A 223706-nucleotide genomic window follows, 5' to 3' on the forward strand; every position below is an offset into this window, starting at 1 on the left:
GAAACAAGCTCGGCCATCACAGCACCTCGATATCGGCCTGGAGGGCACCTGCGGCCTTGATGGCCTGCAGGATCGAGATCATGTCGCGCGGACCGATCCCGAGGGCGTTCAGACCATCAACAAGCTGCTTCAGCGTGACGGTTTGCGGAACGATGGCGAGTTTGGAACCTTCCTCATCCACGGTGACGTCAGAGCGCGGCACCACCGCGGTCTGGCCGTTTGCGAAGGGCAGCGGCTGCGAGACCTGCGGAGATTCAGCAATCGTCACGGTCAGGTTGCCCTGGGCAACGGCGACCATGGAAACCTTCACATCCTGTCCCATGACGATGATGCCGGAGTTCTCGTCGATGACGATGCGGGCTGCCAGATCCGGTTCGACGATCAGCTGCTCGATGTCCGTCAGAAGGTCGACGATGTTGCCATCATATTGCTGCGGCAGATCGATGCGTACGGTTGCCGGATCAAGCGGTTCGGCTGTCGGCATGCCGATCAGTTCGTTGACGGAGAGCGCGATGCGCCGCGCGGTGGTCAGATCCGGATTGCGCAGGGCGAGACGAAGCGTGGTCAGCGAAGCCAGCTTGAATTCCAGTTCGCGTTCAACAAGGCCGCCGTTGGCGATCCGTCCGGCGGTGGGAACACCGCGAACAACCGACGCGGCATCCGCCTGTGCGGAAAAGCCACCGATCGCGATCGAACCTTGGGCGATTGCGTAGACTTCACCATCGGCACCGACCAGCGGCGTGACCAGAAGCGTGCCGCCCTGAAGCGATTCTGAATCGCCGAGGGCGCTGACGTTGACGTCGATCCGGGTACCCTGTGTGGAGAAGGGCGGCAGGTTGGCGGTCACCATGACGGCCGCGACGGTGTTGGTGTTCAGGTCGATGTTGCGGGTGTTGACGCCGAGACGTTCCAGCATGGCCTGCAGGCTCTGCTGCGTGAAAGGCGAATTGTTGAGCGAGTCGCCGGTGCCATTCAGGCCGACCACGAGGCCGTAGCCAATGAGTTGGTTTTCGCGGATGCCTTCGAAATCGGCAATATCCTTGATACGGGAGGCGGCGTGTACCGGTGCCAGCAGGGTTGTTGCAGCAACGGCGGCGGCAGCACCCAGAAGTGCCAGCCGCTTGAACCCTCCGCAGATCATTTCACCAATTTTTCGCATTACCGATCTGGCCCGCCATCGTGTTTCCGGCTTTGCTGCCGGGATACATATATTCGAAATGCGCAATGCGAGAGCCGTGCCACTTTTTACAAAGGCGTTGGTTCTTTCCATAAAAGTGGCGGAAATCCTGGCTCTTTGCTGGTATGATCACGAGCATATCCACGCAAAACTGTCGCTTGAGGTTAAAGAAATGTACCTGTTGGTCGGCAAATATTGCCTCACCCCCAAGGACTCATTTACCCTTCTCGGCAGAATCTGACGGGCAGAGCCACTCCATGCGCCAGAATTGCCGTCAGTCCGACTGGAAGATCGATCATGCGTATTACAGGCAATAAACCCATTTCCGGCGTTCAGGGACGAGGCGCCAAGAAGAGCGTTTCTTCAAACGGCGACCAGTTCGCACCGGACCTTGGGGGTGAGGTTTCACAGTCTTCCCAGACCGCGGGCGGTGCGTCCATTCAGGGCATGGATGCCTTGCTGGCCCTGCAGGAGGTTGACGACCGCGCCGAGCGCCGATCCCGTGCTACCAAGCACGGGCACAATCTGCTGGACACACTGGAGTCGGTGCGGGCGGATCTGCTTGCCGGACACGTGTCGGAGGACCGGCTGGAGCTGCTCGCCAGGCAGGTTTCCAAACGCCAGTCGAGTGGTGATCCTGAGGTTGATTCGGTGCTCGAGGAGATCGAATTGCGGGTCAAAGTCGAGCTTGCAAAGCTCGGCCGATTCCAGGATTGAGCGTGCACACAAATCGATAAAATTTGTCGGCTTAGTGTTCAAAATTTACGCAACGTCTTGAAAGGTATAAACTTTCCTTGACGCCATTTTTAGCAAATGAACCGTTGTCCGCTGGCGGAACCGCCTATATATTGCGCCCGGCATAACGGTAATCCGGAGCTATCGATGACGGTTGAAATTGAGTCTGAATATCGACCCTCGGAAGACGAGCCGTTCATGAATGACAGGCAGCGCGAGTACTTTCGGAACAAGCTGCTTGTGTGGAAAGAAGAGATCCTGAAGGAAAGCAAGGAAACCCTCGCCAATCTTCAGGAGGAAAGCCAGAACCATCCTGACTTTGCCGACCGTGCGTCGTCCGAAACGGATCGGTCCATTGAACTTCGCGCCAGGGACCGTCAGCGGAAACTGATCTCGAAGATCGATGATGCCTTGGAACGCATTACAGACGGAAGCTATGGCTATTGCGAAGAGACCGGCGAGCCGATCTCTCTTCGGCGCCTCGAGGCGCGCCCGATCGCGACTTTGTCGATCGAGGCTCAGGAAGCCCACGAGCGTCGGGAAAAAGTGTATCGCGACGACTGATTTCCAGAAAACGGCCGGTTTGCCGCACAGACGGCAGATCCGTAACGACTTTCAAGACCTTCCCCTCGTGGGAAGGTTTTTTTATGTCTGTTGACTGCTTTCCCATGCCGACCTTCCGCATGCCTCACCCTGAGGAGGACCGTCAGGTCCGCCTCGAAGGTTGGGCAGCACGCTCACAAGCATGCGGCCCATCCTTCGAGACAGCGCTATGCGCTTGCTCAGGATAAGTTTTTGGGGGAGCCTGCTCGTTCAAGCAGGCTTGCGAAAGTCGAGACCGTTCAAAGCGTGATCCGGTACCGGGCAAAACCATCTGCACCGTCGCCTGCCGGTTCGATCCGGACACCTTCCACGGAGGCGGCGTGTTCCGTGCCACCCGGGCCGGTTTCGAACAGGACGCTGGTATCCGGCATCGGTTTGAACGACCAGTTGGCATCTGCCGAAGGGTTGATCGTGCCCTGTTCGACAATGTAGCGCACCAGGACGTCGCGATTGGTGTCCGGGCCGATGAAAACGACAACGTCGTCGCTGATGCCGGGGAAATTGCCGCCGCCACCTGCACGGTAATTGTTGGTCGCGACCACGAAGGTTGCTTCATGATCAAGCGGTGCGCCGTTGAACTGCAGGTTCACGATGCGGCTGGCGTCCGGATTGAGGACTTCGCCTTTCGCGTCGTATTTCGATGGCTGGCTCAGGTCTATCTGGTAGGTAACACCGTCGATCACATCGAAATTATAGCTTGGAAACTCCGGGTTGATCAGTTTCTGGTCGGCCTTGCCCGGCTCGACTTCCTGGAAAATTCCGGCTGAACGTTCCAGCCATTCCTTCACCGTGCTGCCCTTGATGGCGACCGCGCGAATGGTGTTCGGATACAGGTAGAGATCGGCCACGTTCTTGATGGCGACATCGCCGACCGGAACATCGGTGTAGTAGTCCGGGCCGCCACGACCGCCGGCCTTGAAAGGCGCTGCTGCGGAAAGAACCGGCAGGCCTTCCCATTCCGTACCCTTCAGCATCTGTTCGATGTACCAGATCTGCGCCTTTGAAACGATCTGGACGCTCGGGTCGTCGGCCACGAGGGCGAAATAGGAATGCAAGGGAGCCGACGTCTTGCCGACGGGGCGGCGGACATAGGCAAGGGTTGCCTCGTGATCTTCCTTCACCGCATCGAGTACATCCTGCTGGCTTTCCGCCAGAGGTGTCACCGTTCGACCTTCTTTTTCGTAGATCGGGCGTGCTTCGGTCATGAAATTGGCGACACGCCAGCCGTTGCCGTCGCGCTCGATCATCAGGTCGATGACGCCCAGATGCGATCCCCAGAAACCGCCCATCGCGGCAGGCTTGCCGAACAACGTGCCTTTCTCGCTGTCGATACCCGGCAGTCCCTCATACTGGGGACCGGGGAAGACCAGATGCTGGTGACCGGTAAAGACGGCGTCGATCCCGTCCACTCCGGCAAGGTGCAGGGAGGCGTTTTCCATGCCTTCGGAATAATCGTTGGCATCAATCCCCGAGTGGGAGAGGGCGATTACAAGGTCGCAGCCCTGTTCGCGCATTTCCGGGACGAAGGCCTTGGCGGTTTCGATAATGTCACGCGCATTGGCGTTGCCTTCCAGGTGGCGGCGGTCCCAGTTCATGATCTGCGGTGGCACGAAGCCGATGAAGCCGATCTTGATCGGATAGGACTTGCCGGCACCGTCGGTGACCTGCTTTTCAACGATCACATAGGGCTTCAGGAAAAGGGCGTCGTCTCGCGGGTTACCGGCCAGCGTGCTGCCCTTGACAAGATTGGCGCAGACAACGGGGAAATTGGCCCCGGCCAGCACCTTCATCATGAAGTCCAGACCGTAATTGAATTCGTGGTTGCCGAGTGTTGCCGCGTCGAATTCAAGGACGTTCATGCCCTTGATGACTGGGTGCAGGTCGCCTTCGCTCATGCCGCGTTCATAGGCGACATAGTCCCCCATCGGGTTGCCTTGCAGAAAGTCGCCATTGTCGACCAGAACCGAGTTTGTCGCCTCGTTCCGTATATCGCGGATCAGTGTGGCTGTCCGGGCGAGACCGGCGGTGTCGACAGGTTTGTCGCTGTAATAGTCGTAAGGGAAAACATGGACATGGAGGTCCGTGGTCTCCATCAGGCGAAGGTGAGCCGTACCTTCCTTGGCCAGAACCGAATAGGGGTGCAGAGCTGCCGTGAAGCCAGTTGCCGCCGCGCCCATCAAAAGGGTGCGCCGTGAAATCGAAAAGTCTTTGATACTGGACATGGAATGGCTCCTGTTCGGTCGCTCGGCGATTGGTGTTGTTTAGCCTTGCGGAACAGCGCGAGCCGGACCGACAGCTGCCGGTGCCCGCCGGGCGGCATGTTTCCGCGGCATACGGTTTTGATCCGCAAGGATTACAACCGTATGACGCAAATTGCTGCCCGGATCGTCAGTTTTGTCAAGCAGGTTTATGGGGCGTCGAGCGGGGTCTACTCGCTGATCTGGCCTGCCATGACCGAGATCGTTTCCACGTAGACACTGGCCTTGTTCCATTGCTTGAGAACGTTGTAATTGGCAGTGCCCGGGCCCCAGCCCTGGCCGCGGCGCCAGCCTTTCTGGGCAAGATAATTTGCGGTGGAAGCCAGCACATCGGGAATGGAGCGGATCAGGTCCTTGCGGCCGTCGCGGTCATAATCGACCGCATAACGGACATAGCTGGTGGCGAGAAACTGGGTCTGGCCGAGTTCGCCGGCCCAGGCACCCTTCATTTCGGCCGGCTGCATGTCACGGCCCTGCACGATCTTGAGCGCGGCGACCAGTTCGGCGGTGAAGAAATCGGACCGGCGGCAATCATAGGCCAGCGTGGCAAGGGATTGCAGGACCGGCATGTTGCCGGAGAAGCTGCCGTAGTTGGTTTCAAGCCCCCAGATCGCCAGCAGTACAGGCGCCGGGACGCCGTATTTCTTTTCGATGCCACGGAAGATGCGGGCGTAGGTCTTGCCGAGCTGCTTGCCCCGCCGGATCATCGCGTTGTTGACCCGCTTGGCATAGAACTGGTTGAAGCTGAGCTTGAAGGATTTCTGGTTCCGGTCGAGCGAGACCACCTTCTTGTTGTATTTCACGTTCTTGAGGGACGATTCAACGACCCTTTTCTTAAGGCCGTAGCTTTGGGAATTCGCAATGAACGACTGTTTCCAGGCTTCAAAACCACCCGGGCCATTGCCGCAGCTTGCACTCCAGGCAGAAGGTGCGGACAGAAGAACAAAACCAAAGACGAATGCAGAAAGGAGGCGCATCGAATCCCCGCTGGGTAAATGTAAGATTACCGGCATTCTATCCGAAAAAGCGGTAGCGTCATCCGGCAGATAGAGGAAAAAGAGGAGTGGGGGCGGACAAATCCGGTCTCGTTTTTTCCGGTTGCCGCAAAATCAGGGGTCGTGCCGGATGAAGTGGCTGTGAGATGGCGCGCCCGGGCTAAGGGTGCCGGCGCGGTCGAATTCGCTGTCGGCATTGAAGCTGATCTTCGGCAGCCTTGCGAACCTTGCGATCGTCTCCCGGTGGCCTTCGATCTCGTTTCGAAGTCGCGTTTCCAGGTCTTCCTTTGCCGCACCCTTGTGATAACCGTGAACACCGTGGACGATCCTGGGAACCAGAACATCGAAACCCAGATAGCGCAGTGTGTAGGCGAGTGGCCAAAGCAGCATCTGAATGTCGCCTTCCTTGCCGTTGTGGGCACTTTCGCTCGCCTTGGATCCGGTCGTGACGCAGAAAAGAACCGGCTTGTTCCTGAAATGGCCGGTATCGAAACGGTTGGAAGTATCGTGCAGGCCGCCGTTGGCCAGAACGCGCTCGCACCAGCCCTTCAGGATGGCAGGTGGGGCGAACCACCACACCGGAAAATGAAACACGATCCGGTCCGCCTGGCGCAGCTTCTCGACTTCTTCCGTAATGACCGACGGAAGGTTTCCGGTTTTCGAGGCCGCTTCCTGTGTTTTCAGAACGTCGTAAGGTTCGGTGACGATCTCCTCTGCGTAGTGCGCTGCGCGCTCCGCCGGATCAAAGCCAAGCTGGTAGAGGTCTGACCAAAGCACCTCATCGCCTTCAGCTAGGCACGCGGCTTCGGTTGCGCGCGCCCAGGCAGCGTTGAAGGAAGTCTGAGCAGGGTGGGCGAGAACGATGAGGGTGGTGGTCACGCGGTAGGGTCTTCCGGAATGAGCGACAAATCAGGTAACGGGCCACACCCTAAACGGTCTTTTCCGGCCTGGAAATGAGAACGGGCACGATGCTCGGGGAGCGAGACATCGTGCCCGTCATCAGCCGGGCCGGCGGCGCTTCTAGAACGCGTCGCCGGATTCGGCCGGGGGACTGTGAAAGGTTTGGGATCAGAAGGGTAGCAGGATATCCAGCACCTGGTTGCCGACCCGTGGCTGCTGGACATCGGTAATCTGGCCGCGGCCACCATATCCGATCCGCGCTTCGGCGATCTGCTCGCTGGCGATGCGGTTATCCGACGTAATGTCTTCAGGTCTGACGATGCCGGCGACGATCAGCTCGCGGACTTCGAAGTTCACACGAACTTCCTGACGGCCTTCGATCACCATGTTGCCGTTCGGCAGAACCTGGGTCACCACGGCGGCGACGGTGGTCTGCAGGACTTCGTTGCGGTCAACGCTGCCGTCGCCCGAGAAGCTGGAGTTGCTGTTGACGTTGGCAAGGTCGCTGGCGGCAGAACTTGCCGGCAGGAAGATGGTGTCGATTGCCGTTCCGAGTGCGCCACCAACATCGGCACCGCTGGACTCAGACCGGCTCCGCTCGGTCTTGTTGTCGATCTCGGCCTGGTCGTCGATGGTGACGACGACCGTCAGGATGTCGCCAACCTGGCTGGCGCGCTGGTCCTTGAAGAAGGCGCGGCTGCCGGACTGCCACAGCGAATTCGGATTGTAATGGGCCTGCTGCGGTTCCGGCATGGGCATCTGCACGGGCCGGTAACCCGGAGTGGTGGTCGGATCCTGAATGGCGTTCAGGGCTGGCTGCTGGCCAACATTCGCGAGTTTGTCGGCAGTGCCGCACCCCGCGGCGAGGGCGGAAAGGGCGATGCTTGCCAGGAGGTGTCTGGGAAAGGTGCTCAGCATTTAATTTTTCTCGCTGTTCAAGCTTGCAACAATCGGATTGGCGGCGTGAACGCGTACTTGGCCGCGGGAGGTAATCGTCGCCGGCACGATGCGCCGCGACTGCAGGTTCATGACGTCGATCACGTCGCCCTTGGCGCCGGTATCCATGGCCTGGGCCCGTGAAGTCAGCTTCATGCCCGGCATGACATAGGTGACAGTGATCTTCTCACCGCGTTCGATCAGGATCGGGCGCTGGACGTCATTTCGGGACAGGGGCGAATTCGCACGCAAGGTGGTGCGGGCCTGCTTGCCGACAATGTCTTCCATTTCGGTGAGGGCACCTGCCGGTACCTTGGTGCGGGCTTCGCGAATGATGTTCAGGTCTTCTTCACGAACAATGTCGCCCCGGCGCACGGGCTGCACCAGAACCAGCACATCGACCATTTCCGTCGCAACACCGGTCAGGGTCAGAGGCTCGGTTCCGAACTCGACCGCGACGGCTGCGTGTATGGTGAAGCGGCCGTTCGACTGGGACCATTCTACCCGGTCGATGCGGATCGGATCGTGTACCTTGGGATCGGCGAGAACCTGATCCGGTGCCTGCAGCAAGCGGATATCCAGGCGCTCGGGATCAATGCCGGCATTGCGGTCTGCCAGAGCCTTGCGAGCAAGGCCGGCAAGCTGGTCCCGGTTCAGCCTTGTTGCCCCGCGAAAGACGACGACGGTTCGCAGGCCATCGGTGCCTGCCGTCTCGAGGCCGGCCGCGCGAGCGCGTTCGGCGACGACATCCGCGGGCACATTGCCGGAGGTTCCCATATCCGGTGAACGGAACAGCGGCTTGGATGCCAGCAGCCCGGCATTGGAATAGAAGTCGCCAACCGTCACGATGTCCGACAGGGTCATGACCTGCGACCGGAGCACGGGTTTTTCGTCCGCCAGGGCAGGCAGGGACAGCAAGCCCGCCAGCAGCAACCCGACTTTCAGCAGATGTCTCATCATCGTCTCAAGCCTCGGTCTTAGCGGAGGTTCGTGGTGGTGGAATACATCTCGTCGGCTGCCTGGATGATCTGTGAGTTCATCTCGTAGGCGCGCTGTGCGGAAATCAGGTCGGCGATTTCCGTGACTGCATCCACGTTGGCCATTTCAAGAAAATACTGCTGCACCGTGCCGTAGCTCTCGTCGCCCGGATTGCTGGTATCGGGTGCGCCGCTGGCGTCTGTTTCCAGGTAGAGGTTGTCGCCAATGGCTTCGAGACCAGCCTTGTTGACGAAACGGGCAAGCTGGATCTGGCCGAGCTGAACAGTATTGCCGCCCTGGTCGACGCCCTGAACGACACCGGTGTTGGAAATGGTGACGTCCTTGACCGTTTGCGGAATGGTGATGCCCGGATTGACGGAATAGCCGTCGATGGTCACCAGCTGCCCGTTGGCATCGCGCTCGAAGGAACCGTCACGGGTATAGGCCGTGGTTCCGTCCGGCATGTCGATCTGGAAGAAGCCTTCGCCGCGGATGGCCAGATCCAGTTCCTTGCCGGTTTGCTCAAGAGAGCCCTGGGACATGATGCGGCCGGTGGCTGCGATCTTTACGCCGGAACCGATCTGGATACCGGTCGGGACGATGGTGCCGGAATCCGATGTTTCCGTGCCCATGCGACGCAGGTTCTGGTAGAGCAGGTCCTGAAAGTCGGCCCGCTGCTTCTTGAAGCCTGTCGTGCGCATGTTGGCGACGTTGTTCGAAATGACTTCGACGTTCAGTTCCTGGGCCTTCATGCCAGTTGCGGCGATATGAAGTGCTTTCATGGTAGTGATCCCTTAAAGGCTCTTAGGCCTGAATCTTGCCGAGAGTGGAGATCGCCTGCCGGCGCAACTCATCCAGGTCTTTCACGATCTTGGAAGTGGAGTCGTAAGCGCGCGTCACTTCGATGAGGCGCGTGACTTCCGTGATGCCGTAGACGTTGGAGCCTTCGACGGCGCCCTGCACCATGCGGACTTCCTGGGCCGGTATCGGGTTATCAGCCTTGAACATCGTGTTGCCGATCTTCTCCATCGTCCGAACGTCTTCGAAGTCGACGACCTTGATGCGGCCGCGAATGCCAAGACGGGTGGAGATCGTGCCGTCCTGGGCAATCTCGACGCGGCCATCCTGTTCGTTGAAGGAAATCGGCCCCTGGTCGGTCATGACAGGGCTGCCGTCTGCCGAGATCAGCTGGCCGGTCGAGTCGAGCCTGAACGCGCCGCTGCGCGTATAGGCTTCGGTGCCGTCCGGCATCTGGACCGCGAAAAAACCATCACTGTTGAGGGACAGGTCGAATTCGTTACCCGTCATCTTGATCGGGCCGTGCGTGAAGTCGGTCCGTGTCGTAAACATGTCGACATAGGAAATGGCGCGGTCCTGCGGCTCAAAAGCCGAGCCGTCTGCCACCGGCATGATGTATTCCGAAAAATGCAGATTCTGCGACTTGAACCCGGACGTATTGATGTTCGCCATGTTGTTGGCGATCACATCCAGATGGTTCCGCAGGATCGATTGCCTTGATAAGGCAACTAGTTGAGCGTTCTCCATAGTGAACGGTTCCCTTCGTGCTCCCCGAGTAAGCCGGCCGATCTCCCCAGATCCGCTGGCTCGTTAAGGTTAATGCACGAGGCGTGCCAGTTTTTAAATCCTTGGGAAATCTGGGTAAAAATCAAAAGGGGCGGGTGCACGCGGCAAGAGATTCCGGCAGAAGTTAACCACTTGGCAATTTTTGCCCGGTGACTCGCGTTAATGGCTCGGTAACCATTCGTTAACCATTAACTCTTTAGTAATAAATAAGCGCGCGCGAGCGCCTGCAGAACGGAGTGCGGAATGACAGACGAAAACGCCGCAGCCGGAGAAGACGGCGAGGATGGAGCTGAAGCTGGTGGCGGTGGCCGCAAGAAGAAGCTTATCCTGTTCGGCGGCATCGGTCTGGTGGTTCTGCTCGCCGCGGGTGGGGCGGCCTATTATTTCCTGATGGGATCGAGTGCACCGGCACCGGTTCCCGGAGAGACGGAAGCGCCGCAGGAAGTGCAAAAGCCGGTGGTCTTCTATGACCTTCCGGAAATGACGGTGAATTTGGCGACGGAAGGGCGCACGACCTATCTGAAGGTCAGGATTGCCCTGGAAGTCGAGAACCGTGCGATGATCGATCAGATCCAGCCGTATCTGCCGCGCATCCTGGATGCGTTTCAGATCTATCTGCGCGAGCTTCGCCCTGCGGACCTGGAAGGGTCTGCCGGTTTGTTCCGCCTGAAGGAAGAATTGCTCAGACGGATCAATCTGTCGGTTTATCCGGCGAAAGTTGAAGGGGTGCTGTTCAAGGAAATCCTTGTCCAGTGACTTTGTGAATGGCTGATATCGACGACGATGACGACCTGTCCGAAGAGGACATGGCCGATGCCTGGGGCGCCGCTCTTGCAGAGCAGGGTGCCGGCAGCGACGACGACGAAGATCTCGCCGCGGCGTGGGGTGCTGCTCTAGAGGAGCAGGGCGCCGGCAGTTCCGACGACATGGCGGCCCAATGGGCAGCCATGATCGACGACAGCGAACCGGACCTTGAAAATGCCACGCGCGGTGCCGACCGTGTCCTGAACCAGGAAGAAATCGACAACCTCCTCGGCTTCAACATCGAGGACACGATTGCTGGCGACCAGAGCGGCATCCGCGCGCTGATCAACTCGGCAATGGTATCCTACGAGCGTCTGCCGATGCTCGAAATCGTGTTCGACCGTCTTGTGCGTCTGACGACCACGTCCTTGCGCAACTTCACGTCCGACAACGTGGAAGTCTCGCTCGATTCCATCAGCTCGGTTCGTTTCGGCGACTACCTGAATTCCATCCCGCTGCCGGCCATTCTCGGTGTCTTCAAGGCCGAGGAATGGGACGGGTTTGGTCTGATTACCGTTGAATCCAGCCTGATCTATTCGATTATCGACGTGCTTCTTGGTGGAGGTCGGGGGACATCGGCCGTGCGCGTCGAGGGCCGGCCCTACACCACGATCGAGACCGGTCTGGTCCAGCAGATGGTGGCGCTGATCCTTCAGGATGCCGAGCACGCCTTCGCGCCGCTTTCTCCGGTCCATTTCAACTTGGAACGTCTTGAGACGAACCCGCGCTTTGCCGCGATTTCCCGGCCCGCAAACGCCGCCATTCTCGTCGAGCTCAGAATCGACATGGAAGACCGGGGCGGGTCCGTCGAAATCATGATGCCCTATGCAACGCTGGAGCCGATCCGCGATCTGCTTCTGCAGATGTTCATGGGGGAAAAATTCGGCCGGGATCCGATCTGGGAAGGCCATTTGGCGACCGAAATTCATGCCGCGGAAGTCGAGGTCGATGCGGTTCTTTACGAGACCTATCTGCCGCTCGGACGGGTGCTCAGCCTCGATGTCGGCCAGACGCTCGTCTTCGACAAGGAACCGACCGATCCGGTGACGATCAAATGCGGCAACATTCCACTGACCGAGGGAACGCTCGGCAAGGTGGAGGATTCCATTGCCATCCGTGTCGCAAAGAATTTGCGCAAGCCAAAAATGACGCTGGCCGCCTTCGAGCGCGCCATGCAAAGCGAAATGGGGGACCAATGAGCACTTTGCCACTCGGAATGATCATTGAAGGACTGGTTGCGGTTCTTCTGGTGATTACCATCGGCTACTGCTTCACGCTGAACCGCCGTCTGCAGCGCTTGCGGGCCGACGAAGAAGTGCTGCGTGCGACCATTTCGGAGCTCATGACGGCCACGGAAATTGCCGAGCGTGCCATCCTCGGTCTGAAGACGACCGCGGCGGAGGCTGACAAGACACTTGGCAGCCGTCTTAAGCAAGCGGAAACCATGTCTCACACTCTTGCCGAACAAGTCGGCGAAGGTGAGATAGTATTCACGCGGATTTCGCAGATTGCGGAGGCGGCCCGTTCGGCTGCGCCGCAGCGCGAGGCGGTGACGAGGAGCGATCCTTATGCGGCTCAGCCGCAACCGGAACCGCAACAATACGCGCAACAGGCTGCAGGCTATGGCCAGGCAGCTCCGGCCGTGGAGCCGGAGCGCCGCAGGAGCAGCCGGGCTTCCGACATTCGCAGTGCTGCGGCGGAAGCAACCGCGCGGCTGGAACAATTCCGTAAACGGAACGGTGCTGCTGCATGAACTTGAGACTGCTGCCTTTGTTGGGTGTTTCGGCAAGCGCTCTGCTGGCCCTGAAGCTGCTTGGCTTCGCGCTGGGCCCGCAAAGCGGCAACCTGCCCATCAATGGCGCAGTCGCACAGGAAACGCCGGGGGCTGACGGCGGTGACATGGCTGATCCAACGGCTGAAATGGCCGCGGATGGTCCGCCGCCGCCACCGCCGCCGGGGGGCGGGCTGCCCGATCAGCCGGTGCTTCCGGACAGTCTTGAAATCGGTGGTTCGGCCGCGGAGCGCGCTGTTCTGGAAAGTCTTGGCAGACGGCGCGAGTCGCTGCAGGAGCATGAAGGCCAGCTGGACCTGCGTGAAAAGCTTCTGCAGGCCACCGAAGAGCGCATTCAAAAGCGCGTTGATGAACTGAAGAAGCTCGAAGAGCGCATCGAGGCAGCTGTCGGACAGAAGCAGGAGCAGGAAGAAAACGAAATTGCCGGCCTCGTGACCATGTACGAAAGCATGAAGCCGAAAGATGCAGCCCGGATCTTCGATCGCTTGAGCCTGCCGGTCCTTTTGAAGGTGGTGCGCCAGATGAAACCTCGAAAGATGGCAGATATCCTCGGGAAAATGGATCCCGAAGCGGCCGAGCGCATGACAGTGGCAATCGCGAACGCCTCTCCGTTACCCTCAGCGGACACAAAACCGGTGCAGGCACAGGCGCAAGCGCCGGAGGCCTTGCCGAAAATTCCGTCAAACTGACCGGAAAGACCGGATTTCGGCGTATCGCGTAAGGGCACGTTAACAAGACCTGACTAACAATAGTGTGTTGGCGTCATCCGAGGACAGAACATCTTGCCAGGACCGTTCCTGACATCCCAGACCGGCGGAACTCCCGCGTTTTCGGACAGGGTGCGAGCTTTCGCGCGCCTGCTGGTTTCGTTCTGGCTTGTTCTGGCCTGCATCACGGGTGCCGCCCTGGCTCAATCCGACAATCTGGAACCGGTTGATCTGACCGTTTCTCCGGGGGAAGGCTATGGCCGTATCGTCCTGACGTTCAAGGACCGCACGCTGCTTCCGATCTATGATGCGGTCATCACAGGCGGGGTCCTGCGGATTTCATTTGAAGATCCGATCGACATCAACGTTGACGATGTTCCACTGGACCTGGGCGACTACGTGACCATCGCCCGGCGAGATCCGGACGGAAGTGCCATCCGCTTTGCACTGAAAAACCAGTTCCAGATCAATACTCTGGAAGCCGGCGAAAAGCTATTTGTCGATATCCTGCCGATGGACTGGCAGGGCTTGCCGCCAGGACTTCCCGACGATGTCGTACGTGATCTTGCAAAGCGTGCCGAAGAGGCGATGCGCAAGGTTCGTGCCCTCGAACAGGCGCGACTCAAGGCTCAGGAAGGGCCGGAGGTGACGCTGCATGTGGGTGAACATCCGACATTCACCCGTCTGGTATTCGACTGGTCGATCAAGTTCGACACCGCTTTCGTGCGCGAAAACGACATCATCAAGGTGACGTTCAACCACCCGGCACAGCTGGACATTGCCCACCTGCGCGCGCATCTGCCCCAAGGGGTGATCGACGCGACCTCCTTCCTGGATCAGGGCAAGCTGAAATTTCTTATGCGCGTCGAGCCGTCGGTCGACATTCGGGCGTTCCGGGAGGAACAGACCTACGTTATCGACGTGACGCCGGAAAACATGGAAGTGAATGATCCGGCAAATGCGCTGATCAACAAGGAACTGTCCGTCGAGGACAACGAAAACCGCAAGGACATGATTACCGCTCCGGGCCTGCGCGACACGCGTGAGGTCAAGAACCCGCGCGGGAATCCGACGTCCGGCGGGAGCACGGCGAGCGGAGGCGGGGTCCTGAAGGAGTCCAAGGCCGATGAATCGCCGGCCTATACGATTGTTCCGCTGGGAGGCGGCAAGACGGATGAGGGGGCCGAGGCACCGCAAGCACCACAGCCGTCAGCCGTTGAAAATTCTGATCAGTCCGCCGCACTGTCGGCCGAGCCCGATCCGGAAGCCGGTCGTGCGAACGCTCCGGCCGAAACTCAGCTTGCCATGGTCCCGCGCATCAAACCGTTGGTCGGGGAAGAAGCGCTGCCAGGGCCTGGTAGCGGGACCGAGATCGCTGCCGCTGGTGTTGACGTCACTCCAACCGCCTTGGCGGTCGAAACGCTTCCTGCACCAGAGCTTGCTGCCGCTGTCCTGCCGATTTCGGTTGATGGCGCAGCTGAATTGCTGACGACAGCGGCCATTCCCGCGGCCGAAGCAACAAGCGGGAACGACGCCGTTGCCCCGTCCAACGCTGGTCTGGTAACCGTTGCCCAGGCTGAGCCCGGTGCTTTGCCGTTGAACGAAGTGCTGCCGGAGGATGAGGAAATCGTCCGGGAAGCGCCGATGCTGGACTTGTCCACGCAGCAGATCGGCGACCAGCAGCAGGAAGCGGCGCCCGAAAACAACGGTATTCCGACACTGCAGCAGGTCGACACAATCAATCGGGGTAGCCAGCCGAATGCGCCGTATGGCGCAACGCCAGTGCAGATCCTGAACACGCCGACGCTTGGTAGCGGCGACGTTCCAGCCGGGATCCAGCTTCCCGGCACGCAGCAATCAGCACCGGAAACCTGGCGCGCGAACGGCGGTCAGGATTTGAACCAGGGGCGTCCTTCACCGGAACAGCCGCCGGAAAACTTCGCTGAGGAAGTGCGCAATTTCGTTTCTGCTGAAGCCCGGCGCATCGGGAACACGGTCCGCGTTGTGTTTCCGTTCTCCGAACCGGTTTCCAGCGCGGTGTTCCGGCGCAACGACAGCATCTGGCTGATCTTCGATACCGATGCCACGATCGACACCCGGGGGATGGTCTCGGCGCTGGCCGAAACGGCGGAAACTATCGAGGTTCAGCAGTTCGACGATTACCAGATCCTGCGGATGGACATGACCGATCCTGTGCTGGCGACGGTGGGTGTTGACGGCAATGCCTGGTCGCTCGTTATCGGCGACCTGATCCTGGAACCCTCCATTCCGCTGCAGCTGGAACGGACTGTGCGAGGCGATGGCGGCTCCGTGCTGCGTGTGCTCTATCAGCATCCGCAGAACATTCGTCAGATTACCGACCCGTTCGTTGGCGACACGATATCTCTTGTCACCGGCTTCGGTCCGCCACGCGGTCTGTTGAAGCCTCAGACGTTTGTCGATCTGGACGCCCTGAGTTCCGCGCAGGGCATTGCCGTCGTGCCGAAGTCTGACGGCTTGAAGATGAAGATCCTTGGAGATGACGTGATCATCGAAAAGGAAGGCGGTCTTGCGCTTTCCAGCCAGCATCTGCGAGGCGGGTCCGGATCGAGCCAGACAATCGTCGATCCGGAAGACAGCAATTTCATCGAGTTCGTTTCCCTGAGCACCGAAGGTCCGGGGGCTTACCGCACCCGCCTGCTGGAGCTGCAGGACAAGCTGGCTAAGTCGCCGACTGGCAAGCGCCGCAAGCCCTTGATGGCTTTGTCGCGGTTCTATCTGGCGCATCAGTTTGCGCAGGAAGCGCTGGGGCTGATGAAGCTTGCGCTGGAAGAAGAACCGGCACTTGCCGAAGACAGTTCCTTTAACCTGATGATGGGGGCGGCACAGACTCTGGCCAACCGGCCCGACGCGGCCTATGCGCATCTGAACCGACCAGACCTGAAGAACAGCCCCGATGCTGCTGTCTGGCAGACGATTGTTGACGTGAAACTGGGTAACTGGACGTCCGCCCGTATTGCCATGCCGCGCGGACGTGCCGTGGTCGGCAACTACCCGGAAGCCATCCAGACAGAATTCAAGCTCGCCGCCGCACAGGCCATGGTCGAGGTCAATGATTTCGGTGTTGCCAACAGCGTGCTGGCCGAGATCGAGCCCGCCGAAGTGACCCGGACACAGGCTGCCCGTTACGATATCCTGCGTGGCCGCGTTGCCGATGCATCCGGCCGGTCGCAGGAAGCCTTGACCGTGTTCGATCTCGTGACCAGGTCCGACGACCGGCCGCGGGCGGCCGAAGCGGAATACCGCGCGCTCCGGATCCGTTACCGGGATGGCGAACTCAACATGGAGCAGGCCATCGATCAGCTTGCCGGACTGGCAACGTCCTGGCGTGGTGATGAAATCGAATTGAAGACATTGAGGTTCCTGGCACAGCTCTATGCCGAGCAGGGCCAGTACCGCGAAGCGTTCGAAGCCATGAAATCGGCTGTTCAGGCTGAACCCGATGCGGATACCACGCGGCTGTTGCAGGAAGAGATGAACGGCCTCTTCAACGCGTTGTTCCTGGACGGCAAGGCGGACGAGATGCAGCCGGTGAAGGCGCTGGCACTCTTTTATGACTTTCGCGAACTTGTGCCGATCGGTCGTCAGGGAGACGAGATGGTCCGCCTTCTGGCCAAGAGACTGGTGGAAGTCGATTTGCTGGACCAGGCAACCGAGTTGCTGCGCCATCAGGTTGACAACCGCTTGAAAGGTGCGGCGCGGGCACAGATTGCAGCGGATCTTGCGGCGATCTACCTGATGGATCGCAAGGCCGAGGAAGCACTGCGGGTGCTCAACCGGACACGGCAGGCGAGCCTTCCGTCGACCCTGGAGCGTCAGCGCAACATCGTTGAAGCCCGTGCCCTGACCGAAAGCGGGCGCCCGGATCTTGCGCTGGAACTGGTTCGCAACATGCGCGGTTCGGATGTCGATCGGTTGCGGGCAGATACATTCTGGGCAGCCGAAAGCTGGCGGGATGCGGGTGAACAGCTCGAAGCGATGCATGGCTCGCGCTGGTCCGACAACATTCCGCTAGATGATCTTGAACGCCGCGACATCCTGCGGGCGGCCATCGCCTATTCGCTGGCGGGCGACCAACTCAGCCTGGAACGCCTGCAGACAAAGTACATGTCCAAGATGTCCGACAGCCCCGAGGCAATGTCCTTTGAGGTCGTGACCCGGCCGATCGAGGCGCAGGGTGTCGAGTTCCTCGAAGTCGCCAACAGGCTTGCCGATGTCGATTCACTGGAAACCTTCCTGAAAGAATACCGGCGTCAGTACATGTCTCCCGATCGCAGCCCGGATCAGTCTGCCGCTGCGCCCGTCACGGAAGAAAATGCCGGCTGAAGCTGACGCTGTGTGAATGTTGTCCGGTTGCAGGGGGGCTTGCGCACCGGTGCCAACTCCTGTTCAGTTGCGGTCGTTCACCCTTCCACACGTGTTGCGATCCGCCGCACGTTCTCACAAAGAACCTGATTATCCGGCCTCGTGGCCCCACCTTTCCGCTTTGCAGCGGTGGATGTGTCGGTTCGATGGCTTTGGAACACCGGAACAAAGGAACTCGTTCATGTCCTTGAAAATCGTCCGGCGTCTTATCCCGGAATGGGGCACGACCTACGGTCCTGCAGGCGAGGGGCCCTTTCCTGCCGTCATGGTGTTTCATGGCTCAGAGGGGGCATGGTCAGGCTGGAGCCATCGAAATGCGGTTCTCCTGGCAGCACATGGTTATCTTGCCTTTCCTTTCGGCTATTCGAAGGGGGGCAATGCCTGGAATGCTGGCAGCATTGAAAACGTGTCACTGGACAGAAGTCTGGAAGCCTTCCGGGCGCTGCGTGCATTTGAGGCCGTTGGTGAAAAGGCGGCATTCTACGGCGTGTCGCGGGGGGCTGAACATGCCCTTTTGCTGACAGCCCTGATGGCGGAGGAAAGTCTTGACGGCCTGCCTGACGCGGTGGCTGTGCACAGTCCGCCAGACGTTGTGTGCGGGGCGTTCGACAGCAAGGCTTACCGCGACGCTGGAGATCCAGGCTGGCAGCCATGGGACCCCGGTGAGCGGGCATGGTCCTGGCGCGGGTCTTCCGAGAACCTTCTTCCTACGAAACAGATCGAAATAGAGCGCTATGACGGACCGATTTTCCTGAGCCACGGGTCGGCCGACCGGGTCTGGTCAGTGGCCATGACAAAGCGTCTGGAAGCGCGGCTTCTTGCCCATGGCCGGAAGCCGGAGGTTCATATCTACGAAGGCCAGGACCATATCCCGACCAGTGCCGCAGAAAACCTGCATCACGAGAACCTGCTGACATTTCTGGACAGAAATCTTCTGGCATCGTGACTTTGCCGAGGGCGGCGGGCTGACCATGCACTCGGGTCAGGTGATTGCCTTCAGAAGCGACTGAGACGGCGGCTGACCAGGGTTCTGATGCGGTTTCTTGAGTTCGGACTTGTAGCGCATGACAAGTTCGGGAATGGACCGAGTGCTCCGGTCCAGCCACGCGCAGCGTGCTTTCAGGAAGTCGCGATAGGTCTTTTCATGGATGCCGGTCTGCAGCATCAGGCGCATGATCGCACCATCCGCATCGGATTTCAGCGTGTCGGAAACAACCTCGTCGGCGAGGTTGATCTTGCGGCTGATCAGCCAGATGGCCGCATCAAGGCGGCCTTCTTCGAACAGAGTTCGCAGAATTGCATCGAAGGACAACTCGCCGTTCGCAATCTGGATGCTGGCTTCGTGGCGCGAATAGGTGATGCCATCGAGGTCGATGCTGCCGTCGTGTCGTTCTTCGATGGTCTTCGCCAGGCGCTGCAGTTCGCCGGTTTCCAGGGCCTTCTTGAGGGGAGGCGGGATCAGCGGACAGTTGGTCTCCAGAATGTCCATCTGGGTTTGGAGAAATTCTTCGTCTTCCAGTGCACGCCTTGCAATGCCGGCGAGCACGTCTGCTTCCGTGTTTGCAAAGATCAGCAGGGCGAGTGTGCCTCGGACGGAAAAGGGCGCTGCCATATTATGGAGGAGCTCGTGGACCACATCCCGGCTGGCCCGCGCAATCATCGTGTCGGTCATCTCTTCGGAAAGATCAGGTCTCTTTGCCGTTGACTTGCGCTTGTCGTTGCCGCCGTTTTTGGCGATCTGCATGAGACCGTTCTGGCTGATCATCGGCGAGCATTCGATCACCGGTTCCGACAGTTCGTAATCTTCCTGGGCGAGCCGGTCCGCAAGGTCGGGGATGATGCGGTCGGTTTTTGCAAGGCGTACGACAAGTTCGTAGCGTGCAGCGCGGTCCAGCTGGTCGAAAACCGAGAGAACAATTCGCGAAAACAGTTCCCGCTCCATCTCCGTCGGCTCGTGGTCTTCCGACCGCGCATATTCGCCGACGAGCGTGCGGATGAGTTTTGATCTCGCCTCTGGTTCTTTGATCCGGGCGAGCTGTTCTAATTGTTCTCTTAACACTGTCCTGCCGCTATTAACGAAGGGGCACAGTTCGGGCCCGCACGGCTGTAACTATTACAGTCCTATCTTAATTTTCTTCTACTTTTAACGACTTGGCCGGGTGCTTCAGCCGCCGCCGAAGCTCTTGACCAGCGAGCCTGCCACCAGATTCCAGCCATCGACAAGTACGAAGAAGATCAGCTTGAACGGAAGAGAGATTACCACCGGCGGCAACATCATCATACCCATGGACATCAATACGGATGCAATCACGAGGTCGATGATGAGAAACGGCAGGTAGAGCAGGAAGCCGATTTCAAAAGCACGCCGCAGTTCGGAGATCATGAAAGCGGGAATGAGCGTGGCCATGGAAAGGTCTTCCGGGCCTTCCGGTGCTTCTTCTCTGCCGGAGAGTTCCTCGAACAGGGCGAGGTCCTTTTCGCGGACCTGGGACAGCATGAACGTCCGGAACGGATCGGAGGCACGCTCGAAGGCCTGCTCGAATTCTATGTCCCCGTCGATGAGCGGTTGAACGCCGGCATCATAGGAGGCCTGCAAGGTAGGCATCATGATGAAAGCCGACAGGAACAGTGCAAGGCTGACCATCACCATGTTGGGCGGGGCCGTCTGCAGACCGATGGCAGACCGCAAGAGCGACAGCACCACCACGATACGGGTGAAGCTGGTCACCATGACGAGAATGGAAGGCGCCAGCGACAGGATGGTCAGAAGGACAACCATCTGGACGGCGCGTTCCGTCAAGGTGGTGTCATCGCCAAAACCGACCGAGATTTCCTGCGCAGCAGCCGGTCCGGCCAGAACCGCGAGCAATGCGGTCAGCAAAAGCATCAGGCGGATCAGACCGCCAGGCCGCAGGAGCGATTGCAAGCGCATCATCCGTTTGACTGTCCACCCAGTTCGTCCAGGATCTTCGCCATTTCTTCCTCGATGGGATTTCTGTCGCCCAAACCGGCGGAAGGCCTGACAGGCGCCTTGACCGGTGGTGCAGAGCTCGTCACGGGACCGCTGGTTACCGGGGCAGGGGCTGCTACCGATGCCACAGCAGACGGCGCGACCGTTGCAGTAGCGCTTGCGGTTTCTTCCTGCGCCTCTTCAGCCTCGTCGGCAGATGCCTCTTCAGCTGGCATTTCCGCTGCGGAAGACGCTTCGGGCTTGTCCTGAGCCGGGGTGGACGCTTCCGGCACGTCTTCCAGGAGATCGCCGATATCCAGCGAGAGTTCCCTGGAAGGGGCGGCTTCTGCGACCGACTGCGTTTCGGCTGTGGCGCCTTCCTCTTCCAAGGAAGCCGCTGTCCGGGCTTCATCATCCGCCGTGACGTCGGCAGGTTCGATTGCTTCAGTCACTTCGGGCTCTGAAACATCGCTTGAAGAGTGTTGTGCATCGGCCATCTGGACGTTTTCGTCCGCCGTGTCCGCCATCGCCTGGCCAAGGTCGGCGGGCTGGTCCGGTTTCGGCATGCTTTCTTCCGCCGGAGCTTCCTGCGCAGGGGCTTGTTGAGGTGTGGATGCTGCGGTCAAGGTTGCGGCAACGAGCACCGGCTCCACCTTGTGCTCCGGCAGAACCTGCTCAACCGGCTTCAAGAGAGCGGTTTTGGCCCGTGCCGCCGGTCCGGAAGCGGGCGGGGAGATCGTTCCGCCATAGGAAGGCCGATCACGGGCCGTGAACGGGCGTGCCAGGGACTTCAATGTGGAAGCTGTCTTGCTTTCCTGCGGCGCAGAGGGAGCCGGAACGGCAGGACGCACTTCCGGCGCTTTTACGGGTGTTGTTGCAGGTTCGCTTGCCTGCATCTCAGCTTCCAGGGCAGCTGCAATGTCGACCTTGCCTTCGTCGGTGCTTCGCGGAGGCGAAACTTCCGGCGAAGCAGGCGCGGGAGCGGCTGGTTTAGTAGCGACCCGGTTGAAGCCGTTCTGAGTGGCCGCACGTAGCAGATCGCTCGCGCGGCCCAGTCCTCCACCGCTTTCCGGCTTGTCGGGGGTGGTCTTGGGTGGCGTTGCCTGTTGGGCCGGGGGCGTCAGGGCTTGTACGGTTGCCGGAGCACTCTCGGCCGCACGCGTGGCGGTAAGCCGGGAGGGAGCGGGTTCCGAATAATTGCGTTGCGGTGCAGCCGAACTCACACTGGGGGCTGCCGGCGTGGCAACCGGGGTGGCTGCTGCCTGATACGAAGGTGAGGCCGGTGCGGATGGCTGTGCCACCGGAGCGGCAGGTTGCGGTGCCGGGGCAGCCTGTTGTGGTGCCGGTGGAGACGGCTGCGCTAGAGGTGCGGCAGACGGAACTGGCGTACGTGCCTGGACTGCGGGCGCTGCGACTTCCTGTTCTTCGAGGAAGTCGTCGGGCCGGGCCGGGATCTCCGGTCCTGGGGCGACTGCGGCCTTGACCGGCATCGGCATGTTCGAGGGAGACGGTTGCCCGGGTCGGGCCTGGGCCAGCGGGGTATTGCGAACGATATTCTGTTCCACCACAACGTCGCTCGGGCCGCCGACCAGGATGAGATGCTCGATATTATCCCGGCGAATGAGCAGCAGCCGGCGGCGAGCGTCGACAGAAGCGCTGTCCATGATGGCAATCCGGGGCTGCCGGTTGCGGCTTTGTGGAGCACTTGCCCCCATCAGGCGCTTCAGAATGAAAATAAACAGTCCGAACAGCAGCAGCACGACGGCCAAAGCCAGGATGACTGCAATAGCCTGCGTGATGCCCCCGCTCACGTTGAATGTGGTCTCAATCCAGTTATACATCTTACCCTCGTGCCGCCCCGCTTGCGGTTTGATCGCGTGTGCCGGTTACTCCGGTTTTTTGCCTCAATTGGGGAGGTTTGCCTTTATCCCCAGTAATTCCGGCGGTTGAGCCTGTGAAGGCTCCTGTCTCGCAAACCTCTCGGCTTTTTTGTTTTTCCCCGTTGCGGCGGGAATGTTTTGCCCCGTCGGTACCGGTTCAGCCGCTTGCTGATCTGCTTCGAATCTCTCTAGGACTTAAAGTTAACAGAGGCAGGCAAATTTTGCCTGTTGGCGGCGCCTCTCTTTTTGCGAAATGCAAAGGAAAGTTGCCTCCTCCACTGGTTTTTGAAGGGTTTGGGCCGGAAGAGGTAAATGGCTGTTAACTTTTCATTAACCATTTGAGCGGCAATCATTGCCGGGTTGGTTAACGAATGGTGAATCGGAATGGCCATAACGGATCTGCCGCTGTTCCAGGCATTGAAATCCAAGATGCAGTGGCACCAGACGAGACAGAGCGTGCTGGCGCAGAACATCGCCAACGCGGATACGCCCGGATACATGGCGCGGGACGTGAAGGAATATACCTTCAAGGATCACATCGGGCGGCAGTCACTGAACCTGGCGACGACGACGACGGTGGCCGGGCACATTCCCGGGAAGCTGGGAAATACCGGTTCGGCCAAGATCGAGGAAGACGACACCTTCGAAGTCACGCCGAGCGGCAACAGCGTCAATCTGGAAGAGCAGATGATGCACATCACCGAGAACCAGATGGATTACCAGGCTGCGACAACGCTTTACACCAAGGGGCTCGGTCTGATCCGGACCGCGCTTTCCAAGAGTGTATGAGGCAAGGCAGCACAAGCTAGAGGACCGATAACATGGACCTGATCAAATCCCTGTTCATCTCGGCAAGCGGGTTGAGAGCTCAGAACGGGCGCATGCGCATCATCGCGGAGAACATCGCGAATGCGAACTCCACTGCCAAGACGCCTGAAGAACTGCCGTACCGGCGCAAGATCCCGACCTTCAAGAGCCATTTCGACAGGGAAATGGGCGCTGATATGGTCGAGCTGGGCAAGATCGCGGAAGACAATACGGACTTCCGTTCGGTGCACATGCCCGGGCACCCGGCGGCCGATGCCAACGGTTACGTGCTGCAGCCCAACGTCAACACGCTGATCGAAACGACGGACATGCGCGAAGCGCAGCGATCCTATGAAGCCAATCTGAACGTCATCGATTCCACGCGGCGGATGCTGCAGCGGACCATCGATATCCTGCGCGCCTGAGCGGCAGTCCTAATCCGGGAAGGGAGCCTTAGTCATGTCTACTCCGTCGATCGCAAATAATGCCTACCAGATGGCCGCCAAGCTGCAGCAGCAGGCGCGTGCGATCGAGGACAAGGCGGGCGCTCCCGAAGCTGCCGGTCTCGATTTTACCAAGCTGGTGGAAGAGGCTGTCGGCGGTGTCGTCGACAAGGGCCGTGTCGCAGATGACAAGGCTGTCGGTCTTGTCGAGGGCAAGGCTGACGTGGTCGACGTTGTCACCGCGATCGCCGAAACGGAAGTTGCTCTGGAAACGATGGTCGCCGTTCGCGATCGAGTGATTTCCGCCTATGAGGAAATCATGCGGATGCCGATCTGATCCGATGCGGCAAGGGGGCCTTTGATGACCGCTGGTGAAGTTCTCGATCTCGCCCGTGAAGGCGTTTGGACCATGATCCTGGTGGCCGGACCGGTCATGGTCATCGGTCTGTTGGTGGGTGTCGTCATCGCCTTGTTCCAGGCTCTGACGCAAATCCAGGAAATGACGCTGGTTTTCGTTCCCAAGATCCTCGCGATCTTCGTGACGATCCTGATTGCGCTGCCCTTCATGAGCCAGGTTCTGGAGGCCTTCATGGGCAGGGTTGCCGAAATGATCCTGACCACCGGTTAGGGCGTGGACCTTCATGACCATCCAGCTCGATTATCTGCCGAATATCGCAGCCATCTTCATGCTGATGTTCGCACGTATGGGCACGATGGTCATGTTGCTGCCGGCTCTGGGCGAAAGCACGATCCCGACACGGTTTCGGCTGACCATTGCCCTGGCGTTGACGATTGTTCTCTATCCCGTCGGCTCGCAGTATTACCCTGCCGACCTGACATCCAATACCTATCGCATGATTGCGCTCCTGTTCGGAGAATTGGCCATCGGTTTCGGTATCGGCCTGTGCGCCAAGATGATCACGTCCGTCTTGCAGATCGCCGGCATGATCATGGCCAACCAGTCCGGCCTTGCCTTCGCGCTTGGAACGGATTTCGCCAACCAGGGCCAGCAGGGGGCGCTGTTCGGCAACTTCCTGTCCATTCTCGGTATTACGCTGGTCTTCGTCAGCGACAGCCACTTCCTGGTGATCGCGGCGCTCCACGACAGTTTCACGATCTTTCCGCCTGGCCTTGCTCCGCCGGTCGGGGACTTTTCACAGAACGCGACGGAAACCGTTGCGCATGTGTTTTCCATCGCGGTGCGCATGAGCGCGCCTTTTCTGGTTGTCGGTCTGGTTTTCTATTTCGGCCTTGGCCTGCTCAACAAGCTGATGCCGCAGATGCAGATCTTCTTTATCGCCATGCCCGTGAATATCGCGATCGGGCTGTTCCTGCTCATGGTGCTGATCGCAACCCTGATGATGTTCTATCTGGATCATTTTCAGGAATCGCTCGGCAAGTTCATCGTGGGGTAGCGCTGCGCTATGGCTGACGATACCGACGACTCGGAAAAAACAGAGGACCCCACGCACAAGCGCCTGAAAGAGGCGCATGACAAGGGGGACGTACCGAAATCTCAGGAAGTCAGCACCTGGTTCACACTGGCTGGTGCGACGCTGATGATTGCTATTTTCGCGCCCAGCACCGCCGTGTCGCTGGGCGAGTTGATGAAGGGCTACATGGAGCATGCCCACCAGATTGCGGTGGACGGCTACGCGCTGAAAGCCCTGTGGCGGGACACGGGGCAGTCGGTGGCTCTTATCGTCGGTATTCCGTTGCTGGCGCTGGTGATCATGGCTGTGGCGGGCAATCTCGTCCAGCACCAGCCACTGCTGACCGCGGAAACGATCAAGCCGAAATTCTCGAAGGTTTCACCGGCTTCCGGTTTCAAGCGGCTGTTTTCCGCCGACAGCCTCGTAAACTTTGCCAAGGGTATGGTGAAGATCGCCGTTGTCGGCGCCATCATGGTGGCGGTGATGTGGCCGCACCGCGACGAAGCGGAAGTTATGGTGTTCGCCGATACCAACATCATCCTGGAGGAGGCAAGGATCCTGATCCTGCAGCTTCTGGCTGCCGTGCTGGCTGTGATGACGGTGGTTGCCGCGGCCGACTTCATCTACCAGCGCAACAAATGGTTCAACAAGCAGAAGATGTCCCTGCGCGAGGTCAAGGAAGAATATAAACAGACCGAAGGTGATCCGCAGGTCAAGGGCAAGATCCGGCAGCTGCGCATGGAGCGGTCGCGCAAGCGCATGATGGCGGCGGTACCGCAGGCCACAGTGGTCGTGACCAACCCGACGCACTATGCTGTGGCGTTGAAGTATGAAGAAGGCATGGGAGCACCGCTCTGCCTTGCGAAAGGTACCGATGCGGTCGCGCTCAAAATTCGTGAGCTCGCCAAGGAAAGCGATATTCCTGTCGTCGAAAATCCGCCTCTGGCCCGCGCGCTTTATGCGACAGTCGAGATCGACCAGGAAGTTCCGGAAGAACACTACAAGGCCGTTGCCGAAGTCATCGGCTTCGTCTTCCGCATGCGCAAGCGCGCATCCTGGCGTGCCAACTAAGTTGCTCTCAAGGATAGCGGACTGAAAAAGTCCGCGGCAAACAGGTGAATTTCAACAGGACTTGGTCGCATATCAGTTGAAATCGGCTATTAAGCACAGAATGCTTATGTACGGCCCCTTCAAGAACCGAATCGGGCCCGGGAGACAGGATTGATGAGTGACATGGACGGGACGCCGAGCGGGCCGATGATCAGCCGCCCGGAACGTTCCGGTAATATAGGCCTTCTCATAGGCCTCGCACTGCTGCTCGTCGGCGCTGCTGCTGCCTTTGCGGTCATGGACCGCGAAGTGGCGCAGCCGTTTATTCTTGCACTGCTCGGTATCCTGGCCGTCGTCGGCGTTTTCTGCCTGTTTGCCGGAGCCATAGGCTTTCTGCGCCTGTCGGCCCGCCCAGGCGAAGCCAATCCGCTTGCCTCCGCTTTTGTCGATACACTTGAAGACGGAGCGCTCATTACCGATCTGGACGGCCGGCTTGTCTATGCCAACAAGGCCTATGCGGATCTGACCGGCGCTGAAACCGCTGCCGACATCCGTGTGGTCGAGCGTGTGTTTTCCTCCGATCCGGATGCCGCCGACGCCATTTTCCGCCTGTCCCAGGCCATGCGCGACAGCCGCAGGGCGCAAGAAGAGATCCGCATGCCGTTCCCGCTCGGCAGGGCCGACGGCGCTGCGCGCTGGTATCGGGTGTCGATCCGCCCGTTGCAGGTGTCCAAGGAACGCGGCGGTGGCAAGCCCATGGCGGTCTGGCAGCTGGCCGATATCACCCGCGACCGGGCCGAACAGGAAAACTCGTTTCAGGAACTGCAGCGCGTCATCAATTTCCTGGATCACGCGCCGGCCGGTTTCTTCTCCTGTGATGCGGAAGGCCGCATCGTCTATCTCAACGCCACCCTGGCCGACTGGCTTGGCTACGATCTTGCCCAGTTCGACGCGGGCGACCTCGATCTTTCGAGCATCGTGCGCGGTGACGGCACCGAGCTGATCCGCTCGATCAAGGGTCAGGCGGGCGAGGTCAAGAGCGAAACCTTTGATCTCGACTTCGTCACCCGCAACGGACGCGGCCTGCCGGTGCGACTGCTTCACCGTGTGCCCTTCGGTGAAAACGGCCAGCCGGGTGACAGCCGCACACTGGTTCTCAACAGGTCTCGCGGTGAGGAAGCCTCCGAGGCGCTTCGGGCGGCGGAAGTCCGCTTTGCCCGTTTCTTCAACAACACGCCGATCGCCATTGCCTCGCTCGACAAGGAAGGCCGGGTCCTGAGAACCAACGCGCCGTTCCTGAAGCTGTTCGGTGCGGTCGACACAGATGACGAATCTCCCAAGCTGGAGGCTTATGTGGCCGAGAGCGGGCGGCAGGAACTGGCAAAGTCTCTCCAGGCCGCTGCCAACGGGATCGGCGAGATTGCGCCGATAGACATTCCCCTGGTAGAGGGCAATGACCCGCGTTCCGCAACCTTCTACGTTTCCGCAGTGCAGGAAGGTGAGGGTGACGGCGAAGCCGCCATCGTCTACGCGCTTGAAACCACCCAGCAGCGAGCCCTGGAAGCCCAGTTCGCCCAGAGCCAGAAGATGCAGGCCATCGGCCAGCTGGCCGGGGGCGTCGCGCATGACTTCAACAACGTCCTGACTGCGATCATCGGCTTCTCGGATCTGCTCCTGGCAAGCCACAGGCCGACCGATCCGTCCTTCCAGGACATCATGAACATCAAGCAGAACGCCAACCGTGCAGCCGGCCTCGTGCGGCAGCTTCTGGCCTTCTCGCGTCGTCAGACGCTGCGTCCGCAGCAACTGGAGCTGAACGACGTTCTGGCAGATCTCTCCATCCTGCTCGACCGCCTGCTGGGCGAGAAGGTGGAACTGAAGGTGATCCACGGCCGGGACCTGTGGCCGGTGATGGCCGACCTGAACCAGCTGGAACAGGTGATCGTCAACCTGGCGGTAAACGCGGGCGATGCAATGTCCGACGGTGGCCGTCTGACCATCCGCACGCGCAACGTCAACGAAGCCGAAAGCACACAGTTCGACAACATCCGCGGCATGCCACCGGGCGAATACACCCTTGTCGAGGTGGACGACACGGGCCACGGCATTCCGCCCGACGTGATGGAGAAGATCTTCGATCCGTTCTTCTCCACCAAGGAAGTCGGCAAGGGAACGGGCCTTGGCCTGTCGACGGTTTACGGCATCGTCAAACAGACCGGCGGTTTCATCTTCTGTACCTCCGAAGTCGATGTCGGCACGACGTTCCGTCTGTTCCTGCCACGCCACATTCCGAAGGTCGTGGAGAAGAAAAAGCCGGAGCCGAAGGAAGTCGAGCCGGAAAAGGTCAAGGATCTGACGGGTTCCGCGTCGATCCTGCTGGTGGAAGACGAGGAGGCCGTGCGTGCCTTTGGCGCCCGTGCCCTCGCGTCGCGCGGCTACACCGTCTACGAGGCGGGCTCGGGCAACGAGGCGCTGGAGGTCATGGAAGAGACAGACGGCAAGATCGATCTCGTGGTCTCCGATGTGGTCATGCCGGAAATGGACGGGCCGACGCTTCTGGTCGAGCTGCGCAAGACCCGGCCGGACCTCAAGATCATCTTCGTGTCCGGTTATGCCGAGGACGCCTTCGAGGAAAACCTGCCACCGGGCGAACAGTTCTTCTTCCTGCCCAAGCCTTTCACGCTGAAGCAGCTTGCGACGACTGTGAAGGATGTCTTGAACGGATAGGCCGACCTGGTCCAGACTTGCCTCAACACCATCCGTTTGAGGCAAGAGGTCCATGCAGCTTCCAGATTTCATCCGAAAGTTTCCCGCTCTCGATGTTCCCTTTCCCGAGGACGTTGTCAGATCCTACGCAGTGCGCTCGGACGCCGGACTGGTCGTTTTTTTCGATTTCGTGAAGGACATGGTCCTGCCGCCGCATTCGCATCTGGCGCAGTGGGGCACTGTCCTGAGCGGCGAGATCGAATTCACCATCGCTGGAGAAACAAGGACGATGGGTCCGGGCGCTATCTACGATATTCCCAGCGGGGCGGAGCACAGTGCGATCATCAAGGCCGGAACCAAGGTGATCGATGTCTTCGAGGAGCCTGACCGCTATCCGGTCAAGGTATAGCACTTCATACAGGCTCTGGTCGCTGCCGCCTGCCAATGTGTTGCACCGGTTCAGGTCTGACGGCATTCGGGTAAGGATTGCAGTTACCCTTCCATCCCGAATGCGCTAGAGGAAGGTCACGACAGGCTGTCTGCGACGAAAAGGGCTGACACGTTGACCGCACATCATGCACCTGGTGAAGGCGCTCCGGGCAAGGATGGAACAGCTTTCGACCAGGAAGTATCCTGGCGGCGGCTGATGTCCGTCTTTGGCAGCATTGGTCTGCTGTCTTTCGGTGGTCCGGCCGCACAGATCGCGCTGATGCACCGCAAGCTGGTTGATGAGACCGGCTGGCTTTCGGAAAAAAGCTACGTCAACGCTCTCGGGTTCTGCATGTTGCTGCCGGGTCCGGAAGCCATGCAACTGGCGACGTACTGTGGCTGGAAACTGCGCGGCGTTGCCGGTGGCTTGCTGGCGGGCCTTCTGTTTGTCGTTCCCGGCGCACTCGCAATTTTCGCACTTGCCGCAGTTTACGGAACCTTCGGCAATGTGCCGCTGGTCAGTCAGCTGTTTCTGGGCATCAAGGCAGCCGTCCTGATCGTGGTTCTGGAGGCGCTGCTGCGCCTCTCCAAACGGGCACTCACCATCAGGCGGCAATGGGTCATTGCAGCTCTGGCCTTTGTCGGAATTTTCTTTCTGGCCCTGCCGTTCCCCCTGATTGTTCTGGCCGCCGGGCTTTACGGTGCCGCGTTCAGCGTGGCGCAGACTGAAAGCCTCGGTGAGCCTGTCGTTGCGATTGGCAGACCGATTGCGAAAACGCTCCGCACGGTGTTTCTCTGGGCCTTCATCTGGATCGCGCCGCTGGCGCTGCTGGATCTGGCCGGCAACGTGCCCTTGCTGGCGGATATCGGCTGGTTCTTTTCAAAGCTCGCTGTCGTCACCTTTGGCGGCGCCTATGCGGTGCTTGCCTATATGGCCCAGGACGTCGTCGCCATTCACGGCTGGCTGAGCGCCGGTGAAATGATGGACGGGCTGGGTCTGGCGGAAACAACACCGGGGCCGCTCATTCTGGTGACCCAGTTCGTCGGCTTTCTTGCGGCTTTTCACGAAGGAGGACTTCTGCTTGGCCTCGCAGGGGGGCTGGTTGCACTCTGGGCGACCTTTGCTCCCTGTTTTCTCTGGATCTTTGCCGGAGCGCCTTACATCGAATGGATCTCGGCGCAGCCGAGGCTCAAGTCGGCACTTTCGGCCATCGTAGCAGCGGTGGTCGGCGTCGTGCTCAATCTGTCGGTCTGGTTCGCGCTGCATGTCTTCTTCGAAGAGGTCACAGCGACAAAGTGGGGTGTCGTGACACTCTGGATCCCGGACCTTGCAAGCCTCGACTGGCGCGTGCCGGTCCTCGCGGCCCTGTGGGGCCTGTTGCTCCTGCGGTTTCACGTGGGGCTGATCTGGGTGCTGCTGACGGCGGCACTTGGCGGGGTGCTGCTGTCACAAGTGGGATGAGGGGACGCGTGTCCGCTCACCAGCCCGCGGTGAGAAAATAGTTGGCATAGACAAATGGCCAGACTGCAAGGCAAAGGGCGAGCTTTCTCTTGTCGCTGAGACGGGCGCCGACAAGCCGGGACACTGACCAGGAAATCAAGGCGACAAGGACAAACCTTGGTAGCCGCGCCACCGGCGAGACAAGAAAAAGCGATTGTGCGGGGATCGAGGCGTAGCCCGCTTCAGCCGAAAGAACCTTGTAAGGGATGCCGCTGAAGGCTCCACCGAGCAATCCCTCGAACAGGCCTGCCTGCAAAAGCTGCCTGGCCATTTCAAATGTTGGTCCGGAAATCCCGGGCACCAGCAGCAGCACCTGAAGCGTTTCTTCCGGAAAATGCTGTGCGCAGGTCCAGACCAGCAGACCGCCGAAAGCGGCCGCGAAGGACGCCAGAAGCGCCGCTGTCATGGCCTTGCCCAGGGAGCGAAGCGCGATGATGCTCAAAAGCGCGTCGGGAGCGATGAAGAACAGCGTTGCCTCGGCAAAGCTCCAGAGCGCAGCCAGGCAGAAAAGTGCCAACTTACTATTCCCAGGATGCAAAGGTCTTTTCCGTCGAAAGAGCGTTAAAACGCTCCTTCAACCCGGTAATAAAATGAGTCCGGTCCTCGTTCCAAGTAATTGGTTCCCCGACGAAAATATCGCAGAAGAACGGCACCAGCAGGAATGACCCCTTCGGCAAGGCCTTGCCGAGGCCGTGGGTGAAGACGGGCACGACCGGTGCTTCCGGGAACCGTTCGGCAAGAAAGGAAACGCCTTTCTTGAGATCCGTCATCTGTTCCGGTTCGCCGCGCGAGCCTTCGGGAAACAGGATCAGAACCTTGCCCTGACGCAGAACCTCGTAGCAGCCTTCCAGCGGGTCGACATTCTTCTCTTTCCGGCCACGCTCCACCGGGATAATGCCGAGGACATGTTCCGACAGCCAGGCCTTGAGAGGGGAGGAGAAGAAATAATCTGCCGCCGCAACCGGCTTGATGTCCTTCAGCTTCGACAGGGGCATCAAGGCCATCAGCACCATCGTATCCAGATGGCTGTTGTGGTTGGCAACGATGATCGCCGGACCGTTGGCCGGCAGCAGTTCCTTGCGACGCACGTTCAGCCCGAGCAGGAACAGGACCGCGATCTTGACGAAAATGTAGAAGATCTTCTGGAGCATCAATGGAGGTTCCTGAATGCTGACGGTCGAGCGCTTGTTCCAGGGGCGTCCTCTCCTCGGTCACCCCGGACGCAGCGAAGCGGAGATCCGGGGCCGGGGAACCCAGGCGCAAGATCAGTGGCTGAACCTTTCAACCGATTGAAAGGCTCCCCGATCCCGGCTCGCGCTGCGCTTGGCCGGGATGACGAGAGGAGAGGCGCGTGGGCTTGGAGAAGAGAGAAAGAGAAGCCTGCCGACTGCGTGCGCAGAGTGGGAGCGGTCATCCTGACATCCCCCTTCAGTAATAGAAATAGCGGGTGAAGTGGAAGAACAGCGGCGCGGTGTAGGTCAGGCTGTCGATCCGGTCGAGGATGCCACCATGACCGGGAATAAGACTGCCGGTGTCCTTGACGCCGAGATCCCGCTTCAGGGCCGAGACGGTGACATCACCAACGAACCCCGCGACCGGGATCAGCAGGCCGGCGGCAGCGGCGTGGATCATGTCAAAGGGCGTGACCAGCGGTGCAATCAGAAGGGACAGAACGAAAGTGGTTGCAACGCCGCCAAGAAAGCCTTCCCACGTCTTGTTGGGACTGACGCCCGGAATGATCTTGTGACGGCCAAACAGTTTGCCCCAGGTATATTGGGCGACGTCGTTGAACTGGGTCAGGAACAGGAGGAACAGCAGCAGGCCTGGACCGCCGGTGCTGTTGGCCTCGGTCGCCGGCAGGATCAGGAGGAAAGCTGCGTGGCTGATGGAGAAGACGCATAGCATTAGCCCCCAGTTGAGGGTGCCGACAGCGCGCAGGAAGCCCTCGGTCTGCTGGGTCAGCAGGCTGACGAAGGGCAGGAACAGGAACATGTAGACCGGGATGAACACCGCGAACATGCCATAGTAGCTGTCGTAGACCCAGAAGTACTGCACGGGGATCGACAGATACGCCCAGAACAGCACCCGCCTGTCAGCCCGGCGGGTGGGGATCATCGAGAAATACTCTTTCAGCGCCAGGAAGCTGATGAGGGCGAATACAATGATCGAGACCGTGTTGCTGACCAGGAAGGAGACGGTGAAGATTGCCACCATCACCCACCAGCTGACGGTGCGCTGAACCAGTTCGCTCATGTTCTTGGCGGAGCGTTTCGAAATCACGAACACGATGGCGCTGGCAACGCACAGCACGGCCCAGATGCCGATCAGGGCCCAATGGATGGTCAGGAGGTTCATGCGGATTGTTTCTCCCTGATTGCCGCCCTGGCGCGGTTGAAGATGGTGACCGCGGACAGCACCAGTCCGGCACCAAAAAGGATCTGATAAAGGAGAGGCGCGGTCAGGCCAAAGGCCATCAGGAGCCCGCAAAGACCGAACAGGGCTGCCCGGTCGCTCTTGCCGAAGGGGCCGTCATACCGGCGACTTGCACCGATCTGGACTGCGATCACGCCGGTCATTTCGCCGATGATGGCAAGCATGACCAATCCGACGACAATCGGCCCATCGACAAAAGGCAGGAGTGCGAAGGGCAGGTAGAGCGCAGCGTCTGACAGCACATCACCCAGTTCGTTGAGCACCGCGCCAAGATCGGATTTCTGGTCGTGTTCCCGCGCCAGCATGCCGTCGATCGCATTGAGGCCCATGCGGATGAACAGAACCAGCGGCAACAGGATCAAGGGCAGGAAAGCGCCGGGAAAGATCCAGAGCAGCAGGCCTTCGCTAATCGACAGGCCAAGCGCGGCCAGGGTTACCTGATTGGCTGTCACCCCGTTTGCGGCAAGCGATCTGCACACGGGGCGAAGCAGGTCCTGAAAACGGGACTTCAGCTGGTAAATCGTTGGCATTCAAAAACTTTCCCGACTAATTTTCGGGAAAGATATAGGTATAGAGCACCCGGTGCACGCTAGAATTTCAATTGCCTGCTGTCACTTCCTGACAGGGTCGCGCTGGAGCAGGCGTTTCAGGTGATCAGTAACATTTTCCGGCTCTTCCAGCGGTGTCAGGTGGCCACTGTGTTCCAGGACGACAAGGTCCGCTGACGGGATCAGGTTGGCCATGGACCGATGAAGCTCCGGCGGCGTCAACTGATCATGATTGCCACACAGCACCAGTGTCGGGCAGATAATGCCGGTGAGCGACGCACGGCTGTCGGGGCGAGCAATGCGGGTCTGGCGAATGAAGACGTCCGGGCCAAGCCGCTGCGTCATGGCACGAACCCGATTGATCATGTCGGAATTGTTCCGGTTTTCCGGGGCAAGATAGGACTGGGCGAGTTTTCTGCCGAAACCGTGGAAACGGCCCGGTTTCGACGCCTGGGCAATCAGTTGTTCGCGCTCTGCGGCGCGTTCCGGCGTGTCAGGCAGCATGGTGGTGTCGAGGAGGGCGAGATGGGTCACGCGTTCCGGCGCGCGGCGCAGGATTTCCTGAGCGACGATACCGCCGAGAGAAAACCCGGCGAGCGCAAAGCGGTCCTCGCTGGTAGCCAGAACCATTTCCGCCAGAGCCCCCAGCGAACTACCGCGTGTTATGTCGGCAACCCGGGGGCGAGTGATGTCGGCGAGACCGGTGATCTGATCCCGCCAGAGATCCGCATCGTTCAGGAGCCCCGGGATCAGGACGATCTGCGGCAGGCTCATGCATTGGCCTCCTGTGCGGAGGCGAGGATTGTCCGGGCACGGATGCGGACCGGCTCGTCGACCATTGCGCCATCGACATTGGCTGCGCCATCACCCGAGGCGAGAACACGCCTGGCCCACTCGATTTCGTCTAGGCTCGGGGCGAAGGCGCGTTTGATCTCGGCAAGCTGTCTTGGGTGAATGCAGAGTTTGCCGGCCATACCGAGATCCCGTGCATGGGAGGCGTCTTCAAATGTCTGCGCAGGGTTGTCGAGCTGTGCTGTGACGCCGTCGATCGGGGCCGCGATGCCGGCAAGCCGGGACGCCAGAACCAGTTCGGAGCGAACGGGCAAGAGCACCTCCTTCAAATGCGCGCAGCCAAGATCGGCGCAATAGTCGATGGACCCGAAAGCCAGTCGAACCACCCCATCGGTGCTTGCAATGCTCCTGGCATTGGCAAGTCCCCTGGCACTTTCAATGAGCGCGATAACCGGGACCGAGCCCCCCAGGGCAGCGTGGAGTGATGCAATCTCTCCGGAAGCTTCCGCCTTCGGCAGCATGACGGCATCCGGTGCAAGCTTGCGAAGAGCAGCGACATCCTCCGGGTGCCACGAAGTCCCAACGGCGTTGATGCGCACGATGACAGGTTTTTCGGTGAAGCCGGTTGTCAGATTGGTGCGGGCAGCCTCTTTTTCCGATGCGGGGACCGCGTCTTCCAGATCCAGGATGATCGCGTCGGCTTCGGTTGCGGCTGCCTTGGGGAAACGGTCGGGCCTATTTGCCGGCACGAACAAAGGTGTCCTGACTGCCGTTACCATGCCGCCGTCGCCTCCATGGCAACCGGGCCGCCAAGCTGCGCAGTCCAGAGCTTCATGGTTTCTCCCTCCGTTTGCGCGTTCACCGTGAAGTCCGCCGTGTCGAATATGGTCGACAGACTTCGAAACCGGAAGGTTTTCGGTGCTCTTTCCTTGTGATCCGCAGCGAATTGGCAAAGCAGTGTTGCCTGCAAGGGACCGTGAACAATTAGCCCTGGATAGCCTTCCACGTCGCGGACATAGTCCTTGTCGTAGTGGATGCGGTGCCCGTTGAAGGTCATGGCCGAATAACGAAAGAGGTAGGCGGCCGATGGCGTGATCTGCATGACGTCGTCTCCAGCCGTCGCAGGCGCCGGGGTTGTCTTCATGCCCGCAACGTTCTGTGCCTCCCGGTAGACGATGTCCTGACGCTCGTTCAAGACAGGTCGGCCGTCAGAAGTCACTTCATGATTGACCGTGACGAAACAGAGTGGCCCGGTGCGGCCCTGTTTCAGGACCACATCCCTGACGGTTGACACCCGCCGGACCTCTTCGCCAATCCGGATGTCACCCTGGAAGGTAAACTCGCCGCCTGCCCACATGCGCCGGGGCAGGGGCACGGGCGGCAGGAAGCCGCCACGGGCTGCATGACCGTCCGGTCCCAGACCGGCTGTCTGAACGGCCGGCTGAGCAAGGCAGAAATGGATCAGCAGCGGCGCGATATCACCCGGAGCTTCACCTGATGTCCGGTCAAAGGTCGCGTTGAATTGGCGAACCAGTGCGGGGCTCAAGACCTCCGAGGCGCTCTCTTCGCGCCCTATCCAGCTGCGCAGGTGGTCGATGTCGAGGTCCATGATCACGCCTCCAGGGGCTTGAGGGCCGGGACCGGGCCGTAGCTGCGCGGTTCGCCCGAAAAGATGGCCGCAGGGGCGGGGAAGGAGACCGGGCCATTCGGGCTGTCGACGGTGATACGCCTCAGGTGCGGATGGGTCGACAGGCCTTCCATATCGTTGACCGAGGCCAATGCGATATTAGCCTCCGTCAGCAACCTGATGGCCGTTTCGTCATCAAATTTCGCAAAGGCTTCGGCAACAGCGGCATCCGTTTCCCTGCGATTGTTCACCCGCGCGACGTTTGTTGCGAACCTTGGATCGGCGCCGAGTTCGGGTTTTCCGATGAAGTCGCTGCAAAGGGTCCTCCATTCCCGGTCGCTTTGAATGGCGATCAGAACTGCCGGACCTTCCTTTGGCTGGAAGACGCCATAGGGCGCAATCGAAGGATGGGCGAGGCCGACCCGCTGGGGGCTCTTGCCGCCTTCATGGTTGAGAAGGGGGACGGTCAGCCAGTCGGCCAGAACATCGAACATGGAGACCGAGATCTGCGTGCCCTTGCCGGTGACCCCGCGCTGGATCAGGGCTTCCAGAATGGCGGTATAGGCCGTTGCCCCGGTGGCGATGTCGACAAGGGAAATGCCGACACGCGCGGGTTCGTTCGGCCCGCCGGTGATCGAACAAAGACCGGTTTCAGCCTGGATCAGCAAATCATAGGCCTTGCGGTCGGCCATCGGCCCGGTTTCGCCAAAACCGCTGATGGAGCAGGTAATGAGGCGCGGATAATCCAGCACCAACCTGTCCGGATCAAAACCAAGGCGGGCCAGGGCGCCAGGCTTGAGGTTCTGGATCAGGACATCGGCGTCAGAGATCAGCTGCGCCAGCTTTTCCTTGCCCGTGTCGGAACCAAGATCCAGCGTGATGCTGTCCTTGCCCCGGTTCAGCCAGACAAAGTAACTCGACTGGCCCTTGGCAACGTCGTCATACCCCCGGGCAAAATCACCTTCGGGCCGTTCGACCTTGGTGACTGTCGCTCCGGCATCCGCAAGCCGGGACGTGGCGTAGGGGGCGGCCACCGCCTGTTCGATGGCGACGACGTTCAATCCTTCCAGCGGCAACACCATCAGAACGACCTCGGCAGGCCAAGCACATGCTCGGCAACATAAGAAAGGATGAGGTTGGTGGAGATTGGTGCTACCTGGTAGAGCCGCGTCTCGCGGAACTTGCGCTCGACGTCATATTCGCAGGCAAAACCGAAGCCGCCATGGAACTGGATGCAGGCATTTGCCGCTTCCCAGCTTGCCTTTGCGGCCAGGTATTTGGCCATGTTTGCCTCCGCGCCGCAGGGAGCGCCGGCATCAAACAGGCTACAGGCCTTGTAGCGCATCAGGTTGGCCGCCTCGATCTCGATATAGGCTTCGGCTATCGGAAACTGGACGCCCTGGTTCTGGCCTATGGGGCGACCGAAGACTTCCCGTTCTCGCACATAGTCGGTCACCTTGTCGGTGAACCAGTAGCCATCGCCAATACATTCGGCGGCAATCAACGTGCGTTCGGCGTTGAGGCCGGTAAGGATATATTTGAAGCCTTTTCCTTCCTCGCCGATGAGATTTTCTTCCGGGATTTCCAGATTGTCGAAGAAGAGTTCGTTGGTCTCGTGGTTGACCATGTTCAGGATCGGGCGAACCTCCATGCCTGATTTCATGGCTTGCCTGATATCGACCAGGAAGATCGAAAGGCCTTCCGATTTCTTCTGCACGTCGGTAAGCGGCGTTGTGCGCGCCAGGAGGATCATCAGGTCGGAATGCTGCACACGGCTGATCCAGACCTTCTGGCCGTTGACGACGTAGCGGTCGCCCTTCTTCACGGCGGTGGTCTTGATCCTGGTGGTGTCCGTGCCCGTGGTCGGCTCGGTCACGCCCATGGACTGCAACCGCAATTCGCCGCTTGCGATCTTGGGCAGATATTTCAGCCGCTGTTCTTCCGAGCCATGCCGCACGAGCGTGTTCATGTTGTACATCTGGCCATGACAAGCGCCGGAATTGCCGCCTGCACGGTTGATTTCTTCCATTATGACCGAAGCTTCGGTGAGCCCGAGGCCCGATCCGCCGTAGTCCTCCGGGATAAGTGCGGCCATCCAGCCTTCGCGTGTCAGGGCGTCGACAAATTCTTCCGGATAGGAGCGAGCCTCATCGATCTTGCGGTGGTATTCGGCGGGAAACTGGGCACATAGCGCGCGGATGCCGTCGCGAATGTCCTGGTAGCTGTCGGTTTGGCTTGTCATGTGGGCTTTTCGTCTGGCGTGTTTGTTGACCGCAGTTAAGCCGCTGAACTGCCATTGAACAAATATATGTTTTGGATAGATCTCATATAAATTTTATATGATACCTTGTTGCCATGGACATCCGCCAACTCCGCTATTTTCTGGAAATCGTTGCGCAGGGTTCGCTTACGCGGGCTGCCGAAAGCCTGCATGTGGCGCAGCCGGCCCTGTCGCTGCACCTGAAGAACATGGAGGAGCAGCTTGGCACCAGGCTGCTGACGCGCAGTCGCTCCGGTGTCACGCCCACGGAGGCGGGAGAGCTGCTGCTGCAAAGGGCGCGGGCAATTCTCGAGGATCTGGCGCGCACGGAAGACGATATCCGCAATCTGGAAACCGATCCGTCCGGCATCGTGCGGATCGGCCTGCCGGGCACGATCAGCGCCATGGTGTCTCTGCCGTTGATCCTGGCGGCGCGTGAGCGCTTTCCGCGGATCACGCTCAATATTACCGAGGCCATGAGCGGTTTTGTTGGCGATTGGCTGAGTGAAGGCAAGATCGATCTTGCCGTGCTTTACAGCCGTTCCAAGGATGCACGTATCCGGTCTGAATTATTGCTTGAAGAAGAGCTTGTGGTTCTGTGGCCCGCCGATGCCGAACGTCCGCTGGAAATGAACATGGAGGCACTCGACAACGTGCCAATGGTGCTGCCGAGCGGAGCGCACGGCTTGCGGGTGCTGATAGACCGGACGTTCCAGGCGCTGGGCTTCGCACCAGAAATCGCGATGGAAATCGACTCCTTCAACAATATCAAGCGCCTGGTGGCAGCCGGGTTTGGCCCGTCGATCCTGCCGCTTTACGCGGTGACTGAGGAAGTGGCAGCAGGTTCCCTTTGTGTCAGCCGGATTGCCGCGCCGGGGCTGTGGCGCGGGGCTCATCTGATGTCGCCGGGTGGACGACCCGTGACGCGGGCGCTGGAAGCGGTGCACGCTTTGCTGCGCGAGGTTATTCTGGATTTGCGCGACAAGGGGGCCTGGGCCGCTTCCCGGTCACCGCAGGTTTCCGGCACCGAGACTGTCTCCTGACGGGAACAAAACCCGGAGCTCTGTCGTTTTCCCGATACTGCCCTATGCTGCCTGAGCAAGCAGCCTGTCCATGTGTGCAAGGCTTCCCGCTATTTCTGGAGAACCGATTGACGATGATCGACGCTGTCCTGCTGACCTCACCCCGTATTTCCACCTTTGATGACCAGACCTATCTCACGAACGCCAGCAGCTTTTTCTTTGCGCGTGATGAGCGCCTGTTTCTCGTTACCAGCCGGCATGTCATGGTGGATGAGGCAAGCGGGCATCATCCCTCCCGTATCGAAATCGAACTCCACAACGATCCTGAAAACCTGGCCGACTCCATCGCTTTTTCGATCCCGCTTTTCCGGGATGGCAAAAGCCTCTGGCGCCAGGGAGAGGATACCGCAGGCGATATCGACGTTGCCGTGATCGAGATTGACCGGGCGGCGCTACCTGAAAATATCGTCTATCGGGCCTTCGGGCCGGAACACCTGAGTGACCCGCAAGAGCATGTCGAGATCGGATCATCCATTCTGGTTGTCGGTTTTCCGCTCGGGTTTCATGACACGCTCCATCACATGCCGGTGGTCCGCCACGCGGTCGTGGCTTCTTCCTTCGGCTTTCGGTTTCAGGGCATGGGTTATTTCCTGACCGATGCCCGCACGCATCGCGGCACAAGTGGGGCTCCGGTGGTCATGCGCAATACGGCAGACACCGCAAGCGAACTGCCGTGGAAACTGCTTGGCGTTCACTCCGCCCGCCTCGATGTCGGCACGCGCGATCTCGTGCTGGATGAGGCGCTAGGCCTCAATTGCGCCTGGTATGCGGACATTCTGATGACGCTTACGGAGGGGTGACCCCCGTCAAAGGCAAACTTCAGCCCTGGAGCGTCAGGCGGGTTTGAACCTGTAGTGGCCGGTGATTTCGAAATCGAACAGCCGGTCTTCCAGCTGCGTTCCAGCACCGATGTTGTGGACCACCATTGGTCGTTCGCTGTCTGCGGAGGCACGGTGACTGACAATCGCCATGTGCGGCAGGTTTCCAGGCAGCATCTGGGAAACGACGTCGCCGGGCTGATAGTCTTTGGCGTTTGCAGTGACCGGAAGAGCTGCGCCTTTTCGTCTGAAGAAGGTCTGCAGGTTTGGCACCCGCCGGTGGTCGATGTTCCTGTCCGGGCGTTTGAGACCCCAGATCTTTGGATAGGACGAAAAGTCCGACTTCATGTCCGCATTGACGGCCGACTGGAGATCGTAGCCGAAAGCGTCGCGGTAGGCTCTGACGACCACATCGGTGCATACACCGCGTTCGCGCGGCAGGTCGCCATTGGGAAACGGGAGCGAGACATAGGCCGGATCGTAGACCACCGTAACGCCGATCTGGCTTTCTGCCGCCTCAATCAGCTGTCCCGCCCACGGATTGGGCAAAGCAATACTTTTTGACGTTGCTTCAGTGGGCGGCGTGGACGGTCCGGCAAGTGCCTTGCTGACGAGCTGCAACCCGGTTTGCAGCCGATAAGCGGGGAGGGTGTGTGCCGCGTAGGCGCCTCCTGCTGCCAGAAGTCCGGTTCCGAACAGGAATGTACGCCGCTTCATGTGAGAGCTCCCATAGATCTGAAGCCGGAATACTGGCGGAGTGGGACCGGAATGGGGCGAGGCGACATTTGACCGATTTTCCCGTTGGGTAAACCAATACGCGTGTCGTTGCGGAAGTCAGTCAATTGCACGTTTTTTGTTCTCGAAAATTTAATCTGATGAGTCTTTACTGCAGCAAAAGGCGGTAAATGTTGACGAAATTTGGGGAAATACTGCTGAAAACGGCAATGATTGTCTTTTTGTCCTGGCTGGCGACGCCTGCCCAGGCCGAGCAGGCATCCCTGTCCTATGATCAGTTCTTTCTGCGTCACAGCGCAACCATGATGCTGATCGATCCGGATACCGGAAGCATTCTTGATGCCAACAATGCCGCGGCAGACTTCTACGGGTTCGACCGGGATACGCTGCGCCGCATGTCCATTCAGAACATCAATCAGCTGACGGCCGAGCAGGTTGAAGCCGAACGTCAACTTGCCAAGGCTGAACACCGAAATTTCTTCATCTTCCGCCACAAGCTGGCAGATGGCTCCGTTCGAAGCGTGGAGGTTCATTCAACTCCGGTGGACTACGACGGCAGGAAGGCTTTGCTTTCCGTGGTGCACGATATTTCCGACGACCGGCAGCGGGAACAAGAACTGTGGCACTACAAGAACCGCCTGGAGGAAATGGTCGACAGCAAGAGCGCGGAACTTTCCTCTGCCTATAACGCCCGGAACCAGTGGATGCTGGGCCTGGTCGGCACGCTTGGTCTGTCGCTTGTCGTCGTCAGTTTTCTGCTGCTTGAAAGACACACCGCGCACAAGCGGTTGCGATCCTCGGAGCAGCGTTTGCGAGAGATCATCTTCGGCACCAACGTCGGGACCTGGGAATGCAACGTTCAGACCGGGGAGGTGGTCTACAACGAACGCTGGGCTGAAATTCTCGGCTATTCGCTGGCCGAGTTGCAGCCGGTCAGCCGACAGACCTGGTACCGGCTGACCCATCCGGACGATGTGGAAAAATCTGAGCAGAAGCTGGCAGAGGTGTTTTCCGGAGCAAGGGAAGCCTACGACAACGAAATTCGCATGCGCCACAAGGAGGGCAGGTGGGTCTGGGTTCTCGACAGGGGACGTGTGGTCGAGTGGACGAAAGACGGCGAGCCTTTGCGCATGTCCGGCACCCATTCGGACATTACCCGTCTGAAGAAGACGGAAGAAGCTGTCAGGCGGCTAGCGATGACCGATCATCTGACAGGCCTTTCGAACCGGGCACATTTCAGCCAGAGCCTTGCGGAAAACGTTGCCATTGCAGACCGGGATAACCGCAAGTTTGCGCTGATGATGCTGGACCTTGATACCTTCAAGCCGGTCAACGACAGCCATGGGCATCCGGTGGGTGACGCGCTGCTCCAGGCCGTTGCCTCCACCATCAAGCGCTGCACGCGCGAAGGGGATGTCGTGACCCGGATCGGCGGGGATGAGTTTGCCGTGATCATCGGCGATTATGCGGAAGAGAAGGATGTTCTGGCCTGTGCCACCCGCATCTACCGGGAGGTCTCGCGGCCGATGGAAATCAAGGGCAAGGATATCAACATCAGCATCAGCATCGGGGTGTCGTTCTATCCCGATGATGCAGATGATGCCAAATCGCTGATCACCCACGCGGACCAGGCCATGTATGAAGCCAAGAAGAGCGGGGCAAACGTCCTGACGTATGAAGCCTACAGGATGCGGGTGGCGAGCTAGCTGCGGTGAAAGTGAACGACATTCCTTTGGCCTGCCTTCTCGCTCAGCCCTGCTCCTAGTCTAGACCCAGCGTGCCAGTTCCTCTTCGTAGGGTGAGATATCGCCGAACTTCGCCGTGACCCAGTCCGGATTGTAGTAGGTATCGAGATAGCGCTGACCGCTGTCGCACATCAGCGTGACGATCGAGCCTGTCTCGCCTTTGTCGATCATCCGGCCGGCGATTTGCAGCGCACCCCACAGATTTGTGCCGGTGGAAGCGCCCGCCTTGCGGCCGATCAGTTTCTCCAGCCACAGGATCGTTGCAATGCTTGCGGCATCGGGCACCTTGATCATGTCGTCGATGACGTCCGGCAGAAACGAGTGTTCCACCTTTGGCCGGCCAATGCCTTCGATCCGGCTTGAGCAGTTTTCGGTGAGAGCGTGGTTCCCGGTACGGTAGGCATCATAGAAGACCGAGTTTTCCGGATCGACCACGGTCAGGCCGGTGTCGTAGCCCCGGTAGCGGATAAACCGGCCAAGCGTTGCGGACGTGCCACCCGTGCCGGCGCTCATCACCAGCATCTTCGGCACAGGATGTGGCTCGAACTCCATCTGGTTGAAGATGCTTTCGGCAATGTTGTTGTTCCCGCGCCAGTCGGTTGCCCGCTCCGCATAGGTGAACTGGTCCATGAAATGTCCGCCGAGCTGTTCGGCAAGGTCCACCGCCGCGCCGTGCATCTCGGGCGCTGATCCGACGAAATGCGGTTCACCGCCGTAGAGCCGTATTTGCTCGATCTTGCTGTGGGCGGTGCTTTGCGGCACCACGGCAATGAATGGAACGCCGATCATTTGCGCAAAGTAGGCTTCCGAAACGGCCGTGCTGCCCGACGAGGCTTCGATCACCGGTGTGCCTTCGCGGATCCTGCCGTTGCACAGCGCATAAAGAAACAGCGACCGGGCGAGACGGTGCTTCAGGCTGCCGGTCGGGTGGGTGCTTTCATCCTTCAGATAGATATCGACACCGGCGCAACTTAGGCCATGCAGCTTGAACAGATGCGTGTCGGCGGACCGATGCGCATCCGCGTTAATCCTGGCGACAGCATCCCGCACCCATTTGTCCATCGCAGTTCTCCCGGCAGTTGTTGCCCAAGAGTGGCGCTAAAGCGGAATGCCCGCAATATGGGCGATGAGTTCCAGGCTGTTGCGGGCGCTGAATTTCTTCATCAGCCGGGCCCGGTGGACCTCGACCGTACGCGGTGACAGCCCGAGCAGGCGGGCGATTTCCTTGGTTGTATTTCCTTCGGCCAGCAGTTTGGCCACCTGGCGTTCACGCAGGCTCATTTCAGCCAGTGGCCGGTCTTCGGAAATGTCGGCAAAGCTCCAGACCGCCCGTGCGAACGGGGCTTCAAGGTTGAGAGACTGGCCACGCACGCGGCACCAGAACAGATCTCCGGATTTGCGGCGCATGATGCGTTCGTCCCGGTAGCGACCACTGCCTTTCATCCGTTCCAGTCCGATCTTGCCGATGCGGAGAAACTCTTCCGAAGAGGGATAAAGGACAGACAGCGAGGCACCGGAAAGTTCCTCCGGCTCAAAGCCGAACATATCGGCAAGACGCGCATTGCAGCGTCGGATCTGCCGCTCTTCCGTCAAGGCCAGGCCGACGGGCGCATTGTCGAAAGCAAGCGCTGCGAAGTCGTCCATGGGCTCCCCGTTACGTGTTTTGACGGAATTTTCGCTCTAAGGGTCTGAAGAGTATCAGATAGCTGTCCCGCACGGCCGTTTTTCTGGAAACCACATCTGGTCTGGAAGAACCAGCGAGCCGAAGGGACGAGGGAGGTGCCGGGAGGAGACTGGCTGGGGTGTGTCCGGAGGAGGGCATGCCCGGTCGGTCATTCTTGTCCTGAGGAGCGAGCCTTGCTCGCGTCTCGAAGGATGGGCTGCTTGTCCGCAATGTGCCGCCCGTCCTCCGAGACAGCGCTCGGCGCTTCCTCAGGATGAGAAAAGCGGGATGGCGGACCAACGCGGTCGCACTGCACCAAACGGCGTATCGGGGGGAGAAGAACAGGATGAATCCGGCAGAATGGGTATACCGGAGCGCGGCGAGAAGCCCGCAGAGCCCGGCGCTGCTGCAGGGTACCGAGCGCAAGGCAAACTATCTGGAGTTTGCTCGTAGTGCCGGGGCCATAAGCGCTGCGCTTGCCGGCTACGGCATCGGCAAGGGAGACAGGGTCGCACTGTTTGCCGCAAATTCCACGCGCTATCTGGAAGCGCTTTACGGCATCTGGTGGCGTGGCGGCGCAGCCGTGCCGATAAACGCCAAGCTGCACGAAAAGGAAGCCGCCTGGATGGTGGAAAATTCCGGTGCAGAATTTGTCTTCGCTGACAAAAAGACCGCCGAGCTGGTGGCGCCGCATCTGCCGGAGGGCGTGGGTCTTGTCTCGCTCGACAGCCCTGAATTCGGCGCCATGTGCCAGGCATCGCCGCACACCACGCCGGAACCTCTGGATCCTGCAGATCTTGCCTGGCTTTTCTATACCTCCGGCACCACCGGCAGGCCCAAGGGCGTGATGCTGACTTGCGGCAATCTTGCTTCGATGGCGCTGAGCTACTTTGTCGATGTCGATGACGTCAAGCCGCAGGATGCGATCCTCTGTGCCGCGCCGATGAGCCATGGTGCCGGGCTCTACAATTTCATGCACGTGATGAAAGGGGCGCGTCACGTCGTGCCGGTCAGCGGTGGGTTTGATGCCGCCGAAATCCTGCAGATCGCGCCTGTGATCGGCTCCATCTCCATGTTTGCCGCGCCCACCATGGTCCGCCGCCTGGTGGATGTCGCCAAGGCTTCGGGGGGCACTGGCCGGGGGCTGCGGACCATCGTCTATGCCGGCGGGCCTATGTACGAGGCGGACATTCTGGAAGCGGTTGAAGTGATGGGCGCACGGTTCGTGCAGATCTACGGTCAGGGCGAATGCCCGATGGGCATCACCGCACTGCCGCGCGCCGAAGTTTGTGACCGCACCCATCCACGTTGGCGCGAGAGGCTGAATTCCGTCGGCACGGCCCAGGCCGTCGTGCGGGTTGCGATCGTCGACGGCGAAGGCCGGGAGCTGCCCCGCGGCGAAGTCGGGGAAATTGCCGTGCACGGAGATACGGTGATGAAGGGCTACTGGCGAAACGAGGAGGCAACAGCCCAGACCATCCGTGACGGCTGGCTGTGGACCGGAGACGTTGGTCGCATGGATGAGGACGGCTACGTCACGCTGCAGGACCGATCCAAGGACGTCATCATTTCCGGTGGCTCCAATATCTACCCGCGCGAAGTCGAAGAGGTGCTGCTGACACACCCGGCTGTGCACGAGGTGGCAGTCGTTGGCCGGCAGGACCAGGAGTGGGGAGAGATCGTTGTCGCCTTTGTTGCCTGTCACCCGGGCCAGAACGTGAGCGAGGCTGAGCTCGACAAGCTCTGTCTGGACCGGATCGCCCGGTTCAAGCGGCCGAAACACTATCATTTCCCGGCTGCCCTGCCGAAAAACAACTACGGCAAGATCCTGAAAACGGACCTGAGACAACAACTCGAAGCGGAGGAAACGGCATGACAGATCTCACCGGAAAAACAGCTCTCGTCACCGGGTCCGTTCAGGGGATCGGCCTGGCGATTGCCAAGGTACTGGCGGGGGCGGGGGCACGCGTTGCCGTCCACGGTCTGGCGAACCCGGAAGAGGCGCAAGCGGCTGTGGCAGAGATCAAGGCTGCCGGGGCACCGGACGCCCGGTTCTTTGCGGCTGACATGCGCGACGTGGCGGCTGTCGAGACGATGATGGCGGACGTTGCCGCCTGGGGCGGCCCGGATATCCTGGTCAACAATGCGGGTATCCAGAAGACTGTCAGCTTTGCCGAGGCGGATGCTGCCACATGGGATGCCATCATCGGCGTCAATCTGTCAGGCGTCTACCATACGATGCGTCTTGCCCTGCCGGCGATGGCCGAACGCGGCTTTGGCCGTGTCATCAACATTGCCTCGGTGCACGGGCTGGTCGCCTCGGTCAACAAGGCGCCTTACGTGGCTTCGAAATTCGGTGTCGTCGGGATGAGCAAGGTGGCCGCGCTGGAATATGCGGCAAGTGGTTCCAGAGCCTCGGGTGGGGTGACGGTCAATTGTATCGCGCCCGGCTGGACGGAAACCGCAATCATCGAGCCGCAGGTGGCAGCCCGCGCCGCCCTTCATGGCGGCGATCGCGACAAGGGCGTTGCAGATCTTCTGGCGGAAAAACAGCCTTCCCACCGCACGTCCGACCCGTCTGAAATCGGTGCGCTGGCGCTTTGGCTGTGCAGCCCGGTGGCGCACAACGTGACGGGCGTGACAATCCCCGTCGACGGTGGCTGGACAGCTCAATAAGGCTGTCGACCACCAAAACGGCAGACGAGCCCCCGGTCGGGGCTCGTCTCTGTTTGGCTTCATGGGTGATCAGAGATCGCCAATGGCTGTCTCGCGGATCTCCGGCCACTTGGCGTAAGCACCGGCGAGAACCTCGTCCTTCTGCTCCAGGTATTTGTCGAAGATGACGGCGTTGACGAAGAGATAGAGCTTGCCGTCGACGATATCGGCAAAGCGGACGTCGCCATCGAGTTTCTTGCCGACATAGATGCCGAAGGCGCAAAAGCCGCCGAACTGCGGCAGGAAGCTTTCCGGAGCAGCGTCGAACTGCTCCTTGGTTTCGACCGTGGCGAAATAATAGTCGACACCATCATGGCTGGAAGTGTGGACCGCATCGCCAAGGCCCGGGGTTGCGCCTGCGAACATGGAAACAGGGTCGATGCCGTGCATACCGAGCGGATTGCCGTTAAGGGTGAGGCCGTTGGCAACGTTGTATTCGTCCGCAGCAAGGGCGGCGGTGGACAGAACAAGGGCTGCGGCCAGGGCCGGAAGGGCGAATTTGAGTTTCATCGGTTTGATCCAGTCTTGGGTTGGGTTAGTCGGTTTTGAGGAGAGTGCTGGTGGTCAGGCGGAACGGGCGATGCGTTCGACTGCGTCGTCGGTCCACCAGACGCCGTTGGCGACCATGCGGAAATTGATGATGGCGGCGAGGTAGCCGTCGCCTTCGGGCACCTTGGCGCCTGCGGTCGCATCGCGAACCACGGCCACTTCGAAGCCGAGTTCCAGAAGCTCGTAAAGATGGGCCTGCGTGCACAGGTTTGCGGACATGCCGGCCAGGATCACCTTGTCGATCCCGCGCTTGCGCAGCTGCAGGTTCAGATCGTTCTGCGCCGGGCTGTAGACCTTGTGCGGTGAGCAGATGACGGTTTCGCCGTCCTCGATGTATTTCTTGTACTGCGGCATCCAGTCGGCGCCGGACCCTTCGAAATTCTCCAGGGAGAGCGGGCCCGGGCGATCGAACATGCCGATGGAATGCATGGTCTTTTCCAAGGTGCCTTCGAACTGCCACTTGTGGTCGTGCGGATAATAGTAGTGGGGCGAGATGAACACCGGCATCGCGGCAGCCTTGGCCGCCTTGAACAGGCGTTCGATGTTGTCGACGGTGCCTTGCTCGGTGACGCTTTCGCCAACGACACCCCAGGTGACGCCGTCTTCGGACAGGAAGTCGATCTGCGGATCGGTGACGACAAGCGCGGTGCGGCCGGCTTCGATTTCCATGTCGATCTGCGGCAGGCCCGGTTTTTCCGGATCGGCATAGAGCGCACGGGCTTCTTCTGTTGCGGCGGTGGCGGAACCGGTGGCCATGGCGACGGCACCCACGGTTGCCGCACCGGCTGCCCCGGCAAGCAGGCGGCGGCGGGCGTGATCAACCGTTTCCGGTGTTACGCAGCAGGCGCAGGTCTTGTCATGTTCGTTGTCCATATGAAGTCTCCATTGCTTGTGTTGGACAGGGTTTGGGATGGGCAGCGCATCAACTTGAAACGCTGTCAGGTTCGCGGCCGATCACCGGGTGCCTGAAGGCACGGCTCTCCTGTTCCCGGCGCAGGGCCGGGTTGGCGTCGGAATTGGCCGCGTTCCATGGGGGCGGCACCGGCATGCCGGTGCCAGAAAGCTGAGGTTAGAAAGCTGAGGTCAGATAGTTGCGCGGTCCGGTGCCTTGCTGGCACGTTCGGGAACCTTCCGGCGGACTGAAGCCGGTTTCGCATCATTTGCCGGTAAGGCCGGCAGGCGCACGGTCAGAACCGCGCCTCTATTGCTGCTTCCGCCTCCGTTCTGAGCTGCAATCTTGCCGCCGTGGCGTTCGGCGATCAGCCGGGCGATCCAAAGGCCAAGTCCCGAGGACGGCCCAGGCCGGGCGGCCTTTGCCGAAAGCTGGGTGAAGGGACGGAAGGCCCGGGCAAGATCGGCAGCGGTGAAGCCCTGACCCTGGTCGCTGATACGCACGGAGACATTACCGTCATCTTCCCGGGTGATAGCGCAAAGAACTGTGCCGTCGTCCGGGCTGTGGCGCACCGCATTGCCGATGAGATTGTCGAAGGCTTCGAACAAAAGCTCCGCATCGCCGCAGATCAGACAGGGGGATAGGGACACAATTTCCAGACTGACGGCATGGCGGCGAGCCAGCGGTTGGTTGACGGCGACCGCCAGCGCCAGAACCTCGGCCAGATCAACTGGCCGCATCACACAGGAAAGCGGATCCCGTCCCTCCTTGCCGCGCTTGACCAGGGCGCTGAGACTGCCGGTCAGGTGCTGGAGGATACGGTCGGCCTTTGCGGCGTTATCCGCAATGGCGGGCTGACCTTCCCAGGTTGCGCATTGGGCAATGTGCTCGATCAACAGCGAGAGGTTGGCAAGGGGACCGCGCAGGTCGTGGGCGACGATGGAAAGCGTCCGGCCATACGCGTTGCTGTCGGTCAGGTTGTCCGAATGCGTCAACGCCGCCGGAAAAGTCGAAGGTGCATGGTCATGCCTGGCCGGACTGCGGGCCGTGATCTGTTCGATAATCATGTGGCGCTCCTTGTCTCAAAAGCCCTGGAGCGCTGCGGGAAAGTGCCCGGTGATGACCGCTCCGTCGTTCGATGACCTTTGAATACGCCGGGAGTGCCCTCTCGGTATCGGCCGGGTCTGCCACTGTTTTGGCCCTATCTGCCAAGCCAGTTCTGACCCGCCAGAAGGCAGCAAAACAGGTTGAGCCCGGCCATGTTTGGCCGGGCTCTTCCGGGATTCGCGAATGTTTCGGGTTTTGCCAGATCTGGCCGCGACCGTTGCCGTGAGCCTGTGCGTCGGGCGGGTGTGTTCTCAGACGGTTGCGCTGTGTTGCCGGAATTGCGCCGGTGGCTGGCCGACCCAGCGCTTGAACGCGCGGGTGAATGTGCTCTGTTCGGAGAAGCCGGTCAGAAAGGCAATTTCGGCAATGGAACAGCTGCTGCCTGCCAGCAGCTCCCGAGCCAGCTTCGTCTGTGCCTCGCGCAGCATGTCGCGGTAGGTCAGCCCTTCTTCCGCCAGGCGGCGATAGAGGGTGCGCTCGCTCATGCCGAGATCACGCGCGACGGCAGCCGCGGAAGGTACGCCGCTGCTGAGAGTTTTCGTCAGGCGGTTCAGAAGATCGCGCGTCAACGCGCTGCCGGCAGGCAGGGCGTCGATTTCCGTCTCCAGATGATCGGTCAGGAAAGTGCAGACGCCTTGATCTCCAAGCCGGTTCGGCAGGTCCAGCATCGGCTGGGTCATTATAATTGCGTCTTGCGCTTCACCGAAGCGGACCGGACAGCCGAAAAACGCCGCGTAGCGCTCTGCATCGCCCCGGCAGGGATGGCGAAAGGTGACAGCCTGAATTTTCAGGCGCGGCCCAACTTGAGACACCAGATTATGAGCAAAGCCTGCAAGGGCACATTCGTTACGAAGATGCAGGATCGGCTGGGGGGAGGTCTGCCCGGCAATGGAGAAGACGGCAAGTGGCCCGTTTTCCTCTAGGCAATATACTGCGGTGTCTGTCACCAGCCGGAAGTAGCGCTCGATCAGTTGCAGTGTGGTGCGAAGAGTGGGCGCGGTTTTGATGGCAAGACCCAGAACGCCGAGATCATCCGGTTTGATATTCTGCGCATAGGCAAATACCAAACCTGTTTCATCCGGATACCAGCTGCGTATCCAGTCGAGCAGCTCGAAGTGGGCTGTGTCCGGTATCCGCCCGTCCTCGGTGCGCACCTCATGGCGTACGGTTCCATCTGATGCAACCAGCTTGCCGTCGCTGGTCATGGTCAGTCCTGCGGTAGCGGCCATGGTGTGCGCGAAGGCGGCAATGACACTGGCCATCGTCAGACCTCTCTTGCTGCACGGTGCGCCAGGACAGGGGCTTGGCCTTGCGCCAGTTCAGAGCGCGCACCGGATACAGACCAGCTGGCAAGAGCCACGTAGTACCAGTGAGACCGTTTCCCGGAACAAACGCCGGTGTCTGCATGAATGTGAACCGCAATCTGACTTCCGGACATGACTACCGCCTTCCTGATCGAAAACGTGACGTTGAGGAAATTTATACAGACAGGTCTGTCTATATGTCAATAAGCCGTGATACCCTCGTGTGAGGATGGACGAGAAGGGGGCGAACAGGATAGTAAAGTAGACAAACCTGTCTGTATATGGAGATGATGGTGCAATCACGCCGAGACGAGCTCGTGGATACAGCGCTCAGGCTGTTCTACACCCGCGGGTTCAATGCGACCGGAATAGACAAGATCCTCGCCGAGGCGGGGGTGGCCAAGATGACGCTCTACAAACACTTCCGCTCGAAGGAGGAGCTTATTCTGGCCGCGCTCAACCGCCGGGACGAGCAGTTCCGCAACTGGCTGATGGGCGAAATGGAAAAAGCCTCGCCGCGGCCGCGAGAACGGCTTCTGGCCATGTTCGACGCGCTGGAGGACTGGTTCAACGGCCGTGCCTTCAAGGGGCTCGGCTTCAACGGCTGCGCCTTCATCAACGCGGCGAGCGAATTCGGCGACCATCAGCACCCGATCCACCGGACGGCGGCCGAGCACAAACAGCGGATCGTCGATTACCTTGAGCCCCTGTGTCGTCAGGCCGGCGCCGAAGACCCGGCAACCCTTGCCGAACAGCTTGCCCTTTTGAAGGAAGGCGCCATCGCCACCGCACAGGTGCGCGGCATGCCGGCCGCTTCCAGAACCGCAAAGGCCATCGCCGAAACGCTGATCCCCGCCTGAGCAAGCGTTTGGCAGGACAGACCGGTCGAGTGTCTGGCGGTTTCAGATGCGGAAAGCGATGCCGGTCTGCTGTTCGGCCAGCTTGCGGAAATGGAGTTTCAACAGCTTGTGGTCATCCTCGGCCGAAGTCTGGAAACTGCGCCGCTCGGTGTCCTTCACGATCAGGAAGGCGGCAGCCCAGATGCCGATCAGAAAACCGGTGTCGTCGCGCAGCTCCAGCCGGTGGCCGATCAGGTCACTGCCGTCCAGGCCCACCGCATCCTTGCTGCCACAAACCTCCAGGCAAATCAGTCCGTTCTCGTAGAACCGCCAGGAGATCTTGTGCAGGACACAGTCCTTGATGGCCTGGTCCGACGTCCAGACGAACTCCTTCCAGGTGACCGGTTCTTCTTCCGGGCCAATTTCACCGGTGTTGTGGATGTCGGACGCCATCTGCCGGTGCGTGGAAAAATCGAGTGTTGCGGAAGGTCGGGACAGCGGAATCCAGGCCGTGCCCGTATCCCCTGTCACGGCCTTCTGTAACGCCACAAACCGCTCCCTGGCCTCATCACTGACACCAAGTTTCCCCAGAAGAGGCTTTGCAAAAACCGACGCAAGCTGAATCACGACCGCCTCCCTTGGTGGGCGTTACCGGATCATCCCGTTTAGAGGATGGAGGGTAGGGTACAGGGGCGCGAGGGGTATGACGAGAAAAAGCGAGCCGATTGGCTGGAAGGGGCCCGGAACTGGCAGCTTCGAACGTGGTGAAAGCCGATATTGCCTCCCCGGCACACCGTTGGCCTGACCTAAGCTGTGGTCTTCGTGCCGCGCACGCAGCAAAAGCAAGATGTTCTAGTCGTTTCTCAAAGCGCCGACACGATCCACGATATCTGCGCATTCGGCACGGCTCTGAGGTCCGCAGGTGGCGTTCAGCCGCGCGATCACGTTGGCAACTGCCGACGGGAAGGCGATGTTTGTGTCTTCCACGATGTATTCAAACAGCTCTTTGTACTGCCTTGCGTTGTTCACGCTGTAGAAAAAGGCGCGGGGCAGATAGGTTCGCAATTCGTCCTGTAGTTCCTTGTTGTCCTTGAACTGGTCAGGCAGCTGAACAGGGTCCAGCGGAAAGTCCTGGGGTTGCTCGCCTTCCTGAATATCGAAATAGAGAAAGGCGTTCTTGACGTAGCGCGGCAGTGGTTGACCGGCGATCGGGTTGCGTTTGCGGCAGGTAACGGTCTGCGCCAACCCGCCAAATTTGTAGAAGTCCGGATTTGTCCATTCGGAATCGCGATAGGCAAAGACAGTGAAGTCAAGCGCCACGGGACCCTCATCGGACTCGGTACCGACCCCGAGCTCGGAATTCAGCCGTCCGACGTAGTGCGTACCTTCCGCGTTCAACTCGACCTTGCCGACGTCAAACAGTTCCAGCGCTTTCAACGACCAGTTCAGACTGTTGACGTCCCAGGTCAGAGGCAGAGTATCGTATTGATCTTTCGGCACCTTGATCAGCGGTTGAACCGGGCGTGTCAGCCCGCAACCGGTTGAAATCTCTGAAGCATATCCATCGTGGACCTTCAGGCGCGGGTGCACTCTGTCCTTGACGCGTGTGGAATATCCCCGCGCTTCATTCTGATCGAAAGCGTCCAGAGTGTGTATGATCCGCAGTTCCGATTGCGGGTTGTACAGAACCAGCCTTTCATCGTCTTCTTCTTCAATCTTGAAGGAATAGCCAATGCCGACTTCAGCCTCCAGCGTACAGGCAAGATCCCGGCATCCCGTATAGGATTGATGCGTGACCACATCTGTCGTGTCGCGGTTTCCAAAGTCGTTTGCCGATATATCGCGGGCCAGAACCGCTACGGGGATCCCGTAGTGTGTGGTGCCCTCAAGGTACTCCGATCGTCCCGGTACCGTGCTTCTTTCCAGATTGAACATGATCGTCATTCCGGGCAGGAAAGTCGCAAGTCTGTTTGCCTCCTTTTCTGCGCCCGAATAACTCTTGCTGCCTCTGAGCTCGTTGTCGCCAATTTTGGACAGCGCGAACGTGCCGCCAACGACCCAGCGTGCTCCTTCGGGAATATCGCCGGTCGGGTCCTGAGCACATGCGACAGAAATTGAGCAGATAAAAAGCAAGCTGTGAAACATACATTTCATGATCAGGCATCCTTTCTTATCTGAAGTTCTGCGCCATCTCGTGCAGCGATGCTCCAAAGGTGGCTGCGAAGCCGTCTATGTTCTGCTGGGTCACTTGCGACGGTGTTGAGTACATCAGTTCTGCCTGGTCTTGCAGCTCGACCAATTTCGGGAACCCGGAAGTCGGGTAGATCGCCTTGAGTTCCAGGAAAATCGTATTCAACTCCGTCAGGAAGGTCGCGATATCGCTTTTGCATGTATTCGTCGAAAGGGTGCTAACGCTTCGCGTACAATCAAGGGCCAGAAAAGCGTCTGAAAACCGCGTGGTCAGCTTGGATAAATGGCTGTTCCTGAAGGTGTTCAGCGCATCGCGTTTCGACGCGACTTCGATTTGGTTGTCGACCCTGGCGATCAGGAATTGCGCGAAAAACACGATCACAAGGCCGGAGAGCACCGCTCTGAAGGTGATCTCCACCAGGCTTTGATTGAGCGACTCTTTCTTTCCCGACCAGAACGACACGCCTTACCTCACCAGTTCGAGAAAGCCTTGAACGTGCCGAACCCTTGAAACGGACAAGGCTCCAGACCAGCTGTTCTAACAGCGCTGATATCTCGGGTTGCAGGCTTCAACCGGAACCGTAGATATGGTCGTGAAGGCGATCGTCGCGGTAAAGAGTACTGCAAAAAACGTGTGCATATTCCACGTCATCTCGAACTCCATATTTAAAAACGATATAAATCTTATATCTACAACTTATTCGATAACTTCCGTTACGTCAATATTTGATGATTTGTCAGGCAAAGCTGCCAACCTTGACGGTCAGCAAGACGGCGGCCCGGATGGCAATCAGGAATCTGGTGTCGTCGCGCAGCTTCAGCTGGTGGCCGAACGGCTAGCTGCCGTCCAACCCCTCCGCCTGCCTGCTGCCGCAGGCCTCCGGACGACCGGTTCCCGAGCCAGACGTACCGTTGGTGTCCTTCGCAGCGAAAGACTGCTTTGCCTATTTCGCAACGTGCTGCGATGCGCATGAACGGCAGTTGCCTGGAACAGCAGAGATGGCGATGCAAACCTGGTGGCCCGGCTTGTAAGGGATAGGGACCAATCTCAGGATGAAACCGGAACCAACGCTTGCCATTTCTTTCGATAAGCAGACGCCGAGGTCCCGACGCGCTTTCGGAACGCCGATCGGAAACTCGAGGGTTCGGTATATCCGATCTCGGCTGAGATTTCCTCGATCGACATCGCCGTCGTCTCCAGCAGCTGTTTGGCTTCCTCGACACGCAAAGTCTGCACATAGTCGGCTGGCGCCTGTCCGGTCGCCTTCCTGAAGCGACGCAGAAACCCGCGCTCGGTCATTTGGGCCATTACCGCCATGGCGGTTACGGGACTTGATCTGTGGTAATTTCGTGCGGCCCAGACCTGCGCCTCTGCAATCAGCTGGTCATCATGTTGTCGCCCGGAGGCAAGGGATGCGTATGTCAGTTGGCCCTGGTCATGTGGATCGATCAAATAGATCTTCGCGATCCTGCGGGCTTCTTCTGTACCGGCGAACCGTCCGATCAGATACAACATGAGATCAGCCCACGCCGAGGCACCACCTGCGGTGACCACCTGGTGACCGTCCCCTGCCGCGACGAGAATGCGTTCACGGCAAACCTTCACCTTCGGGAAGTTTCGTCCAAGCATATCCGCATAGCCCCAATGCGTCGTCGCTTCCTTGCCGTCCAACAATCCTGCTGCACCCAGAAGGATTGAGCCAGAGCAGACGGAGGTGACAATCGCGCCGCGTGCGTAGGCTTCACTGAGCCAGTCCGCGACCGGGTTAAACTCTTCCGGCAGGTGGCCATTTGGGTCGAGGTGCAAATCGGACACGATAATCAAGTCGGGTTCCGGCGCTTCGGTCAGCATCCCGTCAGGTGTGATCTTGCGCCCGTTCACGTCCCAATAAGGTGCGCCATCGAGGGTTCTGAGGCTGACCTGAAACACCGGCGATTGCGCAGGCAAGCCGTGCAACATTTCCCAATCGCGGCCCACAGAGGCCAGCACGTCAAGGATCGAGAACAGCACGGACGTTCCGGTCAAGCGTGTTCCTATAACGGTCGTGTTCAAGCTCATATTGCACAAAATCCCTCAATTAAAGTCTTATTATCACCGTTTCATTCTTTTTCTCTTCTAACGCAGTTGGCGTATTTGGTCCATCTCCATGGACAGGACAGCGGCAGATCGTGCTGCACATTACCACCTCAGGAGCATCGGATGACCTACCAGAACCCAAATCTTGCATTCAACGAAGCGAAAGCCGAAGCCTTCGCCGAACGCTTTGTCGGTACGCTGAACGAAGCGGCACTCGCGATCATGACCTCTCTCGGACACCGTGCTGGACTGTTCGATGCGCTTGCGGCCAATCCCGGCCTCAATTCGCAGATGCTTTCGCAGAAGGCCGTTGTCAACGAACGCTACCTGCGTGAATGGCTCGGCGTGATGGTGACGGCGGGTGTCGTCGACTATGACCCGCGGGCGAGAAGCTACACGTTGCCTCCGGAGCATGCCGCGTTTCTGACCCGCAGCGCCAGCCCGGACAACATGGCCGTCACGACCCAGTTCATCAGCATCGCGGCGTCCATCGAAAACGAACTACTGGAGCGTTTCCGCAGTGGCGAGGGCCTTTGCTACCACCATTTCGATCGCTTTCACGAGGTGATGGCGGAGGACAGTGCGCAGTTGGTCGTCGCCAACCTTGTGAGCGCTATCCTGCCGGTGGTCCCGGGCCTGATCCAACGGTTGGAGGACGGCATCGACGTGGCCGATTTCGGCTGCGGACGAGGTCTGGCGATGATGGCGCTGGCGAGCGTTTATCCAAACAGTCGCTTTCACGGTTTCGATCTTTGCGAGGACGCTTTCGCAGAGACGGCCGCTGAAGCCAGAACCAAGGGTTTGAAAAACCTGCACTTCGAAGCGCGTGATCTGTCGGCCGCAATCGAGTTGGGCCGGTTCGATCTGGTGACCGCCTTCGATGCGGTTCACGACCAGGCGGATCCCAAGGCGTTTCTGCGGCTCGTGCGGCAGTCGATGCGGCCGGGCGGCGTCTTCCTTATGCAGGATATCGGTGGGTCGCGCGATCTTGAAAAGAACATCGCAAATCCCTTCGCGCCGCTCTTGTACACGATCTCGAGCATGCACTGCACACCCGTCTCCATCGGCCAGGGTGGTCCGGGTCTGGGGGCGATGTGGGGAGTGGAGACGGCCGAAGAGTACCTCGCCGAAACCGGCTTCGCATCGGTCGAAACCCACCGGCTGCCGCACGATCCCATCAACGCGTATTTCACAGCCCGGATCTGACCGGGCACCGACAAGGATAAATGACATGACGATGATATTGCCGTTCGTCGACGGGGTGCACAGGACTGTCTCAAGTCGCGTGAAGAGCCTTTGGCAACGGATCAGAGAAGCGCGTGAACAACGACGCTTTCGCCGGAATTTCGGAGACTTCTCGCGGCTTTCGGACCATCTCCTGCAGGATTTTTGGCCTTGAACAATACGCACATCTGCGTGACCCCGAATTTCCTCAGCATTTGCTGAGAAGACACCGAAAGGACTGATCATGAAGTCCCAACAACACAGCAACACGCTTGTCATCGGAGCAGGACTTTCGGGTCTTGCCGTGGCATGCTCTCTTTCCGATCGTGGCCTGCCGGTCACCGTGCTGGAAGCAGGGGACCGGGTTGCTGAACCCTGGCGGGCGCGGCATCCGGCGCTTCGGCTCAACATACACCGCAAGTTTGCCGGCCTGCCCGGCCAGAAGGCGCCAAAGACCGACGGCGTCTTTCTGAAGCGTGACACCGTAGTGGAATTTCTTGAAGCCTATGTCGCGGGACTGGACACACATGTCCGATACAGTGGCAAGGTAACCAGTGTCACCCGTACGCCAGACGGGTGGCACGTCTCCACCGCGACCGGTGACTATCAGGCAGACAATCTGGTAATCGCGACGGGCCGCGAAAACATTGCGCACATTCCGGACTGGCCGGGGCGCGACCAGTTTTCGGGCGAGTTGCTGCACACGGCGAACCTCGGTGATGTGTCCCGCTTCGATGGGAAGTGCGTTCTGGTCGTTGGCGCCGGGAATTCGGGCACGGATGCGCTCAACCATCTCGCGCGGCACCGCCCGGCAGAGGTCATCGTGTCTGTCCGATATGGGCCTGCAGTCGTACCACAGCGTATCTTCGGGTTTCCGCTGCACCGACTGGCCCGGGTTTTCGCGGCCCTTCCGGCCTGGGTCCTGGATCCGGCCTTTCGGCTGACCGAGAGGGTTTTTCTTGGCAATCTTCGCCGATACGGGCTGACCACCCATCCAGAAGGAGGCGGGACCCGGCTTCTGCGGGACGGTGTCACCTTTGCGATCGATGACGGATTTGTGGCCGCCCTGAAGGCCGGGCGGTTCCGGGTCGTTCCCGGTGTTGACCGCTTCGAGGGGGACAACGTCATCCTCACAGATGGTTCAAGCTGCGCACCCGACGTTGTCATCGCGGCAACGGGCTATCGCACGGGGCTGGAGCCGCTGCTGGGACATCTCGGCGTGCTCGACACCAATGGGGTGCCGCACTACCCGATGGGTGAGTGTGACCCGGAAAATCCCGGTCTCTGGTTCACCGGGTTCAAGCCGATTTTCACTGGTTACTTTGATGCCGCCGGGATCGCAGCCAACAGGATTGCCGCCGGGATCGCCGCTGATACGACGCGTGGCGTGCCTTCTGACGACCACGGAGCGCGGAAGGTTCATGCCGACAACGGACGGTCCGTCCCTGCAAATGCAACCGCTTGATGTAGCCGCCCGAGGCCGGTGCAAGCCCGGCATGTCGGTAACCCGGGCTGCCGCGGGTGCAACACGTTTCGAACAGGCACCAAGAGAATGAAATTCGTCAAAATCTGCGCACGCGCGAACGGCGGCCCCCATTTTTCGGATGAGTTCTGGACGCTTTCGGAGGGTGATTTCACGCCGCCTTCGCCAAAGGGCTACAGTGTCACCGAAACCATAGGTGCAACCGGCGTTCTCATGATGCATCACCCCCCCGGTTACAAGGACGAATGGCATTGCGCGCCTGCACCTGTTCTTGGAACCGTTCTTGCTGGCTTGGTCCGCATTGAAACGAGCGATGGAGACACACGGCTGCTTTCACCCGGCGATCAGTTCCTGGCTGCTGACCTGCATGGCTCGGGACACAGGATGGAGGAAGCGAACGGCCGGGCTTATGACGTTGCGCTCGTCCTGCTGGATGGCATTCCTGACATGGGGTCCGGAGGGCAATCGGAATGAAACTCTATTTCATGCCGGGAGCCTGCTCGCTGGCACCGCATATCGCTCTGCGTGAGGCCGATCTGCAATTTCGTTTGATAAAAGTCGATTACAAATCACGACGGACTGAAGAAGGGGACGACTTTCGCCAGATCAATCCCAAAGGGTACGTTCCGGCACTCGAACTGAAGGAGGGCCAACTTCTGACCGAAGTCCCCGTGATCCTGCAATATATCGACATGATCCGTCCCGAGGCCCGCCTGTTGCCGGACGCAGCATTGGAGCGCCTGAGAGCCCTGGAATGGCTGAATTTCATTGCAACCGAGGTTCACAAAAGCTTCAGTCCGCTGTTTCGCCCGAAGACGCCGGAGGCATTTCTGTCTCCAGGCCGCGCGCACTTGTCGCTGCGGCTGAATGTGATTGAGCGACATCTCCAAAAGCACAGATACCTGACGGGCCCAGCCTTTTCGCTGAGCGACGCCTATCTGTTTACCGTTTGCCGTTGGCTTGACGATCAGAAGCTTTCGATTGCGGACTGGCCAGCCTTGCAACGACATTCCGATGACGTTGCAAGGCGGCAGGCTGTCCGTGATGCCCTGGCGCGCGAAGGTTTGGCAGACTAGGGCTGGCCGTATCCGCTGACGAGACAGGGTGGTGCAGACCGGGCGCTTACCCTGTGACGAGGTGAGAGATCCACGAACGGCCCGTGCCGGCAGCGAACGCACCGCCAGTTGGCAGTGCGTCGCCGGCCAGAGCGGCGTGGGACACAAGCGCCATCGTCAGAGCGTCAGGAAAAGAGAGGCGGTCTAAGCGCAGAAACTGCGTGTGGGGGGGGACGAGAATGGTCTTTTCCAGCTGCGACTTGGGTATTGCCGGAAACCAATTTCTCTGCCGCCACTCCTCGGTATGTTCCTGATGTACTTCGTCGACACAGGTGAATGCCGCTCAACATATTCGTAAATACCGGGGATCGTCTGGCTGGTTCCACCTACCAATTCTGAACAATCATGACGAATTCTGACAATGTCGTTTCACTTGAAGCGCATCGGGAACGCAGCGGAACGGGCTGCGCGCAGGAGGCCTATGTCGTTTTCGCAAGCTCTGCGGTAGTCCCTTTCAGATACGGCAGGAACCCGTCCAGAAACCGGGTTGTCGCCGGCATGAAGTAGCTGCCGTGATGGTACATCGGGTCGAGGGACGTGATCAGCAGGCGGCCGGGGGTGGAAACCGTGTCCTCGTAGAAGATCGAGCTGAGATCTCCGACATCGACCAGCGACTGCGCCCCGTCTGGCACCTGGAAATAACCATGATAGTGCCAGGTGACGTCGGCCAGGGAGAGTTGGTTGAAGAGGGGATGGTCGGGTGTTGCCAACTTCAGGCCGATCTCGCCGCCTTCCTTCCACCACCAGAAATTGGTCGGTGTGTCCGTCCAGTTCACATTGGGCAACCAGTCCGGATGTCCGGTGGAGCCCATGGCGACAACGGTCTTGCCGCTTGCCAGAAAGTCGGCAATTTGTTTGCGTCGGGGGCGCAGCACCGAAGGATCGGTGCGGCAGGAAACAAGCAGGGTGTCGACGCCGGACAGATCTGCTTCCGGCAGCTCGCGCGTGTAGATGATCTCGTCGAAAAAGTCGCGGTAGCGTGGCTCGTAAATGGTGCGATGATGGTAGTAGGTGCCGGCGTCGAGCACTGCGAGCGTGGTCATTGCTGGGGTCCTTTTCCGCTCGCCCAGGCGCAGAGCTGCGGGGCAATGCGCGCCGTTGTGTCGTTGGAGCCGACGTACATCCAAAGATCATTACCGGCATGCATGAATATGCGACCGCCGGACGGGCGCTCATAGACCCAGTCACAGGGCAGGCGGTCCGGACCGACACCGTGGAGGCTAACAGCACCTTCCGGCGGCGGGTTGAAACCGCGGGCGTAGAAGCCGGCAACGCCCCGTCGATAGGTCAATTCCCCGGTTGAAACGCCTTCGAACACCGGGTGGTCGGTCAACCGGTGGATTTGCAGGTCTTCCAGCGAGAAGCGGTTCAGGGGAACGAAAGGCTGGAATTCGGGCAGCATTGGCCAGGCAACATGGCCATTGAATACCAGCGTGCCGCCAGCATCCAGAAACTGTTCGATCTTCGCTGTCAGGCTGCCGAAAAAGCGCTGGTCGAGATGGGCTGGCAGGCAGAGCGCGGGATAGCGCGACAGGTCGGCGGTTTCGAGGTCGTAATGGCCGATCACGTCGATGTCAGGCACATAATCGCCAACATCGGGCAGGTCGTTGCCAGCGCCCTTGATCGGTTTCAGAAAAAGGCAGGATGCCATTCGGGTCTCCCGGAAAGGCCCGGACGGATAACCGTCCGGGCAAAGGTCAGGCGCAATTACTGTTTGCTGACGGCCTTGAAATTGTAGAAGAAGCCGGAGGGATGGACCTTGTAGCCACTGACGTTCTCGCTAGAGGCAGCTACATAGATCTTGTGAACCAGCGGGATAATCGGCGCGTCGGTCTGCAGGATTTCCTGTGCCTTGGCGTAGATTTCCAGAGCTTCCGGACCTTCTTCCAGCGTGCGGCCCTTGTCGACAAGCGCGTCGAATTCCCGGTTCGACCAGTTCTGGTAGTTGAGGCCCGCCTTGGAATGGAACTGCGACTTCAGGTGCAGATCCGGATGACCGGTCATTTCCGGGGTCCAGAAGACGACGGAAACGTCATAGTCGCTCTGCTTGACGAGATCGAGCATGCCTTCCCAGGTGTACATTTCCAGCTTCGTGGCAATGCCCTGCTGCTGCAGAAGCGCGGCCATTGTCTCGCTGATCGTGGCCATTTCGGCGCGGCTGGAATAGCTGAGGATACGCAGGCTCAAAGGCTCGCCGTCCTTCTGCCAGGTGGTGCCGTCTTTCTCGTAACCGGCCTCGGTCAGAAGCCCGGCTGCTTTTTCCGGGTTGAAGGAATAGGCTGAAAGTTCCGGTGCGGCCCACGGGAATTCCGGCGGAAAGAACGTCCAGGCCGGCTTGCCGATGCCGTCAAGCGCCCCTTTGACCAAGATTTCCCGGTCAACCATCAGGTTGACCGCCTGGCGGACCTTCGGATCATGCAGCACGCTGTTTTCACCGGCATTGAAAGCGCCATAATAGAGACCGGCGCTCGGCTCGGCATAGACTTCGAACTTCTCGTCGGCCTTCATGCGTTCCACATCGGAAGGCAGCAGGTGGACGACGAAATCGACCTCGCCGGTTTCCAGCGCCAGCGCGCGGGCATTGTGGTCCGGGATGTAGCGGTAGACGATTTCTTCCAGCTTGGGTGCTTCGCCCCAAAAGTCATCGTTGCGTACAACGGTGGTGCGGTCCTGCTTCTGGTACTCCTTGAACACCCAGGGACCGGTGCCGACAGGCTTCACGAACTCGCCGTTGTCATCGAACGAGGCCTTGCCGTAGATGACGGTGATGGCGTCGGTCAGCTGGTTTGGCAGGGCAGTGAAAGGTTCGTTGGTCTCGATTTCCAGTTCGAGGCCGGATACGGCGCGGATTTCCTTGATGTTGAGCAGGTCGGATGCATAGGGCAGCAACGCGATCACACGCTCCAGCGAGAACTTTGCGGCTTCCGCGTCGAAAGCGCTGCCGTCATGGAAGGTGACGCCGTCACGCAGCTGGAAGCGCCAGACATTGGGGGAAACGCGTTCCCAGGACGTGGCAAGACCGGGCACAAGCTTCATGTCGAAATCGAGTTTTACCAGAGTGTCCAGTATCTCGCTTTCGTTGAAGAACCGGCTGCGGCGCGGTTTCATCGACAGCGGCAGGGCTTCCCACATGGTTGCAACGGTCAGTGTTGAACTGCCTTCGGCCTGCGCCGGCATGTGCGGCAGGCTCAGCATGGCGGCCGTTGCCACGGAAACGGCAAGACGGCCCAGGGTTCTGCGGGAGATCATGAGGATCAGCTCCTTGGTTTGAGAATTGTTTTTCGAAGGGTCAAAAGGTTGGTGTGGCGGGCGCGCATCCGATCGCCGATGCCGTCGCCCAGCAGGTTCACCAGCATGACGAAGGCGGTGATCGTCAGGCCCGGGGCGAGGACGAGATGCGGATGGCTGCGCATGTGGTTGCGCGCATCGGCGATCATCCGGCCCCATTCGGCTGTTCCAGGTTCCACGCCAAGGCCAAGGAAGCTGAGCCCGGCAAAGGCGAGGATGACCCAGGAGAGCGAATAGGCGGCCATGGTCAGGAGAGGCGCCGTAATGTTCGGCAGCAGATGGCGATGTACAATGCGTTTGCGTGACGAACCGAGCGCTTCAGCCGCCTGCACATAAAGTTTGGCCCGTTCCACCAGGATCATGTTGCGCACCAGCCGGGCATATTCGGTCCAGTGCACGGCGGTGAGCGCCAGAAGCACGACGGCAAGGCCAAGCCCCATGACACCGGCGATGATCATGGCAATCGCCAGTGCTGGCAGGACAGAAAGTCCCTCGCAAAAGCGCATCAGAAGCTGATCCGGCCAGCCGCCGAGATAGCCGGCGATGCAGCCGAGCAGCGTGCCGGTGAGCGCGGACGCCAGCACCACAAGCAGGGCCGCGCCGGTTGTGAGGCGGCCGGCGTAAAGGAGGCGGGAAAAGACGTCGCGGCCCATCTGGTCGGTGCCCAGAAAATGCTGCCAGCCCGGGGGCGCAAGACGGTTCAGGATGTCTATCTGGTCTGGCGGGTAGGGCGCTGCGAGCGGTGCCAGCACGATCAGAAGTATGAGAAGGGCCAGCAGTCCTGCACGCGTTTCTCGGCTCTGTGCATCAGGTCTTGTCTGAAACAGGCGTCGGGATCTTGCCATTCAGATCGCCTCCTGAACGCGCGGGTCAGCCAGCGTCACCAGGTAATCGACCAGGAGATTGATGATGATGTAGCCGCAGGCGATCACCAGGAAGCAGATCTGTATCAGCGGGTAGTCACGGTTCAGCAGCGAAGCGACCAGCAGGCTGCCGATCCCCGGCCAGGCGAAGATCGTTTCCACGATGATCATGCCGTCAAAGGCGCGGGCAAATTGCAGCCCGGTCAGGGTCAGGAGCGAAGGCAGGATGTTGGGCAGGGCGTGATGCAGCAGGATCCGAGTCTGGCTGAGGCCCTTGGCCTTGGCCGTGCGGATGTAGGCATGGTGGAACTCGTCCAAGAGCCTGGCCCGCACGAAGCGCGCAATCACGCCGGTCATGGTGGTCGCGATGACCAGCGTCGGCAGCACCGCATGTGCAATCGTGCCGTGGCCCGAGCTCGGCAGCCAGCCGAGCGTAAGCGAGAACAGAAGCGCCAGCAGCAGCGCGTACCAGAAATTGGGAATGGACAGGCCGGCAACGCTTGCCGCCGCCAATAGACGATCCGCAAGGCCGCCGGCGTGATAGGCACAAAAACAGCCGATCGGCACTGCAAGGACAAGGGCAAGGCCGATCGACAGCAGTGCCAGGATCAGTGACTGGCGTATCCGCAGCAGGATATCGGCGGAAACGCTTTCTCCGGTAACGAAGGAAGTGCCGAGATCCCCTGTCAGCACATTGCCAAGCCAGCGCAGGTATTGAACGGGCAGGGGATCGTCAAAGCCGTTTTCGGCTGAAAATCGCTCGACCGCAGCCGCATCCGGCAAGGTGCCGTCCATCTGGGACAACAGCAGTACTTCAGCAAAATCCCCCGGCAACAGGCGCAACAGGGCGAAGCCGGCAACGGACACCAGGAACAGCAGTATTACCGATTGGACAAGCCTGTGGCTCAGCCGGCGCACCATCCGAAAACCGCCCCAAATCCACTGAATGAGAAAACTTGAGCTTTATAATCATAATTTTACGGGTGGTGTCGAGGCTGGTTTGTAAAAAAACTTGAAAAAAATACTCAGATTTCTATTCGGCAGTTTTGTACTGCCATTTGAAAAGCGGAAAAGTCGAGGGCGCAGCTGCAAGATTGCCCCAGACGAATGGGGACCGGGCGTCTCGGAAAATATACCTGGAGAGAGGTTCTGAGCGGTGCCAGCCCCGCGGGCGGACATGGAGCGCAACGGGTAACGGCGGGAAAAGGAGGCAAGCCACGGGGACGCCGTGGCTTGCGGAAATTCGGTCTTAGAGCGCGGGGATGCGCAGCACCTGACCCGGATAGATCTTGTCCGGATCGGACAGCATCGGCTTGTTGGCTTCAAAGATCGCCTGGTACTTTGCGCCGTTGCCATAGGCCGCCTCGGCAACCTTCCAGAGCGTATCGCCCTTGACCACCGTGTGGAACTTGGCTTCCGGTTCGCTGCTCTCGACGGTGATTTCTTCCTCGACCTTGGAAATGCCAAGCACGTTTCCGACGGCAAGGATCAGTTTTTCACGGGCTTCCTGGGTAGGTGCGGCGCCTGCGATCTTGACGGTGTCGCCGCTGACTTCAACCTTGACGTCGCCATCGAGACCGAGGTCGGCAACTTCCTTTTCGATGGCTCCAGCGCTTGCTTCCGGCGCTTCGTCATCGCCGAACAGCTTCTTGCCCGCATCCTTCACGAAATCAAAGAAACCCATGTCATTTTTCCTTTAAGTCAATTCAGCCGAAATCCGCCGGTACGCCCCAGCGGAGGCAATTTCACGATACGGAACCATATTGCAAAATTCTCCGGGGGGCGGAAGCGAATTCGGGTTGGGCAAGACGTGTGCGGCGGGCCGGAAAGAAGAGGCTTCAGGCGAAGCGCTTGGCACCGGCAACGCAGCCCACCACCAGGGTGGTGACGAGGAGCATGGTTGAAGACACCGGTTCGTGCAGCAGCAGGCTGGCCAGCATCAGCCCGAAGAAGGGCTGCAGCAGTTGCAACTGGCCAACACCTGCAATGCCGCCGATGGCGAGGCCCCGGTACCAGAAGATGAAGCCCACAAGCATCGAGAAAATCGAGACATAGCCGAGCCCGACCCAGGCGGGCATTTCGATGCCTGTCAAACTGTCCGGCCATGTCAGCAGTGCAAGCGTACCCATGACGGGAAGCGAAAGGGCAAGCGCCCAGGAAATGACCTGCCAGCCACCAAGACGGCGGGAGAGGGCGCCACCTTCTGCATAACCGAAGCCGCAGACAATGACCGCCGCCAGCATCAGGAGATCGCCCTTGAGTGAAAGGTCTGCACTTTGTGACAGCGCATAGGCGCCAACAGCCGCGCTGCCTGTACAGGAGAATACCCAGAACAGGGGCTTTGGGCGCTCCATCCCGCGCAACATGCCGAACAGGGCGGTTGCCAGGGGCAGAAGGCCAATGAAGACAATCGAATGGGCCGCAGTGACATGTTGCAGGGCAAGCGCCGTCAGCAGCGGAAAGCCGACGACGACGCCGGCCGCAACAATCAGCAACGAGATCACGTCGCGCCGCTCCGGCCGGGCCTGCCGCAACAGTAGCAGCAAGGCAATGCCAAGGAGTGCCGCGACAACGGCACGGGCGGACGTCAGGAACATCGGGTTGAAACCACTGAGCGCAACCCGAGTTGCCGGCAGGGAGCCACTGAAAATGAGGACGCCCAGGAGCCCGCTGCCCCATCCTGCCATCGATGCCTGCATGTCTGGTCTTTCTGCTGTCTTGTTTTTCAAGGTGCCAGGCGTGTCAGGGAGGCTGCGGCATCCGTCCTGCTCTCTTGCGAAGCCGAGAGGCCAGCAGACAAAGCGAAGCTTGCCGAACGTAGCCCCTTCCTGAACGTCCATGACAACACGTTGCAAGGGGTAGAAATAATCCGGAGGGGCTGGTCAGGACAGAGACAGTGCAATACAATTTTGCAAAACTGTACTGTGTACACTTGCCATACACTTCAGCGGACAAACTTATGGAACAGGACACACGGACGGCCACGGTAATGGAAGCCGTCAAGCGGAAGATCGCCAGCCGTTTGCTGCAACCGGGTGAAAAGTTGCCGTCCATCCGCGGATTTGCCGCGACCATGCGGGTGTCGCCGTCAACAGTGGTGACCGCATACGACAGGCTGGCGGCAGAGGGCATCATTTATGCCCGTAGAGGCTCCGGTTTTTATGTTGCCGATGCCGCCCGTCCGTTCTCGGTCGCCGACGTCGGACCGCAGCTTGATCGGGAAATCGACCCGTTCTGGGTGTCGCGCCAGTCGCTCGATGCCGGGCCGGATGTACTGAAACCCGGCTGCGGCTGGCTGCCGGCGGACTGGATGCCAAGCGAGGCCATGCAGCGTGGCTTGCGAGCGCTGGCGCGTACCGGCGGTGGCCACCTGTTCGACTATGGCGAAACACGGGGTGCATTGAACCTGCGCCACCTGCTCGCCCGGCAGTTCTCGGAGGAAGGCCTTGAGGTGAACCCGGGCCAGGTGCTGCTCACGCCATCGGGAACACAGGCCATCGACCTCATTTGCCGCTTCTTTTTGCGGCCGGGCGACACGGTTCTGGTCGATGACCCGTGTTACTTCAACTTTCAGGCGCTGCTGAAGGCGCACAGGGTGGAGGTTGCCGGTGTGCCGTTCACGCGCAGCGGACCGGATACCGAGCTGTTCGAAGAAGCGCTGACCCGGCACAAGCCCAAGCTCTACATCACCAATTCCGGCCTTCACAATCCCACCGGCGCGACGATCTCGCCCCAGGTTGCGCACAAGATCCTGAACCTTGTGACAGCCCACGGCCTGGTGGTGATAGAAGACGATATTTTCGGCAGCTTTGCGCCAGAACCCCTGCCGAGCCTTGCCGTTCTCGATGGACTGGAGCGTGTCATCCGCATCGGCAGCTTTTCCAAGACCCTGTCTGCCTCCGTGCGCTGCGGTTACATTGCAGCTCGAACGGACTGGATCGAGGCTCTTGTCGACCTGCAAGTGGCCACCAATTTCGGTGGCCCGGGACCGGTCGCGAGCGATCTTGTCTATGGCGTCCTGAGCGACGGCAGTTATCGCAAGCACATGGAAGCCTTGCGGGTGCGCCTTGCGAAGAAGCGGCGCGAGGTTGCCGGCAGGCTGGAACGGCTTGGTATAACGCCCTGGCTCAGCCCCAAGGGTGGCTTTTACCTCTGGTGCAGTTTGCCGGACGGCCGGGATGCAGCCGCCATTGCCCGCTTCGCGCTGCGCCGGAACGTCGTGCTCGCCCCCGGCAATGTCTTCAGTGTTTCGCAGACGATGACCGGGTTCCTGAGGTTCAATGTCAGCCAGATGGGCGAGCGCCAGGTTTATGACGTGCTGGAAAGCGCGATGTATCCAGGTGGAGGCTGAGCCTCGCAACCATCCGTGGCTCGCTGCGTTTGCCTGTCAGAAAACATCAGCCGGCCGGTGCGGAACAGGCATGCTCGCGCAATCAATATCATGCCGAAGTGAGTGGTCGTTTCCCGGTCGGATCCCGTTTGACTGAGGAGCCTTTCCGATGAACGGCACTGACGAGCAAAAGACCGCCAGGCTTTACCGAATGGTCATGCCCGGGCACATCTGTCCCTATGGCCTGAAATCGAAGGACCTTCTGGAACGGCAGGGCTTTGAGGTTGAAGATCATCACCTCACCACCCGTGAGGAGACAGACGCCTTCATGGAAAAACACGGTGTCGAGACGACCCCACAAACCTTCGTCGGCAACAAGCGGATCGGGGGCTATGACTCCTTGCGTGTCTATTTCAAACTTGATCCGCCAGAGGAAGAGCGTAGCGACACGACCTATCGGCCCGTGATCGCCATCTTTTCAGTGGCCCTGCTTCTGGCGCTTGGCCTCTCCTGGCATCAATATGGAACGCTGCTCAGCTTGCGGGCCGTGGAATGGTTCGTGTCGCTTTCCATGACAATCCTCGCAATCCAGAAGCTGCAGGACGTGGAGAGTTTTTCCACGATGTTTCTCAACTACGACCTGCTGGCGCGGCGCTGGGTTCCCTATTCCAGGATCTATCCCTATGCCGAAGCCTTCGCCGGTATCCTGATGACGGCCGGTGCATTGGTCTGGCTGTCGGCGCCGGTTTCCTTCTTTATTGGCCTGATCGGCGCTATCAGCATATTCAAGGCGGTTTATTTGGAGAAACGGGAACTGAAATGCGCCTGCGTCGGCGGCAGTTCTTCCGTTCCGCTCGGCTTTGTTTCATTGACCGAAAGCCTGATGATGACGGCCATGGGGCTGTGGATGCCGGCTCGGGTTTTGCTGATGGGATGACGGGGTGCGAAGCACGTTGGCTTCTGCAGCCAGGGGGATGGACGGCAGAATGGCCAGTTTCGTCCTTGCAGCTATTTTTCAGAGTTTGGTTCTAAACATATGAATTGAAAGTCTTTTGTTTCTGTCATGTAGACTGTTTCAGGTTAAAACTTAGCCGATTGACGAAGTTTTTTCTTGCGCCTGATGTGAATTTCGAAATACTTAGCAATATGGCTAAGCATGATCCTGATCTCTCCCTGTTGTTCCACGCGCTGTCCGACCCGACGCGCCGCGCGATGTTGACAAGGCTCGCAAGTGGCCCGGCGCGGGTGACGGACCTAGCGGAGCCGACCGGGCTGAAGCTGCCGACGGTCATGAGGCACCTTTCCGTGCTGGAGGAGGCAGGTTTCATCACCACCGCCAAGGATGGACGCATACGCACCTGCGCCATCGTTCCGGAAGCCATGGAGCCGGTGCGGACATGGATCGATGAACAGCGCGCCATCTGGGAGGCCCGCCTCGACAGGTTGGATGCGTTTGTAATGAACGTGATGAAGGAGAACGGAGAATGACGCAGAGCGTGGTTCTGAACAACACAGCCTCCAATGCGGCTGGCGAGGGAAGAAACGGATTTGCGACGCTTGTCTTCGAGCGCGACATGGCCGCCCCTGCCGAAACCCTCTGGCAGGCCTGGACCGCTCCGGCGGCAAGGGCAGTCTGGGCGGCACCGTCACCTGCCGTTACCGTGGAATTTCTCGAAGCCGACACCAGGGTTGGCGGACGCGAAATTTCGCTCTGCAAGGTGGATGGTCAGCCGGATATGCGCTGCGAATGCGGTTGGCTGGACCTTCAGCCACCTCTGCGCAGCGTGAATTACGAGGTGATCTCGTGCGAAGGAGAAACTCAGTCCGTCGCGCTGGTTACGGCGTCGATCGCGGATCTGGGTGAAAGCAGCCGCTTGTCCGTGACCGTGCAGCTTTCCTCGCTGGCCGCGAATATGGAAGGCGGATATCGGGACGGCTTCAATGCGGGCCTGGACAATCTGGCAGGCGCTGCCGAGCGCACGATGATCTTGCAGCGGGTGATCCGTGCACCACGATCCGTTGTCTGGGGCGCCTGGATGAACCCCGAAACGCTGCCGCAATGGTGGGGGCCGGACGGCTTTTCCTGCCGCACCACCCGGATTGATCTGCGCGCGGGCGGCGAGTGGGTGTTCGACATGATCGCACCTGACGGTACGGTTTTTCCGAACCACCATCTCTATACGGACGTTCGGCCAAATGAACGGCTCAGCTATACGCTGCTCTGGGGCGAGAATGGCCCGAAGCATGCCGACGCCTGGGCCTCGTTCGAGGAAGAGAACGGCGCAACGAAAGTCACGCTCGGCATGGTCTTCAGCACTGCTGCGGAATTCCAGGAAGCCAAGGGCTTTGGCGCTGTGGAACTTGGACAGCAGACATTGGGCAAATTGGAAAACTTCATCAAGGCGGGTTGAGCCACCGCGTTGTCCCCCTGATCTGCGCAAGCGGCTCAGGGGGATCACTTTTATTGCGGGCCGCTCACTGGCCGAATGTAAAGTCTTTCAGGTTGTGTTTCGGCCGGGAGAACACCTTTCCGCTTAATCCGCCTTGCCCTTCCGTCCAATCTCCGCAAGTCTCCCGTGGAACGTTCCTGCCATCAAGTTCCGCGGAGACCCTCCATGCATGTTCTCGTCATCGGCGCTGCCGGTATGGTTGGCCGCAAGCTGGTTGAAAAACTGGCTGCGCAGCCGGAGGTTCTTGGTTTTGAGGTATCCCGGCTGACGCTGGCCGATGCTGTTTCGCCAACCGCACCAGCGGCGCTGCCCGGTATCGCCGAGGCAGTCACCGTGGATCTTTCGAAGGCAGGAGCCGCCCGGACGCTGGTCGCTTCGCGCCCCGATGTCATCTTTCACCTGGCGGCGATCGTCTCCGGCGAAGCGGAGCAGGAGTTTGAAAAGGGCTATGCGGTCAATCTCGACGGCAGCCGCGAATTGTTTGAGGCGATCCGGATCGAAGGCGCTCGCGAGCCGTATTTTCCGAAGGTGATCTTCGCATCGTCGATTGCAGTGTTCGGTCAGCCGTTTCCCGAAAAGATTGGCGATGAATTCTTTACAACGCCGCTGACAAGCTACGGCACGCAAAAGGCGATCACCGAGCTTCTGCTGGCCGACTATTCCCGCAAGGGCTTTTTCGACGGCATAGGCCTGCGCCTGCCGACCATCTGCATTCGCCCGGGCAGGCCAAACAAGGCGGCCTCGGGGTTCTTCTCCAACATCATGCGCGAACCGCTTGCCGGGCAGGAAGCTGTTCTGCCGGTGGATGACAGCGTACGCCACTGGTTTGCCAGCCCACGTGCCGCGGTCGGCTTTTTCGTTCATGCGGCACGGATGGACGCTGCTGGCATCGGTCCACGTAGAACGGTCACGCTGCCGGGGCTTTCCGCCACTGTCGGGGAGCAGATCGAGTCCTTGCGGAGGGTCGCGGGGGAAAAGGCTGTCAAGCTGATCCGCCGGGAACCGGATGAGGCTATTGCACGGATCGTTGAGGGCTGGCCGAGGAATTTCGATGCCAGGCGTGCGCTGGAGCTTGGGTTCCAGGCGGAAACAAGCTTTGACGACATCATCCGCATACATATCGAAGATGAACTGGAAGGCAGAAATCCATGACCGCAGACGGATTTGACGTGAAGGGAAGGATCGCGCTTGTGACCGGTGGCGGCACGGGGGTAGGCAAGGCAGTTGCCGCTGGTTTGAGCCGCGCCGGCTGGCGGGTTCTGATCACTGGCCGCCGCAAGGATGTCCTGGAAAAGACTGCGACAGAACTCTCCCGCAACAGCGGCAATGAAGTCTCTTGGATTGCCGCGGATGTCGGTGACCCGGCATCTGTGAAGGTGCTTTTTGACGAGATCTCGAAGACTTTCGGCAGGCTCGATCTCCTGGTCAACAACGCAGGGATCTCCAATTCGTCCGTTCCACTGGAAGATATTTCTTTCGAGGAATGGAGCGCTGTCGTGGCTGCAAACCTGACTGGTGCCTTCCTGTGCACCCAGCAGGCTTTCCGGCTGATGAAGGCGCAGGAACCAAGAGGCGGGCGCATCATCAACAACGGTTCGATTTCGGCCACGACGCCAAGACCGAATTCGGCTCCTTACACCTCGACCAAACATGCCATTACCGGCCTGACGAAATCGGCCGCACTGGATGGACGTCCCTTCGATATTGCCTGTGGCCAGATCGACATCGGCAACGCGGCCAGTGACATGACGGCCAAAATGAGCGGTGGTGTGCTGCAGGCAAATGGCGAAACCGCTTCCGAGCCGACCATTGATCCGGCCCACGTCGCCAATGCCGTCACCTACATGGCCAGCCTGCCGCTGGATGCCAATGTGCTGACGTTGACGGTGATGGCAACCGGCATGCCGTTCGTGGGGCGTGGCTGATCGAGACTTCGCGCTGCAATGGGTTCAGTCCGGAAGGGTTTCAGTCCGGGGCAGGGACTTGCGGCTCGTTGCCAAGGCCGGAAAGACAAGCTGCCCGGATCTCCTCCGCAAACAGGCGCATGCGACGGTTGAGACGACGTTCGCGGGCGTGGAGCAGATAGATGCCCCATGCCGGCACAGCGATGTCCGGTAGCAGGGGCACCAGCTTTCCGGCTGCCAGTGCGCCCGTCACGATGAAATCCGGCAGCCGGCTGATGCCATGCCCCTGGATGGTTGCATCCAGCAGGAACGCGCCACTGTTGGAATTGAGTGCGGGCTGAAACTCAAGTTGCTGGCGCTTTCCTTTTTGCGTTTGGAACTCCCAAACAGTCCGCCTGGCCCAGCCGAAATGAAGAAGCCGGTGCTGCTGCAGATCTTCGATCGATTGCGGCGCAGGGTGCTGGCGCAAGTAGTCGGGGCTGGCAAAGAGGCAAAGCTCCACGGTACCCAGTTTCAGCGTGATGGCATCTTCGGGCCGCGTTTCGGTGATACGGATCGCAAAGTCGTAGTTCTCTCTGGCGAGATCGACCAGCCTGTCATCGAAATCCACGGTCAGCTGGATATCCGAGTGGCGAGCCTGGAAATCGATCAGCGCCGCATTGAGGAAACCGTGGCCGAAATCTCTGGGTATGGAAATCGACAAGGGTCCGGAAGGGGCTGTTCCGTTGCTCAGGAAATCGTCCTCGATATCGTCGACATCGCTGACGACGCGGCTCGCGCGCTGAAAGAGTTCGCGCCCGGGCTCGGTCAGGTCCCAATGGCCGGGCGAGCGGTCGATGAGACGGGTCCCATAGCGATCTTCCAGGAGGGACAGGCGACGGCTGACGGCCGACTTGGCAATGCCGAGTTCTCCAGCGGCTTTGGAGATGCTGCCACTGGCAACCACCTGAACGAACAGGCGCAGGTCTTCTATCTGTCCCAAGTGTTCTCCAAATCAGAACGTTGATCCCTGATTTTGATATCTGGTTATGAAAAATGCAACTTCCTATCTGTGGCAAGACCTGAAGTGCCGGATCGTTTCACGCCAGGTGCCTTCTTATCCGGCCCGCCAACAATCAGATTGGAAACGTCATGAACGCAGATATTGAAATTCGCACCACGGAAATGCCCGCGGACATGCGCATTCTGCTGGATGCGTATCCGCGCGATACCTGGGAGGCACATCCCGGTTTCAAGGAGAAAACCAGCAACTGGCTGGGGGCACATGTGATGTTCCGGCAGTTGGCGGAACTGGTTCGTCTCGAAACGGAAGCCTATCTGGAGAAGCTGAGAGACCCGGACGATTTTGCTGCAAGGCTCTCTCGTTACGGCGATCTGCTGGTACGCAATCTCCATGGCCACCACACCTGGGAAGACAAGAGCTACTTTCCGGAACTCTGTGAGGCCGACCCGCGTTTCGAGAAGGGACTGGAGATCCTGGAGAAGGACCACGGGGCGCTGGATACGATGCTGTTCCAGCTCTCGCGAACCGCCAATCGCGCCATCAAGCTGGTCCAGCTGGACGAAGCGCAGGCGCGCGAGGAAGCCGGCAAGCTGCAGCCGGTAACCGGGACGATTGAAAGCCTGCTGGCGCGCCACCTGAGTGATGAAGAGGAATTGGCAGTCCCGATCATTCTTCACCATCGCCTGCGCGGATAACAGCAACTAGCGGCCGGGTGCGGTTTTGCCCCCGGCCGCTAGTTGGTTCTAGACTGACAGCCCCGGAGGAAGACGATGCCCAAGCCGAATGCCGATTTGTCCAAGGAAGAAAACCAGTCTGATGCGGCCGGCCGACGTGCGCAAGGAGAGTTCGTGCGCGGTGTCAGCGGCTTTCGGTCTGCTATCGGCGATGCGGATTTCCCGGCCGAACCCGGGAGATATCATCTGTTTGTCGCGCTCAATTGCCCCTGGTGCCACCGTGTAACCCTTGCCCGAAACATCCTCGGGCTTCAGTCCGGTGTTTCCATGGATGTCGCCTTTCCGGGCCGGACTGAAAAAGACGATCCGGCAGGGGAGAACCTTTGGGAATTCAATCCCGGACGGATTGCGAACCTGACGGGTGCGCCATTGCCGGAATGCACTGAGGAAACGGCGACGGGCGAGGGGCTGCGCCTGGTGCAACAGATATACCGGGCCGAAGGGTCTGATGAACGATCCGTCCCGGTTCTTTACGACAAGAAGCAACAGCGCATCGTCAACAACGAAAGCGCCGAGATCATCCGCATGCTCAACGCGCATGCCGGGGCGCTGGGCAGTGCGATAGTTCAGGAAAAAAGGCCTGACCTTTATGCGAACGATGTGGATTTGCAGTCGGAGATCGATGCCCTGAACGAGGCAATCTACACACGCATAAACAATGGTGCCTACAAGGCCGGTTTTTCTTCCGATCAGAGCGTCTATGCGGCAGCATACGAAAGTTACTTCACCATGCTGGCAGAGCTGGAAGACCGGCTGGCAGCGAATGGTGGACCGTTTCTCACCGGGGAGAGCTTTACGGAAGCCGACCTGAGGCTGTTTCCGACGCTTTACCGGCACGACCCGGTCTATTTTGTGCGCATGAAGCTGAACGGCGCGCGGATCCTGGACTATCCCAATCTCTGGCACTGGCTGTGTCGGGTGCATGCCTTGCCGGGTGTTGCCGACAGTTCTTCGCTGGTCCATTGCAGGCAGGGGTATTTCGGGCGCTCCTGGAACAACGTCGTGCCGCTAGGGCCGTTCCGGCCAATGCCTTATCCGCAGGCCTATTCGCATCCCGAACTTGCAGGGGCGCCGTAAGTGGCGTGGAGGCGAGATACGTTTCGTAGGTCTGTCTTTCAGGCGTCAGCTAGCGCGCAGGCGTTCGGCCGTAGCTTTGCCGATACTGCTTCGGAGTCATGCCGGTCTTGCGCTTGAACGCCCGCTCGAAAGCGGTCTGGTCGGAATAGTCCAGTTCGAAAGCGATCTGCGCCAGGGAATGGCTGGTGTCGACAAGGGCATGGCGGGCTATGCGGTAGCGGCAGTCGTCCAGAAGCGTGGAGAAGCGCAAGCCTTCCTCACCCAGATGTCTGTGCAGACTGCGGCGCGACAGGCCGAGGCGCCGGGCAACGGCTTCCTGGTCGGACGTCCCGGCGCCGAGCCCTTCGTAGATGGCTGTGCGTGTGCGTGCGGTCAAAGACTTGGTGCGGGCCTTGTTGGCAAGTGCCTCGCTCAAGCTGGCAAGGGCGTTGCGATGACCACCGCCACTGTCGCGTGGCATTGAGGCGGACAGGACCTTTTCTGGAAAACTGAGCGCGTTCGTTTCACAGTCGAACAGGCAGAAGCTGCCCGCGGTTTCCGCCCAGATCGACAGCGGGCGCGCCGCCGTGTGTTCGAAGCAGATGAGGTCCGGTTGCCAGTTGGGTCCGGCACCACGCCGGATGAGCTCTGTCAGGACGGAAAGCGTGAATTCCGCATCCTGCCTGCGCGGCCAGATATCCGGATTGAGGATACGATAGGTGAGCGTGGCAACGCCGTCTTCGACGGTCAGCTGCAGATCCGTCTCGCTCTGGATGAATTTGATGAAGCGTTCGAACGTTCGCAACGCAGAACCGACGGTGGACGCAGTCAGAAGGGCTTCGCCCAGTTCGCCGAGGTCGTGAAGGTTGAGCCTGGGGCCAGATTGCCAGCCGATGCCGGGTTGGCCAAGCATGGCGGCGCCGTGCTCGTAGATCTCGACAAACGCATAAAGCGGGATTTCGAAGTGTGCGTCATGCCAGGCGTCGACAGGCACGCCGCTCTGGCGTCCCAGAGCTGCCGGCTCCAGCCCCTTGTCGATCAGCATTGACTGCAGACCGCTCAAGGCGCCTGCGATGATCGTGGCACCTGTTGGCATGACCCCCGCCTCTCCCGAAAGTCCCGCTTGGCCCACCTGCCGCAGTAAACGGCAAGTGGAAGCTTCAACTACAGCAGAGTTCCGGAGTTGTTGCAATTGACCAGTTCGGGATTTCAATAGGCCGGCAAAGATTGGCCGAAATTGTCGAGAAGTACGAAAAAGCCCTCTCTCTAATGGCAGGTACAGAGAGATCCGGTTCAGCACCTTGAAAACTTGGGCGTCCGGACGAGGGAACAGATTTGGTGACCTGCATCGATGTGGCAGTGGCCGGCGGTGGACCCGCCGGTGCATTCACAGCGCGTGAGCTGGCCTGTGCCGGGCTCAGCGTGCTCCTGATCGACCCGGCAACCCGCCGGCCCAGGCTGGAAGGCCTCGGTGAGCGGGTGGCGCAGCTTCTTATTGCCAAGGGACTTGGCAACGCGCTGGGTGCTGCCAGCGACCCCTTACCCCGACACGTGACATGGGCTGGCCTCACCGGAACGGCCAATGGCGAGCGGCTGGTTCGACGCCATGTCTTCGACGAGGCCTTGAGGCGTGCAGCCATTGAGGCAGGCGCACAGACTCGGCAGGCGCGCCTAGGCCGGATCCTGAAATCCGACGAACAGCAGGGCGTCGTGTTGAAGCTTACGACTGGTGAGGAGGTTCGCGCACGCCTGTTGATCGACGCACGCGGACGGCAGACTTCTACCGCCCAGCGCCTCAAGGGACCGCAAACCCTGGCAATTGCAGGACTGGCCACGCAAGCTGCAGGTGCCGCCGGTACCCATGTGGAGGCCACCCCTGAAGGCTGGCTCTGGGTGGCGGAAGATCCGGGTTTTGGCCGCTGGCTGCAGATTTCCGTTGGCGCGGATGATCTCGCTGGAGCCGGACAAGCAGCCTTGCGGGACCGAATGGCCCGTTTCCTTTCCCAGGACCAACTTGCTGGCCGCTTCTCTGACCTCGTCTTCCAGGATCCATTGATTGCCCGCTCGGCCGGTCTTGTTCTGGCAGCTCCACGGTTGAAGCTGCCGGTCATCCCTGTTGGCGATGCCGCAGTTGCTATCGATCCCTTGTCCGGTCACGGCCTGTTCTGGGCCCTGTCGTCCGCGCTTTCTGCGGTGCCGAGCGTGTTGACCGTTCTCGAGAACGTGGAGAAAGGAAGCCATCTTGCCACCCGGTTCTACCGGGACCGCGTCGTGGAAACCTTCTGGCGTCAGGCGCGAACAGGGCGCGATTTCTACCGGTTGGAAACAGGCCTTTCCGGCAATCCTTTCTGGGCGGAACGGGTCTCATGGCCGGATGACGAACCGTCCCATCCAACCGTGTTCGAAACCAGCCTGCACAAGCGCGTTGTCGTCGAAAGTAACCGCCTGGTCGAGCGCGAAGTGCTGGTGACGCCGCAGGATCCCGGCGGCGTTGCTTATGTCGCGGGCATTCCAGTGGGCGACCTGAAGCCTTTCTTTCCGTCTTCCGCCTTGGCGCAGCCACCGCCAGGCGCACCGTCTCCCGCGCTCAAGGCCGCCTTCGGCTGGCTAAAGAGCCGCGGACTTCTGCATGGCTCGCTGAGCCGCACAAAACAACAGCAGACCAAAACGAGGGAAACAGCATGATCAAACGAATGCGAAAGGGGCATCTGGCCGGCCTTGCCGGGCTCATGCTTCTGATGCCTCTTCCGGCGGGGGCGCAGGACGGTGCCACGCTTCTGGAAGAAAATTGCAGCGGCTGTCACATGGCCGACGACAACGGTGCGCTCAGCCGCATCAGCGGTCAGCGAAAGACGCCCGAAGGCTGGTTGATGACCATCGTGCGCATGCGGCTCTTCCATGGCATGGAAATAGAGCCTGCCGTGCAGAGCGAGCTGGTACACTACCTATCGGACACGCAAGGTCTTGCCCCCAGCGAGACTGAAGGGCTGCGTTACGTTCTGGAACGTGAACCTGCGCATATGGAAGAGGTCGAGGCTCCGCTCGGCGAAATGTGCTCCCGTTGCCATTCAGCCGCTCGTTTCAAGCTTCAGCGGCGCACCCAGGAGGAATGGGCGCTCCATATCGATTTCCATGTCGGTCAATGGCCAACTCTGGAATATCAGGCGCTCGGGCGTGATCGTGAATGGCTGAAACTGGCCCGCGAGGAAGTGGTGCCGCTATTGGCCGAGCGCTATCCGCTCGAGTCCGACGCCTGGAACACGTGGCTGGAGGCACAGAAGCCGGAGGCCGCTGGAAGCTGGGTGTTCGCAACCAGCCTGCCGGAGAAGGGCGAGGCCTACGGCACGCTTGAGGTTTCCGGTGACAGCCAGCCCTATACGGTTTCCGGTACGCTGATGACCGTCGGCGGCGAGGAGCTGACCCTTGAGGGCAAGCTGAACGTCTATACCGGCTATGAATGGCGCGCCAACCTGGACATTGGCGGAACGAAGTACCGGCAGATCCTGGCGATCTCCGAAGACGGCAGCAGCCTGAGCGGCCGCCAGTTCCTGCATGCCGAAGACAGCCTCGGTGGCGCGTTCAAGGCGGCCAGGGCTGGCGGTGCTCCTGCGATCGTCGGCGTCGTTCCGTCCACGGTTCCGGCCGGTAGCAGCGCTACGGTCCAGATCGTCGGCACAGGGCTTGGCGATGTTGCCCTCAGCGGTGCGCTTGAAGCCACCGGCGGCGCGACCAACGCCTATGGATCCGCAATTGAAGTCTCTCCCGCGGCGGATACCGATGGCCTGATCACGGTTGCGTCCGGAGAGACCACCACGGATGAGACGCTGGCGGTCTATAGCCATGTCGACAGCCTCAAGGTGGAGCCAGCCTTTGCCGTTGCCCGTGTCGGCGGCGGTGGCGGGTCTGCCGGCAAGGTTCCCGCCCGCTTCGATGCGGTCGGTTACTGGAATGGTCCGGACGGTCAGCCGGGGACCGAGGACGATATCCGCATCGGCTCCGTGCCGGCATCCTGGTCGGTTGCGCCCTTCAACGAAGAGGCCGAGCACCTGAAAGATACGGAATATGCAGGCGTGATGGATGAAACGCTCGGCATCTTCATGCCTGGCGTTGCAGGTCCGAATACCGAGCGTCCGTTCTCCACCAACAATGCGGGCAATCTGAAGGTGCTGGCAACCAGCGGCGAGGCGACCGGTGAAGGTCAGCTCATCGTCACGGTGCAGCGCTGGAACGATCCCCCGATCCGCTGAAACAGGAGTTTGTAATCATGGGATATCTCTTTTTTCAGCCGCAGAATGCGCACCGGGTCGAAGTGGACGGACGCCATCTGCTCTTCCACGTGCCGACGACATCTCTGTTCGAGATCGACCGGCTCGACAATGACGTGATCGACCTCTTCAGAGACCGGACCAGGGTTTCCGAAGCCGATGTCCGGGAACGGTTCAGCGGCCGGGTCGATCCGCTCGAGGTGACAGAGCGAATCCGTTCGTTTCTCGATCTCGACATCATCACCGACGGCCGCCCGCCCCGGGCGGAACGGCCGCCTATCCATATCCAGAACTTCCCGCTGACGACGATCGTTCTCAACGTCAACACGGGCTGCAATCTTTCCTGCACCTATTGCTACAAGGAAGATCTGGATACGCCGTCCAAGGGCCGGCGCATGGCGTTCGAAACGGCGAAGCGCTCGATCGAGCTATTGCTGGCGGAAAGCCCCGACCGGGACAGCTACAATGTTGTCTTCTTCGGCGGCGAACCTCTCAGCAACCTGGCCTTGATCAAGGAAGTCGTTGCCTATGCGGAAGACCGCTTCGGCAATCTCGGCAAGCGTGTCGACTTTACCCTGACGACCAACGCGACGCTTCTGACCGAGGAGATCGTCGACTGGCTCAATGCCCACCGGTTTGGTCTGACCGTTTCGATGGACGGGCCGAAGGCGCTTCACGACAAGAACCGCAAGACAGTCGGTGGCAAGGGCACCTACAACGTCGTTGCCTCCAAGACCAGGATGCTGCTGGAACGCTACACCTCCCGCCCGGTCGGCGGGCGAGTGACGCTGACCCATGGCGTGACTGCCGTCTACGAGATCTGGGATCACCTGAAAAACGAAATCGGCTTTCATGAAGTCGGCTTCTCGCCGGTGACCTCCGGTCCCATCGCGCCGTTCAACCTGACCGGCGACGAGCTTCAGACAGTGTTCGACGAGATGAAACGGCTCGGTCGGCACTACCGGGATGAAGCCCTTCTTGGCCGCAACATCGGCTTTTCCAACATGCACCAGCTCATGAACGACCTTTACGAAGGCCGGTCAAAGGCACTGCCTTGCGGCGCAGGGCTCGGCATGCTGGCGGTTGATCACGAGGGCGGTCTCAATCTCTGCCATCGGTTCACCGGGTCCGACATGGAGACCTATGGCACGGTCGACGGCGGTATCGAAAAGCAGAAGCTCGCCCGTTTCATCGAGGACCGGGCGGATCGCACCGACAAGGGCTGCTCCACCTGCCGCATCCGCAACATCTGCGCGGGTGGCTGTTACCACGAGAGTTACGCCCATTTCTCCGATCCGATGAAGCCGACCTACCACTATTGCGACCTCATGCGCGACTGGGTGGATTTCGGCATCGGCGTCTATGGCGAGTTGATCGCCGGCGCTCCGGCATTCTTTTCGGATCACATCATGCCTCGGAGGGCATTCGGCAAATGAGACACTTGAAACCCCTGAACCAGAAAGCCGACCGCGTCGTCACTGCGGTCGAAACCGACAAGATGGACGAAGTGCGGGCCATGCAGACCGTTGTGGTTGGCTGCACATCGACCCTCGATCCCGGCTGGGAAGTCGACCCGTTCGGCGGTGTCGCCGCCCTGTGCCAACCGATGGAGGCCGATCTTTACGGCTGCTCGGACCCTTGCTGGTGGCCGGCCCAGGTGCCGGACACGATCAATTCCTATCGGGACTGGAACGCCGATGCCGACAATGCCGGAAAGGACTGGCGCTCGCTCGGAACGGTTTTCCCGTCCGACAGCGAAACCTGACCGGCAGACGCCCTTCAAGATATTCGGAGAAACCCGATGCGAAACCTTATTGCTGCGGCAAGCGCAGCCCTGGTCTTGAGCCTTACCGCTCTGCCGGCCCTCGCCAAGGATCTGATTGTCACGGCCGCAAAGCCTGACCGGCTTTATGTAATCGACGCCAAGGCAAGGACGATAGAGACCGACTGCAAGCTCGACTTCAACCTGATCCCCGGTGTCATCGTTGTCTCGCCGGACAACAAGATCGCCTATATCCTCGGCAATCGCTGGGAGGATGTTTTCGGTATTGACCTTTCCACCTGTGAGACGGTGTTTTCCGCGCATCAGTCAGAAAGCGACATCCGGCGCAAGTCGATCGCCTCGCTGGCCGTCTCCAAGGATGGCAAGGAGGTCTACACGGTGCGCAATCCGGTTCGGCTGCTTGCCGACCGATACGAGGTTCTTGAACCGGAAATCGCGGTCTATGAGACAGCAGCCGGTCTTGACGCCAAACCGGCCCGCACGTTCCCGAGCCCGCGCCGCATGACGGTGATGGCAACCGGGCGTGATGGCATGCTCTATGCCGCCGGGCACGAGATCTATGCGATTGACCCGAAGACCGGCGAAATCTCCATCAAGATCAAGAATGCCACCTGGGACCGGCCGACCTATTCTCCGCCGGACGTCCTTGCCTTCTGGCCTATCGGTACACAGGCAGACGAGTTCATGCTGCTTTATTCGGCCGCCAAGTTCACCGACGAGTCGATGAGCGAGATTGCCGATTTCGTCTGGGGGTACCAGTCGGTCGATCTGACGACTGGGGAAAGCGATATCCAGGATTTCGCCAGCCTGGAAGTGATCATGTTCTCCGCCGTGCGTGACCCCAACGACAAGAGCAAGCTTTACGGTGTCTACACCCAGCTTTCCAAGCATGATGTCGAGAAGAAAGAGCTGATCAAGCGGGTCGACCTGCCACACACCTATTACTGTGTGAACATCTCGTCCGACGGCAAGGAGATCTATGTCGGCGGCACCAATGACGACATTGGCGTCTACGATGCGGAAACCCTGGAACGTATCGGCGAAATCCTCCTGCCTTCGGGCGGCGACATGGCTGCCGGTACGATGCAGGTGATCAGCACCGGAAGCTAGGAGAGAACCGAACCTGCCAGACCCTCGGTTGTCGTCCCGATTTGCCGCATCAGCGGCAAATCGGGACCCGGTATTCCCGGTGGCGACTGAAGCACTCCTGTCTCATTGTCAGCGATTACGGGGTACCCGATTTCGCGGGGATGACAATGGGGAGGTTGCAAACAAGGAACACGGATGAAACAGGCAGTTTCCTTGAGAGGAGCAGACCGGGCCGGGACCATGTCGACCCGGCCTTCGCTGCTGCGTGGGTTGTTCAACCGGGTCTTCGGTACCCGTGAGGCGGCGTGGCTGGTGCCGCTGGTCGCGCCATACCGCTGGCCGCTGGCAATGCTGTTCCTGTTGTCCCTTGTGGCGGCAGGTGCGGCGCTTGTGCCGCCTTACCTGACCAAGCTTGTCATCGATCGGGGCCTGATGGCCGGCGACAAGCACGCACTTGTGGTTTTTGTGGCCATCCTTTTTGGGGTTGGCTTGGCGGCACTGGCGCTGGGCGCACTGAATTCCTTGCTGCACCTGAGGTTTTCGGCAAGGCTGCTGAAGGACCTGCGCCGTTCGGCCGTCGACAGGATCCTGGCCCAGTCGCCCCGCTGGCAGGCCAAACAATCCATCGGCGAACTCATGAGCCGCCTTGATGGCGATGCCGGGGAAGTACAGCAATTCACGTTTGCCGTGCTGGTGAACGGCGGTGGCAGCCTTCTGAGACTGGTGGGCGGCCTGGTCATGTTGTTTGTGCTGGCGCCCAAGCTGGCTCTTCTTGCACTGGCACTGGCACCGGTCGAACTGTTGTTTTTCGCGCGCGCCCGACCCGTCACCCAGGCGAAGGCAACTGAGGTACGGCAAGCGCGCGGTGTGCTCGCATCCGGGCTTGCGGAGACGATTACCGGGCTTTCCGCACTGCGGGCGCTGAATGCGACCGGAGCTGCGGCAAAACGGATCGCAACACGGCAACAGGGCCTTGTCGCAGCATTGATGTCTGCGCAGATGTGGAACGAGGTGACACGGGCAGTGCCGATGGTGCTGACGGCGCTCCTGCGTGGTGCGGTTTTTCTGGTTGGCGGGCTCGCGGTGATCGACGGCACCATGCCGCTCGGGTCCCTGATCGCCTTCACCGCCTATCTCGCCTTCCTGATCGGGCCGATGCAGTCGCTCATTTCCCTCTGGCACGGACAGGCGCGCATGAAAGCGGCGCTCGACCGGCTCGACCGGATCATGAGTGCCGTACCGGATGTCCAGGACCCGGTTTCACCTGTGCCACTGACTGCCGGTGGTGGTGAATTGGTGCTGGCAGGTGTTGCCTATGCACCGGATGGCGGCGTGCCGCTTTTTGAGAATGTTAGCCTCATCGTCCCAAAAGGACAGAAACTCCGGCTGAGCGGTCCATCCGGCATCGGCAAGACGTCGCTTCTGTCGCTTCTTCAACGCCATGACGACCCGAAGGCCGGAACGATCCTTCTGGATGGTACGGACTTACGTCATCTCTCTCTTCAAGATCTCCGCACGGTTGTCGCCCTCGTGCCGCAAAAGGGGCATGTCTTTTCCGGAACGGTGGCGGACAATCTCTGTCTCGGGTCTTCTGAGGCAGCCGAGGAAGACATGCATGCCGTTCTGCAATTCGTGGAGCTGGAGGACCGGTTTTCTGGCAAGGGACTTGAAACGGCTCTTGGCGAGGGAGGGCTTGACCTTTCCGGCGGAGAACGTCAGCGGCTGTGCCTTGCCCGCGCCCTGTTGCAGCCGTTCCAGGTGCTGATCCTGGATGAAAGCCTTTCGGAGGTTGATGCGGACCGGGTGTCACGGATCATGACCCGGATTGACACCCGATTTGGTGATCGTACCCGCCTTGTCGTCACGCATGGGGATGCGGAACGGTATGGGACCTTTGACAGTGAGCTGGTGCTGCAAGCAAGAGAGGTCGGAGTTTGATCAGGGTCGGGCTGATAGACGGCGCTTTGCCGGGTGACTGGCCGGGCCTGGTGGGACAGGAATGGTTCTGCAGGCCGGATGCCGCTGAACTTGCCTCAGGGCATGCGGAGGCGATGGCGCAGACCGTGTGCACTCATGCGGCAGATGTTTTGCTTTTCAACGCCGTTGTGTTTCCGGGGCAGCTCTCGACCACGCTTGACGCCATCTGCGCTGGCTTGAGCTGGCTGGCTGAAGATCCACCCGACATTGTCCTGTGTGCCTTCGGCATGGCGCGATCTTCCGTTGAACTGTCCGTTGCCGTGGCAAGGCTGCAGCGCGCCGGGTGCCTGATGGTTGCCTCGGCACCCGCCCGTGGCGGGCAGGCCTACCCGGCTGCATATGACGGCGTTCTGTCCGTTCAGGGCGATGCCCGCTGTGGCCCGGCGGAGCTGTCAAAGTTGGATTTGCCGCAGGCCACCTTCGGTGCCTGTTCAATGGCTGCCGGGCGCGAGGATATTCGCGGCGCCAGCGCGGCGGCAGCGCATCTCGCCGGACTGCTGGCGAGATCGGTTCAGGGGTCTGAAAGGAATGCCCTGGTCGGGTTGGAGACCTTTGTCCGTTACCGGGGGCGGGAACGGCGCGGGGATAAGGCGCTTGCGGGCAGCGGAGCGGCCGGGGTATCTGCCGGCGGGTAGTCTTATTTGAAAAGAGGACGGAGTTTGTGGCCCATCCTTCGAGACAGCGCTTCGCGCTTCCTCAGGATGAGGTTGTATTTGTTGCGAGGCCGAAATCTCCCTTTCGACCTCATCCTGAGGAGGACCGTCAGGTCCGTCTAGGAGGATGGGCCGCATATTCGCAGCGGCAGAATTTCCAAATTTAAGTATCGTGGCATTGAAGAGGGAAACCCACCCGTCAGAGCCTTCGCACGCTTTCCAGGACGACCGCGTCGAGACCGGCACCGCCGGCTTCCACATGGGCTCTCAACTGGTCGCGCATGCGCGGCTCCCAGAAGTCCTTCAGATGGTTCGCGACCTTCTCCGCCTGGTCAACGCCTGGCTGGGTCTTGAAGAAGGTGGCGATCTGGTTGGCCATATAGACCATCTTTTCAGGCGACATCTGCAACTCCGGATAAGACACGCTCTGGATGCGCGTAAAGATCAAACCCGCCGTCCCTTGAAAATGCGGCGACCGTTATGCCGGCCTCGTCGGCGAGGCGGAGTGCGGTCGACGTCGGGGCCGAGGCGGCAATCAGGGCCGGGCAACCGGCGAAGGCGCATTTCTGCACCAGTTCCACCGACAGCCTGCTGGTGAGGACGAAAGCGCCGGTTGCGGGGTCGGTCCCGGCTTGGGCAAGGGCGCCGATCAGCTTGTCGAGCGCATTGTGGCGGCCAACGTCCTCGCGCGCCACGACCACGCCCTTGCCCGGTTGGAGGAAACCGGCGGCGTGGGTGGCGCGCGTCTGGTCCCGAAGCGGCTGCAGCCGGCTGAGCGCATCGGTCGCTCTGGCCACATCCAGGCGGGACAGGACTGTTGTTGCGTCGACCGTCGGCAAAGGTCGCAGGGCCTGATCCAGACTTTCGATGCCACACAAGCCGCAACCAACCGGACCGGCCATGGCACGGCGGCGGGCAAGAAGCCGTTTCGAGCGGTCTGCGCGTAACCAAAGACGAGCTTCTATGCCGCGGTCATGAGAGACCTCCTCGAAGGCTTCGATTTCGGTGATCGAGCTGATGATGCCTTCGCTCAGGGCAAAACCGACGGCGAAGTCGGCAATATCGCCAGGCGTTGCCATCATCACCGCCTGCGTGGTGCCATCGAAGACGAGCGCAACAGGGCTTTCCTCCGGCAGGCTTCTCGCGACCGCCACCTGGCCGTCCGCGTGGACGGCACGGCCGGGCATGGAGCGGGAGAGCGGGCGATCCATCACCAGTTACTCCGCAGCCGGCAGGATCCGCCGGGACATAGCTGCCTGGGCGGCATAGTCTTCCTGCCAGTTGGTCGGTCCGTTGGACAGGCTGACCTGAACCGCCGTCACCTTGTATTCCGGACAATTTGTGGCCCAGTCGGAGAAGTCGGTCGTGATGACATTCGCCTGGGTGTCCGGATGGTGGAAGGTGGTGTAGACGACGCCGGGGCTGACCCTGTCGGTGAGATGGGCCCGCAAGGTGGTTTCTCCGGAACGCGATGCCAGCTTCACCCAGTCGCCTTCCTTCAGTCCGCGGTTTTCCGCGTCATGCGGGTGGATTTCCAGAAGATCCTGATCGTGCCAGATAACGTTGTCGGTTCGCCGGGTCTGGGCACCGACATTGTACTGAGACAGGATACGGCCGGTGGTCAGAAGCAGCGGGAAGCGTGGCCCGGATTTCTCGTCCGTCGCCACATATTCGGTGACAATGAACCGGCCCTTGCCACGCACGAAACCATCGACATGCATGAGCGGCGTGCCATCCGGCGAGGCTTCGTTGCAGGGCCATTGCACCGACCCTTTTTCCTCCAGCAGATCGTAGGTCACACCGGCGAAGGAGGGCGTGGTTGCAGCGATTTCAGCCATGATTTCGGACGGATGGCTATAGGTCCATCCGGCACCCATGGCGTTGGCGAGCATCTGGGTGATCTCCCAGTCGGAATAGCCGTTGCGCGGCGCCATCACCTTGCGCACGCGGTTGATGCGGCGTTCGGCGTTTGTAAAGGTGCCGTCCTTTTCCAGGAACGTGGAACCGGGCAGGAAGACATGGGCGTAGTTGGCGGTCTCGTTCAGGAAGAGGTCGTGAACAATGACGCATTCCATGGCTGCAAGGCCGGCCGCCACATGCTTGGTGTCGGGGTCCGACTGGAGAATGTCCTCGCCCTGGCAATAGAGCCCCTTGAAGCTGCCATCGACAGCGGCATCCAGCATGTTGGGGATGCGCAAGCCCGGCTCGGCATCGATCTCAACGCCCCAGATGTCCTGGAAGATCGCGCGGACGTCCTCGTTCTTCACATGGCGGTAGCCCGGAAGTTCATGCGGGAAGGAGCCCATGTCGCAGGAGCCCTGGACGTTGTTCTGGCCGCGCAGCGGGTTCACGCCAACACCCTTTCGCCCGACATTACCGGTGAGCATTGCTAGGTTGGCGATGCCCATGACCGTGGTCGAGCCCTGGCTGTGTTCCGTCACGCCGAGGCCGTAGTAGATCGCGCCATTGCCGCCGGTCGCGAACAGGCGGGCCGCCTTGCGCAGCTCTTCCGCCGGAACGCCGGTCAGGCCTTCGCTGGTTTCCGGGCTGTGGCGCGGATCGCGGACGAAGTCGGCATAGGTCAGGAACTCGTCCCAGTCGCAACGCTCGCGAATATAGTCTTCGTCGAAAAGACCTTCGGTAACGATGACATGGGCGAGGGCGGTTACAACGGCAACGTTTGTGCCGGGACGCAGCTGCAGATGGTGGGACGCCTCGATGTGAGCTGATTTCACCAGGTTGATGCGGCGCGGGTCGATAACGATCAGCTTGGCACCGGCGCGCAGACGCTTCTTCAGGCGGGAGGCAAAGACCGGGTGACCGTCGGTCGGGTTGGCGCCAATCACGATGACGACGTCGGTATGTTCGACGGAATCGAAATCCTGAGTCCCTGCAGAGGTCCCAAAGGTCTGGCCAAGGCCGTAGCCGGTCGGCGAGTGGCAGACACGGGCACAGGTGTCGGTGTTGTTGTTGCCGAAGACCGCCCGGGTCAGCTTCTGCACCAGGAAGGTTTCCTCGTTGGTGCAGCGGCTGGAGGTGATCACACCGATGGACTTGCGGCCGTGCTTTTCCTGCAGGCCGCGCAGGCGGTTGGCGGCGAAGCTGAGGGCCTCGTCCCAGGAAACTTCCTGCCAGGGTTGATCGATGCTGTCGCGGATCATCGGGTTGAGGATCCGGTCCTTGTGGGTCGCATAGCCATAGGCGAAGCGACCCTTGACGCAGGAATGGCCGCGATTGGCCTTGCCGTGCTTGTAAGGCACCATGCGCACCAGTTCGTCGCCGTTGAGTTCAGCCTTGAACGAACAGCCGACGCCGCAATAGGCGCAGGTGGTGACGACGGAACGTTCCGGTGTTCCCAGTTCGATGACGGATTTTTCCTGAAGCGTGCCGGTTGGGCAGGCCTGCACGCAGGCGCCACAGGACACGCAGTCGGAAGACAGGAAATCGTCGAACGCTGCCCCCGGCGAAACACGGCTTTCAAAACCACGGCCCTCGATGGTCAGGGCAAAGGTGCCCTGAACCTCTTCGCAGGCCCGCACACAACGCGAGCAGACGATGCATTTGGCCGGGTCATAAGCGAAATAGGGGTTGGACACATCCTTCGGGATATACTCCGGGTTCGGCCCAACAGAGGTACGCTGTTCGAAGTGGTTGCGGCCCGGCTCGTAACGGACATCACGCAGGCCGACCATGCCGGCCATGTCCTGCAGCTCGCAATCGCCATTGGCAGCGCAAGTCAGGCAGTCCAGCGGATGGTCGGAGATGTAGAGTTCCATCACGCCCTTGCGGATCTGCTTGATCCTGGAGGACTGGGTGTGAACGACCATGCCCGGCGCAACCGGTGTGGTGCAGGAGGCAGGTGTGCCGCGCCGGCCCTCGATTTCGACCACGCAGAGGCGGCAGGAACCGAAGGCGTCAATGCTGTCCGTGGCGCAAAGCTTGGGAACCTGAAGACCGATTTCAGAGGCCGCGCGCATCACCGAGGTGCCTTCCGGCACCGTGACCTCGAAGCCATCGATGGTCAGTGTGACCGGAGCGCCTTCCTTTGCCGGAGTGCCCATGTCGCGATCGTCATGGATGTTGGCGAGATCCGTCATTCGGCGGCCTCCTTCTGGCGGGCAAAATCTTCAGGGAAGTGGATAAGGGCGCTCATGACCGGATAGGGCGTGAACCCACCAAGGGCACAAAGCGAGCCGTCTTTCATCGTGTCGCAGAGATCCGTCAGGAGGTGGACAGCCCCTGCATCGCCAGCATCGATCCGGTCGATTGTCTCGACACCGCGCACGGCGCCGATCCGGCACGGTGTGCATTTGCCACAACTTTCCACAGCGCAGAATTCCATGGCGAAGCGGGCCATCTTCAGCATGTCCGCCCTGTCATCGAAGACGACAATGCCGGCATGTCCGATGAGGCCACCCTGGCCGTCGAATTCTTCATAACCGAACGGCGTGTTGAACTTGGAGACGGGCATATATGCCCCGAGGGGGCCGCCAACCTGGACAGCCTTGACCGGCCGGCCACTGGCGGTGCCACCGGCAATATCGTTGATCAGCTCACCCAGAGGCATGCCGAAAGCGGTCTCGAAAAGACCGCCGTAGCGGACATTGCCTGCGATCTGGATCGGCATGGTGCCCTTGGAGCGGCCGAGGCCGAACCCGGCATAGAACTCCGCGCCTTTTTCCATAATGACCGGAACAGTTGCCAGCGAGAGCACGTTGTTGACGACGGTCGGCTTGCCGAAGAGGCCTTCAAGCGCCGGCAGCGGCGGCTTGGCCCGCACGATGCCGCGCTTGCCTTCCAGGCTGTTGAGGAGGGACGTTTCCTCACCGCACACGTATGCGCCTGCACCAGTGCGTATTTCCAGGTCGAAAGCCTTGCCGGACCCGAGAACGTTCGTGCCGAGCAGGCCAGCCTTGAGACCGATCCTGACAGCGGCTTCCATGACTGCGATGGCGTCCGGATACTCGGAGCGAATATAGACGAAGCCCTTTGTAGCCCCTGTGGCGAGGCCGGCGATGATCATGCCTTCGATCAGCGTGAAGGGATCGCCTTCCATGAGCATGCGGTCGGCAAAGGTACCGCTGTCACCTTCGTCCGCATTGCAGACAATGTATTTGCGCGCCGAAACTGCCTTGCGGACCGTGTCCCACTTGATGCCCGTGGGAAACCCTGCGCCACCACGGCCGCGCAGGCCGGAGTTGGTGACTTCCGTAACGATCTCTTCTCCGCCGAGAGCAAGAGCGCGTTTCAGGCCGACAAGTCCGCCATGGGCTTCGTATTCGGCGAGGCTGAGCGGATCGATCAGTCCGCAACGGGCAAAGGTCAGCCGGGTCTGGCGGGCGAAAAAGGGGATGTCTTCCACCGTGCCGAGACTTTCCAGCGTGCCATCCAGAAGAGAAGGAACGTCTTCGGCTGTGACGGCGCCAAAAGCCTTGCGGGTGCCGTCGGTTTCAATTTCGACAAGCGGTTCAAGCCAGACCATGCCACGGCTGCCATTGCGCACCACGGTGACATCGAGACCACGGTTGCCGGCTTCGATTTGAATTGCTGCGGCAACTTCATCTGCACCCAGTGCCTTGGCAGCGCTGTCGAGGGGAACGAAGATCTTCATGCACCGGCCTCCTGGAGGATACGCGTCATGCGATCTTCGGTGACACGGCCGATGACCTTGCCGTCGACCATCGCGGCAGGGGCGCAGGCACACAGGCCGAGACAGTAGACAGGTTCGAGAGTGACGGCACCGTTGCGGGTTGTGCCGTGCCAGTCCAGGCCGAGTTTGGCCAGAACCGCCTCGCCAAGGGCTTCGCCGCCGACGGCCTGGCAGGCCTCTGCCCGGCAGATCTTGACGACGTGGCGCCCGGCGGGGGCCTTGCGGAAATCATGGTAGAAGGAGATGACGCCGTGAACTTCCGCCTTGGACAGATTGAGCGCCTCTGCAATCAGCTCGACCGCTGCCTGGGGCACATAGCCGAATTCCGCCTGCAAGCCGTGCAGCATGGGCAGAAGTGGACCTTCCAAGGTAATAAAATCTTCCATCACGGCCGAGATCTGTTCGGCCGTGGGCTCTCCCGTCGCATACGGCATGCGCGTCCTCCCGTATATTTCGAGGCGCATCACACCATTAAGTTTGATTTGATATCAATAATGATTTTCCGTTGATCGATTGGAAATCATGATCGAACATCATTTGACCGTTTCGGCTAACTTCCGGTCAGACCTCGGAAATACGCCTTGCTTCGGACAGAAGAGCCCGCAAAACCGGGGTGTGCGGTTCGCGATAGGGGGCCACGAGGCCGACAGTGTGACCGGTGTGAACGCCGACAAGAGGGATCGTCTTCAAGGGTTTTCCGGCTGTCAGAAATTCTGCGAGATCCGCTGGCAGGACGGTTATCCAGCCGCCGTCCAGCACATTTGCCACCAGCACGACCGTGGAATTGGACTCGATCCGGGCTTCCGGCATGATTCCGGCTTCACCGAAATGACGGTTGATGATCCGCCGGTTCTGCATGTCGGGCGTCAGAAGGCAGATCCGTTCCTCGGCCAGCTCCTTCCATTTGACCGACTTTCTGCCCGCGAAGGACGAAGCTTCATTGCAAACCAGCATATAGCTTTCATTGTAGAGCGGTTCGGTGCTGACCCTGCCGGTCGGTTCGTTGTCGAGGTAGGAAATGCCTGCATCGATATCGAGGTTCTCCAGCATCGACAGGATTTCCATCGAATTTCGCGACAGGATGGTGAAACGCACGTTCGGGTGCTTGTTGCCGAACCATGTCGTCAGTTTGGCTGCCCAGGTGAGGGCGGTCGGGATGACGGCTATGCGCAATTGTCCCGTCAGGCCGTCGCGGGAGAACCGCATCTCCTCGCGCAACTGTCGGGCGTCCCCCACGATCTGTCGGGCCCAGACCAGGGCACGCTGGCCTTCCGGTGTCAGACCGCCGAACCGGGAGCCTCTGAAAAACAGCTGAACACCAAGCTGATCCTCAAGCTGCTTGATGCCGGTCGAGAGTGTCGGCTGGGCGATGCCGAGGCTTTCGGCCGCACGGCCGAAATGTTCTTCCCGGGCCACGGCGAGAAACATCTCCAGTTTTTCGATCATCACAAAGGCTCCGAACCGGTCAGTAATGGGTAGGTCCATGCTTCATGACATTTGACCAGGAGAATTGAAAGTGGCGTTTTCAATCAGAATTTTCGATCGATGTCTGCTCGTAGCTGCCCACGCCAGGTTGAACAATCTCGCTTGCGCTGCCGCCACCTGCTAAAGGTTGGCCATGAGTGGCACGGTCAGATTTGAAAAATGGCATCACCGGATCGACACAGCGGAAAATGCGCTGATCTTTCCGGATGGTTGCCGGGATGTGCTGGTGGTGCGTGAGCAGGGCAAGCGGGAAAAGGTTCTGCTGACGGACCTCGATTTCCAGCCGCGCATCGCCGAACTCGCGGCCGGGACGCATATCACGGGGTTCCGGTTGCGCCCGGGTGGCGTCGTTGAGGACGAGGTTCTTCAGGCCATTGAACGCGACTGCGAACGAGTGGAAGACATCCTCGGAAACGCACTTGACGAGACCAATGACCTGGATGACGTGATCGTTGCCCTGACGTTGCCACAGTCGACCGTCGAGCGGGCATCGAAACAGGCAGGCGTGTCGGTGAGAACGTTGCAGAGGCGGTTTCGGGAGCAGGGCCTGCCACCACCTGAATACTGGCGCTTGCTCGCACGAGCGCGCAGGGCTGCAGGACTGCTGGCGACGGAGGTGCCGTTGGTGGAGATCGCCGCTGTGTGCGGTTTCAGCGATCAGGCCCATATGACGCGCGACCTGCAGCGCTGGTTCGGACGGTCACCGGCGCAATTGCGCCGGGACCCTGATAGCCTGTTGCTGTTGTCTCAACCAGCACTGGGCAACTGGATCGGCGAGCAGATCTCCACGAGGTAGCCGAAAGGATCGCTCACATAGGATGTGATCTGCCCCCAGGGTTCCTCGCGTGCATCCTGCAACTTGTTTGCACCGGCGGCGACTGCACGGGCAAGGGAGGCTGCAACGTCATCCGTCTCGAACGCCAGTTCGAACACAGGTGACTTCGGGTTGGGGGTGCCGGGTGTCTTTCCGAGCTGGTTCATCAGTGCTTTGGATGAGAACGCGAGCTTTGTCTCGCCCGTCGCCAGTTCGCCGTAGTCTCCGGATTCATGAAGGAACAGACGTTCCAGTCCGAAGGCCTTCTCGTAAAAGTCGAGAGCGGCGGCGACATTCTCAACGTAGAGGATGGTGTATCTCAGAATCACTTGGGTCTCCCGGTCGGTTGGTTTGGCGCCAGCCATAGAAGGTTGGTGCAAGGCCGTCTTGAAGGATCACGACATCAGGGCCGATTGTCAGTCTGCCAGGATGCCGGCCAATAGCTTGCGGGTCGCGGCTTCATACGCTTTCCTGTCACCGCCATTTGCAATTGCCAGCGCCGCGCGGTCGAACGCGGAAGAGAGCAGGTCCGCCAAAGGCTCCAGGGGGATATCTTTCAGTGCACCGTGATTGGCTGCATGCCGCAGGCCTTCCAGAAGCGTGGCACCGCCGGTCTGGCGATCGATCTCCGCCATTTCCGACAGCCCGAGCACCGTCGGTCCTTCCAGCAGCATGATCCTTGCGCGGCCCGCAACGGACATGGCCGAGAAATAAGCGCTGGCGCCGGACATGAAGGCGTCGAGCGGTGTCTGGCCCGTGTTCGTCTGGCTGTTGATTTCCGCCGCGATCGCTTCCGATTCCTGGTGGACCAGCGCCCGCATCAGGTCAGCCTTGTCGGCAAAGTGATGATAGAGCGCGCCGCGGGTGACGTCTGCCGCCTTGACGATCTCAGGTGTTCCGGTTTCCGCATAGCCTTTTTCAACGATCAGCGCCCTTGCCGCATCCAGCAGGGCCTTGCGCGTTTCCGCCCGCCTTTCCGCCTGTGTACGGCGTTCACCTGACTTCTCGGAGTTTTTGCCTTGCATACATGCAGCCTGTATGTTAGTTGAAAAATACATACAGACTGTATGTCTTTTTGTTGCGATTGGAAAGCCTCGGAAACAGCCGGAGGCCGGATGGAACAGGCAATCCACATCCGAAACTGGCGAGGAACAGGAGAAAAACGATGAAATGCACCCAGTATTATCCGGTCCTCATGACCGACAAGGTCGCGGAGACTGCCCGGTTCTATTCGGAAAATTTCCGCTTCAAGCCGATGTTTGAAGCTGACTGGTACGTGCACCTGCAGTCGGAGGAGGACGAAAGCGTCAATCTTGCGATCCTCGACCAGAACCACGAAACCATTCCGGAAGCCGGTCGTGGCCGGGGCGCAGGAGGGCTTCTGATCAATTTTGAGGTCGAGGATGTCGACGCGGTTTATGAGGTCGCCCAGGCGAACAGGTTACCCATTCTGCAGGTGCTGCGGGACGAGGCCTTTGGCCAGCGCCATTTCATCACGTGTGATCCGAACGGAGTGCTGATCGACGTGATCAAGCCGATCCCGCCCAGCGAAGAGTTCCTGAAGCAGTTCGCCGCTGAAGCTGTGCCTGCCTGACGCGTCGACAGTCATGCCGGTGAATGCGTCCGGAGTGACGGAAGTCTCCCACTGCTGTGATCCACTTCGGAGTAGGCCGGCATGAAAGAGGCGTGGCTGGAAACCCGGCCACGCCTCATCATTTTCAAGACTGACTGTTGATGCGTCAGGAAGAAACCGGCGGACAGGAGCTACCCTGTTCGGCGCGCGACTTCAGACCTTGAAGGCTCTGCATCGTGTTCGGGTTGCCCGGCAGAACGAAGCTCTGCTCAAGTGCCGTGCGCACGTTGTTGATCACGGCAAGATCCTGAACAGCCAGCGTCTGGCAGGGCGTTCCGGTGAAGCGAACCCGGATGCGGATCACGCGCTGGCCGTTGTCGGACGGGCCGAATTCGGAATCGAGCGCTGGGTTCGCGCCGGTCATCGGGCGTTCCAGAACCACCATGTTCGGCTGGTCCTGCAGTACGACGGTGCCGCGTTCCTGGGCACTGGAGACCAGTGCGGACCGCACGCTTGCCGGATCGGCTGCGATATTTACCGATTGCGCGCCGGCCGGCACGTCCAGCCTTGGCTGATCCGGCTGTGTGGGGCGCTGAGAGGACCCGGACTGGCAGGCGGCAAGAGCAAGAGCGCAAAAAGCGGATAAAACGATACGTCGCATGGGCAGTCCCAAGGTTAAAATGGTCAACTTAAGAGCCGGTCTAGAACACGTCTTCACAAAGCACAAGAAAACTGCATGTGACCGCCACCATCTTCTGCCAGTAAACTGACATAACACTCCTAACGAAGCCTTGTGGCCTCACGGGGGCAGGGATTTCAATCGGTGAAGGTCAGAATGTATCGCCTGTCTTGAAACCGCCACCACCAAAACTTCCACCGCCTTTGAAACCACCACCGCCGAAGCCGCCACTGCTGCCGGACCGTTTGCCGGAACTTCCGCCAAAGCCGCCACCGAAGCCTCCCATGGACTTGGGAAGACCCGAACCGTTGGGGAACGCGACCTGGCGTCCCTTCGGTTTGCGGCGTTTGTGCGAACGCTCCGCGCGGGCCCAGTATTCGGCACCGGTAATCGCACCCTTGACCAACTCGCCCAACAGGACGGTCGTCAGCTTCTCGTCAGAGAAGGTGGACTCCCAGCTGCCATAGCCGCTGGAACGGAAACGCTTGATGACGTCTGCAAGTTCCGCGCGGCGTCGACCAATATCGCGTTGCAGTTCCCTGTCCTGACGGATCTCGCGTGTAACCTGGTCGATGCGCTCCTTCAGATCCTCGATCCGCTGAACGATTTTCTCGTCCTCGGGCGAGGGGGTGTCGAGCGCGGCGCGCCACAAATCCTTGAGGTCATCCGCCTGCAGAGAAACGGACAGATGTTCCTCCGCCTTCTGGAAGTCGGTGTCTTCCCCGCTGGAAAATTCGGCGAGGGCCGAGGACAGCGTTTCGATCCGCCTGTCCAGATTGTCGAGTTCTCCGTCGATACGGTCGATGTCCGCGCTGAGGGTTTCGATGGTGCCGACAAGATCCGTTCCGGCAGCGTCGGTCATCGCATTGCGGCTGAACTCCGCGAGCTTGTCCTGTTCTTCCAGTGCGATTTCGGCACAGCGCTCCGCATGGCGCGCCATGCGGTCCGGAATGCTGGTCAGCATGGCAAAATTGGCACGGGCGTCGTTGAAGCCGACAAGGCCGGCCACCCATCGGTCGAGCGAGCGCACAAGACCGCGGTGCGCGTACGCCGGTGTTCCGAAACCGCGTTGCCACAGATACATGAACAGCGGATCGGCCTCATAGGCCTTGCCTTTTTCCTTTCGGTCCTTTTCGGACGTAGCCGCCTTGGAGGCGGCTGCCTCCGCAGTCGCCAGAGCGGCTTCTGTCTTCTCGCGCTGTGCCTGATAACCGGCATCGCCTTCCAGACGGCCGTCGACAGCCTCCATCAATTCGTCCATCTGGTTTTCGGCGGCATCACGCATGCTGTCCAGCTCGACGCGCTTCTTCTGCAACTGGCTGCGGTCGCTTTCGCACTGGCGCAACTGGTCAGTCAGGACCTTGTAGTCAGCATTGCGCTTGTCGAGAAGTTTGCGGGCTTCCCGCGCGGCACTGTCGAGGCGTGTGTTGAGTGCACCGGCACTGTCGGTATCCAGTCGGAACCGGGCAAGGTCCCGGTAGGCTTCACTCTGGCGTTCCTGCAGGTCCGTCAGGGCGCGGGTCGAACGCTCGATCCGCTTGCTCAGCTCGGCTTCTTCACGGCGCAAATCGGCAAGCGACTGCTCGATGGTGCCCAGGGTCTGGCGTCCCGTCAGCATGCCGGTGCCTCCCGGTGAGGCGGTGCAATCCTAACCGCTACCATTTCGTAATCGCTCCGTCCTGAACGCCGCTGCGCCATTTGATATCCAGCTCTCCGCGCCGCTTCTGCCCCAGGACACCTTTCTGCACGATGCCGTCTTCCATCTTGTCGCGGCGAACGGCGTTGTAGATGGTTTCCGAAACGCGCTGGCCCCATTTGTCGACAAGTTCGGCCTCGCTGCTTTCCTCCGATACGATCCTGCGCTCCAGGATCTTGCCGTCCGCGTCCACGGCTTCGACCACGATGTAGTAGTTCTCGGTGTCTGGATTGGATTCGGGAATGCGGGAAACGCCGGTCGGCACGCCTTCGCGGGAAATGATCCGGACCTCGAACACCTCCTGCAGCCGTCCGGCAAGATCGCGCAAGTCGGCCTCCGCCTTGAAGGCTGCCTCGTTGTTGCCGTCCGAAAGGGCAAGGTTGCCGTCGGTGGCCAGACGTGCGGCGTTGGCTTCGATTTCGGTATTTTCGGTCAGGGAATCGATCCGCCCGACCAATTCGGTATAGGTCGCGGGCAGGGCCTGAAGCCTTGCCAGCAGGTCCGCTTCCGCACGTTGTGCCGGCAGCTTGACGATGAAGTACCAGGCCGCAACGCAAACGATGACGACAGCAACGACCGCCGCCAGCCATTTTGACCAGGTGCTGCGCGAGATGTAGATCATCGCCAGGGTGCGCTGGAAGCCTGCGGAAGGTGGAGAATAGACGAAGCGGTCGCGCTTCAGGTCCTCGACACCCGCCTTCAGGATATGGTCCGGAACATCGATGCCCTGGGACGCATAGACCTGACGCAGCCGTTCGATCATGGCGGCATCGCGTTCATCGGTCTTCAGCTCGCGGGCCACCTGACCTTCTTCATGACGCAGCGTGTCGACCACGTCCATCGCCATCATCAGATCGTCAAGCGGGGCGTCGGATTTGCTTGCCATGAATGCATGTCTTCTTGAAAAAGGGCGGGCCGGAGGGTCCGGCCTGCCGGATTATCGTCAGATCAAAGGGCCTTGCCCTGGGCGGTCAGCTTGGCAAGCCGCCGCTTGCCGTCTTCCACGGCGTTGCGGATTTCCTCGGAATTCTTGGTCGACATCTCGCGCATTTCGTCGATGATTTCACGCGACTGCACCTGGAAATTGACGACGGAGTCGACAAGCTTCTTCACCGAGGCTGCGGCAACGGTCGGTCCATAGCCGGCTTCGAGCGCCTTTTTCTGCACTTCGTCGCCGATGTCCGCCAGCGTTTCCAGGCTCTTGTTGATGCCGTCCTTCATGGCGTTCAGCGTCTCGGTGCTTTCGTGCAGGCCCTGCAGGCCGGTGAACGAGGCGTTGAGTGCGGTGAGAACGGATTCGTTGGTGGAGAAGAAGCTGACCGACTGGGCGTAAACGCGCTCCTTGGCGTTGGTTGTCTGGACCAGGCGCGCCATGATGACCTCTGACGTGTTGTAGCCGATCGTCAGGTTGTCGGAGAGGTCCTTGGCGATCTGATACCGCTTTTCCTCGTCCTGCATTTCACGCAGCTTCTCGTCGCGTGCCAGTTCAAGGCGTGCCTTCTGCGCCGGGTCGTCACCGGTGTAGGCTTCGACTTCGCCGGAGGCAGCTTCAAGGGCACCCTTGGCAGCGTCCAGTTTGCCGGTTGCGATATTCAGCAGTTCCAGTGCGGTGACTTCCGCCTGTTTCAAGGCACCGCGGAAATCGCGATAGGCTTCCAGAATGGTCTGTTCCCGCTCGATCTGGTCCTTGGTTGCCTTAGCAACGTCCTTGTAGGTACCCCGGATATCATCGAAACGATCGGAAATGGTCCCGCGGCGGAAGTCGCGCCACTTGTTGGACAGGTTCTCGGTGAAGGAGATCTTGCCGTCGGCAAGCTGATCGACGAGCGCCTTCGCGTCATCGCGGATGGAATTGAACGCCTCGGTGATCTGCTCGTAGCGTTCGCCGATATCCATCTGCTGAACCTGCGAGCGAACAACCTCGTTGAAATTGGAAGCCTGGGCCAGGGTCCGGGTGATGATCAGCACCTTGTCGGGAGAAAGATCGGTGATCTGTTCCAGAAGGGCGTTGATCGGTGCATCCTGCTCGCTTTCCGGCGTGATGCCGATGTCGCGGAGGGTCGACAGCGCACGGTCGAGGTACTGAAGCGGGGAAATGCTTCCTGCCGGAGCCGTTGCAGTCTGCGGGGTTTCAGGGGTTGCCGCGTCTGTCATGTCTGACCTCCTTGAAGGACGCGGCTTGTTTTCAGGTATTTTGCCGCAACGTCCTGTTAACGTCATAATTTCGCATGTTAGGGCAGGCTTACGCCGCTCTGTCAACGGCTTGGCACGCATTTCGGGCCAAAGCCGGGCAGCCTTGAAACCTGCCAGAGCCTTTCCTTAGGCCCGTTTTGCGACAAATGTGTTTCCATGGTGAAAGATCTGCCGAAATTCGCAAATAAGCTGATTGTTCGAATCGGACCGCGGATGGATGCATATGCCTTGAAGCCCACCTGGCTTCCTAGGCAACGTGGTCAGTCTGCGGACCGGAACCGGGCCTTGTCCCAAAAGTGATGGCGTCTTCATGAAGTTTCTCAAGTGTATCCTGCTGGTTCTTGCCTTATCCATCACTTTTGCCGGCGGCATGCCGGCCGGAACGCTGTTTGCCCAGGAAGCCGGGCAGGTTCCGCCGGAGCCCCTAGCGCGGTCGGCCGAATTGTTCAGCCGGGCGGCAACGGCGCTGGAAGAAAGAAGCATTTCTCCCAAGACCCTCGATCAGCTCCGGTCTCAGCTCGTTGAGGTTCGGGACGCCAGCGCGGAGATCATAGATCGCGGGAACATTCGGGCGAGCGCCCTGGAAGCCCAGCTGAACAGCCTCGGTGCACCGCCTGCAGACGGGCAGAAGGAAGCTGAAGAAGTTGCTGCAAGACGTCTTGAGCTTACCAATGCGCTGGCGGCCGCAAATGCACCGGTCCGTGTGGCCGGCGAAATCAACAATCAGGCTATCTTCTACATTCGCCAGGTCGACAGGCAGCTTCGTGCGCGGCAATTTTCGACACTGTTGGACAGGTATCCTTCGCCGCTTGCGCCGTCGACCTGGGCCGCGGGCTTTCAGGAGATCGGGGAATTCATAAAGCGGTTCGAACGTGGTGTGCAGAACGAACTGGCCCGCCCAAGCGTCTCGAAGAAACTGCATGAGACAGTGCCGCTTTCCCTCGGTCTGGCAATTTTCGGGATATTGTTCCTGACGGTTCTGCAGCATCCGATTTCGCGGGCGCTGAAGCTCTATTGCGAAAAGCCGGCCACCGGTGCAAAGGCGTTGATGCTGGCGGTGCTCTACAATGCCAGCTTTATCGTGCTTCCGACCATTGGTGCCGTCGCCCTGGTCTCCATCTTTCCCATTCTCGATATCTATCCGAACTCGGTTCGCACGGCGGTTATCGCTGTGCCGGTAATGGCTCTCGTGATGATCATAGCGAACTGGCTGGGGCACACGATTTTTGCCCCCGGACAGGATCGCTGGCGTCTCCTGGAGCTGGGGGACCGGGAAGCAAAACTCGGGTTGCGTCTCTGCCAGGGGCTGGGCGTCTTCATGGCCCTTGAAGTGGCGGTCGAGGCATTCGAACTCGATAACGCCTTCGGTACGGCAGCGATTTCGGTGCTCTCGGCTCCCCCCATTGCGATGGCGGCGGTACTGCTTTGGTCTCTGGCCAGCGTCATCAGGTCCAACAAGTCCGTGGAAAGCAATGCCGAGGAGAGCGAGCAGTCCGCGGAAGAGCCCGAAGAGGCAACAGTAAAGCCGCAGGAATCCGGCTTTCTGCTTTTCTTGTCGCTGCTCATGAAAACTTCCGCTGTTCTTGCCGTCTGCGTAACGCTGGTCGGTTATGTCCAGCTTGCCCGGGTGGCGATCCTGCCGGTGATCATGACGGTTGCGCAGCTTGGTTTCGGCTTCATGCTTTACCATCTCGTGCTCGTTGTCGTGAAAACGGCTATCGGCAAGCGGGAAGACGAACCTGCTCCGGTCCTCGTTGCCTTTGGGTTGATCTGTGTTCTGACACTGATTTTCGCGCCCCTGATCGCCATGACCTGGGGCGCACGCGGAACGGATATCGTCGAGGTCTGGTATCTGCTCACGAACGGCGTGCAACTGGGCGACATTCACCTTTCGCTGGACTCCTTCATCGTCCTGGTTGCCATTTTCGGCATTGGCGTTGTCGTAACGCGCTGGCTGCAGAACCTGCTGAAGGCGACCGTACTGCCGCAGACGCGGATGGACAGCGGTGCGCAGAACGCCGTCGTCACCGGCACAGGCTATGTCGGGCTCACGCTGGCGTCGCTGATTGCGATTTCCACCGCCGGACTCAACCTGTCCAGTCTTGCAGTCGTCGCCGGTGCGCTATCGGTCGGTATCGGTTTTGGTCTCCAGACCATCGTGTCCAACTTTGTCTCCGGCGTCATTCTGCTGATTGAACGGCCTATCAAGGAAGGCGACTGGATCGAGGTCTCCGGACAATCCGGCTATGTCCGCAAGATCTCTGTCCGTTCAACGCGCATCGAAACCTTCGACCGGCATGACGTCATCATTCCGAATTCGGACCTGATTGCCGGCACGGTCAAGAACATGACGCTGACCAACAAGTCGGGCCGGCTCATCCTGCCGGTTGGCGTTGCCTATGGCAGTGATCTGGAAAAGGTAAAATCCATCCTGTTCGATGCGGCACGCGGACACAACACCATCGCACGTTATCCGACGCCGCAGGTTCTCTTCATCGGGCTGGGCGACAGCTCGCTGAATTTCGAACTGAGATGTTTCCTGAAAGACATCGGCAATGTGATGATTACCAAGTCGGACCTTTACTTCACGGTCTACAACGAGCTTGGCAAGGCGGGTATCGAGATACCGTTCCCGCAGCGGGACCTGCATTTCAAGGATATCGACCGGTTGGCGGCGGCACTTGAGCGCCGTCAGGCGCCGGAAGTGCCTCAACCGGTGGAAGACAAACCGTCCTGACAAGTCTGCCGGGCTTTCACTTCAAACGGATTGAAAGCCCGGCAGATTTTTTGGGTCCAGTTGGTTTCTCGAGAAAACGTGCCGTCAGACCAGTTCAGCAGCAATACGCGCGGCCAGGCGGGCATTGTTGCGCACCAGCGCAATGTTGGTGTCGAGGCTGCGGCCACCGGTCAACTCCAGGATGGCGCCGAGAACGAACGGGGTCACGTCCTTGCCGCGAACACCCTTCGCAGTGGCATCCGCAATGGCGGCATCGATATAATCGGTCATTTCATCCCGCGGGATCTGGTCGGCTTCCGGTACCGGGTTGGCGATCAGGACACCGCCATGATCCGGGAAACGGGACCGCATCTTCAGGAGCGAACCGATTTCGGCGGCCGAATTCAGGGAGTAGGGGGCCTTGAGACCACTGGCCCGCGACCAGAATGCCGGCAGGTCTTCCGTGCCGAAAGCAATGACGGGAACGCCCTTGGTTTCCAGAACTTCCAGGGTCTTGGGAATGTCGAGCAATGCCTTGGCACCGGCGGACACCACACAGACCGGCGTGCGGCCAAGCTCATCCAGGTCGGCGGAAATGTCGAAGCTGTCTTCCGCACCCTTGTGAACGCCGCCGATGCCGCCCGTGGCAAAGACCTTCAGGCCCGCCGCATGCGCTGCCATCATCGTGGCGGCGACGGTTGTCGCGCCGTAGCGTCCGGTGGCAAGTGCGAAGGTCAGGTCGGCACGTGAACACTTCATCACGTCCTTGGCCTGTGCCAGGCGGTCGAGATCCTCATCGGAAAGGCCCACCATGATCTTGCCGTCCATCAGCGCGATGGTGGCCGGAACGGCGCCTTCCGCGCGAATATCGGCTTCCACCTCACGGGCGGTCTCAACGTTCTTCGGAAAAGGCATGCCATGTGTGATGATGGTCGATTCCAGCGCAACGACCGGCTTGCCGTTCGCAAGTGCCTCGCGCACTTCATCGCTGTAAACGATCAGATCCTTGATGGCGGAGGGCGTTGTCGGAGTGGTCACGGCGTGTGCCTTTCTGTTTTCGTCCGGCAGCTCGGGCCGGGTCAATTCTGCGGGTCTTATAGGCGCAAGGCGGAGCAGCGCCAAGATTGGAATTTGTCCATATGGTCAAAAGTTGGCGAGGGCGTCCCAGGAGAGCTCTTCCGCGAGGGCGCCGGTGCTGCGCAGGGTCAGGGCTGCAGCTGCAAGGCCTATAGGGACTGCTTGCTTCAGGCCATAGCCTCTGGCGAGCGCCGCGACTGTCCCGGCGGTTAATGCATCGCCTGCTCCGGTGACATCGACGATATCTGTTTGAAGCGGTGCGAACCGGTGAAGTTTCCCGCTTTCGAGCACCAGCACATCAGATGCTGCGCTGGTCAGGACAAAACTCTTGAGGCCGGTCTGCGACAAGGCCGCCGCCAGGTCTTGAGAAGACGTGCCGCGGGAAAGCCCGGTAAGCGTGACCGCTTCGCCGCGGTTCAACATCAGGCAATCCAGTTTGGCGAGAACCCCACGCAGCCGGACTGCCTTGGCATCCGAAACGGCATTGGCAACAAGACGCCCGGGCAAGGCACGCCCCGTCAACCGGACCAGCATTGCAGCGGGCAGGTTGGCATCCAGAAACCAGATCGTATCGTCCGTCGCGTTTGCTGCAAGATCGGCAACGATACCGTCGAAGAGATCCTCCGGAGCTTCGGACAGAACACGGTCGTCAACGCAGGCGGCCGCAAGATCACCTGTCGGATTATGCAGTGCGAGGTACTGGCCCGTTGCGAAACCTTTCCGGGCCTTCACATGCAGCTCGAGCCCTTCCTGGCTGAGCTGGCGGGAAAGCATGTCGGCAGCGCCGTCTTCTCCAACCGCTCCCACGAGGCGTGTTCCAACCCCGAGCCGAACCAGCGCACGAGCAATGTTCGTGGCAACGCCGCCAGGCTTTGCGTTCAGCCTCGATGGGGTCGAGGTCTCGGGGCGGATCGGCTCGCTGGCATGGGCGATCGTATCGTAATGGATCGCACCGATTGCGATGACGGGGGAGGAGATGGCTGAAGTCACGTTCTGGACTGTCTCATGAAAAGCCGGCATCAGAACAGAAGCGTTCGATGCGCCGGTACTGGCAACCGTTGAAGAGGCGGGCTAGCAGATTAAGCGGGGGGCGGCAACGGGCTCTGTGAACGCATCGGTAAGAAGCATCCGTTGATAACATGAAACGACAGATCAGCGGCCAACGGGGCCGCTTTTCGCAGTCATTGTGCTTTTGTGCCGACGATGAGGCCATTTCGGCGTGTAGTTACTAATCTGCCTTGCAAGCTGTCGCTTTCCTCGCGCATCAGCTTTGCAAGATGCCTCTGTTGAGCCTCGGGCGCAGAAATGCCTGGTGGACAGGACAACAGGAACATCACCGCATCTTCTGGATCGGTGCACGTCATAGTGTCGGTCAGATCAAATCGCCGTACATCGTCGAAGAGCTCACCCACAAACTGCTCGGCATCATCGAGTGAGAACATTGCGGCCCCTGCATCAACGGGCCTGCCTCCAAATGCCTTGGCGCCAATTGAATGCAGTTCGCTCATATTTTCCAGCGCGTTTGTGCTTACGAACACCTGCCCGCCTGGGCGCAAGACACGTCTCGCTTCATGCAAGGCTAATCTTGGATCCTCTACGTGGTATAGGACGTGCAAAAGAAGCACCGCGTCAAAGGTCTCATCTAGGTGCGGCAGGTCGATTGCATCTGCCACCTTTGCGCTGACGACCTCAATCTTCTCCACCGTTGCCAGGTTCGCCGAGACCTCCTCAATCATGCCGGGCGAGGAATCTAAAAGAGAAAGACGAAGTTCGTTCGGCAGACGGTCTGCCTGGGAACGCCATATCCAGCCAGGACCACACCCGACGTCCAATACAGCCATTTTTGTTTGTAAGTTCAAATGCCCAATCAGCCAGCCAAACCAGCTAACGGTTGCATATTTCGCTTGAAACGAACCACGTGTCGCGAGATGGCGGGGCGTCGCGTAGTGGTGTTGAACTTCTTCACTTCGAGACGTGTCATTCATAAGAAGATCCTACGCTAATTATGGGTCTTTTTCCATAATGGGCTCTGCGCAGGAACTTGAACTGCAGTTGTTTTGAGCGGGCGGTTATTCTTGAACCGAACCATTGGTCGCATCGCGACTTCGGCAACAAAGTTGGCGCTCATCTGCCCCGGAAAGGTCATGCAGTTCCAGGCAAGGGCGTCGCCAGAGCCTAACCGACTGCAGCGGCGAGATTGGAAGTTAGGTCGTTACCCTTCACAAGGTTTTTGTCTTCGGGAACTTGGTTTATGTCTCTCATCGGATCTCGTTTTTAGAGGCCCAACATCTCGCGATCTGGAGATCTCAGGCCTCTAGGTTGTCTCGACTATCTAGACCCCACCCGACTTCCGCATCACGGCTTCTTCCTGGGCACGCTGTTTTGCGGCGATCTTTTCCTTGATTTCGGAGAGATCACCCTTGGGGGTTTTCGGGTTCCTGGGGTTGTTGGGGACCAGCTCAACGAGGACCGGATTGGGCGAGTGGTCGAGCGTAGCTCCCGAAACGCTGTCGACACCGACGCCGATAACGCCGCCGATCAGCACGTTGCCCGCCATGCCGGCGACGCCGCCGGGGGCAACCTTGGTGTTCACCTCGACGGTCTGGGTCTTGTAGCCTTCCTTGGAAACCGTAACGGTGAATTCCTGTTTGCGGGACACCTGGAGCGAGCAGGGGGACGTGTTGCAGGTGAGGCCGATGGACGTGGCGATCTGCGCTCCTTCCGGCGAAGCGTAGACCTTCACGGTCTCATTGGTGCCGCGTGTCGCGGTGGCGCAAGCCGACAAGCCAAGCGCAAGCGCCAGGCACAACAGTTTGTTTGTTTTCATGTAAATAGCTTCCCAGCCGAGTGAAACGAAAGTGGCGTAGACCTAGCCGAACCGAAATTCTTTGCAAATCTGTTTTTCAAGGTATGGTTGAAAGATGCGCTCACTGCCACCCGATATTCACGTGCTCTCCCTGCAAAACCAGCCTTTGTTTCTGGTTACGACCCGAATACTCTAGTCCTCCTCGGGCGTATGTTGGGTAGCGCCATAGGCTAGGGAAAGCTATATCCGAGTGTGATAAGCGCACAGAGGTGCGTGCACTCAATATGTGAATGATATTCAGTGATTAACCGATGAATTTGATAGTAGAGTTTGCTTTTTTTGTATGTTTTTTTCTGTTTGCAATCTTAGGCGCCGCAGCGGGAGCTAATTTTAACAATTTTCTTAGCGGAAAAAATGAAGACAATCTTATTTTCAACGCCATATCCTACATCCCGGTTGGAATTTTGAAGCTTCTAGGGGTGAGGCGAGGCCCTTTTAATACTTTTATTTGCAGTTCAATATTGACGCTTTGCGTGTTCTTTTTTGCCTGGGTTGTTCTGCACCCTTTTAGTTTGATTTGAATAGCCTGTTTAGCTGCAGTTGCCCAAAGAACTGCAGTTCAGTCGCTGGTTACCCTAAACCCAAAATTCGATTTTGAGGCATGGCACCAAAGGTCTTGGATAGGCTCAAACGCAGCATAAGCGGTTGTCTGAATATTCACCTGCATTACGAAATCCCCCCGACGCAGTTTCGACAATCAGCCAGATGCGCAGCTGCAATACCTCCATGGAGCTAGTGTATGCTGTGAGACGACGCGCATAGCGCAATGTGGTGATGGGGCGTCGTTTGTCTACGGCTATCAGTGTAGGCGCCGGTGATTCTGCCCGATCGCGGAATCACGGGATGTTCCGATCAATAGATTACGCTAGGTAAGTTTTAAAATCGATAAGTGAGAACATATTGGAAACAAACAGCCATTTTCATTTTAATACCAATCGGTTTTGCAGACTTGTCAAATGAGAACAAAATGTGTACAAAGGCTCTCATTGAAACGGCGCGTCCATCGTGGAATAAGGAGCGTAAGCCATGTCGCAAAGTACACTTCGTCTCGTAGAAAGCAGCCAGATGGATAAGACAAAAGCGCTGGACGCAGCGCTCAGCCAAATCGAACGCGCCTTCGGCAAAGGCTCCATCATGAAGATGGGTCAGGGCCAGGTGGTTGAGGTGCAAGCCGTCTCGACCGGGTCTCTCGGACTTGATATTGCGCTCGGGATCGGCGGTCTGCCGCGCGGCCGTATCGTCGAGATTTACGGGCCGGAGTCTTCGGGTAAAACCACGCTTGCCCTGCATGCGGTTGCCGAAGCCCAGAAGACCGGTGGTATCTGCGCCTTTGTCGATGCGGAGCACGCGCTGGATCCGATCTATGCGCGCAAGCTTGGCGTCGATATCGACAATCTGCTGATTTCCCAGCCGGACGCCGGTGAACAGGCACTGGAAATTGCCGATACGCTGGTGCGCTCCGGCGCCATTGATGTTCTGGTCATCGACTCGGTTGCGGCATTGACACCGAAGGCAGAACTCGAAGGCGAGATGGGCGACAGCCTGCCGGGCATGCAGGCCCGTCTGATGAGCCAGGCTCTTCGCAAACTGACCGCGTCGATTTCCAAGTCGAAGTGCATGGTGATCTTCATCAACCAGATCCGCATGAAGATCGGTGTCATGTTCGGTTCGCCGGAAACCACGACCGGCGGTAACGCGCTCAAGTTCTATGCCTCCGTCCGTCTGGATATCCGCCGTATCGGTGCGATCAAGGACCGGGACGAAGTCGTCGGCAACCAGACCCGCGTGAAAGTCGTCAAGAACAAGCTTGCGCCTCCTTTCCGTCAGGTGGAATTCGACATCGTCTATGGTGAAGGTGTCTCCAAGACCGGCGAACTCATCGACCTTGGCGTCAAGGGCAACATCGTTGAAAAGTCGGGTGCCTGGTTCTCCTACAACAGCCAGCGTCTTGGCCAGGGCCGGGAAAACGCCAAGCAGTTTCTGAAGGACAATCCGGAAATTGCCGATGAAATCGAACTGGCGATCCGCCAGAACGCCGGCCTGATCGCCGATGCGATCATCGATCCGGACGCTGCATCGGAAGAAGCAGAGGACTGATCCTCAGGTTCCGATCTCCGTCTGCAAGAGCTCCGGACGTTTGTCCGGTCTTCCAAGGGCCTCTTTCCGCACTCCGGAAGGGGGCCTTTTGCTTTTCGGGACCCGCAACGGAGCGAAATTGGAAGAGGTCAGATCCTGTCGGATCGATTGTCCTGCGCGTGAGGGCAGCCTTCATTCCGGAAATCGCGTGTTTCCCGGCAGCTTTCCGTTAGGTCGGGCCCGTGCAACCGCTGGACAGGGTTGGAGGTGAAAGTTAAAAGGCTGTTCCGGCGCGGATCGGCGACCCAGATCCAGCGCCTTCAAGATTTACAACAGGCCCTCATATGCGGGGCTGTGACCGATGCGAGATCCGAATGACCGGCGTAAATGAAATCCGCTCTGCCTTTCTGGACTATTTCAAGACAAACGGCCACGAAGTGGTCGAGTCCGGGCCGCTGGTGCCGCGTAACGATCCGACGCTGATGTTTGCGAACGCGGGCATGAACCAGTTCAAGAACGTGTTCACCGGTCTGGAAAAGCGCGACTATTCCCGTGCGGTCACGGCGCAGAAATGCGTTCGCGCCGGCGGCAAGCATAACGACCTGGATAATGTCGGTTACACTGCGCGCCACCACACCTTCTTCGAGATGCTGGGCAACTTCTCCTTTGGTGACTATTTCAAGGACCAGGCGATCGAACTGGCCTGGAACCTCGTCAACAAGGAATTCGGCCTTCCGAAGGACAAGCTGCTGGTAACCGTCTTTGCCGAAGACGATCAGGCGTTCGATCTGTGGAAGAAGATCGCAGGTCTCAGTGAAGACCGGATCATCCGCATCGCGACGTCGGACAATTTCTGGTCCATGGGCGATACCGGTCCGTGCGGCCCCTGTTCTGAAATCTTCTACGACCATGGCGACCACATCTGGGGCGGCCCTCCGGGCTCTGCGGAAGAAGATGGCGACCGGTTCATCGAGATCTGGAACCTCGTCTTCATGCAGTACGAACAGACGCCGGAAAAGCGTCTCGACCTGCCGCGTCCGTCCATCGACACCGGCATGGGCATCGAACGGATCGCCGCCGTCATGCAGGGCGTCCACAACAACTACGACATCGACCTCTTCAGGGCACTGATCGCGGCGTCCGTCAACGCAACGGGTGTGGAAGCGGAAGGCGACGCCACCGGCAGCCACCGCGTGATTGCCGACCACTTGCGCTCCACGAGCTTCCTGATTGCCGATGGCGTGCTCCCGTCCAACGAGGGCCGCGGCTATGTGCTGCGCCGGATCATGCGCCGCGGCATGCGCCATGCCCATCTTCTGGGGGCAAGCGAACCGCTGATGCACAAGCTGGTTCCGGCGCTGGTGCGTGAAATGGGCCGTGCCTATCCGGAGCTGAGCCGCGCTGAAGATCTGATCACCGAAACGCTGAAGCTGGAAGAAACGCGTTTCCGCAAGACGCTGGAGCGTGGCCTCGGCCTGCTCGACACCGCAACCGAAGGCCTTGAGGCTGGGGGGCGTCTGGATGGGGAAACCGCGTTCAAGCTCTACGATACTTACGGCTTCCCGCTGGATCTGACCCAGGACGCGCTCAGAACGCGTGACATTTCGGTTGATACGGATGGCTTCGATGCTGCAATGGAGCGCCAGAAAGCGGAAGCCCGTGCGGCCTGGTCCGGGTCTGGCAGCGCTGCGACGGAGGCAGTCTGGTTCGCGCTGAAGGAAAAGCACGGCGCCACGGACTTCCTCGGCTATGAGACCGAGACGGCCGAAGGTGTCGTTGCCGGTCTTGCAGCTGACGACAAGGAAGTTGCCAAGCTGTCCGCAGGTGAAAGCGGTTTCGTGGTTCTCAACCAGACGCCGTTTTACGGCGAAAGCGGCGGTCAGGTGGGCGACACCGGCTGGATGCTGGCCAATGGCGTCAAGGTTGCCGTGACCAATACGCAGAAGAAGGCCGAAGGGCTCTTCGTTCATTCGGTCACCGTGGAAGAGGGCGAGCTGGTTCCGGGCCTTGCCCTGGAACTGAAGGTTGACCATTCCCGCCGCAAGTCGATCCGTTCCAACCACTCTGCTACGCACCTTGTGCATGAGGCCTTGCGCGAGGTCCTTGGCAATCACGTCGCTCAGAAAGGCTCTCTGGTGACGCCGGAGCGCCTGCGGTTCGACTTCTCGCATCCCAAGCCGGTGAGCGATGAGGAACTGGCAACGGTCGAGAGCTTTGCCAACGAGATCGTGCTGCAGAACGCGCCCGTCGATACCCGCCTGATGGCAGTCGACGACGCTATCGAAGCTGGCGCCATGGCTCTGTTCGGCGAGAAATACGGGGACGAGGTTCGCGTCGTTTCCATGGGGACCGCTCTCCATGGCCCCAAGCAGGGCAAGCCTTATTCGCTTGAACTGTGCGGCGGTACACATGTGAAGCGTACCGGCGATATCGGTCTGGTGACACTGGTTTCCGAAGGTGCGGTTGCTGCCGGTGTTCGCCGGATCGAGGCGCTGACCGGCGCAGAAGCCCGTGAATATCTGGATGCCCAGGACAAGCGCATGCGCGAACTGGCCAGCCTGCTGAAGATCAGCGCTGATGATGTTCCGGCTCGCGTGGCCCAGCTGGTTGAAGATCGGAAGAAGCTGGAGCGCGAACTGGCGGATGCCAAGAAGAAGCTCGCCATGGGCGGTGGCGCGGAAGGCGGCACGCCGGTGAAGGACGCCGGCGCGTTCAAGCTGATGGCGCGTATCGTCGAGGGGATCAACCCGAAGGATCTGAAAGGCATGGCCGACGAGGCCAAGACCCAGCTCGGGTCCGGCGTGGTCGTTCTGATCAGCGTTGCCGAAGACGACAAGGCTGCCATCGTGACTGCCGTCACGCAGGATCTGACCGACAAGGTCAGCGCCGTGGATCTGGTGCGGATCGGTTCGGAAGCGCTCGGCGGCCGCGGTGGTGGCGGTCGGCCTGATATGGCGCAGGCCGGTGGACCGGATGGGTCCAAGGCCGACGCAGCCGTTGCCGCAATCGAGGCACACCTCACGGGGCTCTGACGGTTCTACAGGCAATCAAAATTGAAAAGGGCGGTCCCTTCAGGGCCGCCCTAGCTCGTTTAAGGCGCTCGGTCACTTCCCGGGTGAAATTACGCATATCCCTCCTTGGTCATCCCGGACGCAGTGAAGCGAAGATCCGGGATCTGGGGGCCTATTGCTCTCGGCATGGCCTCTTGAGGTCCTGCAAGGTTTGTCGCTCCCCGGTCCCGGCTCGCGCTTCGCTTGGCCGGGATGACGGATGGAGGGAGGCGTCGGTTGAGGTGGCCTGGTCAGGTCTGCCTCCGGCAGCCTGCCGGTTGGTTCAGTTCAGCAAAGCAGTCACTGCCAGGGCGGCGGCTGCGAAGAACGTCGAGACCAGCAACATTTTCAGCACGATGTGGTGAGGCGTGGTTTCTGCGGCGCGAACCTTGTCGGTGTCTATGGTCATGGTGTCCTCCTTCAGTTCGGTTGGCTATCCATGGAGATGGGGCCTGCGACAAAATTGCCCAATCACGTTCCGCTCACCCCTATGCACAGCTTCGTGCGGCATGGTGAGGGCTGTCCGCGTGGAGAGCTTTGTCGTAGCCTGTCTTTCGGCTATTCATGAAAACGCGAGCAAAATCAGAAACGGGGGGCTCGGTGTCCGGCCATGAATTCAAACGGGCGCTCTATGAGGTGCTTGAGGACACGGGCAAACGCCGCATCGGCGCGCGCGTGCTGCGGAACTTCCTGATCGTCCTCATTCTGATCAACATCGCGCTTGCGGTGCTGGAAACCGTGCCGGAAATCCGCGACATCCTGAGCACGCACCTGCGTCTGATCCAGTTGGGCAGCGGACTTGTCTTTCTGGCCGAATACGTCATGCGTCTTTACGTGGCCGATCTCCATCCGCCGCTGCGCCGTTACGGGCCGGTGTTTTCCAGGCTGCGTTATGCGATCCAGCCGGACGCGATCATCGATCTGATCGGGGCCCTGCCGCTGTTGTTCGTGGTGTTCCTGCCCAATCAGGCGGTCACGATGGTCGTCATCCTGAGGCTGCTGCGCTTCCTGAAGCTGGCCCGGTATTCACCGGCGTTGCGTTCGTTGATTTCCGCCGTCGGCAACGAGCGCAGGGCGCTGCTCGGATCGAGCATGATCATCTGCGGTGTCATCCTGATGGCTGCCACGTTGATGTATCTGATCGAGCATGACGACCAGCCGGAAAAGTTCCGCAGCATTCTGCACGGCATCTATTGGGCAATTACCACTGTGACGACCGTCGGTTATGGCGATGTCGTGCCGGTCACCAATCTCGGCAAGACGGTTGGGGGTATCGTCATGCTGATGGGCTACGGGCTGATAGCCTTGCCGGTCGGCATCATTGCTTCGGCCTTTGCCCGGGAAATCCATAGTCGGGATTTTGTCGTCACCTGGTCGATGGTGGCGCGCGTGCCTCTGTTCGAAGACCTGAAGGCGACGGAGATTGCCGAAGTTGCGAAGCTGCTGCAGTCGCTTCGCGTGCGCAAGGGCGGCACGATTGCAGAGCAGGGCGATGTTGCGGACAAGATGTATTTCATCGCCGACGGAGAAGTCGAAATCCAGCTGCAGCACGACACGGTCTATCTTGGAGAAGGCAGTTTCTTTGGCGAATTGGCACTGATCAATCAGACACCCAGAACCGCGAAAGTGGTCGCTTACAAGGATTGCCAGCTTCTGGTGCTGGAGGCGGAAGCCCTCAAACACCTGATGGACAGGGATGAGGGGCTGGCCAAGAAGATCATGGATGAAGCGCGCGACCGTGTGGCGGCGGGAAAACGCGTGCTGGGCGAGCTGGCGGAAGAGGAACTTCAGCAGTCGGGCGTGTTTGCATCTTCAGAGAACACCGACCAGGAGCCGGAGCTCTTCCAGGGGGACGATTCCAAGGACGAAGCCGACTCTGAAGATGACATGATGGAGGAAGTTGCCGGAACGCAGAAGGATCCGGCAAAGTAGGCCAGTCAGAAAGGCGTTCAGTAGGGTGTCAAGCCGCGGGGTACCTGGGCGTAGAGCGGATCGCCCTGCCAGAAGACATCTGTCGGGCCGACGACAAAGTCGACCAGGTTCCATCGGTTGAACTGGTAACGCAGCAAGGCGAAGGTGACGAGGCCATCCATATAGTCCGCCTGCGAGGCGAAAGTCGTGCGGGACAGGTCAATAGCGCCACCACCTGGGCGCTGCGGCGACACCTGGACGAAAGCCCAGCCATGGCCGGAACGCATCCAGTTGACGACGAACTCGACCGGCGGCCCCACCCTTGCCTCCATCATCGGACGCATTGCATCGAGTATGTCCTTGCGCTCGGCAGTGCCGCGGGAGGGCTCGTGGACGGTTTGTGCCGATGCTGCCAAACCGGCACACATCAGCAAAAGGCTGCTCAAGAAAACAATTACAAGCTTTTGAAACCTCATCAAAAAATCCCTTTCTTCATAAAATGATTCAATGTTGCGCCTGCCTGAAGATAAATGGAACAACGGGCGTTGTGGAACGGCAAAAGACTAAAATGTTTGCAGTGGATCTGACCTGCGGAAAAGATAAAGGCCTGACGCGTAATCGCGCTCAACCAGACAATCCGGTTTTTCTGAAACTGTCGCGTTCCTTGAATATCTGTAGCCATGAGGACAGCTTCGGCGCCGAACGCAGCAGCAGCCGGCCTTCTTCTGACAGCTCGAAGAGGGCAAGCATCGGGACCGCATGGCAGTCGGCAAGGGTGAGCTGATCCCCCATCAGGAATGGGCCTTCCGTCGCAAGCGCTTCCAGTGTTTTGACAATCGTTCTTGCCCGGCCGAGCGCCGAGGCAATCTTGACTTCATCCGCGGGGGCGCCGCCAGAGGGCTTTGACACCCGTTCGACGAAGATGTCCCAGACGAGGGTCTTGTAGGCGTAATTGTCGAGGATGGAGAGAAGCTGAGCCATGCGCGCCCGCGGTTGCGGAGAGGCTGGCTGAAGCGGAGGGCCGTCGAAGGCTTCGTCGATGTAGCGCAGGATGGCCGCTGTTTCGAACAGGGTGAAGTCGCCATGCTTTAGTGTGGGGATCTTGCCGAAGGGCTGCAGCTCAAGATAGCTTTCCGGCGGTCCACCCGGGGCAAACACATCGATCGGGACAAGCTCGTAAGCAATTCCTTTTTCGATAAGTGCCATTCGGGCCGAGCGCACATACACCGAATAGTCCGCACCATAAAGTTCAATCATCGAGACCCTCCGTTCAAACGGTCGAGACGCAGCCTGTCACGGTTGTCAGTCAGGCGCCACACGCTGGCGAAGGTAGCGCCAAGGACACCGAGGCCGGTAGCGCCGCCAAGCAGAAACATGATCATGAGCTGGTACTTGACTGCTTCACGCGGATCGACCCCGGACAGGATCTGCCCTGTCATCATTCCGGGCAGTGACACGACGCCTGTTGCCGCCATGGCGTTGATGATCGGCGTGAATCCTGACCGCAGTGCCTGACGGGAGAAGGGGCGTGTCGCTTCCCAGCGGGTGCGCCCCAGCAGCAACTGGGCTTCCACATCGCGCCGCCCGCGGGCAAGCGACGTGTGAAGCGTATCAAGGCCGAGGCTGACCCCGGTCATGGTGTTGCCGAGCACCATGCCGAAAAGCGGCAGTGCATATTGGGGCATCCAGACCGGATCGGGGCGGATGAGCCCTGCCAGGGCGTAGATCGTGACGAGGGTGCCTGCGACCAGCATGACGGCAACGCCCAGCCCCGGGCCCCAGAGGCCAGCCAGGCGACGGTCCTGCCGCGCCCAGATTTCGCGCCCTGCAAAAGCCAGCATCACGGCCGCAGCCAGCAGTGTCCACAACAGGGATCCGGAAAAGAAGATTGCCTTGAGAACAAGCCCAACCAGGATCAGTTGCACGCTCATTCTCAAGGCCGAAATGATGAGCGTGCGGGTGAGGCCGAGATCAAGCACGATCGAAAAAACCGCGTTCAATAGCAGGAACACCGAGGCAGCCACGAGGTCCCAATAGGTGAGGGCGAGATAACCGGTCACGCGAGCGCTCCCTGGCCAGCACCTGCCTTCAGCTGGCCTTTTTCCATGACAAGCCGTCGTGCCCCGAGCCGTTCGGGCTGGCCGGGGTCGTGCGTGACGATTAGAAGGGCGCGATTGGCAGCAAGCTGGTGTTTCAGGAGAGTTTCGACCAGGTCAACGGAAGGCGGGTCCAACGCAGAGGTGGGTTCATCCAGCAGAAGAACCTGCGGTGCTGTCTGGAGAGCGCGCACAAGGGCAAGGCGTTGGCGCTCACCGGTGGAAAGCCGGGAGACCTCCCAGGCAAGCGCATCGGCAAGACCAATCTGGTGCAGCAGGTTGGGAAGGTCGGAAGTTTCGGCAAAATGATCCTGAACTCGGTCCGCCCACCAGCCGCTTTCGGCAGGCACGTAAGCCACCTTTCGGCGCCATTCAGGAGCCGGTATGGCTTCGCGCTCCGTGCCATCCAGGGCAACATGGCCGGTGCTTTCATCGAGATCGGCAATTGCTCTGAGAAACAGGGATTTGCCTGCGCCGGAGGGTCCTGAAATCGCAACGGCTTCACCCGCCAGCAAGGCAAGGTCCAGGGGGCCGATCAGAGGCGTCTTCAATTCGCGGATCGTCAACACCGTCCTCTCCTCTGGCTACCGGCCAGGTGAGCCTAGCGCGGGCCGGGAAGAGGGACAATCGGCAGGTTGTTGTTGGGCCGAAAAGCAAAACACTGCGGACAATGTCCGCGGTGTTGCTCCTTCGGCCTTCACAGGCAATGCCTTAGTGTGCGGCCATGGCCTTGGCCAGGTTCTCGTCGATCTTGTCCAGGAAGCCGGTGGTGGTGAGCCAGGCCTGATCCGGACCGACGAGCAGGGCAAGGTCCTTCGTCATGTGGCCGGATTCCACAGTGTCGATGCAGACCTTTTCCAGCGTCTGGGCGAAACGGGCAAGCTCCTGGTTGTTGTCGAGCTTGGCCCTGTGCGCGAGCCCGCGGGTCCAGGCGAAGATCGAGGCGATGGAGTTGGTCGAGGTGCTCTCGCCCTTCTGGTGCTGGCGATAGTGGCGTGTGACCGTGCCGTGGGCGGCTTCCGCTTCCACGGTCTTGCCGTCCGGTGTCATCAGGACGGACGTCATCAGGCCGAGTGAGCCGAAACCCTGGGCAACCGTGTCGGACTGGACGTCACCGTCGTAGTTCTTGCAGGCCCAGACGTACCCGCCGGACCATTTCAGAGCGGAGGCGACCATGTCGTCGATCAGCCGGTGTTCGTACCAGATGCCGGCTTCCGCGTACTGGTCCTTGAATTCGGCTTCGTAGATCTCCTGGAACAGGTCCTTGAAGCGGCCGTCATAGGCTTTCAGGATCGTGTTCTTGGTGGAGAGGTAGCAGGGCACCTTCCTGTTGAGCGCGTAGTTCAGCGAAGCGCGGGCAAAATCGCGGATCGAGTCGTCGAGATTGTACATCGCCATGGCAACGCCGGCGGACGGCGCGTCATAGACTTCGTGTTCGATCACCTGGCCGTCTTCGCCGGTGAAGGTGATAGTCAGCTTGCCCTTGCCGGGGAAGCGGAAGTCGGTGGCGCGATACTGGTCGCCAAAGGCATGGCGGCCGACGATGATCGGCTGGGTCCAGCCCGGCACCAGGCGCGGCACGTTCTGCATGATGATCGGCTCACGGAAGATGACGCCGCCAAGGATGTTGCGGATCGTGCCGTTGGGCGAACGGTACATGCGCTTCAGGCCGAATTCCTCAACCCGCGCTTCATCCGGTGTGATCGTGGCGCATTTGACGCCGACGCCATGTTCCTTGATGGCGTTGGCCGCATCGACTGTGATCTGGTCGTCGGTCTCGTCGCGTTTCTGGATTGACAGATCGAAGTAGAGCAGGTCGATGTCGAGATAGGGGTGGATCAGCTTGTCCTTGATAAAGGCCCAGATGATCCGGGTCATCTCGTCGCCGTCGAGCTCGACGACCGGATTGTCGACTTTGATCTTTGCCATGGGACGCATTGCCTCGCGGGTCTGGAAAATGGAAGGCTAAACGGAAATCTGAATGGTGCGAGTTGTACCTGATTTCTATTGTGTGCGCTTGTATACAATGTTGCGCCGCGAGGCAAGGGGGCTGTTCAGTTTGCCCCGGACCATGCCTCGAAGAAGGTTCTTTAATGGAAGTCTTCACAGGTGTTCCGAAGATTGCCCAAGGTTTGCGGCTAAATTTCGGACCTAAGGTTTTTCCTGATGCTCCCGGATTTCCTGCGCATGCGGCCGTACCAGATCGGCCACCGTGACCTGCCCAAGCTTCTCCTGAAATGTTTCGCGTGCCGCCTTCAGCGCGGCTGAAGTTGCCCGGTTGGCGGCCTGTTCCAGAAGGCAGGTGGGGGCGTCGGCGGATTGACCGACGGCAAAAAGCTGTGGTGAGCCAAGGGCAGCATAGACCTCGGCCAGCGAGATGCTGTCCAGGCTCTTGGCCAGCACCCAACCGCCGCCATGACCCTTGGTGGCCCCGACGAAACCCGCTTCCCGCAGCCCCGCCATGGTGCGCCGGACCAGGGAAGGGTTGGTGTTGAGCATCTTCCCGATCTTGTCGGACGTCACCGGGTCTTCAGTCTGGTCCAGATGCAGGAGCACGTGAAGCACGCGCGGCAATCGGCTGTCGGTTCGCATGGAAATCTCCGTTTGGAAAACCTTATGCCGGATTCGATTACGTGACAATTCAAGGCACATGAGATTGACGTGTGTGAATATGTAACTTTATAAGTAACAAACTCGAGTTCACGCCTTGCCAGGAGTTCTGAATGTCTCTTTTGTTTGACGGTGCGACCAGGGAGAGGCGCAATCGCTGGGCGGCGCTCGCCGCGCTCTACCTTGCCATGTTCATGAATATTCTCGATGTGTCGGTGGTCAATCTGGCGCTGCCGTCCATCCGCCAAGGACTTGGCGCCACAGATACCCAGTTGGAATGGGTGCTGGTTGTCTATGTGCTGGCCTTTGCCGCCGGTTTGCTGCCTTTCGGCCGATTTGGAGACGTGGTCGGCAGGGGTCGGGTCTTCCGCTGGGGTGTCGCCGGGTTTACCGCCAGTTCCCTGGCATGCGGCCTGGCGCCCGATATAGGCACCCTGATTACCGCCCGCGGCCTGCAGGGGCTTTACGCGGCGATGATGGTGCCGCAGGTACTCGCCATTGTTCACGTGATCTTTCCGGCAGAGGAAAAAGGCAAGGCCATCGGCCTGTTCGGCTCCGTCAGCGCACTTGGGGCCGTGGCGGGGCCGCTGGTGGGCGGGGCAATTGTGGCGGCCGATATCTTCGGGCTGGGCTGGCGGCCGATCTTTCTGATCAATCTGCCTGTCGGGTTGATCTCGCTGGCCGGCGCTCTTCGCTTTCTGCCGCATATCGAAAACGAGAGCCGGGTGATGCCGGATTGGTCCGGAACGTTTCTTTTTGCCCTCGCAGTGCTGGCGCTGGTGTTTCCGCTTGTGGAAGGCAGGCAATTCGGCTGGCCGTTCTGGTGTTTTGCCTTGATGGTGCTAAGCGCAGTTCTGGCTGTCCTGTTCTACCGGTTGCAGGTTCAGAAGGCGCGCCTCGGCCAGGCGCAGCTTCTGCCGGTGCTTCTGACAGGGGACCGCGTGTTTGTTGCGGGTGTCGCGTTTGTCGCGCTGTTCTTTTCCGGTCTTGCAGGCATGTTCTTCATGATGGCGCTCTTCCTGCAGGCAGGCCTTGGACTATCGCCCATGACGGCCGGGCTCATCCTGGCGCCGCATCCGGTTGGTGTCATCCTTGCGTCAGCGATGACAGGCCGCTTCGGATCCCGCTATCAGGCGGCAAGGATCAGCCTTGCCATGCTGGCGGTCTTCTGCGGTCTGGTGGCGGTGCGCCTGCTTGTTTCCGATGGACTATCGGCAAGCCTGCTGGCGCTGCCATTCCTGATTGTCGGACTTGGTACCGGAACGATGATTCCAGCATTGTTCCAGCTCGTGTTGTCGCGGGTTTCCGGACCGGATGCCGGAGCGGGGTCCGGAGTTCTCCAGGCCTTCCAGCAGATCGGCATGGCGCTTGGTATCGCAGTGCAGGGCCAGATCTTCTTCCAGGTTCTGGCGGCTGGTCGTAGTGAGGCTCTGTACCGGGATGCTGCGGCTGCAGCGTTGCTCTATCCGGTGAGTTCGTGTTTCGCGCTTGCTGTGCTTGCCGTTGGTCTTGCCTGTAAATTCCGCTCTGGATGAACTGCGTGTTCACGGCTGCTGGTAGCGGACAGCAAAGGCGCGTGCGGGCAAGCGGATTTCTTCGCCGGTATCGAGTTGGTGCCGGAGCTTTGCCTTCAGCTCGTCACGTTTTTCCCGTGGCAGGTTCATGCAATAGCCGGGCGCAGGCCCGGCGCCGAGCGTGAACGGATGCCAGAATTCCTCAAACCCCGGAAACACGGTGTCGACTTCAAGGGTGTGAACACTGGCACCCGGCAACCGGGCTTCAGTGCAAAGTTGGCGGAGCCCGTCCGGAGTGCAAAAGGGAAACCGAAGCGCCTCATCAAGGTCTTCGGCTGCGGGGTCGATTGAAGCGGCTGCTTTCCAGAAGGCGTCAATGAAGCCCATGCCACCTCCCGGGTAGTCCCAGACATAGAAGGATATTGTTCCGCCAGGGCGGGTAATGCGACGCAACTCGGCAAGTGCTTGCAGCTTGTCCGGAACGAAGTTGAGCGCGAGCGCGGACGTTGATACGTCAACGGAGTTGTCGGGAAGCGGCAGGTCCTGTGCAGACCCGACTTCAAAGCGGGCTCTCTCGTCGGTGATTGCATCCCGCGCATGCATCACGAAGCCTTCCGAAAGATCGAGACCGACAACCGATTTTGGCTTGGCCATATCGAGTATGGTTTCGGTCAAGGCTCCGGTGCCGCACCCTATGTCCGCCCAGTCTGCATCAGCAGGCGCGTTGAGCCAGGACACGAACTCTCTTGCGATCAATCGGCTCCATCTGCCCATGTAGTGATCGTAACTGCGACCTGCACTCCAGGAATCGTGTTTCGCATTGCCGGACATGTCCTTGGCCTCCCGCCCAGGATTGATATTCCAGATTCGAAAATAGTGCCTTTGAAAGTGGAATTGGACAACGGCAATCTATCTAGCGCCGGACCTAAACCGCGAGAAAACTGCTGAGATGGGGCAGGACATTCGAGAGCTGCAGGTCAGATCCTGACCGGCGGGCGAACCGGCGCACTTCGATCAGGCGATTGAAGGCCGCACCAGGTTCACAGTGCGGCAGCTGGGCTTCTGCAATCCAGGTGTCCACGTAGGGCCGCGCCTGCACTGCGCCCTTGCCAATATGCCAAATCCGGTCCCGGTAAAGTAAAAACTATTTATAGTTGCCCTTGCTCGACAACAAACCACGAAAATTGCCTACGAACCGACAACGTCAAGAACAGCATGTTCAGACGCTACTCAGACGCGCGTCGATTTGGGGTGTTGGTTGAAAATCGCACCTTTCGGTACAGAAATCGGGCCAAGTTGAGAGTGTGATCGATTCAAATCTTCCGTAGATGCCGGTCAGGCTTGGTAATTCTACGCGGACAGGGTTTCTCGTGAATTCAGTAGTGCCTAGGAAAAATTGACGAGCAATTTGGCCGGTGTGAAAGAAATAGATGCTCGTAGGTTCAATAGTTCCAGAATAGGGTCGTGTTTCCTCTTTCAGGTTCAGAATTTGTTGAGGCGGCTGCCGAAACACTGCTGGTATCGGGTCGCAGTTCGACCCGGGCAACGCAATGGACCGAAGGGGCTTGTTTCGTGCTCGAAACCGTTCGATCAAGAGGAAACGCGCTGTTCAAGCGCGTCTTTGTGCGGGCAACGCTTTATGGCGTGTTCGGATTGCTGGCTTTTTCGCTGGTTCTGATCGGCATCGATTATCTGACCCAGACGGACAAGATCGAGGAACGCCTTGCTCGGACTGCTCACGACAAGGCGCTGTTTGTCACCAATATCGCGGCGCGCGAAATCGCCAACAAGAACTATGGTGAAGTCGAGCGGCTTTTGAATGCGATTGCGGGTGACAAATACATTATCGCAGCCAAGGCCTATAGCCGCTTCGGTCAGGAGTTCGCCAGCGATTTTACCTCCGCAGAACCCTCGAGCGCCGTGCAGTTCAACGAAGGCGCCCTGAATGTCGCGCAGTCGGGCAAGGCTCAGTATTCGGAAACCGCCGATATGATCGAATACATCCTGCCGGTTTCCCGCAGTGGGGAAGTGGTGGGGTCCGTGCTGGTGCGCATTTCGAAGCACGAGCTTGCGGGCGTTCTGAGGGAAAAGATTGTTCAGGTGGTGTTGATCCTGGCGGTTCTTCTTCTTGCCTTCGTTCCGGTGATTGCTGCGCTGATGTACCGGGCAACGGCAGGTGTCAGCCGCGTGACGCAGGCAGCCAATGAGGCCGCTGCCGGTTACCTCGACTGCAATCTGGAAACTGATGCACCAGGCGAGGTGGGTGACCTGCAAACCGCGTTCCGCGGAATGATGGTCAAGCTGCGCGAGAATATTCTGCGGATCGAGGAACTCGCCTACACCGATCGCATTACCGGTTTGCCCAACAGGGCCAAGCTGGACAATGTCGCGATGACGCTGATCGATCTGCGACCCAAGGAAACGGGCAGCGTTCTTTACATCGGACTGGACCGCTTCAAACTGATCAACGACATGCACGGACATGCCGTAGGCGACAAGCTGTTGCGGCTGGTCGGCAACCGATTGGCCGTCCTGGTCGACGAGCTGGTCAAGCCACTGACGTCAAAACCCCCCTGCGTTGCCCGGTTTTCAGGCGACGAATTCGTCGTACTGTTACCCGGCGTCGATGATTTGCAGACGCTTGCCAAGTTGTCCAGAACGATGGTCGAGCGGCTGGGTGGGGCCTACAGAATTGGCCGGCTTTCCCTTTCGCTGACCGTCAGCGCGGGGATCGCGAGATACCCGGAGCACGGTACAACGGCCGAGGAAGTTCTGCGAAACGCCAACATGGCCATGTATGAAGCAAAGGGTGCCGGCAGGGCTCAGTCGATCGCCTACAACGATATCATTCGCGAACGGATGACCGAGCGCGAACAGATCCGGCACAGGCTGCAAAGCGCGCTGAGAGACCGCACGCTATCCGTTCACTACCAGCCGAAGGTCGACATTTCGTCCGGCAAGATTGTCGGTTCAGAAGCGCTGCTGCGCTGGAACGATGCCGAACTCGGATCCGTACCGCCCTACAAGTTCATTCCCGTGGCAGAAGAATGCGGTCTGATCGTTCCGATCGGAGAATTCGTGCTGGCATCCGCGCTCTCCGACATGAAATCCCTGCATCGGCAGAATGTCGATGTATCTGTCGCCGTGAATGTTGCGCCCGCGCAGCTGCAGGCAAAGGGGTTTACCGGCAGAATGCTCGGGATCATTGGCGAGAGCGGGTTCTCGACGGAGAAGCTGGAACTGGAAGTGACGGAATCGAGTCTTGTCGACTATTCGCAGAACCTTCTCGATCAGATCCTGCCGATCAAGAAAGAAGGCGTCAAATTTGCAATCGACGACTTCGGCACCGGCTATTCCTCGCTGCACAGTCTCGCGAGCATGCCGTTCGACACGCTGAAGATCGACCGGTCCTTCATCATGGACATTGCCAATTGCGAGGATCGCCGGACCATCGTCGAGCTGATCCTGATGCTGGCGAGGCAGCTCAATCTCAACACAGTTTCCGAAGGGGTCGAGACCCAGTTGCAGATGGATTACATCAATCTGTGGGGCGGGACGCTCGGCCAGGGCTACTTGTGGAGCCCGGCAGTGCCGTTCGGCGAGTTCTCGCGAATGGTCATGAAGCGGGAAGGCGTGGCGAATGCGGCCGAGCCCTGGAGGCAGGCAGCCTCCTGAACTCTGATGAGGGATGTCCTGATGGCCGTATGTGTCTAGTCGTGTACGTCGACCAGACCTTCAAACAGAGCGCTCTTTGATCCGTCGGACAGGCATTCCACGGTCAGCGCCTCCGTGAAGGCCTGCTGGTCAGAGGCTTCGACGGGGCTTTCTGCGAGTAGCGTCAGGATCTCGTTGCCGAGGCGCAACAGCTCCGGACGGACATCCTTGATCAGGTCGGGTACGTTCTGCGGACGAGCTTCGCCGCTCTCCCAGCGTTCGATCCAGCAGGTTTGAATGTCCTTGGCCGCATCTATCTGCGCCTGGAAAAACAAGGTGGCATTGTCAGCCGACAGGCCGTTTTCGACTGCCTTTTCGCGGGCAGCATCCAGCACCACCTTTTCCCTCGGCAGATCCTCGACAGGTTTGTCGTTATCCGCTTTCCAGGCTGCAACCGACTGCATGAACGACAGACGTTCGTTGATGGCGCCGAACAGCTTGTCAGGTGCCGCCCAGCCAGGAGTGACGGTGGCAGCAAGGAGAGATACCGCAAAAGCGGTCAGGGGAATCGATTTCAACATGGCCGAAGACTTTCACAGGTCACCGCCTGCGGCAAGTCTTTGGTTGTGGTCTACTTCTTTTCAACCGAGCGGCTGATCTCGGTGATCACGCCGAATGCGACGGCGGCCATGATCTTCAATAGTCCGCTGTCGAGCGCCTGTTCGCGTGTCAGATTGCCAAGGAAAAAACCCGGTCTTGGTTCAGTGACTGCTCCAAGAGTAACGCCGGCCAGAAGTGCCAGCTGAATGCAGCCAAGGAAAAAGACGACACCAGCGATAAGCGTTCCCAATTTGGTAAAGGGCATTGCAAACTCTCATGATGTGCTTTGTATTCGAGTGAGGTTATCTTTCGTTAGGGTTTCCGCAAGTAAAAATCACAATTACCCTAAATACAGAAAAATTTAATAAACAATGGTTTTGATTTTCATCTTTGATTGGATTCTTCAAATGTCATGTTTTTCAGGTGGCTGACGCAATTCCCTGAAGAAGTATTTTGAGATCTGAAGCTTGTTGGTAGTGCTAATTCGGCTGATTTCGGTGGTGGTCTTCAGACGGCAAAATTTCGGTGCAATGTCGCATTCAGACCGAATATGGCGAAAATTCGCTTGCAGAATATCGCCAATCCTTGCAAATCTAGACGATGCGATGGTTTCGCCCGAACAAGCGTAAAGGCGGATGAAATGGGAACACGGTGAGGCGTACCCAACAGGGACCAATACCGTGGCTGCCCCCGCAACTGTATGCGACGAGCAAAGCCCTTCAAGCCACTGGAGCGATCCGGGAAGGCGGGCAGCGCAGAGACTCGCGAGCCAGGAAACCTGCCATCCAGCGGTCCCATCGGGGCCGGTTCACACCATCTGCTCGCGCACGGAGGGTGCGCAAAGGAGAAATGACATGCATATCGAACCGGGCATCGTCGACGGTGCCAAAATCGTACTCAGCTACGGTACCGCGGCTGCTTCCTTCGGCCTTCTGGGCAAAATGGCTCTCGACACGATCCGCAAAAGCGGCGTTCTCAGCCTTGCCGTCCGCTCCGTCATCACGACGGTTGCCGTGTTCTGCTTCTTCGAAATCCTGCCGCATTACCCAGTTGGTGTTTCCGAAGTTCACTTTATCCTGGGCTCCACCCTGTTCCTGATGTTCGGCGCAGGTCCGGCAGCAATCGGCCTTGCTGCAGGCCTTCTGCTTCAGGGGACGCTGGTTGCTCCTTTCGACCTGCCGCAGTACGGCATCAACGTCACCACGCTGCTTGTGCCGCTGTGGGCTGTCAGCATGCTGGCAAACCGCATCATTCCGGAAAAGACAGCCTATGTTGACGTTTCCTACGTTCAGGCACTGGCTCTTTCCACCACGTTCCAGGCCGGTATCGTTGGCTGGGTTGCTTTCTGGGCATTCTACGGCCAGGGCTTCGGTGCCGAGAACATGGCTTCCGTCGGTTCCTTCGGCTTTGCCTACATGCTGGTGATCCTGGGCGAGCCGCTGGCCGACCTGGCTGTTCTGGCCGCTGCCAAGACATTGGCGCCGCTGACCCGGAACCTTGCTTTCGAAAATCGGCTGCACAACGCGGCTTAAGTCTTCGGGCTTTTGCCGAAATCAAGTCACGAAGGGCGGCCCTGGGGCCGCCCTTTTTGTTTGTCGTTCCGACGCCTTGACAACGTACAATCAGAGGTTCGTTGCCTCGGTGGAGCGGATCTTCTTCCAGTTGGCTTCCGCCTTGGTGATCGTGCCGGACTGGTCTTTCTGGAACTCGCGGAAGATGGCTTCGTTCAGGAACAGATAAAGCTTGCCGTCCACAACAGCCGCGAACTGCGGATCGCCGTCGAACTTCTTGCCGACTGAAACACCGAAGGTGCAGAAGCCGCCGTTTTGCGGCAGGTACTGATCCGGATGCGCGGTGAAGGCATCCATGGCTTCCTGGGATGCGAAGTAATAGGCAACACCGTCGTGGACGGCCGTATATTGCGCGGTTCCGTCAATCCGGTTGCCCAGGCTGACAAAGGCCACGGGATCGACACCATGAAGACCGAGCGGGCTGCCGGCGGCCGTCAGGCCACTGGAGGTGTTGTATTCGTCCGCGGCCATTGCCGGGGCAGAGAGAGCGGCAAGAGACAGCAGCGTTGCGGCAATGGCGGATTTCATCAAGGACATGTTCTACTCCTGAAAGGGTATGAAGGTTGAAGGCCGGATTTGCTCCGGTGCCTCTACCTTGCGTCCGAAGCTCAGGCGTCTCCATGTTCGCAAGTTCCCGAGGATTTGCAGATCGTCCGGATTGCAGCTCAAAAAAAGACACCGGCGTGAGGGCCGGTGTCATTGTGCGTGGACGGTGGCTGTCAAGCGGCCTGCGCAACCGTTTCCTGCGGTTTGGCAAGGCTGACCACTGTCAGGACGGCAATGGCGTTGACCAGGTAATAGGCGAAGTCGAGGCCGGTGAAGCCAAGTGCGAAGGGAGCTGCCAGGAACACGATGCCGACGGCAAAATCGACCGCCAGATGAACCGAATACGGCAGAATGCGGATGATGCCAGTCTGGTGATCTGTCAGGATCGTCAGGGCCAGGGCCGCAAAGCCTGTCAGGAAGGATAGCCAGAAGGCGATCGGGTTGGATTGGCCGAGATCAAGGAATACGGGCAGGGCAATAAGGCCGATCGCGACGGGATAATCGAGATAGGCGTGCATGGTCTTGGTGACGAAGCGAACAGACATCTTTCAGGTCCTCCAGGTTGGTTTCCTGCGGGCGGATTGCCCACGAGCCCAAAGATGTTGGTCGACTTCGGTTCTATCCATGCACGAAAGTCCCTGAAAATTGACCGATCGTCCGGGAGCCTTGCGCTTTGCGGTGTTGAGGCAAAAATGCGGGAGTAGCACTTCAACCGGAACCGGCCTTTCATGAAACATGACGCCCTGACCCAGATCCTGGATGCCTTGAAGCTACGGGGATCCGTCTATTTCCATACCTGCTTTTCGCCACCCTGGGCCGTGCGGGTGCCGGCCTTCGGCAATGTCGCGCGGTTTCACATGGCAATGCGTGGTGGCTGCTGGCTGGCGGTGGATGGTGTTGAAAAGCCAATCCGCCTTGCGACCGGCGATCTCGCCGTCATTCCGCACGGGGCCGCTCATATCCTGAGCGATGAACCGGACCGTCCCGCGGCCGAAGTGGACGAGGTCGTGCGGCAATCCGGTTATACGGGGGAAGGCGCGCTCTATTACGGCGGTCCGGACGAGGAGCTGGCCTGTAAACTGTTCTGTGGCCATTTCGAATTCGAGGAAGGCTCGGTCCATCCGCTGCTCGATGCCTTGCCCGCCGTCATTCATCTGCCCAACACACAGACGATGAACGCCTTCTGGCTGGAAGCAGTGATGCGATTTGTTGCCAGCGAGGTGCGCGCCGGGCAGCCGGGGTCCGAGGCGATCATCCACCGGTTGACGGAGATCATCTTCATCCAGGTGGTGCGAACGTTCGTCGACAGGGAGGGGGACAGGGCCGGATGCCTGGCGGCTGTGCTCAACCCGAAGCTCGGGCGCAGCATGTCCAAGATCCATCTGGCGCCGGAAAAGCCCTGGACGGTGGAGAGCCTTGCCCGGGAGGCTGGCATGTCCCGGACGGTTTTTGCAGACAGGTTTACGAACCTCGTCGGCATGACGCCGCTGGCCTATGTCACCCACTGGCGCATGGAACGGGCACGGCGCGACATTCGGGAGACCGATCTGCCCCTGATCGATATTGCCGAAAACATCGGCTACAGCTCGGAAGCCGCCTTTAACCGGGCCTTCAAGCGTCAATTCAACCAGACGCCCGGACAAGTGCGACGGCAGGGCCCGGCAGTGCCAGCCTGATGTGAATCAGTTGGCGGCCAGATAGGCCGGCAGATCGGCAACGCTCTCCAGAACGGCATCCGCCAGGGTTTCCAGGTCGTGGCGCGCGCTTGTGCCCGTCAGGACACCGATACATAGTCCGGCGCCCGCCGAACGGGCCATTTCCAGATCATGCGTGTTGTCGCCGACAACGGCGATCCGGTCCACTGCAAGACCTGTTGCCTCGGCAAAGCCGCGAACCATGCCCGGTTCCGGCTTCGGGCCAAAACCCGTGTCGTAACCCGTGACGAAGGCAAAACGGGGCGCAAGCCCGGTGCCGGCGAGAAAGGCCCTAATGGCCGCTTCGCTGTCGCTGCTGGCAACACCCAAAGTGAACCCGGTTCCGCTCAAGGTCTCGACCGCATCAGGAATGCCGGGGATCGGCGCTGCATCATGCATGCAGCCGATGAACACCCGGTCGAGGTCTGCGGTCAGCGAGCCTTCCTGAAAATCAGCACCGCAGGCAATCCAGGCCGCCGCGATTTCCGCAGAGTTGCCGGCTGCAAGCAGGGACCCGGCCGCGGACTTTCCGGTCACCAGATCCATGCCGGTCTGTTCCAGGAGCCTGTCGGCCAGGGCGCGGTCGCCTCTGGCTGCATGGAGCGAGGTTTCGCGATAGGCCGGTGCCCATGTCGCGTCGAAATCCAGCAGGGTGCCGTCCTTGTCAAACAGGATGGCGGTGATGTTGCCCGTGAGGTTGTTCAAGTCCGGTCTCCCGTGGATTTCAGGTTGGACCGCAATGTGTCGAGGGCGGATTTCAAATCCTCGAAAGCCTTTTCCGAAAGACCGGATGCCTCAACAACACATTGCGGCACGGCAGCCGCCTTTTCCCGAAGCGCGTTACCCTTGGCTGTCAGGCAGACATTGACGACGCGCTGGTCTTCCAGATCGCGGACGCGGGAGACAAGTTCCATTGCTTCCAGGCGCTTAATCATCGGTGTCAGCGTGTTGTATTCCAGGCTGAGCGCGTCGCCGATATCCTTGACCGTTCTCTCGTTTCTGCGCCAAAGCAGGGTCATCACCAGATACTGCGGATAGGTGAGGCCGAGCTCTTCCAGCAAAGACCGGTAAAGGTGATTGAAGGCCAGATTGGCCTCATAGACGGCAAAACAGAGAAAATCGTCGAGATCTCCGCCCAAGGCGTCCGGGCCGGTGTTCTTCAAGGGCTTCGAGGCGCCTTTGTTTTCAGTGCGTTCTGACATGAAACGTTCCTAAGCAGCATTTTTTTTCTTGGCAAGCGTTGACAGAGCGAACTTGCCGATACATATACATCGCACACGATTAAATCGTGCACGAGTTAAATGGAGATCATCCGATGGGAAACAAGATCGTTGGGCCGCAGGTCAACCGTCGCCAGGCGCTGATTGGCGGCGGTGTCCTTGGGCTCGGTCTGGTGATGGCGCCGAGGTTCGGTGCCGCAAAACAACTGCTTGAACAGGAGAATCTGAAAATGACGACTTTCACGACATCCGATGGCGTAGAGCTTTTCTACAAGGACTGGGGGCAGGGTCAGCCGATCGTCTTCTCCCACGGCTGGCCGCTGTCGGCTGATGCCTGGGACGCGCAAATGCTGTTTTTCGGCCAGAACGGTTTTCGGGTGATTGCCCATGACCGTCGCGGCCACGGCCGCTCCAGCCAGCCCTGGGACGGCAACAACATGGATCGCTACGCGGACGATCTTGCCGAACTGATCGAGCATCTGGATTTGAAGAACGTGATCCTGATCGGTCATTCCACCGGTGGTGGCGAGGTTGCCCATTATGTCGGCCGGCATGGCAATGACCGGGTCGCCAAAGTCGTTCTCGTCGGTGCTGTGCCGCCGCTGATGCTGAAAACGGCGGACAATCCGGACGGCACGCCGATGGAAGTGTTCGACGGTATCCGCCAGGGGACCGCCTACAACCGGTCGCAGTTCTTCAGGGACCTTACGGTGCCGTTCTATGGTTTCAACCGCGATGGGGTCGACACTAATCAGGGCCTGCAGGAAAGCTTCTGGCTGCAGGGCATGGCCGGCGGCATCAAGGGTCAGTACGACTGTATCCGCGAGTTCTCGGAAGTCGACTACACCGGTGACCTGAAGGCCATCAAGGTGCCGACGCTGATCGTGCATGGCGACGACGACCAGATCGTGCCCATCAAGGCTTCTGCCCACCAGGCGGCGGAAATCGTCGACGATGCCACCTTGAAGATCTATGCTGGCGGCGGTCACGGTCTTGCACAATTGCAGGCCGAGGAGTTCAACAACGACGTTCTGGCATTCATCCGCGGATAAGCGGCGTCGGTAAAAAAACGGGCGGCTCGGTGAGCCGCCCTTTTTCGTTGCCAGCCTCAAATCGTCTCCCCGCACGGAGCGCAACAAATAACCGGACCCGGATCTGCGGCACGGGAAGGCCAACTAAGGCAACCGATCGTCATGAGCCCCCAGGATGTCCTGCACCCAGGCAATAGCGCTTTTCGGGGCTAGTGTCTGACTGTTGCCCCACGCTCGTTGAGAAGCAGATCGAAGAGAAACGGCACATTCATGGAGCCGAAACGGCTTGCGCGTGCGACACCTTCGTCGGAGATCTCCACAATGCCGAACATCTTGTAGAGGCGGAAAAGATAGTTCGAAGACTGGTCCAGATCGAAATCGTAGCGTGGATCGGAAAAGAACATCCGGAACGTGTGCAGCGCCTCGAGCGGGAAACCCGTGTGATGCTCCCGCAGATTGTCGAATTTCGTGCAGAAGTCTTCCAGCGTTTCCCTGTTGCCATCCAGCTCTTCCATCTGGATGCGCTGGGCGATTACAAAGTCGGCGATATGTTCTTTGCCGTAGTCGGTCAGCCCGCGCTCGATCAGGTGCCCCTGCATCTCTTCGGGCAGGGGCTTTTCCGTGGTCCTCATGTAGCCGAGGTGTTCCAGGCGGGCATAAAGTTCGTTCGTGACGCTGCCGGGCCCGGTCAGAAAGACTGGTTCGTGCTTATCGTCCATGAGCTGTATGGCACCGCGCAGGGTCGAAAAATCGCCATCGCTGAGCGCATGCACCAGAAAACTCGTGTCCGGCCACCATTTGGCGGATTGAGGGTCGTTTGTTGCCGAGAAGAGAGTGAACTCTTCCCCGGCTCCATTCCGGACAACCGGCTGATGGTTTTCGTTTTGAAGGACCATTTGAAATGAGCTCCCTGGCGCAAAAAAAGAGGGCGGCCGGAGCCGCCCTACTTCTACCCAAGGGTGTATTTGCAAATCAACCGATAATGGCGTTGAGCGTTGCGCTCGGACGCATGACGGCGTTCACCTTTTCCTGCGGGGCATGGTAGTAGCCACCGGTGTCGGCGGGTGAACCCTGAACGCCGTTGAGCTCGGCAACAATCGCATCTTCCTTGGCAGAGAGCGCTTCGGCGATCGGTGCGAAATGCGCCTTCAGCTCGGCGTCCTTGTCCTGTGCGGCCAGTGCTTGTGCCCAGTAAAGCGCGACGTAGAAGTGGCTGCCGCGGTTGTCCAGGCCACCGACCTTGCGGGACGGGGACTTGTCATTGTCGAGCAGTTTCTCGACGGCCTTGTCAAGCGCGTCCGCCAGAACCTGTGCCTTGTCGTTGCCCTTGACGTTCGCCAGGTGTTCCAGCGATGCACCGAGGGCACAAAACTCACCCAGGCTGTCCCAGCGCAGGTAGTTCTCTTCCATCAGCTGCTGAACGTGCTTGGGAGCGGAGCCGCCTGCGCCGGTTTCGAAAAGACCGCCACCGTTCATCAGGGGGACGATGGACAGCATCTTTGCCGAGGTGCCGACTTCCAGGATCGGGTAGAGGTCGGTCAGGTAGTCACGCAGCACGTTGCCGGTGATGGAGATCGTGTCTTCACCGCGGGCGATACGCTCGGTGGAATACTTCGCCGCATCGGCCGGAGCCATGATCTGCAGGTCGAGCCCGGAAGTGTCGTGTTCCGGCAGATAGGCTTCCACCTTCTTGATCAGTTCCGCGTCATGAGCGCGGGTCTTGTCCAGCCAGAAGACACCCGGCATGCCGGACAGGCGAGCGCGGGTGACTCCGAGCTTGACCCAGTCGCGGATCGGGGCGTCCTTGGTGCGGCATGCGCGCCAGATGTCACCTTCTTCAACGGCATGTTCGATCAGGGTGTTGCCGGCAGCATCGACGATGCGGATGGTGCCGTCAGCCGGAGCCTTGAAGGTCTGCGGATGCGAGCCGTATTCCTCGGCCTTCTGGGCCATCAGGCCGACGTTCGGCACGGTGCCCATCTTGGCCGGATCTAGCGCGCCGTTTTCGCGGCAGAAGTCGATCACGGCGGAGTACACGCCGGCATAGGAGCTGTCCGGGATCACGCACTTGGCGTCGCCTTCCTTGCCGTCCGGGCCCCAGCCCTTGCCGCCTGCGCGGATCAGGGCCGGCATGGAGGCGTCGATGATGACGTCGGAAGAGACATGCAGGTTGGTGATGCCCTTGTCGGAGTTCACCATGTACATGGCCGGGCCGTTGTCGAGAGCGGCCTTGATGTCGGAATTGATCTCGGCGGCCTTGTCGGCCGGCAGCGTGGCGACCTTGGCTTCCAGATCACCGATGCCGAGGTCCGGGTTGACGCCGAGCTCGGCAAAGGTTGCGGCGTGCTTGTCGAAGACGTCCTTCAGGAACGCCCGCACACAGTAACCGAAGATGATCGGGTCGGAGACCTTCATCATGGTTGCCTTCATGTGCAGCGAGAACAGGATACCCATGTCCTTGGCATCCTGGATTTCCTTTTCCAGGAACGCGAACAGCGCCTTGGCGCTCATGTAGGTGCCGTCGACGACGTCGCCTTCGTCCAGGGCAAAGTCGCCCTTGAGAACCGTTGCGGTTCCGTCCTTGCCGACGAATTCGATCTTCGCCTTGCCCGCGGAGCTGGCAGAAACGGTCACCGACTTTTCGTTGGAGAAGAAGTCGTTTTCACCCATGGTGGCGACGTGGGTCTTGGAAGACGGCAGCCATTCACCCATGCGGTGAGGGTTCTTCTTGGCGTATTCCTTGACTGCTTTCGGCGCGCGGCGGTCAGAGTTGCCTTCGCGCAGCACCGGGTTCACGGCAGAGCCCTTGATCGCGTCATACTTGGCCTTGACGGTCTTTTCCTCGTCCGTCTTCGGCTCGGACGGATACTCAGGCAGCTTGTAGCCCTGGGCCTGAAGTTCCTTGATGGCGGCGTTGAGCTGGGGCTGCGATGCCGAGATGTTCGGCAGCTTGATGACATTGGCGTCCGGCTGCTTGACCATTTCGCCGAGGACCGCAAGATCGTCGGACTGCTTCTGTGCGTCCGTCAGATACTCGGGGAAGTTCGCCAGGATACGGCCTGCGAGGGAGATATCCTTGGTACCGACGGTCAAACCGGCTGCCTTGGTGAAGGAGCGGATGATCGGCAGGAACGAGGCGCTGGCCAGTTCCGGTGCTTCGTCGACCTTGGTGTAGATAATGTCGGCCATGACAGTCACATTTCCTAGCGTTCGAACTGTGGACGGGGAGGGCGCTCAGGTGGCCCTCCGATGAATTTCGAATTGCGTATACAATTGTACGCAATCAATTGAAAGCCCTTCGGAAGGAGTAGGGCAGCAACTTGAGGGGAGTTCTAGCAAACGGATTGGAAAAGTCCATTGTGAGGACGCTGAAAGCTGACCGGTTCACATCAAGGGGCATGTATAAAGATCTGTATGATCGGGTCTTTCTCGTCCTCTGGATGGTTTAGGCAGATGCGTGTTTCATTCCCGGGCAGAGACGTGTTCAGGCCGCCAGAACGCGGCGGCCCCTTCGGGGAAGCCTGTCAGCACCCGATCGAGCTCCCGCTCGTCGATTGAAGACCGGCGCAGGGCCGCCGCGATATCTTCGATTGCGCTGTCCGGTGCCAGGTTGTGATGCCTGCGGACCGACTTGACTTCGCGGATCAGTGTTTCCCGGTCTGGGAAGGCAGGTGGCAACAGGCCGGACGGATGCCAGTCCTCGACGAAGATCGCCCGGGTCACGGCCGGAAGAATATTGGCGAAAGCAAGGGCCTGTTCCGTCGTCAGATGGTCGCGGAAGGTATGCAGCACGGCGCGCAGCGTGTGATAGGCCTGATGATGGGTCTGCAGCATGCAGGTGTCACGAACATCATGGATGAAGGCATCAAACTCCACCGATGCGCGGAAATAGGTTTGCGGCATGGGCATTCATGTTCACTCTCGTTGTGCCTTTTTGGTTTTACATCCTTTCCGCCGAAAAGCGGGAGGTTTTCGCACGAACCTTTGCAAGAGGGGCGATTGGCGTCCGAATGCACAATTCTGTGGAGCTGTGGGCTTTCCTTTAAGTCTTTTCATCGGGCGTTCCTTCCGCTAAATCCCCGCTTCATGAGCAAGAATGCACACATCAGAGACGAAGCCCGCGCCGTGACCGCCAAGCCGCCGGCAGTGATCCTTTGCGAGCCGCAGCTTGGCGAGAACATCGGCACGGCGGCAAGGGCGATGGCGAATTTCGGTCTGGTGGATCTGCGCATCGTCAACCCGCGCGACGGTTGGCCGAGTGAGAAGGCAAGAGCCGCGGCAAGCCGGGCGGATCACGTTATCGACAAGGTGCAGGTTTTCGACAGTGTCGAGGCGGCTATTGCCGATCTGCAATTCGTCTTCGCCACCACGGCCCGCTCGCGCGAAGTGCCCAAGCCTGTGCGGGGGCCGGATGAAGCTGCCAAAAAATCCGTCGAACTTGGAGAACAGGGTGCCGCGACCGGATATCTGTTCGGCCGAGAGCGCTGGGGTCTCAACAACGAGGAAGTGGCTCTCGCCGACGAGATCGTCACGCTGCCTGTAGATCCGGATTTTGCCTCGCTGAACATTGCGCAGGCAGTGCTGGTGTGTGCCTATGAATGGCGCAAGACCGCGACGTCCGGTGCATTGCCCTTTATCCTGTCGGAAGAAGTGCATCCACCGGCGAAGAAGGACGAAGTGCTGCGTTTCTTCGAGCATCTGGAAGGGGCACTCGACAAGGCAACCTTCTTCCGTCCGCCGGAGCGGCGGCCGCATATGGTGCGCACGCTGCGCAACATCTTCCAGAAGGCCGAGTTGACCGACCAGGAAGTGCGCGCGCTGCGCGGTGTCGTGGCCTCGCTGGAAAAACGGGAAACGCGACCGCGCAAGGACAGATCAGGTTCAGGCAGCGAAGAATAGAGGCAGATCTTGCAGGGTTCGGGGCCGGTACTCTTTTTCGATTCAGGTCTTGGCGGGCTCACGGTGTTGCGCGAAGCGCGATATCTGCTGCCTTATGAGCCGCTCCTTTATGTCGCCGACGATGCGGCCTTTCCCATCGGCCGCTGGCCGGAAGCGGAATTGAAAGAACGGATCGTATCCCTTTTCGACGATCTGATTGCCGAACACGGCCCCAAGGCGGTGGTGATTGCCTGCAATACAGCCTTCACGCTCGCAGGGGACGCCTTGCGAGAGAGACATCCAGACGTGCCTTTTGTCGGCACTGTTCCGGCAATCAAGCCGGCGGCGGAGCGCACCTCCTCCGGGCTGATCTCGGTTCTGGCAACGCCGGGCACGGTGCGCAGAACCTATACACGAAGCCTGATCGAGAGTTTTGCCAGCCAGTGCCATGTCCGGCTTGTCGGATCGGACAAGCTGGCGGAACTGGCCGAAAAACATCTGCGTGGCGACACCGTCTCCGACGCAGATCTTCTGCCAGAAATCTCTGACTGCTTCCTGGAGCAGGACGGCAAGCGGACCGACATCGTCGTGCTGGCCTGCACCCACTATCCGTTTCTTGCCAACCGTTTCCGCAGGATTGCTCCCTGGCCGGTCGACTGGCTGGATCCGGCAGAAGCCATCGCCCGCCAGTTGGTCCGTGTTCTGGGGGAGGGGGCCGCAAGTGAGCCTTCGCGCCATCTGCCAGATTGGGCGATCTTCACCTCCGGCACGAAGGATGCGGGGGTGTCACGGCTGTTGGCCGGGTTTGGCCTGGTACTGGACTGATTGGCAGCGCAGTCGCACGGGCCTTTTTCCCTGGCCATCGGTCGCCGGGATCGAGCCACACAGCAGCACAAGGCATCATCCCGAACGTGCCCTCCTATGAGAGGTGCGCTCAGAGCCGTGTCCCGCCGGTCAGGTGAGAAAGCGGAAAGTGTTTCCTGGGACGGGTAGAAGTGTGGCTTGGCCTCACGCAGCCAGGCATTTGACGGCCAGGCCGTCGTCGGAGCGCTTGGCTGCGCGCTTCAGTTCCATGATCTCGTGGTTGAGCGTATCGGGATGCAGCGTCAGGCCCTTGGGCAGGCTGAGGATCGATATGGAACACTGCAGCAGCGGGAACTGCCGCGTCGTGCCGAAGCGGTCCTGGGCTTCGATGAAGCCGCGTTCCCGGTGCTCGGGTTCATAGAAGCTTTCGACATCCAGGCGGAATGCACGTTTCAGCGCCAGCATGCGCGCAGCAACATCTGTCTGGTCGACATTCTGGAAACCGGCGAAGAAATCGTCCCCGCCGATATGGCCGTAAAACGTGCCTGATCCCGAAATATGACGCTGCAGCAGTTCGCTGAACAGAATGATCGCCCGGTCGCCCTGGCGATAGCCATAGGTGTCGTTGAACGGCTTGAAGTTATCGAAGTCGAAATAACACATGTGCCGGTCGTACGTGCCCTTGCGCCCGCTTTCGGCAATGAACCTGGAAATAGCGCCATTGCCGGGCAGGCGGGTCAGCGGGTTCTGGTCCTGCGCCTCCTGAAGACGCTTTTCGTGAATGATCTTCAGGAGAGACGTGGCAGACAGGAAACCGGCATAGCGGAAGTTCTCGGTGATGATGATGCCATCCGAATTGATCGAGGAGGCAAAGGTCACCAGCAGCATGTCCGCATTGGAATCGATGTCGGCGATCGGGCAGGCGCGCACAAAAGAGCGCAGCGGGAAATCGAGGGCCGCCTTGGCATCGTCGTCGTCCGGTGCGCCCGCATAAAGATAGGCTTTCAGGTCGCGTTCGTGGATCAGGCCGCGCGGCTCGTTGTTGGCATCCACAACCGGAACCACACTGGCCTCCTGGTTATGGACCACCATGTCGAGCAGGTCGTTCATGGAAGCGTTCGACTGGATGGTCGGTACCTTGATCAGCTCGTTGCGGATCCGGTCCAGCTCCTCCCGGCGCTTGCGGCCGACACCCGGCGCGCGCACATGGTCATAAAAGAGCTTGGCGGAAGAAGCTTCCTGGAACGGCTTGGCGACGAAGTAGCCCTGGATCAGGTCGCAGCCGGCTTCCCGGCAGGCCTTGAACTCGCTCTCCGTTTCAACTCCTTCGGCAATTACCCTTGCGCCCAGCACGTGCGCCAGGTTGGCCACCGTGGTGACAAACAGCTTGCGCCTGGCGTCGCAATCGATGCCGTTCAGGAAGAAACGGTCGATCTTGACGTAGTCGGGCGACATGTCGTGCAGCAGACGCAGCTCGGAAGAGCCCCGGCCGAAATCGTCAAGCGCGATCAGGAAACCCAACTGGCGCAGGTCGTTGACGGCGTGGTGGGTAACGTCGGTGAAGGTCTGTTGGTGCCGCTCGGAAAATTCCAGGCAGATCTGGTTCACCTGCAAGCCGGCTTCCGCCACAAGGCCTGCCAGCCGCATGCGCGGATCGTTGTCCTGGCCGAGGTCGCGTCCATCCAGCTTGAAATAGAGTTTGGTGCCCTGGGCGATCTTCAACCTGCCGAAGCGGTTCATCGCCTTTGCCAGAAGATGGGCCTCCAACTGGGGCAGATATCCTTCGGCGTGGGCAAAATCGATCAGTTCGTCAGGAGATTGCGCACCGACAAGATCGCAGTTCCGGATCTGGGCCTCGTAGCCGTAAACAACACCGGTGCCGATATCGACGACCGGCTGAAGGGCATAATCCAGTTTCGCCAGCGTGTCCTTCGGCGTACGACAGAGCAAGCCGGGCGCTTCCGGAACTGTCTGAAGAACTGGTTGACGATTCGCTGACATTCTAGATCCTATTGCCGAGGTCCGGCCGATAAGCTTCCGTTGTTTGATGGGGTCTCGGAACAGTCCGTTGCACTGATATTATTCGCTATGGTTGCAACGGCGATTGCATAGTGAAAAGCTGCAATTAAAAATCTCTAAATGTATGCATTGTTTTCCCCATTTTGTGGACGCTACGTCATAAATTATGGCAATGAATTCCATCTGAACCGTTAAATATGCCTGCTTGTCCGACAAAATAAGCAGAATTGGCCGGGTTTGGCGGGTCTTTTCCGAAGCGGACCGGGTGCACGGATTGACATTTCAAGGCTCTGCCTGTATCTCCGCGCGGTCCGGCAGACAATGTCTTCCGGATCTACGCACCCGTGGGCATCCGGCCGGCGCCGTCTAGCCGGGTCCCTGTCGATCTGACCTTTCCGTCGCAAGACGGGTTGTGACGATAAAGGAGGGCGCGTTTCCTTTTAAATAACAACGCGAATTCAAAGGAAACCGCGATGTCGAAGCGCCATAGCGTTAAGTACAAAATTGACCGCCGGATGGGCGAAAACATCTGGGGTCGTCCGAAGAGCCCGGCCAACAAGCGTGAATACGGCCCGGGTCAGCACGGCCAGCGCCGCAAGGGCAAGCTGTCCGACTTCGGTGTTCAGCTCCGCGCAAAGCAGAAGCTGAAAGGCTACTACGGCAACATTTCCGAAAAGCAGTTCCGCAAGGTTTATGCTGAAGCGTCCCGTATGAAAGGTGACACTTCCGAAAACCTGATCGGCCTGCTGGAGCGCCGTCTGGACGCCATCGTCTACCGTGCGAAGTTCGTCCCGACCGTTTTCGCAGCACGTCAGTTCATCAACCACGGCCACGTGAAGGTGAACGGCAAGCGCGTCAACATCTCGAGCTACCAGATCCGTCCGGGTGACGTGATCGAAGTTCGTGAGAAGTCCAAGCAGCTCGCCCTGGTTCTGGAAGCAACCCAGTCCGCAGAGCGTGATGTTCCGGATTATATCGACGTCGACCACAACAAGATGACCGCGACCTACTCCCGCGTTCCGGGCTTCTCTGACGTACCGTACCCGGTACAGATGGAACCGAACCTGGTGGTCGAGTTCTATTCGCGCTAATCAGCGCCGAATACGGTTTGACGGAAAGGCCCGCCTCTGGCGGGCCTTTTCTTTTTGCCGGCCTTTGTTTGAGGCGGATGCCGGGCGTCAGATGTCGTTGCGCGGTATTCGAAGAACCTGACCCGGGAAAATAACGTTTGGACTGCTCAGGATGTGCTGGTTGGCATCGAAGATCGGCTGATAGTCGCTAGTGCCATACTGGTCTTGCGCGATCTTGGTCAGGGTATCGCCCGACTTCACCGTGTAGGGCTGCCAGCCACCGTATCCCGCCAGGATCCTGGGGCCGAACAGGACAGGGATGACGACGGACGGGCCATTTTCGTTGCCGGTGTCGTCGGCCAGGGTCAGGAACAGGCGATTGAGCTGAAACTGGTTGGTGTCCGGGATATCGATATATCCCTGGAACTGCTTGAGGCCGAGAGAGCCTACCTGGGTGAAGGAGGCATATTCGTCGTGTCCTTCGGAAACCCGAATGCTCAAGGTTCCTTCGAATGCGGTCGCATTGCCCGCGATCAGTATTCTTGATCCCACCAGATCAAACGGCTGTGGTTGCTGAATATCCAGAGTTACAGTCATATCAATACCTTCCGCGTAAAAAGTCTCAGGTATCTTCCGCTGCCCCCCAGCCGGCTTTGACAAGGGTACAACGTTTTGGCGGAAAACCGATAGATGCAACTTTACCGGGGGTCTGCGCTCACGGCTGGAGACCCCCGGTCTTGGTGGATTTGCCCGGCCGCATTTCGTCGGTCAGGGCCAACGACGGTTATTGAACCCCGATTTCCTTGTAGTAACGGGCAGCGCCCGGGTGGAACGTGGCCGTGCCGAGTGTCTGTGCGGCATAGTCTGGCGACAAGGCCTTGGCCCAGGGGGCATCGGTTGTGATGCTGCCAAGGTTTTCCCAGAAGGCCTTGGTGATCCGGTAGACGAGTTCTTCGTCAAGGTCCGCACGCACACCGATCCCGACAGCCGTGTCGTTGGACATGACCGGACCGTCATTCACCTGGTTCTCGTAGAGACCTGCCGGAATTTCAGCCCGCTGGCGGAACTTGCCGAGGAACTTGTCGACTTCTTCACCCTGATCGTCTTCCGGCCCGATGAAGCGGACTGTCTCGGTTTCGGTGAACTGGATGAACTGCTGGCACGGGTCGATGCAGCCGTTGACATACATTTCCACCTTGCCGTCCAGGAAGGACTGGAAGCCGGTTGCCCAGTTGGCCTTGATGGCGTCGTAGTCCTCGCCGGCGACAAGTCCGGTGGTGGCCTCGATCCAGCCCTTGGCTGCGTTGTACGCACCGCCACCTTGCGGTCCGAGGAAGACCGTTGCACCTTCGATGTCATCCAGAACGGTGATGTCGCTGTCTCCACGAACGGCGAAGTGATACTGGCCGTAGGGGAACCACATCAGCACCTGCACATTCTTGGCAAGTTCCGGGGCTTCCGGCTCGTTCTTGTACATGGCCGCACCGTTACTCATCAGGATGTGGATGGTGGGCGAGATCATGTACATGTCGAGATTGCCGCGAGCGGTTTCCATCTGGTGCAGCGTTGCCGCGCCGCCGCCGGCGACTTCGATGGAAACATCATCGAGCTTGTCCGTCACGATGTTGGCGAAGGTCGCCATGGTGATTGCCTGACCGAGGCTTGGCTCGATGGTCTGCATCTTGAGCGTGGTGTCTTGAGCCGACGCAGAGCCGGCCAGCATCAGGCCCGCAAGGGCTGTAAAGGCAAATCGTTTCATTCCGTCCTCCCGTGGAAAATTGCTCTTTTCATTGTGATGGATTGGGCGCGGCGGCAGGGCTCCGGTGCCGCATTGCGTGAAAGGCGAGGTCCGCCAGGGTCAGAACCGCGGCTGCACCGGCAATGGCCACGTTCGGCACCAGAACCAGCAGGCCGAGGCAAATGCGCAAAATACGCTCCCAGTACGGCAGGCGCCCCCGGTCGAACCCGGCTAAAGCGGAAGCGATCGACCACATGGCGAGCGCGAAAGCGGCGATGATCCAGAAGAACGCTCCCCAGGAGACTGTCGCGAGATCGACCATCGCCTTGCTGTCCGGCGCGCCGGTGCCGAACCAGGCGAACAGCACCTGCAGCTTGTAGAGAACCGCCGGGTGATAGACGAAGACAAAGGGGATCAGGAAGCCGGCAATGCCGATCCGGGCGGCTTCGAAACCCGTGCGGATCGGGTCTGCCCCGGCAATCGGGGCGGCGGCAAAGGCGGCGAGCGCAACGGGCGGGGTAACCGTGGACATGACCGCAAAGAAGACCACGAACAGGTGCAGCGTCAGTTCGGGGATACCAACCGCATCAATGCCGGAAGAGAGCGCGATCACGATAATGAAATAGGTTGCGCCAGGCGGCAGACCCATGCCGAGCACGATGGCGCCGAGGGCAACGACCACCAGTACGAGCGGCAGCGGCCCGCTGGCGAGCTGTGTCAGCAACAGCGCAAGGCGACCGGCAAAACCGGACACCTGGATCAGGCCGACGATCAGTCCGATCGCCGTGACGATGACGACGATCGTAGCCGCCATGCGACCCGCGTTGACGAACGCCTGCCAGAGGCGTGTGCGGGACCGGAATTCGCTGAACAGGACCAGCGCGGAGACGATGGCGGCAACAAAGCCGTAGAACCCCGCCTTGGGTACGGACGGCTGGCTGAACAGGAAATAGGTAAGCACACCCAGTGGCACGACAAACACGAGGCACTGCACCCATTCCTTGCCTGTCAGTGGCGGCCGTTGCTCTTTCGGCAGGGCCCCGATGCCAAGACGCCGGGCCTCGAAATAGACCGTCAGGAAGGTGGCGAAGTAGAACATGATCGCGGGCAGGATGACGGCCACAACGATGTAGCGGTATTCCAGCCCGATCTGTCCGGCGACGAAGAAGGCGACAACCCCCATCACCGGCGGCATGATCTGACCGCCCGTGGAAGCGGCAGCTTCCACAGCCCCGGCAAAGGCCGGTTTGAAGCCGGACTTCTTGATGACGGGAATGGTCATCACGCCGGTGGAGACCACGTTGGAAATCGCGGCGCCGGAAAGCGTGCCGAATAGGGCGGAGGAGGCGACCGCCGCGTGAGCGGCACCGCCGACGAGCCCGCCGGTGAGCCGGTTGGCGATCTTCAACAGCAGGTCGCCCGCGCCCGAAGCCATCATCACCGCACCGAAAACGATGAAGATCAGCACGCTGCCGGAGACGACCTGCAGGGGCTGACCGAACTGGCCACCGGTCTGGGCCCAGAAGTTCAACACCATGGCGCGCAGGCTCTGCCCGAATGTGGAGTCGGATCCGGCCAGAATACCGGTCCAGTCCGGCAGGTAGCCACGAATGAAGAAATAGACCACCCAGAATAGGCAGAACGCGACGATGAAGCCGCCGAACATGCGCCAGGTCAGATAAAGTGTAATGGCGGTGGCGATCGGGAACATCACGAAGTCGATGGGGCTGGCGCTTGGCAGCGCACCGCCGTCAGTCGCGAAGATCTTTAGCATCCAGGACACAAAGGCGGCGAGCGCAAGCAGCGTCAGCGCCCAGTTGAGCCAGCGCCAGACGCGGCCCCGGTGCAGTGTCAGCAGACAGATGGCAAAGGAAAAGACGATTGGCAGCCCAATGATCAGCCCGGTCGGCAGCAGAAAGGATCGTTCAAACGAGCGGTAACCAGCCCCAAGCCAGTGGTCGCGAAGCAGGGCGCGCTGATCGCGGCGCGACAGTTCATCGAAGCCTTGTGTTGTGGTCTCGATGAACCAGCGGACAAAATCCGTGATCGGGCCGGAGGCCGCATAGGTAACGATCACGAGCACGAAAAGCACGGCGAGACAGTCGGCAATCCACTTGTCGCTACGGGCAATAGCCGGGGTGTCGCCTGTTGCCGTGCTCACCTCAACGTCCTCCCTTTTCGGGCGAAACATGATCCTGCAGGGCAGGGCCGCGATAGGCCTCGGTCAGTTCCTCCGGCACTTCCGATCCATCCTTCAGGAACGGAAGAATACCGCGCCGGGCGGACTTGCCGCGCATGGCGGCGATATCGGCATCCGACCGCGTCACACGCTGCGACATACGCCGGCCCCAGCGGGCCAGAAGGTCGTACATGCGGTCGATCTCGGCCTCATGGCCGTCGGCCTTGGCCAGGTCGTGGAATTCTTCCGGGTCGTTCTCAAGGTCGAAAAGCATCGGCCGGAAACCGCCTTCGGCATGGATCAGCTTGTAGCGGCCGTCGAACACCATGAAGAGACGGGCATCCTTGGTGGTGACGCCAAGGGAGGCGCACATGGGGGTGACGGAATAGTCGTATTCGCTGATGACCGCCTCTCGCCAGTCGGGCGTCTCCCCGCGCAGCCAGGGGCTCAGACTGCGGCCTTCCAGAATGTGACCGGCTTCGACCCCGCCGGCAGCTTCCAGAAATGTCGGGGCAAGGTCGATCGCCTCCACCAGTGCGTCGCAAGTGGTGCCTCTTGTGGCATCGGCTTCGGATCGCGGATCATAGACGATCATCGGGATCTTGACCGAAGGCTCGTGGAACAGGTCCTTTTCGCCGAGCCAGTGGTCCCCGAGATAATCGCCGTGGTCGGAGGTGAGCACGATCATCGTGTCCTCCATCCGGCCGGTCTCTTCCAGGTAGTCCAGGAGCCTGCCGAGCTGGTCGTCGCATTGCTTGATCAGGCCCATGTAGGCGGGGATAACCTTTCGGCGCACGTCGTCCTGCTGGAAGGCGGCCGCAATCTTGTTGGCCATGAAGGCCGCGTAGACAGGGTGGGCGTTGTCGCGTTCGACATCGGCGCGGATCGCGGCGGGAACGTGGTTCTGCCCGTACATGTCGTGGTAGGGCGCCGGCACGATGTATGGCCAATGGGGCTTGATATAGCTGACATGCGCGCACCAGGGGGCAGTTGCCTGTTCAATGAATTCGATCGTGCGGGTCGTCAGCCAGGGTGTTTCGCTGTCTTCCTCGCGGATATTGGCGGGCTTGTCCGCATTGTCGAACATCCAGCCGGACGCCTTCTCGCCGTTTTCGACGCCGGCGTTGGCGAAATCCGCCCAGGGGTTCTCTCCCGCATAGCCGCGGGACTTGAGGTATTCGTTGTAAGGCGAACGTTTTTCGTCATAAAAGCCGTCCGGCCCTTCGCCCCAGAGCCCGTCGTCCCGCACCCAGACATCAAATCCGCACTCGGCCTGCCGGGCACCGATGATGCTGTCCGGGGACAGCCCCAGCCGGGTCATGCCTTCCGCATCCACTTTCATGTGCGTCTTGCCGATAAGCCAGCAGTCCATGCCGGCCTTGCGCAGGTGATCGCCGAGCGTGTGTTCGCCGACCCGGAGCGGGTAGCCATTCCACTGTGCCCCGTGGGAGGACGCATAGCGCCCGGTGTAGAAGCTCATCCGGCTGGCGCCACATATGGGGGATTGCACATAGGCGTTGGTAAAGCGCACGCCCCTGGCGGCAACCCGGTCAAAATTCGGTGTGTGCAGATACGGGTGTCCCGCGCAGCTCAGATAGTCGAAGCGCAGCTGGTCGTACATTACGAACAGGATATTCACTCAGATGTCCTCCCAAGGTGCCGCTTCTGCGGCCTTCTTGGGGGGAAGATTAGCACTCCGGAGGTATATCCCTCAATTAACCCGAACTCATGGACATAACTCCAGGTTATATTCAATCATGTCTGGGGAGCGCAATTGCGGCCTTCTTCGCGAACGATGTCTGCAAAGGCGAGGGCCGCAGGCGTCAGCAGCCTTTCCTTGGTCCAGGTAAGGGCAATATCCACCGTCAGCATGCTCAGGTCGACAGGCAGCGCCGTCACGGACCACCGTTCCCTGACCTCGTCCACAATGAGCGATGGAAACGAACAGACGATGTCGGACTGTTCCAGAACGGACAGAATACTGAGAATCGAATCGGAGCGGATAACAGGGGCGGGCCCTTGCAGACCGTGCAGGCGGAAGAAGTCCTGAAAAAGAGGGCGACGGCTGCTCGGGCCGATAACGGCCCATCGTGCGTTCAACAGGTCCTGCGGTTTTGACAGGTCCTTCAGGTAGGACTGCTGGCCCGCGAGGAAGGTCACCGATGTCGTCAGCAGCGGTTCGACATGAAGCCCCGCCTTGGGCTGTCCGTCAGGAGCCGGGCCGATGACGAAATCCGCTTCGCCTGACCTCAGCGCGTGAAAGGCCTTCGGGGCGTGGCCTCCGGTGATGTTCAGCTCGATGCCCGGAAACCGGTTCTGAAACCGGCGCAGCACAGGAGGAATGATCTTCAGTGCGGCGAGCGGCGACACCACGACCGAAATCATGCCGACATATTGCCCGCGGGACTGGGCGACATCTTCCGAAAGCTTTTTCAGGTCGCTTTGGATGCGGCGACAGCGGTCGATAACGGTCTGGCCTTCCAGTGTCGGCACGATGCCGCTCGGCACCCGGTGAAACAGAACAACGCCGAGATCGCCCTCGATCTTCTTCAACGCCTTGGTGATTGCAGGCTGAGATTTTCCAAGGACCTTCGCGGCGGCCGCCAGGCTTCCAAGGGTCGCGACAGCGTCGATCAGTTCCACATACTGGGCTTTCACGCCATGGGCCTTCCGGTTGATTTCTGGCAGTGCCAGACTGTGCCAAAGTTCGGTTGATCAGGCTACAGAACGCTGCATTTCGGCTTGGGACAAGGGGCGGAAACCGCCGTTATCGGGCTTGCAGCAGGTGCTGGTACTTGCTCTCATGGTTTTCGCAACAGGTGTGATCAATTCCATTTGGTTATCGGTCGATCCTGTCTTCCCATTATTCTTGGCAACGGACTTTCACTAGGTTCCCTTAGGTGGGAGTTGACGTCCGTCGCCGGTCGTCGGTCCCGTCAAGTGGAGGAGACATCAATGAACAAGATACACAAGGGCCTTTGTGCAGGCCTGCTCGCGTCCGTCTTTGCTTTCGGTGCGCTGCCCGCGCAGGCCGAGACCTATATCGTTGCCGTTGGCGCGGCTTCCAACAGCTTGCAGGGCCGCAGCGCGCAGAAGTTTGCCGAGGAGCTGCAGGCGCGCCTCGGCGATGCCGACAAGGTCGAATTCTATGCCGACGCGCAGCTGGGCGACGAGAAGGAGCTGATGCAGAAGCTGCGTCTCGGCACCGTGCAGTTCACCCTGATTTCGTCCATCATGACCAACGTGGCGCCGGAATTCGCCCTGTTCGACATGCCGTTCCTCGTCAAGGACCGCGAGCATCTGAAGGCCATCGATGCCAATCTGGTCAAGACGGAACTGGCTCCCAAGGCTGAAGCCGCCGGTCTTCACGTGATTTCGACCTGGGAAAACGGGTTCCGCCAGATCACGAACAACTCCCGCCCGATCAACACACCGGCCGACCTGGACGGGCTGAAGATCCGTACACCGTCTTCCGAGTGGCGTGTCGCGATGTTCAAGGAGTGGGGCTCCAACCCGACGCCGATGGCATTTTCGGAAGTGTTCGTGGCCCTGCAGACCGGCACGATGGACGGGCAGGAAAATCCGCTCACCAACATTGTAGGCGCCAATTTCCAGGAAGTTCAGAAGTATCTCAGCCTGACAGGCCACGTCTATTCGCCGACCTACCTGACGACGGGTGCCGGAACCTGGGGCAAGCTGCCGGAAAACGTCAAGACGGCCGTATCCGAAGTTGCAGCTTCGGTGCAGGACTGGTCGCTCAATGAAGGCGAGACTGCGGACAGGGAGCTGGTCGACAAGGTGCGTGCCGCCGGGGTCGAGGTGAACGAGGCCGACAAGTCCGCTTTCATCGCAGCGTCTGCGCCGATCTACGAAGCCTTTGCAGCAAAGGTTGAGGGTGGCGACAAGCTGGTGGGGCTGGCGCAGAGCCTTGCCGACTGATCAAACAAGACACTGACAAAACAGCCGGCCGGGTCAACCGGCCGGCAATTTCTCTGGGAGGAGCCATGATTGCTTTGTTCGAGCGCCTTTTGTTGCGCGCAATCGAGGCTGTCTGCATCGCACTTCTGCTCGCCTTGACGGGAGCGGTCATCTACTCGACGACAATGCGCTACCTGGGGGCTTCGCCGTCCTGGTACGACGAACTGGCCAGCGTGATGCTGGCGTGGTTGACCTACTTCGGCGCGACCTACGCTGTCTTCATGCGGCATCACATGTCCTTTTCCGGCCTGGTGACTGCCATGCCGAGAGGGCTGGCGGTGGCCTTGACAGCCTTTTCGGAACTGCTCGTCATCGCCTTCTTCGCAATTGTTGCCTGGTACGGCTATGCGGTTCTGGCGGTTGCCAAGTGGGATTCACTCCTCAGCCTTCCGTGGATGACGCTCGACATCGTGCAATCGGTCATCCCCATCACCTCAGGTCTCATGATCATCGGAACGTTGCTGACGCTGCCACGCACTCTGCGCGACGCTGCCGCCGGGGTTGATCGGGAACACGCGGAAATCGAACACGCAATTGCCGAGGCTGAAGAAGAGGCCCAGGCCATGCACGCACGGGAGGGCACGCGATGATCCTTCTTCTGACAACAATCGTCCTCATCGGTCTGATCCTGATCAACGTGCCGATTGCCGTGGCAATCGGGATTGTCGCTCTCGGCGGGTTCGTCCTGACTTCGGGTACGGACCGGCTCTACGACATGGCCATCGCGCTCTATTCGGGCTCGACCTCCTTTCCGCTGATCGCCATCCCGCTGTTCATCCTTGCCGGCAACCTGATGAACACGTCAGGCATTTCCGTCAGGCTGATCAACTTTGTCACTGCTCTCATCGGCTTTGTCCGGGGCGGGCTGGGCATGGTCAACATCGGTGTCTCGATGGTCTTTGCCGAAATTTCCGGGTCAGCCGTGGCCGATGTGGCCGCCACCGGTACGGTGCTGATCCCGGAAATGAAGAAACGCGGCTATTCCCGGACGCTTGCGGCGGCAATCACCTCGTCTTCGGCGTCCCTTGCCATCATCATTCCGCCGTCCATTCCCATGATCCTTTATGGTGCAATTGCGGAAACTTCGGTGCTGAAGCTGTTCGTGGCCGGTATCGTTCCGGGCGTTCTCGGCGGCGGACTGCTGATGATCGTCACCTACATTCTGGCAGTTCGCTACAACCTGCCGCGCGCCGAAGGCTTCGACCTTCGCCACGTTGCCAGGACCTTCCGGGAAGCGTTCTGGGCGCTCACCATGCCGGTGATCATCCTGGGCGGCATATTCTCCGGTATCGTGACGGCAACGGAAGGCGCCGGGCTGGCGGTGCTGGCCGCCCTGGTGATCGGCCTGTTCATCTACCGGGATCTCGATGTCCGGCGCCTGCGCAAGACCATGCTGGAAGGTATCAGCCAGACGGGTGTGGTCATGCTGCTGGTAGCAACATCCGCCGCGCTGGGGCTGTTCCTGACGCAGGCCCAGGTGCCGCAGCAACTGGCCGCGCAGATCACCGAACTGACCACCAATCCCTTCATCGTGCTGGCTTTGCTCAACCTGCTCTTGCTGGTGCTCGGCATGTTCCTGCACGGGGCGGCAGCAATCATCCTGGTCGTACCGGTGGTCATGCCGCTGGTGAATGCGGTTGGCATCGACCCGATCCATTTCGGCATCATGGTGACACTCAACCTTGCCATCGGTCAGCAGACACCGCCGGTCGCCTCGGTGCTGATCACGTCCTGCTCGATTGCCAAGGCGGGCATCTGGGAAACGTCCCGTGCCAACCTGCCGTTCATCGGCGTGCTCGCCCTGATCCTGCTTCTGGTGACCTACGTTCCCCAGGTTTCCCTTGCTTTGACGGAGTTTATTCAATGACGACGCCCAAACCGCGTTTGGTTCTGACCCTTGGCGACCCGGCGGGTATCGGCTCTGAACTGGTCGCCCGGCTTCTCGCCGAGGAGGAAGCCCGCCAGGCGGCGGATATCCTGATCCTTGGAGACGAGGCAGAGCTGAAAACCGGCATGGAGATCGCCGGTGTCCGTTTCGACTATCAGGTCGTCTCATCGGCTGCGTTGCCCGAGCAAGGGTCCGGGGTTCCGGCATTCCTGCAGGTTGGCAAGGCTCCGGAAGGTGGCTGGAAACGTGCCGAGGTGAGCGCGGAAGGTGGCGCACATTGCCTGGAAACGCTTGGCATGGGGGTCGACATGGTTCGGGCAGGCAAAGCGGATGCGCTGGTCTTTGCCCCGCTCAACAAGGCATCACTTCATTCGGCCGGCATGAGCCAGTCGGACGAGCTGCACTGGTTTGCCGACCGGTTGGGCCACAATGGCAGTGTCTCGGAACTCAACGTGATGGACGGTCTATGGACCAGCCGGGTAACGAGCCACATCGCCCTGCGCGATGTTGCCGACCTCATCACCGAAGACAAGATCATCGAGGCTGCGCGGCTGATCCATTCGGCCTTGAAGGATGCCGGGTTCGAGAGCCCGCGGATCGGTGTTTGTGGCCTCAATCCGCATAATGGCGACAACGGCAATTTCGGGACGGAAGAAATCGAGATCATCACGCCCGCAGTCGAACGTGCCAAGGCGCTGGGCCTGCCTGTGGAAGGGCCTTATCCCTCCGACACCATTTTCCTGAAAGCGGTCGCCAAGGAACTCGACGCCATCGTGACGCTCTATCACGATCAGGGGCAGATCGCGATCAAGCTGCTGGGCTTCTGGCAGGGGGTGACGGTGCAGGGTGGTCTGCCGATCCCGATCACCACACCGGCACACGGAACCGCCTTCGACATTCGCGGCAAGGGAACGGCCAATGTCGGCCCGATGCGCAACGCCTGGAACATCGCCTGCGCCATGGGAACGCGGCGCCGGACCTCCCGAATTTCCAATTGAGTGGATCAGTCATATGAAAATCAAATCCGTACGCACGCGCGTCTGGACCTGGAAAGGTCCGACGGTCCCGCCGCAGGGCAACTTCTGCACCAACGCTTCAGATGCCCTGTGGATGAAGGGCGATGCCATGTCGTCCTTTCGCTTTCACCAGTGGCTGACATGTGAAGTCGAGACGGAAGACGGCACAATCGGTATCGGCAACGCGGCCTTGTCTCCCTCGGTCGTCAAGAAGGCCATCGACGACTGGTATGCACCACTGGTGATCGGCGAAGACCCGTTCGACTATGCCTACATCTGGGAAAAGATGTACCGGCGCAGCCACGCCTGGGGGCGCAAGGGGATCGGCATGACGGCTATCTCGGCCATCGATATCGCGATCTGGGACCTGATGGGCAAGCTGGTCGGCAAGCCGGTTTTCAAGCTTCTGGGCGGTCGCACCAAGGAAAAGATCCCGGTTTATTATTCCAAGCTCTACGCCGGGTCGATCGAGGCGATGCAGAAGGAAGCCGAGGAGGCAATGAAGGGTGGCTACAAGGCCTTCAAGTCCCGCTTTGGCTTTGGCCCCAAGGACGGCATGCCGGGAATGCGGGAAAACCTGAAGCGGGTCGAGGCGGTTCGCGAGGTCATCGGCTACGACAATGACCTCATGCTGGAATGCTACATGGGCTGGAACCTCGACTATGCCAAGCGCATGTTGCCGAAACTTGCTCCTTACGAGCCACGCTGGCTAGAGGAGCCCGTGATTGCGGATGACGTTGCCGGGTATGCCGAACTCAATGCTATGAACATCGTGCCGATTTCCGGTGGCGAGCACGAGTTTTCGGTGATCGGCTGTGCCGAGCTCATCAACCGCAAGGCCGTCAGCATCCTGCAGTATGATACCAACCGGGTTGGCGGCATCACGGCGGCGCAGAAGATCAACGCCATTGCCGAAGCTGCCCAGATCCCGGTCATTCCCCATGCGGGTCAGATGCACAACTACCATCTGACCATGGCCAACACGAATTGTCCGATCAGCGAGTATTTTCCGGTGTTCGATGTCGAGGTCGGCAACGAGCTCTTCTATTACATCTTCGAAGGCGACCCGGAAGCCGTGGACGGCTATCTGCAGCTCGACGACGATCTGCCCGGCCTCGGCATCACGATCTCGGACAAGCATCTCCAGCATTTCGACATTACCGAGTGACCTTTCGGGTTTCCTGCTCCGGCCCGCAAGCCGGGGCAGGAAGCTCAACCATTATCCTCAAAGACAAAAGCACGTAGCCCCATGACCCCTTATTCCGGTATCTGGCCTGTCGCCCCGACCCCCTTTCACGAAGACGGTTCGCTTGATGAACCGGGAATGCGCCGCGTGCTGGATTGCCTTATCGACCAGGGCGCGGATGGCATCTGCATCCTGGCGAATTTCTCCGAGCAGTTCCTGTTGTCGGATGCAGAGCGCGAGTTGCTGACACGGCTTTGCATCGAGCATATCGACGGCCGCGTTCCTGTCATCGTCACGATCAGCCATTTCGCGACACGGATCGCGGTAGAGCGGGCGAAGCTTGCCAAGTCGCTTGGCGCAGCCATTGTCATGATGATGCCGCCCTATCACGGTGCTCTTTTGAAAGGGAACGCCCAGCAGACGTTTGATCAATTCGCTGCCGTTGGCGAGGTCGGCATTCCGATCATGATCCAGGATGCGCCCCTGTCCGGCGTCGACTTGCCGGTGCCGCTTCTGGTGAAGATGGCCCGCGAGATCGAGATGGTGAAGCTCTTCAAGATCGAATGCCCGCAGGCTGCCAACAAGTTGCGGTCTCTCATTGCTGAAGGCGGCCCTGCCATCGAAGGCCCATTTGATGGCGAAGAAGGCATCACGTTGCTGGCGGATCTGGACGCAGGCGCGCGCGGATCGATGACCTCGGGGATGATCGTCGACCAGATCAAGCCCGTCATCGAGCTCTATCACGCGGGCCAAACCGACGAGGCAGCAGATGCCTATGCGCGGGTTCTGCCCGTCATCAATCACGAGAACCGCTTGTGCGGCTGGCGCTCCTGCAAGGCGGCGATGGTCGAAGGCGGTGTCATCAAATCCGATTTCTGCCGGCATCCGATCGACCCGCTGCCGCAGCCGGTCCGCGAGAGGCTACTGACGCTTCTGCGCCGGCTCGATCCCCTGGTTTTGCGCTGGGGGAAGTGAGGAAAACTCCGGGGCGGTCAGCCGCCGTTTGATCCACCTTGAGACATGAGGCCGGGTATTTGACTGTCTGGAAAGGAAAAAATCCGGTATCGATTGAGACCGCCAAGCGGGTACGCCAACGACTGAGCGGATCGATCGATATGCATGGAACCTTCGACATGGCGATCCTGTCTCGCCTGCGGTTCAAACAGCTTGCCCTTGTGGCGAGCCTGGAAGTCACGACCAATCTGCACGAATCCGCGCGCGAGCTGAACCTTTCCCAGCCCGGGGCGACAAAACTTTTGAAGGAAGTGGAGGACACGCTCGGGGTCACGCTGTTCGAGCGTCTTTCCAGGGGAATGAAACCAACGGCCTATGGCGTGGTGGTCGCCCGGCATGCCCGCCAGATCATTTCCGAGACAGGGCGGCTGAAGGCGCAATTGTCGGCGATGCAGCGCGGCGAATATGGCAAGGTGCGGCTTGGCGCGATCATGGAAGCCTTGCCGGGGCAGGTATCCGAGCTGCTGATGAACCTGATGGAAACCAATGTCGGTCCGCAGATCAGCCTGATGGTGTCGACTTCCGACAATCTCATTTCCGCGCTCAACGAAGGTGCGCTGGATATCGTGCTGGGGAGGCCGGTGGAACATCTCGACATGACCGGCATTCGCTTCGAACCGCTCTGGCAGGAGAGGCTCGCTGTCGTGGCGGCGCCGTCGCATCCTCTGGTGCCAAGCAAACAGCTCAGTCTGGTGGATCTTGGCGATTTCAGCTGGATCCTTCAGCCAAGGCCCAGCCCGATGCGCATGTCGATCGAGCTTGCTTTTGCTCATGCGGATCTGCCCGCACCGCATTACGGCCTTGAAACGTCGTCGATGCTGATGACGACGCTGGCGGTCGGAAAAAGCGACATGCTGGCCGTTCTGCCGCAATCGGTCGCCGACTACTATCAGGAAAACGGCCTGATCCGGATTCTGCCGGTCAGGCTGGAAGAGCACATGAGCCGATACGGGCTTTTGATCCCTAACAAGGATGAATTCGACCCGGAAGTCGAGGCCCTGGTCTCGCTCATTCGCGCCTCTGTCTGACCGGGAAGGGGAAACCCTCCCGGCCGGTCTTTTCTGGTCAATACTCCTGGGTCAGACGATCCCGCCGCCGGCCCCGGAAACTTCCGGGCGGATCTCCGCGACCTTCTGCCGGTATCCGGCACTCCGGTAGGCCGCAACAGGGTCGACAGCGCCGCCGTTTTCCAGTCTTGCCATTGCCAGGATCGGCTCGACATCGGTGCGGAAAGCGGTTTTCAGCGTGGTTGTCGCCATCAAGGCGTCATTCGTGTCCTGAAAACCTTCCAGGGCAGACCTGTCGACCAGCAGTGCCTGGGCATAGGCGCGCTGCACCTCCATGGCGGAGACCATCAGGCTTTCGATGGGGTCGGTCACATTGTGAGACTGGTCGAGCATATGCGCCGGGTCGAAGCCGGGCGCCTTCCGCGTTTCGGCGTCCACCAGTTCGTTGAACACCAGGAACAACCGATACGGGTCGATGGAGCCCGTATCCAGATCGTCATCGCCATACTTGCTGTCGTTGAAGTGGAAACCGCCGAGCTTGCCGAACTGGATCAGCCGGGCAACGATCATCTCGATATTGGCGTTGGGGGCATGGTGGCCGAGATCGACAAGGCAGTAGGCCTTCTCTCCCAATTCCTGCGCGATCATGTAGTTGGTGCCCCAGTCCTGCACCACGGTGGAATAGAAAGCCGGCTCATACATCTTGTGCTCGGTGAACAGCCGCCAGTCGTCCGGCAGTTCCGCATAAATGGCTTTTGCCGCGTCCAGATACCGCTCGAACTGACGTGTGAAGTTGGCCTGGCCAGGAAAGTTCGATCCGTCGCCGATCCAGATGGTCAGGGCACTGGAGCCGATGGCCTTGCCGATCTCGATGCATTCCAGATTGTGTTCGACGGCCTGCCTGCGCGTGCCGGCATCCGTATGGCTGAGCGAGCCGAACTTGTAGGAAAGAGGCTGGCCGTCCTGATCCTGAAAGGTGTTGGAGTTCATGGCGTCAAAGCCAAGCCCGAGCGAACTTGCCTTGGCCTTCAGCTCCGCCGGGTCGGCCTTGTCCCAGGGAATGTGCAGCGAAACGTTTGGTGTTGCGCGGGTAAGCTGCTGGATGACGCTGCAATCTTCCAGCTTGTCGAAGATATGGCGTGGTTCGCCCTTGCCGGGAAACCGCGCAAAGCGCGTGCCGCCGGTGCCGACACCCCAGGACGGCACCGCGACGCCATAGGCGGCGACCTTCGCCTTGATGGCATCGATGGAGACGCCGCGCCGGTCGAGCCTTTCGCCCAGGGTTTCATAGTCACGCTTCAGGTCGGCTGTGCGGGTCTCGTTTTCCCCGGCGACCAGCGATGTGTCGATCATCATGAGAAGATCCTTTCCTGCCCGAAGAACCTCATCCTGAGGAGGGCCGCGAGGCCCGTCTCGAAGGATGGGCCGCTTGTCTGGAGTGTGCCGCCCATCCTTCGAGACAGCGCTTCGCGCTTCCTCAGGATGAGGTCTGCTTTGTGGATGTGACGTTTACCGCGTGAACGCCTGAACATTGCCCGCGTCGACGTTGATGATGTTCCCGGTCGACTTGGCGGAAAACTCGGAAGCGAAAAAGTAGGTTGCCTCGGCGATGTCTTCCGGCAGCACGGACAGTTTCAGCAGCGAGCGCTGGCGGTAGTGTTCCTCCAGCTCCGACGTGTCCTTGCCGTAGGCTTCTGCGCGTTCCTTCAGCCAGTCACCGGACCAGATCTTGGACCCACGCAGGACAGCGTCCGGATTGACCACATTGACACGGATCCCCTCCGGAGCACCTTCCAGGGCGAGACAGCGGGCAAGGTGCAGTTCGGAAGCCTTGGCTGTGCAATAGGCACTGGCACCGGGAGACGCGGCGAGGCCGTTCTTCGATCCGATGAAAACGATGGAGCCGCCGACCCCTTGCGTCTTCATCACCTTGAAGGCCTCACGGGACACCAGGAAATAACCGGTCGACAGGATGGACATGTTCCGGTTCCACAGGTCGAGCGTGGTGTCCTCGATCGGGGCGGAAGACGCGATGCCGGCGTTGGAAACGAGAATGTCGACACCGCCGAATTCCAGCGCCGCTCGGGCAAAGCTGTCTGCCACTGCGTCTTCGCTGGTGACATCCATCGTAACCGTGCGCACGACGTCCCTGGAATAACGTGAGGTGAGATTGTCGGCGGCGGCCCCGAGTGCGTCCGCGTCGATGTCGGCCAGCACCACGCAGGCGCCTTCGCGCAGAAAGCGTTCAGCGGTGGCTGAGCCGATGCCGCCGGCACCGCCGGTGACCAGCGCGATCTTGCCTGCAAGGCTCTTGGGTTTGGGCATGCGCTGCAGCTTGGCTTCCTCCAGAAGCCAGTATTCGATGTCGAAGGCTTCCTGTTCCGGCAGGCCGCGGTAGGTGGAAACGCTGGAAGCGCCGCGCATGACGTTGATGGCGTTGGTATAGAACTCGCCTGAAATGCGTGCCGTCGCCTTGTCCTTGGCGAAGGTGATCATGCCAACGCCCGGCACCAGGTAGACAACGGCGTTCGGGTCGCGAAGGGCGGGGCTGTCGTCGTGCTTGCAACGGTCATAATAGGCCGCATAGTCGTCACGGTAAGCTTCTGCAGCCTGACCGAGCCCGGCAAGCGTTGCCTCGATGTCCGGGGTCGCGGGATCGAAATCGACCACGAGCGGGCGGATCTTGGTGCGCAGGAAATGATCCGGGCAGCTTGTGCCGAGGGCGGCAAGGGCTTCCATGTCGTTGGCGCAGACAAATTCCAGCACAGCGTCGCTGTCGTCGAAATGACCGACCATATGCTGCTTGCCGGAGACCATCCCCCGGATTGCAGGCATCAGGCGGGCGGCAACGGCGCGCCGGTCCGATGGAGCCAGGGCGCGGTGTTTCGAGCCGCCGAAAGCATCTTTTCCTGCCGTCTTTTCCTCAAACCAGGCAATCGCCTTGTTGATGATCTCCAGGGTGGTTTCGTAGCAGGTCCTGGCGTCGTCAGCCCATGTAAAGAGGCCATGGCTTTCCAGAACGACACCGCGGGCGTCCGGATTTTCCAGGCAGAATTTTTCCAGCCACAGGCCCAGTTCATAGCCTGGACGCTTCCAGGGAAGCCAGCCGATGTCGGCGCCGAAAATTTCCTGTGTGATTGCCTTGCTGTCGCTTGCCGCTGCAATGGCGATGATTGCGTCCGGATGCATATGGTCGACATGGCTTTTCGGCACATAGGCATGAAGCGGGGTGTCGATGGAGGCGGCGCGCGGGTTCAGGTTGAAGGTGCAATGGGGCAGGCAGGCGACCATCTCGTCTTCGAACTCGACACCGCGATAGAGCCCTTTAAGTGCCCGCAGCTTGTCCATGTAGAGTGTCGCAAAACCATCCATCTTGATGGTGCCGACATCGCCGCCGGAGCCCTTGACCCACAGTACCTCGACCTGATCGCCGGTGAGGGGATCCTTTTCCATCGCCTTGGCGGAGGTGTTGCCGCCACCGTAGTTGGTGATGCGCTTGTCGGAGCCCAGGAGGTTGGAGCGATAGAGCAGCAGCTCCGCTTCGCTCATGCCGGAAGCCTTCTGGTCATCCCACAGGTTTGCAAGCCGGGAACCGGCAGCGGAATTCAACATCTTTTCCTCCCAGGTAAGCCTGACGGCTTGCGTCTCGTTGTTTAGAAACTCGCTTGAACGGATCGGGTTGTCAATCAAAAACGATCAATATCAATCATATTGCGCTGCAAAATGATCATTTTTGATTTTTTATGATTGACATTGACCGGTGTTGGTGGAAACGTTTGATCAATGGGAGGACCAGATGCACGAGAAAGAACGCCACAGGATCATATTGTCCGCAGTCCAGGATCGTCCGGTCGTGACGGTGCAGGAGCTGGTGGCGTTGACGGATTCCTCAGAAGCCACCATCCGTCGTGATATTGCCCAGCTGCATGTGCAGAAGAAGCTGCGCCGTGTGAGGGGTGGGGCGGAGAGCATTCATCCGCCGCAATTCGTCGGTCTGGCGGGGCGTCCGTTCAGTGTCAACGAAACGATCAACATCGCTCAGAAACGCGCAATCGCGCAAAAGGCGGTGGAGCTGTGCGAGGATGGCGATGCCATCATCATCAACGGCGGCACAACCACCTTTCAGATGGTGCATCCGCTGGCAACCAAGCGCTGCCAGGTGTTCACCAACTCGTTTCCGATTGCCGAGCATCTCCTCAAGAATTCCAAGAACACCATCATGCTCTCGGGCGGGGTGATCTATCGCGAACAGAACATCATCCTGAGCCCCTTCGACAACGACGTGACCCGGAACTTCTACGCGACGCGCATGTTCATGGGCGCTCAGGGGCTTGGGCCGCTTGGGCTCATGGAGGCCGATCCGTTGCTCATTCAGGCCGAGCAGAAGCTGATCGGCCAGGCGGATGAACTGGTGGTTCTGGCGGATTCGTCGAAATTCAGCGCACGTTCCAGCCTGATCCTGTGCCCGCTCGAGCGGATTTCCACCGTCATCACCGACGACAGGATCCCCGACAGCGCGGCCAACATGCTGGAACAGGCCGACATCCATCTGATCGTGGCGGAAACAAGCGCCGCACAGACCAAGGCAACCTCGAACGGGTAGCCGGCACACTGTCCGGACCTTGGGAGGGGCCGGCAGCACTTTAGGGAGGAAGACCATGAAATTGCTCAAGTCACTTCTGGCGGCAACAGCTGTCGCCGCCGTCTGCATCGCCGCACCGGCCAGTGCCGCGGAAAAACGCATCGCCCTTGTCGTCAAGGCACTCGGCATCGGCTTCTTTGAAGCTGCCGCCAAGGGCGCTGAAGAGGCCGCCAAGGAACTCGGTGATGTCGAGATCATCTACACCGGCCCGACCGACACGACCGCAGAAGGTCAGATCGAGGTCATCAACGCGCTGATCGCCCAGAAGGTTGATGCCATTGCAATCTCCGCCAACGATCAGGACGCCCTGGTTCCGGCACTGAAGAAAGCCATGGACCGCGGCATTACCGTGATTTCCTGGGACAGCGGCGTTGCGCCGGAAGGTCGCCAGCTTCACCTCAATCCGTCGTCCAATCCGCTGATCGGCAACATGATCATCAAGCTGGCCGCCGATCATCTGCCCGATGGCGGTGATGTCGCCGTCCTGTCCGCGTCCGCAACCGCCACGAACCAGAACATCTGGATCGAGGAAATGAACAAGGTGAAGGACAATTATCCGGGCATCAACGTGGTCGCCACCGTTTATGGCGATGACCTTGCCGACAAGTCCTACCGTGAAGCCCAGGGCCTGATGCAGACCTATCCGGACCTGAAGGCGATCATCGCGCCGACGTCCGTGGGCATTGTTGCGGCCGCTCAGGCGGTCTCCGACGCCGAAAAAGCCGGTCAGGTCAACGTGACCGGGCTCGGCCTGCCGTCAGAAATGGCTGGCCACATCGCATCCGGTGCATCCAAGTCGTTCGCGATCTGGAACCCGATCGATCTCGGCTATTCGGCAACCATGCTGGCCTACAACCTGTCCACCGGCGCCGCGGAAGCAAAGCCGGGTGCGGAAATCCCGATGGGACGTATGGGCACGCTGACGCTCAACGACAGCAACGAAGGCGCGATGGCGGACCCGTTCGTCTATGACAGCTCCAACATCGACGACTTCAAGGACATTTTCTAAGCTGGTCGCCAGGACCGGACGATAGAAACATGTCAGACCCGGTGCCATGCGCACCGGGTCTTTGAAACCAGCAACGAAACTCCAGGCTCCGGGAAATGGTCATGCTTGCGAACACGCAGGGCATAGCGGACACGCATCCGCAAACGGAAGACGGCGCGGGGCCGGTACTGACGCTCAGCGGTATCTCCAAGTCGTTCCCGGGCGTAAAGGCGCTTTCCGAGGTATCGCTGGAGCTGTTCCCGGGGGAAGTTACTGCCCTGGTGGGGGAAAACGGCGCGGGTAAATCCACCATCGTGAAGATCCTGACCGGCATCTATCAGCCGGACGAGGGCGCAATCGCGATCAATGGCACACCGGTTTCCTTTCCCACCGCCCAGGACGCGGGCCGGGCAGGGGTGACGGCGATCCATCAGGAAACCGTCCTTTTCGATGATTTGTCTGTGGCGGAAAACATTTTCATCGGCCATGCGCCGAAAACCCGTTTCGGGCTGATCGACCGCAAGGAAATGCTGCGCAAGGCACAAGCGCTGCTCGACCGGATCGGCGCCAGGATCGATCCGAATGTCACGCTGAAGGATCTCGGTATTGCCAACAAGCACCTGGTGGCGATTGCCCGGGCGCTCTCCATCGACGCCAAGATCGTCATCATGGATGAGCCGACCGCCTCGCTCTCCCACAAGGAAATTGAGGAAACCTACGAGCTGGTGGAACGCCTGAAGGCGGAAGGCAAGGCGATCCTCTTCATCAGTCACAAGTTCGACGAGATTTTCCGCATCGCGGACCGCTACACGGTTTTCCGGGACGGCCAGATGGTCGGCAAAGGCAAGATCGAGGCTGTTTCCGAACAGGAGCTGGTCAAGCTCATGGTTGGCCGGTCGGTCGACCAGGTTTTCCCGAAACGGGCACCGCAACTGGGTGAGGAAGTGCTGAAGGTTGTCGGCTATTGCCACCCGACGGAATTCGAGGACATCGGTTTCACGCTTCGTGCGGGAGAGATCCTTGGGTTTTACGGCCTTGTGGGGGCCGGGCGCAGCGAATTCATGCAGGCGCTGTTCGGGGTGACCAGGCCTTCCAAGGGGGCTATCCGGATCGACGACAGGATTGCCGTCATTCGCGATCCCAACGAGGCCATCCGGCAGGGCATCGTCTATGTGCCGGAGGACCGGGGCAAACAGGGCGCGATCAAGGGCCTGCCCATTTTCCAGAATGTCTCGCTGCCGTCGCTCAAGGAAACCTCGCGCAAGGGGTTCCTGCGGCTTGCGGAGGAATTCAAGCTGGCCCGTGACTACACGCGGCGGCTGGACTTGCGCGCAGCAGCTCTTGACCAGGATATCGGCGAACTTTCAGGCGGCAACCAGCAGAAGGTTGTCATCGCCAAATGGCTTGCGACCAAACCTCGGGTGATCATCCTGGACGAACCCACCAAGGGCATCGACATCGGGTCCAAGGCCGCGGTGCATGAATTCATGGCGGAACTGGCCGCCGAAGGTCTGGCGGTCATCATGGTGTCGTCCGAAATTCCCGAAATTCTCGGCATGTCCGACCGGGTGATTGTCATGCGGGAGGGGCGTATCGCCGCCGAATTTGAAGGCGCTGACCTGTCGCCCGAACATCTGGTGCGGGCGGCTGCCGGCATCACGGAGGTGCGTACATGATCCGCTCGCTGATGAAATCGCGCGAGACCATTCTCGCCGGAGCTATCCTGGTTCTGGTGTTGGCCATTGCCACTCGCTTTCCCGGCTTCGTCGCGCCGTCCAACCTGGCGAATGTCTTCAACGACACGGCTCCGCTGATCATTCTGGCACTCGGCCAGATGGTGGTGATCCTCACCCGGTGTATCGATCTGTCCGTTGCCGCGAACCTGGCGCTCACCGGCATGGTGGTTGCCATGCTCAACATGGCCATGCCCGGTCTGCCGGTGCCGGTTATCCTGGCCCTGGCGATCTGTCTTGGGGCCTTGATGGGGCTCGCGAACGGACTGCTTGTCTGGAAGCTGGATATTCCGCCCATTGTCGTCACCCTTGGCACGATGACCATCTACCGGGGCATCATCTTCGTCATTTCCGGCGGGGAGTGGATCAACGCCCATGAAATGAGTGACGCCTTCAAGGCCTTCCCGCGTGAGGTCGTGCTTGGCCTACCGGTTCTGTCGTGGATCGCGATCGCCGTCGTGATCGGGTTTATCGTTCTGGTCGGGCGGACACCACTTGGCAGGGCTTTCTTTGCCGTTGGCGGCAATCCGCACGCGGCGGTCTATACGGGCATCAATGTCGGCCTCACCCAATGCGCCGCCTATGTCATTTCCGGCGCGCTTGCCGGTCTCACCGGCTATCTCTGGGTTGCCCGCTATGCCGTTGCCTATGTCGATATCGCCGGCGGCTTCGAACTTGAGGTGGTCGCGGCCTGCGTCATCGGCGGGATCTCGATTGCCGGCGGCATCGGGTCTGTCGGCGGGGCTCTGCTCGGTGCGCTGTTCCTCGGTATCGTCAAGAACGCCCTTCCGGTGATCAATATCTCGCCCTTCTGGCAACTCGCGATTTCCGGCAGCGCAATCATCATCGCCGTAGCCTTCAACGCCACGTCCAACCGGACCAAGGGCCGGGTGATCCTGAAAAAAGCGGAGCACGCAGCATGAGCCTCGCCACCCCAGACACCGGCGCGCAGGGGCGTCAGATTCCGGACAGGCTGAAGTCGCCGCTGCAGCGGTTTCTGGTGAGCTGGGAACTGCTGCTACTCGTGGTCGCCGTCGCCGTCTTCACGCTGAACAGCTTTGCCTCGCCCTATTTCCTCGACCCCTGGAACCTCTCCGACGCGACCTTCAATTTCACCGAAAAGGCCATGATCGCCTTTGCAATGGGGCTTCTGATCATTTCCGGCGAGATCGACCTTTCGGTTGCCTCGATCATTGCACTTTCGTCCACGGCCATGGGCTTTGCCGTCCAGATGGGGGCCGATACGCCGGTTCTGGTGTTGATCGGCCTCGGCACAGGGCTGTTGTGCGGTGCCTTCAACGGCTTTCTGGTGACGGGCTTCGGCCTGCCGTCCATCGTGGTGACCATCGGCACCATGAGCCTTTTCCGCGGCATTTCCTATATCGTGCTCGGCGACAAGGCCTACACCGGCTATCCGTCCGACTTTGCCTTTTTCGGGCAGGGCTACGTCTGGTGGGTGATCTCTTTCGAGTTCGTCCTGTTCGCTCTGCTGGCCATCGTCTTTGCCGTCATCCTGCACAAGACGAACTTTGGCCGCGCGGTCTATGTCGTCGGCAACAACCCTGTCGGCGCGCTTTTTTCCGGTATTCGCGTGCCGCGGGTCAAATTCGCACTTTTCCTGCTCACGGGCCTTATGTCGGGTGTTGCCGCCATCTGCCTGACCTCGCGCCTCGGGGCGACAAGACCATCGATTGCCTTCGGCTGGGAGCTTGAGATCGTGACAATGGTGGTGCTGGGCGGCGTCAATATTCTCGGTGGCTCCGGCTCCATTCCGGGCGTGGTGATCGCTGCCTTCGTCATGGGCATGGTCACCTTCGGGTTTGGTCTGCTCAACGTACCGGGCATCGTCATGTCGATCTTCATCGGTCTGCTGCTGATTGCCGTCATTGCCTTGCCGCGCATCGCCCACCGGGTTCTCGCAAAGCGGAAGGCCTGAACCATGGAAAAATATGCCTTCAAGATGAAGCTCAATCCAGGCATGGAAGCGGAATACCGGAAGCGCCATGACGAAATCTGGCCGGAACTGGTGGCCTTGTTGAAAGACGCAGGCATCAGCGACTATTCAATTCATCTGGATCCCGAGACCGACATCCTCTTCGGCGTGCTTTGGCGCCAGGATGGTCACAAGATGGATGATCTGCCGAACCACCCGGTGATGCGGAAATGGTGGGCACATATGGCCGATGTAATGGCGACAAAACCGGACAACGAACCAGTGGCAACACCGCTCACAACCGTCTTTCACATGGATTGAGCGTTGATGGCAGCGATCCGGAATGTGGGCGTCATCGATATCGGCAAGACCAACGCCAAGGTCGCCGTGGTCGATCTGGACCAGCGCAGGGAACTTGGCGTCCTGACGCGGCCCAACACGGTCCTGCCGGGGCCGCCCTATCCGCATTTTGACCTGGAAGGCCACTGGGATTTCATCTGCGACGCGCTGGCGGAGCTGCACAAGGCCCATGGTATCGATGCGCTGTCGGTGACGACGCATGGTGCCAGCGCCGTTCTTCTGGACGCGAAAGGGAACCTTGCCGCGCCGATGCTGGACTATGAATTCACCGGCCCGGACGACCTGGCGGCCGCCTATGATGCGATCCGGCCGGACTTCGCGGAAACCGGGTCACCCAGGCTCGGCATGGGCCTCAATCTGGGAGCGCAACTCCACTGGCAGCTGAAAACGGACCCGGGTCTGCTTGACCGGGTGGCGACAGTTCTGACCTATCCGCAATACTGGACCTTCAAGCTCACCGGCGTTCTTTCCAACGAGGTGACTTCGCTCGGCTGCCATACCGACCTGTGGTGTCCGTCCGAAAACCGGTTCTCCTCGCTTGTGGACCAGCTCGGTCTGGAGGAGAAGATGGCTCCCGTGCGCAAGGCGGGTGATCGTCTCGGGTCCGTCCTGCCGGAGGTTGTGGCCCGGACCGGATTGCCGAAGGATATTCCGGTCGCCTGCGGCATTCACGATTCCAACGCGTCGCTTTATCCGCATCTGATCCTGCGACAGCCTCCGTTTTCGGTCGTCTCCACCGGCACTTGGGTGATCGTGCTGGCGATAGGAGGCCGCCGGGTGCTCCTCGATCCGTCCCGCGACACGCTGATCAACGTCAACGCTTTCGGTGATCCTGTGCCTTCGGCAAGGTTCATGGGGGGGCGAGAGTTCGACATGATCCTGAAGGGACGTGAAAAGGGCTGTTCGGAAGAACAGATTGATACCGTGCTTTCTCGCGAGATCATGCTTTTTCCCGCTGTCGACCCACGTTCCGGCCCTTTCCAGGGCAGCGAGTATCACTGGAGCGTGGATGAGACGCTCCTGACCAACGGCGAATGCTTTGCGGCTCTGTCCTTCTATCTGGCGCTGGTGACGGCAGAGTGCCTGGCGATGACCGGTGCAGAAGGTCCAATTGTTGTGGAGGGGCCGTTCGCTCAGAACGGGCTTTACCTTGACATGCTGGAGGCTGCGACCGGGCGGCCGGTTGAAGCATCGGCTGGGTCGCTCACCGGAACCAGTATCGGCGCCGCGTTGCTGGTGGCGGAGGGTGATACGGAAAAACGGCAGCAGGCTGGCCCACGCGGAAGCGGCGGCGAACGTCTCTCTCTGCTGAAGCAATACGCTGGGAAATGGCAAGAACAGCTCCAGTGAGCCAACTGCCATCCCCTGATACGCACGGCTTTTCCCTTTTCCCGGCAGCCTTGATCCGCTATGTCAGCGCAAAGACAGCGAACCCAACAAGCCGCCGAGCTTCTCAAATGAACGATATTGCCGACAGTACCGACATCGACGTACCCGCGTTGCTTCGCAATGCACCTGCGAGCGTCGAGTTCAAGAAGCTGAGAAAGCGCCTTTTGCGTCAGGCACGTGAGGCGATTGCCGACTTCGGGATGCTGCCGGAAGGGGCTTCCCAGGAAAAGCGGCCGAAGTGGCTGGTCTGCCTGTCGGGTGGCAAGGACAGTTACACGCTGCTGGCGGTGCTGATCGAACTGAAATGGCGGGGGCTGCTGCCGGTTGACCTGGTCGCCTGCAATCTGGATCAGGCGCAGCCCGGCTTTCCGGCGGACATCCTGCCGAAATTCTTCGAGGACAACGGTATCGAGCACATCATCGTGCGCGAAGACACCTATTCCATTGTCACCGACAAGATCCCCGAGCACCGCACCTATTGTTCGCTGTGTTCGCGCCTGCGCCGCGGAATTCTTTATAGGATCGCACGGGAGCAGGGCTGCGAGGCCATCGTGCTCGGCCATCACCGGGAAGATATTCTGGAGACGTTCTTCATGAACCTCTTCCACGGTGGCCGTCTGGCCTCCATGCCGCCCAAGCTGATCAATGACGAGGGCGATCTTCTGGTGCTCCGCCCGCTTGCCTATTCTGCTGAAAGCGACATCGCACGCTTTGCCAACGGCATGCAGTTCCCGATCATTCCCTGCAATCTCTGTGGCTCGCAGGACGGCCTGCAGCGCGAGGAAGTCAAACGCATGCTGCAGGGCTGGGAAAAGGCAACACCCGGCCGCCTTGGCGTCATGGCCCGCGCCCTCGGCCACACCCGGCCGTCACATCTCCTCGACCGCTCGCTCTACGACTTCGTCAACCTGCGCCCTGCCGAGGGCGGGGTAGAGGTGAGCGGCGAAGCAGAAGAACCCTGTGGCGCAAGCCTGGCGATGACGGCAAAGCTGTTCGCAGCGGAGTGACCTTCTGAGGCGTATCCGCGGTAACAACAGCGTTCAGATAGCCCCATTCCATATCCCCGCGCTCCCCGTCATTGCCGGACTTGACCCTGCAATCCACTCCCTGACCTTTTCAAATGGATAGGTGTTGCCGTGTCGTGGTGTATCGACATGGATGCCATGGTCGAGCCATGGCACGACGTGGCTTGGGGAGAGGCATCGGGAAAGCGCTCTGACACAGTCCATTCGTCCTCAGTCCATTCGTCATTGCCGGACTTGATCCGGCAATCCATTCCCTGGCCTTTCCAAATCGATAGGCGTTGCCGTGTCGTTTTGCATTGGCATGGATGCCATGGTCGAGCCATGGCATGACGAGGGTGTGGCACGGACAGGGATGATCTCGCAGGTCAACCTGCCCGTCATTGTCACGCGTCCTTGGCTTGTCATCCCGGTTTGTCGCACGAGCGACAAGACCGGGATCCAGTATGCCCTGCGATTGGACTTCTAAGAAGAAATGTATTTCAATATCTTATCGGGTTTTCGCTGGGGTGAGGCCTGTGAACGCGGAGACGTGCATCTATTGAAATCGATATGAGCCTCTTGCCCACTTCCAGCGCGCAGGTGAGCGCTTGACCTGACCGGAATAGCTACCGGCCTATGCTGCAAACAGGTCACGCAGCCAGCTTTCCACCCGTTGAACCGCCGGTTTTCGCGGTGAGGAATTGTCGCGGTTCAGCAGGTAATGGGTGCGCATGGAAGGCAGCCCCGGGTCCAGAGGGGTCGTCAGCCGTCCGCTTCCCACCAGCCGGGCTGCAACCTTGCCCAGCAGCAGGGCGACACCGCCGCCGGCAGCCGCCAGTTCAACCGCCGCGAGGGAGGTGTCGACGGTGACGCCCGAGTGTCCGGATGGCTGCGTGAGGGACTGAGCTTCGAAAAAACGTGGCCAGTGATCGTCGAAGCCGAGAATGTGAATGCGTGGAAGATCCATCAGATCCGCCGGTTCCTTCAATCTTTCGGCCAGCGCTGGATGACACACCGGCACGATCTTTTCCGGTCCCAGCGGTTCTGCATGCGCACCTGGCCAATTGCCTGTGCCGAGGCGGATCTCGATGTCGGTGCCGGTCTCAAGGGCTGTGTCGGCCCAGATTGCCGACAAGAGCCGGATGTCCAGTTCAGGATGGGTCTTCTGGAACTCCGCCAGGGCAGGGGCGATGATGAGAACAGTTTCGGAAATCGGCGCCCGAATGGTTACGGAGCCGGCCGTTCGGTTGCCGAAGAGCCTGTCCGTGGATACGGCAAGGTCCTGCAAGGCCTTGCGTACCGACGGCAGATAAGCCCGGCCGCTGGCGGTAAGCTCCAGCTTTCGCGTCGTGCGTTCGAAAAGCTGATGGCCGAGCTGGCTTTCCAGTGCGCTGATGTGCGTGCTGACAGCGGCCTGGGTGAGGCCGAGTTCCGCGCCCGCTGCGGTGAAGCCGCCCAGCCGGCTGACGGCTTCGAAGCTTCTCAGCCATACGAGATTGGGGAGTGCCGACATTCTCTTCATTCATAAAAATAGTTTGGTAATTGGCTGAATTAATATCATTTCTCTATTTCATAGGCGAGGCGCAAATTGAGGGCATCAAACCCTGTTTCACGAAAGGCGCTTCTCATGCGGGTCGGTTTCATCGGATTGGGCAATGTCGGCGGCAAACTGGCCGGCAGCCTGCTGCGCAACGGTCTTGACGTCATGGTGCTGGACCTCAATCCGCTGCTTATGGAAAGCTTTGCGGCCAGGGGAGCCCTACGCGGTGAAAGCCCGAAGGAGCTTGCAGAAAGCTGCGATGTCGTCATCACCTGCCTGCCCAGTCCGGCAGCCTGTGCTGCGGTCGTGGAAGGTCCGGACGGTATTCTGGAAGGTATTGGCCCGGGCAGGATCTGGGCGGAAATGTCGACAACGGACGCCGGCGAAGTGCGCCGTCTGGCACGGCTTGTTGTCGCCAGAGGGGCGGAGGCGATCGAATGCCCGGTTTCGGGCGGCTGCCACAGGGCTGCTACCGGAAATATCTCGATCTTTGCCGGGTGTCCGCGGGAAACCTTCGAGCGCATGCTGCCGCTCCTGACCGTTCTGGGGCGGCGCGTGCTGCACACCGGCGAGATCGGCTCGGCATCTGTTCTGAAAGTCGTCACCAACTATCTGGCAACGGCCAATCTGGTGTCTTTGGTCGAAGCGCTGACCACCTGCAAGGCAGCCGGAATGGATCTTGGCACGGCTTACGAGGCAATCCGGATTTCCTCAGGTAACTCGTTCGTCCATGAAACGGAGAGCCAGGTCATCCTCAACGGCTCGCGCGACATCTCTTTCACCATGGATCTAGTTGCCAAGGACATCGGCCTGTTCCAGAAAATCGCAGACGATCATCAGGTTCCGCTGGAAGTGTCGCCGCTTCTCAACCGGATTTTTGCTGACGGGATCAACCGCTATGGTCCGCGGGAATTGTCGCCCAACATCATCAAACGCCTTGAAGATGCAACCGGTCTTGATATCCGGGCACCGGGTTTTCCGGACGAGATGGTTGACGAGGAGCCGGAAGAAGCCGGATATGAGGTTATGCCAAGAAGTGGCGACGACATGAAACTGAACAGACGGGAAGTAGCAGGCGGATGATTGAAAAGCGGCAGTTCTATATCGGTGGATCCTGGGTCGATCCGGTCGAGGCAAAAACGCTCGAGGTGATCAACCCGGCAACGGAAAAGCCGGTTGCCGTGATCTCCCTGGGCAGAGCCGCCGATGTGGACAAGGCGGTTGCTGCAGCCAAGGCCGCATTTGCCGATTGGTCTGAGACAAGTGTCGAGGAACGTGCCGCGCTTCTTGAGCGTGTCATCGTGATCTACCAACGCCGGTCGGAGGAAATGGACGAAGCGATCCGGCTTGAAATGGGGGCGCCGCGCAGCTTTGCGCGCGGCAGCCAGACGCCTGCCGGATCCGGCCACCTGGAAGCGACGCTGGAAGCTCTGAAGCATCATGTGTTCGAACGTCCGAGCCCGCGTGGCGGCAGCGTGCTGCGGCACGAGCCGATTGGCGTTTGTGGCTTGATCACACCCTGGAACTGGCCGATCAACCAGATTGCGGCAAAGGTCGCGCCCGCGCTTGCTGCTGGTTGCACCATGGTGCTGAAGCCAAGTGAAATTGCGCCTCTCTCCGGGCTTCTCTTCGCCGAGATCCTGGATGAGGCCGGCTGCCCGGCTGGTGTTTTCAATCTGGTAAATGGCGATGGACCGGGCGTCGGATCTGCAATGTCCTCGCATCCGGATATCGACATGATGTCCTTTACCGGTTCGACCCGTGCCGGCGTCGCGGTCAGTCAGAATGCTGCACCGACCGTCAAACGTGTTGCTCTGGAGCTCGGCGGCAAGTCGGCCAACCTGCTCTTTGCGGATGCGGACCTGGAAACGGCCCTGCGCACGTCGCTGTCGGGCTGCTTTTCCAACACCGGTCAGTCCTGCGATGCACCGACCCGTCTGCTCGTGGAGCGAAGCGTCTATGACGAGGCTATTGCGCTCGCCGGAAAGATTGCGGCGGAAACCAAGGTCGGGGATCCGGCGGAGGAGGGAGATCACATCGGGCCGGTGATCAGTGACCTGCAATACGAAAAGATCCAGGGTCATATCGAGCGCGGTCTGGCAGACGGTGCCCGCCTTGTTGCCGGAGGTCCGGGCAAACCGAAGGGGTTCGAGACAGGGTATTTCGTTCAGCCGACAGTGTTTGCCGATGTCACCAACCAGATGTCGATTGCCCGTAACGAGATCTTCGGGCCCGTGCTGGTGATGATCCCGTTCGACACGGAAGAGGAGGCTGTCGCGATTGCCAACGATACGCCTTACGGCCTTGCCGCCTATATCCAGACCGGCGATCCGGAACGAGCGAAGCGCGTAGCCCGCAAACTGCGTGCGGGCAGCGTCTATATCAACGGCAACAGCCCGGACTGGGATGTGCCGTTCGGCGGGTACAAGCAGTCCGGCAATGGCCGCGAATATGGCGAATTCGGCCTGGAAGACTTTCTGGAACTGAAAGCCATTACAGGCTGATACCAGGCAGAGGACGCACCAGCCATTGCTGATGGCTGGAGATGGCGAAGGGACCGGCTGGCCGGCCCCTTTTCCGCAAGCGTGTCTTGAACCTTACAAAACGACGATCTGGGATCCGTCAGCAACCCGGCTGTAAAGATCGATGACGTCCTGGTTGATCAGGCGGACACAGCCACTGGAAACGGCAGAACCGATGGTCCAGTATTCGCCCGTGCCGTGGATGCGGTAGAGCGTATCCTTGTTGCCCTGGAAGATGTAGAGTGCTCTTGCACCCAGCGGGTTTTCGATGCCCGGGGGCATGCCGCCGTTACGCCAGCTCCATTTTTCCAGTTCCGGCTGCCGCTGGATCATCTCTTCCGGCGGTGTCCATTTGGGCCAGGCAGCCTTGCGGGCGATCCGCGCACGGCCAGACCATTCGAACCCGGCACGACCAAGGCCGACACCGTAGCGCATCGCCTTGCCGTTTTCCTGGACGAGGTAGAGGTAGTAGTTGCTGGTATCGACGACCAGCGTACCGACCTTCTCGCTGGTCTGATAATCGACCTGTTTGCGATAGTAGCGTTCCGGTACCTTCTTCAAATCCGGAGCAGGGATCGGAAACTGCTCTTCCGGCATCGCACGGTACATCGCAAGGACGGACGGATCCTGCCAGGGGGCAAGTGGCTGCTGGGGAGCGGTCGTCATACAGCCGCTGACGGCGAGCCCTGTAAGGCTCGCCGACCCGGCAAGAAATGATCTTCTTGTAAGGTTCGTCATTTGAAGGCTACTGGCCTGTTTCTAGATAAGGGACGGGAGGATCGGCCGGATTCTGGCCGAGGGTGTAAACCGTGTATTGCGCCGTCGGGTCGTCGCCCATGCCGAGCGACCCCTGGGGCATGCCCGGAACCGCGATACCGCGAATGTCCGGACGCTCCGACAGCATTTTTTCAACCGCTTCCAGCGGCACGTGTCCTTCGATGATGTATTTCCGGTCACCGCCGGTCACCGCCGTGTGGCAGGCCTGCATGTCATCCGGAATGCCTGCCTGCGCCTTGATGGAGCTCAGGTCTTCCATATCGTGAACGGCGACCTTGTAGCCGGCAGCCTCGACGGCCTCGGTCCACAGCTCGCAACAACCGCACCAGGGTGACTTGTAGACCGTGATGGTGTTGTCTTCCGCAGCCCAGGCGACCGAGGACAAGGCCAGGAACCCACCGGCAAGTGCAAAAGCGAAAGGTCTTCTAGACATGGTCGGCCTCCTTTCGTGCGTGCGCATGGCACGGCTTGCCCATGACACGATGCAGAATCACATGCATGGCGACGCAGCCGAACATCGGCACGGCCAGCAGCAACGCTTCACCAGCCGTCAGTCCGGTCGGTGCGGAAACGATCAGCAGACCAGTCACCACCGCCATCAGCAGGCAGCAGCCGAACATGAAGAGATTGTTCCTGTTCAGATTTTTCCGAATTCGAAATGCAGGCGCGGCATAGGATGCCTGTGTACCGTTTTCCTGAAGACTCATGATTTTTTCCTGTCTTTCAGGCGAACTGTTCTCATGCCGGTCAATTGTGCCCCGGCAAGATGTCGTTCAACCTTCCAATAGTGTTGGCTAAGCCGGAACTTTGTGTTCCGTTGGATTGTCAGCCTTTAATGGGAGGTTGATCTTCCGCGTACGGCAGAGCGTCCGTCAGGACGGGAGGTGACGTGGTTTCCGGCCCGGTCACCGCGGATTGGAATTGCAGTGCCACAACGGAGAAATGAGACAGGCAATCCGGGCCGCACCCGAAGGGTTTGGTGGTTTTTCCGGTCTGGCTGTCCGGTTGGCAACATTGGGCATGATGCGCGGTAAATTGCACCGTCTTTGCGGCCAGGTCCGTTTCCACCGCCATCGAGCGTTCCAGAGCGCGAATGCTCTTTGGAACATGCGTGTAGGCTGCGGCGGTTGTGACCCCGGCAAAAAAGCAGATCAACAATGTGATCAAGACGTTGCGCATTCAATCTCAGTACCCGACAGGGGTCTCAATTTCCATACCTTGGCTGCTCACAAGCGCGTAATCGCGAATTGAGGTCAAACCGTGGCTTGCCACGAAGTCTGCCCCGGGTACCACCTATGCGTTTTGTGCAAGTGTCGGCGACTGGGGCGCGCCACACAGGTGTGAGCAGAGGGGGCGCATGCATGTGCACTGGACAGCTCGCCATGTGTTCCATATCTCTTTTTTCATGACCGTGCACGCGCAGCAAACCTCGAACGACTACGGGATCCTTGTGGAACCGCTTGCCGGCGAAGTGACGGCCTGGCGGGGGGACCAGTTGCTGGCGCGGTCTTCAAAGGCGCGGGTGATGTATGAAACCCGGCTTGCACCTGCGATCTATTTCCCGCGCGACGACGTTCTGGCAGACCTCGAACCCGCTCCGGAGCGCAGAACCTTCTGCCCATTCAAGGGAACGGCTAGTTACAGCCACGTCCGGGTCGGCAATGAAACGCTGGAGAACGGCGCCTGGAGTTATCTCAATGCGTTGCCGGAAGGTAAGGCGGTTGATGGACTTGTGGCCTTCATGCCGGGTGTGGCGAGCCGGGTCGATTTTCAGGGCGCCCCGATTGATCCGTTGCCTGTCGGGAACATCACGGGGCCGACAGTCGATTGGCTGCTGCGCGAAGCCTGGGCTGCGAAAACGCCGGAAGAACTTACAGCCGCCCTTGGCCGGAAACTGGTGGAGGACGGGATAGCCGTCTGCCGAATCAGCATCCTGATCTGGTCACTGCACCCGATGATTGCCGGCCGTCATTATGTGTGGACGCGCGATGACGATACCGTGCAGAGCTTTGCTCCGTCCTACGAGACACTGGAGAGCCCGGCCTTTCGCCTGAGCCCGCTTCAGCATGTGGCCGACGGTTTGGGAGGCATTCGGCAAAAGATCGATTCGAACCCCGACGAGTTCAATTTCCCGATCATGGAAGACCTCAGGCAGCAGGGCGTTACCGACTACGTCGCCATGCCGCTGCCTTTTTCCGACGGGCGGATCAATGTGATGACCCTCGCTTCGGATCATCCTGCCGGTTTCACCACGGCAAACCTCGGACTGGTGTTCGAATGTTCGGCCCTTATCAGCCGGCTTTTCGAGGTATTTGCTCTGACATCGAACGCGACATCCCTTCTGGAAACCTATCTGGGCAAGCGGACGGGCGCGCGGGTTCTGGGCGGCGATATCCGGCGTGGGGACGGTGATGTCATCGACGCGGCGATCCTGTTCTGCGACCTCAGGCATTCCACCAGGCTCGAAACGGAGCTTGGCCGGCAAGCCTATGTCGGTGAACTCAACCGGTTCTTCGAGGTGACGACCGATATCGTCAACGCGCATGAAGGCGAGGTCCTGAAGTTCATTGGCGATGCAGTGCTGGCGATTTTCCCTGCGGGCGTCGGCCTGGAAGAGGCCTGCCGGCAAGCAGTTGCCAGTGCCGAGGAGATCGTTCGCCGTCTGAAGGTGCCAGACCCGGACACACAGGGCATCTCCATGCACTGTGCCATCGGCATCGCCTTTGGTGAGGTCACCTACGGCAATGTCGGGTCAAGGGAGCGGCTTGATTTCACGGTGATCGGCCATGCAGCCAACATCGCGGCACGACTTGGGGATTACGGCAAGGTTATCGGGCAGGAGATCGTTGCGACGGCGGAAGTGGCTCTGGAAGCAGGGCTGCCTTCGATCACGCTCGGATCGGTCGACCTGCACAATGTCGCCGGGCCTGTGGCAGCGCATGCGGTCACGACGCGGGATGACTGAGCAAGAGACCTGATTTCTTCAAGTCGGCCAACTTGCAAAGTCGTTTTCCGCTCTTGTTTCACAGATCTATTCGGGATGCGGCCCCGTTTTGGGGGATGCCTGTCACCATCTGCCCAGCGCTCAGCGAGCGAACGCTTAGCCTGAAGCGCGCCTGAATTCAGCGGACGGTGTGTTCTCCGTCAAATCCGCCCATCGGCTGGTTGCGGACAAGGATTACGAGGCCTTCCTTGCTGGGCTCGGCATCCTTCAGTGCAACACCGCCGTAGTTGGCGCAAAGTTCTTCGGCACTCTTGGCTTTGGCTGGAGTAAACATGGTGAGCGCCTGGCAGTCGACGCGGCGCAGTTCGCCATCGGTCTTTACGCCACCAGACATGACGATGCCGGCTCCGACAAGTGCCAGAACGAAAGTGGAGGTGGCAGCAACTGCAATCTTGTTCATTGTCCCCGGTCCCATTTCCCGGCTCCGTTGTTTGATGGAGCCCTGCGATATGGTCGGAGAATGGCGGAACGCACCTGTACTCACCCTGAAATCCGCATTCACCTTGCGTTCAGCTTAGGTGATTCGGCAATTTTTGCCGAGATGGTGCCTGCATTCGACCGCAAACGATTCCGGTTAACATTGGATAAAGTGCAAGTCCAAGTGGTTTTGACGGGGTTTGAGCCCAATTGGCATCATTCTGATTTACCCGGCGAATGGTTCCGGAGTGCCTTATGGCACCCGTCATTCCGGACAAGTGTAGCGAAGCTGCGCGCCGATCCGGAAACCAGATGTCATCGTGAGCAAAGCGAACTCTTTATTTCAATAGAAGGCCGCGCCCCCGGCGCGAAATATGTCAGGATTCCGGATCGGCGTTCGGCGTTGCCTCACTTGTCCGGAATGACGGGAAGGTGAGGCGCAACTCAACACGCCAAAAAGCGCATCTTGAACCGTCGCCCGGCTCTCTCCCTCACAATCGTCATCCCGGACAAGCGAAGCGCGAGCCGGGATCGGAGAGCCACCTGCGGTCAGGGATCCCGGTCGGTTCATACTGCAACCCGGCTCTCCATTTCCGGATTACTACCATTGCAGCACCCTGAGACACGAAAAAGGGGCGGTAGAACCGCCCCTTGAAAGCCTCGATCGGAACTTGCAGCCGGCTCAGGCAGTCTGCTGAGTGGTCTCGATACCTTTTTCGGTGAGAAGGCCCTGCAGTTCCTGGTTCTGGAACATTTCGCGGATGATGTCACAGCCGCCGACGAATTCACCCTTCACGTAAAGCTGCGGAATGGTCGGCCAGTTGGTGAATTCCTTGATGCCCTGGCGCAGATCGTCGTCTTCCAGAACGTTGATGCCTTTGTAAGGAGCGCCAACATAGTCAAGGATCTGTACGACCTGACCGGAAAAACCGCACTGCGGGAAGTTCGGCGTGCCTTTCATGAAAAGCACAACGTCGTTGGTGTCGACTTCGTTCTTGATCCAGTCCTGGATGCTCATGGGTCCGTCCTTTGTCTCTTTGCCGCCTATCTGGCGAGATCCGGCGGCAGATTCAAGTGCTCGCGCTGCCTGCGCGGCAATGTGTCAACTCAATCCGGTGCCTTGGTCTGAAGGGCGAGGGCGTGCAAAGCGCCGCCCATGTTGCCTTTCAGTGCCTCGTAAACCAGTTGATGCTGCTGCACGCGACTCTTGCCGCGGAAGGATTCCGAGACAACATTCGCTGCGTAGTGATCGCCGTCTCCAGCCAAATCCCGGATCTCGACCTGAGCATCGGGCAAAGCCGCCTTGATCAGGGTCTCGATCTCATTTGCGTTCATCGGCATCGTGCGTCCGTCCTGTTGTTAAGTTCCTGAAGGTCAAACGGCTTATGCCGTTGCCATGTAATTCGGGAACCAATCTTCGTGCGCTTTTTTCAAGTTTGCAACGGATATGGTGAGAATGCCCTCAACAGTCAAATCCGTGCCACCGGTGGTGCCGATTTGTTGAACGTCGATACCGCCGTCCAGAATGTCCTCCAGAACGGCTTCCACCTTGTCCTGGGAAACTGTGACGACGTAGCGTCCCTGGTCTTCACCGAAGAGCGCGGCATGGGCCGGCCCATCGATCTTGACCGTTGCGCCGATGCCGCTGGACATCGCCATCTCGGCGAGAGCGACACCCAGGCCGCCGGAAGAAATATCGTGTACAGCCGTCAGACGAGCCGCGCCGATGAGCTGGCGAACCAGCGTGCCACGGCGCTTTTCTGCCGCCAGGTCGACCGGCGGCGGAGCGCCTTCCTCACGACCCAGAATATCCGCGAGATACTGGGATGCGCCCAGATGGGTGCCCTTGCCACCGATGAGCAGGATTGCGTCACCTTCGTTTACGAAGGCCGCACCTGCGCGCACCGTGACGTCCGGAAGCAGTCCGACACCGCCAATGGCCGGGGTCGGCAGGATTGCTTCGCCATGGGTCTCGTTGTACAGCGACACGTTGCCGGAAACGATCGGGAACTCGAGTTCCCGGCAGGCTTCGCCGATGCCTTTGATGCAGCCGACGAACTGGCCCATGATTTCAGGCTTTTCCGGGTTGCCGAAATTCAGGTTGTCGGTTGCAGCCAGCGGTTCGGAGCCGACGGCGGTCAGGTTGCGCCACACTTCGGCAACGGCCTGCTTGCCGCCTTCAAACGGGTCCGCCTCGCAATAGCGCGGTGTCACGTCAACGGAGAAGGACAGGCCCTTGCGGGTGCCTTCCACGCGGATGACACCGGCATCACCGCCCGGCGTCGCGGCCGAATTGCCCTGGATCAGCGTGTCGTATTGTTCATAGACCCAGCGGCGGGACGAGCCGTTGGCGTTGCCGACCAGGGTCTTGAGAGCTTCGGCATAGTCTGCCGGTTCCTCGATTTCGGACGCGGACAGAACGGGGCGCTTTTTCGGCTCGACCCAGGGACGGTCATATTCGGGAGCTTCGTCACCGAGTTCCTTGATCGGCAGATCGGCGACGACTTCGCCCTGGTGCTTGACGATGAAGCGCAGCGTGTCGGTGGTCTTGCCGACGATGGCGAAGTCGAGGCCCCATTTCTTGAAGATGGCTTCGGCTTCGTGTTCCTTTTCCGGACGCAGAACCATGAGCATGCGCTCCTGGCTTTCCGAAAGCATCATTTCGTAGGCGCTCATCTGTTCTTCGCGCACCGGAACCTTGTCGAGGTCCAGCTCGATGCCGAGGTCGCCGCTGGCGCCCATCTCGACGGCAGAACAGGTAAGACCGGCCGCACCCATGTCCTGGATGGCGATGACCGCGCCGGTTTCCATGAGCTCAAGGCAGGCTTCCAGCAGGCATTTTTCGGTGAAGGGATCGCCAACCTGAACGGTGGGGCGCTTTTCTTCGATCGTATCGTCGAACTCCGCCGAAGCCATGGTCGCGCCGCCGACACCGTCACGGCCGGTCTTGGCGCCGAGATAGACGACCGGCAGGCCGACGCCTTCGGCCTTGGCCAGGAAGATCGCATCCGATTTTGCAAGGCCTGCCGCAAAGGCGTTGACCAGACAATTGCCGTTGTAGCGGGCGTGGAACTCGACTTCGCCGCCAACTGTCGGAACGCCGAAGGAGTTGCCGTAGCCGCCAACACCGGAAACGACGCCGGAAACGAGGTGACGGGTGCGCGGATGATCGGGTTCGCCGAAGCGCAGGGCATTCATGGCCGCAACCGGTCGCGCGCCCATGGTGAAGACGTCACGCAGGATGCCGCCGACACCGGTCGCAGCGCCCTGGTAAGGCTCGATGTAGGACGGGTGGTTGTGGCTCTCCATCTTGAAGACCACGGCCTGACCATCGCCGATATCGACCACACCCGCGTTTTCACCCGGGCCCTGTAGCACGCGCGGACCTTCGGTCGGCAGGGTCTTCAGCCATTTCTTGGAGGATTTGTACGAGCAGTGCTCGTTCCACATGGCTGAAAAGATGCCCAGCTCGGTGAAGGTCGGCTCGCGGCCGATCAGTTCCAGGATGCGCTCATATTCATCCGGCTTCAGACCGTGGGAAGCAATCAGGTCGGGCGTGATCTTGATGTCGTTCGGGATCATGACGTTTCACTGTTTTTGGCCAGTGTTTCTGGCCAATGGGTGGGGCCGCGACGGCACGGGCAGACGATGATGCCGCCGTTTAGCAGATTGTCCCCCAATTTGGGAGCCTTGCGGTGCAAAGAAATTCGACAAATTTGATCGCGGGCGATGCGATTGGCCTTGCAGACGTTCTTCCACCTGACAGCGCAGTGCATTCCAACCAGCGCAAGTTCGAATTCAAGCCCGGTATCAAGGGAAAATACGGTTCGTAAAAGTCTCACCGGCAAAGCGGAGATGGCTGCAATGCGGGTGTTTCAGTGCATTTGGTTGCAGTCTTGACAGATTTGGACGATTGTCCTAATTCGATTTTAGGGCAAGTGTCCTAATCGTGCTGGGCGCGTTCGAATGCGCCTGTTCTGAAAACCGAAAACCCTGTCAGGCAATCCGTCCTGCTGAAACGTGGAGGAGCAATCCTCCGCGAACGGAATCGCCTTGCCGGTCGTTCCTGCATGCACGGGGTTTTGAGAGGAAGGAATTCCACTGGTGCAAGACTTGATGAATCAGACCCGAAAGCTTTTTGCCGCCACACTCATGGCCGCGACCCTTGCCGGTTCACCGGTTTTCGCGGAAGTCGATCAGGTGGGTGAAAGTCCATGGGGACCGGTAGACGAGATCGGCACGCTCAACATGATGAGCGATGCCTCCCGGTTGGAGATCTTGCAGCGCATCGATGCCGGCAAGATTTATGATCTCGGTGTGGATCTCTTTGTCGGCATGCCGGATTGTTGCAGTGCCGCCTTCGGAGATCCGACCTACCAGATGATGATGCTTCATGCGCCGGCGCGCGGGGATGGCAGCAAGGAGCTCCTTTCGCATTCCAGCGAAGCGATTTCGATGAATACCCACACGGGAACCCATATCGACACGCTCAGCCACTTCGGGCTTCACGGGAAAATCTGGAACAACGTTAGCGCCGACGAGGCGCAGGGCGCGCGCGGGTGGGCGAAATCGGGTGCGGACAAGTATCCACCCATTATTGCGCGCGGCGTGCTGATCGACGTTGCGAAGGCCAAGGGGGTGGATGTGCTGCCGGCGTCCTACGCCATTACGGTGGATGATCTGAAAACCGCGCTGGATGCGCAGGGAACCAGCTTGCAGGAAGGTGATGTGGTGCTCATTCGTACCGGCCAGATGCAGCATTGGCCGGACAGGTCTAAACTGGCGCTGTTCAGCCAGTCAGGGCTTGGCCTTGATGCCGCAAGGTGGCTGGCCGAGGAGCAAAAGGCGATGGTGCTGGGCGCGGATAACCTGGGTCTGGAAAGTTTCCCGTCCACCAACCCGGACAATTTCGCACCTGTTCATTCCTATCTGCTGGCGCAGAAGGGTGTGTCGTTTATCGAGCTCTTGTGGCTGGAAGACCTGGCAAGGGACGCGGTCCATGAATTTGCCTTCATCACCTCGCCGCTGAAACTGCGTGGCGCCACCGGCTCGCCGATCCGCCCGATTGCGGTCCCGATCAGAAGCAGTCGTTGAAGCTTTACTTCTGCCCGGCGGAGCAAAAGCCTCCGCCGGCTTGGGCTGGCAGGAGAAGATCTTCCTTTTGCAGTAGGGCTGGCTTTTTTGAGGAGGCTCACCCGAGGGCGTTGTGGAGGACGTAACCTGTATAGCCGGCATAGGCCAGGAGCATGATGGCGCCCTCGCGCCGACAGATACGGCCGCCCGTCATGGCAAAGACCAGAAGGATCACTGTAGCCCCCAACAAGACCCAGATGTCGAAGCTCATGATTTCCTGCGGGACCTGGAGGGGGGTGATAACCGCGGTAATGCCCAGAATGCCCAGGATATTGAAGAGGTTGGAGCCAAGGATGTTGCCAAGAGCAATATCTGTCTGACGCTTGAGAGCTGCGATCACCGAGGTGACCAGCTCAGGCAGGGACGTGCCGACCGCGACGATGGTGACGCCGATAACCGCGTCGCTGATGCCCGCAGCCTGCGCAAGGCTGGTTGCCCCGGACACCAGAAAGTGCGCTCCGCCCAGGATCATTACCAGTCCGCCAAATGCCATTGCCAGATTGAGTAGCAGGTTCAGCTGTCCGGCTTTGGGAGCGACCAGCTGGACTTCCCCCCTGTGCAGCTCCGCCGAAGGCGTATGCGTGCCTTTTTCCATCCGGTAGGTGACAACAAGATAGACCGCCAGTGCGAGTATCAGGACCAGGCCTGCTTCCCGTCCAATCAAGCCGGACAATGCAAGGCCCGTGAAAGCGAGAGCTGCCAGAGCGTTGGCCGGACCGTCGCGCAGCAACGCTTTGGGGTCGACCAGCAATGGTGAGATGACGGCTGTCAGCCCCAGAATGAGCAGGATATTGGCGATGTTCGAGCCGGCGACGTTGCCGACTGCAAGGCCGGCAGATCCGTTGAGTGCCGCCAGCACGCTCGTCATCAGTTCCGGTGTCGACGTGCCGAAGCCCACAAGGACCAGGCCGATCAGAAGTTCGGAGATGCCGAAGCGCTTTGCAAGGCCGACAGAACCGCGCACAAGCACGTCACCACCGGCCACGAGGAGAACCAGGCCGAGCGCAATTTCAAAGACAGTCATTTTGGAGATCCCGAGGACACGTCGCTGGCAGATGGTGTGCCGGATTGCACCGCACAATGGCTTTAGAAGTGCCGCGCAAACTTTTTTCGCGCGATAGCAAAAGGACTTACCATGGCGGCTATCGGTCTAGCCCTTTGGCGCCGGCTGGATATCCGGATTGACGTGATAACCGGGGCCGATGGTTAGCGGTTTTGACGGCATCGCCTTCGGCGCGACACTGGATTTAAGACCCTTTTCGTGGCGCTCTATTTCCTCGCCCGTCTTTGCGTCGATGACATGAAGAACTGCCGCATAGGTGCGTTCGGCTTCAACATCGCTGAGGGACGGTGTTTCGAAGCTGTAGTTCCGCTTGGCGTGGGAAACGGCCTTTTCGACCTCGATCTTGCCACCTTGCGGGCTTTCAAATTCGGCAATGAGCCGGGTGCCAAGGGGCAGGGGTTTCACGAGGCCAACCGTTATGCCCGCCCGAATGTCGGCGATGCGGTAGTTGTAGATGAAGCCACCGCCGGTGATTTCGGCGAAGCTGGCGCTTTCCAGGATGGACTGATTGTAGCGGTAGACGGTTCCGAAGACGGCAATGCAATAGACAGCCGCTGCCACGCCGGCCAGTTTCACCCACAAAGGCACAGACCCTGTCATCACAACCTCCCGGTAGTCAGTTCACATTGTCAGCAGCGCCGGTGCAGGACAAGGAAAACGTGTTTCCGGTATCAAACGGTGCGAGGCAGGCAAACCGGCGGTTTGCTTACCTGCGGAGAGCGTTGCCGTTGCCATTGCGCCTCAGACAGTCCTCGATCGCCTCGACGAACTCCGCACCGTAAAAGGACACCCGTCTTTCATTGTCGTTTCCCGTCACAGGAACTGAAAGTGTCAGCGTTGGCGCAAACCAGAGATCGCGGCGATATGCGTCCGAGACTGCGGTCCAGGGGATGAGTATCGGCTTGTGGCCGATCCTGAAGACAAAGATCGGGTACATGTGGAGACCTGCATCGGACAGGGTCACATCCACGCTGTTGCGGTAGTTGCCGAAGAGACCGAACCGAATAGTGCGCCAGTTCCAGGTGCGGCCTTCCGGTTTCTGGCTGGCCGGGTAGGCTTTTGCCAGTCCCACCCAGCCGCCTGTATGGGCAATGACAAAGACGATCACGGACCAGAACAGGGCGAAGACGACTGCGAAGGCTGGCAGGATCAAGAAGACCAAGCTGGTTTCAGACATGTTTCTCCGCCTTCAGAGGGTCGCTATTCGAAACTGTCGTAACAGGCGCCGCTGTCCTCCAGCAAATTTTGCAGGATAAGCAGACCCTTCGCGGTTTCCTGCCGGGTCATCGGGTTGGTGATGCCGATACGAACGCGGTGATAGACCTTGCCGGATCGGCCGGTCTTGAACTCGTCTTCATCGTCAATCAGCACATTGGCGGCAGCAGCTGCCGCCTTGAAAGTGCCGGAGAGCCAGGGTTCGGGAAGCTTCAGCCAGAGAAACGGCGCGTCGGCGGCGGCAAACATGTCGTAGGCGCCGAGATATTTCTGTACCAGTTCGAAGCGGGCGGAGACTTCCGCGAGGATTTTCTGGCGGAATTCGTCGGCAGCGCCGGACAGAACCAGCCGGGATGACAATTCCGACAGGAGAAAGGATATGCCGCCGGTCAACATCTTGTGGGCGGTGTAGATCCGCTGTGCATGAGACAGCGGGCTGGAAACCCAGCCACCGCGTACGCCTGCCGTCACGGACTTGGACAGAGAGCCGACATGAAAGGTACGCTCCGGTGCCAGTGCGGCGAGCGGGGGCGGCGAGGTTTCGCGCAAGGAACCGTAGACCTCGTCCTCGATAATCCAGAGATTGTACTGGCGGGCGATGGTTACAATGTCCGCACGACGCTGTTCACCCATCATGCCGAGGGTCGGATTATGCATGGTCGGCATCACGAACAGCAGCTTCGGGTGTTTCTGCGCGCAGACCCTCGCGAGATCTTCGGGCAGGGGACCTTCGTCGTCCCGCGCGATCTGCACCGGCCTGCGGCCGGAGAGAGCCGCGCCACGGGCGATCGAGCTGTAGGTCAGTTCCTCGAAGGCGACCTGATCGCCAGGTGCTGTCGTTGCCGCGATGATTGCCATGATTGCTGCCTGGGCGCCCGTCGTCGGCACGATGCTGCCCTCCGGCGGCTGCCAGCCGGCACGGGACAGCCAGATCCGCCCGGCCTGGCGCCAGCTTTCAGGCACGGAGCGGGTATAGCTGGCAATTTCGTAAGGTGCATCACGGGTGATGTCTGCCGTCAGCCTTCCGATGACGCCGGCCTGGCCGATCTCGGGAGCGGATGTGCTGTCGAAGCGGATTGCCTCCGGCGAAGGCACCATGACCCTGGTGCCGCCAAAGGCGACATCCTTAGGCATGTGCATCGCGCCCTGGGTCCAGGAAGAGGCGGACATGTCATGTGCGGCGGAGCCGTTGGTCTGCTGTGTCGGCCGGTCAAGGTTTGGTTTGGTGTCTTCTTCGAGTGACGGTTCATAGGTGCTGCCGAGCACGAATGTGCCGCGCCCGACTTCGCCGCTGACGAGGCCACGCTGTCGGATCAGGGCGTAGGCGCGTCCTATGGTGCCGACAGTGACACCCAGATCATACGCAAGGTCGCGCTGCGGCGGCAGTTTGGAACCGGCACCAAGCGCGCCAGTGGCAATATCCTCGGCGATGCGGTCTGCCAGCCGGATGTAGAGGGGCCCTTGGCCCTCGGGAATCTCTGGGTGCCAATTTGTCATGGTGACAATTTAATATATTGCATCCCGAATGGAGTCAATTCATATGATTGTAGCGCAGCAATGCGCCCAATTGATGCAATTGTCACCCTGGAGATGTCTCAAATGAGTTCAATCGAAACAATATCCGGGCGCCCGATATCGCGGCTCCGGATTCCCGGCGGTTTTACCAAAACGGCTTTCAGCTATCTGAAGGATTGGTTTGTCAGGCGCCGGACCCGCCTGGAACTTCTGGAATTGTCAGACGCGGCCCTTGAGGACCTCGGACTGACCCGGGAAGCTGCGCTTGCCGAGGCAATGCGCCCCTTCTGGGATACCGAAAGCCGGCGCAAGGGCCGGTATTGATGCGGAGATCTTTGGCGATCCCCCCAAACAAGGACCTGCTACCCCTGGCGAGTCTTTGTTGATGCCGGACACGATGCAGCCCGTGTCCGGCATCCTTGTTTTCAATTCCGTATCAAGCTGCCGTCAGACTGCACCGGTATATTCGCCGCGTGCCGGATAGTCGTTTTTCTGAACGAAATCGAGTGCACCGACCATTTCCTGGAAGTGCGGACGCACGAAAGGCATGGTCTGGACGGAGGCGAAATAGAGCGTGCCGTCCGGTCTGACAAGAAAGACGCCCGGCTCGGAAAACAGCGCAGGCTCCTCGATGCCGATCGAGGTGGTGCCGCGGCTGGTTGAAACATAAAGTCCCCATTCCCTCGCAACACTCAGCGGCAGGCCGTAGCCAAAGCGCAGATCGGCATGGCCGACCTTTTCCGCCATCTTTTCCGTACGGTCCTTGTCGTCCGACGAAATAGCGATCGTCTTGACGCCCTTGGCCGCTAAGTCGGCGGTCAGACGGCCGAGTTCCTTAAGGTAAGTGGCGCAGATCGGACAATGAAGGCCGCGGTAGAACACGACCAGCGTTGCAAAGTCGGCGTTATCCTTGGACAGATCAAAGGTGCCGGAGCTCAGGGTTTCGACCGTGAGGCCGGGTACCGGTTGGCGTGGAACGAGCATGTTTTCCTCATTTGGCTAGGCAAGGCTTCACATTTCCCTGCGGATGGCTGTAAGGTAGTGAACGCAAGCGCTATAAACATTCAAAAAATATGCTCAGGAGTACGGAAATGTCGGTCCCATATCGCACGTCCTTTAATGGAAGGCTGGACCGGCTGTCTTCGCTCATCGACCGGCTCCGCGTGCAGGTGGACATTTCACTGGCAGCGGACGGGAGCGAAAGCGATGCCAACCTGAGGGTCTATGACAGTCCTGAGAGAGGGCTAAGACTGGTTTTCTGCCCGGAGCGGGACGCATCTGCCGTGCGTGCCGGCATGGAAGCAGCCTCCGATGAAACGTCGCTTGTCGCTGCCCGGATCACGATATCAGGTGTCGGCAGGCAGCTGGTCAGTGCCTTGCCGGACTGCATTTCCGTGCCGATGTCGGAAGATCCATATCTCACCGCTGTCGTGACGCCGCTGATCGAGGAGGCGACCATGCCCAGGTGCGGTGGGCAGGCTGCCTTCCAGCGTTTGTGCGAAGTGGTGGTGATCCGCCTGCTGCGTCATGCCATGGAAGAAGGCAAGGCCGATACCGGCCTCCTGAACGGTCTTGCAAACCCGCGGATCGCAGCCGCTCTGGTGGCAATCCACGAGGTGCCCGGAGAACACTGGACGCTGGAAAAACTGGCCGAAACTGCCGGCATGTCGCGCACCCAGTTCGCGGTGACGTTCAAGGAGCTCGTCGGGACAACACCCATGGGTTATCTCTCGAACTGGCGGTTGGATATTGCCCGCTCGGAGCTGGAAACCGGCAGGCAGGTCAAGGCCGTCGCGAGCCTCTGCGGCTTCGCAAGTCCGGCGGCCTTTTCCAGGGCCTTCTCCCGCCGGTTCGGCTATTCCCCTAAACAAAAGCGCAGCCAGGCGGCCTGAACCGTCTGTTCGCTGAGCCTATCTAGCCCCCGTTTTTGTCATCCCGGTTTGGCGCAAAGCGCCAAGACCGGGATCCAGTAGTCGCGGGAGCTGGAAGGATAATGCGATGTGACCGAGGCAGCCGGTTACTGGATCCCCGCCTACGCGGGGATGACAAGGAAGGTGAGGGCGGTTTTGGTTGGTGAGGCGCTGGCAGATTGAAGCGCGAGAGGGTACCGCATTCACACTTCGATGTTCAGGCAACTGCGTCTTTACCAACCTGCTTGTCATCCCGGTTTGGTGCGTAGCACCAAGACCGGGATCCAGTAATCGCGGGAGCTGGCAGGATAATGCGATGTGACCGAGGCAGCCGATTACTGGATCCCCGCCTTCGCGGGGATGACAAGGGAGGTGGAGGGCGGCTCGGGTTCGTGAGGTGCTGGCAGATTGAAGCGCGAGAGTGTACCGCGTTCACACTTCGATGGTCAGGCTACAGCGACATTCCCAACCCGGCTTGTCATCCCGGTTTGGTGCGCAGCGCCAAGACCGGGATCCAGTAGTCGTGGGAGCTGGCAGGATAATGCGATGTGACCGAGGCAGGTTACTGGATCCCCGCCTTCGCGGGGATGACAAGGAAGGTGAGGGCGGCTTGGGTTTGTGAAGCGCTGGCAGATTGGAGCGCGAGTGGGGACCGCATTCATTCATCGATGGTCAGGCTACAGCGACTTTCCCAACCCCGCTTGTCATCCCGGTTTGGTGCGCAGCGCCAAGACCGGGATCCAGTAGTCGTGGGAGCTGGCAGGATAATGCGATGTGACCGAGGCAGCCGGTTACTGGATCCCCGCCTGCGCGGGGATGACAAGGAGGCTGGGGGTAGGGTGCGCCCGGCGCAGCGGAAATCGATGTGGACGGTACGAACCAACGCCACGTCGCCCAGTGCAGCTCAACCGCGGTCCTGAACCGGTTTTTCCAGGGCGTAGAGTTCGTCGTTGATGTCGTCAACCTTGCGGGCGAGCAGCGCCTGGGCGTCCTTGAGGCCGAGGTTGTAGAACCTGGCCCCGAGGGATGGCGTCAGGAAATCGATCAGCAATTCGGCATCCATGTTGCCGATGTCGATGTCCAGGTCTGTTTCGAGATAATGCTTGATCTCGGAGGCGAGGCGGGTTCTGGCGTCCTTGTCGAGTGTCAGGTCCGTCATGTCCGCCTCCCGGATGGCTTCAGGCCGCTTCCAGCAGGCTTTCGAACAGGAGGCGCCCGTCGAGGCCGCCATTGAGCGGCTCGATCAGGTTTTCCGGGTGCGGCATCATGCCCAGAACGTTGCCTTTGGCATTCATGATGCCGGCAATGTTGTTGATGGAGCCGTTCGGATTTGTGTCGCCCGCATAGCGGAAAACGACCTGGCCGTTGTCTTCGATCTGCTTCAGCGTGTCAGCGTCGGCGAAGTAGTTGCCGTCGTGATGGGCAACCGGGCAACGCCAGACCTGGCCTTTTTCGAACTTCGAGGAAAACCTCGTCGCGGTGTTGACCGTTTCCATCAGGACTTCGCGGCAGACGAAGGTGAGGCCGGCGTTGCGCATCAGGGCGCCGGGAAGCAGGCCTGCCTCGGTCAGGATCTGGAAGCCGTTGCAAACGCCGAGTACGGCGACGCCGCTGTCGGCCTTGGCAACAAGGTCCTTGAGGATCGGGGAGCGGGCGGCAATTGCACCGGAGCGCAGATAGTCGCCGTAGGAAAAGCCGCCGGGAACAACCACAAGATCCACATCCGGCAGGGTGCTTTCCGTGTGCCAGACGCTCTGCGGCCTGGTGCCGGTGATCAGTTCCAGGGCGTGGAACATGTCACGGTCGCGGTTGGAGCCGGGGAAAACGATGACTGCGGTTTTCATGTGGGCAATCCAGTCGGTTCAGAGCAGAACAAGTACGGCAACCAGGGCCGCGATTGCGGGCACCAGGATGAATATCGCCGCTTTGGTGGCCATGAAGATCAGGGCCGTGCGGGTATCGTCATCCATCGGTGGTGCCCCGGTGTCGAAGTTTCGGTCAGGCGATCTCGATCGCGTAGTTCTCGATGACGGTGTTGGCGAGCAGCTTTTCGCACATCTGCTCCAGTTCAGCCTTGGCGGCTTCCTTGTCGGTGCCGGTCAGTTCGACATCGAACACCTTGCCCTGACGAACAGAGCCGACGTCGCCGAAGCCGAGGCCGCCGAGCGCGCCTTCGATGGCTTTTCCCTGAGGATCGAGAACACCGTTTTTCAGGGTGACGATCACACGTGCTTTCATGATTGGGATCCCCGCAGCAGACTGCAGATTCTGCAGTTGAATGACTTTGGGGCTCCCCATACACGAGGAGCCCCATTTGCGAAAGGCCTGTGTGCAGAAAACCTGCGATTTACGGCAGGCGTTTGATCGTTGTCTGCTTCAGGAAGCGGTCGAGATTTGTCTTTGCCCTGGAGCTTGATGTCGCAAAGGAGGCAACGGTGCTGCCGCGGTCGTTTTGAATGATGATGCGTGCGGCAACATAGACGTTGCCTTTGTCCGTCCGGTACCTGGCAGTCATGTCGAAGCCGGAATAGGATTTGGTGACGACACGGCGATTGGTTTTGAGACGGACCTGCCCCTTCGAGGCCACGTTCGCAATGTTGCCGACGGCATTCATCAATTCGGCAGAGATCAGGTTTTGCCGGATGGCCGATTCCGTGTCGCCCTTGACCTCGATCGGACCCACAACGACAACTTCAGGCGATTTGCAGGTGGATGGCAGACAAACATAGACGGCCTTGTTGCCGTTCTGCTTGCTGGTCCAACCCTTGGGTGCAAAGCTGGAGGATATGCTGCCGGGCTTCAGGCCCGTGGTTTGACAGGCTGCAAGAAAGCCGCACAGAAGTGCAATCGATACGGCTTTGAAAATGAAAGAAAATCTAAAAGACATAACGCCCCCTCGTTGAACAAGGGGGCGTCATAGTTTGCAATACCTTTGGTTGCAATACTGACGTTAGGGCCGTTAGCGGCGATTGCGCCGGCCTGTGTCAATACTGCATCAGCAGCGCGTCTTACTTGACCAGGGTCGGTCCGGAGCCCGCCGGACGCTCGCTGGTGATCATGATCCCCAGCCGCTTGGCAACTTCCTGATAGGCTTCCAGCATGCCGCCCATGTCGCGGCGGAAGCGGTCCTTGTCCATCTTGTCGTTGGTCTCGATGTCCCACAGGCGGCAGCTGTCCGGGGAAATCTCGTCGGCGACGACGATGCGCATCATGTCGCCTTCGAACAGACGGCCACATTCGATCTTGAAATCGACAAGACGGATGCCGACGCCCAGGAACAGGCCGCACAGGAAATCGTTGACGCGAATGGCAAGCGCCATCATGTCGTCCAGTTCCTGCGGGGTGGCCCAGCCAAAGGCGGTGATGTGTTCTTCGGCGACCATCGGGTCATTGAGCTCATCGTTCTTGTAATAGAACTCGATGATGGAGCGCGGCAGCTGCGTGCCTTCTTCCAGGCCCAGACGGGTAGCGATGGAACCGGCGGCGACGTTGCGCACGACCACTTCCAGCGGAATGATCTCGACTTCCCGGATCAGCTGTTCGCGCATGTTGAGGCGGCGAATGAAGTGAGTCGGGATGCCGATGGCATTCAGATGATTGAAGATATATTCGGAAATCCGGTTGTTGAGCACGCCTTTGCCGTCAACAATCTCGTGTTTCTTGTTGTTGAAGGCAGTCGCGTCGTCCTTGAAGTGCTGAACCAGGGTTCCCGGTTCCGGACCTTCGTAAAGGATCTTGCCCTTACCTTCGTAAATGCGCCGGCGGCGGTTCATAGGCTATACCGTATCTTTTAGAGAAACCTTTGACGGAACATGCTTACCTTGTCTGAAAATCCACCGGGACGTTTGTCGTCAACCGGCCGATGCTTGAAGGCAGCAGGCCCTGTTTTGCGGCGCGGAACTTAACCGAAGCCGGGCAAAAGTACAATCTTATGTTTCCGGAGAGTTCGCAGGGCGGTTATGCTTTTGACGCATGAGTGTACGTACTGCGTTGATTTGATCGGCTTGCGGGGATATGCAAGAGACCAAATCAGCCCCATATGGGGGGAAGTGCATCAGCGCAGTTCAGGAGACGATGAGTATGAGCACATTCGACAAGCGCGAGCAGGGGTTTGAAAACAAGTTTGCGCATGACGAGGAGCTGCGGTTCAAGGCAACCGCACGCCGCAACAAGTTGCTGGGTTTGTGGGCGGCAGGTCTTCTGGGCTTTGAAGGCGAGAAGGCCGACGAATACGCCAAGGAAGTTGTCCGGGCCGATTTCGAAGAGCCGGGCGAGGAAGACGTTTTCCGCAAGCTTCGCGAAGATTTCGACGCAAACAAGGTCGAGCAGTCCGATCATCAGATTCGTCGCACCATGGACGAACTGATGCACACGGCTGTCGACCAGTTGCAGAAAGAAGGCTGATCGAAGCTTTCTTCGATTGTCAGTTTCAAACGCCCGCCGGAAACGGCGGGCGTTTTTGTTTTGACGGGCGTGATCATTGGCAAGTTGGGGCTTTTCCAGCCTGGAAGAAGAAAATCCCCATCTCCCTTTGCGTCAACCAAGCTCCCAGAATTGCAAAAACAGCGCTTGCGGTTGTGTCGGCGGACGGATTTGATACCTCCTCTATCGGAGGAGACGACCCGTGTCAGATAATGCCTTTCTTGCCGACAAGTTGCGTTCCGGAAAAGCCGTCATTACCGGCTGGTCCCAATTGTCCGCGCCCATGGTTCCGGAGTTGTTTGCGCGCTCGGGATACGAGGCGGTTACGCTCGATCTTCAGCACGGCATGTATGATTTTGCATCGGCGTGCGAGGCGATGGCAGCCATTGCTCTTGCCGGGGCGCACCGCATTGCCCGCATTCCCGTCGGTGACAACGCCCTTGCGGGACGGCTGATCGACATGGGGGCCGATTGCATCATCGCGCCGATGATCAATTCCCTTCGGGACGCGGAAACCTTTGCGCGGGCTGTCAAATATCCGCCGATCGGCGAACGCAGCTGGTCGCCGTTTCGGGCAGCCATGCTGAGCGGCCAGACGCGGGACCAGTATCTCGAAAACGCCAATGCACAGACCCTTGCCTTTGCCATGATCGAAACCCAGGACGCGATCGACGCGCTGGACGAGATCCTGAGCGTCGACAGTCTTGATGGCGTGTTTGTCGGTCCGAGCGATCTTTCCCTTGCGCTGTCGAAAGGCGCTTCGCTCGATCCGAACGGGGCACATACCGGCGAAGTTGCCGGTGAGATTGCGGAAAAGGCGCTCGCGGCCGGGAAACTTGCCGGGATATTCTGCCTCAACGCCGACAAGGTCGAGGAAGCCTATAATCAGGGGTTCCGGTTGATGTCACACGGCGTCGATACGCTCTTTCTTGATCATTCCGCCAGGGCTGCGCTCAAGGAAGTGGCCTGGCTGGCGGAGCAGGGCACAGGACCCGCCGCCGGATATTGATTTGCTCTTCTTGCGGAAGCTTGACCTGGGTCAATGTCATAGTTTCGATATTGCGAAAGTATTCAGATATCGAAACCGCGACGGTTCTGAGCTTCAACGGCAAAGTTGATTATGTCTCATAATCAACCATTGTTGCCGCTGTGGCTCAGGACGGAGAACCGCCGCTTTCCCGATGGGAGATCCTCATGTGGAAACTGGCAATGATCCTGTTCATCATCATCGGCCCGACGCTTGCCGGTCTTGGGGCACTGGTTCCGTTATCGATCTACGGTGTCGGCACATTCAATGCTCTGCTGCTGGTCGGCGGCGCGGCGACAGGCGCCGCGATCGCCGTTCCGGTGAGCTATTGGGTGGCCACGCGCCTCGGAGCGTTGATGGACGCTTCCTCTGCACGGACCTGACAGCCGTCAGCCGAGCTTCTTCATGAAATGGGCAAAGGACATCATGCCTTCCGGCCAGGGGCCGTGGCCGCTTTCCAGGTTGATGTGACCGGCGGCTCCGGCGTCCTGGAAGGTGGTGCCCCAGACCTTGGCGAAATGCTCGGCACGGGCGTAGTCGCAATATGGGTCGTCCCGGCTGGCGACAAGGTGCGCGGGGAAGGGCAACGGATGTTCGGGAATGGGCTTGAAGTCCCCGCCATCGAATTCCGCCACCAGCCCCTCGCGGTCCCAGTCGGAAGGAGCGACGAGATAGGCGCCGGCAATCTTGTCCTTCAGCGCATGGGCACCGTGGGCAACCAGGATGCAGCCAAGCGAGTGTGCGACAAGCACAACGGGCCGTTCGGCGGCATCAACCGCTTTCACCAGCGTTTCCAGCCATTCCTTCTTGTTCGGTCGATGTAGCTCTGCCTGTTTCACGACCCGGGCTGTCGGCATCTTGTCGCGCCAGCGCAACAGCCAATGGCCCGGCAGCGTCTGACCGTAACCTGGAACAAGCAGAATATCGGTGTCTGAAATTTTCACGGGCTACACCTTTTGCGTGGCTGTCGAAGATGTGCCGCTGTCTCGCAGTTTTTCCGGGCACTTGTCAATCGCGGCAAGGAATGTGCCGGATGTTCTGAAGGCTGGAAAAAGGAACCGGCAAGCTACCGGCCTTCGGACCTCAGCGCCGTTTGCGTTCAAAGCCGTCGAGGTGACGGCTGAGGCAAATGAAAGGAGCCGGCCCAAAGGACCGGCTCGATGTTTGTCGCCGTCAGCTTAAATCACGGCCCATAGGGCGAGACGCATACACGGCGTGGTCCGTGATAGGGCTGGAAGCTGTTGTCGCCAGGGCGGTAAGACCGATAACGCTGACCACACCACTGATAGTGCGCGGGGCTGTAGCCACGGCCGTAGCGAGGCGGGGCGGCGTAGCGCGGGGGAGCTGCGTAGCGAGGTGGGGCCGCATAGCGGGGGCCGGGAGCAACGCCGAAGCCGAAGGCAAAAGCTGCCGGCGGGAACCACCAGCCGTTATACTGGCGATAGCCCTGACGATATTTCCGGTAACCTCGGTGCCCGTTGTAATAGTGGCGTCCGTTACGATTGTTGTAGCCGCGATGCGGGTTATGACCTCTTTTGTGGTCAACCTTGAGGACGTTCGCCGGGGCTTCCGAATGCGTCTGAACCGGCACCGGCGCGGTCTTGAGCAGCGGCAGTGGAGCGGCGAAGGCCGGCAAAGCCAGACTCACGGCAAGACCACCGATGGCGGCGTGACTTAAAACGGATTTCCAGATCGACATCACATACTCCATGCTAATCATGGACATAAAACGTGGAGCGCCCGGCTTCGTTCCCCGAAATGCTCATGCTCCGTCATTTGTGATCGCGAAGATCTCAGGAAAGTGGGCCGTAAAAACCGTGTTTCAGAGCCCGGGCCCAACCCGGTCGTCCGTTCTTTTCCGCCTCGGCGGAGGCTGTGTCCCAATCGTATGTCAGGATCTTTTCCTGAAAGTTCCATGCTCCGTGATTGTTTGTCATCAGGGCATAGCGGGCATGCGGACTGCCGGCCTCCATGACATGCCGGTGCGGATGGTCGTCTTCGTAGGACGGCAAGCCGACGCTGCCCGGATTGAGCAGGATCTGCCCGGTTTTCTGAAGTCGGATGACCCTGGGAATATGCGTGTGACCGCAGCAGATGACGGGAGCGGTTTCGCCCTTCAACTCGTCCAGCAAGGTCTGTTCGTCCGGCAGGTGTCCCTTCGGTCCCTCCACCTTTTCAGTCAGGTAGCGGTCATCGTTGTCCGGGGTGCCGTGGCACAGGAAAATCTCGTCCGTCAGGCGTATGGTCGGCTGACTTGTTGCCAGCCAGTCGCGGCTTGACTGTGAAAGACGCTCAGCGGCAAAGAAGTCGGTCGGTCCCATTTTGTCGATCGGATCGTCCAGGACGATGCGGTCATGGTTGCCGCGAACGGTCGGCCAGGCAGCCTCACGCAGGATGGCGGCAGTTTCCTCCGGCCAGAGCGGACCGGAAATGCAGTCACCCAGATTGACGATCAGGTCCGGTGCTTCCAGTTTCAGGTCTGCAAGCACGGCTTCAAGGGCCAGGACATTGCCGTGAATGTCCGAGACGACGGCGATTTTCATGATTCAGCTATCCTGACGGCCGATCCGGCCAAGGTGAGTGATCTTGAACCCTTCAGGGCTCTTCAGGCCGTAGCCCAGAACCCGGTCGAACGCAATGTGGGCGGTCCAGATGATCGCGATCGGAGCAAAATCCCAGAAGGCGTAGGGATCCAGATCATAATCCGTGAGCAGGACGCCAAGCCCCATCAGGAGGGCCGGGCCGATGTAGGTGTGAAAGAGATTGTAGATCAGGGCGCCAACGCGTGGATTGGCAAAATAGCCCAGCATCGACAGGTCGGGCACCAAAATGAGGATGACAAACGTCAGCCACGGCGCTCCTGTCCAGAAATAGAGGACCAGCGAAGCAATCAGGATGAAAAGCGCTTCGATGCGCTGCCAGGCAACAAGGGATTTTTCGCCGGACATCGCTTTACCTTCCGCGGAAAGAGAAGGGGAGGCCGATGCCTCCCCGAAGCCCGACTACAGACCTCGGATCGTCATCCCGGACGCAGCGAAGCGGAGATCCGGGATCGGGGAGCCGAGGTCTATCGGTCAAACTTCCTGTGCGAATACAAAATTCTGTGGCTCCCCGGTCCCGGCTCGCGCTTCGCTTGGCCGGGATGACGACGGAAAGCAAATTTACGCCGCCAAATGGCGGAAGACTTATGCTTCGCCGAACACCCGTTCGAAGATCACATCGACATTCTTGGTGTGGTAGCCGAGGTCGAAGCGGTCGCGGATTTCTTCTTCGGACAGATATTTGCGCACATCCGCGTCATTCAGAAGTTCGGTCAGGAAGTCGACCGAGGCGGCCCCTGCCACCTGGTAGCTGTCCCACACCTTCATGGCATTGCGCTGGACCAGACGGTATGCGTCCTCGCGCGACGAACCGGCCTGGGTGAGAGCGAGCAGGATACGCTGGGAATGCACGAGGCCACCGAGACGGTCCATGTTGCCGATCATGCGCTCCGGATAAACCAGCAGCTTGTCGATAACGCCCGTCAGGCGGGCCAGAGCGAAATCAAGGGTTATGGTCGCGTCCGGGCCGATCATGCGCTCGACGGACGAATGCGAAATGTCGCGCTCGTGCCAGAGAGCCACGTTTTCCATTGCGGGAATGGAGAAACCGCGGACGATACGGGCAAGACCGGTCAGGTTCTCGGTCAGGACGGGGTTGCGCTTGTGCGGCATTGCCGACGAGCCCTTCTGGCCCTTGGAGAAGAATTCTTCGGCTTCCAGAACCTCGGTACGCTGCAGGTGGCGGACTTCCGTTGCCACGCGCTCGATGGAGGAGGCGATCACGCCGAGGGTTGCGAAATACATCGCGTGACGGTCACGCGGGATCACCTGGGTGGAGACCGGTTCGGCCTGGAGGCCCATGGCCTTGGCGACGTGTTCTTCCACGGCCGGGTCGATGTTTGCAAACGTGCCGACCGCACCGGAAATGGCGCAGGTGGCGATTTCCTCACGAGCCGCCAGCAGGCGCTTCTTGCAGCGGTCGAACTCGGCATAGGCTTCGGCCATCTTCAGGCCAAAGGTTACCGGTTCGGCATGGATGCCGTGGGAGCGGCCGATGCAGACGGTGTCCTTGTGTTCCATTGCCCGGCGCTTGATCGCGGCAAGCAGGGCGTCCATGTCGGCCAACAGCATGTCGGTTGCCTTGACCAGCTGGACGTTGAAGCAGGTGTCGAGCACATCGGACGAGGTCATGCCCTGGTGCACGAAACGGGCATCCGGGCCAACGATTTCCGCCAGATGGGTCAGGAAGGCGATGACGTCGTGTTTGGTCTCGCGCTCGATCTCGTCGATGCGGTCGATGTCGAACGTGGCGCTGCCACCCTTTTCCCAAATGGTCTTGGCCGCTTCTTTCGGAATGACCCCGAGCTCGGCCAGTGCGTCGCAGGCATGGGCCTCGATCTCGAACCAGATGCGGAACTTCGATTCCGGCGACCAGATGGCAACCATGTCGGGACGGGAATAGCGCGGGATCATCGGCGAATGGACCTCGTATGTGGAAAATCTGGCTGCGGAATAGCAGAGGGGCGCTGCCCCTTCAATGCGGAGACGCGGTTTTTGCTTGCAGCAAAGTGCCCGAATGTGAATTTTACGGTGCACACGAGCGCGATGCGACTGTCTTTGAGGAGACACGGATGACAATCTGGCGGCCGGCTAACACGATTGCGGTCAAGGCTCTTGCCCTGATCTGGCAGGATGACGCGCTGCTTCTGTCAGACGTGCGGAACGATACGGGACGTATCACCGGCATGCGGCCGCTCGGCGGCACCGTGGAGTTTGGCGAGCCCTGGCGCGATACGCTCCAGCGCGAGTTCCTGGAAGAACTGGGAGCAAGGATCGCTCTGCTCGACGAGTATATCGTCATGGAGAACATCTACGATCATCATGGCGTCGCAGGCCACGAGATCGTTTTCCTGTGCCACGCCCATTTTACCGACAACAGCTACTACCGGACCGATACCATCGTTTACGAGGTGAATGATGACACGGTCGGGACGGCACGCTGGATCACGCTTGACGAACTGGCCGCCAAGGGGCTTGAGCTCTATCCCTCGGGTTTGAAGGACAAGCTGCCAGGGCAGGCGGGGAAACCCGTGCCGGGCCGTCGTTTCAGCTAGGCTGGATCCTGAAAGGCCTCACGCGCCGTCGCCGTATTCCATCCGCTCGTCAGCCTTTTCCTCGGCCATGTAGAGATCGAACTTGTCCTGGCGAAGGCGAAGGCGCACCGCCAGGATGTAGACCGCGACTGCCAGAGCAGAAACCACGGCGATATCCGGTCCAACCGGCAGGTAGCCCGCGCCGCCGCCGAAGGATCCAAGCCAGGAAATGAGCACAAGACCTGCAAGATAGGGAGCAAGCCAGGCCGCCTCGCGCCAGTCCAGGCTGTCGAAGCCGCCTCTGCTGTTGCGGTAGATCATCAGCAGGAAACCGATGACCAGGCAGACGCCCAGATGCAGCATGGTGTCCCAGCCGCTCCAGTAGATGATCAGGCTGGCGACGACGAAGGCAAGACACCCGGTGACAGGAGCGGCCGGCAGCACGAAGGCGCGCGGGGCGTCGGCCATCAGCTGGCGGAAGGCCAGCACGGCGACAGGGCCGACGACGAAAGACAACACGATGGATGACGTGTTGAGGGCGAGCACTTCGTTGAATGGCAGAATGAAGAAGAACAGAGCCGAGACCACGAAGTTGATCAGCAAAGCGAACAGCGGTACGCCGCGCGCCGAAAGAGTTTCCATGAACTTCGGAAAGAGACCGTTCTGGGCCATGGCAAGGCCGAGGCGGGCGTTCGAGCCGACAGACACAAGCGCCGAGGCAAAACTGGAGATGCGCGCACTGCTGTCCAGAATGCTGACGATCCAGAGCGCGCCGACGGCGGTCGCAAGGGCCGCCATGGGGCCCAGCTCGCCCGGGAAGCTGAGCGCCGCCCAGCCTTGCTTGAGCTGTGACTGATCAAGGGCGCCTAGGAAAGCGAGCTGCAGGCCGCCGTAGATCAGCAGGCAGACGACCAGGCTGATCACCAGCGCCAGCGGCACGTTCACCTTCGGATTGCGGGCTTCCCCGGCCATGTCGATCACGTGGCGGAACCCGATCAGGGCGAAGATCACGCCGCCGGTTGAGATCGCCGACAGGATGCCCTTCAGCCCCTCGGGGGCAAAGCCGCCGTATTCACTGAAATTGGCGTATCGGAACTCGGAGGTGAGGATAACGGCGGCCAGTCCGGCCGGAACAAGGATCTTGACCCAGGTGAGCGCCGTGTTGAGACGGGCAAAGAAGCGGACGCCAAAGGCATTGAGAACCGTGAAGACCGCCAGCAGGACGCAGGCAACCGCCAGACCGGCTGGGCTGAGAAGTCCGTCTGACCCGTAAAGCCAGGGGGCAAGGCTCTTGGAGTAGCGCAGTACTGCCTCCACCTCGATGGTGGCGGTGGTGTTGTAGCCAACCCAGGCCGTCCAGCCCATTGTCATGGAGACGACCGACCCGTGGGAGAAATGCGGCACACGGCCGATGCCGCCTGCAACCGGCAGGATCGCCGCGATCTCGGCGAAGGTCGCGGCAAGAAGCAGCATCGCGAAGCCGCCAATCATCCAGGCGATGAGTGATGACGGCCCGGCAGCTTGCGCAGCCATCAAGGGCGCGAACAGCCAGCCAGATCCGAGAATTCCGCTGATCGCCACAAAGGTGAGGCTCAGCAGACCGATACTGCGTTGCATATGCGCCAAGACGATTCCCCCAGTCTTTAACGGGGAGAGCTTAACCGAGGGAATGTCTCGACGGAAAGACGCGTTGCGGAAGTAATTGCTTCGCGACCGGTAGTCGTGGGTGAAACGGGTACCTGTAGCCCATCTTTCGAGACGGACCTGACGGTCCTCCTCAAGATTAGGAAGTGCTTGTTGGAAGTCTGATGTGCAAGATGTCTCTGAGCCTGAAAACATCAGAGCTCTAGAGCATTAGAGCGCCAAACCGATCCACCAACTCATCCTGAGGAAGCGCGAAGCGCCGTCTCGAAGGATGGGCCACTTGCTCAATTTTTTGATGCGGTTTCACCCCGTTTAGACAGCGCGGGAAGCAGGTCGAACTCACCTTTGATCAAGGCTTCTTTCTTGTCACGCCGCCATCCTTTTACCTGGCGTTCGCAGGCAATCGCGTCTGTAAGCTGCTCGAATTCGCAATTGAACACCAGTTCAACCGGTCGGTAGCGCGCTGTGTAACCGTCGTACGTTCCTTGCTGATGTTCACTAACTCGGCTCGCGAGATCCTTTCGCGTGACACCTGTGTAATAGCTGCCGTTCGAACATCTGAGGATATAGAAAGTAACCTTCATCGATGCTGGATATCACGGCTTGGACAAATAGTGGACGGGCCGGTTGAGGGCGTGGCCCATCCTTCGAGACGGACCTGGCGGTCCTCCTCAGGATGAGGGTGTTTGTGTGGGAAGTCTGAGGTGCAAGATGCCTCCCAGCCTCCCAGCCTCCCAGCCTCCCAGCCTCCCAGCCGCCCAGCCTTGATGCCTCCCACCACCTCATCCTGAGGAAGGCCATAGGCCTGTCTCGAAGGATGGGCCGCTTGCTCAGCCTGTGGCGGCGTTTCCTCTAAATAAGCGGTTGCCTTAGGGGGACCTAGTCCACGACGTATGACCCGGGCACTCGATAAGAGCTAGCGCCGCCTTCAAGCCTCTTCCGCGGCCTTGCGGATCGCCGAGATATTGCCGGCATAGCTTTCCACCGTGCCGCCCTTGAAGACTGCGGACCCTGCCACCAGCACATTTGCACCAGCCGCAGCAACGAGGGGGGCGGTTTCGGGGGTGACGCCACCGTCGATTTGGAGGTCGATCGGACGGTCACCGATCATCTGGCGGATGCGGCGGGTCTTTTCGACCTGCGACTGGATGAATTTCTGACCGCCGAAACCCGGGTTGACCGTCATCACCAGAATGAGGTCCAGCCGGTCGAGAACATATTCAATGACGCTTTCCGGGGTCGACGGGTTCAGCGAGACACCGGCCTTCTTGCCCAGGTTGCGGATTGCCTGCAGAGACCGGTCGAGATGCGGGCCGGCTTCGGCATGAACCGTAATGAAGTCGGATCCTGCCTTTGCAAAGGCTTCCAGGTAGGGATCGCAGGGAGCGATCATCAGGTGGGTGTCGAAGATCTTGTCCGTGTGCGGGCGCAGCTTGGCGATGACATCCGGGCCGAAGGTGATGTTCGGCACGAAGTGGCCGTCCATGACGTCGAGATGGATCCAGTCGGCTCCCGCTTCCACCACGTCGCGGACTTCCTGGCCGAGTTTGGAAAAATCGGAGGCGAGGATGGAGGGGGCAATCTTGACGTCGCGCGGCATGGCAAACTCCCGGACAGGCCAGACGGGCCGTTATCGTCCCGTTTTCTGATGTTGCCGCCGCGCTAGCACTTCTGATGCGACTGGGCAAGATACCCGAGCCGGCCTCAATCGGTTTAGAAGCTCAAAGACGTCCCGTTATCGCCAGATATCTGCGGTCCGGTCCTTCGAAGCCGAGGCTGTCCATCTGGATCAGCACGGCAAAGACGGGCGGGGCTTCATCGGGGAAATGGGTGACGATGCGCTCAATCCGGTAAGCCAGTGGGCAACGGCGGCTTTCAGGCACGCTGTTGTCCTCGTTGAGGATGCGGGTGACACCATTGTGGACCATGGTCAGGCGGAAGCCCTTGGTCTCGGCTCCGTAGCTCTCGCACTGGGCATTCGGCAGGGGGTATTCCGACAGGGTGAGGTCGATTGGATCGTCACCGGACAGGAAAGTGACGCGCGGGGCAACCAGCATCTTGTGGGGATCGGATGTCAATTCCGTGCGAGGATTGAAGCCGACGGTCTGGCCTTTACCGGCAATGGCCTTGTCCTGGAGCAGTGGCTGAGCGGCAAGACGGTTCTCCGCCCTGGTCTCCGACAGGGCGTTGTCGGCTGCATCGCCCGGACCCGGGTCGACATCCTTGCGCAGGCGAAAGGGGGACGGCGGCACCCAGGTATCGCCGATCACGTCGACAACGAAGATCTCAGAATAGGGGAAGCCGGATCCGTCCTGGACGCCGAACTGCTCAAAGGCGAAGAAATCGCCGTTCCTGGAAAAGCCGAGAAGCTGAAGCTCTGCGGTGTCTCCAGCCATTGCCGCCGGGGCGAGGCTCGCGCCGGCAAGCAGGAGCGTTGCGGCACACAGAAGACTGCGGCCCGCCGATGAGCACAGGGATTTGACGGTGGATGGCAGAACGGACACGGCACTTTCCTCACGCGAAGTGTTTGACCTGGCTAGTGGTAAGCCTAGCACGTTCGCCTGTCAGGTGTGCTACGTCACAGTTTTCACGTTCAGACGGCAGAACACCCGCACAAACGGTTTCAGGAACAGGGGCAGGATGTAGATCGGAAACTGGCCGACAGCGAACCAGAGCCAGGTGAATTCCGGCAGGGTGCCACCGAAGGCGGCGACCATCAGTCCCATGTTTCTGGTGCCACAGGTATGGGCGATTGCATAGGCGTCTTCTCGGGTCGCCGGTGAGAACAGCAACAGGCTGAGCGCAATCTGTACCAGTGCGAGGCAGAAGGTGATGGCGGTAAGGCCCAGCGTGAACAGTGGTTTTGCGGCAAAGCTTGCGGCGACACCGTCCATGGCAGCTATGGCAAAGACCAGCAGCAGCAGCACATTGAGACCGCTGATGCGGTGGGAGGAGCGAGCCAGGCGCTCTTCACCGGCCAGTTTGCGAAAGGCGATCGAGACCGCAAAGGCGCCTGCAAGCAGCAGGGAGAGCTGGATGGCAAGGCCGCCGACGCTGAGAGGCAGGGCAGGCCCGAGCATCAACTCGCCGATGAAGGGGGCCGTCAGCGGGGTGATGATCAGAGCGGCAACAGAAAGCGCGAGACTGAGGGTGCCATCAAGGCCGAGCAAATAGATGAAGGCAGGAGCCGCCATCACCGGGGGAGCGGCGGTTGCGATGAAAAGGGCCAACATCACATCGGGGCCAAGAGCCTTCAGGCCGGAAAGATCGATCAGCAGCCACGTCAGCAGAGGCGCGCCGAGCATCATCCACAGGAGGGCGGCAATCAGAAGCGTGGGACGACGCAGGCGCATGCGGATCGCGAAGGTGTCGACCCGCAGAAAAGCCAGGGTCAACAGGCTGAAGACGGCAACGGTCAGGTAGGGCCGCAGATAGGCGGACAGCGCCGGCAAGGCCATGCCGATGAAGATACTCACAGCAAGGGCGGCCGTTCCGTTGCGCCCGATCCATGCCAAGCCTGCACCACACCATCGAATCATCTTAAGTTGTCCTTTGAACCGCGAGTTGTGGCAGGCACTTCCGCGCCTCTTAAAGGATCCGGACCTCGGACGCCAGTATTAGGGCACCGTCCGGAACAGGCATGACAGCAAAAACCAGGCAAACGCAATCCTTCGACGTGATGGTGCTCGGCGCCGGTATCGTCGGTGTGTCAACGGCACTGCATCTGCAGCGGCTGGGCCTGTCCGTTGCGCTGATCGACCGCAAGCACCCGGGCGAGGAAGCTTCCTTCGGCAATGCCGGGATTGTCCAGCGCAACGGCTTCGTACCGCATGCGGTGCCGACGAATCCGCTCACGCTTCTGGGGATCCTTTTCGGCCGCTCAAGTGCCGTTTCGCTGGATATGGCCACCGTACTGCGGATGTTGCCGTGGCTGCGCCAGTTCCACGCAGCAGGCAATGCCCGCGGGGTTGAGGCCTATTCGCGGGCGATTGCTCCGTTGAGAGCCTTCGCCGTCGAGGAGCATCTCGACCTGGCGCATGCGACCAATGCCAACCGCTTTTACCGCCAGGGCGGCTGGCTGCATCTTTACCGCTCGGAGACTGCCTTCCAGGCAAGCGAGACCGAACGCCAATACGCGCGGGTGTTTGGCGTTTCCTATCGGGAAATGTCGGCTGGCGAGATCGGAACGCTGGAGCCTGGCCTGACGGCGCAGGGGCTGAGAGGCGTTCATTGGCCGGAAAGTTGTTCGGTGTCCAATCCCGGTGCCGTGGTCGATGCTTTCTGGCGGGGATTCGTGCATGACGGGGGCGGGTATTTCCGCGCCGATGCGATGAAGCTGAAGCAGGAGCGTGGCGGCTGGCAAATCGAGGGGGAACGCGGCACATTGTTTTCCCGCCAGGCAGTGGTTGCCCTCGGCGCCTGGACCGCGGATCTGCTGGCACGCCTTGGAGAAACCTATCCGCTTGCAGTCAAGCGTGGCTACCACATGCATTATCGTCCGTTGTCCGGGGCGTCCCTGTCACGACCGGTTGTGGATGTCGAAAACGGCTTCGCCCTGACACCGACGGATAATGGCATTCGCCTGACCACTGGCGTCGAACTTGCCGAGCGCGATGCCCCGCCCAATCCGGCGATCGTCAAGCTGGCGAAACGACGGGCCGAGGAAATTTTTCCGCTTGGACGGGCGTTACAGGAACAGCCGTGGATGGGAAGCAGGCCATGTTTGCCGGATTCGCTGCCCGTGGTTGGTCCGTCTGCAAAGATCCCGGGCCTGTGGCTCAACTTCGGCCATGCTCATGACGGTTTCACGCTCGGGCCGGTGACGGGACGGCTGCTGGCCAGCATGATTGCGGGCAAGCAGCCTTTTCTGGACCCGGCGGGGCTGTCTGCGTTGCGGTTCGCCACCTGAGCGTCTAACCTGGCGGTCGATCAAGGTCGGATGTCAGCTCTCGCGCAAGGGCAGGGCGACGGTGTCCTTCACCGTATTGACGACGATGCGAGACTGCACATCGGACACGAGCGTATTGTCCAGCAGCTTCAGACGCAGAAAATTGTCGTAGGTTTTGATATCATCCGTCACAACCTTGATAAGATAGTCGACGGCACCGGTAATGCGCTCGCACGTCACGACCTCGGGCCAATGGTGGACCAGCTTGTCGAATGTTTCCATGTTCTCGCGGCTGGGAACCGCAAGCTTGACGAACGAGTAGGCCACGAAGCCAAGACCCACGGATTCGCGGTCGATGATGGCAGTGATCTGGCGGATGATTCCCTGTTCCTTGAGGCGCTTGATCCGGCGCCAGCAAGGCGTCTGGCTCATGCCCGCTTCCTTTGCCACCTCGGCAATGGAGAGCGACGCATCCCGTTGCAGTACACGCAGAACACGTATGTCCGACGGGTCGAGAAGATATTTATCTGTCATTGGATATTTTAGGAATTTTTATTCTGCCTCTGGGTGATTGGCCGTGACGATAGCACAGAAATTGCCTGAGAAAAGGATGATATTACCTATTATGTGAGGTTGCCGCCGGGGGACATTGCCCCAGATGTCGGTTGAGGAGGAATTCGGATGAACGTGCACATGCCAACCGTTACCCTGGAGGACAAATACGTCGCCACGGAAGGACGGGTCTATCTGACAGGCATACAGGCGCTTGTCCGGCTGGCGCTCGATCGGGCGCGCATGGACCAGTTGGCCGGCCTGAAAACGGGCGGCTTCATATCCGGCTACCGGGGATCGCCGCTTGCCGGTTACGACACAGAGCTGATGCGGGCTCATCGCCACCTCAAGGGGTATGACGTCGTCTTCAAGCCGGGCGTCAACGAAGAGCTGGGCGCGACCGCAGTGTGGGGCAGCCAGAAGCTGCGCGGCGAGGGCGGTGTTGGACGGGCAACCTCTTACGACGGCGTCTTCGGCATCTGGTACGGCAAGGCGCCGGGCGTCGACCGTGCCGGCGATGTGCTGCGTCAAGCCAACGCTTCGGGCACTGACCGCAACGGCGGTGTGCTTGCCTTGGCCGGTGATGACCACCTTGCAAAATCCTCCATCCTTCCGGCGCAGAGCGAGTTCTATTTCGAGCATGCGGAAATTCCGGTCCTGAACCCGGCCGATATCCAGGATGTTCTCGACTACGGCCTGCACGGCCTGGAAATGTCCCGCTTCACCAGCCTCTGGACGGCCCTGATCTGCGTTGCCGACACGATGGATGCATCGGCAACGATCAATATCTCTCCGAACAGGCTGCGCATGGTGCGTCCGCTGGAAGGCGATCCGCGCAAGGACTATCACCAGAACCGCGATCTCCTTCTGGGTAACCGCCTGGAGACAGAGCGTCTGGTGCGCGATCTTCGTATTCCGGCGGCTCAGGCCTATGTGCGGACAAACGGTCTGGACCGGGTCACCTTCGGAACGAGGACCAATCCCAAATACGGCATCGTTGCTTCCGGCAAGGCCTACCGGGATCTGCTGCAGGCACTCGACCTGATGGGCATTACAGAGGACTTTGCCAAGGCGCTGGGCCTCGGGGTTTACAAGGTGGCAATGAGCTGGCCTCTGGAGCCGCTCGGCCTGCGTGATTTCGCCCGTGGCACAGAACGTTTGCTGGTGGTGGAGCACAAGCGTGCGTTCATGGAATCCCAGATCAAGGACATCTCCTATCACTGGCCGGAAATGAGCCGGCCGGAAATCTGGGGCAAACGCCGTCCGGACGGGACACCGTTCCTGTCCGACGTTCTGGAACTGTCCGTTGCCGAGCTGATCGAAGGTCTCATGACCTGGCTGCCGGGCGATGTGGTTTCGGAAGAAATGCGCGCGGTTGCCAACCGGATGACCAAACAGGCCATGTGGGCCCAGGGCCATGCGGAACGCGCTGCCCGTATTCCCTACTTCTGCTCAGGCTGCCCGCATTCCACGTCGACCAAGACACCGGAAGGCTCCCGCTCGCTGCCGGGCATCGGCTGCCACGCGATGACGGAAATGGCCGGGCGGACAACGGAAGGCCAGATTGCGATGGGCGGTGAAGGTGTCTTGTGGGTCGGGCAGCAGCCTTTCTCCGGCGACAGCCACGTCTTTGCCAACGTCGGCGACGGCACCTACTTCCATTCCGGCATCCTGGCGATCCGGCAGGCGCTCGCCTCCAACGTGCCGATCACCTACAAGATCCTCTACAACGACGCGGTTGCCATGACCGGTGGCCAGAAGGTGGACGGCCAGCTGACCGTTCCGCAGATCACCCGTCAGCTGGAAGCCGAAGGCGTCGAGCGGATCGCGGTTGTTTCGGAGAACCCGGACAGCTACGGCTCCTGGACGCCGCTTGCCCCGGGAACCAAGATTCACCATCGCGACGAACTGATGGAGGTTCAGGAAGAGTTCCAGACCTTCAAGGGCGTGTCGGTGATCGTTTACGACCAGACCTGCGCCGCGGAAAAGCGCCGCCGGCGCAAGCGCGGGCAGTTTCCCGATCCGGACATGCGCCTCTTTATCAATGACCGGGTATGTGAAGGCTGCGGCGACTGTTCCGTGCAGTCCAACTGCCTGTCGGTGGAGCCACTGGCAACACCATTCGGTGAAAAGCGCGTCATCAACCAGTCGAGCTGCAACAAGGACTTCTCCTGTATCAAGGGGTTCTGCCCGTCCTTTGTCGAGATCAACGGTGCTGCACTGAAGAAGCCGAAGAAGGCGGATGTCGATATCGACACCCTGGTGGAAACCCTGCCGCTGCCGACACTTGCTTCGCTTGACCGCACCTGGAACACGCTGGTGGCCGGTATCGGCGGCATGGGTGTGACCACGATCAGCGCGATCCTGGCTATGGCGGCCCATGTGGACGGCAAACAGGCTTCCACGCTGGACATGACCGGCCTTGCCCAGAAGGGTGGCCCGGTGACGTCTCACGTGCGTTTTGCGGCGGGCAACAGGTCGATTGAAGGTCCGCGGGTTCCGGCAGCCAGCCTCGACCTTCTGATCGCGAGTGACATGGTGGTGGCCGCGAACGCGGATCAGCTCGCGCTCGCCCATCGTGGTCACACGATGACCGTTGCCAACACCAAGGTGGCCCCGACTGCGGAATTCGTGCTGAAGCAGACGCTTTCCTTCGATGAAAAGCAGATGGACAGCGCCCTGCGCAAAGCCTCCGGCACATATCTGCCTGTCAATGCTGCAGACATTGCCGAGAAGCTTCTGGGCGATGCCATCTATGCCAACATGCTGCTGGTCGGCATGGCTTTCCAGAGTGGCGCATTGCCGGTCTCGGACTATGCCATCGAAACCGCGCTGGAGCTCAACGGCGCGTCGGTGAAGAACAACATCAAGGCGTTCCGTGCAGGCCGCGTGCTGGCTGCAGATCCGGAAAAACTGCTCAAGGCCCTGCCGTCGGAAGCCAAGCAGCGTGTCTTTACCGTCGATGAGAAGATTGCCTTCAACGCCCAGGAGCTGACCGCCTATCAGGATGCGGCCTACGCACAGCGTTATCTGGATCTGGTCGGCAAGGTCAAAGAGGCTGACGAAGCGCATGGTCCGGGCACGTTCCGCCTGACGCAGACTGTGTCCGACATGCTCTACAAGTTGATGGCCTACAAGGACGAATATGAAGTCGCGCGGCTTTATAGCGATCCTGCCTTCAAGGAGAAGATCGCGCAGCGCTTTGAAGACCCGAAGAAGCTGAAGGTTCATCTGGCACCGCCATTCCTCGCGCATCGCAAGGATCCGAAGACCGGCCGTCCGCAGAAGATTGCCTTCGGACCCTGGATCTTCTCCGCGTTCAGCTTCCTGGCGAAGTTCAAGGGCATGCGCGGCAAATGGTACGACCCGTTCGGCCGGACGGCGGAACGCAAGACCGAGCGCGCGCTCATCAGCCAGTATGAGGGTGATATTGCCGAGATCCTGAAACGGCTGCCGGAAGGACACTACGGCCTGTTGGTCGAGCTCGCCCGGGTTCCGGATCTTATCCGCGGGTTTGGTCCGATCAAGGATGACAACATCGAAAAGGCGACTGAAAAGCGCCGTGTGCTTCTGGAGCAGCTCGACAGAAGCAACGACGGCGGTTCGGACAACAAGACCGGTACCAAGGAGTTTCTGGCTGCTGCCGAATAAAGGCTGAGCAGGAACAGCAAAAAACCGGCGCCGCAGGGTGCCGGTTTTTTTATGTCTTTTGCTCCGGGTGAAGGCGCTGCAATCCTGAAACGGAAGGCAAGTCCATGGACGAGCTAGCGCCAGGGGCCGCTAATGATCGGCCGCCGCCGGTTTTCTTCGCGGGCTCTCAAATCGTTGTCGCTGAGGACATCGAAAAGAAGATCGTCCGGAATGGATTGATGGCTGGATCGGCGGGAAAGGGCCTTGCCGAGTTTCCGTCGCAGGAGGGCCGCCAGTTGATAGAGACCGCGGGTGCGGGAGGGCGGTATGGCGGCGACACGGGGAAAACGGACCACGGAGGACATGGCTGGCTCCAATAAAGAAATATATTACTTTCTTTATTTAGATTGCGCCTGGTGAAGGGTCAATAAGAAAAGGGAAATATTTCTTTATCTCGTGCGCTGCTGACGGGCACGCCTCTGTCCAGGGACCTTGCGGCGCAGCGAATGTATTTAAACCAGTCGCAATTTCTGACCTTCGGAGACTATTGAAACGGCCCCTGAAAATCTTTTTTCGGAAAAAATATTCGGATTTCAACGGGATAAAAAAGTGACTTCGAGCGGGGAACGAAGCGGTCAAAATTGTTACATTTCAATGACATGTAATGAATACATGCGATATAGTTAGAATTGTTCTCAAGTTTTAAAAAAAGACAATTACATTCTGGAAAAGCGCGTTTCGACCTTCTTTAAAACTCATCGTCATTTTCTGTACCAACGCCAAACCGGCACACTTGTGAAAATTGGTAATGGAACATGACTGAAGCGTTGAAAACAGAACTGGTGAACTTCTCGGAGCTGACCGGTGAAGCTGGCAGCGCCCGGAGGGCCGAACTGGCCCGGCATGTCGCAACCCTGTTTGCCCTGACCTCCGATCGGTGCTCCGACGAGCAGGTGGATATTTATGACTCCGTTCTCTTGCGGCTTGTCGACATGGTGGAAGACGAAGTTCGCCGTTATGTCGCTGACCAGATGTCCAGCCTGAGACGCGGTCCGGAAGAAACCATCCGCCGTCTGGCCGATGACGAGATCGAGGTGGCTGAGCCGATCCTGCTGCGCTCCACCGTGCTGCGGGAGGCCGATCTGATCAAGATCGCCGAAAAGCGCGGCAATGCGCACCGGTTCGCCATCGCACAGCGTGAAGTTCTGTCTGAAGAGCTGACCGATGTGCTGGTGCGTCGCGGTGATCTGAAGGTCAAGCGCAAGGTGGCCAGCAACGACGGCGCCTGCCTGTCGGATGCATCGATCATGGCCCTTATCAGCGATGCTGCCTCCGATGCGACGCTGCAGCTTTCCTTGAGCGAGCGTGCGGATCTTGCCGAAGCGCATATTGCCAGCCTGATCTCGGTTGCCAGCGAGGAAGTCCGGCGGAAGCTGCATGCAACCGGCCGTGGTCACGAAGCCGAGCGGGTAGAGGAAGCTGCCGATATCGCCGCACAGCGCATGTCCAACCAGTATTGGCTGGGCCGCTACGACTTCGAAACAGCGCGCAGCCGGGTCCTGCTGCTGGCCAAACGCGGGATGGTCAATGAGGCGGCCCTGCGCCGGTTTGCCTCGGAAGACCGGTTCGCGGAAGCGGTTGCCACCTTTGCCTGGCTGGTGAGATGCGGTGTCGAGGAAGTCAGCCACTGGATGGTGCGCCCCGATCCGGAGCCGTTTGTCATCCTTGCCAAGGCTTCCGGCTTCTCCTCCATCACCGTGGGTTCCCTGCTGGCCATCGGCCCTTGGCGTCACCGCCTGACACCGGATGTGCGCAGCGACGCCATGGCCATGTTCGAGCGCATGACGATCGCCGAAGCCAAGCGCAAGATGGCTCATTGGAACAACACCGTTCTGCACTGACACAATTAAGCAAGGCGCCTCCTGCCTGCACGTAAGGCCCGGTTCGAAAGGATCGGGCCTCTTCTTTTTCAGCGCCTTGCGAAAAGCCGGCTTTCTTTCAAATGGCACAGATCCGTGCCAAGAAAGACGGGGATCCTTTTCGCGACTCGTCCTGGGGCTGACATGCGCTTTTCACATCCAACCTATCGCCGATCCTGTCTTGCCGATGGCGGCCGCAAGAGGCCAGGCAAGGCGTTCCTTCTTCTGTCAGGTCTGCTTGCACTCTTTCTGTGTCTGGGTGGTTTGCCCTCAGGGGCGCGGGCACAGGGAATACCCGGGCTGTTTTCCGGAAAGGGCTCTACCAAGACCGAGACCGGTACCGGGGCTCCGGCCGCTGAAGCGACGGCAGATGGAAATGCGCAGCCGGAAGCGGCTGGCTCTGCAGTGGCGCCGGCCGACGGCGCCGGCGAAGGCGCAAACCTTCTTCAGACCGTGGACGAGTTCACCGAAGATGCCGTCGAGGCCCGGGATGTTCTCAAATCCATCGTTCAGAAAATTCCCGAGATCCAGGATGTGATGGTGGAGACCCTGCGCGCCCAGGGGGGCGAACGGGGTCTCAACTGGATGTCGTCGACGCTGGTGGACATTCTGATAGCCGTTGTTCTCGGCCTTGTGGCCACTGCTCTGGTGAACCGGTGGGGCCGGCAGCAATTCGCGTCCTGGTACCAGCCGGACGCGACGACACGGGCTGACAAGATTATCTATCTTTATGCCCGGGCGATCCTGATGTTCGTCGGTGTCGGGCTCTTCTTTGCCGTAGCGGCCGGGGTATTTCTTCTGGTCGGAACGGGCATTGATGCATCCAACAAGACCGCACTTGTGGTTGTCGGCACCATGGCGGTTTTTCTGGCGCTCCGTGTTGTCTGGCTGAATGTGCTGGCACCCGACGCGGAGAGCCACCGGTTGCTGGCGCTTTCCAATCAGGAAGCGACCGGGCTCTACAGGACACTGCTGGTCGGCTCCGCCATTTCCCTTGCGGCGGTTGCCTTCTGCCTCTGGATGGAGCGACTGGGTCTGTCGCCTGACATTCACAAGCTGGCATTGATTGCAGCCTCCGCGCTGTCGATGGTCATCCTGTCCGGCATCGCGATTGTCTATCGCAGGGTGATTGCGCGGCTGATCCGGGGAAAGAAGGGGGCTGAAGCGCCGATCTGGCGAAGGGTTCTGGCCAGCGGCTGGCACTTTGTTGCCGTTGCCTATTTCTTCCTTGCCTGGGGGATTTCGGCAGTGCGTATTCTGCTCGACTTGCCGGACGCGATCGGTCTGGTCGGTGCTCCGCTGGAAGTGCTGCTGATGGCTGCGGTTGCCTATGGGCTGCTGATCCTGCTCATCGACCGGGTTCTGTTGCCGCGGCTGGACACGGCCGCCGCACAGGAGCAGATTGCCGAGGACATCAAACGTGCCGAAGCAGGCGAGGGCGGCGAAGAGGATGCTGCCAGCACATTGGCCCAGGCGCGCGCGGAAGCTGCCGAGCGGGAAGCGCGACGCTCACCCTTCCGGGACCTGTTCGACCGGGGTGCCACTATTCTGGTCGTGTTCACCTCGCTGGACATGCTGGCTTCCAAATGGGGACTGCCGCTTGCCGGTAGCGGCTCGCTGATCGGTTCCTTCGTCGAGGTGCTTCTGGTCATGTTCCTTGGCTACATGGCCTATGAGGCCGTGAAAATCGTCATTGACCGGGAAATTGCCAAGGAAGCGCCTGCCGAGAAAGACGAAGAGGCGGAAGTCGGCGGAACCGGTGAGAGCCGGATTTCCACCTTGCTGCCGATCTTCCGCAATTTCCTGCTCATCACGATCGTGGTGATCGCCACGATGGTAATCCTGTCGCAGCTGGGCGTAAATATCGCGCCATTGTTCGCCGGTGCCGGTGTCGTCGGTCTGGCAGTTGGATTCGGGGCTCAGACCCTTATCCGGGATATCTTCTCCGGAGCTTTCTATCTGATCGACGATGCCTTCCGGAAAGGGGAATACATCGATATCGGCAGCGCCAAGGGCGTTGTCGAAAAGATCTCGATCCGGTCGATGCAGCTGCGGCACCACCGCGGTGCGCTTACGACGGTTCCCTTTGGCGAAATTCAGAAAGTGGAGAATTTCTCACGAGACTGGGCGGTGATGAAACTTGCGTTCCGCGTCACCTACGACACCGACGTGGACAAGATGCGCAAGATCATCAAGAACTTCGGCAAGGAGCTGCTGGAGGACGAGTATTACGGGCCCATGTTCCTGGCGCCGCTGAAATCTCAGGGCATCATGTCGATGGAAGACAGTGCCATGATCGCGCGCGTCAAGTTCACGACTAAACCGGGCAAGCAGTTCGAGCTTCGCAAGGTCGTTTATGCAGGTTTGCGTGATCTGTTCGAAAAGAACGGGATCCGCTTTGCACATCGCCAGGTGACCGTGCGTGTTGCCGGGACCGACAACGACGAAGAGGCAATGCCGCCTGCTGCCAAGGAAGCTGCCGCCGCAGGGGCTGCTGCGGCTGGACTATTGGGCGAAGAGGCCGATGGGGAAGGCCGAGAGGGAGCGGAAGACCGGCTTTAGGGTATGGCCGCTATTAAGGATCATTTGATTTGAGGCGGACCGATCCGGTCACATCCGCAGAGCGCGAAAAAGGCGTCGCCCGCATCCTTGAAATCCATATAACCCACGAGAAAATTACTACTCATCCGCATATTGAAAGAGCGCCTGCAGGGACTGGTCGCCAATCTGGCCGTCAATTTTGCCATGATAAACTCCGGCTTCCTTCAACCGGCGTTGAACGGCCTTGTTGAAGGAGAGCGGGTAAGTGTCGGACTTGGTCAGAAACCAGAACTCCGCTTCGATCCTGCCACCGGACTTGATTGCCTTCATGAGCCAATCGATGGCGATTTCCCTCCGGTCGCTCTTGAAGGTGCCGTTGAGGTATTGAAGGGTCAGTTCCCGCATCGCAATCGGGTCGTCAGCCGCCGCTGCCTGTTCCAGCAGTTCCCGGGCCCTGTCGATGTTCTTGTCGCCGCCGCGGCCCTTGAGATACATCCAGGCGAGGTTTGTTGCCGCCAGGCCTTCGTCGTCCGACGCCAGCGCGCGCTGGTACCAGTGGCGGGCCTTGAAATCGTTCTGCTCAATTCCTTCGCCTCTGTCATAAGCTCCGGCGACATAAAACGCGGCTTCCGGGTTGCCGGCTTCGGCTGCCTTCTGGAACCACTCGAACGCCTTCGCCTCGTCATAGTCGACGAGGTTGCCTTCGCTATAGGAATGCGCGAGCAGGTTCATGGCATTGGCGTTGCCCAGACGGGCGGATTTTTCCAGAAGCCGCAGCGTTTCTCCCGGCTGCCATTCGACGCCCTTGCCGAGCTCATAGGCGACGGCCAGTTCGACCATGGCTTCGGTGTTGTTGAGCTCCGCCGACTGCCGGTACTGGCGGGATGCCTCGGCTTCGTTGCCCGAGCGGTCGAGGACCTTGCCGTAAAGCAGCCGAAGCAGGGCGGAGTTGGGAAAGAGCGCGACTGCGTCATAACAGGCTTGCACGGCCTCTTCGGGATCGCCGAGCCCTATATCTGCGTTCTCGATGGCCAGGCATGTCTTGACCGGCCTTGAAGCTGACTGCCGCGCCTTGGCATCCTGGTTGTCGGCAATCGAGGGATGCTTGTGTCCGAGGACGTTGTTCAGCAGCTTTAAAGCGTCCTCGGTGAATTGCCCGTCCGGATAGCGCTCCAGGTACAGCCTGACTTCATCCGGATTGTCGCCGTAGCGGACGGCTTCCCACAAGGCTTCTTCGCTCGACGCAAGTGCCAGTTTGCCCTGTTCGGTGGGGTTGAAGGTGAAATCCAGAACCAGGGATGAATTTTCCCAGGGGATCTGGGCTCCTTCCGTGGTTTCAATCACATCCGTCCGCACCCGCCGCAGCATGCGGGCAATGTCCAGATCAGGGGTGGAAATGTGCGTCAGCAATGCCTTTGTAAAAGGGCTGTTTCCGTCTGTTCCGTCAAGGGCGACATTGCCTGGCTCCGTTGCGTAGGCGATAAGCGTGCCTGGTCCGGCATCGACCCGGGCGAGCCCCTGGCCTACCTCAACCGCTCTATTCCCCATGGCGCCGGCAAGGGTGAGTGCGAATGGATTGTCACGGCAGGCATCTAGCAGAATGATCCTGGTTTTTGCCGAGCCGTCCATTTGTTGTAGAAGCGATTTGACGGCGATCAGCTCGGCGCTGATGTCGCTTTCTTCCTGCAAATGGGCGTCGGAGGGGACTAGGTAGTTTTCGCCGGCAACCTGGATTCCGTGCCCGGCGTAAAAAAACAGTGCGACGTCAGCTTCTTCCAGGGATTTGGAAAACATCCGGATTGTTTCCAGAAACGAGGAACGCTGCAGATTTTCCTGCTGCAGGACCTCAAAATTCAGCTCTTTCAGGGCTTCACCAAGTTTCCTTGCGTCGTTGACCGGGTTTTCGAGCGTGCTGGCCGAGGAATAGGCCGCGTTCCCCACGATTAGCGCGACACGCTTTTCGGCATGTGCGGGAACCGTGAAAAGCAGAACGCTGAAAAAGAGGTAAATTGATCTCGTCACGAGGCCACGCTCGAAAAACAATTGAACACTCCCAGGCAAAAGCTTCTTCGATCATTTCGTCAAACATGTGTACTGGCGGAAATAAGGCGTCCGGATTTCCTGAAACGGGAAACGAAGTGGCCAGTACCAGGATTTAAGCGGCTTCCCTTGGTGGAAGCAAGCAAGCTTTCTGTGTGTGGAGTGGCTATTGAAGCCTGGATGAAGGCAGCGGCTCTTTTTCTTTCGGTACGCCTGTTGGAAACGACCAAAAGACGGAAGCAAACCTGCCGAATGCACTCTGCCGGTTAGAACAGGCTTAACTTGCCCGACTAGCATGAGATTTTGAGCATTTCGCCTTGTCCCTTGTGTTCCGCAGGACAGAATCTGACACTTGCGGCGAGACCGCCATAATGGTGTGCTTCACCTTTCGGATCGCAAATGTGAAGGGGGAGACTATGCTGAAACCAATGTTTCTGGGAACTGCGCTTGCGGTTGCCCTGTCATGTCAGGCCATTGCGGGGCCTTTGCAGGACAAGGCGGCTGAAGCGGAGGCCGCGCTTGATGCCGGCAAGGGCGGGGAAGCCATCTCTTTGATGCGCGAGGCCCTCTTCGACGTTTGGTCGAAAGCCACCATTTCCATTCCAACCGCCTTGTTCGTGATGGCCCCTGCCGACGGCTTCGGCATCTTTAAACCCCGGGAAGATGCAGCTTTCGGAGCGGACGAGCCGCTGCGCATCTACCTGGAGCCGGTTGGCTTCGACTGGAAACAGCAGGATGGCCTTTTCACATCTCTTCTGACCGTCGACTTCGACCTCGCGTCGCCCGATGGCAAGGTGCTGGCTGGGCAGAAAGGCTTTGGCCGGTTCGACTTCAAGAGCCACGTGCCCAATACCGAATACATGGCCAACCTGACCCTGAATGTCAGCGGGGCTCCGGCGGGCGACTATGTACTGGAACTCACCGTCAACGATGAATTCAGCGGCAATTCCGCGAAAGTCCGGATGCCCTTTTCAATCAAGTAGGTGCATCGGCAACGGGGTGAGGGGCGATCTATTCGCTTTTGTGCGCCAGGTCCGTGGACCTCTTGACTGAAATCCGATATCGGTCCCGGCAGGCACCAGGAAGAGGCTTGCCATGACTTGAGCTGCCATCCGGCAGCCGGGATGCGCCACCCTTCGCTGATCGAGGAAACCGGGCCCAGGCATGAAGCTCTACGACTGTTTTGTCTTCCATAACGAATTCGACCTTCTGGAAATCCGCCTTCGGGAGATGGGGAACCATGTCGACAAGTTTGTCCTGGTGGAAGCGAACCAGACGCAACGCGGTGGTCCAAAGCCGTTCTACTTTGCGGAAAATCGCGAACGGTTTGCGCCCTGGTCCGACAAGATCATCGATCTTCAGGTCGAGTTTCCCGATGAATTGCCGCCGGCACTCGGCGTCTACAAGAACCGCCGGAAGGCGGACTGGGAACGCGAGAACTATCAGCGCAATTGCATTGCACGGGGACTGGAAGCCTGCGCGCCGGACGACGTCATCCTTCTGTCGGATGTCGACGAGATCGTGCGGGCGGATGTTCTGAAGAAGGTGCTGGACGAGAAACTCTACAAGGGTCGGCTGCTGGTGTTCGAACAGAGCCTGCACAAACACCATCTAGACCGTATCGTTCCCGGCAAGACCTGGCTGCTGGGGTCGCGGATGATTGAAAAGAAGTACCTGACCACGCCGCAGCAACTGCGCCGGACAAAGGCCCGGATGACGAAAAAGCCCTACGTGCCGGGTTTCGTCACCCAGCCGCTTCTCAGGATCCGCAACAACAACCTGTCGGGCATCAGCCGCCCGGTGAAAATCCTGCCCGATGCAGGCTGGCATTTTTCCTCCATGGGCGGCGTGGAAGCCTTCCGGACCAAACTGGCATCTGTCGTCCATGGGCAGACGGTCGATACCAGCGATATCGAAAGGCTCTACGCGAAAGAGCTTGTCGGCACCGAGATCATCCCGCGCGAAGGTCTGCCGGGCTGTGTGCGTGAGGGGCGCTTCGATCACATGCTGGATCAAGGTGCTGTGCCTGCCGAAAGCTGAAGAGTTCCGCCGAATTCGGTCTTTGGTAATCGGATACCTGATCCGTTCGGGAGGGCACGCTCGAAGATCGCAACCATGTGACTATTCCGATCGAGCTTCTACACGATGCGGGCTGGAGGCTTCCTCGCCCAAGGAGATGGCGTCGTCTTCTTCTGGGCAATATTCACATGAAGCCGATTTGGAGCCCGGCCTGGAGAACGTATCCATGAACCTTCCGCCGCTTTAGCGACTGACGGCACCGATAGGAGCGGTCACGGGACCAGTTTCAGCGGCGGACAGTTGCCGCGAAGACACTTTCAGATAGGGTGGTCGAGGCTGCGGCCGGTGTTGTGTCGTGTGCTGCCGATCCGCGATATGAGAGCAAAATATTCTCCCTCTTTCTGCATTTTTGCTCTTTCTTCTCCTGCAATCGCTTCCACATTCCGGCACTAAGGCCACTCACTCATCATGCCGGAAAGGAATTGATATGAGCTGGTTCAAAGCGATTGCCGCGGCCGCAGTGCTGCAGGTACTTACCCTTTCTCCCTCGCAGGCGGGTGACAACCTCGATGCGATCAAATCGGCAGGTGTCCTGAAGATCGGCACCGAAGGCACCTACGCGCCTTTCACCTTCCACGACGGGGAAGGCAAACTGGTCGGTTTCGATGTCGAAATCGGCGAGGCCGTTGCCGAAAAACTTGGCGTCAAGGCCGAGTTCATCGAAGGCAAATGGGACGGTCTGATCGCCGGCCTGGACGTCAAGCGCTACGACGTGGTCATCAATCAGGTCGGCATCACCGACGCCCGCAAGCAGAAATACGATTTCTCCGACCCCTACATCGCCTCGAAGGCAGTGCTGATTGTTCGCGACAGCAATGACGACATCAATGGCTTTGAAGACCTCGCCGGCAAAAAAGCGGCTCAGTCCTTAACCAGCAATTTCGGCAAGCTGGCGGAAGAAGCCGGAGCGGAACTGGTCGGCACCGACGGGTTCGACCAATCCATCCAGCTGGTGCTGACACGCCGCGCCGATGCGACCATCAACGACAGCCTGTCCTATCTGGACTTCAAGAAGCAGAAACCGGATGCGCCGGTGAAGGTTGTCGCCGAGAAAGCAAATGCCGACTATTCCGGCATTCTGGTGCGCAAGGGTGACCCAGAACTGGTTGCCGCCCTGAATTCGGCGCTGGCCGACATCAAGGCGGATGGTACCTACCAGGCGATTTCCGACAAGTACTTTGGTCAGGACGTGTCCAACTGACATGATGAAGGCCGGTCCATGCAGATCTAGACCGGCCCTTCTCACCTAAACGAAAAGCGCCGGGCGTTCGCGCCTGGCGCGTTTTTTTGGAGCTTTATCGTGCCTCACTGGCTTCAGTTGATGATCGATTCCCTGCCGACGCTTCTGTGGGCGGGGGTCAAGTTCACCATTCCGCTCACGCTGTTGTCCTTCGCACTGGGGCTCAGTCTTGGTCTGACCACGGCTGTCACACGCCTGTTCGCGCCGCTGCCGCTGGTGCTGGTCGCGCGCTTTTATGTCTGGGTCTTCCGGGGAACGCCGCTGCTGGTACAGCTCTTCGTGATCTTTTACGGTCTGCCCAGTATCGGAATTTTGCTGGATGCGTTTCCAGCCGCCCTGATCGGCTTTACGCTCAATGTCGGTGCCTATTCGTCGGAGATCATCCGGGCTGCCATTTCCTCCGTGCCGAAGGGACAGTGGGAAGCCGCGTTTTCCACCGGGATGACATGGCGCCAGGCGATGATGCGCACGATCCTGCCGCAAGCCGGGCGCGTGGCGGTGCCGCCGCTGTCGAATACTTTCATTTCGCTGGTCAAGGATACGTCTCTGGCCGCTGCCATCACGGTGCCGGAGCTGTTCCAGTCGGCGCAGCGCATCGTTGCCACCACATATGAACCGCTGATCCTCTACATCGAGGCTGCCCTGATCTATCTTGCCATGAGTTCCGTGCTTGCCTGGCTGCAGGAGCGGCTGGAAGTCCGGTTTGCGCGATATGGCGGCATGCTGGAGACCTCAAGATGATCGAGCTTGCCAATATCAAGAAAAAGTTCGGTGACGCGCTTATCCTCGACGAAATCTCGCTGCGTTTTCCCGAAGGCAGCGTAACGGCGCTTGTCGGCCCGTCGGGCGGCGGCAAGAGCACTTTGCTGCGCTGTATCAATCTGCTGGAGATACCGACCTCCGGCAGCGTTCAGGTCGGTGAACACACGATCACGTTCAAGCCGGGCGTTTCAGTGCCGCAGGCATCGGTTCAGAAGATCCGCTGCGAGACGGGCATGGTGTTCCAGAACTTTCAGCTCTTTCCGCACAGGACAGTGATCGAGAATGTGATGGAAGGCCTGCTGGTGGTTCAGAAATGGCCCCGTGAAAAGGCCCGGCAGCGGGCATTGGATCTGCTCGAAAAGGTCGGCATGTCGCACAAGACCGACGCCTGGCCGGCCAATCTTTCCGGCGGTCAGCAGCAGCGTGTTGCGATTGCCCGTGCTCTTGCACCTTCGCCCAAGGTGCTTCTATGCGACGAGCCGACTTCCGCGCTCGATCCGGAACTGGCCGGTGAGGTGGTCGACGTACTCGGTCAGCTTGCCCGGGAAGGGACCACCATGGTGATGGCGACACACGACCTGCGACTGGCATCGCAGATCGCAAATCATGTCGTCTTTCTGGAGGCCGGGCAGGTGGTGGAAACCGGAGATGCGGACGCGATCTTCCGTCATCCCGAGCGCGAGCGCACCCGCCGGTTTGTTTCCTCCATCAACGCCGCACAGACGCTCTAGGTCAGCACTCCCGCATTGCTCAGATGCGGGAGGTGGTGCAATTCGGCGTGTCACGCGAGGGCTGGGCTATTGCCCTTGCCCGGGCTCAAGACCGCGTAAGGCAGCTCACCTGACCTAAGGTGGCTCGTTCCATTTGTACTTATGGCCCCGCTCAGCGGATGCGAGGTGGTGCGCAGGTCGGCTCTCGTTTTTCTCCTGCGGGCCTAATTTCGACGAATACGGACCAATCAGTGTCGTATTTGTTTTGATCTCTTGCATGGCGCTTCGATTTCATATAAAGATATCTTTATATCGACATTGATGGCGAAGCGTATGACCGAAGAACAGACCCTGTCCGTTGACGATACCCTGGCCGCCCTGAGGGCTGTCGGCGAGGCGACGCGCCTGAGGCTGATTGCGCTTCTGGCGGAAAGCGAGCTGACGGTGAAGGATGCCACGGCGATCCTCGGACAGAGCCAGCCGCGCATCTCCCGTCATCTGAAGCTGCTTGCAGAAGCGGATCTCATTCAGCGGTTCCCGGAAGGGGCCTGGGTCTACTACCGGTTGGCGGATGGTCCTGAAGGCCAGCTTGCACGCGATCTTGTTGCCCGCATTTCCCTGGAAGACCCGGTGCTGGCGGCGGACCAGGAACGGTTCCGGGCGATCCGCAAGGCCAAGGCGGACGAGGCGGCTGCATATTTTGCAGCCCGCGCGCTCACCTGGGACCGGGAGCGTTCGCTGCATGTTTCCGAAGACGATGTCGAGAAGGCGATGCGCAAGGCACTGGGCGACAAGCCGTTCCAGTCGTTCCTCGACCTTGGCACCGGCACCGGCCGGTTGCTGGAAGTGTTTGCAGACCAGTATGCGACGGCACTTGGTGTCGATGCCTCGCATGACATGCTTGCCGTTGCCCGCGCGAACCTCGCCAAGGCCGGGCTTTCAAACGCCCAGGTGCGCCATGGCGATGTTTACGCACTGAATGTGCCGCCCCGGTCCTTCGATGTCGTGGCGATCCACCAGGTGCTGCACTTCCTTGAGGAACCGGCAAGGGCGCTCAACGAGGCTGCTCGCGCGCTGCGTCCCGGCGGTCGCCTGTTGATCATCGATTTTGCTCCGCATCAGCTGGAGTTCCTGCGCGAAAAACACGCGCATCGTCGCCTGGGCTTTGCCCATGACCAGATGGAGCGCTGGCTTGAGGCGCTTGAACTGGACCTGGAACAGGTCACCGATCTTGTTCCGGGAGACGGCAACGACACCAACCTTACCGTAACCCTTTGGCTTGCGCGTGACCGCCGAATTGTCACCGACCTGCCTGCCCGAGACACGTCCCGAGAGGTCGCCTAACATGACAACCTGTTCCAACCGCCGGTCTCACCAGGCCGCACCTTCGCCAATCTCGGCTTCGTTCGAATTTTTCCCGCCGAAGTCCGACAAGATGGCGGAGACGCTGTGGCAGACGGTTCAGCGGCTGGCGCCGCTCAGCCCGTCCTTTGTTTCCGTGACCTATGGTGCCGGCGGTTCCACCCGCGAGCGCACGCATCGCACTGTCGAGCGGATCCTGAAGGAAACCGACCTTGCACCGGCGGCACACCTGACCTGTGTCGGTGCGGCGCGCAGCGAAATCGATGCGATCGTCAAGGACTACTGGGATCTGGGCGTGCGTCATCTGGTGGCGCTGCGCGGTGACCCGCTCGACGGCATCGGCTCGCGTTACGTGCCGCATCCGGAGGGCTATGCCTATGCGACCGACCTGGTTGAAGGCGTCAAGAAGATCGCCAATTTCGATATTTCCGTCTCCGGCTATCCGGAAAGGCATCCGGAAAGCGGCAATTGGCAGAAAGAGATCGACAATCTGAAGCGCAAGGTCGACGCCGGTGCGGACCGGATCATTACCCAGTACTTCTTCGACAATGACCTGTTCGATGATTACCTCGACCGGATTGCGGCCGCCGGCATCAATATTCCGGTGATCCCGGGCATTCTGCCGATCCACAATTTCGAACAGACGATGGTGTTCTCCGCCAAGTGCGGCACCTCCATTCCGCAGTGGCTGGCTCGGCGTTTTGCCGGCCTGACCAACGATCCGGAAACCCGGAAGCTGGTTGGCGTTTCGGTTGCCTGCGAACAGGTGATGGACCTGGTCGACCGCGGCATCAACGACTTCCATTTCTACACCATGAACCGGGCCGACCTGACCTTTGCCATCTGCCACATGCTTGGCATGGGGCAGCCGGAAACCAAGGAAACCCTGGCGGCCTGAGGGAGGCGAGGCGGCCGGGCCGGGCGCAGAAACGAGCCAGTTGTTTTGGATTTAGAGCGGATGCCCCCTCTTGGCCCCTTACCCTTACCTGGGTGGGGCAGGGTTGGGGGTATCGGCGCAGCCGGGACACGCTGCTGTCATTCAGGACAGGAACGGCCGGAAACCAAGCGGGAAGCGGAGCGAGATGATCAAGTTAAGCACTGCCGATGCCATTGAATCGACCGCCTATGCGGTGTTGCGCGAGAAGGGCTTCGAGCTTCATGTCGTCGACATGGGCGCGGACAACAATCGTCTGATCGTCGCCACCGACAAGGACCACGAGTTCCGCGGGCATTCGGCCCTCGAAATTCTCGGGCTCCTGGCCGTTTATGAGGCACGCGGCGAAGACTGGCACCCGACCGAAGACGACGTTCACAGCCGCACCAAGTTCTGGGACGCTTCTTACAACGATACCGACCGGGACAGCTGACACGCAGTCCGGTTGCACAGTTAAATCACGCCGGCTTCCGCCGGCCAAACCAACAGAAATTTCCGGAAGGAAACCCCGTGATCAAGTCAGACGCCTTCGAGCGCCTCCGTGACCTCGCCAAGACCCGTATTCTCGTCCTTGACGGTGCCATGGGCACGGAAATCCAGCTTCTGAAACTGGATGAAGCGGCCTACCGCGGTGACCGCTTCAAGGACTGGCCGAGCGACATCAAGGGCAACAACGATCTGCTGAGCCTGACCCAGCCGGACGCGATCCGGAAGATCCATGTCGATTATCTGGAAGCCGGTGCCGACATTGTCGAGACCAACACCTTCTCCTCCACGACGATCGCTCAGGCCGACTACGGCATGGAAGAGCTGGCCTATGAGCTGAACTTCGAAAGCGCGAAACTCGCGCGTGAAGCCTGCGACAAGGTCACGGCACAGGATCCGTCCCGGCCGCGTTTCGTCGCCGGCGCGCTTGGACCGACCAACCGGACCGCGTCGATCTCGCCGGATGTGAACAATCCGGGCTACCGTGCTGTTTCCTTTGATGATCTGCGCATTGCCTATGCCGAAGCTACCCGCGGTCTCATTGCAGGTGGTGCCGATATCATCCTGGTGGAGACCATCTTCGACACGCTGAACGCCAAGGCGGCGCTGTTTGCCATTGACGAGGTCTTCGAAGAAACCGGCAAGATCCTGCCGGTGATGATTTCCGGTACGATCACCGATCTTTCGGGCCGGACGCTTTCCGGACAGACACCGGAAGCCTTCTGGAACTCCGTCCGTCACACCAGCCCGCTGACCATCGGTCTCAACTGCGCACTTGGCGCCAAGGAAATGCGTGCACATGTGGACGAGCTCGGCCGCGTCGCCGACACGCTTGTGTGCGCCTATCCGAACGCCGGCCTGCCGAACGAATTCGGTGAATATGACGAGAGCCCGGAACATATGGCCGGCCTGATCGAGGAATTCGCCTCGGCGGGTCTCGTCAACGTTGTTGGCGGCTGCTGTGGTACAACGCCTGCGCATATCAAGGCGATTGCGGACGCCGTTGCGGACAAGAAACCGCGCGAGATCCCGGACATCGACATTCACATGCGCCTGTCGGGCCTGGAGCCGTTCGTGGTGACGAAGGAGACCAACTTCGTCAACGTGGGCGAACGGACCAACGTGACCGGCTCGGCCAGGTTCCGCAAGCTGATCAAGGAGGGTGATTACCCAACCGCGCTCGAAGTTGCCCGTCAGCAGGTCGAAAACGGCGCGCAGATCATCGACATCAACATGGACGAAGGCCTGCTCGATTCCGAGGAAGCCATGGTCACCTTCCTGAACCTGGTGGCCGCCGAGCCGGACATCGCCAAGGTGCCGGTGATGATCGACAGTTCCAAGTGGACGGTCATCGAAGCGGGCCTCAAATGCATCCAGGGCAAGGGGGTCGTGAACTCCATCTCGATGAAGGAAGGCGAAGAGGAGTTCATCAAGCACGCGACACTGGTGCGCCGTTACGGTGCTGCCGTGGTGGTGATGGCGTTTGATGAAAGTGGACAGGCCGACACCTTCGAGCGCAAGACAGAGATCTGCGCGCGGTCCTACAAGATCCTGACCGAAAAGGTTGGCTTCCCGCCGGAAGACATCATTTTCGACCCGAACATCTTTGCCGTCGCCACAGGCATCGAGGAACACAACAACTACGGCGTCGACTTCATCGAGGCGACCGGCTGGATCCGCGAGAACCTGCCGCACGCCCATGTGTCAGGCGGCGTATCGAACCTGTCGTTCTCGTTCCGCGGCAACGAAGCCGTGCGCGAAGCGATGCACTCGGTGTTCCTCTATCATGCCATCAAGCGCGGCATGGACATGGGCATCGTGAATGCCGGTCAGCTTGCGGTCTATAATGATCTCGATCGCGAGCTGCGCGAGCTTTGCGAGGACGTTGTCCTCAATCGGCGGCAGGACAGCACCGACCGGTTGCTGGAAGCAGCCGAGCGCTGGAAAGGCGAGGGCGGCAAGAAAAAGGAAGCCGATCTCACCTGGCGTACCTGGGGTGTTGCCAAGCGCCTGGAACACGCGCTCGTTCACGGCATTGCCGATTACGTGGAAGAAGACACCGAAGAAGCCCGCCAGGCCTTCGACCGGCCGCTGCACGTGATCGAAGGCCCGCTGATGGACGGTATGAACGTCGTCGGCGATCTCTTCGGATCCGGGCAGATGTTCCTGCCGCAGGTGGTCAAGTCTGCCCGCGTCATGAAGAAGGCGGTCGCCTATCTGATGCCGTTCATGGAGAAGGAAAAGGAAGAGCTTGGCCAGACAGGTCATTCTTCCGCCGGCAAGATCCTGATGGCGACGGTCAAGGGCGATGTGCATGACATCGGCAAGAACATTGTCGGCGTCGTGCTCCAGTGCAACAACTTCGAGGTGATCGATCTCGGCGTCATGGTGCCGGCAGCGAAGATCCTCGATACCGCGCGTCAGGAAAAGGTCGACATGATCGGGCTGTCCGGCCTGATCACCCCGTCGCTGGACGAAATGTGCCACGTTGCCGCCGAGCTGGAACGTGAAGGGCTTGATGTGCCGCTGCTGATCGGCGGGGCGACCACCTCCAAGATCCATACAGCGGTGAAGATCCACCCGAACTATGCCCGCGGCCAGGCAATCTATGTCACCGATGCGGGCCGGGCTGTCGGTGTTGCCTCCAAGCTGATGAGCGAAGGTGGCCGCGCGCCTTACTATGCCGATGTGCGTGCCGAATATGCCGATATTGCCGAAAAGCATGCAGCCGGCCGGGGCTCTCAGCAGCGCACGTCGCTGAAAGCCGCACGGGACAATGCCTTCAAGGCCGACTTTAAGGGCAAACAGCCGGTTGCGCCGAAGAAGCCAGGCACCACTGTCTATGACGATTTTCCGCTGGAGGAACTGGTGCCGTTCATCGACTGGACGCCGTTCTTCTCCACCTGGGAGATCAAGGGCCGTTATCCGGCGGTACTGACCGACAATCGCTACGGCCCGGCGGCCAAGGCGCTTTTCGACGATGCCCGGCGGATGCTCGATGAAATCGTTGAAAAGAAGCTGCTGACGGCACGTGGTGTTGCAAGCCTGTGGCCGGCCAATGCGGTTGGTGACGATGTGCGTGTCTTCACCGATGAAAGCCGGAGCGAAACGCTGGCGACCTTCCACACGCTGCGCCAGCAGATGAGCCGGACTGCAGGTGGCCGCGCCAATATCGCCCTCAGCGATTTCGTTGCGCCCGAGGCCAGCGGCATTGCCGACTGGATTGGCGGATTTGCCGTTACCTCGGGTCATGGCGAGGACGAGCTGGCGGCGCGTTACGCCAGGGAGTCGGACGACTACAACAAGATCCTCTCCCAGGCCCTGGCAGACCGGCTGGCGGAAGCCTTTGCCGAGAAGCTGCACCAGATCGTACGCAAGGACATTTGGGGCTACGCCGCCGCCGAAGACCTGTCCATCGACGATATCATCTCGGAAAAATATCAGGGCATTCGTCCGGCACCGGGCTACCCGGCCCAGCCGGACCATACGGAAAAGGATACCCTGTTCCGGCTGCTCGATGCGGAACGCCTGACAGGCATTCAGCTGACAGAGAGCAGGGCCATGTTGCCGGGGTCTTCCGTTTCCGGGCTCTATTTCGGTCATGCCGACAGCCATTATTTCGGTGTCGGCAAGATCGAGAAGGACCAGGTGGAGGACTACGCCGCACGCAAAGGTTGGGATCTGGCCTACGCGGAACGCTGGCTGGCTCCGATTCTCAACTACGATCCGGCCCGGATGGTCGCTGCCGAGTAGGGTCCGCACCACCAGAACCGACTGGAAACAGATGGCCTCCCGCGTGTCGCACGCGGGAGGCCATTTATTTTCTCCAATGAATTAAATGACGTAAGGAAAATAACACAAATTTTTGAGAATATGCACACTGTGCACTCTTGTAATGTGCACGCAGTGCGCTAACATATGCTCTATCAGGTGAGCGCCGATAAAGGTTCTGCGCACACCAAAGGAGAAAAAAACATGACTGTGCAAATCGCTAGAATTTTGCTGGTTCAGCATCGCCAGGATTACAACCGGGATCGCCTTGCGTGGTTGCCGGCGCGGCTTTATCGCTCCTGGCGTGAAGCCCTTCCGAAGGTTCAGGAGACCATCCGGTCTCTTTGAGCTGGGCCCACCCCGAAATTGGCCCCAAGAAACAAGAACAAGATCACTGGGCGCCTCGTTTGCCCCTGGCGTCTGCCCACTTCCTTACAAAGCCCGGCTTCGGCCGGGTTTTTTGTTATCTGTGGATGAGCAGAAAAGGGGCGGGGGTGTTGCTCAGGCCACCGGAAACAGTTTCTTCAGTTCCGCTTCACCTTTCGGCGAAATATGAACGATGCGTCCCGCCGGTTCGCGGCGCAGCCAGCCGCTTTCGGTGAAGCGCGTGAGAAGAGCGGCCCCCAGACCTCCCGCCAGATGGTTGCGCCTTTCGC

216 protein-coding genes and 1 riboswitch (2 of these 217 cut by a window edge) are annotated in these 223706 nt (G+C 59.7%); of the genes, 97 read left to right on the top strand and 119 right to left on the bottom strand.

Going from position 1 to position 223706, the window contains the following annotated elements; all coding sequences use genetic code 11:
• Positions 1 to 17 carry the 5' end (the start) of a rod-binding protein gene (locus ACYQ6M_RS05895; protein WP_023000700.1) on the bottom strand. 295 nt of this gene lie to the left of the window's left edge, so only the first 17 of its 312 coding nucleotides appear in the window; its start codon is at positions 15 to 17; its stop codon lies beyond the left edge, outside the window.
• Positions 17 to 1141, bottom strand: coding sequence for a flagellar basal body P-ring protein FlgI (locus ACYQ6M_RS05900; RefSeq protein WP_023000701.1), 1125 nt, complete (start codon positions 1139 to 1141; stop codon positions 17 to 19). The genes ACYQ6M_RS05895 and ACYQ6M_RS05900 overlap by 1 nt, the downstream gene beginning before the upstream one ends.
• On the opposite strand from ACYQ6M_RS05900, the gene ACYQ6M_RS05905 reads away from it, so the two are divergent.
• The 3 genes from ACYQ6M_RS05905 (at position 1122) to dksA (ending at position 2476) form a co-directional block, all read left to right on the top strand.
• Entirely contained in the window at positions 1122 to 1418 is a 297-nt protein-coding gene (locus tag ACYQ6M_RS05905; RefSeq protein WP_460072671.1) for a hypothetical protein, read from the top strand. The genes ACYQ6M_RS05900 and ACYQ6M_RS05905 overlap by 20 nt on opposite strands.
• Positions 1419 to 1474: 56 nt before the next feature.
• On the top strand, positions 1475 to 1894 hold the full coding sequence (locus ACYQ6M_RS05910) for a flagellar assembly protein FliX (RefSeq protein WP_023000703.1): 420 nt from the start codon (positions 1475 to 1477) through the stop codon (positions 1892 to 1894).
• 165 nt (positions 1895 to 2059) lie between these two features.
• Entirely contained in the window at positions 2060 to 2476 is a 417-nt protein-coding gene (gene dksA, locus ACYQ6M_RS05915; protein ID WP_006932683.1) for an RNA polymerase-binding protein DksA, read from the top strand.
• A gap of 278 nt (positions 2477 to 2754) precedes the next feature.
• Here dksA and ACYQ6M_RS05920 read toward each other — a convergent pair whose 3' ends face one another.
• The 7 genes from ACYQ6M_RS05920 to flgF all read right to left on the bottom strand — a co-directional run bounded on the left by ACYQ6M_RS05920 (position 2755) and on the right by flgF (position 10127).
• On the bottom strand, positions 2755 to 4737 hold the full coding sequence (locus ACYQ6M_RS05920) for a bifunctional 2',3'-cyclic-nucleotide 2'-phosphodiesterase/3'-nucleotidase (RefSeq protein WP_460072673.1): 1983 nt from the start codon (positions 4735 to 4737) through the stop codon (positions 2755 to 2757).
• Positions 4738 to 4943: 206 nt separating this feature from the next.
• Entirely contained in the window at positions 4944 to 5750 is an 807-nt protein-coding gene (locus tag ACYQ6M_RS05925; protein ID WP_023000705.1) for a lytic murein transglycosylase, read from the bottom strand.
• Between the two features lie 132 nt (positions 5751 to 5882).
• Complete coding sequence (locus ACYQ6M_RS05930; RefSeq protein WP_460072676.1) at positions 5883 to 6647, bottom strand: NAD(P)H-dependent oxidoreductase; 765 nt, start codon at positions 6645 to 6647, stop codon at positions 5883 to 5885.
• 189 nt (positions 6648 to 6836) lie between these two features.
• Entirely contained in the window at positions 6837 to 7586 is a 750-nt protein-coding gene (flgH, locus tag ACYQ6M_RS05935) for a flagellar basal body L-ring protein FlgH (protein ID WP_023000707.1), read from the bottom strand.
• Positions 7587 to 8564 carry a flagellar basal body P-ring formation chaperone FlgA gene (flgA, locus tag ACYQ6M_RS05940; RefSeq protein ID WP_152510266.1) on the bottom strand — a complete coding sequence of 326 codons (978 nt, stop codon included), beginning with the start codon at positions 8562 to 8564 and terminating at the stop codon, positions 7587 to 7589.
• A gap of 17 nt (positions 8565 to 8581) precedes the next feature.
• Entirely contained in the window at positions 8582 to 9364 is a 783-nt protein-coding gene (gene flgG / locus ACYQ6M_RS05945; protein WP_023000709.1) for a flagellar basal-body rod protein FlgG, read from the bottom strand.
• 22 nt (positions 9365 to 9386) lie between these two features.
• A complete protein-coding gene (flgF, locus tag ACYQ6M_RS05950) occupies positions 9387 to 10127 on the bottom strand; it encodes a flagellar basal-body rod protein FlgF (RefSeq protein ID WP_075284327.1) in 741 nt (246 codons plus the stop codon).
• A 282-nt stretch (positions 10128 to 10409) separates the two neighbouring features.
• On the opposite strand from flgF, the gene ACYQ6M_RS05955 reads away from it, so the two are divergent.
• From ACYQ6M_RS05955 to ACYQ6M_RS05980, 6 genes are all read left to right on the top strand, one after another.
• Positions 10410 to 10922, top strand: coding sequence for a flagellar basal body-associated FliL family protein (locus ACYQ6M_RS05955; RefSeq protein ID WP_023000711.1), 513 nt, complete (start codon positions 10410 to 10412; stop codon positions 10920 to 10922).
• Between the two features lie 50 nt (positions 10923 to 10972).
• Positions 10973 to 12169 carry a flagellar motor switch protein FliM gene (gene fliM / locus ACYQ6M_RS05960; RefSeq protein WP_228872743.1) on the top strand — a complete coding sequence of 399 codons (1197 nt, stop codon included), beginning with the start codon at positions 10973 to 10975 and terminating at the stop codon, positions 12167 to 12169.
• Positions 12166 to 12723: a DUF6468 domain-containing protein gene (locus ACYQ6M_RS05965; protein WP_031269186.1), complete on the top strand. Its 558-nt coding sequence runs from the start codon at positions 12166 to 12168 to the stop codon at positions 12721 to 12723. Before fliM ends, ACYQ6M_RS05965 begins: the two co-directional genes overlap by 4 nt.
• On the top strand, positions 12720 to 13451 hold the full coding sequence (locus tag ACYQ6M_RS05970) for a MotE family protein (RefSeq protein WP_168684376.1): 732 nt from the start codon (positions 12720 to 12722) through the stop codon (positions 13449 to 13451). The genes ACYQ6M_RS05965 and ACYQ6M_RS05970 overlap by 4 nt, the downstream gene beginning before the upstream one ends.
• 150 nt (positions 13452 to 13601) lie before the next feature.
• Complete coding sequence (locus ACYQ6M_RS05975; protein WP_460073192.1) at positions 13602 to 17834, top strand: tetratricopeptide repeat protein; 4233 nt, start codon at positions 13602 to 13604, stop codon at positions 17832 to 17834.
• A 220-nt stretch (positions 17835 to 18054) separates the two neighbouring features.
• Complete coding sequence (locus tag ACYQ6M_RS05980; RefSeq protein WP_460072680.1) at positions 18055 to 18819, top strand: alpha/beta hydrolase family protein; 765 nt, start codon at positions 18055 to 18057, stop codon at positions 18817 to 18819.
• A gap of 36 nt (positions 18820 to 18855) precedes the next feature.
• Here the strand turns inward: ACYQ6M_RS05980 and ACYQ6M_RS05985 are convergent, their stop codons facing one another.
• From ACYQ6M_RS05985 to ACYQ6M_RS05995, 3 genes are all read right to left on the bottom strand, one after another.
• Entirely contained in the window at positions 18856 to 19932 is a 1077-nt protein-coding gene (locus ACYQ6M_RS05985; protein ID WP_460072682.1) for a DUF2336 domain-containing protein, read from the bottom strand.
• 105 nt (positions 19933 to 20037) lie between these two features.
• Positions 20038 to 20760, bottom strand: a complete 723-nt coding sequence (fliP, locus tag ACYQ6M_RS05990; RefSeq protein WP_055656672.1) for a flagellar type III secretion system pore protein FliP — start codon at positions 20758 to 20760, stop codon at positions 20038 to 20040.
• A 44-nt stretch (positions 20761 to 20804) separates the two neighbouring features.
• Positions 20805 to 22664, bottom strand: a complete 1860-nt coding sequence (locus ACYQ6M_RS05995) for a DNA polymerase III subunit gamma/tau domain-containing protein (protein ID WP_460072684.1) — start codon at positions 22662 to 22664, stop codon at positions 20805 to 20807.
• A gap of 423 nt (positions 22665 to 23087) precedes the next feature.
• On the opposite strand from ACYQ6M_RS05995, the gene flgB reads away from it, so the two are divergent.
• The 9 genes from flgB to chrA all read left to right on the top strand — a co-directional run bounded on the left by flgB (position 23088) and on the right by chrA (position 31033).
• Positions 23088 to 23492, top strand: a complete 405-nt coding sequence (gene flgB, locus ACYQ6M_RS06000; RefSeq protein ID WP_023000722.1) for a flagellar basal body rod protein FlgB — start codon at positions 23088 to 23090, stop codon at positions 23490 to 23492.
• Between the two features lie 32 nt (positions 23493 to 23524).
• On the top strand, positions 23525 to 23935 hold the full coding sequence (gene flgC / locus ACYQ6M_RS06005; RefSeq protein ID WP_023000723.1) for a flagellar basal body rod protein FlgC: 411 nt from the start codon (positions 23525 to 23527) through the stop codon (positions 23933 to 23935).
• Positions 23936 to 23969: 34 nt separating this feature from the next.
• Entirely contained in the window at positions 23970 to 24290 is a 321-nt protein-coding gene (locus ACYQ6M_RS06010) for a flagellar hook-basal body complex protein FliE (protein WP_031269190.1), read from the top strand.
• A gap of 24 nt (positions 24291 to 24314) precedes the next feature.
• Entirely contained in the window at positions 24315 to 24581 is a 267-nt protein-coding gene (gene fliQ / locus ACYQ6M_RS06015) for a flagellar biosynthesis protein FliQ (RefSeq protein ID WP_023000725.1), read from the top strand.
• Between the two features lie 13 nt (positions 24582 to 24594).
• Entirely contained in the window at positions 24595 to 25368 is a 774-nt protein-coding gene (gene fliR, locus ACYQ6M_RS06020) for a flagellar biosynthetic protein FliR (protein ID WP_023000726.1), read from the top strand.
• Positions 25369 to 25377: 9 nt separating this feature from the next.
• Positions 25378 to 26457, top strand: coding sequence for a flagellar biosynthesis protein FlhB (gene flhB / locus ACYQ6M_RS06025; protein WP_023000727.1), 1080 nt, complete (start codon positions 25378 to 25380; stop codon positions 26455 to 26457).
• 153 nt (positions 26458 to 26610) lie between these two features.
• Complete coding sequence (gene cckA, locus ACYQ6M_RS06030; protein WP_023000728.1) at positions 26611 to 29163, top strand: cell cycle histidine kinase CckA; 2553 nt, start codon at positions 26611 to 26613, stop codon at positions 29161 to 29163.
• A 52-nt stretch (positions 29164 to 29215) separates the two neighbouring features.
• Positions 29216 to 29551: a cupin domain-containing protein gene (locus tag ACYQ6M_RS06035; protein ID WP_460072688.1), complete on the top strand. Its 336-nt coding sequence runs from the start codon at positions 29216 to 29218 to the stop codon at positions 29549 to 29551.
• A gap of 153 nt (positions 29552 to 29704) precedes the next feature.
• Entirely contained in the window at positions 29705 to 31033 is a 1329-nt protein-coding gene (gene chrA, locus ACYQ6M_RS06040; protein ID WP_460072690.1) for a chromate efflux transporter, read from the top strand.
• Between the two features lie 16 nt (positions 31034 to 31049).
• Here chrA and ACYQ6M_RS06045 read toward each other — a convergent pair whose 3' ends face one another.
• The 9 genes from ACYQ6M_RS06045 to ACYQ6M_RS06085 form a co-directional block, all read right to left on the bottom strand.
• Positions 31050 to 31589 (bottom strand): hypothetical protein, encoded by a 540-nt coding sequence (locus tag ACYQ6M_RS06045; RefSeq protein ID WP_460072692.1) that lies wholly within the window; start codon positions 31587 to 31589, stop codon positions 31050 to 31052.
• Positions 31590 to 31593: 4 nt separating this feature from the next.
• Positions 31594 to 32223, bottom strand: a complete 630-nt coding sequence (locus tag ACYQ6M_RS06050; protein WP_460072694.1) for a lysophospholipid acyltransferase family protein — start codon at positions 32221 to 32223, stop codon at positions 31594 to 31596.
• 277 nt (positions 32224 to 32500) lie between these two features.
• Positions 32501 to 33427 (bottom strand): phosphatidate cytidylyltransferase, encoded by a 927-nt coding sequence (locus ACYQ6M_RS06055; protein ID WP_460072696.1) that lies wholly within the window; start codon positions 33425 to 33427, stop codon positions 32501 to 32503.
• Entirely contained in the window at positions 33424 to 34035 is a 612-nt protein-coding gene (locus ACYQ6M_RS06060) for a CDP-alcohol phosphatidyltransferase family protein (protein WP_460072698.1), read from the bottom strand. The genes ACYQ6M_RS06055 and ACYQ6M_RS06060 overlap by 4 nt, the downstream gene beginning before the upstream one ends.
• 81 nt (positions 34036 to 34116) lie before the next feature.
• On the bottom strand, positions 34117 to 34827 hold the full coding sequence (locus ACYQ6M_RS06065; RefSeq protein WP_460072700.1) for an alpha/beta fold hydrolase: 711 nt from the start codon (positions 34825 to 34827) through the stop codon (positions 34117 to 34119).
• Positions 34824 to 35624, bottom strand: a complete 801-nt coding sequence (locus ACYQ6M_RS06070; RefSeq protein WP_460072702.1) for an HpcH/HpaI aldolase/citrate lyase family protein — start codon at positions 35622 to 35624, stop codon at positions 34824 to 34826. The genes ACYQ6M_RS06065 and ACYQ6M_RS06070 overlap by 4 nt, the downstream gene beginning before the upstream one ends.
• Entirely contained in the window at positions 35618 to 36454 is an 837-nt protein-coding gene (locus ACYQ6M_RS06075) for an HTD2 family dehydratase (RefSeq protein ID WP_460072704.1), read from the bottom strand. Before ACYQ6M_RS06075 ends, ACYQ6M_RS06070 begins: the two co-directional genes overlap by 7 nt.
• A gap of 2 nt (positions 36455 to 36456) precedes the next feature.
• Complete coding sequence (locus ACYQ6M_RS06080) at positions 36457 to 37551, bottom strand: CaiB/BaiF CoA transferase family protein (protein WP_460073195.1); 1095 nt, start codon at positions 37549 to 37551, stop codon at positions 36457 to 36459.
• A gap of 2 nt (positions 37552 to 37553) precedes the next feature.
• The gene (locus ACYQ6M_RS06085; RefSeq protein WP_460072706.1) at positions 37554 to 38714 is read right to left on the bottom strand and encodes an acyl-CoA dehydrogenase family protein; all 1161 of its coding nucleotides are present in this window, start codon (positions 38712 to 38714) and stop codon (positions 37554 to 37556) included.
• 113 nt (positions 38715 to 38827) lie between these two features.
• Here ACYQ6M_RS06085 and ACYQ6M_RS06090 point away from each other — a divergent pair, with 113 nt between their 5' ends.
• Complete coding sequence (locus ACYQ6M_RS06090; RefSeq protein WP_460072708.1) at positions 38828 to 39775, top strand: LysR family transcriptional regulator; 948 nt, start codon at positions 38828 to 38830, stop codon at positions 39773 to 39775.
• 113 nt (positions 39776 to 39888) lie between these two features.
• Positions 39889 to 40614, top strand: a complete 726-nt coding sequence (locus tag ACYQ6M_RS06095; protein WP_023000741.1) for a S1 family peptidase — start codon at positions 39889 to 39891, stop codon at positions 40612 to 40614.
• A 33-nt stretch (positions 40615 to 40647) separates the two neighbouring features.
• On the opposite strand, the gene ACYQ6M_RS06100 is transcribed toward ACYQ6M_RS06095, so the two are convergent.
• Entirely contained in the window at positions 40648 to 41349 is a 702-nt protein-coding gene (locus ACYQ6M_RS06100) for a DUF1287 domain-containing protein (RefSeq protein ID WP_460072710.1), read from the bottom strand.
• 188 nt (positions 41350 to 41537) lie between these two features.
• On the opposite strand from ACYQ6M_RS06100, the gene ACYQ6M_RS06105 reads away from it, so the two are divergent.
• On the top strand, positions 41538 to 43073 hold the full coding sequence (locus tag ACYQ6M_RS06105) for a diguanylate cyclase domain-containing protein (RefSeq protein WP_460072712.1): 1536 nt from the start codon (positions 41538 to 41540) through the stop codon (positions 43071 to 43073).
• Positions 43074 to 43133: 60 nt separating this feature from the next.
• Here ACYQ6M_RS06105 and ACYQ6M_RS06110 read toward each other — a convergent pair whose 3' ends face one another.
• Complete coding sequence (locus ACYQ6M_RS06110; protein ID WP_075283785.1) at positions 43134 to 44174, bottom strand: PLP-dependent cysteine synthase family protein; 1041 nt, start codon at positions 44172 to 44174, stop codon at positions 43134 to 43136.
• A 36-nt stretch (positions 44175 to 44210) separates the two neighbouring features.
• Positions 44211 to 44756, bottom strand: coding sequence for a helix-turn-helix domain-containing protein (locus ACYQ6M_RS06115; RefSeq protein ID WP_023000745.1), 546 nt, complete (start codon positions 44754 to 44756; stop codon positions 44211 to 44213).
• Between the two features lie 365 nt (positions 44757 to 45121).
• Here ACYQ6M_RS06115 and ACYQ6M_RS06120 point away from each other — a divergent pair, with 365 nt between their 5' ends.
• On the top strand, positions 45122 to 46651 hold the full coding sequence (locus tag ACYQ6M_RS06120; protein WP_460072715.1) for a class I adenylate-forming enzyme family protein: 1530 nt from the start codon (positions 45122 to 45124) through the stop codon (positions 46649 to 46651).
• The gene (locus ACYQ6M_RS06125) at positions 46648 to 47451 is read left to right on the top strand and encodes an SDR family NAD(P)-dependent oxidoreductase (protein ID WP_370197719.1); all 804 of its coding nucleotides are present in this window, start codon (positions 46648 to 46650) and stop codon (positions 47449 to 47451) included. The genes ACYQ6M_RS06120 and ACYQ6M_RS06125 overlap by 4 nt, the downstream gene beginning before the upstream one ends.
• A gap of 69 nt (positions 47452 to 47520) precedes the next feature.
• Here ACYQ6M_RS06125 and ACYQ6M_RS06130 read toward each other — a convergent pair whose 3' ends face one another.
• From ACYQ6M_RS06130 to ACYQ6M_RS06155, 6 genes are all read right to left on the bottom strand, one after another.
• Entirely contained in the window at positions 47521 to 48000 is a 480-nt protein-coding gene (locus ACYQ6M_RS06130; protein ID WP_460072717.1) for a YHS domain-containing (seleno)protein, read from the bottom strand.
• A gap of 54 nt (positions 48001 to 48054) precedes the next feature.
• Complete coding sequence (locus ACYQ6M_RS06135; RefSeq protein ID WP_023000749.1) at positions 48055 to 48912, bottom strand: cysteine hydrolase family protein; 858 nt, start codon at positions 48910 to 48912, stop codon at positions 48055 to 48057.
• Between the two features lie 49 nt (positions 48913 to 48961).
• The gene (locus ACYQ6M_RS06140) at positions 48962 to 49087 is read right to left on the bottom strand and encodes a hypothetical protein (protein WP_023000750.1); all 126 of its coding nucleotides are present in this window, start codon (positions 49085 to 49087) and stop codon (positions 48962 to 48964) included.
• Between the two features lie 35 nt (positions 49088 to 49122).
• The gene (locus tag ACYQ6M_RS06145; protein ID WP_460072720.1) at positions 49123 to 49998 is read right to left on the bottom strand and encodes a sensor histidine kinase; all 876 of its coding nucleotides are present in this window, start codon (positions 49996 to 49998) and stop codon (positions 49123 to 49125) included.
• 291 nt (positions 49999 to 50289) lie between these two features.
• Positions 50290 to 51300 (bottom strand): AraC family transcriptional regulator, encoded by a 1011-nt coding sequence (locus ACYQ6M_RS06150; RefSeq protein WP_460072722.1) that lies wholly within the window; start codon positions 51298 to 51300, stop codon positions 50290 to 50292.
• Positions 51301 to 51302: 2 nt separating this feature from the next.
• Entirely contained in the window at positions 51303 to 51476 is a 174-nt protein-coding gene (locus ACYQ6M_RS06155) for a hypothetical protein (RefSeq protein WP_460072724.1), read from the bottom strand.
• A 156-nt stretch (positions 51477 to 51632) separates the two neighbouring features.
• Here ACYQ6M_RS06155 and ACYQ6M_RS06160 point away from each other — a divergent pair, with 156 nt between their 5' ends.
• Entirely contained in the window at positions 51633 to 52202 is a 570-nt protein-coding gene (locus tag ACYQ6M_RS06160; protein ID WP_460072727.1) for a TetR/AcrR family transcriptional regulator, read from the top strand.
• 42 nt (positions 52203 to 52244) lie between these two features.
• Here ACYQ6M_RS06160 and ACYQ6M_RS06165 read toward each other — a convergent pair whose 3' ends face one another.
• The 4 genes from ACYQ6M_RS06165 to ACYQ6M_RS06180 all read right to left on the bottom strand — a co-directional run bounded on the left by ACYQ6M_RS06165 (position 52245) and on the right by ACYQ6M_RS06180 (position 56430).
• Positions 52245 to 52808, bottom strand: a complete 564-nt coding sequence (locus tag ACYQ6M_RS06165; protein ID WP_460072729.1) for a hypothetical protein — start codon at positions 52806 to 52808, stop codon at positions 52245 to 52247.
• 225 nt (positions 52809 to 53033) lie between these two features.
• Positions 53034 to 54335 (bottom strand): hypothetical protein, encoded by a 1302-nt coding sequence (locus ACYQ6M_RS06170; RefSeq protein WP_139314232.1) that lies wholly within the window; start codon positions 54333 to 54335, stop codon positions 53034 to 53036.
• 16 nt (positions 54336 to 54351) lie between these two features.
• Positions 54352 to 54834, bottom strand: coding sequence for a hypothetical protein (locus tag ACYQ6M_RS06175; protein ID WP_055655204.1), 483 nt, complete (start codon positions 54832 to 54834; stop codon positions 54352 to 54354).
• A 585-nt stretch (positions 54835 to 55419) separates the two neighbouring features.
• Positions 55420 to 56430 (bottom strand): GlxA family transcriptional regulator, encoded by a 1011-nt coding sequence (locus tag ACYQ6M_RS06180; RefSeq protein ID WP_460072733.1) that lies wholly within the window; start codon positions 56428 to 56430, stop codon positions 55420 to 55422.
• Positions 56431 to 56571: 141 nt separating this feature from the next.
• Between ACYQ6M_RS06180 and ACYQ6M_RS06185 the strand changes: the two genes are divergently transcribed.
• The 4 genes from ACYQ6M_RS06185 to gstA all read left to right on the top strand — a co-directional run bounded on the left by ACYQ6M_RS06185 (position 56572) and on the right by gstA (position 60231).
• Positions 56572 to 57654 (top strand): class I SAM-dependent methyltransferase, encoded by a 1083-nt coding sequence (locus ACYQ6M_RS06185; RefSeq protein ID WP_460072735.1) that lies wholly within the window; start codon positions 56572 to 56574, stop codon positions 57652 to 57654.
• Positions 57655 to 57916: 262 nt separating this feature from the next.
• Entirely contained in the window at positions 57917 to 59137 is a 1221-nt protein-coding gene (locus ACYQ6M_RS06190) for a flavin-containing monooxygenase (RefSeq protein ID WP_460072737.1), read from the top strand.
• Between the two features lie 87 nt (positions 59138 to 59224).
• Positions 59225 to 59629 carry a cupin domain-containing protein gene (locus ACYQ6M_RS06195; protein WP_460072739.1) on the top strand — a complete coding sequence of 135 codons (405 nt, stop codon included), beginning with the start codon at positions 59225 to 59227 and terminating at the stop codon, positions 59627 to 59629.
• Positions 59626 to 60231, top strand: a complete 606-nt coding sequence (gene gstA, locus ACYQ6M_RS06200; protein WP_460072741.1) for a glutathione transferase GstA — start codon at positions 59626 to 59628, stop codon at positions 60229 to 60231. The genes ACYQ6M_RS06195 and gstA overlap by 4 nt, the downstream gene beginning before the upstream one ends.
• A 458-nt stretch (positions 60232 to 60689) precedes the next feature.
• Here the strand turns inward: gstA and ACYQ6M_RS06205 are convergent, their stop codons facing one another.
• The 7 genes from ACYQ6M_RS06205 to ACYQ6M_RS06235 all read right to left on the bottom strand — a co-directional run bounded on the left by ACYQ6M_RS06205 (position 60690) and on the right by ACYQ6M_RS06235 (position 67120).
• The gene (locus tag ACYQ6M_RS06205; RefSeq protein WP_460072743.1) at positions 60690 to 61313 is read right to left on the bottom strand and encodes a hypothetical protein; all 624 of its coding nucleotides are present in this window, start codon (positions 61311 to 61313) and stop codon (positions 60690 to 60692) included.
• Complete coding sequence (locus ACYQ6M_RS06210) at positions 61310 to 61921, bottom strand: hypothetical protein (RefSeq protein WP_460072745.1); 612 nt, start codon at positions 61919 to 61921, stop codon at positions 61310 to 61312. Before ACYQ6M_RS06210 ends, ACYQ6M_RS06205 begins: the two co-directional genes overlap by 4 nt.
• Before the next feature lie 56 nt (positions 61922 to 61977).
• Entirely contained in the window at positions 61978 to 63519 is a 1542-nt protein-coding gene (locus ACYQ6M_RS06215; RefSeq protein WP_460072747.1) for an ABC transporter substrate-binding protein, read from the bottom strand.
• Positions 63520 to 63524: 5 nt separating this feature from the next.
• Positions 63525 to 64403, bottom strand: coding sequence for an ABC transporter permease (locus tag ACYQ6M_RS06220; RefSeq protein WP_228872434.1), 879 nt, complete (start codon positions 64401 to 64403; stop codon positions 63525 to 63527).
• A complete protein-coding gene (locus ACYQ6M_RS06225) occupies positions 64404 to 65342 on the bottom strand; it encodes an ABC transporter permease (RefSeq protein ID WP_168684300.1) in 939 nt (312 codons plus the stop codon).
• A 328-nt stretch (positions 65343 to 65670) separates the two neighbouring features.
• Positions 65671 to 66105, bottom strand: coding sequence for a peptidoglycan-binding protein LysM (gene lysM, locus ACYQ6M_RS06230; protein ID WP_023000769.1), 435 nt, complete (start codon positions 66103 to 66105; stop codon positions 65671 to 65673).
• Positions 66106 to 66259: 154 nt separating this feature from the next.
• The gene (locus ACYQ6M_RS06235) at positions 66260 to 67120 is read right to left on the bottom strand and encodes a DMT family transporter (protein WP_075283798.1); all 861 of its coding nucleotides are present in this window, start codon (positions 67118 to 67120) and stop codon (positions 66260 to 66262) included.
• Between the two features lie 260 nt (positions 67121 to 67380).
• On the opposite strand from ACYQ6M_RS06235, the gene ACYQ6M_RS06240 reads away from it, so the two are divergent.
• From ACYQ6M_RS06240 to ACYQ6M_RS06265, 6 genes are all read left to right on the top strand, one after another.
• Positions 67381 to 68772, top strand: a complete 1392-nt coding sequence (locus ACYQ6M_RS06240; protein WP_460072750.1) for an aminotransferase-like domain-containing protein — start codon at positions 67381 to 67383, stop codon at positions 68770 to 68772.
• Between the two features lie 148 nt (positions 68773 to 68920).
• Positions 68921 to 69688, top strand: coding sequence for a glutaredoxin (locus ACYQ6M_RS06245; RefSeq protein WP_296600939.1), 768 nt, complete (start codon positions 68921 to 68923; stop codon positions 69686 to 69688).
• Between the two features lie 209 nt (positions 69689 to 69897).
• Positions 69898 to 70239, top strand: a complete 342-nt coding sequence (locus ACYQ6M_RS06250) for an ArsR/SmtB family transcription factor (protein ID WP_023000773.1) — start codon at positions 69898 to 69900, stop codon at positions 70237 to 70239.
• Positions 70236 to 71162 (top strand): SRPBCC family protein, encoded by a 927-nt coding sequence (locus tag ACYQ6M_RS06255; RefSeq protein ID WP_367020814.1) that lies wholly within the window; start codon positions 70236 to 70238, stop codon positions 71160 to 71162. Before ACYQ6M_RS06250 ends, ACYQ6M_RS06255 begins: the two co-directional genes overlap by 4 nt.
• A 204-nt stretch (positions 71163 to 71366) precedes the next feature.
• A complete protein-coding gene (gene denD / locus ACYQ6M_RS06260; RefSeq protein ID WP_460072753.1) occupies positions 71367 to 72353 on the top strand; it encodes a D-erythronate dehydrogenase in 987 nt (328 codons plus the stop codon).
• Positions 72350 to 73126 carry an SDR family oxidoreductase gene (locus ACYQ6M_RS06265; protein WP_460072755.1) on the top strand — a complete coding sequence of 259 codons (777 nt, stop codon included), beginning with the start codon at positions 72350 to 72352 and terminating at the stop codon, positions 73124 to 73126. The genes denD and ACYQ6M_RS06265 overlap by 4 nt, the downstream gene beginning before the upstream one ends.
• Positions 73127 to 73166: 40 nt before the next feature.
• Here ACYQ6M_RS06265 and ACYQ6M_RS06270 read toward each other — a convergent pair whose 3' ends face one another.
• A complete protein-coding gene (locus ACYQ6M_RS06270; protein ID WP_460072757.1) occupies positions 73167 to 74087 on the bottom strand; it encodes a LysR family transcriptional regulator in 921 nt (306 codons plus the stop codon).
• Positions 74088 to 74236: 149 nt separating this feature from the next.
• Here ACYQ6M_RS06270 and ACYQ6M_RS06275 point away from each other — a divergent pair, with 149 nt between their 5' ends.
• Together ACYQ6M_RS06275 and ACYQ6M_RS06280 are read left to right on the top strand one after the other, a co-directional pair.
• A complete protein-coding gene (locus ACYQ6M_RS06275) occupies positions 74237 to 74803 on the top strand; it encodes a hemerythrin domain-containing protein (RefSeq protein WP_023000778.1) in 567 nt (188 codons plus the stop codon).
• Between the two features lie 75 nt (positions 74804 to 74878).
• Positions 74879 to 75919 carry a glutathione S-transferase C-terminal domain-containing protein gene (locus ACYQ6M_RS06280; RefSeq protein ID WP_460072760.1) on the top strand — a complete coding sequence of 347 codons (1041 nt, stop codon included), beginning with the start codon at positions 74879 to 74881 and terminating at the stop codon, positions 75917 to 75919.
• A gap of 49 nt (positions 75920 to 75968) precedes the next feature.
• On the opposite strand, the gene qhpR is transcribed toward ACYQ6M_RS06280, so the two are convergent.
• Complete coding sequence (qhpR, locus tag ACYQ6M_RS06285; protein WP_055655172.1) at positions 75969 to 76994, bottom strand: AraC-like transcriptional regulator QhpR; 1026 nt, start codon at positions 76992 to 76994, stop codon at positions 75969 to 75971.
• Positions 76995 to 77236: 242 nt separating this feature from the next.
• Here qhpR and qhpG point away from each other — a divergent pair, with 242 nt between their 5' ends.
• From qhpG to ACYQ6M_RS06320, 7 genes are all read left to right on the top strand, one after another.
• On the top strand, positions 77237 to 78583 hold the full coding sequence (qhpG, locus tag ACYQ6M_RS06290; RefSeq protein WP_460072762.1) for a flavin-dependent monooxygenase QhpG: 1347 nt from the start codon (positions 77237 to 77239) through the stop codon (positions 78581 to 78583).
• A complete protein-coding gene (gene peaA / locus ACYQ6M_RS06295; protein WP_460072764.1) occupies positions 78580 to 80145 on the top strand; it encodes a quinohemoprotein amine dehydrogenase subunit alpha in 1566 nt (521 codons plus the stop codon). The genes qhpG and peaA overlap by 4 nt, the downstream gene beginning before the upstream one ends.
• A gap of 17 nt (positions 80146 to 80162) precedes the next feature.
• Positions 80163 to 81599, top strand: a complete 1437-nt coding sequence (peaB, locus tag ACYQ6M_RS06300; protein ID WP_023000783.1) for a quinohemoprotein amine dehydrogenase maturation protein — start codon at positions 80163 to 80165, stop codon at positions 81597 to 81599.
• Complete coding sequence (gene qhpC / locus ACYQ6M_RS06305; RefSeq protein ID WP_006932572.1) at positions 81596 to 81928, top strand: quinohemoprotein amine dehydrogenase subunit gamma; 333 nt, start codon at positions 81596 to 81598, stop codon at positions 81926 to 81928. Before peaB ends, qhpC begins: the two co-directional genes overlap by 4 nt.
• Positions 81929 to 81964: 36 nt before the next feature.
• A complete protein-coding gene (peaD, locus tag ACYQ6M_RS06310; protein WP_460072767.1) occupies positions 81965 to 83056 on the top strand; it encodes a quinohemoprotein amine dehydrogenase subunit beta in 1092 nt (363 codons plus the stop codon).
• Between the two features lie 174 nt (positions 83057 to 83230).
• On the top strand, positions 83231 to 84973 hold the full coding sequence (locus ACYQ6M_RS06315) for an ABC transporter ATP-binding protein (RefSeq protein WP_460072769.1): 1743 nt from the start codon (positions 83231 to 83233) through the stop codon (positions 84971 to 84973).
• A complete protein-coding gene (locus ACYQ6M_RS06320; RefSeq protein ID WP_460072771.1) occupies positions 84970 to 85647 on the top strand; it encodes a S8/S53 family peptidase in 678 nt (225 codons plus the stop codon). The genes ACYQ6M_RS06315 and ACYQ6M_RS06320 overlap by 4 nt, the downstream gene beginning before the upstream one ends.
• 217 nt (positions 85648 to 85864) lie before the next feature.
• Here ACYQ6M_RS06320 and ACYQ6M_RS06325 read toward each other — a convergent pair whose 3' ends face one another.
• The 6 genes from ACYQ6M_RS06325 to ACYQ6M_RS06350 all read right to left on the bottom strand — a co-directional run bounded on the left by ACYQ6M_RS06325 (position 85865) and on the right by ACYQ6M_RS06350 (position 92761).
• Positions 85865 to 86068: a formate dehydrogenase subunit delta gene (locus ACYQ6M_RS06325; protein ID WP_062488321.1), complete on the bottom strand. Its 204-nt coding sequence runs from the start codon at positions 86066 to 86068 to the stop codon at positions 85865 to 85867.
• A complete protein-coding gene (gene fdhD, locus ACYQ6M_RS06330; RefSeq protein WP_168684270.1) occupies positions 86058 to 86876 on the bottom strand; it encodes a formate dehydrogenase accessory sulfurtransferase FdhD in 819 nt (272 codons plus the stop codon). The genes ACYQ6M_RS06325 and fdhD overlap by 11 nt, the downstream gene beginning before the upstream one ends.
• Before the next feature lie 6 nt (positions 86877 to 86882).
• Positions 86883 to 89726, bottom strand: coding sequence for a formate dehydrogenase subunit alpha (gene fdhF / locus ACYQ6M_RS06335; protein ID WP_460073197.1), 2844 nt, complete (start codon positions 89724 to 89726; stop codon positions 86883 to 86885).
• Between the two features lie 32 nt (positions 89727 to 89758).
• On the bottom strand, positions 89759 to 91276 hold the full coding sequence (locus ACYQ6M_RS06340; protein WP_460072774.1) for a formate dehydrogenase beta subunit: 1518 nt from the start codon (positions 91274 to 91276) through the stop codon (positions 89759 to 89761).
• Positions 91273 to 91749 carry a formate dehydrogenase subunit gamma gene (locus tag ACYQ6M_RS06345; RefSeq protein ID WP_055656660.1) on the bottom strand — a complete coding sequence of 159 codons (477 nt, stop codon included), beginning with the start codon at positions 91747 to 91749 and terminating at the stop codon, positions 91273 to 91275. Before ACYQ6M_RS06345 ends, ACYQ6M_RS06340 begins: the two co-directional genes overlap by 4 nt.
• Positions 91750 to 91876: 127 nt before the next feature.
• Positions 91877 to 92761, bottom strand: coding sequence for a LysR family transcriptional regulator (locus tag ACYQ6M_RS06350; protein WP_031269215.1), 885 nt, complete (start codon positions 92759 to 92761; stop codon positions 91877 to 91879).
• A gap of 172 nt (positions 92762 to 92933) precedes the next feature.
• On the opposite strand from ACYQ6M_RS06350, the gene ACYQ6M_RS06355 reads away from it, so the two are divergent.
• Entirely contained in the window at positions 92934 to 93596 is a 663-nt protein-coding gene (locus ACYQ6M_RS06355) for a helix-turn-helix domain-containing protein (protein ID WP_460072777.1), read from the top strand.
• Here ACYQ6M_RS06355 and ACYQ6M_RS06360 read toward each other — a convergent pair.
• Entirely contained in the window at positions 93548 to 93943 is a 396-nt protein-coding gene (locus ACYQ6M_RS06360) for a VOC family protein (RefSeq protein WP_152506160.1), read from the bottom strand. The genes ACYQ6M_RS06355 and ACYQ6M_RS06360 overlap by 49 nt on opposite strands.
• Positions 93944 to 94030: 87 nt before the next feature.
• Positions 94031 to 94639, bottom strand: a complete 609-nt coding sequence (locus ACYQ6M_RS06365) for a TetR/AcrR family transcriptional regulator (protein WP_289808640.1) — start codon at positions 94637 to 94639, stop codon at positions 94031 to 94033.
• A 140-nt stretch (positions 94640 to 94779) separates the two neighbouring features.
• Between ACYQ6M_RS06365 and ACYQ6M_RS06370 the strand changes: the two genes are divergently transcribed.
• On the top strand, positions 94780 to 95208 hold the full coding sequence (locus tag ACYQ6M_RS06370) for a VOC family protein (RefSeq protein WP_055655157.1): 429 nt from the start codon (positions 94780 to 94782) through the stop codon (positions 95206 to 95208).
• 145 nt (positions 95209 to 95353) lie between these two features.
• Here ACYQ6M_RS06370 and ACYQ6M_RS06375 read toward each other — a convergent pair whose 3' ends face one another.
• The 4 genes from ACYQ6M_RS06375 to ACYQ6M_RS06390 form a co-directional block, all read right to left on the bottom strand.
• Complete coding sequence (locus tag ACYQ6M_RS06375) at positions 95354 to 95848, bottom strand: hypothetical protein (protein WP_023000797.1); 495 nt, start codon at positions 95846 to 95848, stop codon at positions 95354 to 95356.
• 169 nt (positions 95849 to 96017) lie between these two features.
• Entirely contained in the window at positions 96018 to 97484 is a 1467-nt protein-coding gene (locus ACYQ6M_RS06380; RefSeq protein ID WP_460072781.1) for an AAA family ATPase, read from the bottom strand.
• Between the two features lie 37 nt (positions 97485 to 97521).
• The gene (locus ACYQ6M_RS06385; protein WP_460072783.1) at positions 97522 to 98448 is read right to left on the bottom strand and encodes a DUF6384 family protein; all 927 of its coding nucleotides are present in this window, start codon (positions 98446 to 98448) and stop codon (positions 97522 to 97524) included.
• Positions 98449 to 98510: 62 nt separating this feature from the next.
• Positions 98511 to 99716, bottom strand: a complete 1206-nt coding sequence (locus ACYQ6M_RS06390) for a hypothetical protein (RefSeq protein WP_023000800.1) — start codon at positions 99714 to 99716, stop codon at positions 98511 to 98513.
• A gap of 349 nt (positions 99717 to 100065) precedes the next feature.
• Here ACYQ6M_RS06390 and ACYQ6M_RS06395 point away from each other — a divergent pair, with 349 nt between their 5' ends.
• A complete protein-coding gene (locus tag ACYQ6M_RS06395; protein ID WP_460072785.1) occupies positions 100066 to 102492 on the top strand; it encodes a DUF3772 domain-containing protein in 2427 nt (808 codons plus the stop codon).
• An 84-nt stretch (positions 102493 to 102576) separates the two neighbouring features.
• Here ACYQ6M_RS06395 and ACYQ6M_RS06400 read toward each other — a convergent pair whose 3' ends face one another.
• The 4 genes from ACYQ6M_RS06400 to ACYQ6M_RS06415 form a co-directional block, all read right to left on the bottom strand.
• On the bottom strand, positions 102577 to 103509 hold the full coding sequence (locus ACYQ6M_RS06400) for a pseudouridine-5'-phosphate glycosidase (RefSeq protein WP_353653771.1): 933 nt from the start codon (positions 103507 to 103509) through the stop codon (positions 102577 to 102579).
• A 105-nt stretch (positions 103510 to 103614) separates the two neighbouring features.
• Entirely contained in the window at positions 103615 to 104538 is a 924-nt protein-coding gene (locus ACYQ6M_RS06405; RefSeq protein ID WP_460072788.1) for a PfkB family carbohydrate kinase, read from the bottom strand.
• A 191-nt stretch (positions 104539 to 104729) separates the two neighbouring features.
• On the bottom strand, positions 104730 to 105533 hold the full coding sequence (locus tag ACYQ6M_RS06410) for a class I SAM-dependent methyltransferase (protein ID WP_460072790.1): 804 nt from the start codon (positions 105531 to 105533) through the stop codon (positions 104730 to 104732).
• A gap of 347 nt (positions 105534 to 105880) precedes the next feature.
• The gene (locus ACYQ6M_RS06415; RefSeq protein WP_055655145.1) at positions 105881 to 106375 is read right to left on the bottom strand and encodes a translation initiation factor 2; all 495 of its coding nucleotides are present in this window, start codon (positions 106373 to 106375) and stop codon (positions 105881 to 105883) included.
• Between the two features lie 1065 nt (positions 106376 to 107440).
• Here ACYQ6M_RS06415 and recA point away from each other — a divergent pair.
• Positions 107441 to 108511 (top strand): recombinase RecA, encoded by a 1071-nt coding sequence (recA, locus tag ACYQ6M_RS06420; protein WP_031269221.1) that lies wholly within the window; start codon positions 107441 to 107443, stop codon positions 108509 to 108511.
• Positions 108512 to 108864: 353 nt separating this feature from the next.
• Positions 108865 to 111522 (top strand): alanine--tRNA ligase, encoded by a 2658-nt coding sequence (gene alaS / locus ACYQ6M_RS06425; protein WP_460072793.1) that lies wholly within the window; start codon positions 108865 to 108867, stop codon positions 111520 to 111522.
• Positions 111523 to 111823: 301 nt separating this feature from the next.
• On the opposite strand, the gene ACYQ6M_RS06430 is transcribed toward alaS, so the two are convergent.
• Positions 111824 to 111949 carry a hypothetical protein gene (locus ACYQ6M_RS06430; RefSeq protein ID WP_023000808.1) on the bottom strand — a complete coding sequence of 42 codons (126 nt, stop codon included), beginning with the start codon at positions 111947 to 111949 and terminating at the stop codon, positions 111824 to 111826.
• A 191-nt stretch (positions 111950 to 112140) separates the two neighbouring features.
• On the opposite strand from ACYQ6M_RS06430, the gene ACYQ6M_RS06435 reads away from it, so the two are divergent.
• Positions 112141 to 113472 (top strand): cyclic nucleotide-gated ion channel, encoded by a 1332-nt coding sequence (locus ACYQ6M_RS06435; RefSeq protein WP_460072795.1) that lies wholly within the window; start codon positions 112141 to 112143, stop codon positions 113470 to 113472.
• Between the two features lie 17 nt (positions 113473 to 113489).
• On the opposite strand, the gene ACYQ6M_RS06440 is transcribed toward ACYQ6M_RS06435, so the two are convergent.
• From ACYQ6M_RS06440 to ACYQ6M_RS06465, 6 genes are all read right to left on the bottom strand, one after another.
• The gene (locus tag ACYQ6M_RS06440) at positions 113490 to 113879 is read right to left on the bottom strand and encodes a hypothetical protein (protein WP_209017890.1); all 390 of its coding nucleotides are present in this window, start codon (positions 113877 to 113879) and stop codon (positions 113490 to 113492) included.
• 196 nt (positions 113880 to 114075) lie between these two features.
• Positions 114076 to 114708, bottom strand: a complete 633-nt coding sequence (locus ACYQ6M_RS06445) for a glutathione S-transferase family protein (protein ID WP_460072798.1) — start codon at positions 114706 to 114708, stop codon at positions 114076 to 114078.
• Positions 114705 to 115511: an ABC transporter permease gene (locus ACYQ6M_RS06450; protein WP_460072800.1), complete on the bottom strand. Its 807-nt coding sequence runs from the start codon at positions 115509 to 115511 to the stop codon at positions 114705 to 114707. Before ACYQ6M_RS06450 ends, ACYQ6M_RS06445 begins: the two co-directional genes overlap by 4 nt.
• Positions 115508 to 116116, bottom strand: a complete 609-nt coding sequence (locus ACYQ6M_RS06455) for an ABC transporter ATP-binding protein (RefSeq protein ID WP_460072802.1) — start codon at positions 116114 to 116116, stop codon at positions 115508 to 115510. Before ACYQ6M_RS06455 ends, ACYQ6M_RS06450 begins: the two co-directional genes overlap by 4 nt.
• Positions 116117 to 116258: 142 nt before the next feature.
• Entirely contained in the window at positions 116259 to 117476 is a 1218-nt protein-coding gene (locus ACYQ6M_RS06460) for an NADP-dependent isocitrate dehydrogenase (protein WP_075283928.1), read from the bottom strand.
• A 222-nt stretch (positions 117477 to 117698) separates the two neighbouring features.
• Positions 117699 to 118139 (bottom strand): Rrf2 family transcriptional regulator, encoded by a 441-nt coding sequence (locus tag ACYQ6M_RS06465; RefSeq protein WP_460072805.1) that lies wholly within the window; start codon positions 118137 to 118139, stop codon positions 117699 to 117701.
• 131 nt (positions 118140 to 118270) lie between these two features.
• Between ACYQ6M_RS06465 and ACYQ6M_RS06470 the strand changes: the two genes are divergently transcribed.
• Positions 118271 to 119692, top strand: coding sequence for an MFS transporter (locus ACYQ6M_RS06470; RefSeq protein WP_460072807.1), 1422 nt, complete (start codon positions 118271 to 118273; stop codon positions 119690 to 119692).
• Positions 119693 to 119701: 9 nt separating this feature from the next.
• Here the strand turns inward: ACYQ6M_RS06470 and ACYQ6M_RS06475 are convergent, their stop codons facing one another.
• Both ACYQ6M_RS06475 and ACYQ6M_RS06480 read right to left on the bottom strand, forming a co-directional pair.
• Positions 119702 to 120502 carry a class I SAM-dependent methyltransferase gene (locus tag ACYQ6M_RS06475; protein WP_460072809.1) on the bottom strand — a complete coding sequence of 267 codons (801 nt, stop codon included), beginning with the start codon at positions 120500 to 120502 and terminating at the stop codon, positions 119702 to 119704.
• A 94-nt stretch (positions 120503 to 120596) separates the two neighbouring features.
• On the bottom strand, positions 120597 to 120752 hold the full coding sequence (locus ACYQ6M_RS06480; RefSeq protein ID WP_460072811.1) for a hypothetical protein: 156 nt from the start codon (positions 120750 to 120752) through the stop codon (positions 120597 to 120599).
• 491 nt (positions 120753 to 121243) lie between these two features.
• On the opposite strand from ACYQ6M_RS06480, the gene ACYQ6M_RS06485 reads away from it, so the two are divergent.
• Positions 121244 to 123346, top strand: coding sequence for an EAL domain-containing protein (locus tag ACYQ6M_RS06485; protein WP_460072813.1), 2103 nt, complete (start codon positions 121244 to 121246; stop codon positions 123344 to 123346).
• A 35-nt stretch (positions 123347 to 123381) separates the two neighbouring features.
• On the opposite strand, the gene aroQ is transcribed toward ACYQ6M_RS06485, so the two are convergent.
• Both aroQ and ACYQ6M_RS06495 read right to left on the bottom strand, forming a co-directional pair.
• Positions 123382 to 123906, bottom strand: a complete 525-nt coding sequence (aroQ, locus tag ACYQ6M_RS06490) for a gamma subclass chorismate mutase AroQ (RefSeq protein ID WP_460072815.1) — start codon at positions 123904 to 123906, stop codon at positions 123382 to 123384.
• 50 nt (positions 123907 to 123956) lie between these two features.
• Positions 123957 to 124190: a hypothetical protein gene (locus ACYQ6M_RS06495; protein ID WP_023000821.1), complete on the bottom strand. Its 234-nt coding sequence runs from the start codon at positions 124188 to 124190 to the stop codon at positions 123957 to 123959.
• A gap of 324 nt (positions 124191 to 124514) precedes the next feature.
• A riboswitch (cobalamin riboswitch) is annotated at positions 124515 to 124725 on the top strand.
• 54 nt (positions 124726 to 124779) lie between these two features.
• On the opposite strand from ACYQ6M_RS06495, the gene ACYQ6M_RS06500 reads away from it, so the two are divergent.
• Positions 124780 to 125457 carry an energy-coupling factor ABC transporter permease gene (locus tag ACYQ6M_RS06500; protein WP_023000822.1) on the top strand — a complete coding sequence of 226 codons (678 nt, stop codon included), beginning with the start codon at positions 124780 to 124782 and terminating at the stop codon, positions 125455 to 125457.
• A gap of 90 nt (positions 125458 to 125547) precedes the next feature.
• On the opposite strand, the gene ACYQ6M_RS06505 is transcribed toward ACYQ6M_RS06500, so the two are convergent.
• Both ACYQ6M_RS06505 and ACYQ6M_RS06510 read right to left on the bottom strand, forming a co-directional pair.
• Positions 125548 to 126033, bottom strand: coding sequence for a YHS domain-containing (seleno)protein (locus ACYQ6M_RS06505; RefSeq protein ID WP_460072818.1), 486 nt, complete (start codon positions 126031 to 126033; stop codon positions 125548 to 125550).
• 182 nt (positions 126034 to 126215) lie between these two features.
• Positions 126216 to 126587: a hypothetical protein gene (locus tag ACYQ6M_RS06510; RefSeq protein ID WP_023000824.1), complete on the bottom strand. Its 372-nt coding sequence runs from the start codon at positions 126585 to 126587 to the stop codon at positions 126216 to 126218.
• 183 nt (positions 126588 to 126770) lie between these two features.
• Here ACYQ6M_RS06510 and ACYQ6M_RS06515 point away from each other — a divergent pair, with 183 nt between their 5' ends.
• The gene (locus ACYQ6M_RS06515) at positions 126771 to 127718 is read left to right on the top strand and encodes an AraC family transcriptional regulator (RefSeq protein ID WP_152510351.1); all 948 of its coding nucleotides are present in this window, start codon (positions 126771 to 126773) and stop codon (positions 127716 to 127718) included.
• A gap of 6 nt (positions 127719 to 127724) precedes the next feature.
• Here the strand turns inward: ACYQ6M_RS06515 and ACYQ6M_RS06520 are convergent, their stop codons facing one another.
• Both ACYQ6M_RS06520 and ACYQ6M_RS06525 read right to left on the bottom strand, forming a co-directional pair.
• Positions 127725 to 128441 (bottom strand): HAD family hydrolase, encoded by a 717-nt coding sequence (locus ACYQ6M_RS06520; protein ID WP_297834597.1) that lies wholly within the window; start codon positions 128439 to 128441, stop codon positions 127725 to 127727.
• The gene (locus ACYQ6M_RS06525; RefSeq protein WP_460072821.1) at positions 128438 to 128938 is read right to left on the bottom strand and encodes a MarR family winged helix-turn-helix transcriptional regulator; all 501 of its coding nucleotides are present in this window, start codon (positions 128936 to 128938) and stop codon (positions 128438 to 128440) included. The genes ACYQ6M_RS06520 and ACYQ6M_RS06525 overlap by 4 nt, the downstream gene beginning before the upstream one ends.
• A 248-nt stretch (positions 128939 to 129186) precedes the next feature.
• On the opposite strand from ACYQ6M_RS06525, the gene ACYQ6M_RS06530 reads away from it, so the two are divergent.
• The gene (locus ACYQ6M_RS06530) at positions 129187 to 130008 is read left to right on the top strand and encodes an alpha/beta fold hydrolase (RefSeq protein ID WP_460073199.1); all 822 of its coding nucleotides are present in this window, start codon (positions 129187 to 129189) and stop codon (positions 130006 to 130008) included.
• Between the two features lie 188 nt (positions 130009 to 130196).
• Here ACYQ6M_RS06530 and ACYQ6M_RS06535 read toward each other — a convergent pair whose 3' ends face one another.
• The 3 genes from ACYQ6M_RS06535 to ACYQ6M_RS06545 all read right to left on the bottom strand — a co-directional run bounded on the left by ACYQ6M_RS06535 (position 130197) and on the right by ACYQ6M_RS06545 (position 133896).
• Positions 130197 to 130883, bottom strand: coding sequence for a hypothetical protein (locus ACYQ6M_RS06535; protein WP_460072823.1), 687 nt, complete (start codon positions 130881 to 130883; stop codon positions 130197 to 130199).
• A gap of 76 nt (positions 130884 to 130959) precedes the next feature.
• The gene (locus ACYQ6M_RS06540; protein ID WP_460072825.1) at positions 130960 to 133176 is read right to left on the bottom strand and encodes an NADP-dependent isocitrate dehydrogenase; all 2217 of its coding nucleotides are present in this window, start codon (positions 133174 to 133176) and stop codon (positions 130960 to 130962) included.
• Positions 133177 to 133449: 273 nt separating this feature from the next.
• Positions 133450 to 133896 carry a DUF2267 domain-containing protein gene (locus tag ACYQ6M_RS06545; protein WP_168684233.1) on the bottom strand — a complete coding sequence of 149 codons (447 nt, stop codon included), beginning with the start codon at positions 133894 to 133896 and terminating at the stop codon, positions 133450 to 133452.
• A 177-nt stretch (positions 133897 to 134073) separates the two neighbouring features.
• Between ACYQ6M_RS06545 and ACYQ6M_RS06550 the strand changes: the two genes are divergently transcribed.
• Both ACYQ6M_RS06550 and murI read left to right on the top strand, forming a co-directional pair.
• On the top strand, positions 134074 to 134886 hold the full coding sequence (locus ACYQ6M_RS06550) for an RNA methyltransferase (protein ID WP_023000834.1): 813 nt from the start codon (positions 134074 to 134076) through the stop codon (positions 134884 to 134886).
• Positions 134887 to 134895: 9 nt separating this feature from the next.
• Entirely contained in the window at positions 134896 to 135690 is a 795-nt protein-coding gene (murI, locus tag ACYQ6M_RS06555; protein WP_460072828.1) for a glutamate racemase, read from the top strand.
• Between the two features lie 183 nt (positions 135691 to 135873).
• Here murI and ACYQ6M_RS06560 read toward each other — a convergent pair whose 3' ends face one another.
• Positions 135874 to 137670: an EAL domain-containing protein gene (locus ACYQ6M_RS06560; RefSeq protein ID WP_023000836.1), complete on the bottom strand. Its 1797-nt coding sequence runs from the start codon at positions 137668 to 137670 to the stop codon at positions 135874 to 135876.
• 491 nt (positions 137671 to 138161) lie between these two features.
• Here ACYQ6M_RS06560 and rpsD point away from each other — a divergent pair, with 491 nt between their 5' ends.
• Positions 138162 to 138779 (top strand): 30S ribosomal protein S4, encoded by a 618-nt coding sequence (rpsD, locus tag ACYQ6M_RS06565; RefSeq protein ID WP_023000837.1) that lies wholly within the window; start codon positions 138162 to 138164, stop codon positions 138777 to 138779.
• Positions 138780 to 138866: 87 nt separating this feature from the next.
• Here rpsD and ACYQ6M_RS06570 read toward each other — a convergent pair whose 3' ends face one another.
• The 5 genes from ACYQ6M_RS06570 to ACYQ6M_RS06590 all read right to left on the bottom strand — a co-directional run bounded on the left by ACYQ6M_RS06570 (position 138867) and on the right by ACYQ6M_RS06590 (position 145333).
• On the bottom strand, positions 138867 to 139355 hold the full coding sequence (locus ACYQ6M_RS06570; protein ID WP_055655105.1) for a LysM peptidoglycan-binding domain-containing protein: 489 nt from the start codon (positions 139353 to 139355) through the stop codon (positions 138867 to 138869).
• A 187-nt stretch (positions 139356 to 139542) separates the two neighbouring features.
• Positions 139543 to 140517, bottom strand: a complete 975-nt coding sequence (locus tag ACYQ6M_RS06575; protein WP_229004258.1) for a TAXI family TRAP transporter solute-binding subunit — start codon at positions 140515 to 140517, stop codon at positions 139543 to 139545.
• Between the two features lie 28 nt (positions 140518 to 140545).
• Positions 140546 to 142657 (bottom strand): TRAP transporter permease, encoded by a 2112-nt coding sequence (locus tag ACYQ6M_RS06580; protein WP_460072832.1) that lies wholly within the window; start codon positions 142655 to 142657, stop codon positions 140546 to 140548.
• A 1-nt stretch (position 142658) separates the two neighbouring features.
• The gene (locus tag ACYQ6M_RS06585; protein WP_460072834.1) at positions 142659 to 144314 is read right to left on the bottom strand and encodes a sulfatase-like hydrolase/transferase; all 1656 of its coding nucleotides are present in this window, start codon (positions 144312 to 144314) and stop codon (positions 142659 to 142661) included.
• A 116-nt stretch (positions 144315 to 144430) separates the two neighbouring features.
• On the bottom strand, positions 144431 to 145333 hold the full coding sequence (locus ACYQ6M_RS06590; RefSeq protein ID WP_168684220.1) for a LysR family transcriptional regulator: 903 nt from the start codon (positions 145331 to 145333) through the stop codon (positions 144431 to 144433).
• 297 nt (positions 145334 to 145630) lie between these two features.
• On the opposite strand from ACYQ6M_RS06590, the gene ACYQ6M_RS06595 reads away from it, so the two are divergent.
• The 7 genes from ACYQ6M_RS06595 to ACYQ6M_RS06625 all read left to right on the top strand — a co-directional run bounded on the left by ACYQ6M_RS06595 (position 145631) and on the right by ACYQ6M_RS06625 (position 152785).
• On the top strand, positions 145631 to 146614 hold the full coding sequence (locus tag ACYQ6M_RS06595; RefSeq protein ID WP_023000843.1) for a TRAP transporter substrate-binding protein: 984 nt from the start codon (positions 145631 to 145633) through the stop codon (positions 146612 to 146614).
• Between the two features lie 65 nt (positions 146615 to 146679).
• Entirely contained in the window at positions 146680 to 147243 is a 564-nt protein-coding gene (locus ACYQ6M_RS06600) for a TRAP transporter small permease (RefSeq protein WP_023000844.1), read from the top strand.
• On the top strand, positions 147240 to 148520 hold the full coding sequence (locus ACYQ6M_RS06605) for a TRAP transporter large permease (protein WP_023000845.1): 1281 nt from the start codon (positions 147240 to 147242) through the stop codon (positions 148518 to 148520). Before ACYQ6M_RS06600 ends, ACYQ6M_RS06605 begins: the two co-directional genes overlap by 4 nt.
• A complete protein-coding gene (locus ACYQ6M_RS06610) occupies positions 148517 to 149539 on the top strand; it encodes a 4-hydroxythreonine-4-phosphate dehydrogenase PdxA (RefSeq protein WP_168692690.1) in 1023 nt (340 codons plus the stop codon). Before ACYQ6M_RS06605 ends, ACYQ6M_RS06610 begins: the two co-directional genes overlap by 4 nt.
• A gap of 13 nt (positions 149540 to 149552) precedes the next feature.
• The gene (locus ACYQ6M_RS06615; protein ID WP_460072838.1) at positions 149553 to 150725 is read left to right on the top strand and encodes an L-rhamnonate dehydratase; all 1173 of its coding nucleotides are present in this window, start codon (positions 149553 to 149555) and stop codon (positions 150723 to 150725) included.
• Between the two features lie 81 nt (positions 150726 to 150806).
• Positions 150807 to 151718: a dihydrodipicolinate synthase family protein gene (locus tag ACYQ6M_RS06620; protein WP_460072840.1), complete on the top strand. Its 912-nt coding sequence runs from the start codon at positions 150807 to 150809 to the stop codon at positions 151716 to 151718.
• Positions 151719 to 151777: 59 nt separating this feature from the next.
• Positions 151778 to 152785, top strand: a complete 1008-nt coding sequence (locus ACYQ6M_RS06625) for a LysR family transcriptional regulator (protein WP_023000849.1) — start codon at positions 151778 to 151780, stop codon at positions 152783 to 152785.
• A 51-nt stretch (positions 152786 to 152836) separates the two neighbouring features.
• On the opposite strand, the gene rhaI is transcribed toward ACYQ6M_RS06625, so the two are convergent.
• Both rhaI and ACYQ6M_RS06635 read right to left on the bottom strand, forming a co-directional pair.
• Positions 152837 to 154120 (bottom strand): L-rhamnose catabolism isomerase, encoded by a 1284-nt coding sequence (gene rhaI, locus ACYQ6M_RS06630; RefSeq protein ID WP_460072842.1) that lies wholly within the window; start codon positions 154118 to 154120, stop codon positions 152837 to 152839.
• A 153-nt stretch (positions 154121 to 154273) separates the two neighbouring features.
• On the bottom strand, positions 154274 to 156376 hold the full coding sequence (locus ACYQ6M_RS06635; protein ID WP_460072844.1) for a bifunctional rhamnulose-1-phosphate aldolase/short-chain dehydrogenase: 2103 nt from the start codon (positions 156374 to 156376) through the stop codon (positions 154274 to 154276).
• Between the two features lie 184 nt (positions 156377 to 156560).
• On the opposite strand from ACYQ6M_RS06635, the gene ACYQ6M_RS06640 reads away from it, so the two are divergent.
• The 8 genes from ACYQ6M_RS06640 to ttcA all read left to right on the top strand — a co-directional run bounded on the left by ACYQ6M_RS06640 (position 156561) and on the right by ttcA (position 164816).
• Positions 156561 to 157367 carry a DeoR/GlpR family DNA-binding transcription regulator gene (locus tag ACYQ6M_RS06640; protein WP_031269240.1) on the top strand — a complete coding sequence of 269 codons (807 nt, stop codon included), beginning with the start codon at positions 156561 to 156563 and terminating at the stop codon, positions 157365 to 157367.
• A gap of 55 nt (positions 157368 to 157422) precedes the next feature.
• Positions 157423 to 158415 carry a rhamnose ABC transporter substrate-binding protein gene (gene rhaS, locus ACYQ6M_RS06645; protein WP_023000853.1) on the top strand — a complete coding sequence of 331 codons (993 nt, stop codon included), beginning with the start codon at positions 157423 to 157425 and terminating at the stop codon, positions 158413 to 158415.
• 101 nt (positions 158416 to 158516) lie between these two features.
• Complete coding sequence (locus ACYQ6M_RS06650) at positions 158517 to 160070, top strand: sugar ABC transporter ATP-binding protein (protein WP_152506194.1); 1554 nt, start codon at positions 158517 to 158519, stop codon at positions 160068 to 160070.
• On the top strand, positions 160067 to 161050 hold the full coding sequence (locus tag ACYQ6M_RS06655; protein WP_055655090.1) for an ABC transporter permease: 984 nt from the start codon (positions 160067 to 160069) through the stop codon (positions 161048 to 161050). The genes ACYQ6M_RS06650 and ACYQ6M_RS06655 overlap by 4 nt, the downstream gene beginning before the upstream one ends.
• Positions 161047 to 162063, top strand: coding sequence for an ABC transporter permease (locus ACYQ6M_RS06660; protein WP_075283903.1), 1017 nt, complete (start codon positions 161047 to 161049; stop codon positions 162061 to 162063). The genes ACYQ6M_RS06655 and ACYQ6M_RS06660 overlap by 4 nt, the downstream gene beginning before the upstream one ends.
• Before the next feature lie 3 nt (positions 162064 to 162066).
• Entirely contained in the window at positions 162067 to 162381 is a 315-nt protein-coding gene (rhaM, locus tag ACYQ6M_RS06665) for an L-rhamnose mutarotase (RefSeq protein WP_055655087.1), read from the top strand.
• Between the two features lie 6 nt (positions 162382 to 162387).
• Positions 162388 to 163770 (top strand): FGGY-family carbohydrate kinase, encoded by a 1383-nt coding sequence (locus ACYQ6M_RS06670; RefSeq protein WP_460072848.1) that lies wholly within the window; start codon positions 162388 to 162390, stop codon positions 163768 to 163770.
• A gap of 107 nt (positions 163771 to 163877) precedes the next feature.
• Positions 163878 to 164816 (top strand): tRNA 2-thiocytidine(32) synthetase TtcA, encoded by a 939-nt coding sequence (gene ttcA / locus ACYQ6M_RS06675; RefSeq protein ID WP_460072850.1) that lies wholly within the window; start codon positions 163878 to 163880, stop codon positions 164814 to 164816.
• A gap of 631 nt (positions 164817 to 165447) precedes the next feature.
• Here the strand turns inward: ttcA and ACYQ6M_RS06680 are convergent.
• Positions 165448 to 166326, bottom strand: coding sequence for a LysR substrate-binding domain-containing protein (locus ACYQ6M_RS06680; protein WP_460072852.1), 879 nt, complete (start codon positions 166324 to 166326; stop codon positions 165448 to 165450).
• Positions 166327 to 166440: 114 nt separating this feature from the next.
• Between ACYQ6M_RS06680 and ACYQ6M_RS06685 the strand changes: the two genes are divergently transcribed.
• Together ACYQ6M_RS06685 and ACYQ6M_RS06690 are read left to right on the top strand one after the other, a co-directional pair.
• A complete protein-coding gene (locus ACYQ6M_RS06685; RefSeq protein WP_460072854.1) occupies positions 166441 to 167436 on the top strand; it encodes an NAD(P)-dependent oxidoreductase in 996 nt (331 codons plus the stop codon).
• Positions 167433 to 168857 carry an aldehyde dehydrogenase family protein gene (locus ACYQ6M_RS06690; RefSeq protein WP_460072856.1) on the top strand — a complete coding sequence of 475 codons (1425 nt, stop codon included), beginning with the start codon at positions 167433 to 167435 and terminating at the stop codon, positions 168855 to 168857. The genes ACYQ6M_RS06685 and ACYQ6M_RS06690 overlap by 4 nt, the downstream gene beginning before the upstream one ends.
• Before the next feature lie 93 nt (positions 168858 to 168950).
• Here the strand turns inward: ACYQ6M_RS06690 and ACYQ6M_RS06695 are convergent, their stop codons facing one another.
• The 4 genes from ACYQ6M_RS06695 to ACYQ6M_RS06710 all read right to left on the bottom strand — a co-directional run bounded on the left by ACYQ6M_RS06695 (position 168951) and on the right by ACYQ6M_RS06710 (position 170831).
• Positions 168951 to 169541, bottom strand: a complete 591-nt coding sequence (locus ACYQ6M_RS06695; RefSeq protein WP_077292536.1) for a L,D-transpeptidase — start codon at positions 169539 to 169541, stop codon at positions 168951 to 168953.
• Positions 169542 to 169620: 79 nt separating this feature from the next.
• Positions 169621 to 170085: a DUF411 domain-containing protein gene (locus tag ACYQ6M_RS06700; RefSeq protein WP_055655078.1), complete on the bottom strand. Its 465-nt coding sequence runs from the start codon at positions 170083 to 170085 to the stop codon at positions 169621 to 169623.
• Positions 170078 to 170359 (bottom strand): hypothetical protein, encoded by a 282-nt coding sequence (locus tag ACYQ6M_RS06705; RefSeq protein WP_055655077.1) that lies wholly within the window; start codon positions 170357 to 170359, stop codon positions 170078 to 170080. The genes ACYQ6M_RS06700 and ACYQ6M_RS06705 overlap by 8 nt, the downstream gene beginning before the upstream one ends.
• A gap of 118 nt (positions 170360 to 170477) precedes the next feature.
• Positions 170478 to 170831: a hypothetical protein gene (locus tag ACYQ6M_RS06710; protein ID WP_077292539.1), complete on the bottom strand. Its 354-nt coding sequence runs from the start codon at positions 170829 to 170831 to the stop codon at positions 170478 to 170480.
• Positions 170832 to 171036: 205 nt separating this feature from the next.
• Between ACYQ6M_RS06710 and ACYQ6M_RS06715 the strand changes: the two genes are divergently transcribed.
• Positions 171037 to 172617, top strand: coding sequence for a DUF427 domain-containing protein (locus tag ACYQ6M_RS06715; protein ID WP_460072860.1), 1581 nt, complete (start codon positions 171037 to 171039; stop codon positions 172615 to 172617).
• A 157-nt stretch (positions 172618 to 172774) separates the two neighbouring features.
• On the opposite strand, the gene ACYQ6M_RS06720 is transcribed toward ACYQ6M_RS06715, so the two are convergent.
• The gene (locus ACYQ6M_RS06720) at positions 172775 to 173056 is read right to left on the bottom strand and encodes a hypothetical protein (protein ID WP_023000868.1); all 282 of its coding nucleotides are present in this window, start codon (positions 173054 to 173056) and stop codon (positions 172775 to 172777) included.
• 60 nt (positions 173057 to 173116) lie between these two features.
• Between ACYQ6M_RS06720 and ACYQ6M_RS06725 the strand changes: the two genes are divergently transcribed.
• Positions 173117 to 173509, top strand: a complete 393-nt coding sequence (locus ACYQ6M_RS06725; RefSeq protein ID WP_460072862.1) for a hypothetical protein — start codon at positions 173117 to 173119, stop codon at positions 173507 to 173509.
• Positions 173510 to 173755: 246 nt separating this feature from the next.
• Here the strand turns inward: ACYQ6M_RS06725 and grxD are convergent, their stop codons facing one another.
• From grxD to purL, 3 genes are all read right to left on the bottom strand, one after another.
• A complete protein-coding gene (gene grxD, locus ACYQ6M_RS06730) occupies positions 173756 to 174091 on the bottom strand; it encodes a Grx4 family monothiol glutaredoxin (protein ID WP_023000869.1) in 336 nt (111 codons plus the stop codon).
• 89 nt (positions 174092 to 174180) lie between these two features.
• Entirely contained in the window at positions 174181 to 174414 is a 234-nt protein-coding gene (locus ACYQ6M_RS06735; protein WP_006932469.1) for a BolA family protein, read from the bottom strand.
• Between the two features lie 42 nt (positions 174415 to 174456).
• On the bottom strand, positions 174457 to 176655 hold the full coding sequence (gene purL, locus ACYQ6M_RS06740; RefSeq protein WP_055655071.1) for a phosphoribosylformylglycinamidine synthase subunit PurL: 2199 nt from the start codon (positions 176653 to 176655) through the stop codon (positions 174457 to 174459).
• Between the two features lie 534 nt (positions 176656 to 177189).
• Here purL and ACYQ6M_RS06745 point away from each other — a divergent pair.
• Entirely contained in the window at positions 177190 to 178167 is a 978-nt protein-coding gene (locus ACYQ6M_RS06745) for a cyclase family protein (protein WP_460072865.1), read from the top strand.
• A 97-nt stretch (positions 178168 to 178264) separates the two neighbouring features.
• On the opposite strand, the gene ACYQ6M_RS06750 is transcribed toward ACYQ6M_RS06745, so the two are convergent.
• From ACYQ6M_RS06750 to ACYQ6M_RS06765, 4 genes are all read right to left on the bottom strand, one after another.
• Complete coding sequence (locus ACYQ6M_RS06750; RefSeq protein ID WP_023000873.1) at positions 178265 to 179230, bottom strand: calcium/sodium antiporter; 966 nt, start codon at positions 179228 to 179230, stop codon at positions 178265 to 178267.
• A 126-nt stretch (positions 179231 to 179356) separates the two neighbouring features.
• Entirely contained in the window at positions 179357 to 179869 is a 513-nt protein-coding gene (locus ACYQ6M_RS06755; RefSeq protein ID WP_460072868.1) for a hypothetical protein, read from the bottom strand.
• A 106-nt stretch (positions 179870 to 179975) separates the two neighbouring features.
• Positions 179976 to 180446, bottom strand: a complete 471-nt coding sequence (locus ACYQ6M_RS06760) for a hypothetical protein (protein WP_460072870.1) — start codon at positions 180444 to 180446, stop codon at positions 179976 to 179978.
• Between the two features lie 23 nt (positions 180447 to 180469).
• Complete coding sequence (locus ACYQ6M_RS06765; RefSeq protein WP_023000876.1) at positions 180470 to 181981, bottom strand: aminotransferase-like domain-containing protein; 1512 nt, start codon at positions 181979 to 181981, stop codon at positions 180470 to 180472.
• Positions 181982 to 182083: 102 nt separating this feature from the next.
• On the opposite strand from ACYQ6M_RS06765, the gene ACYQ6M_RS06770 reads away from it, so the two are divergent.
• Positions 182084 to 182323 carry a DUF1127 domain-containing protein gene (locus ACYQ6M_RS06770; RefSeq protein WP_208992478.1) on the top strand — a complete coding sequence of 80 codons (240 nt, stop codon included), beginning with the start codon at positions 182084 to 182086 and terminating at the stop codon, positions 182321 to 182323.
• Between the two features lie 123 nt (positions 182324 to 182446).
• On the opposite strand, the gene ACYQ6M_RS06775 is transcribed toward ACYQ6M_RS06770, so the two are convergent.
• On the bottom strand, positions 182447 to 182983 hold the full coding sequence (locus ACYQ6M_RS06775; protein ID WP_460072872.1) for a peroxiredoxin-like family protein: 537 nt from the start codon (positions 182981 to 182983) through the stop codon (positions 182447 to 182449).
• Between the two features lie 107 nt (positions 182984 to 183090).
• Here ACYQ6M_RS06775 and ACYQ6M_RS06780 point away from each other — a divergent pair, with 107 nt between their 5' ends.
• Positions 183091 to 183891, top strand: a complete 801-nt coding sequence (locus ACYQ6M_RS06780) for an AraC family transcriptional regulator (RefSeq protein WP_460072874.1) — start codon at positions 183091 to 183093, stop codon at positions 183889 to 183891.
• 922 nt (positions 183892 to 184813) lie between these two features.
• Here ACYQ6M_RS06780 and ACYQ6M_RS06785 read toward each other — a convergent pair.
• From ACYQ6M_RS06785 to purC, 6 genes are all read right to left on the bottom strand, one after another.
• The gene (locus ACYQ6M_RS06785) at positions 184814 to 185068 is read right to left on the bottom strand and encodes a DUF2164 domain-containing protein (RefSeq protein ID WP_006932460.1); all 255 of its coding nucleotides are present in this window, start codon (positions 185066 to 185068) and stop codon (positions 184814 to 184816) included.
• 19 nt (positions 185069 to 185087) lie between these two features.
• Entirely contained in the window at positions 185088 to 185753 is a 666-nt protein-coding gene (purQ, locus tag ACYQ6M_RS06790; RefSeq protein ID WP_023000880.1) for a phosphoribosylformylglycinamidine synthase subunit PurQ, read from the bottom strand.
• Positions 185754 to 185771: 18 nt separating this feature from the next.
• The gene (locus ACYQ6M_RS06795; RefSeq protein ID WP_152506208.1) at positions 185772 to 185879 is read right to left on the bottom strand and encodes a phosphoribosylformylglycinamidine synthase-associated small membrane protein; all 108 of its coding nucleotides are present in this window, start codon (positions 185877 to 185879) and stop codon (positions 185772 to 185774) included.
• A gap of 28 nt (positions 185880 to 185907) precedes the next feature.
• Positions 185908 to 186150, bottom strand: a complete 243-nt coding sequence (purS, locus tag ACYQ6M_RS06800; protein WP_031269246.1) for a phosphoribosylformylglycinamidine synthase subunit PurS — start codon at positions 186148 to 186150, stop codon at positions 185908 to 185910.
• 106 nt (positions 186151 to 186256) lie between these two features.
• Positions 186257 to 186796, bottom strand: a complete 540-nt coding sequence (locus ACYQ6M_RS06805) for a hypothetical protein (protein WP_152506209.1) — start codon at positions 186794 to 186796, stop codon at positions 186257 to 186259.
• Positions 186797 to 186917: 121 nt separating this feature from the next.
• Positions 186918 to 187682 (bottom strand): phosphoribosylaminoimidazolesuccinocarboxamide synthase, encoded by a 765-nt coding sequence (purC, locus tag ACYQ6M_RS06810; RefSeq protein ID WP_006932454.1) that lies wholly within the window; start codon positions 187680 to 187682, stop codon positions 186918 to 186920.
• 307 nt (positions 187683 to 187989) lie between these two features.
• Between purC and ACYQ6M_RS06815 the strand changes: the two genes are divergently transcribed.
• From ACYQ6M_RS06815 to ACYQ6M_RS06825, 3 genes are all read left to right on the top strand, one after another.
• Complete coding sequence (locus tag ACYQ6M_RS06815) at positions 187990 to 188313, top strand: DUF1476 domain-containing protein (RefSeq protein WP_023000884.1); 324 nt, start codon at positions 187990 to 187992, stop codon at positions 188311 to 188313.
• Positions 188314 to 188533: 220 nt separating this feature from the next.
• Positions 188534 to 189340, top strand: a complete 807-nt coding sequence (locus tag ACYQ6M_RS06820) for an HpcH/HpaI aldolase family protein (protein ID WP_075284785.1) — start codon at positions 188534 to 188536, stop codon at positions 189338 to 189340.
• Positions 189341 to 189525: 185 nt separating this feature from the next.
• Positions 189526 to 189741, top strand: a complete 216-nt coding sequence (locus ACYQ6M_RS06825) for a hypothetical protein (RefSeq protein WP_075284786.1) — start codon at positions 189526 to 189528, stop codon at positions 189739 to 189741.
• Between the two features lie 6 nt (positions 189742 to 189747).
• On the opposite strand, the gene ACYQ6M_RS06830 is transcribed toward ACYQ6M_RS06825, so the two are convergent.
• The 5 genes from ACYQ6M_RS06830 to purB form a co-directional block, all read right to left on the bottom strand.
• Positions 189748 to 190302 (bottom strand): RBBP9/YdeN family alpha/beta hydrolase, encoded by a 555-nt coding sequence (locus tag ACYQ6M_RS06830; RefSeq protein ID WP_062488384.1) that lies wholly within the window; start codon positions 190300 to 190302, stop codon positions 189748 to 189750.
• 239 nt (positions 190303 to 190541) lie between these two features.
• The gene (locus ACYQ6M_RS06835; protein WP_460072879.1) at positions 190542 to 191057 is read right to left on the bottom strand and encodes a BA14K family protein; all 516 of its coding nucleotides are present in this window, start codon (positions 191055 to 191057) and stop codon (positions 190542 to 190544) included.
• A 94-nt stretch (positions 191058 to 191151) separates the two neighbouring features.
• The gene (locus ACYQ6M_RS06840; RefSeq protein ID WP_460072881.1) at positions 191152 to 191901 is read right to left on the bottom strand and encodes a metallophosphoesterase family protein; all 750 of its coding nucleotides are present in this window, start codon (positions 191899 to 191901) and stop codon (positions 191152 to 191154) included.
• 3 nt (positions 191902 to 191904) lie between these two features.
• A complete protein-coding gene (locus ACYQ6M_RS06845) occupies positions 191905 to 192306 on the bottom strand; it encodes a DUF4260 domain-containing protein (RefSeq protein WP_168692717.1) in 402 nt (133 codons plus the stop codon).
• Between the two features lie 237 nt (positions 192307 to 192543).
• Positions 192544 to 193872 (bottom strand): adenylosuccinate lyase, encoded by a 1329-nt coding sequence (gene purB / locus ACYQ6M_RS06850; RefSeq protein WP_023000891.1) that lies wholly within the window; start codon positions 193870 to 193872, stop codon positions 192544 to 192546.
• A gap of 158 nt (positions 193873 to 194030) precedes the next feature.
• On the opposite strand from purB, the gene ACYQ6M_RS06855 reads away from it, so the two are divergent.
• A complete protein-coding gene (locus tag ACYQ6M_RS06855) occupies positions 194031 to 194513 on the top strand; it encodes an NUDIX hydrolase (protein WP_460072884.1) in 483 nt (160 codons plus the stop codon).
• Between the two features lie 18 nt (positions 194514 to 194531).
• Here the strand turns inward: ACYQ6M_RS06855 and ACYQ6M_RS06860 are convergent, their stop codons facing one another.
• From ACYQ6M_RS06860 to ACYQ6M_RS06880, 5 genes are all read right to left on the bottom strand, one after another.
• A complete protein-coding gene (locus ACYQ6M_RS06860; RefSeq protein ID WP_023000893.1) occupies positions 194532 to 196109 on the bottom strand; it encodes an APC family permease in 1578 nt (525 codons plus the stop codon).
• A 311-nt stretch (positions 196110 to 196420) separates the two neighbouring features.
• The gene (locus ACYQ6M_RS06865; RefSeq protein ID WP_055655048.1) at positions 196421 to 196720 is read right to left on the bottom strand and encodes a GIY-YIG nuclease family protein; all 300 of its coding nucleotides are present in this window, start codon (positions 196718 to 196720) and stop codon (positions 196421 to 196423) included.
• A 344-nt stretch (positions 196721 to 197064) separates the two neighbouring features.
• Positions 197065 to 197736 (bottom strand): ribulose-phosphate 3-epimerase, encoded by a 672-nt coding sequence (rpe, locus tag ACYQ6M_RS06870; protein WP_460072886.1) that lies wholly within the window; start codon positions 197734 to 197736, stop codon positions 197065 to 197067.
• Between the two features lie 121 nt (positions 197737 to 197857).
• A complete protein-coding gene (locus ACYQ6M_RS06875; RefSeq protein WP_460072888.1) occupies positions 197858 to 198640 on the bottom strand; it encodes a DUF2259 domain-containing protein in 783 nt (260 codons plus the stop codon).
• A 69-nt stretch (positions 198641 to 198709) separates the two neighbouring features.
• A complete protein-coding gene (locus tag ACYQ6M_RS06880; RefSeq protein WP_460072890.1) occupies positions 198710 to 199675 on the bottom strand; it encodes a sodium:proton symporter in 966 nt (321 codons plus the stop codon).
• 101 nt (positions 199676 to 199776) lie between these two features.
• Between ACYQ6M_RS06880 and ACYQ6M_RS06885 the strand changes: the two genes are divergently transcribed.
• A complete protein-coding gene (locus ACYQ6M_RS06885; protein WP_367022704.1) occupies positions 199777 to 201045 on the top strand; it encodes an NAD(P)/FAD-dependent oxidoreductase in 1269 nt (422 codons plus the stop codon).
• 33 nt (positions 201046 to 201078) lie between these two features.
• On the opposite strand, the gene ACYQ6M_RS06890 is transcribed toward ACYQ6M_RS06885, so the two are convergent.
• The gene (locus tag ACYQ6M_RS06890) at positions 201079 to 201558 is read right to left on the bottom strand and encodes an Lrp/AsnC family transcriptional regulator (RefSeq protein WP_006939550.1); all 480 of its coding nucleotides are present in this window, start codon (positions 201556 to 201558) and stop codon (positions 201079 to 201081) included.
• A 147-nt stretch (positions 201559 to 201705) separates the two neighbouring features.
• On the opposite strand from ACYQ6M_RS06890, the gene ACYQ6M_RS06895 reads away from it, so the two are divergent.
• Complete coding sequence (locus ACYQ6M_RS06895; protein WP_460072893.1) at positions 201706 to 205227, top strand: indolepyruvate ferredoxin oxidoreductase family protein; 3522 nt, start codon at positions 201706 to 201708, stop codon at positions 205225 to 205227.
• A 113-nt stretch (positions 205228 to 205340) separates the two neighbouring features.
• Here ACYQ6M_RS06895 and ACYQ6M_RS06900 read toward each other — a convergent pair whose 3' ends face one another.
• Positions 205341 to 205571 (bottom strand): hypothetical protein, encoded by a 231-nt coding sequence (locus ACYQ6M_RS06900; protein ID WP_062488394.1) that lies wholly within the window; start codon positions 205569 to 205571, stop codon positions 205341 to 205343.
• Positions 205572 to 206021: 450 nt separating this feature from the next.
• Between ACYQ6M_RS06900 and ACYQ6M_RS06905 the strand changes: the two genes are divergently transcribed.
• Both ACYQ6M_RS06905 and ACYQ6M_RS06910 read left to right on the top strand, forming a co-directional pair.
• Positions 206022 to 207107, top strand: a complete 1086-nt coding sequence (locus ACYQ6M_RS06905) for a DUF2336 domain-containing protein (protein WP_023000900.1) — start codon at positions 206022 to 206024, stop codon at positions 207105 to 207107.
• 162 nt (positions 207108 to 207269) lie between these two features.
• On the top strand, positions 207270 to 209687 hold the full coding sequence (locus ACYQ6M_RS06910; protein WP_460072896.1) for a mechanosensitive ion channel domain-containing protein: 2418 nt from the start codon (positions 207270 to 207272) through the stop codon (positions 209685 to 209687).
• A 117-nt stretch (positions 209688 to 209804) separates the two neighbouring features.
• Here the strand turns inward: ACYQ6M_RS06910 and ACYQ6M_RS06915 are convergent, their stop codons facing one another.
• Positions 209805 to 211688 carry a caspase family protein gene (locus ACYQ6M_RS06915; protein WP_460072898.1) on the bottom strand — a complete coding sequence of 628 codons (1884 nt, stop codon included), beginning with the start codon at positions 211686 to 211688 and terminating at the stop codon, positions 209805 to 209807.
• A 434-nt stretch (positions 211689 to 212122) separates the two neighbouring features.
• Between ACYQ6M_RS06915 and ACYQ6M_RS06920 the strand changes: the two genes are divergently transcribed.
• The 10 genes from ACYQ6M_RS06920 to ACYQ6M_RS06965 all read left to right on the top strand — a co-directional run bounded on the left by ACYQ6M_RS06920 (position 212123) and on the right by ACYQ6M_RS06965 (position 223398).
• Positions 212123 to 212689, top strand: a complete 567-nt coding sequence (locus ACYQ6M_RS06920) for a hypothetical protein (protein ID WP_460072900.1) — start codon at positions 212123 to 212125, stop codon at positions 212687 to 212689.
• 181 nt (positions 212690 to 212870) lie between these two features.
• Positions 212871 to 213746 carry a hypothetical protein gene (locus ACYQ6M_RS06925; protein ID WP_460072902.1) on the top strand — a complete coding sequence of 292 codons (876 nt, stop codon included), beginning with the start codon at positions 212871 to 212873 and terminating at the stop codon, positions 213744 to 213746.
• 466 nt (positions 213747 to 214212) lie between these two features.
• Positions 214213 to 214986 carry an amino acid ABC transporter substrate-binding protein gene (locus tag ACYQ6M_RS06930; RefSeq protein WP_062488397.1) on the top strand — a complete coding sequence of 258 codons (774 nt, stop codon included), beginning with the start codon at positions 214213 to 214215 and terminating at the stop codon, positions 214984 to 214986.
• A 99-nt stretch (positions 214987 to 215085) separates the two neighbouring features.
• Positions 215086 to 215766 carry an amino acid ABC transporter permease gene (locus ACYQ6M_RS06935; RefSeq protein WP_031269252.1) on the top strand — a complete coding sequence of 227 codons (681 nt, stop codon included), beginning with the start codon at positions 215086 to 215088 and terminating at the stop codon, positions 215764 to 215766.
• Entirely contained in the window at positions 215763 to 216518 is a 756-nt protein-coding gene (locus ACYQ6M_RS06940) for an amino acid ABC transporter ATP-binding protein (RefSeq protein WP_460072904.1), read from the top strand. Before ACYQ6M_RS06935 ends, ACYQ6M_RS06940 begins: the two co-directional genes overlap by 4 nt.
• A 312-nt stretch (positions 216519 to 216830) precedes the next feature.
• Positions 216831 to 217841, top strand: a complete 1011-nt coding sequence (locus tag ACYQ6M_RS06945; RefSeq protein WP_031269253.1) for an ArsR/SmtB family transcription factor — start codon at positions 216831 to 216833, stop codon at positions 217839 to 217841.
• A 1-nt stretch (position 217842) separates the two neighbouring features.
• Entirely contained in the window at positions 217843 to 218757 is a 915-nt protein-coding gene (gene metF, locus ACYQ6M_RS06950) for a methylenetetrahydrofolate reductase [NAD(P)H] (protein ID WP_460072907.1), read from the top strand.
• Positions 218758 to 218941: 184 nt separating this feature from the next.
• Complete coding sequence (locus tag ACYQ6M_RS06955) at positions 218942 to 219226, top strand: hypothetical protein (protein ID WP_077292563.1); 285 nt, start codon at positions 218942 to 218944, stop codon at positions 219224 to 219226.
• Positions 219227 to 219303: 77 nt separating this feature from the next.
• Complete coding sequence (gene metH, locus ACYQ6M_RS06960; protein WP_228872563.1) at positions 219304 to 223032, top strand: methionine synthase; 3729 nt, start codon at positions 219304 to 219306, stop codon at positions 223030 to 223032.
• 222 nt (positions 223033 to 223254) lie between these two features.
• Positions 223255 to 223398, top strand: a complete 144-nt coding sequence (locus tag ACYQ6M_RS06965; RefSeq protein ID WP_156912470.1) for a hypothetical protein — start codon at positions 223255 to 223257, stop codon at positions 223396 to 223398.
• A gap of 153 nt (positions 223399 to 223551) precedes the next feature.
• On the opposite strand, the gene ACYQ6M_RS06970 is transcribed toward ACYQ6M_RS06965, so the two are convergent.
• A protein-coding gene (locus ACYQ6M_RS06970; RefSeq protein ID WP_460072910.1) for an ArsR/SmtB family transcription factor crosses the window boundary here: on the bottom strand, positions 223552 to 223706 show its 3' portion. It continues 535 nt past the right edge of the window; 155 of the gene's 690 nt are visible here — the last part of the coding sequence; the start codon falls outside the window, past its right edge; the stop codon is at positions 223552 to 223554.

The organism is Roseibium sp. ROS1 (assembly GCF_054658215.1).

What these genes read in the sequence shown, in the direction of transcription:
- ACYQ6M_RS05900 (WP_023000701.1), bottom strand. Translation starts at nt 1,141, where the DNA reads ATGATCTGCGGAGGGTTCAAGCGGCTGGCACTTCTGGGTGCTGCCGCC.
- ACYQ6M_RS05910 (WP_023000703.1), top strand. Translation starts at nt 1,475, where the DNA reads ATGCGTATTACAGGCAATAAACCCATTTCCGGCGTTCAGGGACGAGGC.
- dksA (WP_006932683.1), top strand. Translation starts at nt 2,060, where the DNA reads ATGACGGTTGAAATTGAGTCTGAATATCGACCCTCGGAAGACGAGCCG.
- ACYQ6M_RS05920 (WP_460072673.1), bottom strand. Translation starts at nt 4,737, where the DNA reads ATGTCCAGTATCAAAGACTTTTCGATTTCACGGCGCACCCTTTTGATG.
- ACYQ6M_RS05925 (WP_023000705.1), bottom strand. Translation starts at nt 5,750, where the DNA reads ATGCGCCTCCTTTCTGCATTCGTCTTTGGTTTTGTTCTTCTGTCCGCA.
- flgH (WP_023000707.1), bottom strand. Translation starts at nt 7,586, where the DNA reads ATGCTGAGCACCTTTCCCAGACACCTCCTGGCAAGCATCGCCCTTTCC.
- flgA (WP_152510266.1), bottom strand. Translation starts at nt 8,564, where the DNA reads ATGATGAGACATCTGCTGAAAGTCGGGTTGCTGCTGGCGGGCTTGCTG.
- flgG (WP_023000709.1), bottom strand. Translation starts at nt 9,364, where the DNA reads ATGAAAGCACTTCATATCGCCGCAACTGGCATGAAGGCCCAGGAACTG.
- flgF (WP_075284327.1), bottom strand. Translation starts at nt 10,127, where the DNA reads ATGGAGAACGCTCAACTAGTTGCCTTATCAAGGCAATCGATCCTGCGG.
- ACYQ6M_RS05955 (WP_023000711.1), top strand. Translation starts at nt 10,410, where the DNA reads ATGACAGACGAAAACGCCGCAGCCGGAGAAGACGGCGAGGATGGAGCT.
- fliM (WP_228872743.1), top strand. Translation starts at nt 10,973, where the DNA reads ATGGCCGATGCCTGGGGCGCCGCTCTTGCAGAGCAGGGTGCCGGCAGC.
- ACYQ6M_RS05965 (WP_031269186.1), top strand. Translation starts at nt 12,166, where the DNA reads ATGAGCACTTTGCCACTCGGAATGATCATTGAAGGACTGGTTGCGGTT.
- ACYQ6M_RS05970 (WP_168684376.1), top strand. Translation starts at nt 12,720, where the DNA reads ATGAACTTGAGACTGCTGCCTTTGTTGGGTGTTTCGGCAAGCGCTCTG.
- ACYQ6M_RS05980 (WP_460072680.1), top strand. Translation starts at nt 18,055, where the DNA reads ATGTCCTTGAAAATCGTCCGGCGTCTTATCCCGGAATGGGGCACGACC.
- fliP (WP_055656672.1), bottom strand. Translation starts at nt 20,760, where the DNA reads ATGCTTTTGCTGACCGCATTGCTCGCGGTTCTGGCCGGACCGGCTGCT.
- ACYQ6M_RS05995 (WP_460072684.1), bottom strand. Translation starts at nt 22,664, where the DNA reads ATGTATAACTGGATTGAGACCACATTCAACGTGAGCGGGGGCATCACG.
- flgB (WP_023000722.1), top strand. Translation starts at nt 23,088, where the DNA reads ATGGCCATAACGGATCTGCCGCTGTTCCAGGCATTGAAATCCAAGATG.
- flgC (WP_023000723.1), top strand. Translation starts at nt 23,525, where the DNA reads ATGGACCTGATCAAATCCCTGTTCATCTCGGCAAGCGGGTTGAGAGCT.
- ACYQ6M_RS06010 (WP_031269190.1), top strand. Translation starts at nt 23,970, where the DNA reads ATGTCTACTCCGTCGATCGCAAATAATGCCTACCAGATGGCCGCCAAG.
- fliQ (WP_023000725.1), top strand. Translation starts at nt 24,315, where the DNA reads ATGACCGCTGGTGAAGTTCTCGATCTCGCCCGTGAAGGCGTTTGGACC.
- fliR (WP_023000726.1), top strand. Translation starts at nt 24,595, where the DNA reads ATGACCATCCAGCTCGATTATCTGCCGAATATCGCAGCCATCTTCATG.
- flhB (WP_023000727.1), top strand. Translation starts at nt 25,378, where the DNA reads ATGGCTGACGATACCGACGACTCGGAAAAAACAGAGGACCCCACGCAC.
- cckA (WP_023000728.1), top strand. Translation starts at nt 26,611, where the DNA reads ATGAGTGACATGGACGGGACGCCGAGCGGGCCGATGATCAGCCGCCCG.
- ACYQ6M_RS06035 (WP_460072688.1), top strand. Translation starts at nt 29,216, where the DNA reads ATGCAGCTTCCAGATTTCATCCGAAAGTTTCCCGCTCTCGATGTTCCC.
- ACYQ6M_RS06050 (WP_460072694.1), bottom strand. Translation starts at nt 32,223, where the DNA reads ATGCTCCAGAAGATCTTCTACATTTTCGTCAAGATCGCGGTCCTGTTC.
- ACYQ6M_RS06055 (WP_460072696.1), bottom strand. Translation starts at nt 33,427, where the DNA reads ATGAACCTCCTGACCATCCATTGGGCCCTGATCGGCATCTGGGCCGTG.
- ACYQ6M_RS06060 (WP_460072698.1), bottom strand. Translation starts at nt 34,035, where the DNA reads ATGCCAACGATTTACCAGCTGAAGTCCCGTTTTCAGGACCTGCTTCGC.
- ACYQ6M_RS06065 (WP_460072700.1), bottom strand. Translation starts at nt 34,827, where the DNA reads ATGAGCCTGCCGCAGATCGTCCTGATCCCGGGGCTCCTGAACGATGCG.
- ACYQ6M_RS06070 (WP_460072702.1), bottom strand. Translation starts at nt 35,624, where the DNA reads ATGGTAACGGCAGTCAGGACACCTTTGTTCGTGCCGGCAAATAGGCCC.
- ACYQ6M_RS06075 (WP_460072704.1), bottom strand. Translation starts at nt 36,454, where the DNA reads ATGGACCTCGACATCGACCACCTGCGCAGCTGGATAGGGCGCGAAGAG.
- ACYQ6M_RS06085 (WP_460072706.1), bottom strand. Translation starts at nt 38,714, where the DNA reads ATGACAAGCCAAACCGACAGCTACCAGGACATTCGCGACGGCATCCGC.
- ACYQ6M_RS06090 (WP_460072708.1), top strand. Translation starts at nt 38,828, where the DNA reads ATGGACATCCGCCAACTCCGCTATTTTCTGGAAATCGTTGCGCAGGGT.
- ACYQ6M_RS06095 (WP_023000741.1), top strand. Translation starts at nt 39,889, where the DNA reads ATGATCGACGCTGTCCTGCTGACCTCACCCCGTATTTCCACCTTTGAT.
- ACYQ6M_RS06100 (WP_460072710.1), bottom strand. Translation starts at nt 41,349, where the DNA reads ATGAAGCGGCGTACATTCCTGTTCGGAACCGGACTTCTGGCAGCAGGA.
- ACYQ6M_RS06105 (WP_460072712.1), top strand. Translation starts at nt 41,538, where the DNA reads ATGTTGACGAAATTTGGGGAAATACTGCTGAAAACGGCAATGATTGTC.
- ACYQ6M_RS06110 (WP_075283785.1), bottom strand. Translation starts at nt 44,174, where the DNA reads ATGGACAAATGGGTGCGGGATGCTGTCGCCAGGATTAACGCGGATGCG.
- ACYQ6M_RS06115 (WP_023000745.1), bottom strand. Translation starts at nt 44,756, where the DNA reads ATGGACGACTTCGCAGCGCTTGCTTTCGACAATGCGCCCGTCGGCCTG.
- ACYQ6M_RS06120 (WP_460072715.1), top strand. Translation starts at nt 45,122, where the DNA reads ATGAATCCGGCAGAATGGGTATACCGGAGCGCGGCGAGAAGCCCGCAG.
- ACYQ6M_RS06125 (WP_370197719.1), top strand. Translation starts at nt 46,648, where the DNA reads ATGACAGATCTCACCGGAAAAACAGCTCTCGTCACCGGGTCCGTTCAG.
- ACYQ6M_RS06130 (WP_460072717.1), bottom strand. Translation starts at nt 48,000, where the DNA reads ATGAAACTCAAATTCGCCCTTCCGGCCCTGGCCGCAGCCCTTGTTCTG.
- ACYQ6M_RS06135 (WP_023000749.1), bottom strand. Translation starts at nt 48,912, where the DNA reads ATGGACAACGAACATGACAAGACCTGCGCCTGCTGCGTAACACCGGAA.
- ACYQ6M_RS06140 (WP_023000750.1), bottom strand. Translation starts at nt 49,087, where the DNA reads ATGCCGGTGCCGCCCCCATGGAACGCGGCCAATTCCGACGCCAACCCG.
- ACYQ6M_RS06145 (WP_460072720.1), bottom strand. Translation starts at nt 49,998, where the DNA reads ATGATTATCGAACAGATCACGGCCCGCAGTCCGGCCAGGCATGACCAT.
- ACYQ6M_RS06150 (WP_460072722.1), bottom strand. Translation starts at nt 51,300, where the DNA reads ATGGCCAGTGTCATTGCCGCCTTCGCGCACACCATGGCCGCTACCGCA.
- ACYQ6M_RS06155 (WP_460072724.1), bottom strand. Translation starts at nt 51,476, where the DNA reads ATGTCCGGAAGTCAGATTGCGGTTCACATTCATGCAGACACCGGCGTT.
- ACYQ6M_RS06160 (WP_460072727.1), top strand. Translation starts at nt 51,633, where the DNA reads ATGGTGCAATCACGCCGAGACGAGCTCGTGGATACAGCGCTCAGGCTG.
- ACYQ6M_RS06170 (WP_139314232.1), bottom strand. Translation starts at nt 54,335, where the DNA reads ATGAAATGTATGTTTCACAGCTTGCTTTTTATCTGCTCAATTTCTGTC.
- ACYQ6M_RS06180 (WP_460072733.1), bottom strand. Translation starts at nt 56,430, where the DNA reads ATGAGCTTGAACACGACCGTTATAGGAACACGCTTGACCGGAACGTCC.
- ACYQ6M_RS06185 (WP_460072735.1), top strand. Translation starts at nt 56,572, where the DNA reads ATGACCTACCAGAACCCAAATCTTGCATTCAACGAAGCGAAAGCCGAA.
- ACYQ6M_RS06190 (WP_460072737.1), top strand. Translation starts at nt 57,917, where the DNA reads ATGAAGTCCCAACAACACAGCAACACGCTTGTCATCGGAGCAGGACTT.
- ACYQ6M_RS06195 (WP_460072739.1), top strand. Translation starts at nt 59,225, where the DNA reads ATGAAATTCGTCAAAATCTGCGCACGCGCGAACGGCGGCCCCCATTTT.
- gstA (WP_460072741.1), top strand. Translation starts at nt 59,626, where the DNA reads ATGAAACTCTATTTCATGCCGGGAGCCTGCTCGCTGGCACCGCATATC.
- ACYQ6M_RS06205 (WP_460072743.1), bottom strand. Translation starts at nt 61,313, where the DNA reads ATGACCACGCTCGCAGTGCTCGACGCCGGCACCTACTACCATCATCGC.
- ACYQ6M_RS06210 (WP_460072745.1), bottom strand. Translation starts at nt 61,921, where the DNA reads ATGGCATCCTGCCTTTTTCTGAAACCGATCAAGGGCGCTGGCAACGAC.
- ACYQ6M_RS06215 (WP_460072747.1), bottom strand. Translation starts at nt 63,519, where the DNA reads ATGATCTCCCGCAGAACCCTGGGCCGTCTTGCCGTTTCCGTGGCAACG.
- ACYQ6M_RS06220 (WP_228872434.1), bottom strand. Translation starts at nt 64,403, where the DNA reads ATGGCAAGATCCCGACGCCTGTTTCAGACAAGACCTGATGCACAGAGC.
- ACYQ6M_RS06225 (WP_168684300.1), bottom strand. Translation starts at nt 65,342, where the DNA reads ATGGTGCGCCGGCTGAGCCACAGGCTTGTCCAATCGGTAATACTGCTG.
- lysM (WP_023000769.1), bottom strand. Translation starts at nt 66,105, where the DNA reads ATGGGTTTCTTTGATTTCGTGAAGGATGCGGGCAAGAAGCTGTTCGGC.
- ACYQ6M_RS06235 (WP_075283798.1), bottom strand. Translation starts at nt 67,120, where the DNA reads ATGCAGGCATCGATGGCAGGATGGGGCAGCGGGCTCCTGGGCGTCCTC.
- ACYQ6M_RS06240 (WP_460072750.1), top strand. Translation starts at nt 67,381, where the DNA reads ATGGAACAGGACACACGGACGGCCACGGTAATGGAAGCCGTCAAGCGG.
- ACYQ6M_RS06245 (WP_296600939.1), top strand. Translation starts at nt 68,921, where the DNA reads ATGAACGGCACTGACGAGCAAAAGACCGCCAGGCTTTACCGAATGGTC.
- ACYQ6M_RS06250 (WP_023000773.1), top strand. Translation starts at nt 69,898, where the DNA reads ATGGCTAAGCATGATCCTGATCTCTCCCTGTTGTTCCACGCGCTGTCC.
- ACYQ6M_RS06255 (WP_367020814.1), top strand. Translation starts at nt 70,236, where the DNA reads ATGACGCAGAGCGTGGTTCTGAACAACACAGCCTCCAATGCGGCTGGC.
- denD (WP_460072753.1), top strand. Translation starts at nt 71,367, where the DNA reads ATGCATGTTCTCGTCATCGGCGCTGCCGGTATGGTTGGCCGCAAGCTG.
- ACYQ6M_RS06265 (WP_460072755.1), top strand. Translation starts at nt 72,350, where the DNA reads ATGACCGCAGACGGATTTGACGTGAAGGGAAGGATCGCGCTTGTGACC.
- ACYQ6M_RS06275 (WP_023000778.1), top strand. Translation starts at nt 74,237, where the DNA reads ATGAACGCAGATATTGAAATTCGCACCACGGAAATGCCCGCGGACATG.
- ACYQ6M_RS06280 (WP_460072760.1), top strand. Translation starts at nt 74,879, where the DNA reads ATGCCCAAGCCGAATGCCGATTTGTCCAAGGAAGAAAACCAGTCTGAT.
- qhpR (WP_055655172.1), bottom strand. Translation starts at nt 76,994, where the DNA reads ATGCCAACAGGTGCCACGATCATCGCAGGCGCCTTGAGCGGTCTGCAG.
- peaA (WP_460072764.1), top strand. Translation starts at nt 78,580, where the DNA reads ATGATCAAACGAATGCGAAAGGGGCATCTGGCCGGCCTTGCCGGGCTC.
- peaB (WP_023000783.1), top strand. Translation starts at nt 80,163, where the DNA reads ATGGGATATCTCTTTTTTCAGCCGCAGAATGCGCACCGGGTCGAAGTG.
- qhpC (WP_006932572.1), top strand. Translation starts at nt 81,596, where the DNA reads ATGAGACACTTGAAACCCCTGAACCAGAAAGCCGACCGCGTCGTCACT.
- peaD (WP_460072767.1), top strand. Translation starts at nt 81,965, where the DNA reads ATGCGAAACCTTATTGCTGCGGCAAGCGCAGCCCTGGTCTTGAGCCTT.
- ACYQ6M_RS06315 (WP_460072769.1), top strand. Translation starts at nt 83,231, where the DNA reads ATGAAACAGGCAGTTTCCTTGAGAGGAGCAGACCGGGCCGGGACCATG.
- ACYQ6M_RS06325 (WP_062488321.1), bottom strand. Translation starts at nt 86,068, where the DNA reads ATGTCGCCTGAAAAGATGGTCTATATGGCCAACCAGATCGCCACCTTC.
- fdhD (WP_168684270.1), bottom strand. Translation starts at nt 86,876, where the DNA reads ATGGATCGCCCGCTCTCCCGCTCCATGCCCGGCCGTGCCGTCCACGCG.
- fdhF (WP_460073197.1), bottom strand. Translation starts at nt 89,726, where the DNA reads ATGGGCACTCCGGCAAAGGAAGGCGCTCCGGTCACACTGACCATCGAT.
- ACYQ6M_RS06340 (WP_460072774.1), bottom strand. Translation starts at nt 91,276, where the DNA reads ATGAAGATCTTCGTTCCCCTCGACAGCGCTGCCAAGGCACTGGGTGCA.
- ACYQ6M_RS06345 (WP_055656660.1), bottom strand. Translation starts at nt 91,749, where the DNA reads ATGCCGTATGCGACGGGAGAGCCCACGGCCGAACAGATCTCGGCCGTG.
- ACYQ6M_RS06350 (WP_031269215.1), bottom strand. Translation starts at nt 92,761, where the DNA reads ATGATCGAAAAACTGGAGATGTTTCTCGCCGTGGCCCGGGAAGAACAT.
- ACYQ6M_RS06355 (WP_460072777.1), top strand. Translation starts at nt 92,934, where the DNA reads ATGAGTGGCACGGTCAGATTTGAAAAATGGCATCACCGGATCGACACA.
- ACYQ6M_RS06365 (WP_289808640.1), bottom strand. Translation starts at nt 94,639, where the DNA reads ATGCAAGGCAAAAACTCCGAGAAGTCAGGTGAACGCCGTACACAGGCG.
- ACYQ6M_RS06370 (WP_055655157.1), top strand. Translation starts at nt 94,780, where the DNA reads ATGAAATGCACCCAGTATTATCCGGTCCTCATGACCGACAAGGTCGCG.
- ACYQ6M_RS06375 (WP_023000797.1), bottom strand. Translation starts at nt 95,848, where the DNA reads ATGCGACGTATCGTTTTATCCGCTTTTTGCGCTCTTGCTCTTGCCGCC.
- ACYQ6M_RS06380 (WP_460072781.1), bottom strand. Translation starts at nt 97,484, where the DNA reads ATGCTGACGGGACGCCAGACCCTGGGCACCATCGAGCAGTCGCTTGCC.
- ACYQ6M_RS06385 (WP_460072783.1), bottom strand. Translation starts at nt 98,448, where the DNA reads ATGGCAAGCAAATCCGACGCCCCGCTTGACGATCTGATGATGGCGATG.
- ACYQ6M_RS06390 (WP_023000800.1), bottom strand. Translation starts at nt 99,716, where the DNA reads ATGACAGACGCGGCAACCCCTGAAACCCCGCAGACTGCAACGGCTCCG.
- ACYQ6M_RS06395 (WP_460072785.1), top strand. Translation starts at nt 100,066, where the DNA reads ATGAAGTTTCTCAAGTGTATCCTGCTGGTTCTTGCCTTATCCATCACT.
- ACYQ6M_RS06410 (WP_460072790.1), bottom strand. Translation starts at nt 105,533, where the DNA reads ATGAATGACACGTCTCGAAGTGAAGAAGTTCAACACCACTACGCGACG.
- ACYQ6M_RS06415 (WP_055655145.1), bottom strand. Translation starts at nt 106,375, where the DNA reads ATGAAAACAAACAAACTGTTGTGCCTGGCGCTTGCGCTTGGCTTGTCG.
- recA (WP_031269221.1), top strand. Translation starts at nt 107,441, where the DNA reads ATGTCGCAAAGTACACTTCGTCTCGTAGAAAGCAGCCAGATGGATAAG.
- alaS (WP_460072793.1), top strand. Translation starts at nt 108,865, where the DNA reads ATGACCGGCGTAAATGAAATCCGCTCTGCCTTTCTGGACTATTTCAAG.
- ACYQ6M_RS06430 (WP_023000808.1), bottom strand. Translation starts at nt 111,949, where the DNA reads ATGACCATAGACACCGACAAGGTTCGCGCCGCAGAAACCACGCCTCAC.
- ACYQ6M_RS06440 (WP_209017890.1), bottom strand. Translation starts at nt 113,879, where the DNA reads ATGTGTGCCGGTTTGGCAGCATCGGCACAAACCGTCCACGAGCCCTCC.
- ACYQ6M_RS06445 (WP_460072798.1), bottom strand. Translation starts at nt 114,708, where the DNA reads ATGATTGAACTTTATGGTGCGGACTATTCGGTGTATGTGCGCTCGGCC.
- ACYQ6M_RS06460 (WP_075283928.1), bottom strand. Translation starts at nt 117,476, where the DNA reads ATGGCAAAGATCAAAGTCGACAATCCGGTCGTCGAGCTCGACGGCGAC.
- ACYQ6M_RS06465 (WP_460072805.1), bottom strand. Translation starts at nt 118,139, where the DNA reads ATGCGAACCGACAGCCGATTGCCGCGCGTGCTTCACGTGCTCCTGCAT.
- ACYQ6M_RS06470 (WP_460072807.1), top strand. Translation starts at nt 118,271, where the DNA reads ATGTCTCTTTTGTTTGACGGTGCGACCAGGGAGAGGCGCAATCGCTGG.
- ACYQ6M_RS06475 (WP_460072809.1), bottom strand. Translation starts at nt 120,502, where the DNA reads ATGTCCGGCAATGCGAAACACGATTCCTGGAGTGCAGGTCGCAGTTAC.
- aroQ (WP_460072815.1), bottom strand. Translation starts at nt 123,906, where the DNA reads ATGTTGAAATCGATTCCCCTGACCGCTTTTGCGGTATCTCTCCTTGCT.
- ACYQ6M_RS06495 (WP_023000821.1), bottom strand. Translation starts at nt 124,190, where the DNA reads ATGCCCTTTACCAAATTGGGAACGCTTATCGCTGGTGTCGTCTTTTTC.
- ACYQ6M_RS06500 (WP_023000822.1), top strand. Translation starts at nt 124,780, where the DNA reads ATGCATATCGAACCGGGCATCGTCGACGGTGCCAAAATCGTACTCAGC.
- ACYQ6M_RS06505 (WP_460072818.1), bottom strand. Translation starts at nt 126,033, where the DNA reads ATGTCCTTGATGAAATCCGCCATTGCCGCAACGCTGCTGTCTCTTGCC.
- ACYQ6M_RS06510 (WP_023000824.1), bottom strand. Translation starts at nt 126,587, where the DNA reads ATGTCTGTTCGCTTCGTCACCAAGACCATGCACGCCTATCTCGATTAT.
- ACYQ6M_RS06515 (WP_152510351.1), top strand. Translation starts at nt 126,771, where the DNA reads ATGAAACATGACGCCCTGACCCAGATCCTGGATGCCTTGAAGCTACGG.
- ACYQ6M_RS06525 (WP_460072821.1), bottom strand. Translation starts at nt 128,938, where the DNA reads ATGTCAGAACGCACTGAAAACAAAGGCGCCTCGAAGCCCTTGAAGAAC.
- ACYQ6M_RS06530 (WP_460073199.1), top strand. Translation starts at nt 129,187, where the DNA reads ATGACGACTTTCACGACATCCGATGGCGTAGAGCTTTTCTACAAGGAC.
- ACYQ6M_RS06535 (WP_460072823.1), bottom strand. Translation starts at nt 130,883, where the DNA reads ATGGTCCTTCAAAACGAAAACCATCAGCCGGTTGTCCGGAATGGAGCC.
- ACYQ6M_RS06540 (WP_460072825.1), bottom strand. Translation starts at nt 133,176, where the DNA reads ATGGCCGACATTATCTACACCAAGGTCGACGAAGCACCGGAACTGGCC.
- ACYQ6M_RS06545 (WP_168684233.1), bottom strand. Translation starts at nt 133,896, where the DNA reads ATGCCCATGCCGCAAACCTATTTCCGCGCATCGGTGGAGTTTGATGCC.
- ACYQ6M_RS06550 (WP_023000834.1), top strand. Translation starts at nt 134,074, where the DNA reads ATGAGCAAGAATGCACACATCAGAGACGAAGCCCGCGCCGTGACCGCC.
- ACYQ6M_RS06560 (WP_023000836.1), bottom strand. Translation starts at nt 137,670, where the DNA reads ATGTCAGCGAATCGTCAACCAGTTCTTCAGACAGTTCCGGAAGCGCCC.
- rpsD (WP_023000837.1), top strand. Translation starts at nt 138,162, where the DNA reads ATGTCGAAGCGCCATAGCGTTAAGTACAAAATTGACCGCCGGATGGGC.
- ACYQ6M_RS06570 (WP_055655105.1), bottom strand. Translation starts at nt 139,355, where the DNA reads ATGACTGTAACTCTGGATATTCAGCAACCACAGCCGTTTGATCTGGTG.
- ACYQ6M_RS06575 (WP_229004258.1), bottom strand. Translation starts at nt 140,517, where the DNA reads ATGAAACGATTTGCCTTTACAGCCCTTGCGGGCCTGATGCTGGCCGGC.
- ACYQ6M_RS06595 (WP_023000843.1), top strand. Translation starts at nt 145,631, where the DNA reads ATGAACAAGATACACAAGGGCCTTTGTGCAGGCCTGCTCGCGTCCGTC.
- ACYQ6M_RS06600 (WP_023000844.1), top strand. Translation starts at nt 146,680, where the DNA reads ATGATTGCTTTGTTCGAGCGCCTTTTGTTGCGCGCAATCGAGGCTGTC.
- ACYQ6M_RS06605 (WP_023000845.1), top strand. Translation starts at nt 147,240, where the DNA reads ATGATCCTTCTTCTGACAACAATCGTCCTCATCGGTCTGATCCTGATC.
- ACYQ6M_RS06610 (WP_168692690.1), top strand. Translation starts at nt 148,517, where the DNA reads ATGACGACGCCCAAACCGCGTTTGGTTCTGACCCTTGGCGACCCGGCG.
- ACYQ6M_RS06615 (WP_460072838.1), top strand. Translation starts at nt 149,553, where the DNA reads ATGAAAATCAAATCCGTACGCACGCGCGTCTGGACCTGGAAAGGTCCG.
- ACYQ6M_RS06620 (WP_460072840.1), top strand. Translation starts at nt 150,807, where the DNA reads ATGACCCCTTATTCCGGTATCTGGCCTGTCGCCCCGACCCCCTTTCAC.
- rhaI (WP_460072842.1), bottom strand. Translation starts at nt 154,120, where the DNA reads ATGATGATCGACACATCGCTGGTCGCCGGGGAAAACGAGACCCGCACA.
- ACYQ6M_RS06635 (WP_460072844.1), bottom strand. Translation starts at nt 156,376, where the DNA reads ATGTTGAATTCCGCTGCCGGTTCCCGGCTTGCAAACCTGTGGGATGAC.
- ACYQ6M_RS06640 (WP_031269240.1), top strand. Translation starts at nt 156,561, where the DNA reads ATGCACGAGAAAGAACGCCACAGGATCATATTGTCCGCAGTCCAGGAT.
- rhaS (WP_023000853.1), top strand. Translation starts at nt 157,423, where the DNA reads ATGAAATTGCTCAAGTCACTTCTGGCGGCAACAGCTGTCGCCGCCGTC.
- ACYQ6M_RS06650 (WP_152506194.1), top strand. Translation starts at nt 158,517, where the DNA reads ATGCTTGCGAACACGCAGGGCATAGCGGACACGCATCCGCAAACGGAA.
- ACYQ6M_RS06655 (WP_055655090.1), top strand. Translation starts at nt 160,067, where the DNA reads ATGATCCGCTCGCTGATGAAATCGCGCGAGACCATTCTCGCCGGAGCT.
- ACYQ6M_RS06660 (WP_075283903.1), top strand. Translation starts at nt 161,047, where the DNA reads ATGAGCCTCGCCACCCCAGACACCGGCGCGCAGGGGCGTCAGATTCCG.
- rhaM (WP_055655087.1), top strand. Translation starts at nt 162,067, where the DNA reads ATGGAAAAATATGCCTTCAAGATGAAGCTCAATCCAGGCATGGAAGCG.
- ACYQ6M_RS06670 (WP_460072848.1), top strand. Translation starts at nt 162,388, where the DNA reads ATGGCAGCGATCCGGAATGTGGGCGTCATCGATATCGGCAAGACCAAC.
- ttcA (WP_460072850.1), top strand. Translation starts at nt 163,878, where the DNA reads ATGAACGATATTGCCGACAGTACCGACATCGACGTACCCGCGTTGCTT.
- ACYQ6M_RS06680 (WP_460072852.1), bottom strand. Translation starts at nt 166,326, where the DNA reads ATGTCGGCACTCCCCAATCTCGTATGGCTGAGAAGCTTCGAAGCCGTC.
- ACYQ6M_RS06685 (WP_460072854.1), top strand. Translation starts at nt 166,441, where the DNA reads ATGCGGGTCGGTTTCATCGGATTGGGCAATGTCGGCGGCAAACTGGCC.
- ACYQ6M_RS06690 (WP_460072856.1), top strand. Translation starts at nt 167,433, where the DNA reads ATGATTGAAAAGCGGCAGTTCTATATCGGTGGATCCTGGGTCGATCCG.
- ACYQ6M_RS06695 (WP_077292536.1), bottom strand. Translation starts at nt 169,541, where the DNA reads ATGACGACCGCTCCCCAGCAGCCACTTGCCCCCTGGCAGGATCCGTCC.
- ACYQ6M_RS06700 (WP_055655078.1), bottom strand. Translation starts at nt 170,085, where the DNA reads ATGTCTAGAAGACCTTTCGCTTTTGCACTTGCCGGTGGGTTCCTGGCC.
- ACYQ6M_RS06705 (WP_055655077.1), bottom strand. Translation starts at nt 170,359, where the DNA reads ATGAGTCTTCAGGAAAACGGTACACAGGCATCCTATGCCGCGCCTGCA.
- ACYQ6M_RS06710 (WP_077292539.1), bottom strand. Translation starts at nt 170,831, where the DNA reads ATGCGCAACGTCTTGATCACATTGTTGATCTGCTTTTTTGCCGGGGTC.
- ACYQ6M_RS06720 (WP_023000868.1), bottom strand. Translation starts at nt 173,056, where the DNA reads ATGAACAAGATTGCAGTTGCTGCCACCTCCACTTTCGTTCTGGCACTT.
- ACYQ6M_RS06725 (WP_460072862.1), top strand. Translation starts at nt 173,117, where the DNA reads ATGGCGGAACGCACCTGTACTCACCCTGAAATCCGCATTCACCTTGCG.
- grxD (WP_023000869.1), bottom strand. Translation starts at nt 174,091, where the DNA reads ATGAGCATCCAGGACTGGATCAAGAACGAAGTCGACACCAACGACGTT.
- ACYQ6M_RS06735 (WP_006932469.1), bottom strand. Translation starts at nt 174,414, where the DNA reads ATGCCGATGAACGCAAATGAGATCGAGACCCTGATCAAGGCGGCTTTG.
- purL (WP_055655071.1), bottom strand. Translation starts at nt 176,655, where the DNA reads ATGATCCCGAACGACATCAAGATCACGCCCGACCTGATTGCTTCCCAC.
- ACYQ6M_RS06745 (WP_460072865.1), top strand. Translation starts at nt 177,190, where the DNA reads ATGAATCAGACCCGAAAGCTTTTTGCCGCCACACTCATGGCCGCGACC.
- ACYQ6M_RS06750 (WP_023000873.1), bottom strand. Translation starts at nt 179,230, where the DNA reads ATGACTGTCTTTGAAATTGCGCTCGGCCTGGTTCTCCTCGTGGCCGGT.
- ACYQ6M_RS06755 (WP_460072868.1), bottom strand. Translation starts at nt 179,869, where the DNA reads ATGACAGGGTCTGTGCCTTTGTGGGTGAAACTGGCCGGCGTGGCAGCG.
- ACYQ6M_RS06760 (WP_460072870.1), bottom strand. Translation starts at nt 180,446, where the DNA reads ATGTCTGAAACCAGCTTGGTCTTCTTGATCCTGCCAGCCTTCGCAGTC.
- ACYQ6M_RS06765 (WP_023000876.1), bottom strand. Translation starts at nt 181,981, where the DNA reads ATGACAAATTGGCACCCAGAGATTCCCGAGGGCCAAGGGCCCCTCTAC.
- ACYQ6M_RS06770 (WP_208992478.1), top strand. Translation starts at nt 182,084, where the DNA reads ATGAGTTCAATCGAAACAATATCCGGGCGCCCGATATCGCGGCTCCGG.
- ACYQ6M_RS06775 (WP_460072872.1), bottom strand. Translation starts at nt 182,983, where the DNA reads ATGCTCGTTCCACGCCAACCGGTACCCGGCCTCACGGTCGAAACCCTG.
- ACYQ6M_RS06780 (WP_460072874.1), top strand. Translation starts at nt 183,091, where the DNA reads ATGTCGGTCCCATATCGCACGTCCTTTAATGGAAGGCTGGACCGGCTG.
- ACYQ6M_RS06785 (WP_006932460.1), bottom strand. Translation starts at nt 185,068, where the DNA reads ATGACGGACCTGACACTCGACAAGGACGCCAGAACCCGCCTCGCCTCC.
- purQ (WP_023000880.1), bottom strand. Translation starts at nt 185,753, where the DNA reads ATGAAAACCGCAGTCATCGTTTTCCCCGGCTCCAACCGCGACCGTGAC.
- ACYQ6M_RS06795 (WP_152506208.1), bottom strand. Translation starts at nt 185,879, where the DNA reads ATGGATGACGATACCCGCACGGCCCTGATCTTCATGGCCACCAAAGCG.
- ACYQ6M_RS06805 (WP_152506209.1), bottom strand. Translation starts at nt 186,796, where the DNA reads ATGTCTTTTAGATTTTCTTTCATTTTCAAAGCCGTATCGATTGCACTT.
- purC (WP_006932454.1), bottom strand. Translation starts at nt 187,682, where the DNA reads ATGAACCGCCGCCGGCGCATTTACGAAGGTAAGGGCAAGATCCTTTAC.
- ACYQ6M_RS06815 (WP_023000884.1), top strand. Translation starts at nt 187,990, where the DNA reads ATGAGCACATTCGACAAGCGCGAGCAGGGGTTTGAAAACAAGTTTGCG.
- ACYQ6M_RS06825 (WP_075284786.1), top strand. Translation starts at nt 189,526, where the DNA reads ATGTGGAAACTGGCAATGATCCTGTTCATCATCATCGGCCCGACGCTT.
- ACYQ6M_RS06835 (WP_460072879.1), bottom strand. Translation starts at nt 191,057, where the DNA reads ATGTCGATCTGGAAATCCGTTTTAAGTCACGCCGCCATCGGTGGTCTT.
- ACYQ6M_RS06840 (WP_460072881.1), bottom strand. Translation starts at nt 191,901, where the DNA reads ATGAAAATCGCCGTCGTCTCGGACATTCACGGCAATGTCCTGGCCCTT.
- ACYQ6M_RS06845 (WP_168692717.1), bottom strand. Translation starts at nt 192,306, where the DNA reads ATGTCCGGCGAAAAATCCCTTGTTGCCTGGCAGCGCATCGAAGCGCTT.
- purB (WP_023000891.1), bottom strand. Translation starts at nt 193,872, where the DNA reads ATGATCCCGCGCTATTCCCGTCCCGACATGGTTGCCATCTGGTCGCCG.
- ACYQ6M_RS06855 (WP_460072884.1), top strand. Translation starts at nt 194,031, where the DNA reads ATGACAATCTGGCGGCCGGCTAACACGATTGCGGTCAAGGCTCTTGCC.
- ACYQ6M_RS06860 (WP_023000893.1), bottom strand. Translation starts at nt 196,109, where the DNA reads ATGCAACGCAGTATCGGTCTGCTGAGCCTCACCTTTGTGGCGATCAGC.
- ACYQ6M_RS06865 (WP_055655048.1), bottom strand. Translation starts at nt 196,720, where the DNA reads ATGAAGGTTACTTTCTATATCCTCAGATGTTCGAACGGCAGCTATTAC.
- rpe (WP_460072886.1), bottom strand. Translation starts at nt 197,736, where the DNA reads ATGCCGCGCGACGTCAAGATTGCCCCCTCCATCCTCGCCTCCGATTTT.
- ACYQ6M_RS06880 (WP_460072890.1), bottom strand. Translation starts at nt 199,675, where the DNA reads ATGATTCGATGGTGTGGTGCAGGCTTGGCATGGATCGGGCGCAACGGA.
- ACYQ6M_RS06885 (WP_367022704.1), top strand. Translation starts at nt 199,777, where the DNA reads ATGACAGCAAAAACCAGGCAAACGCAATCCTTCGACGTGATGGTGCTC.
- ACYQ6M_RS06890 (WP_006939550.1), bottom strand. Translation starts at nt 201,558, where the DNA reads ATGACAGATAAATATCTTCTCGACCCGTCGGACATACGTGTTCTGCGT.
- ACYQ6M_RS06895 (WP_460072893.1), top strand. Translation starts at nt 201,706, where the DNA reads ATGAACGTGCACATGCCAACCGTTACCCTGGAGGACAAATACGTCGCC.
- ACYQ6M_RS06900 (WP_062488394.1), bottom strand. Translation starts at nt 205,571, where the DNA reads ATGTCCTCCGTGGTCCGTTTTCCCCGTGTCGCCGCCATACCGCCCTCC.
- ACYQ6M_RS06905 (WP_023000900.1), top strand. Translation starts at nt 206,022, where the DNA reads ATGACTGAAGCGTTGAAAACAGAACTGGTGAACTTCTCGGAGCTGACC.
- ACYQ6M_RS06910 (WP_460072896.1), top strand. Translation starts at nt 207,270, where the DNA reads ATGCGCTTTTCACATCCAACCTATCGCCGATCCTGTCTTGCCGATGGC.
- ACYQ6M_RS06920 (WP_460072900.1), top strand. Translation starts at nt 212,123, where the DNA reads ATGCTGAAACCAATGTTTCTGGGAACTGCGCTTGCGGTTGCCCTGTCA.
- ACYQ6M_RS06925 (WP_460072902.1), top strand. Translation starts at nt 212,871, where the DNA reads ATGAAGCTCTACGACTGTTTTGTCTTCCATAACGAATTCGACCTTCTG.
- ACYQ6M_RS06930 (WP_062488397.1), top strand. Translation starts at nt 214,213, where the DNA reads ATGAGCTGGTTCAAAGCGATTGCCGCGGCCGCAGTGCTGCAGGTACTT.
- ACYQ6M_RS06940 (WP_460072904.1), top strand. Translation starts at nt 215,763, where the DNA reads ATGATCGAGCTTGCCAATATCAAGAAAAAGTTCGGTGACGCGCTTATC.
- ACYQ6M_RS06945 (WP_031269253.1), top strand. Translation starts at nt 216,831, where the DNA reads ATGACCGAAGAACAGACCCTGTCCGTTGACGATACCCTGGCCGCCCTG.
- metF (WP_460072907.1), top strand. Translation starts at nt 217,843, where the DNA reads ATGACAACCTGTTCCAACCGCCGGTCTCACCAGGCCGCACCTTCGCCA.
- ACYQ6M_RS06955 (WP_077292563.1), top strand. Translation starts at nt 218,942, where the DNA reads ATGATCAAGTTAAGCACTGCCGATGCCATTGAATCGACCGCCTATGCG.
- ACYQ6M_RS06965 (WP_156912470.1), top strand. Translation starts at nt 223,255, where the DNA reads ATGACTGTGCAAATCGCTAGAATTTTGCTGGTTCAGCATCGCCAGGAT.